The organism is Bradyrhizobium sp. IC4059 (genome assembly GCF_020193615.1).
GTDB classification, from domain to species: Bacteria; Pseudomonadota; Alphaproteobacteria; order Rhizobiales; family Xanthobacteraceae; genus Bradyrhizobium; species Bradyrhizobium yuanmingense.
This window is the reverse complement of sequence record NZ_JADYVH010000010.1, coordinates 55,146-280,278: the sequence shown is the minus strand read 5'-3', so window position 1 is coordinate 280,278 and position 225,133 is coordinate 55,146. Positions and strand designations below refer to the sequence as shown.

Here is a 225,133-nt window from a genome sequence, read left to right as displayed (position 1 = left end):
TGGCCCTGGTGCAGACCGCGCTCATGCTGCCGATCATGCTGATCTCGATGCCGGCCGGCGCCATCGCCGACATGTATGACCGCCGCATCGTCAGTGTGATTTCGCTGTCGATCGCGCTGATCGGCGCGAGCGTGCTCACCGTGCTGGCCGGCTTCAACCTGATCACCCCGGAATTGCTGCTCGCCTTCTGCTTCATCGTCGGCAGCGGCAATGCGCTGTTCGGTCCGGCCTGGCAGTCCTCGGTCAGCGAACAAGTGCCGCCCGAGGCATTGGCGTCCGCGGTGGCGCTGAACGGCATCAGCTACAACATCGCGCGCAGCTTCGGTCCGGCGGTCGGCGGCGTCATCGTCGCTGCGCTCGGTGCGGTGGCCGCGTTTGCCTGCAACGCGATCCTCTATCTGCCGCTGCTGGTGGTGCTGCTGCTCTGGCGCCGCAGCACCGAGCCGTCGCGCCTGCCGCGGGAGAAGCTCAACCGCGCCATGGTTTCGGGCGTGCGTTACATCACCAATTCGCCGCCGATCAAGATCGTGCTGTTGCGCACGCTGGTGATGGGCCTGATCGGCGGCGCGGTGATGGCGCTGATGCCGCTGGTCGCGCGCGACCTCCTGCATGGCGGCGCGCAGATGTATGGCATCATGCTCGGCGCCTTCGGCATGGGCGCGGTGATCGGCGCGCTCAACATCCACGAATTGCGCAAGCGCATGAGCGGCGAGGCCGCGATCCGCGCCTGCACCATCACGATGGCCTTCACCATGGCCGCCCTCGCTTTGAGCACGGAGCCGGTGCTGACGGCGGCCGCGCTGGTGCTAGGCGGCGCAGTCTGGATGGCGGCGATCGCGCTGTTCAATATCGGCGTGCAGCTCTCGGCCCCGCGCTGGGTCGCCGGTCGCTCGCTCGCAGCCTTCCAGGCCGCGATCGCCGGGGGCATCGCGATCGGCGCCTGGGGCTGGGGCCATCTCACCGACTATGCCGGCGTCGAGATCGCATTGCTGAGCTCGGCCGGCCTGATGCTGATCTCGCCGCTGCTCGGCATCTGGCTCACGATGCCGCGTGTCGGCGCCCGCAACGAGGATGCGGACATGCTGGCCGATCCCGAGGTGAGGCTGTCGCTGACAGGGCGCAGCGGCCCGCTCGTGGTCGAGATCGAATATCGGGTTGCGCAAGAAAATGCGCGCGCGTTCCACAACGTGATGCAGGACGTGCAGCTCTCGCGCCAGCGCAACGGTGCCTATGGCTGGTCTATCGCGCGCGACATCGCCGACCCCGAGCTGTGGACCGAGCGCTATCACTGCCCGACCTGGCTCGACTATTTGCGTCAGCGCAACCGTGCGACCCAGTCCGAACGCGCGCTGCATCAGCAGGCGATCGATTTCCACATCGGTCCCGAGCCGGTGCGAATCCGCCGCATGCTGGAGCGCCCCTTCGGTTCGGTGCGCTGGAAGGACGACACGCCGGACCGCGCCAACAGCGAGGTGCTGCCGGTGGTCGCGACCGCGGCGGGAAGCAGTACGTAGGCCTCTCGTCATTCCGGGGCGCGCCGTAAGGTGCGAACCCGGAATCCATTTATCGCAGGAGTTGGTCGCGCGATGGATTCCGGGTTCGCGCTTCGCGCGCCCCGGAATGACGATCACTGCCCGTGCTGGGTCAGCACCTTGTCGCAGGCCTTGCTCAGCTTGGTGCGGTTCTGCTTCAGGCAGGCCAGCACGGCACCGTCGCCATTGTCCATTACGGGACGGCAGAAGCGCGTGACGTCGCGCGCGCAGGCATCATGGCCGGGCTGCTGTTGCGCGGAGGCGCTCGATGCGCACAGGAGCAAGGAAATAACGAAAAGCAGTCTGGTCATCGCGCAATTGCCTCTTACCCGGAAAGACGTGCGGGCGAAGCTAGTGCGACGATCCCGCACCTGCAACGGCTTTGTTGACTAGCTGCAGCGCGCCGCCGCCATCACCCCGGCTTCATGCCAGGGGACATGGCGAGGGGAGCTGCCGGCGCAACCGCCGGCGTCTTGGTTACTGTGTGTCCTGAGCGTCAGCGACCTTGCGCGAGGCGCCCTTGGCGAGGGTCTTGTCCATCACCGCGCGGCATCCGGCGCTGAGGTCCGAGCGATGCTTGATCATGCACGCGGTGATCTTCGGGATATTGGGGATCTCCGCCGAGCAAAGACGGAAGGCATCGCCCGTGCACATCTGCTGCGCCTCGGCCGAGAAGGCGAAGCTCGCGCCCGTCGAAGCGATGGAGACGATCGCGGCAAAGCCCAGGGCCAGGCTGGCGTCGCGGATCTTGCCGGTAAACGACTTGGTCATTTGAAGCTCCCATTGGCGCCGCCACAGCGGGCCCGTTGTCGATGGGAGCTACGATGCTCCGGCAAAACCGTTTCCACTGTGATGACGCTCACGGGAGACCCGTCCTCTGTGATCTCAGTCACTCAGACGCAGCCCACTGAAATTCCTTCGCAACCGCTGTCGTGTTGGTGTCACGTTAACTCTTACTTCGCATTAATGGCTCGTCGCGCGGGAAATTCCGCCGGTTTGGTTGCGTAATTGGAAAGAGTAACGATGCGTAATGCGTTGGGCCTGATGCTGGCCAGTGTAGTTGCGGCGGTCGTGATCGCCGCCGGCGGTTGGTTTTATTATTCCGCGCGCGCCGACCAGGGCGCTCCCAAGACAGTTGCCGCCCGTGCCGCCGATCCATTGCCGGCACAGGCGAAGCTCGCCGCCAAGGACGACGTCGAGACCACCGCGGCCGTCGCGGCCAAGCCGGCCGCAGCCGCGCCGGCACCTGCGCCAGCGCCGCTCATGTCGATGCAGTCGAAGCAGGCCTGCGCCAATCCGAACGCGCTGGGTGTGTCCCGCGTCGTCGAGATCGACACGACGGGCGGCCCCGGCTTCGGCTTCGAGCATTTCAAGCAGTTCGACTTCCTGACCGAGAAGGAGGTCGTGCTGACCTTCGACGACGGTCCGTGGCCGGTCAACACGCCCACGGTGCTGAAGGCGCTCGCGGACGAATGCACCAAGGGCCTGTTCTTCTCGGTCGGCAAGCACGCGACCTACCATCCGGAGATCCTGAAGCAGGTGCTGGCCCAGGGCCACACGGTGGGCACGCACACCTGGTCGCATGTCAATCTGAACAGCAAGAAGTTGACCGAGCAGCAGGTCAAGGACGAGGTTGAGAAGGGCTTCAGCGCAGTGAAATTCGCGCTCGGCACCAACCCGGCGCCGTTCTTCCGCTTTCCGCAGCTTCAGCACAATCCCGCGATGGTGAGCTATTTCGGCACCCGCAACGTCGCGATGTTCTCGACCGAAATCGACTCCTTCGACTTCAGGAAGGGCGCGACGCCGGAGAAGATCGTCGAGACCGTGATGACGAGGCTGGACAAGCTCGGCAAGGGCATCATCCTGATGCACGACTTCCAGAAGAACACGGGCCTCGCCCTGCCGACGCTGCTCGCGCGGCTGAAGGCCGGCGGTTACAAGGTCGTGCAGATGAAGGCCAAGACGAGCCTCCAGACGCTGCCGGAATATGACGAGGCGCTGATGAAGGACATGAAGGTGCCGACCGCAGGCACGAACTCCCGTCCGATCGCGAGCGTCGTGCAGACGATCTCGCAATAAGCGCCAAATCCAAAACTCTTGCGTCATGGCCGGGCTTGTCCCGGCCATCCACGTTTTAGGATCAGGCGCGAAGACGTGGATGCCCGGGTCAAGCCCGGGCATGACGGCGAGATCAGGGTACAGGTCGGCGCCTCACCAATAGATGCCGTGGCGATGCAGCTCGCTGATGATGCGGCGCTCGGTCCAGCTGCGCTTGGGCTTCGGCTTGTCCGCCTTTGCCGTGGTCTTGGCGGCGGGCTTGGGCGTCGTGACCGGCGCGGAGGCCGTCGCCGGTGTGGTGACCGTCGGAGTGGTCGCCACTGTCGGCGCGGAGAGCGACACCGCCGGCGGACGATCATGATATTTCTGAACCTCGGTGGCCGGCGCGGCTTCGCTCACCTGCGCCGTCACGGTGCTCGCCGATGTCGTGGTTTGCGGAGTGGAGGTCTGTTCGCCTGCCGCCAGCGACAGACCGCGGGAGCCGCCTGCCTGGGCGGAGGCCGAAGCCAGCAGCATGGCGGCAATCAGAATGATCTTGCGCATGTGAAGTCTCCCCGTGTTGGCGTGACAGGACGTTAGGGGGAGCCATGTCTGCGATTATGTGATCGCGATCACGCAGCCGAGCGAGCCCTTGGGGATCGGATGAACCGGGGCGCTGGTGCCGCAAGAGGGATTCGAACCCCCGACCCCGTCATTACGAATGACGTGCTCTACCGACTGAGCTATTGCGGCGAATCTGCCGGGACCAAAGCAATGCCGGCCCCGATACGCGCGCCCCTGATATCGGGCATGGCCCGAATTGGCAAGGACAAGCGGGAGGCGAAATACCGCTCACGCGCCCCAGCGGGACCAGAATCCGCGCCAGCCGCCCGCCTGGGCTTTGGGCGTGCCGATTTGTTCCGTAAATTCGTCGCTTGGGCCGTCGTCGTCGATCCCGGGATCGTCCGGTGCGCGGACGATCGGGATGACGGTCTGGGTCGGCGCCGAGGCGGGCTTGCTGAGGTCGGCCCGGGTCCGGAAGACCGGCGTCGGCGCCGGCGGCGATGATTCGGCGGGCGCCGGAGCCGGATTCGCCGGCTCGGCGGGCGTGACGACCGGCTCGTCGACCTTCGCAGTTTGCTCCCCAGTCTCCTTGGCCACTTCCTTGGTAGCCTCCTTCGCGGCGTCCTTGGCCTGAGGGGGTGAATTGTCCTGCGCGGCCGGTGCCGGCAGCGGGGCCACCTCCGGCGGTTCCACCGCGGCTTCGCTGGGAGCGGCGGTCACCCGCTTCGGCGGCGGAGCGGCCAGCATGGCTTCCTCGAAGGCCGAGGATTCGAGCGTGGGGCCCTTGTCCGAGGGCAGGCTCGCGACCGGCGCCTGCCACTGGAACGCATCGAGGCGGCCGGTGACCGGGGAGACCGGACGCCAGCGGTCGCTGACATAGCCGTCCGCGGTCCAAGCGGGATCGAGCCGGGCGCGCACCGCGCGCAAGGTCCAGGCGCGGGCGCGGCCGCCGTCACCATGCTCTGTGCGCTCGATCTCGGCCATCAGCAGCGCGACGCGCTGGGTCGGATCCTTGAGATAAGGCGCGAGCACCTCGCGCGCGCGGGCGAACTCGGAGGCCTCGATCGCAGCACGCGCGATCGCGAGCTGCCCTTCGACATAACCGGGCTTGTCGGCGGGGGTCTTCGCGGCGAGAGTTTCTACCCGCTGCAAGCGGTGCCACGCGGAATCGCCGAGCTTCACATGCGCATAGGCATCCGCGAGATCGGGATGCGGATTGGCGAGCCAGGCGGCTTCGACCAGCTTCATGGCGCGGCGCACCTGATGCGCCTCGCTCTCGAATTTTGCCGCGAGCACGGCCGCCGGCACCAGGGTCGGCGCGAGCTTGACCGCCTCCATCACGCTCTCGCGCGCGACGTCGCGGTCCATCGTTTCCAGCTCCAGCGCACGCGCGGCGAGCAGCACACCGCGCTGCCGGCGATAGGTCTGCTTGTCGATCAGGCCCGCGGACAGATTCGAATCGAGGATCGCGAGCGCGCCGCTCCAGTCGCCGCGCGCGCAGCGGAAGCCGAGCACCGCGTGCGAGGCCCAGGTCGCGGACGGCGACAGCTTGATCGCTTCCTCCGCAATCATCACGGCGCCGACCGCATCATCGGCGCGCTGCGCCTCGATGAAGAGACCGCGCAGGCCGAGCAGCCGCGTGTCCTCGCGTTCGGCCATGGCGCGGAAGACGCGTTGCGCCTCGTCGCGATTGCCTTCGAGCTGCGCCGACTGCGCGTGCAAAAGCAGTGCGAGCGGATCGTTCGGTGCATGCCGCCGCGCCGCCTCGGCGTGCCGGCGCGCGAGCGCGGAATCGCCGTGGCCGATCGCGAGCAGGCCATGGGTGATGGCATGACGGCCGCGGGCATGGCGCTTGTCATGACGGCGTCGGCGCAAGCGCCCCGGCATGCGCCAGATCGTCGTCAGGATGCTCCAGACCAGCACGACGGAAGCGGCGAAAAGGCCGAGCAAGAACACGAACCTCGGCAGCGTCGTCGAGATGCGGAAGCTGCCCGCGGTCAGGACGAGGTCGCCGGACTGGTCGGCGACCCAGGCCGCGCCGGCCGCCGCCAGTGCGATCAAGACGAGAAAGAGGACGATGCGAAGCATGGCGATCCCTATACGCGCCGATTGTTGCGCGAATCTTATTGAGTAGATTTGGCGAGATCCGCCATGGCATCGTCGGCGAATTTGCGGGAGGCGGCGAGCGCGGCGTCGCGGGCATCGGCTTTGTCGAGCCAGGCCTGCGCCGGAGCACGATCAGCCTCGGGCAGCGTCTTCAGCTCGCGCCGCGCTTCGGCGAAATCGCTACGGAGCGCCGCCGCCGTGACGCGCGTCACGATGGCGCCGCGATCGTTGCCGACGCCATCGGTGCGCTCGATCCGCACGAGCTTTGACGCGCCGGCCTGGAGCCGCTCGACAATGCCGGCCTCGCTCGACGGAGCTTCAGCCGGCGGCGACAGCTTCGGCACGATATTGAGGAGCTCGCGGCTCAGCGCCGCCGATGTCGGGATGCCGGACGATGCAAACGCCTCGAGCGGCTTGAGCATGTCGGGCTTGGTCGCCAGCGACCGCGCCGCCGTCAATTGCGATTGATAGGGATCGCCGTGGCGAACGGCAACGTCGAGCAGGGACGCCGCGACCACATAGCGGAGCGGCTTGTCGTCCATCGTCTTGACCTCGGCGATCTTCTCGCCCTGCTGCGCAAGCTCGGCCCGCTCGGTCTTGCTCGCGCGCTCGAGCTGGGCGATGCGGTCGGTGAGCGCGGCAAGATCGGGCGCGGCACTCGGCGGCGCGGATTTCGCATCGTTCAGCGCGCTCGCCGTCTTATCGAACTGTGCGCGCAAATTGGCGATGTCGCCGCGCAGTGCGCTCGCCGCTTTCTCCAACGCGTCGATCCGCGCGACTTGGGCCGGATCGGCCGCCGGCCTCGCGGCCCTGGCTTCGACCGCGGCAACGCGTCCGCTCAGCGCATCGACGGTCGCACTGGTGACCTGCGGCGCGGCCGGCGGGGCCTGCACCGCGGGCCAGCCCAGCATCCAGCCGACTGCGATCACGACCGCAGCCGCGGCAACGCCGGAGAACGGCGCGATGACCCAGGGCGAAATCGGCGCCGATACAGGCACCGCCGCGGAGGCCTGCTGCTCTGCAGATTCGGACTGAGGCTCGGCCTTGACCTGTTCCGAGCCGGGCTCTTCCACCCTGGCCTGCTCCTGCGCGACATGCTCGGATGCCTCGGACTCGCCCGCGACCTGCTGCGGCTGGGTCGAGACTTCCGTCGCCTCGAGGTCGATGGTGGGCGGGGTGCGCTTGGCACGACCCGGATCGGGCGCCAATCCAGCGTCTTCAGGCTTGTCGTCGGCCATCGTGACGGTTCCTCACACTTCCATACCAGGGATGGATTAGATTGCGTCGGATTCGGCCCGACCTTTACGCCAAACGGGTCCGCAACGCACGCTCCAAGGTGTCGAATAAGGCAGTTTCGTCCGGCGTTGCGGCCACCAGAACCTGTGACGCGCCGGCGTCGCGCAGCACGCCCGCAACGGTCTCGGACAGGCAGCAATGCGGGATCGCCAGCGCCGAAATTTCGACACCTTCGTCCCGCGCCGCATCGAGGAACGCACGTGCGCTGCGCCGGGAGTAGTGCAGCACCGCCTCGATCCCGTGGGCGGCAAAGCCCTCGCACACCTCGCGCGGCAGATGCTTCACCGGCGCCATGCGGTAGGTCGTCTGCGTCACCACGCGGAAACCTTCCGCCCCGAGTTCGCCGCCGAGGTCGCGCGACAGATCCGCGCCGGCGAGATACAGCAGCGTGCTGTTTTTCTTCAACACCTTGTCGCACGCGCTCTGCATCACCTTGTCGCGCAAGGACGCGGCGTCGCCCCCGGCGACGATCACCTCGGCAAAACCAGCCTCTCGCGCCGCTGCAGCCGTATGTTCGCCGACCGCGAACAATGGCAGCACCAGCAGACCGAGGTCCGGCAATTGCGGCGCTATGGCGCGAATCGCGTTGGCCGAGGTGACGAGAACGGCATCATAAGAAACTTCGCTCTCGCCTTGGAAGGCGACCGGCTCGAGCTTGAGCGCCGGCGCAAGCAGTACCGCATGCCCGCGCGTGCGCAGATTGTCCGCCGTCGCCGCATTGTCGGGATGCGGCCGTGTGACAAGAATGGACATCGCTGCTGTTCCCGGACCATTTGGCGGTGACGCATTGACCAGAACGGCTGCGCGTGACGATTGCGCAAGCCGACCCCGGGATGCTACCGGACGTACCAGAACTCTGCTTTATGGATGAGCGCAAGGGCGCAAATTGGATAACAATTCGCCAATGCTGGTGCTGGGCATCGAAACCACCTGCGACGAGACCGCCGCGGCCGTGATCGAACGCGCGGCCGACGGCAAGGGCAAGATCCTGTCCAACATCGTGCGGTCGCAGATCGAGGAGCATGCCCGCTTCGGCGGCGTGGTGCCGGAGATCGCCGCGCGCGCGCATGTCGACGTGCTCGATGGGATCATCGACCGCGCCATGAACGAGGCCGGCATCGATTATGCTCAGCTCGACGGCGTCGCGGCGGCCGCGGGGCCCGGGCTGATCGGCGGCGTCATCGTCGGACTCACCACCGCGAAGGCGATCGCGATGGTGCACGACACGCCGCTGGTCGCGGTGAATCATCTCGAAGCGCATGCGCTGACGCCGCGTCTCACCGACGGCATCGAATTTCCCTATTGCCTGTTCCTCGCCTCCGGCGGCCATACCCAGATCGTCGCAGTCACCGGTGTCGGCCAGTATGTGCGGCTCGGCACCACGGTCGACGACGCCATCGGCGAGGCCTTCGACAAGGTCGCGAAGTTGCTGGGCCTGCCCTATCCCGGCGGCCCGCAGGTCGAGCGCGCGGCGGCAGGCGGCGATGCCACGCGCTTTGCGTTTCCCCGGCCGATGCAGGGGCGCCCCGATGCCAATTTCTCGCTGTCGGGACTGAAGACGGCGGTGCGCACCGAAACGAGCCGGCTGGCCGAGCTCATGCCGCAGGACATCAGCGATCTCTGCGCGAGCTTCCAGGCCGCCGTGCTCGATTCAACGGCCGACCGGCTGAGCGTCGGCCTGAAGCTTTTCCGCGAGCAGTTCGGCGCACCGCGCGCGCTGGTCGCCGCCGGCGGCGTTGCCGCCAATCAGGCGATCCGCGGCGCGCTTGACGATGTCGCGAAGCAGGCCGGGACGCAGCTGATCATGCCACCGCCCGCGCTGTGCACCGACAACGGCGCCATGATCGCCTGGGCCGGCGCCGAGCGCCTGGCGCTTGGCCTGACCGACACGATGGACGCGCAGCCGCGCGCACGCTGGCTGCTCGATGCCAACGCGACCGCGCCCGCGGGCTACGGCAAGACTCGGGCGGGATTCTAGGGATGACCGCGTTCCAATCCGTCGCAGTGATCGGCGCGGGCGCCTGGGGTACGGCGCTGGCGACGGTGGCGGCGCGAGCAGGGCGAAACGTGACGCTGTGGGCACGCAATGCCGAGCACGCCGCGCGGATCGCATCGACGCGCGACAATCCGCGGCTGCCCGGGATTCGGATCGTGCCTGAGCTCGTCGTGACGAGCGATCTGGCGCTCGCCGCGCGTGCCGACATGCTGCTGATTGCGACGCCGGCGCAACATTTGCGCGGTGCGGTCAACATGCTGGCCTCGCACATCACGAAGGCGGTGCCGATCGTCGCCTGCGCCAAGGGTATCGAGCACGGCACCCATAAGTTCATGACCGACGTGATCGCCGAGGCCGCGCCGCACGCGCAGCCGGCGATCCTGTCGGGGCCGAGCTTTGCCGACGACGTCGCACGCGGCCTGCCGACGGCAGTGACCCTGGCGGCAGGCGATGAGGCGCTCGCCAGCAGCCTGGTGCAGGCGCTGGGCTCGCGGACATTCCGCCCCTATCACTCCACCGACATTCGCGGCGTCGAGATCGGCGGCGCCGCCAAGAATGTGCTGGCGATCGCGGTCGGCATTGCGGTCGGGCGCAAGCTCGGCGCCTCCGCGCAGGCGGCGCTCACGACCCGCGGCTTTGCCGAGCTGACGCGCCTCGGCCGTGCGCTCGGCGCACGCAGCGAGACGCTCACCGGCCTGTCGGGCCTCGGTGATCTCATTCTGACCTGCTCGAGCCCGCAATCGCGCAACTTCGCGCTCGGCCTCGCGCTCGGCCGCGGCGAGCAGCCTCCCGCCGGCAAGCTCGCCGAGGGCGAGTTCACCGCCCCCGTGCTGATCGAGCTCGCCGCTTCGCAAAACATCGAGTTGCCGGTATCTGAGGCGGTCGCATCGATCCTGAGCGGCCGAAGCACGATCGATGCCGCGATCTCGGCGCTGATGACGCGCCCCTTCAAGGCAGAGGAATAAGCATGGCGTACTGGCTCGTGAAATCCGAACCGTCGGTGTGGTCCTGGGACCAGCAGGTTGCGAAGGGCGCCAAGGGCGAGGCCTGGACCGGCGTGCGCAATTTCACCGCCCGTCAGAACCTCGTGAGCATGAAGAAGGGCGACAAGGCGTTCTTCTATCATTCCAACGAAGGCAAGGAGATCGTCGGCATCGCCGAGATCATCAAGGAGGCCTATCCCGATCCAACCGACAAGACCGGCAAATTCGTCTGCGTCGACATCAAGGCCGACAAGCCCCTGAAGACGCCGGTGACGATGGCCACGATCAAGGCGGAGAAGAAGCTCGCGGATATGGCGCTGGTGAAATATTCGCGCCTCTCCGTGCAGCCGGTGACGGCAGAGGAGTGGAAGCTCGTCTGCAAGATGGGCGGGATGTAGTTACGTCGTTTCGTAGCCCGGATGGAGCGCAGCGCAATCCGGGAAAGTCTCGATTGAAGCTCGATCCCGGATTACGCTTCGCTCCATCCGGGCTACGATATCCGGGCTTGCGACTCCTCCAGCGCAAACACCTCGCACGGCGCGGCAATGCCGCGCAGCTCATGCGTCCCAAGCGCGACCAGCGGCATCTCCGTCTCGGCGGCGAGCGCGCCCGACACCAGCACCGTCCGGCCCAACGGCTTGCACAATCCCTCCAGACGGCTGACGAGATTGACGGCGGGGCCGATCGCGGTGAAGTCGAGCCGGTTCGCGGCGCCGATATTGCCCCAGAGCATCTCGCCGAGATGGAGCGCGGCACCGAACGACAACGGCGGCAGCCCTTGCGCGCGGCGCTCCTTGTTGAGATACGCCATCCCGGCTTCGGCTGCGCTTGCCGCGCGCAAAGCAGCGTCACAGGCGCGGCGCGGGGACGCCTCGAGCACCGGAAAGATCGCGAGCACGCCGTCGCCGATGAATTTCAGCACCTCGCCGCCGAAGGCGTGAACCGCGCCGGCGATGCGATCGAACCAGGCATCGAGCGCTGCAATGACATCGGCCGGCGGTGTCGTCTCCGACAGGGTCGTGAAATTGCGCAAATCCGCATAGAGCAGTGCGGCCTGGATGGTCTCGCCGAGATCGCGGCGCAGAGGCGCCGCCAGTACCCGCTCCGCGCTGCGCGTGCCAAGGTATGCATCGAGCGTTGCCCGCAAGGTGGCGCGCGCGGCGAGCACGGCCAGCGGCGTTGCGGCGAAACGCGCGGCCTGACGCAATTGCTCGATCTCATCCGCCGTGAACGGACGCGGCCCGATCCAGCCGAGCAGCGGGCCATCGGGCCGTCCGGCGACATCTTCATGCACATCGCCGCCGGCGATATCGCGCAGCCAGCGGCGGCCGGCGTCGTCGGGTGGATCGGGCGCGAGGCCGCCCGGCGCGAAGCCGAGCGCTTCGATCACCTGGCCGCTGTCGGCACGCCACAGCCAGGTCCGCTTCGCGATCAGCGGATGCGGCACCTCCAGCGTCAGGGCGCCTGCCGCGAGCGGCACGCCATCGGCGGCCAGATGCGCGCCGAGCTCCGCGAGCAGGTGGTCGGCCCGGCGACAATCCGAGGCCGCGTCGAGGAGCCAGGCGAGGGTCGGGGAGAGCTGCATGAGGCGATCATGGCGAAACAGGGCCGTCTTTGCCACGGGCAATCCTTGACGGAGCGCAGGGCCGCCGCCATGTCCCATCGTCAGACCAGGGATGATTGCCGATGCCCGAACCCTTCATAGTGCGACGCGAGACCCAGATCGCGGCCCCGCGCGCCACTGTCTTCGCCTACCTCACCGACCCCGAAAAGATCCTGAGCTGGATGGGCTCCGACGCAACCACGGAGCCTTATCCCGGCGGGCTCTACCTGCTCAAGGGCGTCAGCCCGGACGGCGCCGCCGCCCGCGGCGCGTTCCGCGAGGTCGTGCCGGTGCATCGTCTGGCCTATACGTTCGGGTGGGAGGGCGGTCAGGAAGTGCCGCCCGGCTCGAGCCTGATCGAGATCGACCTGATCGAGCAGGACGGCGGCACGCTGCTGCGCATGACCCATAGCGGCCTGCCGAACGAAGCGCAGGCGGCCGCTCATGCAACGGGTTGGGCGCACTACCTTAAGCGGCTCACGATCGCAGCCGCAGGCGGCGATCCCGGTCCTGACATAGGTGTGTCAGATAATAAGTAGCTCTCGTAGGTTGGGCAAAGGCGCTCTTCGCTCCGTGCCCACCACCCGTCACTATGGGCAAATGGTGGGCACGCTTCGCTTTGCCCACCTTACGAGAGCGGCGCTTCGTTACACTGCTGCCGTCGCCACCACCTGCGCCAGTAACTGCTCGCGCCTGGCCTGCGAGCGCTGACCCGTCATGGTCGCGGCGAAGCGCTCGAGGATGCCCTCCTCGAAGGCGGTGACGATGGTGTCGTGGACGTAGCTCTTGCGGCAGATCGCCGGCGTGTTGGAGAGCTGGTCGGCGGCGGCGCGGATCGCATCCAGCACCTGCTTCTTGCGGCCGCGCTGGCTGCTCGCCGGCGTGATCCGCGACAGCGATTCCACCACGACGGCGGACGCCATCAGCGTGCGGAAATCCTTCAGGGAAATCTTGATGCCGGCGATCTCGCGCAGAAACGCGTTCACCTGGGTGGTGCTGACCGCGCGCACGATGCCGGAGGCATCGCGATACTGGAACATGCGCTTGCCGGGAACGCTCTCCAAAATGCCAATGGCACGCACCAGCTTGGCGGCGTCGCACTCCTTGCGCACCGCCTTGCCGCCCTTGGCCTTGAAGGTCAGCACGAAGCAATCGTCTTCCAGAGTGACGTTGGACTTCAGCAGCGTGGTCGCGCCGCGGGTGCCGTTGAGGCGGGCGTAGGATTCGTTGCCGGGGCGGATCGCGGTGCGCGCGATCAGCTCGATCACGGCCGAGAGCGCGAACTCGCGCGTCGGCTCGTCCCCTGACAGGAACGCCGAGACCTTGCGCCGGATTTTCGGCAGCGCGCCGACGAGCTTTGCCAGGCGATGCGCCTTGCGCTGCTCGCGGACCTTCTCCCAGTCGGCGTGATAGCGGTATTGCAGCCGGCCCGCGGCATCGCGGCCGACGGCCTGCAGATGCGAGTTCGGGTCGGCGGAGTAGCGCACCTCGCGATAGGCCGGCGGCACCGCCATGGAATGCAGCCGCCGGATGGTGCGGGCGTCGCGGATATGCGCACCGTTGGGGCGGACGAAGGAATAGCCCTTGCCGCGCCTGATACGACGGATGGTCAGCTCGTTCTGGTCGCCGAGCCGCAAGCCGAGCTCCTTGGCGAGGGCCTCGACCGTCGCCGCAGGCGCCGCGTCGTAGGTCTTCTTGGGGCTCGGGCGCCTGAAACCGGTCGGTTTCGGCCATTGTCCGAGGGCCTTGGCCAGGGCAATGGCTGCAGGATCGGCTGAAGCGGGCCGTATCGTCCCGAGATTCTGCTGATCCATCATGGTCTTACGCCTTAGCCCTGTCCTGTTGTCGATCAATGCCGCTGTTGTGATTTTTGTTCCGAGGAGTCTCTTTGGACCCGGGTTGGCCATTTAGGGTGTTCCGAACACGAATGCGAGTCCCGAATCAGTGACAAGAGGTTGCTAAATACCTCTCCTCGGCGCATGGGGGCTCTGCGGTCTCTGTTCTGGCGGTTTGGGTAGAGAGCCGGAAGCTGCCCGTCGGCCCTGTTTCAGATTTGCGACAGCGGGCCTTCCGGACCTTGATTCTCCGCATGGCCGGCTGCCCGCCGAAGGTCCAGCTTGTGCTCCTTGTCGGGTCCGGTTAGCCCGACGCATAATCCATCAAATGATGATGTCGGCATTGCCTGAGCTTGCCGCATGTGGAGGGAAGCATGTCCGAGAAGATCTACGATATCCCCGCGGAGTGGGCGAAGCGCGCCTGGGTCGACCAGGCCAAGTACAAGGAGATGTACGCCCGTTCGATCTCGGACCCGAACGGTTTCTGGGCGGAGCAGGCCAAGCGCATCGACTGGATGAAGGCGCCGACGAAAATCGAGAACGTCTCGTTCGCGCCGGGCAACATCTCGATCAAATGGTTCGAGGACGGCATCCTGAACGTCGCTTACAATTGCATCGACCGGCATCTCGCCAAACGCGCCAACCAGACCGCGATCATCTGGGAGGGCGACGATCCCTCGCAGTCCAAGCACATCACCTACAAGGAGCTGCATGACGAGGTCTGCCGGATGGCCAACATCCTGCGCACCCGCAACGTCGGGAAGGGCGACCGCGTCACCATCTACCTGCCGATGATTCCCGAGGCCGCCTATGCAATGCTGGCCTGCGCGCGGATCGGCGCGATCCACTCCGTGGTGTTCGCGGGCTTCTCACCTGACAGCCTCGCCCAACGCATCAACGACTGCCAATCCAAGGTGATCATCACCGCGGACGAAGGCCTACGCGGCGGCAAGAAGGTGCCGCTGAAGGCCAATGTCGATGCGGCGCTTGGCAAGGCCGACGGCGTCGACTGGGTCGTCGTGGTCAAGCGCACCGGCGCCAAGGTCGACATGAACCCCACGCGCGACCTCTGGTACCACGAGGCCGCGGCGATGGTGACCACGGAATGCCCGGTCGAGCACATGCACGCCGAGGATCCGCTGTTCATCCTCTACACGTCGGGCTCGACCGGCCAACCCAAGGGCGTGCTGCACACCTCCGGCGGCTATCTCGTATTCGCCTCGATGACGCATCAATACGTCTTCGACTATCACGACGGCGACATCTACTGGTGCACCGCCGACGTCGGCTGGGTCACCGGCCACAGCTACATCCTCTATGGGCCGCTCGCCAACGGCGCGACCACGCTGATGTTCGAGGGCGTGCCCAATTATCCGGATAATTCGCGGTTCTGGAACGTCATCGACAAGCACAAGGTCAACATCTTCTACACCGCGCCGACCGCAATCCGCGCGCTGATGCAGTCCGGCGACGAACCGGTGAAGAAGACCTCGCGCGCCTCGCTCCGCCTGCTCGGCTCGGTCGGCGAGCCCATCAATCCCGAAGCCTGGGAGTGGTATCACCGCGTCGTCGGCGACGACCGCTGCCCGATCGTCGACACGTGGTGGCAGACCGAGACCGGCGGCATCCTGATCACGCCGCTGCCGGGCGCGACCAAGCTGAAGCCCGGCTCGGCGACGCAACCGTTCTTCGGCGTGGTGCCTGAGATCGTCGATGCCGACGGCAAGGTGCTGGAAGGCGAGACGTCAGGCAATCTCTGCCTGACGCGGTCCTGGCCCGGCCAGATGCGCACGGTCTACGGCGACCACGCCCGCTTCGAACAAACTTACTTCTCGACCTACAAGGGCAAATACTTCACCGGCGACGGCTGCCGCCGCGACGCCGACGGCTATTACTGGATCACCGGCCGCGTCGACGACGTCATCAACGTCTCCGGCCACCGCATGGGCACCGCCGAAGTCGAGAGCGCGCTGGTCGCGCATGAGAAGGTATCGGAAGCCGCCGTCGTCGGCTTCCCGCACGACATCAAGGGTCAGGGCATCTACGCCTATGTCACCCTGATGGCCGGCGTGCAGCCGAGCGACGAGCTGCGCAAGGAGCTCGTCACCTGGGTGCGCAAGGAGATCGGCCCGATCGCCTCGCCCGACCAGATCCAGTTCGCCCCGGGCCTGCCCAAGACCCGCTCCGGCAAGATCATGCGCCGCATCCTGCGCAAGATCGCCGAGGACGAGCCGGGCAGCCTCGGCGACACCTCGACGCTCGCCGATCCCGCCGTTGTCGATGATCTCGTCAAGAACCGGCAGAACAAGAAGTCGGCGTAAGGCGAGTTCGTGCCCCGGACGCAGCGCAGCGCTCCTTCAGCGGTGCGCTGCTGAGCCGGGGCCCATCTAAACGTCAGAACGTGTAGCTTCCTGGATCCCGGCTCTGCGCAGCAGCGTTTCACGCTGCAGCGCATCCGGGACACGCGATTAGTTTTCGCGTCAGCGCGCCCTCTCAACCAACGGCCATTCACACCCTCACGCTGTTGTCAGCGGGCGCGGCAGCGCGCCTGCATCTTTCCCGTCGAGTGTTGTTTTCTGGTCATTTACTTTATTTCGAACATTTCCTTTGTTCCCCCTGCTGGCCTGCCCTCGGCAGCCGCGCGTCGAAACCATTGGGTTAACGGGCGCGGTTAAGAATGAGCATCGACGAGGGCTTGGTGCGGCGACGATTGCCGGTTCTGCGTCATTTTGGACGATCCGTTTTGGGCAAGGGGAAGCATCGATGTCGATGAGGATTGCGGTGGCGCTGGCCGCCACCATCGCGGCTGGGGCCTTGACGTCGACGGCGGCGCAGGCGCGGCCGGAAATGGTGGGGGCGCACCTGGCCGACTATTCGCCGGGCACCATCGTGGTCAAAACCAGCGAGCGGCGGCTTTATCTCATCCTCGGGAACGGCCAGGCCGTGCGCTATCCGGTCGGCGTCGGCAAAGCCGGCAAGCAGTGGGCCGGCACCACGAAGATCGACGGCAAATATCTCAATCCGGCCTGGGCGCCGCCCGCCGAGGTGAAGCGCGACAAGCCTGGTATCCCCGACGTCATTCCGGGCGGCTCGCCGCGCAACCCGATGGGCGTTGCGGCGATGACGCTCGCCGGCGGCGAATATGCGATCCACGGCACCAACGTGCCGGGCTCGATCGGCGGCTTCGTCTCCTATGGCTGCATCCGCATGCTCAACGACGACATCACCGATCTCTACGGCCGCGTCTCCGTCGGCACGACGGTGGTCGTGACGCGCTGATCGCCTGAATCAGCCGAGATGAAATGAAAGGCCGCGTCTTCGACGCGGCCTTTTTATTGCCAGAACCGCCAGCCGCGCGCGCACCAGCCGTCGCGATGGCCGCCATTGTAGCTGCGCACGAAGCCGCCGGCGAGCAGTGCCGCCGAGACGTTCGCAGTCCGCCGGGTCGCGACGTCGGCGAGGACTCGGCCGTATTTGTCGGGAGCGAGATTGGTGATGGTCACGCCGCCCTGGCCGAGCAGATCGCGCAAGGCACGGGCCGCAGCTTCGGCCTTGTCCAGCTCCTCCTGGCAGGATGCTTTCAGTTCGGGCGCATCGATGCCGCGCAGCCGAATGCGGACCACGGGATCGCGTCCCTCGTGCAGACGAACACGGGCGAGAAAAGTGTCGCCATCGATGGCGCGGATGAATTCGACCGGACGCACATCCGCGTGGCCGGTCTGCTGAAGAACGATCTCGGCATCTCCATTGCGATCGGTATCGCGAACAAGCCAGTGCGTTCCATGACGGAATGTGAGCACGACGGCCAGCGCGATGCCCACCACGAACATCCAGGGCAATAGGCCGGAGAGGCGGCGGCCGAACGGCGAGCCGCTGAACTGCGGCCGGTAGGAATTGGGGCGATCCTGGAAACGCATCAACTCACGCTATGTCTGAGTCGGGGGAACTCACAAGCACGAGCGCGTCCATAAACGACGCCGAATGCGCCGGAGGCCATGCACGAAAGTTCCGTCTGTCAAAGAGGTTAGCCGTAGTTCTACTGGGGATCCGCGAATATTTTCCAAATCTCAATCATTGGTTGCGAATAGCTGTTATACGACAAACCGAGGGGAGATTGCCGTGAGGTCATTCACGTTTCGCATTGGAACAAAGCTCGGCATCGTGACGGGCGTGAGCGTCGTGCTGGTCGGCGGCATGCTGACCAATCAGATGCTCGGCAACCGCTCCATTGCCGAATCCAATCGCCTCGTCACGATCAACTATCTCAACAAGGGCAATGCGCAGGCGGCTCAGACGGCGATGGCACGCGCGCAGCTCGCCGCTCTCGAACTCGGCTCGGCACCGTCAGCCGGAGAGGTCGACAGGCTCCTCGAGCTTCTCCGTACCCGGGCCGGCGAAGCCGGCACCGAAATCGATGCCGCGAGAGAGCGGGCGACCCGCAAGGTCACACAGGACGCTTACCGCGAGGCCAAGAAGTTCGTCGATGCGTATCTGGCCAGCGGCGTCGAGCTCGCCGCGGCGCAAAAGGCGGTCATCGCCGCCCCCGCGGGTGGCGCCAAGCTTGCAGCAGAGTCGGCCAAGGCAAGTATTCTCGCAGAGCATATGCGTCCGGCAGCGCAGGAAGTCAGCAAGCGCATCGACGATCTCGTCGGCGTCGCCAACGAATTCGCCGCGCGCCGCAAGGGCGAGATGCTGGCCGAGTTGGACCGCGTCGCCAATTTCGCTTTGATCGTCGGCCTATTCGTCGTCCTGACGTTGGTCGGCTCCGCAGTCTTTTCCGTCTCGAACGTCGCCCGTCCGATCCGTCGCATCGGCGATGTGCTCCTGCAGCTCGCCGGAGGCAACAAGGCGATCGAAATTCCCTACACCCGCCGTGGCGACGAGGTCGGCGACAACGCCCGCGCGGCACAGACCTTCAAGGACAATCTGATCCGCATCGAGCAGATGGAAGCCGAGCAGAAGAACCATCAAGCCGCTGCGGCCGCTCAGCGCAAGCAGGAGATGACGCGGCTTGCCAACGCGTTCGAAACTGCGGTCGGCGGCATCATCAACTCGGTGTCAGCCGCATCCCAGGAGCTCGAATCCGCGGCCGGCACGTTGTCGGGTACGGCCGAACAAACCCAGCAGCTCTCCGGAATGGTCGCCGCCGCCTCGGAGGAAGCCTCGACCAATGTCGGGGCCGTGGCGTCCGCGGCCGAGGAAATGAGCACGTCGGTCGTCGAGATCGGCCGTCAGGTGCACGATTCCAGCCGTATCGCCGGCGATGCGGTCAAGCAGGCCGAGCGCACCGATGCCCGGATCAACGAGCTGCTCAAGGCGGCGGGCCGCATCGGCGACGTCGTCAAATTGATCACCGCGATCGCCGAACAGACCAACCTCCTGGCGCTAAACGCAACGATCGAGGCGGCGCGCGCCGGCGAGTCCGGCCGCGGCTTTGCGGTCGTGGCGAGCGAGGTCAAGGCGCTCGCGGCGCAAACCGCGCGAGCGACCGAGGAAATCAGCGCGCAGATCGCCGGCATGCAATCGGCAACGCAGGACTCCGTCGGAGCGATCAAGGAAATCGGAACGACCATCGGCCGCATCTCCGATATTTCGACGACCATTGCCGCGACGATCGAACAGCAGGGCGCAGCGACGGCCGAGATTGCGCGAAACGTCAGCGAAGCCGCCAAGGGAACGGTCGAAGTCGCGGACAAGATCGCCCAGGTCAGCCATGGCGCGAGCGCGACCGGCGCGGCGTCGGGACAAGTGTTGGCGTCGGCGCGTTCGCTGTCGAGCGAAAGCAGCCTCCTGAAGACCGAGGTCGAGAAGTTCCTCAGCACCGTGCGCGCCGCGTAATGCGCAACGGAGCGGCGAGCCCGATTGCCGTGCTCGCCGGACATTTATGAAGCCCCCGGGATTTCCCGGGTTTGACCGGGGTCGTAATCAACACTAGGTTGAACATTGAGCCGTAAGCAACTCGCTTGCGGAACCTGTTCAGCGAGTCCCCCGCCATGAATATCGATGCGTCGTCCCCCGATTCGCTCGAGCGAATCGCCGAACTCGTTCGTCAGCAAGATAGTTCTCTCGACACCACGCTGCTTCCGCCGGTGGAGGGGTTCCAAACCAGGACCGTCGCGCTCGAAACACTGATGCGCGAGGTGACGGAGTGCCTAGCGGACGGCTTCCGGCATCGCTCGCCGCAAGACTTTCCCATGCTCTATTTTGCATGCGGCAAGGCGCGCGTCGGATCGACGGCCCTGAGCAATCTGTTCGGCATGACCGGGATGCCTTCCTACTATCAGCCTTTGAAGGCCATGCTGCGCGATGCGCTCGTCGGCAAGAGGCCGGCGCCGTGGGCCGTGCCGTCGGCAGACGACGAGCCGCACATCTTCAGCAAGGAAACGATCGGGCCCTACGTGCTCGCCGAGAGCCTGTTCAATCCGCTCAAGCTGCTGATCGAGGCGGGCTATCCGCGGCACCGGCTGCATCTCATCATGCTCGACCGTGAGCCGGCGAGTTCACTGGCATCGTGGCTCGACAAGCTGATCTCGCGCGCGCCTGAAGATGTATTGCTGCGGCACTATGTCGTCGCCGCGCTCAGCGCGGCTCAAGTCGCAAGCTACGCCCAGCGACAGGGCGTTGCCGTCACTCACTACGTCTACGAGGTGAGCAAGGAGGCCGTGTCCTCGGTTCGTGTCCTGTTCGAACGGATCGGCCTTTCGGGCAGCTTCAACGAGAATGCCGTGACGTCCTGGCGTGAGCCGGGAGACTCGCACGCGAACAATGCGCGCGTCATCTTCCCGAGCGAAGCGACGATCTACAAGGTGCCCAATTTGCACACCTCCGACAGTGCCTATCGCTACCAGCGCCGTGCGACGGCCTCTCTGAGCGAAGCGCAACGCGAGGCTCTGGAGCGCTGCGGGGTCAATGATGCCTATCGCGTCGCGGTCGCCGCCTGTGTTCGCGATCTCGGCCTGAATGCGGTACTGTCGCAACGTCTGTTCGGCGACTGGTTTGCTGCGGCTGCGTGATGGTCATGCTGGACGTTCCCACCGGAGCCGATTCCGCACTCCGTGAAGGTGCTGGCGGCAAGCAGCGTCACGTCGCCAGCCACCTCCGCCGTCTGGAGGCGGAAAGCATCCACATCCTGCGAGAGACGGCGGCCGAGTTCCGCAAGCCGGTCATGCTGTATTCCATCGGGAAGGATTCCTCGGTGCTGCTGCATCTGGCGATGAAGGCCTTCGATCCCGGCAAGCCGCCGTTTCCGCTGCTGCATGTCGATACGACCTGGAAGTTTCGCGAGATGATCGCGTTTCGGGACCGACGCGCGCGCGAGCTCGGCCTCGACCTGATCGTCCATACCAACAATGACGGATTGAGCCAGGGCATCGACCCTTTCACCCACGGCTCGGCCCGCTACACCGACGTGATGAAGACGCAGGCGCTGCGACAGGCGCTGGACTTCCACGGCTTCGACGCCGCGATCGGAGGCGCGCGGCGCGACGAGGAGAAGTCGCGCGCCAAGGAGCGCGTGTTCTCGCACCGCAGCGCTGCGCATCGCTGGGATCCGAAGAACCAGCGGCCGGAGCTGTGGGGCCTCTACAACACGAAGCTCGCGCCCGGCGAGAGCATGCGGGTCTTTCCGCTGTCGAACTGGACCGAGATCGACGTGTGGGACTACATCCTGCTCGAGGACATCCCGATCGTTCCGCTCTATCTCGCAGCGTCGCGCCCCGTGGTCGAGCGCGACGGAGCATTGATCATGGTGGACGACGACCGGATGCCGCTGCAGCCCGGCGAGGAGCCGCAATCGCGCTCCGTCAGGTTTCGCACCCTCGGCTGCTATCCCCTCACCGGTGCAACGAGCTCGACGGCGGCAACCCTGCCCGAGATCGTGCAGGAGATGATGGCGTCGCGCACCTCCGAACGACAAGGACGCATGATCGACCGGGACAGTCCCGCATCGATGGAGCGCAAGAAGGCGGAAGGTTATTTCTGATGTCCTATCACGAGGCACCGGCGATCGCCGCCGCCGATGCGCCGCAGCTCGAGCAAGACGATCGCCCGACGTTGCGTTTCGTCACCTGCGGCAGCGTCGACGACGGCAAGAGCACGCTGGTCGGTCGGCTGCTCTACGATTCGAAGACGCTGCTCGACGACCAGCTCGACGCGCTCGCCTCGGAGAGCAGGACCGCCGGCACCACCGGCGGCGACCTCGACTTCGCGCTGCTGGTCGACGGGTTGCAGGCCGAGCGCGAGCAGGGCATCACCATCGACGTGGCCTACCGCTTCTTCGCCACGAAGCTGCGCCGCTTCATCGTCGCCGACACGCCGGGACATGCGCAATATACGCGCAACATGGCGACCGGTGCCTCCAATGCTGATCTCGCCGTGGTGCTGGTCGACGCGCGCAAGGGCGTTATCACGCAGACGCGGCGTCACAGCCACATCCTGTCGCTGCTCGGCGTCCGCCACGTCGTGCTCGCCGTGAACAAGATGGACCTGATCGGATTTGACGGCGATCGCTTCGCTTCCATCACCGCCGAATACCTGACTCTGGCCGGTCAGCTCGGGATCTCCCAGGTCCAGTGCATCCCGGTCGTGGCGCCCGACGGCGACAATATCGTCGCCGCGAGCACGCGCATGCCCTGGTACGAGGGACCGACCGTTACGGCCTATCTGGAATCCGTGGACGTGGCCGGGGACACCTCGCAGCAGCCGTTCCGGCTGCCGGTGCAATGGGTGAGCCGGCCGCATGCGGATTTTCGCGGCTTCTGCGGACGGATCACGAGCGGAACGATCTCGGTGGGCGATGCCGTTCGCGCGCAACCGTCGGGACACCAGACCCGCATCGCGCGCATTCTCACGCCCGCCGGCGAGCGCAATCACGCAAGGTCGGGCGAGTCCATCACCCTAACGCTCGCCGATGAGATCGACGTCAGCCGCGGCGACGTGCTGACCGCCGGATCTGCAGCGCCGGTGTCGGATCAGCTCGCGGCCCATCTCGTCTGGTTTGATGGCGAGGCCATGGTCGCCGGCCGGCGCTATTTGCTCCGGTGCGGTACCGCCTCGACCGGCGCGGTGATCACGGAACTCAAGCACCGGATCGCCATCGACACCATGGCGCGGGAAAGCGCCGCCACGCTCGACGTCAATGAGATCGGCTATGTCCATCTCGATCTCGACCGCCCGCTGGTGTTCGAGGCCTATCGCGACAACCGCGAGATGGGCAGTTTCATCTTGATCGACCCGATCAGCCATCGCACTGCCGCGGCGGGAATGATCGACATGTCGCTCCGCCGCGCCACCAACGTTCATTGGCAGCGGCTTGCGGTCGACAAATCCGTGCGAGCCCGGCTGAAGCAGCAACGGCCCTGCGTGCTCTGGTTCACGGGGCTGAGCGGCGCCGGCAAATCGACCATCGCCAATCTCGTCGACAGCCGGCTCGCCGAGCTCGGGCGCCATGCCGCGTTGCTCGACGGCGACAATCTTCGTCACGGCATCAACCGCGACCTCGGCTTTTCCAACGCGGAGAGGACGGAGAACGTCCGGCGCGTCGCGGAGATCGCGGGGCTGTTCGTCGAGGCCGGCTTGATCGCGCTGGTGGCGCTGATCTCGCCGTTCCGCAGCGAGCGGGAGCTGGCGCGCCAGCGGCTCGAAGCGGGCGAGTTCATCGAGATCCATGTCGCGACGCCGCTTGCCGAATGCGAGCGCCGCGATCCCAAGGGGCTCTATCGCAAGGCTAGGTCGGGCCAGCTGCCGGCATTCACCGGCATCGATGCCCCCTACGAAGCGCCGCTGGCGCCCGACATCACCATCGACACCTCGGAGCTGTCGAGCGAGGCGGCCTGCGAACGCATCATCCGCTACTTGCGAGCGCACAACTACCTGTGACGACCGGGACGAGATCTGCCGGCGTTATCCAGCCGCTCCGACTGCAAGCTCAAAAGTCGGAAGCGATGCCCTTGCGCTCCCAATCGCCGTAGCGGGTGGGCTCGGGCCCCTTCGGCCCCTGCAGCTCCTTCGCCTTGGTCTTGTTCTTGGCCTCATCCTTGGCCTTGGCGGCCGCAGCCTGCCGGCGCGCCTCGGCCTCGGCCAGCGCGCGCTGGGCGGCCGGCGACAGCGGCTTGCGATCGGGAACGGGGTCACTCATCGCCGCGCTTTCTAGCGCAGGACCGGGCACAACGCGATGCCCAATAACGCATTCCTGAAATCGGCTCGGAGCGCTGAAAAACCCGCAAGCGATTCTTACATTTGGCATATTCGCGTGTCAGAGATCGCCTTCTCAAGGCATGCGCCCATCGCGGCGGAACTGCCGCTCGTTCAGAACCTTGCTTCCGCATGCCATCTCAACGTTTCGTCCCTCCGTCCGAAGTGCCCGGCCTTGCGGCGCGACGGATTGCCGCCGACATCGTCGACGGCGTGCTGCACAAGCACCGCACGCTCGACGACCAGCTCGACGGCGGCGGTGCCCATCCCGGACTGAAGACGCTGGCCGACCGCGACCGCGCGCTGATGCGGCGCCTGGTCGCCACCGTGCTGCGCCGGCTCGGCACGCTCGGCCATGTGCTGTCCCGCCTGCTCGACAAGGGCGTTCCCTCCGACGCGCCACGCGCGCAGAGCGCCCTTTTGATCGGCGCCGCGCAGATCCTTTGGATGGACGTGCCGGATCACGCCGCGGTCGATCTCTCCGTCCGCCTCGTGCAATCCGACCGCCGCGCCGCGCGCTATGCCGGCCTCGTCAACGCCGTGCTGCGCCGCTGTGCGCGCGAGGGCAAGGCGCTGGTCGAGGAGGTCGCGACGCAATCGCTGGATCTGCCGCCATGGCTGCTCGCGCGCTGGAGCGCTCATTATGGCGAGGCGACCGCACGAGACATGGCATCGGCGCTCGGCCACGAGCCCTCGCTCGATCTCACGGTGAAATCGGATCCCGCCCAATGGGCAAGCCGCCTGCATGGTGAGATGCTGCCGACGGGAACGGTGCGGATGCTGCTGCATGGTGCGGTAACCATGCTGCCCGGCTTCGCCGAAGGACAATGGTGGGTACAGGACGCCGCCGCCGCGTTGCCCGCCCGGCTGTTCGGCGATGTCAAAGGCAAGTCCATTGCCGATCTCTGCGCCGCCCCTGGCGGCAAGACCGCGCAGCTGGTGCTCTCGGGCGCGCAGGTCACGGCGATCGACCGCTCGCCGGCGCGGGTGGCACGTTTGCGCGAAAACCTGGCGCGGCTGTCGCTGCAAGCCGAGACCGTCGTCGCTGACGCCGTGGAATGGGCCGGCCCGGCGGAGGCGTTCGACGGTATTCTGATCGATGCTCCCTGCACCTCCACCGGCACGATCCGCCGGCATCCCGACGTCGCATGGCTGCGGCAGGACTCCGACATCGCTACCCTGGCCGCGCTCCAGCAGCGGCTGCTGCGCAAATCGGTGTCGCTGCTCAAGCCGGGCGGGACGCTGGTCTATTGCACCTGTTCGCTGGAACCCGAGGAGGGCGAGCAGGCGGTGGCGGCACTGCTCGCCGCCGAGCCCGCGCTTCGCCGCGCTCCGATCATGGCATCGGAGGTTGCGGGCCTCGACGAAATCCTCAACGGGGACGGCGACCTGCGCACCCTGCCCTGCCATCTGCCGAACGCCGATCCCAGGCTCGGCGGGCTCGACGGATTTTTCGCGGCCCGGCTCGTTAAATCCTGATTTTGCACTGGATTTTGCGACCACGACCCTGATTCGCGCCGTTCAAGGTGGTGTCAGGCGTCCGATTTTGGGATTAATAAGGATTCGTCACTGATCCTCTCCCCCATCAAGGCAAGGCGTGTCGGTCGCTCAACGCAGACGTATCTCGACGCTGGTCATGAACCGCTTCGCGCGGAACATGCTCGCGCGCGCGAGCGGCGGTTCCGTTGTGCTGTCGCGAGTCTGGCCCGGCCGCACCGACCGGCTGATCATCGCGCCGCATGACCTGCGGACCGCGGATGCGACTCGCGCTGCCGAGATCTATGCCGGTCGCTTCGTCTTCGCCGGCAAGATCGTCAATTGCCATGGCCGCTCGATCTTCGACCTCGAGCCGCCGTCGGAGGATTGGGAGGTTGCGCTGCTCGGCTTCGGCTGGCTGCGGCACTTGCGCGCCGCCGATACGGCGCTGACGCGGGCGAATGCGCGCGCGCTGATCGAGGACTGGATCTCGAATCCCGCCAACAAGCGCCGCCCCGTCGCGCGCCGCGCCGACGTACTGGCGAGGCGCGTGATTTCGCTGCTCTCGCAGGCGCCGCTGGTGCTGAGCGAGACCGACAACAAGTTCTACCGCCGTTACTTGCGGGCGCTGGCGCGCGAGATCCGCTTCCTGCGCTACACCATGGTCGACATTCCGGACGGGGTGCCGAAGCTGCAGGTGCTGATCGCGCTGTGCTATGCGTCCCTGTGCCTCGCCAACCAGACGCGTCACATCCGCAGCGCCTCCAAGAAGCTGTCCGACGAATTGCAGCGGCAGATCCTGCCCGATGGCGGCCACATCTCGCGCAATCCGGGCGCGCTGATCGAGCTCCTGATCGACCTCTTGCCGCTGCGGCAGACTTTTGCCGCGCGCAATATCGCGCCGCCGCCGGCCCTGCTCAATGCGATCGACCGCATGATGCCGATGCTGCGCTTCTTCCGGCACGGCGACGGCAATTTCGCCCTGTTCAACGGCATGAGCGCGACCTCGTCCGACCTGCTCGCCACGCTGCTCGCCTACGACGACACCCATGGCGCGCCGATGGCGAACATGCCGCATACCGGCTTTCAGCGCCTCGATGCTGGCCAGACCACTGTGATCATCGACACCGGCCCGCCGCCGCCGGCCGGCGTCAGTCACGACGCCCATGCCGGCTGCCTCTCGTTCGAATTGTCGTCCGGCATCAGCCGCATCGTCACCAATTGCGGCATGCCGACCACCGGCCGCGACAATTGGCGGCCGTTCGCACGCAGCACGGCGGCGCATTCGACGCTGACCTATCACGAGACGTCGTCATGCCAGTTCGTCGAGATGTCGGCGATGAAGCGGCTCCTGCACGGCGCGCCCGTCACCAGCGGCCCGGTCGAGGTCGAGAGCTATCGCGAGGTCGTGCAGAACGGCACGCTGCTCACGACCTCGCATGACGGCTATCTCGCCAAGTTCGGCGCAATCCACCGCCGCGTGCTGATGATCGCCAATGACGGCGCGCGCATCGATGGCGAGGACGCGCTGTCGCCGCCGCAGGGCGGACGCTTCAAAGGTGCCGATGCCGATTTCGCGCTGCGCTTCCATCTGCATCCGGCGGTGAAGGCGAGCCGGCTGTCGGATGCGCGCGGCGTCATGCTGGTGCTGCCGAACCGCGACGTCTGGACCTTCGAGGCATTGGACGACAAGGTCGATCTCGAGGACAGCGTGTTCCTGGCCGGCAATGACGGCCCGCGCCGCACCGCCCAGATCGTGATCCGTCAGAACGCCCGCCAGGCCCCCTCGATCCGCTGGAGCTTTGTCCGCTCCACCGCCTCGCCTGCAGTGACCAATGCCCGCCGCAACGCCCGGCGCGAGCCGGAACTTCCGTTGTAAACAGGCGCGATCCGGCCCTATCTACCCGTTGAGAGCGACGCCAAAAGCTGCTATCGAGCGCTCGCTCGCGCGACTGGCGACCTTGGATGGAGCACCATCGGGAAGCGCGGGACATATAAGCCGCGCGCCTGGGCATAGACACTCCCTGAACAGAGGATCTTGCTCATGACTGATCATCCCCGCCGCGTCACCCGCGCCCTTCTCTCCGTCTCCGACAAGACCGGCCTGATCGAGTTCGCCAAGGCGCTCGCCGCGCACGACGTCGAGCTGGTCTCGACCGGCGGCACCGCGAAAGCCATCGCCGCGGCCGGCCTCAAGGTGAAGGACGTCTCCGAGCTCACCGGCTTCCCCGAGATGATGGACGGCCGCGTCAAGACGCTGCATCCGAAGGTGCATGGCGGCTTGCTCGCGATCCGCGACAACAAGGAGCACTCGGAAGCGATGAAGGCGCATGGCATCGCGCCGATCGACCTGCTCGTCGTCAATCTCTATCCGTTCGAGGCCACCGTCGACAAAGGCGCGGGCTTCGAGGATTGCATCGAGAACATCGACATCGGCGGCCCCGCGATGATCCGCGCCGCCGCCAAGAATCACGACGACGTCGCCGTCGTGGTCGAGGCGCAGGACTATCAGGCCGTGCTCGACGAGCTTGCCGCCAACAGGGGCGCGACCACGCTGAAGCTGCGCCGGCGGCTCGCCGCGAAGGCCTATGCCCGCACTGCGGCCTATGACGCCGCGATCTCGAACTGGTTCAACCGTCAGCTCGAGATCGACGCGCCCGACTTCCACGCTTTCGGCGGCCGGCTGATCCAGTCGCTGCGCTATGGCGAGAACCCGCACCAGACCGCCGCCTTCTACGCGACGCCGGACAAGCGCCCCGGTGTCTCCACCGCGCGGCAGCTCCAGGGCAAGGAGCTCTCCTACAACAACATCAACGACACCGATGCCGCCTATGAATGCATCGGCGAGTTCGACGCCAAGCGCACCGCGGCCTGCGTCATCGTCAAGCATGCCAATCCCTGCGGCGTCGCCGAAGGTCCGAACCTCGTCGAGGCCTATCGCAGGGCGCTGGCCTGCGATTCCACCTCGGCCTTCGGCGGCATCATCGCGATGAACCGCGCCCTCGATGCCGATACCGCGCGCGAGATCACCAAGATCTTCACTGAGGTCATCATCGCGCCCGATGCCAGCGAAGAGGCGATCGCCATCATCGGCAGCAAGAAGAACCTGCGCCTGCTGCTCGCCGGCAGCCTGCCCGATCCGCGTGCGCCGGGCCTGACCGCCAAGACGGTGGCCGGCGGCCTGCTGGTGCAAAGCCGCGACAACGCCGTTGTCGACGACATGACGTTCAAGGTCGTCACCAAGCGCGCGCCAACGGATGCGGAGATGCGTGATCTGAAGTTTGCGTTCCGGGTGGCAAAACACGTCAAGTCCAACACCATCATCTACGCCAAGGATCTCGCCACCGTCGGTATCGGCGCGGGTCAGATGAGCCGGGTGGATTCAGCGCGGATCGCCGCACGCAAGGCGCAGGATGCTGCTAGCGAGCTGAAGCTCGCCGAACCGCTCACCAAGGGTTCGGTGGTGGCCTCGGATGCGTTCTTCCCGTTCGCCGACGGCATGCTCGCCTGCATCGAAGCCGGCGCCACCGCCGTGGTGCAGCCCGGCGGCTCCATGCGCGACGACGAGGTGATCAAGGCCGCCGACGAGCACGGCATCGCCATGGTGTTCACGGGAACGCGGCACTTCAGGCACTGAGTTGCTGTCATTCCGGGGCGCGCGAAGCGCGAACCCGGAATCCATTGTGCAGGGTCCCATGCGGAGAAATGGATTCCGGGCTCGCGCCAAGTGGCACGCCCCGGAATGACGATGGGGATGCTAATCCCGCACCCGCACCAACAGCCCCAGTCCCGCGACGAAGAACACCACCAGCACGGCCATGCCGGCCTTCTGGCTGGCGGTCAGCGCGGTGACCAGGCCGATCAGGAGCGGGCCGATGAAGGACGTCACCTTTCCCGTCAGCGCAAACAGGCCGAAATATTGCGCGATGCGATCCTTCGGCGCGAGATGGATCAGCAGCGTGCGGGAAGCGGCCTGGAGCGGGCCGCCGGCTGCACCGATCAGGCAGCCCAGCACGAGATAGGCGCGCTCGGCCGTACTCGAGAACAGGGCAGCGCCCGCTTGCGGCGGCGCGGTCTTGACGAACAGGACGCTGTCCTTGTCGACGAGGAGAATCGCGGCCACCGACAGCAGCAGGACCAGCAGGCTGCCGGCGATGACGCGCTTCGGCCCGAGACGATCATCCAGCTTGCCGCCGAACCAGGCGCCGAGCGCGCCGGCGATCGCGAGCATGATGCCGAACGTCCCGATCTGGATGGTGTGCCAGCCGAAGGTGCCCGCGGCATAGATGCCGCCGAAGGCGAACAGCGACACCAGACCATCGGTGTAGATCATGTTGGCGAGCAGGAATGCCGCGAGCGATTTCTGCCTCGGCAGACTCTTGATCGACTGCTTCAGCTCCGACAGGCCTTCGCGCAACGCCTCGCCCAGCGGGCGCTTCGCCGGATAATCCGGCGTGAACAGGAACATCGGCGTCACGAAGATGATGAACCACAGCGCAGTCAGCGGCCCCGCGGCACGATCGCCCTGACGTGTGAGGGGATCGAGGCCGAAGAGCGGCGTGACGCCGAGCAGCGTGCGGCCGGTCTCGGGATTGGCGGCGAGCAGGCCGAGCACGATGATCAGGCTGACGATGCCGCCAATGTAGCCCGTGGCCCAGCCGGTGCCGGAGAGACGACCGATCCGCTCCGGCGGCACCAGCGTCGGCATCATCGCGTTGTTGAAGAGCGTGGCAAATTCCGCACCGACGCTGGCGAGCGCAACTGCGGTGAGCACCAGCGGAATGACGGCATGATCGCCGGGCTTGCCGATCCAGAGCGTGCAGGACGCCAGCACAAGCACCGTACCGAAACCTGCGATCCACGGTTTCCTGCGGCCCGAAGCGTCGGCGATGGCGCCGAGCACCGGCGACAACAGCGCGATCGCAAGGCCTGCGGCCGCCATCGCAAAGCCCCACAAGGATTGACCGGCGGCGGGATTTGGCGCAATGGCCGTCGCGAAATAGGGCGCGAACACGAAGGTCGTGATCAGCGTGAAATATGGCTGCGCGGCCCAATCGAAGAAGATCCAACTCACGACGGCGGCGCGCGGCGGATAGGTCCGCGCCACGCCGGCCATGCGCGCATCCGGAGCGATTGTCGTCATCACGCAGCACCCATCACGAACAGTTTTGCCTCTCTTAGAGCAAACGGTATAGCATTACAGTGACGGGTGTGAACCGGTGCAACGCCACGGCGGGAATTCGATGATGTCGTCATATTCGACACGGCGGAGATTTTTAGCCGCCATTACCGTCCTGGTGCTCGGTCTCGCCCCTGCGACCGCTCAGGATGCACGGCAGGGCTATGTTCCGCCCGCACGCGAGGCAGTGCGCGCCGTCGCCGCCGAGCACGGCATGGTGGTGGCGCAGGAGAAGATCTCCGCGCAGATCGGCGCCGACATCCTGCGGCGCGGCGGCAATGCCATCGACGCTGCGGTCGCGACCGGCTTCGCGATGGCCGTGACCTATCCGCGTGCCGGCAATATCGGCGGCGGCGGCTTCATGGTGATCCATTCCGCCGATCGCAATGAAGACATCACGATCGACTATCGCGAAACCGCGCCGGCCGCGACCACGCCGCAGATCTTCCTCGGCGCCTACGGCAAGCCCGACGCGACGAAGTCACGGGATTCCGCGCTCGGCATCGGCGTGCCCGGCACCGTCGCCGGCCTTGCGCTCGCGCTCGAGAAATACGGCTCGGGTCAGTTCACGCTGGCGCAACTGCTGGCGCCTGCGATCGCGCTCGCACGCGATGGCTTCATCGTCAGCGACGACATGGCCGATACGTTGCCGGGCTGGCACCGGCGGCTGGCACGCTGGCCTTCTTCGGCCAGGATATTCTCGCGTCCGGATGGCACGCCGCTGGGCGAAGGCGATCGGCTGGTGCAGGGCGATCTCGCCGAAACGCTGGCGGCCGTCGCTGCACGGGGGCCGCGGGGATTCTACGAGGGGCCGGTCGCCGAGAAGCTCGCCAAGGCCGTGACCGATGCCGGCGGCATCATGACGCCGGCCGACCTCAAGGCCTATCAGCCGGTCATCCGCACGCCGGTGCGTGGCAGCTACCGCGGCTATGACATCGTGTCGATGCCGCTACCCTCATCCGGCGGCGTCGTGCTGATGGAGACGCTCAACATCCTCGAGGGCTTCCCTCTGGCCGATCTGAAGCAGGGATCGGCGGCGTCGCTGCATCTCTTGATCGAAGCCATGAAGCGCGCTTATGCCGATCGCGCCCGCTATCTCGGTGATCCCGCCTTCGTCAACGCGCCGATCGAGACCCTCATTGCGAAGGACTATGCCGCGAAGCTGCGCGCGCACATTTCCCCCGAACGCGCCACGCCGTCAAAAGAGCTCGTGGCCTCTCCTGCCGCGCCGCGTGAGGGCAGCAACACCACGCATTTTTCCGTCGTCGATGCCCGCGGCAACGCCGTCAGCAACACTTACACGCTGAACTTCAGCTACGGCGTCGGCCTCGTCGCCGACGGCACCGGCGTGCTGCTCAACAACGAGCTCGACGATTTCACCGCGGCAATCGGCGCCTCCAATGCCTATGGCCTCGTCGGCTTCGAAGCGAACCTTCCCGGACCCGGTAAGCGGCCGCTGTCGTCGATGTCACCGACCATCGTGCTGAGGGACGGCAAGCCGGTGCTGGTGACGGGCTCGCCCGGCGGCAGCCGCATCATCTCGACCGTGCTGCAGGTGATCGTGAACGTGCTCGACTACAAGATGGATGTTGCGGCCGCGGTCGCAGCGCCGCGGCTGCACCACCAATGGCTGCCGGATGAAGTGCGCGTCGAGCGCGGCTTTCCCGAGGGCGTGCTGCTCGAGCTGAAGGCGATGGGGCACCTCGTCCTCGAGCCGATGGGGCAGACATCTGCCAACTCGATTCTGGTGACGCCGAACGGAACGCTGGGCGCAGCCGATCCGCGCACGCGCGGCGCGGAGGCGGCGGGGCAGTAACCTGCTCCCGGAATGACGGAGTAAGGGAGCTTACCGCCCGACCTGATACGGCCCGCCCTTCTCCAGCGCGCGCGCATATGCAGGCCGGGCGTGGATGCGCTCCAGGAACGCCATCGCCTTGGGATGGCCCTGCTCGAGGCCGCCGCGAGCTTGGGCGGCTTCGAGCGGAAAGCTCATCTGGATGTCAGCCGCGGTGAACTCGCTGCCGGTGAACCATTCGCTCTTGCCGAGCTCGCCTTCCCAATAGTCCATGTGCTGCTTCAGCTGCGGATTGACCAGCGCGGTCAGCGCCTGGTTGCAGACCTTGCGCACCAGCGGGCGCAGCAGGGCCGGCGCACGCTTCGGCATCAGCGTGAACAGCAGCTTGAGCAGCAGCGGCTGCATCGCGGATCCTTCCGCATAGTGCAGCCAATAGGTGTAGCGCAGCCGCTCCGGCGTGCCCGGCGCGGGGATCAGCTGTCCGTTGCCATAGGTGGCGATGAGATACTCGATGATCGCGCCTGACTCGGCGATGGTGTTGCCGTTGTCGGTGATGACGGGCGATTTGCCGAGCGGATGGATGGCGCGCAGCTCCTTCGGCGCGCGCATGTCCGGCTGACGCTGATAGCGCACGATCTCGTAGGGAACGCCCAGCTCCTCGAGCAGCCACAGCACGCGCTGCGAGCGGGAATTGTTGAGGTGGTGAACGGTCAGCATCGCGGGGTCCTCAAGGCTTGGTCGTGGTCATCGGCCGCGCCGTTGGTGCCAGCCCGGGAACACATTGTCGAGCCGTCGCTGCAGATATTTTCACCCGGGTATATTGACGCGGCGAATTTACCCGGGTATTAAACCGGCAACGCGATCAATATGGCAATGATTCCAATGCAAGGGACCTACACAGCCTTCACCGGCCAGCGCCGGCTGGCCTCCGGCACTGCGGGCGACGTCGCGCTTGCCGTCAAGCGTGCCACGCAGCCGCTGGACCAGCCAATTATCATCTTCGACGACGGCACCGGGCGGTCGATCGATTTCGACCTGCGCGGCGACGACCGCGAGGTGCTGGCCCGGCTAGCAACGCTCATGCCGCAAGCCGAGACGGCCGAAGCACCCGCAGAGCCGCGCGGTCGCGGCCGGCCGAAGCTCGGCGTGGTCGCGCGCGAGGTGACCTTGCTGCCGCGGCACTGGGAGTGGCTCAACGCACAGGCCGGCGGCGCTTCGGTCGCGCTGCGCAAGCTCGTCGACGAAGCCAGGCGCGCCAGCGGCGACAAGGACCGCGAGCGGCAGGCGCGCGATGCGGCCTACCACTTCATGTCGACCATGGCCGGCGATCTGCCGCAGTTCGAGGAAGCCTCGCGCGCCCTGTTCGCGGATGACCGGCGACGCTTCACCGGCCTGATCGCCGACTGGCCGACCGACATCCGCGACCACATCGTCAAGCTCGCCTACAGCGACCGCGCTTAAACCGCGCGCCGCTTCTCACGCCCCATCGACGGCCGAGCCGCGCATTGCGCGGCAACGGCTTCGCACGCCCTGATGAAAGGCCAATGCCATGTCTGCCGCAAAGCCGCTCTGGACCACATTCCTCCGCTTTCTCGCACCCCTGATGCTGAGCAACGCGCTGCAATCGCTGTTCGGCACCGTCAGCAACGTCTATCTCGGCCAGATGGTCGGCGTCGGCGCGCTCGCCGCGGTCTCGGCGTTTTTCCCGGTGATGTTCTTCCTGTTCGCCTTCGTCATGGGCCTCAGCACCGGCGCCACCGTGCTGATCGGCCAGGCCTTCGGCGCCGGCGAGCATGGCCGGATCAAGATCATCGTCGGCACGACACTCGCCGTCGGCCTGCTGCTCTCGATAGCGATTGCACTCGTTGGCGGGATCTTCAGCCGGCCCCTGATGGTGATGCTCGCCACGCCCGCGGACATTCTCGATGAAGCCAGCGCCTATGCGCGCATCATGCTGTTGACGATGCCGCTCGGCTTCATCTTCCTGCTGATGACGGCGATGATCCGCGGCGTCGGCGATGGAGTGACACCGCTGCTGGCGCTGGCCTTGTCGACGGCGATCGGCCTGATCCTGACGCCGATGCTGATCCGCGGCACGTTCGGATTGCCGGTGGCCGGCATCACCAGTCCTGCCTGGGCGGCTGCGATCGCGAACACGCTGACGCTGATCGTGCTGGCTGCCTATCTGCTGCGGAGAAAGCACGCGCTCGCGCCGGATGCGACGCTGCTGCGTCACCTCCGACTAAACGGCGCCGTGCTCGGCAAAGTCCTCGGGATCGGCCTGCCGAGCGCGATCGGCATGGTGGTGATGGCGATCGCCGAGCTTGTGCTGCTCGGCCTCGTCAACGGCTTCGGCTCGAATGCCACCGCGGCCTATGGCGCCGTCAACCAGGTGATGGGCTACACCCAGTTCACGGCGATGTCGATTTCGATCGCGGTCTCGATCCTCGGCGCCCAGGCCGTCGGCGGCGGCGACCGGGCCCAGCTTGACGGCATCGTGCGGATGGGCCTTGCGTTCAATATCGTCCTGACCGGCGGGTTGGTGGCGCTGATCTACCTCGCGCCACGCGCGGTGCTCGGTATCTTCATCACCGACGGCGCCGTGCTGGATCTGGCGAAGGGATTGCTCAACATCGCCTTGTGGAGCTCGGTGCCGTTCGGGCTCGCCACGGTGTTCTCGGGCGCAATGCGCGGCGCCGGCGTCGCGTTGACGCCGATGCTGCTGTCGATCTTCGCGATCGCCGCAATCGAGCTGCCGGCTGCAATCATCCTCAGCCACACGGTCGGCCTGACCGGCGTGTGGGCCGCCTATCCCATCGTGTTCTGCGCCATGTTGATTCTGCAGATGGGCTATTACCATCTGGTGTGGCGCAAGCGGGCGATGCAGCGCCTGATCTGACGGTCAAAGTATTATGACCGTCATTAAACGATAGACCTGTGGCGCGGCCTGCGCCACAATGAGAAAAAGCCGCTCAGAAAGCCAGGCCAGGGAGAATGATTTTGACCCGCACCGCCCCGCAATTCCTGTTCGATTTCGGTAGCCCCAACGCCTATCTCAGCCATCTGGCGATTCCAGCCATCGAACAGCGGATCGGCGTCAAGTTCGAATATGTGCCGATCCTGCTCGGCGGCATCTTCAAGTCGACCAACAACAAGTCGCCGGCCGAGACGCTCGCCGGCATCAAGAACAAGCGGGAGTTCCAGCAGGTCGAGACCGAGCGCTTCATCAAACGCTTCCATGTCCAGCCCTATGTCTGGAATCCGCACTTTCCCGTCAACACGCTGAACCTGATGCGCGCAGCGATCGCAGCGCAGCTCGAGGGCGTGTTCGAGACATATGTCGAGGCCACCTTCCACCACATGTGGCGCGAGCCGAAGAAGATGGACGATCCCGAGATCGCGGCGAAGGCGCTGGCGTCGTCTGGTCTCGATGCGCAGAAGCTGTTCGCCCGCGCCGGGGAACCCGAGGTGAAGGCCAAGCTGATCAAGAACACCGAGGAGGCGGTCGCCCGCGGCGCCTTCGGCTCGCCGACCTTCTTCGTCGACAATGAAATGTTCTTCGGCAAGGAGCAGTTGCGCGAGGTCGAGGAGATGGTGTCGGGAAAGTGAAGCGCGCGAATGGCGAGTAGCGAATAGCGAGTGGAAATCGCGCCCACTATTCGCTACTCCCTATTCGCCATTCGCCAATAGTAAAAGCGGAGTTCTCCCATGCGCATCCTCGTGGTCGGCGCCGGCGCCATCGGCGGCTATTTCGGTGGCAGGCTGTTGCAGGCCGGCCGCGACGTGACCTTCCTGGTTAGGCCTCGCCGCGCCGACGAGCTCGCGAGCGCCGGCCTCGTCATCAAGAGCCCGAACGGCGATGTGACCTTGAAGAACCCGCCGACGGTTCAGGCCGACGCAATCAAGGACACGTTCGACGTCGTGCTGCTCAGCTGCAAGGCATTCGACCTCGACGATGCCATCAAGTCGTTCGTCCCCGCGGTGGGGCCGAACACCGCAATCATCCCGATGCTCAACGGCATGAAGCATCTCGACACGCTGGACACGAAGTTCGGCAAGGAGCGCGTACTCGGCGGCCTCTGCGCCATTGCGGCCACGCTGAACGAGAAGCGCGAGGTGGTGCAGCTCCAGCCGATGCAGTCGCTCAGCTACGGCGAGCGCGACGGCGGGATGTCGGACCGGGTGAAGGCGATCGACGAGGCCTTCAAGAGCGGCATCAATGGCGCCAGCGCCAGCCAGAACATCATGCAGGACATGTGGGAGAAGTGGGTGTTCCTGTCCTCGCTCGCAGCAAGCACCAGCCTGATGCGGACGTCCGTCGGCAATATCCTCGCCGCGCCCGGCGGCCGGGAGTTCCTGCTCGGCATGTTGGATGAGACCAGCGCGGTTGCCACGGCGTCCGGCTATCCGCCGGGCGGCCCGTTCTTCGATCGCGTCAAAGGCAATCTCACCACCGAGGGCTCGCCGCTGACGGCGTCGATGTTCCGCGACATCAAGGCCGGCCTGCCTGTCGAGGCCGATCACGTCATTGGCGATCTCATCGCGCGCGCCGACTCCGCCAAGGTGCCGGTGCCGAAGCTGCGCATCGCCTATACGCATCTGAAGGCGTATGAGAGGCAGCGGGCGGGGTAGGGCGTAACCACACATTCGGTGTCGTCCCGGGGCTCGCGACTGTGTCGCGCCCCGGGGATGACGAGCTGCGATTGACGAAACAGCTCAGCGCTATTTCAAGTGCGCGAGATAGTGCGAGACGGCGGTGATCTCCTCATCGCTCATGTGATAGGCGACGTCGGCCATCGCGGCGACGCCGCCGCCGACACGCTGGCCGGCCTTGTAATCGTGCAGCGCCTTGACGAGATATTCCTCACGTTGCCCCGCGAGCCGCGCCACCGCCTTGGTGCCGGCATAGCTGTCGGTATGGCATGAGCCGCAGCGGCGGCCGGCGGCCACCTGCGCCCCCTTCTTCGACAGGTCGGGATCCCCGTCTTCGGGTCCCTTCGGCGGCGCCAGCGAGGCGAAGTAAGCGCCGAAATTGCGGATGTCCTCGTTGGTGATCCCTTCCACGATCGGCTGCATCTGATCGTTCTTGCGCGCGCCGGCGCGGAAGAACACGAGCTGCCATTGCAGGAATTGATCGGGCTGGCCGGCGAGCGAGGGGATGTTCTCGGTCTGCGAAATGCCGTTCTCGCCGTGGCAGCCGGAGCAGGCGGCGGCCTTCTCCTTGATCGCGGCATTGTCGGCGGCCGTAGCCGGGATGAAGGCGTCGAGCGTCAGGAGCGCAACCGCGCTGATTGCGTGCGAAATGATCTGCCGGCGCATGGGGGAGGATTCCGATCTATCGAGCTCGTCATTCCGGGGCGTGCGGAGCACGAGCCCGGAATCCATAACCACGAGCCGGGGTTATGGGTTCCGGACTTGCGCTGCGGCGCAATCCAGAACGACAGCATGAGGCACTGAAACGGAAGAAGCTGCGGCCGTCACCCGGTCGCAGCTTTCTCCGTCAGGTCGCGCTACTTCTTGCTGTAGCTGATGCGATAGATCGCGCCGGCCCAATCGTCGGCCACAAGGATTGATCCGTCCTTGGCGATGATGATGTCGTTGGGACGGCCGAGATAGCCCTGGTCACCCTCGAGCCAGCCGGAGGCGAAGACCTCCCGCTTCGGGTTCTTGCCGTCAGGCCCGACGATCACCCGCACGATGCGCGCGCCCTGGTACTTGTGGCGATTCCAGGAGCCGTGCTCCGCGATCAGGATGTTGTTCTTGTAGTCGGCGGGGAACTGGTCGCCGGTGTAGAACTTCATGCCGAGCGGTGCGACATGGGCACCGAGGTTCAGTACGGGCGGCGTGAACTCGGAGCATTTGTGGCCCATCGCGAACTTGTCGTCAGGCAGATTGCCCTGATGGCAATAGGGATAGCCGAAATGCTCGCCGATCCGGTTGATCATGTTCAGCTTGTCCGAGGGCAGATCATCGCTGATCCAGTCGCGGGCATTCTCCGTGAACCAGAGCTTGCCGGTGCGCGGATCGACGTCGCCGCCGACCGAGTTGCGGACGCCGAGCGCCCAGATTTCGGCGTTGCCGGTCTTGGGATCGACGCGCCGGATCTGCGACACGCTGGTCGGCGGAATGCCGATGTTGAAGGGCGGGCCGAACGGCAGGAAGAACCAGCCTTCCTTGTCGACCGCGATGTACTTCCAGCCATGCGCGGCATAGGACGGCATGTCGTCATAAACGACCTTGCCCTGGCCGAGATTGTCGAGATTGGCTTCGGCGTTGTCGTAGCGGATCAGCTTGTCGACGGCGATGACATAGAGCGCGCCGTCCTTGAAGGCGAGACCGGTGGGCATGTTCAGGCCCTTGAGGACGGTCTTGACCTCTTTCTTTCCGTTGTTGTCCTTGATGGCATAGACGTTGCCGAGACCGAACGAGCCGACGAACAACGTGCCCTTGTCGCCCCAGGCCATCTGCCGCGCGGCCAGCACGCCCGAGGCGTAGACCTCGATCTTGAAGCCCGGCGGCAGCTTGATCTTCTTGACGATGTTGGCGAGCTCAGCGTCGGAGGCGCCGGTCGGCGGGCCCGACGGCGGCGCGAGGCCCTTCTGCGCCTCGGTCTCGTCACCGAGGAACCAGTCATCCGGCGGATGGGTCCAGAACTCCTTGGTGCTGGAATCGTATTTCTTCAGCGGCTTGTTCTTGTCCTGCTGCTGCGCGTTGCCGGCGCCGGTCCCCGCGAGAAGGGCCACGGCTGCAAGCGCCAACACGGATCGATGGAACATCGATGTCATCGCATCACTCCCCTAAGGCAGCCGTCAGGGCTGCGCATTATTTTCTTTTGCTAGTCGAGAGGCGAAGTCTTGAGCCCGTCGGGACGACAGGCGCAAAAAGGTTAGCACATCTGCCCATCGTGAGAAGCGCGCCGGATGCAGCGCGGCTGCGCGCAGCAAAAATTGAGACGGAATGTCAATGAACGGATGAACGCTGCGCCGACCGCGCCTCGCGCTGCAACGCGGAATCAACAGCGCGCGCGCAACGTCGTCAGGCGGTCCGCCGGGGTGGGCATACAAAAGTGCGAAAACAACCCCATGCACAGTAGAACTGCGCAAGTTGATCCGCGCGCGGTGACGCCGGACAATCATTTGAAGCGTCGAGTAAAATAATCGCGGCGCTCACGGGGCGACGGGGTAGGGTCCGTCGTCGAACAGCGTGTCGTGGTAGCCTTTCGATCCGACCTCACGCGCCAGCGTGCTGCGGACGTCGCGGCCATCGCGCAGGCTGCGCAGCACATGCGCGAAGTCGAATTCGGGTCGCCAGCCGAGCTCCCGCCGCGCGCGCTCGTTGACATAGACCCGGTCAATCGCGGGGAAGAGCCGCCAGCCGCGCGCCGCATAGAGCTGCGCGCACTCCGGATAGAGCTCGCGCACCACGCCGGCGGCATCGCGCGCCAGCGCTCCGAGATGACGTTGCTCGAACGGGCTCGTCGCCGAGACGATGTAGCGGGCGAAGCCGATGCCGGGCGCACGCTCGACGGCGAGCAGATGCGCGCTTACCGCGTCCGCGATATCCAGCCGGCGGTAGAGCAGCTCGTTGGCCTGCGCGTTCTCCAGCGTGTAGGCCGACCGCATCGCCGGATCGTCGTCGTCCTCCGGAAAGAAGCGCGAGGTCCGCAAGGTAACGATCGGTAGCGCGCGCTCGCGAAAGAACAGCTCGCAGAGGTTCTCGGCCATCAGCTTGGTCGTGCCGTAGATGTTCTTCGGCACCGATGGCAGCTCCTCGGTGACCCACACCGCCGCCTGTCCCGCCTCGGGCCGCAGCTGCGAGCCGAATGCGCTGGTGGTGCTGGTGAAGACAAAGCTCTTCACGCCGGCCGCGACTGCCGCCTCGAGCAGGTTCAGCGTTCCTGACACGTTGGTGTCGACAAAATCCTGCTTGGAATGGGTCGCCACATGCGGCTTGTGCAGCGTCGCGGTGTGGATCACGGCAGTGACGCCGTCCATCTGGCGCCGCACGAAGGCGGGATCGACGATGGAGCCGACGGCATCGGTGAAGGGGGAGGGCTTGAGATCGACGCCGCGGGCGGGCGACCCGCGCCCACGGAGCGTCCGCAGGACCGCCTCCCCGAGATGGCCAGCGCTACCGGTGACCAGGATTGTCATTGCAAGTCTCGCCCGCCGTTGCGCTTGGCTTTTTGCTCTTCGTATTGCGCCTGGAGCATTGGATTGCTCGTCTCGCCTGCGACTGTGTCTGCGTTGCCGCCGTCCAGGCCCGGCGCGGCCTTGATCCCGTCGGCGATGTTGCTCTCCAAGCCCTTGCGGATGAATGGCTTAAGGTAAGCATCAAGTTTGCCCTTGCCCGGCTCTTCGAGCTCCTGCGTCAGGGCTGCGAGATACTGAACTTTGTCCGTGGCGGCCCAATCGATGCTGATGCCTGCACGCCGCGCAAGTTCCGCATGGATCAGCATGATAGTGCGGCCATTGCCGTCCAGGAATGGATGGCCATAGGCGAGATAGCCCATCACTTCGCCGGGCTTTTCCGCCATGAACGCGTTGTCTTGTCCCTTCTCCAACGCGTAGTCGATAGCTTTGCGGATGTCATTGGGATGGGCGAAGATCACAGAGCCCTTCTTTACGAAGATGTGGGACGCGTTCGTATGACGGTCCTCTCCAGCCCAGGGGAACACTCCTTCGAAGAGCGTTTTGTGTGTTTGGAGGACATCGGCGTAGCTTAGGGAAGGCTGCGCCTTGAGATGATCCAAGGCTGCATCGATGCCGGTCAGAAAGGAATTGTGCAGGAGGCGCTGAACGATTCCGGGATCTTTGGCCTTCGCGACGTTGCGCAAATAACCGCGCGTCGCAAAATCTCCAAACGGATCAAACGTCACAGACGGCTTTCGCGAAGATAGCGCGCTTGAAGACGCACCGCTTGGACACGATCCAAAATCCCGGCGCGCTGGAGTGCGACGATGGTATTCTCGATAGGATCGAAATTCACGTCATCGCCGGAGAGCCGCGTCACGTGATGGGCAAAGACATCGTTCGATGTCGCGATCACTGCCACGTTGTTAGCGGCCGCCAACCGCTGGATTACACCAGCGGTATACTGGGCCTTGGTGGCGGAGCGCTGAGCAGACATGGAAACTCCTCTCCCCAAATATAGTGAACCAAGGCCTGAGAATCCATTGAGTTGCTGCCTTCCCGGCGTCTTCACTTGCCCGTAAATACCGAAAGACCTTCAAAATTGCTCCGGCCTCGGTTTGAGGCCGCTCTCGCAAGCGCGGACAGCAAATCGCCGTACGAGGCGGCTCATGCCCAACAACAGCTCGCGCTTGCCCTTTGGAGTCTTTGAGGCTCATACAATGCTCTCCGAGGTTGGAGAGCGCTTCCTAGGCCAGCCTAGGAAAAACTGGAGCGGGCGAAGGGGCTCGAACCCTCGACCCCGACCTTGGCAAGGTCGTGCTCTACCACTGAGCTACACCCGCATCCTGTGTCGGTCGCGTGACGCGCCGGCAACGGCTGTCGTATGCCAAAAGCGGGAGGGGAATGCAACAGCTACAGGCGGCCTCAATTCGCAATTCGGACCCTGTATGGAGCCCAAAGCCGGCCAAATCGACCGGAAACGTCCCGGAACCGGCGAATCGGAGGGCCTGGATTGAAATTCGGCCCATTCGGCCCAATTTAGGAGCCGACCACAAGCATATGACGCGGCGGCGTGCTAAAGAGCCGCCATTCCAGACATGACGAGGGAATCCCGTGACGATCATCGACCAGGGTAACGGAGCGGCGGGCCCGGCTGCGGCCGACCTGATCAAGGACACCACCACCCAGACCTTCGTGAAGGATGTCATCGAGGAATCGAAGCGCCAGCCCGTGCTGATCGATTTCTGGGCGGAATGGTGCGGCCCCTGCAAGCAGCTCACCCCCGTCCTGGAGAAGGCGGTGAAGGCGGCCAAGGGCAAGGTCAAGCTGGTCAAGATGAACATCGACCATCATCCGGCGATCCCGGGCCAGATGGGCATCCAGTCGATCCCGGCCGTGATCGCCTTCGTCAACGGCCAGCCGGCCGACGGCTTCATGGGCGCGGTGCCGGAGAGCCAGGTCAACGCCTTCATCGAGCGGCTGACCAAGGGCGTCACCGCGCCGGGCGAGGTCAACGTCGCCGAGATCGTGCAGGAGGCCGACGCGGTGCTCGCCGAGGGCGACGCGGCGGCGGCGGCGCAGATCTATGCCGAGGCGCTGCAGCATGATTCCACCAACATCGCGGCGCTTGCGGGCCTTGCGAAGTGCTACGCCGTTTCCGGCGCGATGGAGCAGGCCAAGCAGACGCTGGCCATGGTGCCGGAATCCAAGCGCAACGACCCGGCCGTGAAGGCCGTGCAGACCGCAATCGATCTCGCCGAGCAGGCGAAATCGCTTGGACCGGTCGCCGAGCTGGAACAGAAAGTCGCCGCAAATCCGCTCGATCATCAGGCCCGGTTCGACCTCGCCACCGCGCTCAACGCCCAAGGCAACCGCGCGGCGGCGACCGAGCAGCTGCTCGAGATCATCAAGCGCGACCGCAAATGGAACGACGACGGCGCCCGCAAGCAGCTGGTGCAGTTCTTCGAGGCCTGGGGCGGCACGGATGATGCAACCGTCGAAGGCCGCAAACGTTTGTCGACGATCCTGTTTTCGTAACGGCCTTTTTTGAGCATGATCTGTTCGGAAAACCGCTCCACACTTTGCGCTAACGCGGTCCTTCGGATCCGGATCATGCGCTAGCAACGCCAGGGGACCGGGCAGATGCCGATCAACATCGAATATCGCGGGCCCGCCGACCTCCCGGAGATCATTCCGGTCTTCCCGCTGCCGGGCGCGCTGCTGCTGCCGCGCGGCCAGATGCCGCTCAACATCTTCGAGCCGCGCTACCTTTCGATGGTCGACGATTCCTTCCGCGACGGCCATCGCCTGATCGGCATGATCCAGCCCGACATCGCGCATTCGCGGAAGGATTCCGACAAGCCGGCGCTGTTCCGCGTCGGCTGCGTCGGCCGCATCACCCAGCTCGCCGAGTCCGGCGACGGCCGCTACATCCTCGAGCTCACCGGCGTTTCGCGCTTCAAGGTGGTCGAGGAGCTCGAGGTGCTCACCCCCTATCGGCAGTGCAAGGTGGACTTCTTCGCCTACGTCGACGATTTCACCGCGCGCCGCGGCGAGGAGGAGGTCGACCGCGAGGCGCTGCTGGCGGTGCTGGCGGACTTCCTGAAGGCCAACAACCTCAAGGTCGACTGGGAGGGCGTCGAGAGCGCGCCCAATGAAGCCCTCGTCAATGCGCTCGCGATGATGTCGCCCTACGGCCCCGCGGAAAAGCAGGCCATGCTGGAGGCGCCCGACCTGAAGACCCGCGCCGAGATCCTGATCGCCGTCACCGAGATGGACCTCGCCAAGAAGCGCACTAGCGGCGACCCGCCGCTGCAGTGATCGTCAAGCGACCCAAAGCGCGATGCGATTAGGATAAATCCTCATCGCGCTTTGGGTTTTTTGGTTTGAGCATGATCTTTTCGGAAACCGCTACACACTTTGCGCTGACGCGGCCCTTCGGGTCCGGATCATGCTCTATGCGGCAAACTCGCCGGCCTCGGCCTTTCGATCCGCAAGCCGTGCGATCGTCGAGGCCCGTATCGGCGGGCTGAGGTGGAAGCCCTGGGCCTCGACGCAGCCCTCCTGGCGCAGGATGTCCAGCTGCTCGGCGGTTTCGACGCCTTCGGCGGTGGACGTCTTGCCGAGACTCGTGGCGAACTGGACCACGGCCCGCGCGATCCGATGGGGCTCCTCCATCGGACTGGACAGCTCGCTGACGAAGCTGCGATCGATCTTGATCTTGTCGAAGGGAAACTTCTGCAGAAAGCTGAGCGACGAATAGCCGGTGCCGAAATCGTCGAGGGCAATCCGCACCCCGAGCTCGCGCAGCTGGCTGAGTGCTGCGAATACGGTCCCGCTGTCATGCATGATGACGGTTTCGGTGACCTCGAGCTCGAGCCGGTCTGAAGCAATCCCCGACGCCGCCAGTGCGCTCACGATCGTCGACACGAGCTCCTTGCTCCTGAATTGCGCTGGAGACAGGTTGATCGCGATCTTCAGGTCGGAACGCCATTTTGCCGCTTCGGCACAGGCGGTTCTCAACACCCATTCCCCCAGCGGCAGGATCAAGCCAGTTTCCTCCGCGACGGGAATGAATTCGCCGGGCGAGACCAGACCCCGCTCGGGGTGATGCCAACGCAGCAACGCCTCGAAGCCACAGGTCTCGCCGCTCTTCAAATTGACGAACGGCTGGTAGTGGAGCTCGAATTCGCTCCTCGCAAGCGCCTTCCGCAGATCCCGCTCCAGGTTGCGGCGCGCATGCAGGAGCCGGTCCAGCTCCGGCTCGAAGAAGCGGAATGCACCACGTCCGCCGCTCTTGGCCGAGTAGAGGGCAAGATCTGCGCTCCTGAGGATCGTGTCGGAATCGGCGCCGTCTCGGGGCGCAAGGGCGATCCCGATGCTGGTGCCGACAATGACCTGATGATCGCCGAGATCGAACGGCTCGCTGAGCGCGCCATGGATCGCCTCGGCGAGAGAGGCCGCGTCCGCAGCCGGATTGGTCACGTAGTCGACGATTGCGAATTCGTCGCCGCCCAGTCGGGCGACGAACGTCGTCTCCCTGATGCAATCCAGCAAGCGCGCCGCGACTGAGCGCAGCAGCAGGTCGCCCGCCGGATGTCCGAGCGTGTCGTTGACCTCCTTGAAGCGGTCGAGGTCGAGCAGGAGAACCGCCAGATGGAGATTTCCGCCACGCGTATCGGCGAGTGCAGGCTCCAGACGCGCCTTGAGCAGCACGCGGTTCGGCAACTCGGTGAGCGCATCGTGTTCCGCCATGTAGGTGATCTTCGCTTCGGACCGGCGTTGCTCGGTGACATCCAGATGCGTAGCCACCCAGCCGCCGCCGGCCATCGGCTGCCGCGTCACGCAGATCAGCCGCCCATCGGCGAACGTATCGATGCGGCTCGAGACGGCATGGATCGGCAGTGCTTCGAGCCTGGCGATCTGCCGTTCGGCGGCGAAATCGCTGGCCTCGCCTTCGAGTATGCCGCTGGTGACGCGATGACGGATGATGTCGCGGTGCGGAGTTCCCGCACGCAGCAATTCCGGCGGCAGCCGGTGCAAACGGGCGTAACGCTCGTTGCAGATGACGAGCCGCTTCCCGGCGTCGAACATGCAAAGGCCCTCGACCATATGGTTGATGGCCGTGTCCAGCCTCAGCTTCTGTTCCTTGAGCTCGTTCTGCGACCCTTCGAGCTGCTGCCGGGCTATGGAGAGCTGGCTGATGATCTCCTCGAACCTGGCGGTTCTGGTCGCCAGACGACGATCGGCCAGCACTCCGATCAGGCTCATGCCCAGCACGGACAATGCGACGCCGGCGATGGCGAGCGCGAGGAAGGCCGGAGACAGCGAAAGCGTATCGGTCGCGAGCGCCGGATCCGGTGTGATCTGCACGGCGCCCATGGCCGTGAAGTGATGCGACACGATGGCGAGCGTCAGCAGGGTGGCGGCTGCCAGCGTGCCGCTATAACCCTGACGGGTGAGCGCTGCCGCCAGCGCAGCGTAGCCAAAACACATGCCCAGAACGATGGAGAGGAGCACGAGGTCTACGGACCAGGAGACTCGGCCCGGCACTTCGAGCGCCCACATTCCGAGATAGTGCATGCTGGCAATGCCGCCACCGATGATGACGCCGCCAGCCGCCGCGCGCCAGCGGCCGGACGTGACGACCGCGACGCCGAAGCCGACCGAGGTCAGCAGCATTGCCGCCGCGAGAGAGGACGCCGTCAACACGATGCCGTAGCCCGTCGTGACCCCGGGCTCGTAGGCGAGCATCGCGACGAAATGCGTAGCCCAAATGCCGTATCCGATGGCCGCGCCGGCAATGGCGATCCAGATCCACCGGGTTCTCCCGCGCGTTGCGATCGCGCGGTGGAAGATGCTGACCGCGACGATGCTGGCAACGAAGCAGACCAGAGCAGCGAGCACGACGAGCCGCCAATCGTGTTCGGCCGTAAGGCAGGAGAAAACGCGGAACATTCAGTTTCGCCCCATCGTCGATATTGTTGATGTTTGTCGATGCTGGACCGGCTAATCGCCCTTCGCGTTAATTTTGTGCCGCGCCTGATCGCATGCTTAGCGGCTTGCCAACACCGTCCGTAAAATTTGATCTGTGGGGCTAACACGGTCCGCGCGCCGGTCGCGCCGGAAGCCCGCTGCGCGCGTTTGCGGATGACTGGAGATGGACGCGGATGCGCTTGCGTCCGGTGATCATCGCGCTGCAGGAGTCCCATCAGCGCCACGCCAGCAACGTGGAGCACGAAAGGGACGAGACGGCATCCGAAGAATGCCTGGTCGATCGGTAACGGATCTGGTCCGCTTTAGATGAGTTCTAGTACCCGGCAACCGACATCACGACGACCGCACTGAGCGCCATCCAGCCGAAATGCCGGCCCCGCGTCGCCCAGGCGTTGGCGAGGGCGGAGCAGCCGAACACGCAGGCCATGGTCGCGACGATCCAGTGACGAGCCGGCTCCGATTGCATCCACGGCGCCGCGATCAGCAGCACGCCACCGCCGATCCAGGCCACGGTCGAGGCCTGCCACACCAGCCGGATCAAGGTGCGGAGGCGCTCCGGCTCGATGCGCGCGCGGGCGAAGACCTTGGCTTCGCCGAGGTAGCCGTGAACGAGCGCAACGGCGATGGTCACGACGCCCGCACACTGGAGCAGCAGATCCCGCATCGACGCCTCCATACACTCATGTATGTTTCGATAGCGTCTGGCCAAGCGCTTGTCAATACACTAGTGTATGGTGCGCTTTTCGGGAAACGACATGAACCAACAGCTCTCCGCTGACGATTGGACTGGCCAGGGCCTCAAGGCCCTGGCCAAGAGCGGCTTCACGGCCTTGAAGGCCGAGCCGCTCGCCAAGGCCATGGGCGTATCGCGCGGCAGCTTCTATTGGCATTTCGCCGATCTCGCCGCGTTTCACGCCGCGGTGCTGAAGCGCTGGCGCGAGATCGCGGCCGAGCGGATCATCGCCGACGTCGAAGCCGCCGGCGACGAGCCGGTCAAGATGCTGCTGCGGAGATCCTTCGGCGCGCGGCTCGACCTCGAACGCGCGGTGCGCAATTGGGCGGCGTTCGATGCTAGCGCGCAAGGGGCGGTGCGTGCCATCGATCGCCGCAGGCTCGATTATATCGAGGAGCTGCTGCAAAAGCGGGGGCTCGCCCCGGCACCGGCGCAGGCCCGCGCGCAGATCCTGTACTGGACATTTCTCGGTTTCGCCCTGTCAGGCCCGTCAATCCCGGCCGCGCGGCTGCGGACCATGCTCGACGAGCTCCTGGCGATGGTCTCCGCCTAAAGCGCGATGGCGGGCGCGAATTTCTATGCTAAAGGCAAGCAAGTGCCGGAGACTTCCATGAACGCGCCCACCGAACGTCCCGAAGCCAGCGTCGATCCAAAATTGCTGGAGATCCTGGTCTGCCCGCTGACCAAGGGTCCGCTGGAATTCGATGCTGAGCGGCAGGAGCTGATCTCGCGCAGCGCCAAGCTCGCTTATCCCATTCGCGACGGCATCCCGATCATGCTGCCGGAAGAGGCGCGCAAGATCGATTGATAATAGGGAGTGGCGAATGGCGAATGGACCTACTCGCTATTCGCCACTCACCATTCGCCCCTTACAACGCCTCGCCCTTCAACAGCCGCGGCACCTCGCCGGTGAGGCCTGCGGCCTGGCGGATGAAGAGGTTCTTCAGCGGCGGGGCGCGGTCGACGAGGCCGAGGCCGACGTCGCGCACCGTGCGCAACAGCGTCGACTGGTTGGAGAACAGGAAGTTCAGCGAGTTGGTGGCGACGCCCATCGCCATGGTGTCGAACCGGCGCCAGCGCTGGTAGCGTTCGAGCACGTCCGCCCCGCCGATATCCAGGCCGAGCCGCGCGGCATCGACCACCACTTCCGCCAGCGCAGCGACGTCCTTCAGGCCCATGTTGAGGCCCTGGCCCGCGATGGGGTGGATGACATGGGCAGCGTCGCCGACCAGCGCGAGGCGCTCGGCGATGAAGGACCGCGCGACGAAATAAGACAGCGGAAACGCCCGCGGCTTGTCGAGCACCTTGACCTCGCCGAGATGCAGGCCGAAGCGCTGCTCGAGCTCGGCGTGGAATTCCTCGTCGCTGAGGGCGATGATGCGCGCGGCCTCAGTGCGGCGCTCGGTCCACACCAGCGAGGAGCGTTTGCCGGTGAGCGGCAGGATCGCGAACGGGCCGGCCGGCAGGAAGTGTTCCTCGGCGCGGCCCTCGTGATCGCGCTCGTGGCCGACGGTGACGACGATGCCGGACTGATCGTACTCCCAGCCATGAGTGACGATGCCGGCGCGCTCGCGCAGCTTCGACCGCGCGCCATCGGCGGCGACCAAGAGGCCCGCCGCGATCACGCTGCCGTCGCCGAGCGTCACCTCGATGCCGTCGGTGCGCGCATCGTAGGACGCGACCGGGGTGGCGCGAAGATCGATGCCGGCGGCCTCGGCGCGCACCACCAGCGCGTCGATCAGGCGGCGGTTCTCGATCATATGCGCGAAGGGCTCGCCCGGCGCGACGTCGCCGGCGAAGTTCAGGAACACCGGGCGGGTGGCGTCCTCGAGCTTGGAATCGGTGACGACCATGTCGAGGATCGGCTGGGCCTCGCCCCGGACGTCGTCCCAGGCGCCGATCGTCTCGAACAGGCGGCGGCAGGCGGCGACGATCGCGGTGGCGCGGGGGTCGCGGCTCGGCCGCGTGCCGAGCGCGGGATCGGCGACCATGATTGGGATCTCGGGCCCGAGCCCCTGGCGTAGCGCCAAGGCCAGCGCAAGGCCGGCAAACGCGCCGCCACCGATGACAATGCTACCCTGTACCGACATACCAAAGCTTCCCGGACAATTCTCGGTCTTGCTAGCAGACTTGAGCTGGGCGAAACAGTGCGGTGAAACGAGGACCGCTAGCCCTTCGTTCCGTCATTCCGGGGCGCGCAACGCGCGTACCCGGAATCCGGAGGTTTATCAGCTCGAGATTTTCGGATTCGCACCGCGTGCGCCCCGGAATGAGGCATCACTGGAAAGCACCATCATGTCCAAAGGACTGATCGATCTCATCGGGATCCTCGACCTCGAGCAGCTCGAGGTGAACCTGTTCCGCGGCAACAGCCCGAAGACGAGCTGGCAGCGGGTGTTCGGCGGCCAGGTGATCGGGCAGGCGATGGTCGCGGCCTGCCGCACCGTGGAGGGCCGGCTGCCGCATTCGCTGCATTGCTATTTCATCCTGCCGGGCGATCCGCAGATCCCGATCATCTATCAGGTCGAGCGCCTGCGCGACGGCAAAAGCTACTCGACGCGCCGCGTCACCGCGATCCAGCACGGCAACGCGATCTTCTCGATCATGGTGTCGTTCCACGCCGAGGAGGAGACTGCGTTCGACCACCAGGACGAGATGCCGGACGTGCCGCCGCCGGAAAAGCTCACGGCGGAGGAGGTGGCGAAGCAGCCGATGTTCAAGGAGATGCCGGACTTCATCCGCCGGTATTACGAATCCGATCGGCCGATCGAGCTGCGCCCGGTCGAGCTCGGCCGTTATTTCGGCCAGAAGATCGACGACGGCCGCATCCACGTCTGGATCAAGACCGCCGCCAAGCTGCCCGACGATCCGGCGCTGCACATGTGCGCGCTCGCTTACGCCTCGGACTTCTCGCTGCTCGATGCGATCATGGCGCGCTATGGCCGCACGCTGTTCGACAAGCGCATGATGCCGGCGAGTCTCGACCACGCGATGTGGTTCCATCGCCCGTTCCGCGCCGACGAATGGCTGCTCTACGCGCAGGATTCGCCGAGCGCGCAATCGGGACGGGGGCTGACCCGCGGCTCGATCTTCAAGCCGGACGGCACGCTGGTCGCCTCCGTCGCGCAGGAAGGCTCGGTGCGCGAACGGAAGGCCTGATCGCTTCAAGCAGCGCCTGAAGCGTTCAGATCATGCCCCGAGCGAGCCGCGCGGCGCGAGCTCGGTCTGCGAGGCGAACCAGTTCATGATCCAGCGGTACACCCACGGGATCGGGATGATGAAGCACATCAGGATGGCGGCCACGATGCCGCGCCAGAGGATATCGAGGCCGCTGCCCTTGAAGACGATCTCGCGCCGGGTGCCCTCGACGTTGCGGCAGAACCAGCGCATCTGAGCCGCGGCCACCCAGGCCCAGCCGATGATGGTGATGATGGAAATCGCGAACAGCAGATTCCAGCCGATATAGGCCCAGACCGAACCGGTGAAGCTGAGGCCCAGCGGCTGCCCGTTGGAGGCGAGGTTCGCGACCATCCATTTGATCAGCAGCCAGTAGAGCACGATCTGCACGATGAACAGCAGGTTGCTCAGAATCTCGCTGCCGACGAAGCCAAGCGCGATGGCGAGAACGATGAAGCCGAAATACCACGGCACCAACGTCATCGCATTGCCGGTGAAGCTGAGGTTCGGCCGCCCGGGGACGTTCACGCAGGAGACGATCCATCTGGTGTACCAGACGAAGGCCCAAGGCGCCGGGATGACGAAGATCATTCCGATCAGCAGGACGATGCTGCGCCAGGTGAATTCGAGGATGCTGAAATCGACCGAGAGCGATCCACCGCTTGCATAGCCGGCAGCGCCGCCATAGCCACCTCCGCCCGTCGGGACCATCGGCGGCGCACCGCCGCCGATCAGGCCGGGAATTTCGGCGGCCTTCTGCCAGCCGGCCATGCCCTCGGTCCAGACCAGGGTGTCCGGACGCACGACGCCCTGCGCAACGAGGTCGCGGAATTGCCCTTCCGGAAAGGGCCCCTGCTGCTTGCCCTCGGATGCGTAAAACCAACTCGCCATGGAACGTCCCCCTCGAACTTAGGTATGTACCGGCCGGGACGCTTCGGTTCACGCCTGGGTTCACCGCATCCATGCCAAAAATGCATTGTGAATGATGAACAGCTGCCCTGTACAGAGGCGGCCGTTCACATGATCGCCCTTGGCCAAACGTTTTTCCGCTTCAATCGGCAACTTTTTTGTGCCATTTGCCCGGAAAGATGCCAGATTGACGCAGCGCCGGGGACATACGGCGCGGCGCATCCCGGGGAATAGGCCTGACCATGAAACTCGTCGTCGCGATCATCAAACCCTTCAAGCTCGATGAGGTCCGCCAGGCCCTAACGGCGATCGGCGTGCACGGCATGACCGTGACCGAGGTGAAAGGCTATGGCCGGCAGAAGGGCCACACCGAGATCTATCGCGGCGCCGAATATGTCGTGAACTTCCTGCCGAAGCTGCGCATCGAGATCGCGGTCGCTTCCGACGTCGCCGACAAGGCGGTCGCCGTGATCACCGCGACGGCGCGCACCGGCCAGATCGGCGACGGCAAGATCTTCGTCACGCCGATCGACCACGCGCTGCGCATCCGCACCGGCGAGACCGACAGCGACGCGCTCTGACTTTTTGTTTTGACGCGTTTTCTTGTCACGCGAACCGGTATCCACTTCGCTCGAAAACGCTTTGACACGACTGCTTCGATCGCACCGGGCACATACGCCATGATGTGCGACGCCAATTGACGCCGGGGGGAACGATATGGCGGGATTGTCGCGCCGCGCAGCTGCCAAGGCTGCGCCAATCGGATTTGTGTCCGTCCTAGCTGCGCCGGCGCACGCGGCGGCAAACGAGATCAGCACCGCCGACACCGCCTGGATGATCGTCGCGACAGCGCTGGTGCTGATGATGACGATCCCGGGGCTTGCGCTGTTCTATTCCGGCATGGTGCGCAAGAAGAACGTGCTCGCCACCATGGCGCAGAGCCTGGCCGCGGTAACGCTGATCTCCATTCTCTGGGTGGCGTTCGGCTATTCGCTGTGCTTCGTCGGCGACGGCCCCTGGATCGGCACGCTCGATCGCTGGTTTCTCGCCGGCATGACCATGGACAGCGTCAACCCGGCGGCGAAGACGATCCCGGAATCGCTGTTCATGCTGTACCAGATGACGTTTGCCATCATCACGGTGGCGCTGGTCGCCGGCTCGGTCGCCGACCGCATGCGGTTCTCCGCCTATCTCCTGTTCTCGGTCGCCTGGTTCATCTTCGTCTACATTCCGCTGGCGCATTGGGTGTGGGGCGGCGGCTTCCTCGCCAGCATGGGCGTGCTCGATTTCGCCGGCGGTCTCGTCGTGCATCTGTCGGCCGGCACCGGCGGCCTCGTTGCAGCCAAGGTGATGGGACGCCGTCACGGCTACGGCACCGAGAATCTCTCGCCGTTCGATCTGTCGCTCGCAGTGATGGGCACCGGCCTGTTGTGGGTCGGCTGGTTCGGCTTCAACGGCGGCTCGGCGCTCGGAGCGAACTCACGCGCGGTGATGGCGATCATCGCGACCCACCTGGCCGCCTGCGCGGGCGCACTGACCTGGGGCGCGATCGAATGGGCGACGCGGCGCAAGCCCTCGGTGCTCGGCATGATCTCCGGCGCGGTCGCAGGTCTCGGCACCATCACGCCGGCCTCGGGCTTCGTCGCGCCATGGCACGGCATCGTCATCGGCATCATTGCCGGTGCGCTCTGCTACTGGGCCTGTACCTGGCTGAAGCACCGCTTCGACTACGACGATTCGCTCGACGTCTTCGGCGTCCACGGCATCGGCGGCCTGACCGGCACCCTGCTCGGCGGCGTGTTCGCCACCAGCGCCATCGGCGGCACCGCCGGCCTGCTGGAGGGCAATCCGCAGCAGCTCCTGATCCAGTTCTATGGGGTCGCCGTGACCTTCGTCTGGTCGGCGGGCGTCAGCTTCATCCTGCTCAAGCTGGTCGGCCTGTTCGTGCCCTTGCGCGTATCCCGTGAGCACGAGCTGGAGGGTCTGGATATTTCGCAGCACGGTGAAGCCCTGCAATAGGCGCCGACGCTACGTAAATACCGCCTCGCTGCCCGACACGTGAGCAACATTGTGTCGGGAGCCTGTCTTGCCCTTATTTTCAGCAGGCGTGACCACGTTTTGAGCGCGACGTAATAGCGCACTGCATTGCAACACCCGCCAAAGGCGAAAACCCCCGTCTTCATAGTCCGTTAGGCAATCCGCCTGATCTGGCACGGCATTTGATTCTAGGGGTCCGGCTGTGCCCGCGTAGTGAAACTTCTCCCTCGTGGCGAACCAGTCGAGAACGCCCGGCCACGTCCGGACCGGGCCCAAGCGGGGATAGGACCCATGAAAATTGTTATGGCGATCATCAAGCCATTCAAGCTTGAAGAAGTCCGTGACGCCCTGACCGCCATCGGCGTTCACGGTCTCACGGTGACGGAAGTCAAGGGGTATGGCCGCCAGAAGGGCCATACGGAAATCTATCGCGGCGCCGAATATGCCGTGAGCTTCCTGCCCAAGATCAAGATCGAGGTCGCTGTCGCCTCCGACCAGGTCGACAAGACCATCGATGCCATCACGTCCGCGGCGAAAACCGGACAGATCGGCGACGGCAAGATCTTCGTCATCAACCTCGACCACGCGGTGCGTATCCGCACCGGCGAGGCCGATGCCGCGGCCCTCTGATTTCGCGCTCAACCTTATCCAAGCAGGAGTAAACAATATGACGTTCAAGCGTCCCTATGGCGCGGGACTGGCGGCTCTCGCAGTCGGCCTGTTCGCTGCGACCGCAGCCTACGCCGAGCCAACGGTCAACAAGGGAGACAACGCCTGGATGCTGACATCGACAGTGCTGGTGCTGTTGATGACGATCCCCGGCCTCGCGCTGTTCTACGGCGGTCTGGTTCGTTCCAAGAACATGCTCTCGGTCCTGATGCAGGTGTTCTACACCGTCTGCGTCGTCTGCGTGATCTGGGCCGTATACGGCTATAGCCTCACCTTCACCGGCGGCTCCGACTTCATTGGCGGCTTCTCCAAGGCCTTCATGATGGGCGTCACCACCGACACGAAGGCCGCGACCTTCTCGGTCGACGCCAACATCTCGGAGCTGATTTACGTCTGCTTCCAGATGACCTTCGCGGCGATCACGCCCGCTCTCATCGTCGGCGCCTTCGCCGAGCGCATGAAGTTCGCGGCGATCGCGCTGTTCGTTCCGCTCTGGGTGACGCTGGTCTATTTCCCGATCGCGCACATGGTCTGGTACTGGCAGGGTCCGGACCTGATCCAGGATGCGGCCAAAGCGTTGGCTGCCGCTACTGACGCGGCGGCGAAGACCGCGGCCCAGGCCAAGCTCGACGAGCTCAACGCCGATGCCGGCTGGATCTTCAAGATGGGCGCGATCGACTTCGCGGGCGGCACCGTGGTGCACATCAACGCCGGTATCGCGGGCCTCGTCGGCGCTCTCCTGATCGGCAAGCGCGTCGGCTACGGCAAGGAGCTGATGGCCCCGCACTCGCTGACCATGTCGATGATCGGCGCCTCGCTGCTCTGGGTCGGCTGGTTCGGCTTCAATGCCGGTTCCAACCTCGAGGCCAGCGGCGGCGCTGCGCTCGCCATGACCAACTCCTTCGTCGCCACCGCAGCCGCCGCGCTGTCGTGGATGTTCGCGGAGTGGATCATCAAGGGTCATCCCTCCGTGCTCGGCGTGATCTCAGGCGCCGTCGCGGGCCTCGTGGCCGTCACGCCCGCCGCCGGCTTCTCCGGCGTCATGGGAGCGATCGTCCTCGGCCTCGTGGTCGGCGTGGTCTGCCTGTTCTTCTGCACCGTGGTGAAGAACGCGCTCGGCTACGACGACTCGCTCGACGTGTTCGGCGTGCACTGCATCGGCGGCATCGTCGGCGCCATCGGCACCGGCATTCTGGTCAACCCCGCGCTCGGCGGCGCCGGCATCATCGACTATTCGGCGATCCCGCCGAAGGTCGCCGATTACGACTTCGCCACGCAGATGCTCGCCCAGATCAAGGCCGTCTGCACCACGCTGGTGTGGTCGGGCGTCGGCTCGGCGATCCTCTTCAAGGTTGTCGATGTGATCGTCGGCCTCCGCGCCAATGTCGAGAGCGAGCGTGAAGGCCTCGACATCACCGAGCACACCGAGCGCGCCTACAACATGTGACCCTCTCCTCCCGGGCGCGGTCTCTTCGGGGACCGCGTCCACAACTACGGTTCGGGCACATACCCGGCAATGCCCTGACCGTTGAGGGGCTCCAGCGCAAGCTGGAGCCCCTTTCTTTTGATGGCTCCGCCTGCAGGCACCTCCAGGGGAGGGTGGACCGTCCATGTACGCCGCTGTCTCCGGCCCCATTATTCCCGCTCTGGACGCGGGCGGCGGCCGATGGTTAATCGCGTCTTAACCTCGCCCTATCTATGGTGAACTGAACCGCTTCCCGCCGGCGCCTATGGTAGCGACCGGCCGTTCCAAGAGTACTGGCGCCCAACGAATGGCTCTGACCGCTTCATCCCGTGCGCCGCAGGGCGGTAATGGCTCCGATTCCGAACGCTCGCCCTTCGTCCGGCTGAACGAGCTGCTGGCCCCGCATCAGCCGGGCAAGCCCTTGATTTCGCTTGCGGTCGGCGAGCCCCAGCATCCCGTGCCCGACTTCGTCGGCCCGGTGCTGGCCAAGCACATCGCCGATTTCGGCCGTTATCCCGCGAACAAGGGCACCGATCCGTTCCGCAACGCCGCCGGGGCCTGGCTGTCGACGCGCTTCAAGCTGCCGCGGCCGCTCGACCCCGAGAGCGAGATTCTCGTCCTCAATGGCAGCCGCGAGGGGCTGTTCCTCGCCGCGATCGCGGCCGCGCGCTATGTCGGCCCGCGTCCGGGCAAGCCCGCGATCCTGATGCCAAACCCGTTCTATCCGGTCTACGGCGCGGGCGCGCTTGCGGCCGCTTGCGAGCCGGTCCATCTGCCGACCACGGTCGAGAACGGCTTCCTGCCCGACCTCGACGCCATCGACGAAGCGACCCTGGCGCGCACGGTGGCGTTCTACTTGGCTTCGCCCGCCAATCCGCAGGGCTCGGTGGCGAGGCCCGGCTACTTCAAGCGCTTGAAGCAGCTCGCCGACCGCTACGGCTTCGTGATCCTCAGCGACGAATGTTATTCCGAGATCTACACCCGCGAGGCACCCGGCAGCGCGCTGGAATGCGCCGGCCCCGACTTCACGCGCGTGGTCGCGTTCCAGTCACTGTCGAAGCGCTCCAACCTGCCGGGCCTGCGCGTCGGCTTTGCCGCCGGCGACAAGAGGTTCATCGGCATGTTCCTCGAGCTGCGCAACATCGCCGCGCCCCAGGTGCCGGTGCCGCTGCAGCATGTCGCGACGGTCGCCTATGGCGACGAGGCGCATGTCGAGGAGAATCGGCGGCTGTACCGGATCAAGTTCGACCTCGCCGACCAGATCATCGGCAATCGTTACGGCTATCGCCGCCCCGATGCCGGCTTCTGCGTCTGGCTCAACACCTCCGAGATCGGCGACGACGTGTCGGTGACGCTCAAGCTGTTCAAGGAAGCCGGCGTGCGCGTGGTGCCCGGCAGCTTCCTGGCGCGACAGCAGCCTGACGGATTCAATCCCGGCGCAGGCTATATCCGCCTGGCGCTGGTGCAGGACGGCGAGACCACGGCGCAGGCGCTGCACCGGCTGGTCGAGACTCTGGGTTAGGCGGGGCCCGTGAGCATGTCGGCAATCGAACGCGTCATTCCTCTGGTCTGCCATCTGCCGCCCTCGATCCGCGAGGGGCTGGCGCGGCGCATGCGCGAGCTCGCCGGCCTCGGCCTGATCGCGCTGGCGGGCATCGCCGCGGCGGCGATGATGACGTGGTCGGTGCAGGACCCCAGTCTCAGCCACGCGACCTCGCGGCCGATCCGCAACATCCTCGGCTATGCCGGCGCGATCGGCGCCGATCTCGCCATGCAGATCCTGGGGCTCGGCGCGATCATGCTGGTCCTGACCGTTGCGGTCTGGGGCTGGCGCATGATGACGCATCGGCCGTTCGACCGCGAGGCGCTGCGGCTCGGCTCCTGGATTCTCTGCACGGTGATCGCGGCAGGCTTCGTCAGTTGCTTTCAGCATGGCGGGGCCTGGCCGCTGCCGACCGGCCTCGGCGGCGTGGTCGGCGATGCGCTGGTGCGCGCGCCCGCGGTGATCTTCGGGCCGGCCGGTACGATCTATCGCATCGTGCTGGGCACGATCCTGTTAGCCGCGATGACAGCGACCTTCCTGATCGCCTGCGGCCTCGGCGCGCGCGAGCAAGACGACGAGATCGCTGAGGTCGCCGATGACGACAAGCCGCTCGACGAAGACGAGGAGAGCGATCGGGGTTCGGTCTCGCTGGGCTGGCTGTTCCATGCATTGATGAGCACCAAGGCGCGGCTGATCTGGCTGTGTGGTGCCGCCTACCGCTCGCTGGTCTCGAGCGGACCGAAGACCAAGTCCGCCCAGTTCAGCCGGCAGGAGCCGAATCTCGGCGGCGGCCGCTCGGCGCCGTCGATCTCGCCGCAGTCTCAAGACGAGGACTACGAGGACGAGCACGAAGACGAATTGGAGGACGAGGAGGAGGAAGAGGAGGAGCCCGCCGCGCGCGCCCCGAAGAAGAAAGCCGCGCCGAAGCCCGCTTCCAAGAAATCCTCCGACAAGTTCGACCTCCCGTCCGTCTCCATGCTGGCCGCACCAAAGGCCGGCGATCGCCAGCCGCTCAGCAAGGCCGAGCTGGAGAACAATTCCCGTTCGCTCGAAGGCGTGCTGCAGGATTTCGGCGTGCGCGGCGAGATCGTGAAGGCTAATCCCGGTCCGGTCGTTACGCTGTACGAGCTCGAGCCGGCGCCCGGCATCAAGTCCTCGCGCGTGATCGGCCTCGCCGACGACATCGCCCGCTCGATGAGCGCGCTGTCGGCACGCGTCGCCGTCGTGCCCGGCCGCAACGCGATCGGCATCGAGCTGCCGAACGCGCATCGCGAGAAAGTCTATTTGCGCGAATTGCTGGTGGCGAAGGAGGCGACCGATACGGTGGCGAAGCTGCCGCTCTGCCTCGGCAAGACCATCGGCGGCGACCCCGTCATCATCGACCTCGCGCGCACCCCGCACATGCTGATCGCCGGTACCACCGGCTCGGGCAAGTCGGTCGCGATCAACACCATGATCCTCAGCCTGGTCTACCGGCTGCGGCCGGACCAGTGCCGCCTGATCATGGTCGATCCGAAGATGCTCGAGCTCTCCGTCTATGACGGCATTCCCCATCTGCTCACGCCTGTTGTGACCGACCCGAAGAAGGCGGTGGTCGCGCTGAAATGGGCCGTGCGCGAGATGGAAGAGCGCTACAAGAACATGGCCAAGCTCGGTGTGCGCAACATCGACGGTTACAACACGCGCCTGCTCGAATTGAAGGCCAAGGGCGAGGAGCCGACGCGCACGGTGCATACCGGCTTCGACAAGGAGACCGGCAAGGCGATCTACGAGGAAGAGAAGCTCTCGCTCGATCCGCTGCCCTACATCGTCATCATCGTCGACGAAATGGCCGACCTGATGATGGTCGCCGGCAAGGACATCGAAGGCGCGGTGCAGCGTCTGGCGCAGATGGCGCGCGCCGCCGGCCTGCACGTGATCCTGGCGACGCAGCGTCCGTCGGTCGACGTCATCACCGGCACCATCAAGGCGAACTTCCCGACCCGTATCGCCTTCCAGGTCACGTCCAAGATCGACAGCCGCACCATTCTCGGCGAGATGGGCGCCGAGCAGCTGCTCGGCCAGGGCGACATGCTCTACATGGCGGGCGGCGGCCGCATCAGCCGCGTGCACGGACCGTTCGCCTCCGACGAGGAAGTCGAGAAGGTGGTGCGTCACCTCAAGACCCAGGGACAGCCGGAATATCTCGAAGCCGTCACCGCCGAAGAGCCGACCGAGGACGAGGACGGTGCCGTGTTCGACGCCACCGGCATGGGCGGCGATGGCGGCGGCGATCTCTTCCAGCAGGCGGTTGCGATCGTCAAACGCGATCGCAAGGCCTCGACCAGCTACATCCAGCGCCGCCTGCAAATCGGCTACAACCGCGCCGCATCGCTGATGGAGCGCATGGAACTGGAGGGCATCGTCGGTCCCGCCAACCATGCCGGCAAGCGCGAGATTCTGGTCGAGGAAGAAGACAGCCATATGTGAGGCGAGGAGCCTCTGAGCAACATTTCACGCAAATTCGATATCTGCTTTTGCCCGAAATCACGGTAAAAGGGCGCCCAGCCACACAGGACGACGCGTTGATCAGACATCCGGACATTCGATTCGCTGCCACGATCGCCGCGCGAAGCGCGCGCATGGCCGGCGTGCTTCTCGTCACCGCCGCGATGGTGACCGCTGCGTCTTTCGCGCAGACCGTGCCGGTGCCGAAGCCCGCGCCGAAGGGGCGTGACGGCGGCGCGACCGCCGGTGGGCCGGCCGTCACCGGCGCGACGCAGGCGCCGCCCAATCCGGTGATCCCGGATCCGCGGCGCAACGTTCCGAGCAGCATCTTCCAGACCTTCGACGCCAACCAGAAAGCGCAGGCGGCCAAGGTCAGCGCCTATCTGTCGTCGCTGCAGACGTTGGTCGGGAATTTCGTCCAGGTCGGTCCCGACGGCAGCAAGACGCAGGGCGACTTCTACATCCAGAAACCCGGCAAGGTACGCTTCGAATATGATGCGCCGAGCCCGATCGACATCGTCGCCGACGGATCCTCGCTCGTGGTGCGCGACCGCAAGCTCGCGACCCAGGACGTCTACCCGCTGTCGCAGACGCCGCTGCGCTTTCTATTGTCCGACCGCATCGACCTGATGAGGGACACCAATGTCGTTGGCGTCTCGGCCGACGACGTCTTCGTCAGCGTCACCATCGAGGAGAAGCAGGCCCTGGTCGGCACCAGCCGCTTGCTGCTGATGTTCGGCGCCAAGGACGGCCAGCTCAAGCAGTGGACCGTCACCGATCCGCAGGGCTACGACACGACGATTGCGGTGTACAATCTGGACTCGAGCAAGAAGCTCGACCCCAACATGTTCAAGATCGATTTCACCAATTACAACACGCCGTCGCGGGGTTGAGCGCTCCGCTGCCGTAGGGTGGGCAAAGGCGCTCTTGCGCCGTGCCCACCACCTCTCCTCACGGCCATCACGGTGGGCACGCTTCGCTTTGCCCACCCTACGAGAGCTCGCTGTGGACAAGCATTTTCCCCACGCCAATCCATGCTAAGACGCATTTCCTATGCGTCTTTCCCTGACAACCTGGAACATCAATTCGGTGCGGCTACGCATCGACCTGGTCGCGAAATTTCTCAAGAGCGCGCGGCCAGAAGTGCTGTGCCTGCAGGAGACCAAGTGCATCGACGATGCTTTTCCGCTGAAGCGCTTCAAGCGGCTCGGCTACGAGCACGTCGCGCTGAACGGTCAGAAGGGCTATCACGGCGTCGCCATCATCTCGAAGATGCCGTTCGAATCGAAGGACATCCGCACCTTCTGCGACAAGGTGGATTCGCGCCACATCTCGGTGTCGTTCGGTGAAAAGGCGGGCATCGCAAAACCACTGGTGCTGCATAATTTCTACGTGCCCGCGGGCGGCGACATTCCCGATCCCGCACTGAACGAGAAATTCGATCACAAGCTCCGCTTCCTCGACGAGATGACAGCGTGCGAGCCGCTGCATCCGCGCGGTGAGGACCGCCACATCCTGGTCGGCGATCTCAACGTCGCCCCGCACGAGAACGACGTGTGGTCGCACAAGCAGCTGCTGAAAGTGGTCTCGCACACGCCTGTCGAAACGGAGAAGCTGAAGGCGGCGCTCGCGGCCGGCGAATGGGTCGACGTCGCGCGCGAGCGCATCCCGATGTCGGAGAAGGTCTATACGTGGTGGAGCTACCGCTCCGCCGACTGGACCATCGGCGATCGCGGCCGCAGGCTCGACCACATCTGGGTCTCGCGCGCGCTGAAGGATGCAGTCAGCGATTTCAGGATTCTGCGCGATGCGCGCAGCTGGGAGCGGCCATCGGACCACGTGCCTGTGACGGTGACGCTGGAGGTGTGAGCCGCCCTCGTCATTCCGGGGCGCGCCACTTGGCGCGAGCCCGGAAGCCATTCATCAACTGACTCTGCCGCTCAATGGATTCTCAGGTGCGCAATTGCGCACCATAGTTCGCGACTTCGTCGCGCCCCGGAATGACGAGTGGAGAGAGCTACGACGTCAGCTTCGCACCCGCCATCAAAATATCGCTGGCGATCTGGCTGGAGCGCACCGCGAACTCGTCGCGCAGGCGCACCGCCGCAGCGGGATCGCTTTCGAGCACGCGCTGGAACAGGCTGCGGGCGACGCGGATGACGGAGGAATGCTCCAGCGCGACCGCGCTCGACGGCCGCTTCATCGGCACCACCAGCGCGAGCTCGCCGATCAACGCGCCGGGACCGGCGATCATTTCGGCGCCGGCGCCGTCTTCAACCCGGAAGGCGCCGCGCTGGACCACGAAGCCGGCGTCGGCGTCGTCGCCGAGATTGAACAGCACGTCGCCGCGGACGAAATCACGCTGCTCCGAGCCGATCGCCAGCATGCGCAACGAGGCGTCTCCCAACAGGCGCAGTGTCGGGACACGCTCGAGAAGCGCTACATCATCGTCGATTGACATTCAGGTCCGAGGCTCGAAGGCGTGCGATCTAAAACGATTCGCACGCCATCGAAGCGTATCACGGCACCAGCTTGTAGCCACCGGCTTCCGTCACCAGGATCTCCGGGTTGGCGGCGTCCTTTTCGATCTTCTGGCGGAGGCGGTAGATGTGGGTTTCCAACGTGTGCGTGGTGACGCCGGAATTATAGCCCCAAACCTCCTGGAGCAGGGTCTCGCGCGACACCGGCATCTGGCCGGCCCGGTAGAGGAAGCGGAGAATTGCGGTTTCCTTCTCGGTGAGGCGGACCTTGCGGGCATTGGCCGCGGTGAGCATCTTCGAGCCGGGACGGAAGGAGTAGGGTCCGACCGAGAACACCGCGTCCTCGCTGGCTTCATGCTGACGGAGCTGGGCGCGGATGCGCGCCAGCAGCACCGCGAAACGGAAGGGCTTTGCCACATAGTCGTTGGCGCCGGATTCCAGGCCCAGGATCGTGTCGGAATCGGTGTCGTGCCCGGTCAGCATGATGATCGGGGCCTTGAAGCCGCCCTTCCGCAGCGAGCGGACAACCTCGCGGCCGTCGGTGTCGGGCAGGCCGACATCCATCAGAACCAGATCGGGGGAATTGGCCTTCGCGGCGCTGGCGCCCTTGGCGCCGGTATCGACCGCAGAGGCTTCGAATTCTTCGTGTAGCGATAATTGCTCCACCAACGTGTCGCGCAGATCGGTATCGTCATCCACGATCAGGATCTTGCGGGCATTGGCCATGGGGGGTCATCCTTTTGGGGTCCGGCTCGGCGGCACATCCATGCCGCACCCAGCCGCGAGGGGAAGTTTAAGGTCGCCGTGATTATTGTTGTTCGTGTTGAAGTAGTGGGCTGTTACCGATTCACAAGCCAGAAGCACTCTAACTCAGAATAGCAGGACGTTTTGATGAATGTCCTGTAATGAATTCGACATTGCACGTTCACATGAAAAACAAAGCAGCTTCAGTCGGTTACATCAGGAATCGAGGCCCCGGGCCGCTCTCGGCGATCCGCGTTAAGCCTGCTGCCGGCAATCCGCGCCGAGGCTGGCTGACGGCGGGAGCGCTGACCATTCCGGTTGCGCTGGGGCGAGGCGGCATTCTCGCCAACAAGCGCGAGGGCGATGGCGGCACCCCCAGAGGCAGCTTCCGGCCCAGGCAATTGTGGTGGCGGGGCGACCGGCACAGCCGTCCCCGGACGTTCCTGCCGGCCCGGATGATCACCGGCGTGGACGCCTGGTGCGAGGATCCGCGGGACCGCCGCTACAACCAGAGCATCCGGCTCGGCGAGGGGCAGGGCGGCGACCGGCTCCAGCGCGCCGACCATCTCTACGACTTCATCATCGAGATCGACCACAACACCCGACCCCGCATCGCCGGCCGCGGCAGCGCGGTGTTCCTGCACCTTGCCCGCGACAATTTCGGCCCGACCGCCGGCTGCGTCTCCATGACGAAATCCGCGATGCTGCAATTGCTGCGGCGCCTGGGCCCGCGCACAAAGATCATCATCGGGTGAGGCACACCGCCGTCATTGCGAGGAGCCCTTGCGACGAAATTGACAGCGTTCGGGCGGCATCCTCCCTCGCCAACGGCAACTACCGATGCCCGAAGATCGCGCTGCCGACGCGCACATGGGTGGCGCCGAGCATGATCGCGGTCGCGAAATCGGCGCTCATGCCCATCGAGAGATTCGTCAAGCCATTGCGCGCGGCGATCTTGGCGGTGAGCGCAAAGTGCGCGGCGGGCGGCTCGTCGACCGGCGGGATGCACATCAATCCGGAGATCGTCAGCCCGTAGGTGTCGCGGCAGCTTGCAATGAAGGCATCGGCCTCGCCCGGGGCAATCCCGGCCTTCTGCGGCTCCTCGCCGGTGTTGATCTGGACGAACAGCTGCGGGTGCCTGTTCTGGGATTCGATTTCCTTGGCTAACGCTTGGCAAATGCTCGGACGGTCGACCGAATGGATGGCGTCGAACAGCGCAACAGCCTCTTTCGCCTTGTTGGATTGCAGCGGCCCGATCAGATGCAGCGCGATATCGGGGTAAGCAGTCGTTAACGCCGGCCACTTGGCTTTGGCCTCCTGCACCCGATTCTCGCCAAATACGCGCTGTCCTGCGGCGATAACCGGGATAATTGCATCCGCCGCGAACGTCTTGGACACGGCGATCAGCGTGACCGAGGCGCGGTCACGCTGCGCGTCCCTGCAGGCGCGTGCAATTTCGGCTTCGACCGCGGCGAGCGCGGTTGGTGAATGGCCGGTGACCGGCGCGACGTTGGCTTCCGTCATGACGTCTCTTGGTTGTGACCTTAGCCCGAGTTAGGTCCAATTTTACCGAGTTCAAGAAACAGTTTTTGAACCCTTCGCTTTACCTTAGCCCGCGGGGTGGGTAGCGAAAATGGCAAGCGTCAGTCTCAACCGCAAGCGCGCGAAACTCAAGCAGGTTCTCGGTATCCGGGCGCGGCTTGCGTTGCTCGCGGTGATTCTCGTGACGCCCTTGATGATCGAGCGCATCCGTTCCCTCGAAGACACGCGCGCGCGGCAAGTTGCGCAGGCCGCGGCTGAATTCACCACGGTGGCGAGGCACAGCGCCGATGCGCAGCGCCAGGTGATCTCGTCGGTCGAGACCATTCTGAAATCGGAGGCCTTCATCCGCGCCTCCGCCGGCGGCATCAGCAAGAGCTGCGACGTGCTGCGCGCGAGCCTGCCGTCGAGCCTGCCCTGGATCCGCACGCTTCTGATCGCCGGCCAGGACGGCCGCATCCAATGCGCCACCAACAACATGTATGTCGGCCTCGATCTCAGCGACCGACCGTACTTCCAGCAGGCCCAGGAAACCGGCCGCTTCGTGCTGAGCGACTTCATCATGTCGCGACCGGTACCGTCGCCAACGGTGATGGCGGTCTATCCGGTCTCCGCCTTCAGCGGCGTGGCCGATGCCGTCGTGCTCGCCACCGTCAATCTCGACTGGATGTCGAAGGTCATGAACAATCTGGGCGGTCGCGCCGGCATCACTGCGGTGCTGGTCGACAGCGCGGGCACCGTGCTGGCGGCCCCGGCCGATCAGCACAGCGCGGTCGGCCGTCCGCTCGACAACATGCCTCTGATGTCCGCGATCGCCGACAAGGCGCTGCGCTCCGATCAGGATGAGGGTTCGCTGTCCTTCCTCGCCGCCGACGGCTCCCGCCGCGCGGTCAGCTATATCCGCATCGCCGGCACCAATGCCCGCCTGATCGCCAGCATCGACGAAGACAAGGTGTCCGCAGCGGTCAGCCGCGACATCCGCACCGCCTATCTGCAGCTCGCCTTCGTGCTCATGTTCGTCCTGCTCGGCGCGCTGATCGCCGCCGAAAAGCTCGTGATCAAGCCGATCGAGATGCTCGCAGACATGGCCAAGCGGCTCGGCGAGGGCGACCTGTCGGCGCGCGCCGCGCGCAATCGCCTGCCCGCCGAGTTCGTGCCGCTGGCCCGCGCGTTCAACGCGATGGCCGCGCAGCTGAGCCAGCGCGAGCGCGAGCTGATCGCAAGCAACGACCGCCTGACGGTGATGGCTTCGATCGACATGCTGTCCGGTCTCGCCAACCGCCGCGGCTTCCAGAGCCGGCTGGATTTCGAATGGATGCGCGCGCAGCAATATGGCAGCGAGCTGGCGCTTCTGATGATCGACGTCGACCATTTCAAGCTGTTCAACGACACCTACGGCCATCTCGAAGGCGATTCCTGCCTGACGCGGCTCGGCGAATCACTGTCCGGCATCGCCGCCGACACGATGGGCTTCGCGGCCCGCTACGGCGGCGAGGAGTTCTGCCTGCTGCTGCCGAACACCGACGTGACGCGCGCCGTCGCGATCGGCGAGCAGGTGCGTTCGGCGGTGCTGAGGCTCTGCCTGCCTCACATCACCTCGAACCACATGATCGTCACGGTCTCGATCGGCGTCGCCGCGACCAAGCCGAGCGAATCCTTGCGTCCCGGCGACCTGATCGAAGCCGCCGACGCCGCGCTCTACGCCGCCAAGCATCGTGGCCGCAACAATGTCGTCGAGCACGGCGTGCAGGCGATCGCGACCGGCACGGCCGAGATGATGATGGTGGCGAGCGCCTAAAGCGCTGGTCATCACCTCTCCCTGCTTGCGGGGAGAGTGAGCATACCGTCGCTGACCGCTAGCCCGCAGCCCCGGCGCGATCGAGCTCGATCTCCGTCACCACACGATTGCGGCCGCCGCCCTTGGCGAGATAGAGCGCACGGTCGCAGCGTTCGATCAGATCCGTGATCGCCTCGCCGACCCGGTATTGCGCCACGCCGATCGACACGCTGATGCCGGGCAGGGTCTCGCCGGTCGAGCGACGCGTGAGCGTGCAATCTGCGATCGCGCGCCTGATGCGTTCGGCGATCTCGGCGCAAGCGGCGAGATCGGCGTCCGGCAGCACCGCGATCAGCTCCTCGCCGCCATAGCGGGCCGGCAGATCTTGCGCGCGAACCTTCTCGCGCAGTACCTTGGCCATCAGGCGCAGCACCTGGTCGCCGACACCGTGGCCGAAATTGTCGTTGAACGACTTGAAGTGGTCGATGTCGAGCATCAGCACGCTGAGCGGCTCGCCCCATTCCGCCGTCGTCTGCGCCTTGCGCAGGAATTCGTCGAGGGCCCGCCGATTCGCCAGCCCGGTCAGCGTGTCGGTCCGGGCGCGCTGCTCGGATCGCGACAGCGAATCGCGGATCACGTCGAGTTCGCGGGTCTTTTCCGCAAAGCCTGCCTCCAGCCGCGTCGCCCGCGTGGCCGCCCGCGCCAGCTCGTTCATGAGCTGGGCAACCAGCAGCTTTGGATCGACGCCGGCCTTGCCCTGGTCAGCCACCTGGCTGATGACCTGCATTTGCGAATGATTGTCGGCGATCGCCGTCGTCAGAAACTCCTTCGCCGTCCCCATCAGCGCCTGCAGCCGCTCGGAGGTGTCGACCACGACGGCACTCACCTGGGGCGCGACGTAGGTCTCGAACAGATCCTGATTGGTTTGGGCGTCGAAGGGACGATTGTGGTCGATCAGGAGATCGATCGCGTTGCGCAGATCGTCATGGCTGCCCGCGAAATACTGGAACCAGACGGCAAAGTTGGCCGGGGTCGGTGCAATCCGCTGTTCGGCCATGCTCCGCATTGCCCGCCCGGCGACGGACGCGGCATAGTCGTAATCGGGATCGTCGAAGCTGGAATCCATGTGCGGTAACGCGGCCTTGTCGGGCTGCAACTTGGCATCGACGCCTTAATCACACCCCAACGCGGACCCTCGTAGTTATGCGGAGGGGTCAAAGTTCCAAAACGCGGCAACCCATTGACCCCTTAAGGGCTTCTATGGCCTAGTCCGCCGTCTTGAGACGGCCGAACCACGAAAACCCAACGATTCCATGACCTCCGAACGCTATAACGCCCGCGACGCCGAACCGCGCTGGCAACGCCTCTGGGACGAGCAGGCGATCTTCGTCTCCAAGAACGACGATCCGCGGCCGAAATATTACGTGCTCGAGATGTTCCCCTACCCGTCCGGGCGCATCCATATCGGCCATGTCCGGAATTACACGCTCGGCGACGTGCTGGCCCGCTTCATGCGCGCCAAGGGGTTCAACGTGCTGCATCCGATGGGCTGGGACGCCTTCGGCCTGCCGGCCGAGAACGCCGCGATCGAGCGCAAGGTGGCGCCGAAGGCCTGGACCTACGACAACATCGCCGCCATGAAGAAACAGCTCCGCTCGATCGGGCTGTCGCTGGACTGGTCCAGGGAGATCGCGACCTGCGACCCCTCCTATTACAAGCACCAGCAGAAGATGTTCCTGGATTTCCTGCGCGCAGGGCTTGCCGAGCGCGAGAAGCGCAAGGTGAACTGGGATCCCGTCGACATGACCGTGCTCGCCAACGAGCAGGTGATCGACGGCCGCGGCTGGCGCTCGGGCGCCGTGGTCGAGCAGCGCGAGATGAACCAGTGGGTCTTCAAGATCACGAAGTACTCGCAGGAGCTACTGTCGGCGCTCGAGGGGCTGGACCGCTGGCCCGACAAGGTGCGCCTGATGCAGCGCAACTGGATCGGCCGCTCCGAGGGCCTGTTGATCCGCTTCGCGCTGGATGCGGCGACGACGCCGGCCGGCGAGAGCGAGCTGAAGATTTTCACGACGCGCCCGGACACGCTGTTCGGCGCCAAGTTCATGGCGATCTCGGCGGATCATCCGCTGGCGCAGGCCGCCGCCGCAAAGAACCCTGAGCTTGCGGCTTTCGTTGCCGAGATCAAGAAGATCGGCACCGCGCAGGAGATCATCGACACCGCTGAGAAGCAGGGTTTCGACACCGGCATCCGCGCGGTGCACCCGTTCGATCCCTCCTGGAAGCTGCCGGTCTATGTCGCCAATTTCGTGCTGATGGAATACGGCACCGGCGCCATCTTCGGCTGCCCGGCGCACGATCAGCGCGACCTCGACTTCGTCAACAAGTACGCTCTCGGCAACACGCCCGTCGTGTGCCCGGAAGGCCAGGATCCGAAGAGCTTCGTCATCACCGATACCGCCTATGACGGCGACGGCCGCATGATCAATTCGCGCTTCCTCGACGGCATGACCATCGAGCAGGCGAAGGAAGAGGTGGCGAAGCGGCTCGAGACGGAGCTGCGCGGCAACGCGCCGGTCGGCGAGCGCCAGGTGAATTTCCGTCTGCGCGACTGGGGCATTTCGCGCCAGCGCTATTGGGGCTGCCCGATTCCCGTCATTCACTGTCCGAAATGCGACGTGGTGCCGGTGCCGGATGCCGACCTGCCCGTGAAGCTGCCTGACGATGCGACCTTCGACAAGCCGGGCAACGCTCTCGATCATCATCCGACCTGGAAGCACGTCACCTGCCCGCAATGCGGCGGCAAGGCTCAACGCGAAACCGACACCATGGACACGTTCGTGGACTCGTCCTGGTACTTTGCGCGCTTCACCGATCCCTGGAACGAGGCTTCGCCGACCACGCCTGCGGTCGCCAACCGGATGCTGCCGGTCGACCAATATATCGGCGGCGTCGAGCACGCGATCCTGCATCTGCTCTACAGCCGCTTCTTCACCCGCGCGATGAAAGCGACCGGGCATATCGCTCTGGACGAGCCGTTCGCCGGCATGTTCACGCAAGGCATGGTGGTGCACGAGACCTACCAGAAGGCCGACGGCAGCTATGTGCAGCCGGCCGAGGTGAAGGTCGAGGTCGGCGGCAACGGACGCCGCGCCACGCTGCTGACGACGGGCGAAGACATCGCGATCGGCCCGATCGAGAAGATGTCCAAGTCGAAGAAGAACACGGTCGACCCCGACGACATCATCGAGACCTATGGCGCCGATGTCGCCCGCTGGTTCATGCTGTCGGACTCTCCGCCCGACCGCGACGTGATCTGGAGCGACGAGCGCGTCCAGGGTGCCTCGCGCTTCGTGCAGCGGCTGTGGCGGCTGGTGAACGATGCCGCCACCCTCGGCAAGGCTGCGCCGGCGGCCCGGCCGGCCAGCTTCGGCCCGGACGCCACGGCGTTGCGCAAGGCCGCCCACGGCGCGCTGGACAAGGTCACCGCCGGCATCGAGCGGCTGCACTTCAACGTTTGCCTCGCCCATATCCGCGAATTCACCAATGCCTTCTCGGAGGTGCTCCAGCGCCCCGGCCAGCCTGCCCCGGACCTCGCTCCAGATTTGGCTTGGGCGATCCAGGAGGCCAGCCAGATCCTGGTCCAGCTGTTCTCGCCGATGATGCCGCATCTGGCCGAGGAGTGCTGGCAGGTTCTGGACCAAAAGGGGCTGGTTTCGGAGGCCGATTGGCCGCAAATCGAACGCGATTTGCTGGTTGAAGACAGCGTGACCCTGGTGGTGCAGGTCAACGGCAAGAAGCGGGGTGAGGTCACAGTTGCAACAGCGGCCCAAAATCCGGAAATCGAGGCTGCCGTTTTGGCCCTCGATGCGGTAAAGCTGGCCCTGGACGGCAAGCCCGTCCGCAAGGTGATCATCGTTCCCAAGAGGATCGTGAATGTTGTCGGCTAGGACCCGTATCGCAGCCCGCTTGCTGGCAGTTGCCGCGCTGGCGGCGCTGACGGCCGGCTGCTTCCAGCCGATGTATGCCGAGCGCAGCGACGGCACCCCGGGCCTGCGCGAGAAGCTGATGGGGGTCGAGCTGCCCCCGATCAACAAGCCCAATGCTTCCCGCGAGGCCCGCGTCGGCGTCGAAATCCGCAACGCGCTGGCCTTCAAGCTTTACGGCACGGCGACGGGCATGCCGCCGACCCACCGGCTCGACATCCGCTTCACCACCAGCCGCTCCTCCCTGATCGTCAGCTCCGCAACGGGATTGCCGACCAGCGAAAATCTCGGCATCGACGCCCAGTACAATCTGGTCGAAGTCGTAACCGGCAAGTCTGTGATGACCGGCTCGACCTTCTCGCGCGTGTCGTATGACATGCCGGGGTCCTATCAGCGCTTCTCGCGCACCCGCGCCGTGCGCGATGCCGAAGACCGGGCCGCCAACGAGATCGCCGAGAACATCACCACCCGGCTCGCCTCGTTCTTCACCGCGGGAACGTAATACGCTTCCGTCATTCCGGGTTCGCCTTCTGACGAGGCATTCCGGAATGACGAGTATCGGACGATATGGTCGCACTGCGCGGAAAAGAGATCGACGCCTTCCTCGCCCGCCCCGATGCGGGCCGTCCGATCATCCTGCTCTACGGTCCCGATGCCGGCCTCGTGCGCGAGCGCGCCGACGCGCTGATCGCGTCCGGCGTCGACGATCCCAACGATCCGTTCTCGCTGGTCAAGCTCGACGGTGACGAGCTCTCCGCCGAGCCGTCGCGCCTGGTCGACGAGGCCATGACGGTGCCGCTGTTCGGCGGCCGACGCGCCATCCGCGTTCGCGCCGGCTCGCGCAGCTTTGCCTCCGGCATCGAGACCCTGGCCGAGATGAACGTGAAGGATTGCCGCATCGTGATCGAGGCCGGCGAGCTCCGCCCGGAATCGCCGCTGCGCAAGACCTGCGAGAAAGCCAAGACCGCCGTGGCGATCGGCTGTTATCCCGACACCGAGCGCGATCTTGCCAAGCTGATGGACGACGAGCTGCGGATCGCGAATTTGCGCATCGCGCCGGACGCCCGCGCGGCGCTGATGTCGTTCCTCGGCGGCGACCGTCAGGCCTCGCGTAACGAGCTGCGCAAGCTGACGCTCTACGCCCACGGCAAGGGCGAGGTCACGCTGGATGACGTCATGGCCGTGGTCGCCGATGCCTCGGAGCTGAAGCTCGATCCGATCGTCGACGGTGCCTTCGCCGGGCGGCCCGACATCGTCGAGACCGAGTTTGCAAAGGCGATGATCGCCGGAACCTATCCCGGCGTGATCATCTCGGCCGCGCAGCGCCAGGCCGCGTGGCTGCACAAATCCGCGCTGGCGATTGCCGACGGCACGCCTGCCTCCGCCGTGCTCGATGGCGGCTTTCCGCGCCTGCATTTTTCACGAAAGCCCGCGGTCGAAACCGCGCTGCGCAATTTCAGCCCGACGCGGCTCGCCGCTGTGATCGAGCAGCTGGCGACCGCCGCCCTCGACACGCGCAAGCAGTCCACCCTCGCCGCTGCCATCGCCCAACGCGCGCTGATGGCGATTGCCGCGAATGCGAAACGGCGGGGCTAGGCCTCCGCTCTCTCCACGTCATTGCGAGCGCAGCGAAGCAATCCAGAGTCCCTACGCGGAAAGATTCTGGATTGCTTCGTCGCTTCAGCGCAAAATTGCTTCGCAATTTTGTCGCGAGCTCCTCGCAATGACGCGTGGAGAGAGTGGCGTGAAAATGGCTCTACAGCGCGCCCTTGGCCAGCCGCTTCATCACCTCGTCGAGCTGATCGAGGTTGCGGTAGTTGATCTGCACGGAGCCGCCGGGATCGCGGTGATTGACGGTGACCTTGAGCCCGAGCGCGTCGCTGACGCGCTTCTCCAGATCGATCGTGTCGGGATCCTTCTCCTTGCCCCCGCTGGCGCGCGCCTTCTGCGGCTTGCGCTCCGGCACGCCCTCTTCATGCGCAAGCGCCTCGGCCTGGCGGACGTTGAGACCTTCCTCGACGATGCGCTTGGCGGCGGCGAGCGGATCGGGCACGCCGATCAACGCGCGGGCGTGGCCGGCCGTCAGCTCGCCGGTCGCGATGAAGGCCTGCACCTCCGCCGGCAGCTTGGTCAGCCGCATCATGTTGGCGACGTGACTGCGGCTCTTGCCGACGACCTTGGCGATGTCCTCCTGGCTGCGTTTGAACTCGTTGGCGAGCGCATGATAGCCCTGCGCCTCTTCCATCGGATTGAGGTCCTCGCGCTGCACGTTCTCGACGATCGCGAATTCCAGCGCATCGCTGTCGCTGATGTCGACCGGGACGATCGGCACCTCGTGCAGCCCGGCCATCTGCGAGGCGCGCCAGCGTCGTTCGCCGGCAATGATCTCGAAGCGGTCCTGCGTGCCCTTCACCGGACGCACCACGATCGGCTGGATTACGCCATGCTGCTTGATGGACTCCGAGAGCTCCTTCAGCTCGGTGTCCGAAAAGGTGCGGCGCGGGTTGCGCGGATTGGCCTTGATGAATTCGATCGGCACCTTGCGCTGCGCGCGCGGACGATCGACATGCTGAGCCTCGCCGCCGACGTCACCGATCAGACTTGCAAGACCCCGGCCCAGTCGCGAACGCGCTTCGTCGGCCATCGCCAGCTCCCTTGGATTCACGGTGCAGCACTCCAGAACTGAATTATCGTAGGGTGGGTAAAGCGAAGCGTGCCCACCGATTGTGTGCGGAAGACGGTGGGCACGGCGAAGACGCCTTTGCCCACCCTACGGCATTGTCAATGCGTGGTGCGCAACTCGCGCTCGCGCTGGATCACTTCGGTGGCGAGGCGCAAGTAAGCTTCGCTGCCGACGCATTTGAGGTCGTAGACCAGCACCGGCTTGCCGTAGGACGGCGCTTCCGAGATGCGCACGTTGCGCGGGATCATGGTCTTGTAGACCTTCTCGCCCATGAACTGGCGGACGTCGGCGACAACCTGGTTCGACAGGTTGTTGCGCGAGTCGAACATGGTCAGCACGATGCCGTGGATCGACAGGTTCGGATTGAGTGTCGAGCGCACCTGCTCCACGGTCTGCAACAATTGCGACAGACCTTCGAGCGCGAAGAACTCGCATTGCAGCGGCACCAGGATCGCATCCGAGGCCGCCATCGCATTGACCGTAAGCAGGTTGAGCGAGGGCGGGCAGTCGATCAGCACGTAGGTGTAGTCGGCGTCCGGCGAGACGTTGTTGTTGAGCGCGCCGATCGCATCGCGCAACTTGAAGGCGCGGCCGGGCGTGGTGCCGAGCTCGAGCTCGAGGCCGGAGAGATCCATGGTCGATGGTGCGATGTGCAGCCGCGGCACCGCGGTCGAGACCACCGCCTCGCGCAAGGCGGCTTCGCCGATCAGCACGTCGTAGGTCGAGCAGGAGCGGTTGCGGCGATCGATGCCGAGGCCGGTCGAGGCGTTGCCCTGGGGATCGAGATCGACGATCAGGACGCGCTCCCCGATCGCCGCGAGCGCCGTGCCCAAGTTGATCGCTGTGGTTGTTTTCCCCACCCCGCCCTTTTGATTCGCCAGCGCGAGGATGCGCGGATGGCCGTGGGGGACCTCGTCGGTCTTTTGGGCCGTCTGTTCTTGCTGCGGTTCGTCAATCACGCTCATCGCAATTCCCCACTCACCCCTCAACGCCTCAGCTGCGCCGTTCGGCGGCATCGAGCTCCACGATCCAGCCGTCGCCCGTGCGGCTTTGGTGGAGCTGCGGCCGAATATTCCAATATTTAGCGGCTTCGGTCAATTCAGCCTCTACATCTTGACCCTTGGGAAACAACGCTTTTGCGCCTTGGCGCATCAGCGGCTCCGCAAAGCCGATGAGTTGATGTAGCGGAGCCAGCGCACGCGCGGTGACGCAATCGACGGGACCGGTGATTCTATCCACATTATCCCCGATCTCAGCGAGATGTACGACTCCCGGAGATGTGGTGACGCGGATCGCTTCGCGCAAAAAGGCGGCCTTCTTGGCGATTCGCTCGACCAGATGGACGCTCGCGCCAGGCGTGCCGGCCATGGCGCAGGCGAGCACGACGCCGGGAAATCCGCCGCCGCTCCCGAGATCAGCCCACCGTTTTGCAGCCGGTGCGAGATCGACGAGCTGGAGCGAGTCAGCGATGTGCCGGGTCCAGAGGTTTGGCAAAGTCGATGGCGCGACGAGATTGGTCTTGGCCTGCCACTCCCGGAGTAGCGCGATGTAGCGATCAAGCCGCTCCTCGGTTTCACGTGAAACGGGAGCGAGCTTCATAGCGGCGGTCTTGTCAGCGGCGATGATCGAATCGAGCACCTTGTCGTTGGCCGCGGCCTTGCTGATCTTCGGGCTGGCCACTCCAGGTTCACTTCGCTGCCCGGCGCCCTCACCCGCTCCGGGTCTTCGCGATGGCGGTCGATCTCCGCCCGATCCGCGCTGTTTCACGTGAAACGCCTATGCGATTGGTGCGATTGCTTTGGAAGTCTTCCGTGCCTCGCGGCGGAGATAGGCCGCGAGAATGCCGAGCGCCGCCGGCGTCATCCCGTCGATCCGGCCGGCCTGGCCGACGGTGAACGGTCGTGCCTTCTCCAGCTTGGCGCGCACTTCATTGGAGAGACCGGGAACGAGCTGGTAATCGACATCCGCCAGCACCATGCCCTCGTCGCGCCGGAAGGCTTCGACGTCGGCGCTCTGGCGCTCCAGGTAGACGTCGTACTTGGCGTCGATCTCGAGATGGGTCGCGATGACGGGATCGATGGCCGACAGCTCAGGCCAGATCGCGCGGACCTGGCTCCAGCCGATCTCCGGATAGGCCATCAGCTCGAACGCCGAGCGGCGTTGGCCGTCCCGGTTCAGCGACAGCCCGTGCTTGATGGCTTCGTTCGGGGTGATGGTCAGGGACTTCGACAACGTCCGGGCAGCGTTCAGGGCGTCCATCTTGGCGCGATGATGCCTGATCCGGGCGCTGCCGACACATCCCAGAGCGATCCCTTTCTCGGTCAGACGCTGGTCGGCATTGTCGGCCCGCAGGGTCAGCCGGTACTCTGCCCTGGAGGTGAACATGCGATAGGGCTCGCTGATCCCGCGGGTGACGAGGTCGTCGATCATCACACCGAGATAGCCGTCGGCACGGTCGAACACTGTGAGCGCGGCACCGCTGGCGGAGAGCGCGGCATTCAGGCCGGCGACAATGCCCTGCCCGGCGGCTTCCTCATATCCGGTGGTGCCATTGATCTGTCCGGCCAGGAAGAGACCGCGCAGACGCTTGGTCTGGAGGGTCGGATCGAGCTCGCGGGGATCGATGTGGTCGTATTCGATGGCGTAGCCGGGACGGACCATCCTCACCCGCTCCAGGCCGGGGATGCTGGCGAGGATCGCGAGCTGGACCTCTTCGGGGAGCGAGGTCGAGATGCCGTTGGGATAGACGGTCGTGTCGTCGAGCCCTTCCGGCTCCAGAAAGATCTGGTGACCGTCGCGGTCGCCGAAGCGGACGATCTTGTCCTCGATCGAGGGGCAATAGCGTGGACCGGAGCTCTTGATCTGGCCGGAGTACATCGGGGAGCGATGGACATTGGCCCGGATCACCTCATGGGTCGCGGACGTGGTCCGGGTGATCCCGCACTGGATCTGCGGCGTCGTGATCCGCTCCGTCATGACCGAGAACGGCTCCGGCGGCTCGTCGCCGGGCTGCATCTCGACTGCGGACCAGTCGATGGTGGTGCCGTCGAGACGCGGCGGCGTCCCGGTCTTGAGACGTCCAAGAGTGAAGCCGGCGCGCTCGAAGGAGCTGGAAAGGCCCATCGCAGGCGCCTCGCCGACGCGTCCGGCGGGCCAGTTCTTCTCGCCGAGATGGATGAGACCGCGGAGGAAGGTGCCGGTGGTCACGACAACGGCCCCTGCCCGCAGCTCCCGGCCGTCGGCCAGGCGAAGCCCGGTCACCCGGCCATCGACTACGACCAGCCCGTCGGCTTCGCCCTCGATGACGGAAAGACCTTCGGTCTGGCGGATCGCGGCCTGCATCGCCGCCGCATAGAGCTTGCGGTCGGCCTGGGCCCGCGGCCCGCGGACGGCCGGACCTTTCCGACGATTGAGAACGCGAAACTGAATGCCGCCGGCATCGCCCACACGGCCCATCAGGCCGTCGAGGGCATCGACCTCGCGGACCAGATGCCCTTTGCCGAGCCCGCCGATGGCGGGATTGCAGGACATCGCGCCAACGGTCGAGAAACGGTGCGTTACCAGAGCGGTCGTCGCACCCATCCGGGCAGACGCAGCCGCGGCCTCACAGCCGGCGTGGCCGCCGCCGATGACGATGACGTCGAATCTCTCTCGCTCTGTTCGCATGGACGGACTTCTAGCTTAGCGGCGAGAAACCCGGAAGTAGAAACTCGGGGTCACCTGTTCCACGTGAAACAGGCGCGGCCCAAGTCGGAAGCACTTTAGCGAAAACAACCCCATGCACAGTAGGAGCTGCATTGATCGTTATGGTGTTTCACGTGAAACAAGATCGGGGGCTTTACGGCCCGTGATGTCGTCGTCCTGTTGTCCCGCCATGGGAGCCATCAGTCGGACGCAAGGCAATCGCCACATACTCCGTCATTGCGAGCGCAGCGAAGCAATCCAGAAATCCCTCCGCGGAGACAGTCTGGATTGCTTCGCTGCGCTCGCAATGACGAGGTTGGCGGCCCCGGCTATCACCTCGACTTTCACCCCACTGAAGTATGTCAGATCGCAACGGGACGGCATTGGTCCGCGGGTGCTCGTGCTGTTTCACGTGAAACAACCCGAAACCACTGCGCCAAACCAGCTCCTGTTTCACGTGAAACAGAAGAAATGGAACAAGCGCTAGTTCTACAATGAAGAAAGCCTTACTTTCCAATGCAGAATTTCTGAAAGATGGCGCCGAGGACATCTTCAACGTCCACTCGGCCCAAGAGCCGGCCTAGGGCATAGGCGGCGGCACGCAGCTCTTCGGCCGCGAGCTCCTCGCCGTGTTCTACAAGGTCCAGACTCCGGCGCAAGCTGTCTGAGGCCCGGCTCAACAATTCGCGCTGGCGGGCCCGGGTCACCATGGCGCCCTCGGTGGTTCCGAAGAACTCCGAAGCGAATTTCACCAGGGCCTCGACCAGCTCGGGGATGCCGTCGCCCCGGCTTGCCGAGATCCCGAACTCGCTCGGCCTGGCTCCTTCGCCACCGCCGAGATCGATCTTGTTGCGCACGATCCAGACTGAGCCGCCGGGCGAAGCAGCGCCGTCCGCCGATGTCCAGCGCGAGCGCGTTGTAGCCAAATCAACGGCTTGTCCGCCCTCCACCAGCCACAGCACCAGGTCGGCGTCCTCGGCGCGCGCGCGGGCGCGGCGCACGCCTTCCTGCTCGACCGGATCGTCGGTCTCGCGGATGCCAGCGGTGTCGATGACCGTGACGGGATAGCCGTCGAGGTCGAGCTGCACCTCGATGACGTCGCGCGTCGTGCCGGCATGCGGCGAGACGATCGCGACCTCGCGGCGCGCGAGCTGGTTGATCAGCGTCGACTTGCCGACATTCGGCTCGCCGGCGATGGCAACGACAAGGCCCTCGCGCAGCCGTTCAGAATGCCCCTGTGCCGCAAGCACTTTCGCGATTTCATCGTGAAGCGCTCTGATCGCTTTCACCGCCGGCGCCCGCAGCTCCGCCGGCACGTCGCCTTCATCGGAAAAATCGATGCCGGCCTCGATCAGCGCGGAGGCCTCGATGATGCGCTCGCGCCAGTCGCGCGCGCGGTCGCCAAGCAGGCCCTGCAATTGGCGCAGCGCTTGGCGGCGCTGGCGATCGGTGTCGGCGTGAATGAGGTCGTCGAGCCCCTCGGCCTCGGTCAGGTCGAGCTTGCCATTCTCGAAAGCGCGGCGCGTGAACTCGCCGGGGTCGGCCGCACGCGTATTCGGGATATCGGAAATTGCAGCGAAGAGCGCCGCGAGCACCGCCCGGCCGCCATGAACGTGAAACTCGGCAACATCCTCGCCGGTGGCGCTGGCCGGTCCTGGAAACCAGAGCACGACCGCATCGTCGATCGGCTGGCCCGCGTCGTCCCGGAGCAGCCGACGGCTCGCCTGTCGCGGCGCCGGCAGCCGGCCCGCAAGCGCCGTCAGCGCCGCGCCGGCTTGCGAGCCGGAGACGCGGACCACGGCGATCGCGCTGGGCGCCCGCCCGGATGACAGCGCGAAAATGGTCTGGTCTCGCGGATGCATAGCCTATTTGTCCGGCTGCGGCCGAAAACGCAAACGTCCGTTTCTCGCGATCGAGAGCAACCGGATTTGCTGCACCAGGTTCTGCAGCAAATCGATTTTGCACCGCAATATAACCGCAGCATTCTGCTGCAGTTGGCCTGATCGCAGGAGGAGGCCGACTAGGATTTCAAGAATTACCTGTCAATATCAACATTTTAGTGAGAAACCTAGGTCGGGCATCGGCTGCCACTCATGCTGCACCTTCGCTGCAGCAAAGCCGCAACAAAAAGGGGCGCCCGAAGGCGCCCCAGAATTCTTTGTTGCAGTGCACTCAGGTGTTCATGGAGTCGAAGAACTCCGAATTGCTCTTGGTCGAGCGCAGCTTGTCGAGCAGGAAGTCGATCGCGTCCATCGTCCCCATCGGATTGAGGATGCGGCGGAGCACGTACATCTTCTTGAGCACCTGCGGATCGGTGATGAGCTCCTCCTTGCGGGTGCCGGAGCGCGAGATATCGATCGCCGGGAAGGTGCGCTTGTCCGAGACCTTGCGGTCCAGGATCAGCTCCGAATTACCGGTGCCCTTGAACTCTTCGAAGATGACTTCGTCCATGCGGCTGCCGGTATCGACCAGCGCGGTCGCGATGATGGTCAGCGAGCCGCCCTCTTCGATGTTGCGGGCCGCGCCGAAGAAGCGCTTCGGACGCTGCAGCGCGTTGGCGTCGACACCGCCGGTCAGCACCTTGCCGGATGACGGCACCACGGTGTTGTAGGCGCGGCCGAGGCGCGTGATCGAATCGAGCAGGATCACGACGTCGCGGCCGTGCTCGACCAGGCGTTTTGCCTTCTCGATCACCATCTCGGCGACCTGAACGTGGCGCACCGCCGGCTCGTCGAAGGTCGAGGACACGACCTCGCCCTTCACCGAGCGCTGCATGTCCGTGACTTCTTCCGGACGCTCGTCGATCAAGAGCACGATCAAATAGCATTCGGGGTGATTGTGCGTGATCGAATGCGCGATGTTCTGCATCAGCACGGTTTTACCGGTGCGCGGCGGCGCCACGATCAAGGCGCGCTGGCCCTTGCCGATCGGCGCGACGATGTCGATCACGCGTGCAGACAGGTCTTTCCGCGTGGGATCGTCGATCTCCATGCGGAAACGCTGATTCGGAAACAGCGGCGTGAGGTTGTCGAAATTGACCTTGTGCTTGGCCTTTTCCGGATCCTCGAAATTGAGCGTGTTGACCTTCAGCAGCGCGAAGTAGCGCTCGCCCTCTTTCGGGCTGCGGATGTGACCTTCGATGGTGTCGCCGGTGCGCAGGCCGAAACGGCGGATCTGCGAGGGCGACACGTAGATGTCGTCAGGACCCGGCAGATAATTCGCGTCGGGCGAGCGGAGAAAGCCGAAGCCGTCGGAGAGAACTTCGACGACGCCTTGGCCGACAATATCGGTCTCGGCGAGCGCCAGCTGCTTGAGGATGGCGAACAGCAGCTCCTGCTTGCGCATGGTGCTGGCATTCTCGACCCCATTCTCCTCCGCGAACGAGACGAGCTCGGCCGGCGTTTTGGACTTGAGGTCTTCGAGTTTGATTTCCCGCATTGGGGTGGTCCTGTGGGGTAACCTGAAAAGAGGGGGTGCGAGGAGGCTCTGAAATGCGGACGCGAGCAGGTGCAGGTAAGGTCCGCAGGTCTGGCAAGGTGAACGCCGGTGAGGCTTCAATCCTGATGCGGGGTCCGGCCTCTGGAAGGCTCGGACACAACCACATCCGCCTGCGTTGGGTGGGATATCGATAATATAGAAAATCGCCTAGCGCTCCGCAAGCCGAAGCGCTGAGCGAATCGTCGCGCAGTTTGCCTAGAACGGCTTCACGATCACCATGATAACGATGAAAATCATCAGGACGGTCGGCACCTCGTTGATAATCCGATAGAATTTCTGGCTTCGCGGGCGACGATCGGCGGCGAAATCCTTGACCCAGCGTGAAAAATAGCCGTGGACCGCCGAGAGCACGAGGACCAGTGCCAGTTTGACGTGCAGCCAGCCGAACGAGAACCAATGGCCGGACCAGGCGAGATAGAGCCCGGCGAGCCAGGTGACCATCATCGCGGGGTTGATGATCGCCTTGAGCAGCCGGCGTTCCATCACCTTGAACGTCTCCGACTGCTTCGAGCCGATTTCGGCCTCGCAGTGATAGACGAACAGCCGCGGCAGGTAGAGCATGCCGGCCATCCAGGAGATGACGGCGATCACGTGCAGCGCCTTGATCCAGAGATAGACGTCTTCGAACATTTTCGGGGGTCCGGCTTGCTGCCCAGCGTGGGGAACGCTGGGGATAGTAAGAACCCGTTAAGGTCTTACCCCGCACACATATCCCTCCGTAGCGCCTTCCTCAAATCTAGAATCTTAGATTCTTAAGGTTTGAGTCTATGTGACCGTGGATTGGACTCACGCAATTCCGTCCGCGCGTTCACGCGCGCTTGTTCACATCCATCCACATATTCCGGACAGCCTTTGTCGACTTCCGATAAGTCAGCCGGCTTCAAAGGCTTGCGCGATTGTATCGGCAGCTTATCAAGGGACTTGTCCGCGCAATCCCGCTTCCCTCTCGGCGAGGCGTCGGATTTGTCCTGACCGGCAGCGGTGTGAAGAAAATCACGCCTTGTCCCGCCCCTGGTGTCGCACATCCCTTTCCGAGAGGTTAAGCTCCACAGAAATCCACAAACCACCCCAACGAAATTCAAAGGGTTTTTGTGCCGACCTCGAACAATTATTTCCATCTCCACCTGGTCTCGGACTCCACGGGTGAGACGCTCATCACCGTGGCGCGCGCGGTCGCGGCCCAATACGCCAACGTGACGCCGGTCGAGCACGTCTATCCGCTGGTGCGCAGCCAGAAGCAGCTCGACCGCGTGCTTGATGAGATCGAGGAAGCGCCAGGGATCGTGCTGTTCACGCTGCTCGAGAAGGATCTGGTCGCCAGACTCGAGGATAAGTGCAAGCAGATCAATGTTCCGAGCCTGTCGATCATCGGACCGGTGATGCAGCTGTTCGAGGCCTATCTGGGAGCAGCGACCACCGGCCGTGTCGGCGCCCAGCACGTGCTCAACGCGGAATATTTCAAGCGCATCGATGCCTTGAACTACACGATGATCCATGACGACGGTCAGCATGTCGAAGGTCTCGACGAGGCCGACGTGGTACTGGTCGGGGTGTCCCGGACATCGAAGACGCCGACATCGATCTATCTCGCCAATCGCGGCATTCGCACCGCCAACGTGCCGCTGGTGCCGGGCATTCCGGTGCCCCCGCAATTGGAGACGCTGACGCGGCCGCTGGTGGTCAGCCTGCACGCGACGCCGGAACGCCTGATTCAGATCCGGCAGAACCGCCTGCTGTCCATGGGCGCCGAGTCCAGCAGCGGTAGCGATACCTACACCGACAAGCAGTCGGTCACGGAGGAGGTCGCGTTCGCGCGCAAGCTGAGCGCCAAGCATGACTGGCCGCTGCTGGACGTCACGCGCCGCTCCATCGAGGAAACCGCGGCGGCGATCATGAAGCTGTATAGCGATCGCCAGCGCAACCGGCCGTCCGAGTAAGTGTCGCCGATGAGTCTGTGGCGCGGCAAAAGTCCGTTGATCCTGGCCTCGCAAAGCAGCGCGCGCAAAATGCTGCTGGGTGATGCCGGGCTCGACTTCGAAGCCGTCACCGCCGATATCGACGAGCGTGGCATCCAGGCCGCGTCAAAGCTCTCCGACCCGCGCGAGATTGCCCTGCTGCTGGCCCGCGAAAAGGCCAAGGCTGTTTCTGCCTGCTATCCCGGACATTATGTGATCGGCGCCGACCAGACGCTGGCGCTCGGGGGCCGTCTGTTTAACAAGCCGGCTGGGCGCGCCCAGGCGCTGGTGCAATTGCGCGACCTCGCCGGTCAGACGCACGAGCTGAATTCAGCCGTCGCCGTGGCGCAGGATGGCAGGATTCTCTTCGAGGACGTTTCCGTGGCGCGCATGACCATGCGGGGAATGAGCGAAGCCGAGCTTTCGGCCTATCTCGACGCCGCGGGCGACGCTGTGACCAGAAGCGTCGGCGCCTATCAGCTCGAGGGCCTCGGCATCCATCTGTTCGAGCGCATCGAGGGCGACCATTTCACCATTCTCGGCCTGCCGCTGCTGCCGCTGCTTGCGTATCTGCGCAGCGAGCAGCTAATTGCGGTGTAGATGCGAGAGAAGGCTGGGTGCTGATGCGAATTCTCGGACTGACCGGCTCGATCGGGATGGGCAAATCCACCACCGCGACATTGTTCGCGGAGGCCGGCGTCCCCGTCTACGACGCCGATGCCGCCGTGCATCAGCTCTATGAGGGCGAGGCCGCCCCCGCGATCGAGGCCGCCTTCCCCGGCACCACCGCGAATGGCAAGGTCGACCGGCAAAAGCTGTCGGCGCGTGTCGTGCACGATCCCGCCGCGATCAAGCAGCTCGAGCAGATCGTTCATCCCATGCTCGGCGCGTCCCGGCAGAAATTCTTTGCCGACGCCGAGGCCGCCAAGGCGCCGGTCGTGGTGCTGGACATCCCGCTGCTGTTCGAGACCGGCGGCGAGAAGCGGGTCGATGCCGTGGTCGTGGTCTCGACCTCGCCCGAGCTGCAGCGCCAGCGGGTGCTGGCGCGCGGCACGATGGACGAGGCCAAGCTCGATGCCATCATCGCCAAGCAGATGCCGGATGCCGAGAAGCGCAAGCGGGCCGATTTCGTGGTGGATACCTCACACGGACTTGACCCCGTGCGGGCCCAAATCGCGCACATCCTGGCCGAGGTCGTTAAGATGCCGCAGCGGCGGACCTGATTCGCCGCCTCACACGGCTTCCAAGAGACATGCGCGAAATCGTCCTCGACACCGAAACCACCGGCCTCGATCCGCTGCGCGGCGATCGGTTGGTCGAGATCGGCTGCGTCGAGATCTTCAACCGCATGCCGACCGGACAGACGTATCACGTCTACATCAACCCCGAGCGGGACATGCCGGCGGAAGCGTTTGCGGTACACGGATTGTCGTCCGAATTCCTGGCGACCAAGCCGTTGTTTCACGAGGTCGCCGACGACTTTCTGGCGTTCATCGGCGACGCCCCGCTGGTGATCCACAACGCCTCGTTCGACATCGGCTTCATCAACGCCGAGCTCGACCGCATCAAGCGCGCCGCGATCCCGCGCGAGCGCCTGGTCGATACGCTGCTGCTGGCGCGTCGCAAGCATCCCGGCGTGTCCAACCGGCTCGACGATCTCTGCTCGCGCTATTCGATCGACAATTCACACCGTACCAAGCACGGCGCGCTGCTGGACGCCGAGCTGCTCGCCGAGGTCTATGTCGATCTGGTCGGAGCGCGGCAGTCGCAGCTGCTGCTGGCCTCGGACGCCGAGGAGATCAGGGTCAATAGCGCCGGCGACGCGCCGCGGCGGCAACGCCCGGTGCCGCTCGCGCCGCGGATTTCCGAAGCCGAGCGCGAGGCTCATCGGGCCTTCATCGCAACGCTCGGCGACAAGGCGATCTGGAACGAGTACCTGCCCGCTCCAGTCGCGCTGGCGGCGGCTCAGGCCTGACCGGCCTGTCCGCCCTGAGCGGCCATTTGCCGCTCCATGTTCTGGCGGTAGAGACCGACGAAGTCGACCGGATCCAGCATCAGCGGCGGGAACCCGCCATCGCGCACCGCCGTCGCAATAATCTCGCGTGCGAACGGGAACAACAGGCGCGGGCACTCGATCATGACCAGCGGGTGCAGGTTCTCCTTGGGCACGTTGACGATCCGGAACACGCCGGCATAGGCGAGCTCGAACGAGAACATCACTTTACCGGCGGTCTCGGCCTTGCCCTCGACCGACAACGTCACCTCGAATTCCTGTTCACTGAGATTGTTGGCGTTGACGTTGATCTGGATGTTGATCTGCGGCGGCTGGCTCTGTGGCTGCAGCGAGCTCGGCGCGTTGGGATTTTCGAACGAGAGGTCCTTGGTGTATTGCGCCAGCACGTTGAGCTGGGGAGCCTGGGCCGCCTCGGGAGGGGTACCGTTACCGTTGGTCATGAAAGTGTCTCCTTACCCGATTGGGGCTGAATTTCGCGGCGGTTGGCTAACATAGGGCCGGCTCGTTCCACAAGGACGAACGGTCCCGGACCGGGAATTCGGGCCGCAATCGCGCCTTTGACGTTCCTCCTGCCTTTTCCGCGAAAATTCGCCTTAAACGATTGAAGATGCGCCATTTCCGGGCAGGATCGGGTTTCCCCTTAAGCATAAAACGCGCTACACTTGGCGCTGTGCCAAAAGGCGCCATTGGCCGGGCCAGATTTCGTGCCTACATCCCACGGACCTGACGTGGACCCAAAATGGTGATGTAGACTTGCCGTTTCCGTAAGGAACGGTCTACTGGCCGGATTGATTTTCCCGGCAACGAGCCCTGCAAAGACCAGAAAGCGAATACGACGTGGACATCTACACCATCATATTCCTGGCGCTGGCCGTCTTCATCTTCTTGCGGCTGCGTAGCGTGCTGGGGCAGCGCACCGGCAACGAGCGGCCGCCGTTCGATCGCACCGCCGCCCGCAACGCGCTCGGAGGCGCCCAGGACAACAACGTCGTGACCATGCCGGGCAAGGTGATCGACCAGGCCCCGCTGGCGCCGACGGCCGAGCCGACCGCGCCGTCCGATCGCTGGAAGGGGCTGACCGAGCCGGGCACGCCGCTGGCGCAGGGTCTCGATGCCATCGTCGAGAAGGATTCCAGCTTCGACCCGCGCCATTTCCTCTCGGGCGCGCGCGGCGCCTACGAGATGATCGTGCTCGCTTTTGCCAATGGCGACCGCCGCGCGCTGCGCGATCTGTTGTCGTCGGACGTCTATGAAAGCTTCGACGCTGCAATCAAGGAACGCGAGAAGAACGAGCAGAAGACCGAGACGCGCTTCGTGTCGATCGACAAGGCCGAGCTCGTCGGCGCCGAGTTGCGCGATCGCAGTGCGCAGCTCACCGTGCGCTTCGTCTCGCAGATGATCTCGGCCACCCGCGACAAGGCCGGCAACATCGTCGACGGCAGCGCCGACACGGTCGCCGATATCACCGATATCTGGACTTTCGCCCGCGACACCTCCTCTCGCGATCCGAACTGGAAGCTGGTTGGCACCGGAAGCGCGAATTAAGATCTTCCTGAAGAACGGCGCGACGGCGCTTTGCGCAGCTGCCGTCGCGCTGTCGTCGTTTTCGCTCGGCGCCGAGGCGGCGCGGCGTCACCATCGCAGCCACCACCACCATCTGCCGCGAACGCCTGCCGCTCCGCCACGAGCCTTGCCCTATCCGCAGCTCACCCTGCCCTTCGAAATTCCCGGCGCGCAATATCTGCCGCTGGCCTGGGCGGACGTGAAGGGGTGGGGCGACGACAATCATCTCGCCGCGTACAAGACCTTCCGCGCCAGCTGCAAGCCGATCAATGCGCAGAACGGCGAAGCCAAGGCCGAGCCCAAAGCTTTGGGCACATCGCTGGGTGAGCCCTGCCGCGTCGCTAAAACGCTCGATCTCGCCGACGACGGCAAAGCGAAGACCTTCTTCGAGGAGAATTTCACGCCGCTGCGGATCTCGCGGCTCGGCGAGCCCGAAGGCTTCGTCACCGGCTATTACGAGCCGGTGCTGGAGGGGGCGCGCACGCAGTCCGATGTCTACAACGTGCCGGTCTATCGCCGTCCCTCGAACTTGTTTGTGCGCGGCTACAAGCAGGATGCGCTCAGCCTGCCCAACAAGGGCCCGGTCTATCGCAAGATCGGCCGCCGCAAGCTGGTGCCCTATTACGACCGCGGCGAGATCGAGGACGGCAAGATCGCCGGCCGGGGGCTCGAGATCGCCTGGCTGAAGGATCCGACCGATCTGTTGTTCGCGCAGATCCAGGGCTCGGCCCGCATCAAGTTCGACGACGGCAGCTCGGTTCGACTCAATTACGACGCCTATAACGGCTATCCCTACACGGCGGTCGGTCGCATCCTGATCGAGCGCGGCATCATCCCGAGAGAGGAGATGTCGATGCAGAAGATCAGGGAGTGGATGGCGCAGAATCCCGACGGCGCCAAGGAGCTGCGCCGCGCGAACCGCGCCTACATCTTCTTCCGCGAGGTCAATCTCTCCGACAAGGAGGAGGCAGTCGGCGCGCAAGGCATTCCCTTGACCGCGGGGCGCTCCATCGCCGTCGACAAATCGCTGCATGTCTACGGCACGCCGTTCTTCATCGAGGGCGAGCTTCCGATCGAGTCAGAACGCGCCAAGACGCCGTTCCGCCGGCTGATGATCGCGCAGGACACCGGCTCTGCCATCATCGGGCCAGCACGGGCCGATCTGTTTTTCGGCGCCGGCGCGGATGCCGGCCGTGTCTCCGGCCGGCTGCGCCACCCCATGCAATTCGTGATGCTGGTGCCGAAGAGCCTCGATCCCGCCCCGCGCGCCGCGAAGCTGCCAATCCCGGACCCAAGGCCCGCCGAGAAGATCGCAAAGCTGTTTCCGCAGACCGATCCGGCAAAGACCGGCACGCCCGTCGCCGCGGCGGCGCAAGGCAAGACCGAAACAGTCGCCGTCGCCGGCCCGGTTCCGCTGCCGGTGCCGCGTCCCGCGATCGAGCCTGCCCCTGAGCCGCGCCGTCCGGCAAAGAATCGTCCTCATCGCCCGCAATGAAACGGCCGTCCCGTCCGCCCGTGCTGGAGCCTCGCCCCTCGCCGCGCCGTCGCGCGCTGAGCGAGGAGGAGCGCGAGCTGTGGGATCTCGTCGCAAAGCATGTCAAGCCGCTGCGGAAGCATCGCGCGGCCAAGGCGCATGCTACCCCGCGCGCCGAATCTTCGCCCGGGTCCCAGGTGACGAGGACTTCGCCACCGTCAAGGCCGGTTGCCGCTGCACCGGCGCCGCGCGCTGCAAAGCCGTCGATTCCGCCGCTAGCGCCGCTCGGCAAGCGCGAGCGAACCAAGCTGTCGCGCGGCCGCAGCGAGATCGAGGCACGGCTCGATCTGCACGGCATGACCCAGATGCGCGCCCATCGCGCGCTGGCCGGCTTCCTGCACCGCGCCCATCAGGACGGCCTCACCTTCGTGCTCGTCATCACCGGCAAGGGACGCAGTGGCGGCGAAAGCGGCGTGCTCCGCCGCCAAGTGCCGGAATGGCTCAGCCTGCCGGAATTCCGCGCCTTCGTAGTCGGCTTCGAGGAAGCCGCGATCGGCCACGGCGGCGAGGGGGCGCTGTATGTGCGGATCAGGCGGGCGAGAGGGTAGCAGTCTCGGCGCATGCGGCTTCCCTTGCCTCTCCCGCTTGCGGGAGAGGCCGACGCGCGAAGCGCGGCGGGTGAGGGCTCTCTCCTCTTGGGGAATCCCTCTGTGGAGACACCCTCTCCCCAACCCTCCCCCGCAAGCGCAGGGCAATCGCATATGACTTGTGGCGGCGGTCTGCGCGCACGCCTCGTCCTTCGAGACGGCGCTGACGCGCCTCCTCAGGATGAGGCTAATCGGCGTCAGTGCCCGTTGAAACTGCCACCGCGCACTCCGACCTCATCCTGAGGAGCCCGCCTCAAGCGGGCGTCTCGAAGGATGGCCGCAGGGAAAATCTCAAATGCGATAGCCCTGCCCGCAAGCGGGTGAGGGAGCTCACCTTCTCTGAGGCTGGGTCTACCTCTAAAACGGTCGGATGATTCCGACGCGTGGGATCAGCGTGAGGATCAGACCGAAAATGTTGGTCTTGCGATCCTCCGCCGGGATCAGCGCTGCTTCCTGCTTGGCCGGCAGCATCTTCACCGCGTGCAGGATCAGGAACATGCAGACCGCCCAGTTCGAGATCCAGCGTGAATAGTCGAACACCATCGCGAACATCACGAGATAGGTGACACTGATGCCGACCAGTGCTGCGATGACGAGCCGCTTGTGCAGATCGCTGGCGAGCGCGCCGATCAGGCTGGCAAAGAAGCGCCACAGCGGCGCGTGCAGCCAGATCAGAGCTGCGAACACGGGCACGCCGAGGATGTTGTGCGGCAGGCGGCCCCAGGTGTCGGCAACCTCCTTCGCCAGCGGCTGGTACCAGATGTAGGCGAATTGCAAGAGGTCGATGCGCGCAGGATCGGCCATCCGGCTTTTGAGATAGGCGACGAAGTCCGTTTCGGGGACCGGCATCGTTCCCAGAAACTGCGCGGCGAAGAACAGCGCGGAGACAATGGCGAGAGCGACCCCGCCGAAGACAACATTGCTGCGGTCACAACCGTAAGCAAGGTAATGCCGGATCACGACGATGGTGATGATCGTCGGCACGTACATCAAGAGATGAATGTGGTGGATCAGCACGAGAACGATCGAGAACAGCGCAGCCATGGCCACGAAGACCAGCGAGCCCGCCGGCATCAGCAGCAGGATGATCGCCAGCGCGCAGCCATAGATGTCGAAATGGCCGAGCGTGTGCATGAAGTTCTTGAGGAAGAACGGCGAGCCCGCGGTGAAGACGAACAGAGGCAGCGTTTTCGCAGAGAAGCCGAACGTGTTCTGGAAGAGCCTGGCATAGAGGCCCAGCGTTGCAAGCCACGTCGCCCCGCCGAGCGCGAACACTGGCCATACCGGCACCTTGTCGGTGAACAGCGCGACGATTGCCCCGATCAGCGCGCGCTTGATGAAGCCGAAATGATAGTCGACCAGGAGATGGATGTAGGGGACGTAAGGCGGCAGCTGGATCTTGTGAATGAGCACGCCGACGATGACCGCCGCGTTGATCGCGAGCAGGAGCCGCCAGGGATTTTGCAGGATGCGTACGGTCACGCCGCATCAATAGCGTGACCGCTCCGAATCACAAAATGAAGCGGCTCAGATCCGCATTCTTGGCGAGGTCGCCGATGTGCTTTTGCACGTAATCCGCATCGAGCCGGACCGTCTCGCCGTTGCGGTCGGGGGCGGTGAAGGAGATCTCGTCCAGCACCCGCTCCATCACGGTCTGCAGCCGCCGGGCGCCGATGTTCTCGACCGTTGAATTGACGGCAACCGCAATGTCGGCCAGCGCATCGATGGCGCTGTCGGTGATGTCGAGCGTCACGCCTTCGGTCTGCATCAGGGCGACATATTGCTTGATCAGCGAGGCCTCGGGCTCGGTCAGGATGCGGCGCATGTCGTCGCGGGTCAGCGCCTGCAATTCGACCCGGATCGGCAGGCGGCCCTGCAATTCCGGCAAGAGGTCGGACGGCTTGGCGACATGGAAGGCGCCGGAGGCGATGAAGAGGATGTGGTCGGTCTTGACCGCGCCGTGCTTGGTCGAGACCGTGGTGCCTTCGATCAGCGGCAGGAGATCGCGCTGCACGCCCTCGCGCGAGACGTCGCCGCCGACGCGGCCGTCGCGGGCGCAGATCTTGTCGATCTCGTCGAGGAACACGATGCCGTTGTTCTCGACCGCGCTGATCGCCTCCAGCGTCAGCTGCTCGGTGTCCAAGAGCTTGTCGGATTCCTCGTTGACGAGGATCTCGTGCGAGCTCTCTACCGTCAGCCGGCGCGTCTTGCTGCGGCCGCCGAGCTTGCCGAAGATGTCGCCGAGCGAGATCGCGCCCATCTGAGCGCCCGGCATGCCCGGGATCTCGAACATCGGCATGCCGCCGCCCGACGACTGCGTCTCGATCTCGATTTCCTTGTCGTTCAGTTCGCCGGCGCGCAGTTTCTTGCGGAAGGATTCCCGTGTCGCCGAGCTCGCATTGGCGCCGACCAGCGCATCCAGCACGCGCTCCTCGGCGGCAAGCTGGGCGCGCGCCTGCACGTCCTTGCGCTTTCGCTCGCGCACCTGCGCGATTGCGACCTCGACGAGATCGCGGATGATCTGCTCGACGTCGCGGCCGACATAGCCGACCTCGGTGAACTTGGTCGCTTCGACCTTCAGGAACGGCGCATTCGCGAGCTTGGCGAGCCGCCGCGCGATCTCGGTCTTGCCGACGCCGGTGGGGCCGATCATCAGGATGTTCTTCGGCAGCACCTCCTCGCGCAAGGAGCCGGTGAGCTGCTGCCGGCGCCAGCGGTTGCGCAGCGCGATCGATACGGCGCGCTTGGCGTCGCCCTGGCCGACGATGAAACGGTCGAGTTCGGAAACGATTTCGCGGGGGGAGAAGTCTGTCATGTCTGATTAGCTAGGGCGGGAGACGGCCAAGGACAAGCCGCATTTTGGGTCAGATGATCGGCGGGCCGGATTGCCATTGCTTCACGGCCTCGATCGGATGGATCAGCATCAGGATATTGAGCGTCAGATTGTCGCGAATGTGGAGCGCCAGCACGATCTCGAAGGCCAGCCCCAGCAGCACGGTCGTGGTGACAGGCAGCGCGCGTGCGGCCAGGAACCCCAAGATCATGGCCAGATTGTCCGAGACCGAATTGAGGATGCTGTCGCCGTAATAATCCAGCGAGATCGTGCCGGCGCGGTAGCGCTCGATGATGAAGGGCGAGTTCTCGACGATCTCCCAGGCGCCTTCGATCAGGATGGCGATGATCAGCCGTGCGGGCCAGGAGAGAGACAGCAAGGGAAACCGCGCGAACAGCAGCCAGGTCAGGCCGTAGAACAGGAAGCCGTGCAGGACGTGTGAGAACGTGTACCAGTCTGCAATCTGCTGAGAATTCTCCGAGCTGTTCACCACGCCGTGCCACAGCTTGATGGTGCCGCAGGCGCAGATCGGCACCCGCCCCATCGCCAGCAGGATCGCGGCCTGCAGCGCCAGCAGCAACAGCGCGATGCCGGCCCAGGCGAGCGGCGGGAATGTGGTCTTGGCGGCGGGGCTTGCGGCGAGCGTCATGGGTCTCGGATCATCAGGAGTGCGGGACCATCGGGCGTGACGATCTCGTGCTGCGGCACGAAGCCAGCTTTCTCATAGGCACGAATCGCGCGCGCATTGGAAGGACTCGGGTCTATCACGATGCGCGGCACACCGCGCGCGAAGAGCTGGTCGATGAAGGCGCGGATGAAAGCGGAGCCGTGGCCGCATCCGAGCATGTCGGCCTCGCCGATGAACTGATCGAGGCCGCGAGTGCCCACGGGCTGCGGGCCGAAGCTGATATGCCAATCGCCGAGCCGGTAGCACTGCAGGTAGGCGAAAGGCCGGCCGTCAAGGCTGACGATGAACTGCGCCAGGTCAGGATGATCGAGGTCGCCGCCGACGAATTCAAGCGTCTCCGGATCATGCCACCATTCGGCAACATGCGGTGCGGCGAGCCAGCGCCGGATCAGCGGCATGTCGGCCGCGGTCATGGGACGGAAGGCGTAGCTTTGCGTCATCTAGCGTCCACAGCGGTGCTGCTCTCCCTCTCCCGCTTGCGGGAGAGGGTTGGGGAGAGGGTGTTTCCGCAATGGGACAATCCCCCAGAGGGAAGAGCCCCCACCCGGCGCTTCGCGCCGACCTCCCCCGCAAGCGGGAGAGGTTGCACCGACCGTGCGGAGAGGCACTCGGACAAATGACCCCTCCGCCCTACCCCGTAGCCAGGCTCTCGATCGTCAGATTCCGGTTGGTGTAGACGCAGATGTCCGCGGCGATGTCCAGGGAGCGGCGGACGATGGTCTCGGCGTCCTTGTCGGTGTCGAGCAGGGCCCGGGCCGCCGCCAGCGCGTAATTGCCGCCGGAGCCGATCGCCATCACGCCGGCCTCGGGTTCGAGCACGTCGCCGGTGCCTGTCAGCACGAGGGAGACGTCCCTGTCAGCCACGATCATCATGGCCTCCAGCCGCCGAAGATAGCGGTCGGTGCGCCAGTCCTTGGCGAGCTCCACCGCCGCCCGGGTCAGCTGCCCCGGATATTGCTCGAGCTTGGATTCGAGCCGCTCGAACAGCGTGAAGGCGTCAGCCGTGGCGCCGGCAAAGCCGCCGATGACGTCGCCCTTGCCGAGCTTGCGGACCTTCTTGGCATTGGACTTGATCACGGTCTGGCCGATCGAGACCTGGCCGTCGCCGCCGACCACCACCTTGCCGCCCTTGCGGACCGTTAGAATCGTGGTGCCGTGCCAGCCCGGCGAGCTGTTCTGGGAGTCCTGCATGAATACCTCACTGTCCGGCCTGATTTAGGCGGTCGGGACGAAGGGCACAACGGGCCGTTCCGGGCCGAATTTCGCTCACCATAGGCAGAAGTAGAGGTCCGGCCGGCCGTTCCCGCAGTAGCGAAGGTGTCATTTGGCTGTTAAGAGACTGGCGTTTTCGGCTCCCTAGCTAGAATGAAAGCCAGCTTTCAATGCGCACCGCGACGATCAAGCGCAAGACCAAGGAAACCGACATCGAGGTCTCCGTGAACCTCGATGGCACCGGCGTGGCCAATATCGCGACCGGCATCGGCTTTTTCGACCATATGCTCGATCTCCTCGCCCGCCATTCCCGCATCGACCTCACGGTCAAGGCGGTGGGCGATCTGCACATTGATTATCACCATACCACCGAGGACACCGGCATCGCGCTTGGCCAGGCGGTCAAGCAGGCGCTCGGCAACATGGCTGGTATCACCCGCTACGCCGGCGTGCACATGCCCATGGACGAGACGCTGACGCGCGTGGTGATCGACATCTCAGGCCGCCCGTTCCTGGTGTTCAAGGCCGACTTCCCCCGGCACAAGATCGGCGAGTTCGACACCGAGCTGGTGCGCGAGTGGTTCCAGGCTTTTGCCATCAACGCCGGCGTGACTCTCCACGTCGAGACCCTATATGGCGATAACAGCCATCATATCGCCGAGTCCTGCTTCAAGGGTCTGGCGCGGGCACTGCGCGCGGCCGTGGCGATCGATCCGAAGGCGGCGGGCGAGATCCCCTCCACCAAGGGCTCGCTCGGCGGCTGACATCTTCCGTCTTGCGGCGAACGCTGCTGGCGGCATCACTGATTTTCGAGAACGGGGCATCACCCATGCCTGTCTACACAGTTCACGCTCCCTCACCCGCAGGAGCCGATCCGCGCGCGTCCGACAAGTTCGTGTTCGTGCGCGACGGCTTCCATTTCTGGGCGATGATCTTCGGTCCGTTCTGGCTGCTGTGGAATCGGCTGTGGCTGGCGCTGATCGGCTATCTGATCTTCCTGGTTGCGTTCAACGCGGGGCTGTCGAGTCTCGGCGTCGGGCGCTCCTCTATCTTTTTCGCCGATTGCATCGTCGCGCTGCTGATGGGCCTCGAAGCCTCGAGCCTGCGCCGCTGGACCTTGTCGCGCGGCAAGTGGCGGCAGCTCGACATCGTCGTCGCCGACGACAGCGATACTGCGGAGCGCCGCTTCTTCGAGCGCTGGAGCCAGAAGCAGAACGGTAGCGCTGGCGATCAACGGGCCGTCGACCGCGGCGGCCCGCCGCCGACCCGGAATGTGCCGGGTCAGCCATTCTCGAACCCGCCGCCGATTCCGGCCGGCGGCATCATTGGGTTGTTTCCAGAACCGGGAGGATCAAGGTGAGCGTCGCCATCATCGATTACGGTTCCGGCAATCTGCATTCCGCCGCGAAAGCCTTCGAGCGCGCCGCGCGCAGCCTGGAGAGCCCGCAAAAGGTCTTTGTTACCAGCGATCCGGACCAGGCTTACGAGGCCGATCGCCTGGTGCTGCCCGGCGTCGGCGCCTTTGCCGATTGCCGGCGCGGGCTCGATGCCGTCAACGGCATGGTCGAGGCCATCACCGAAGCGGTGCGCGTCAAGGCGCGGCCGTTCTTCGGCATCTGCGTCGGCATGCAGCTGATGGCGAGCCGCGGCAAGGAACACGTCGTCACCGAGGGCTTGAACTGGATCGGCGGCGACGTCGAGAAGATCACGCCGCGCGATGAAAGCCTGAAGATCCCGCACATGGGCTGGAATACGCTGGACCTGCTGCAGGAGCATCCGGTGCTGAACAAGCTGCCGCTCGGTCCCAAGGGCCAGCACGCTTATTTCGTGCACTCCTACCATCTCAACGCCGCCAGCGAGGCGGACGTGCTTGCGCGCGCCGATTACGGGGGGCCCGTCACGGCGATCGTCGGCAAGGACACCGCCATCGGCACGCAATTCCACCCCGAGAAGAGCCAGCGCTTCGGGCTGGCCCTGATCTCGAACTTCTTGCGATGGAAACCGTGATTCTCTTTCCCGCGATCGACCTCAAGAACGGCCAGTGCGTGCGCCTCGAGCAAGGCGACATGGCGCGCGCGACCGTGTTCAATCTCAATCCGGCCGCACAGGCGCAGAGCTTTGCCGAGCAGGGGTTTGAGTTTCTTCACGTCGTCGACCTCGATGGTGCCTTCGCCGGCAAGCCGGTGAATGCTGACGCCGTCGAGGCGATGCTGAAGACGATCGAGATCCCGGTCCAGCTCGGCGGCGGCATTCGGGATCTCGCGACCGTCGAAGCCTGGCTCGACAAGGGCATCACCCGCGTCATCATCGGCACCGCCGCGGTGCGCGATCCCGAGCTGGTGAAGTCCGCCGCGAAGACATTCCCCGGCCGCGTCGCGGTCGGGCTCGACGCGCGCGACGGCAAGGTCGCGGTCGAGGGCTGGGCCGAGACGTCGCAGGTCACGGTGCTCGAGATCGCCAAGCGCTTCGAGGATGCCGGCGTTGCCGCCATCATCTTCACTGACATCGCGCGCGACGGCTTGCTCAAGGGCTTGAACTTAGAGGCGACCATCGCGCTGGCCGATGCCATTTCGATTCCCGTGATCGCCTCCGGCGGCCTCGCCTCGATCGAGGACGTGAAAGCCATGCTGACGCCGCGCGCGAAGAAGCTCGCCGGCGCGATTGCCGGGCGCGCGCTCTATGACGGCCGGCTCGATCCCGCCGCCGCCCTCACCTTGATCCGCGACGCGCGCAGGAGCTGACCCATGTTCAAGGTGCGCGTGATCCCCTGCCTCGATGTCAAGGACGGCCGCGTCGTCAAGGGCGTCAACTTCGTCGATCTCAGGGATGCCGGCGATCCCGTCGAGGCCGCCATCGCCTATGACGCCGCCGGCGCCGACGAGCTCACCTTCCTCGACATCACCGCGACCCACGAGAACCGCGGCATCATGCTGGACGTGGTCCGGCGCACGGCGGAAGCCTGCTTCATGCCTGTCACCGTCGGCGGCGGCGTGCGCGAGGTCAACGACATCAAGACGCTGCTGCGCGCCGGCGCCGACAAGGTCTCGATTAACAGCGCCGCGGTGTCGCGGCGCGAATTCGTCAAGGAAGCCGCTGAAAAATTCGGCGAGCAGTGCGTGGTGGTCGCGATCGATGCCAAGCGCGTCAAGCGTCCGGGCGGCGACCGCTGGGAGATCTTTACCCATGGCGGGCGCAACTCGACCGGCATCGACGCGATCGAATACGCGCAGGAGGTGGTTTCGCTCGGCGCCGGTGAAATCCTGCTCACCTCGATGGACCGCGACGGCACAAGGCAGGGATTCGATATTCCGCTGACCCGCGCGATCGCCGACAGCGTTCCCGTCCCCGTGATCGCCTCGGGCGGCGTCGGCAATCTCGACCATCTCGTCGACGGTATCCGCGACGGGCACGCCACCGCGGTGCTCGCGGCTTCGATCTTCCATTTCGGGGAATTCACCATTCGTGAGGCCAAGGAGCACATGGCGCGGCGTGGGCTGCCGATGCGCCTGGATGCCTGACGACTCCGGTTCGTAACGATGCTAACATTGGCGGACGGGGATGGCCGCCGTGGCCAAATCTGTTGCCAAGCTTGCTTTCAAGCGTGTTTCCGAGTGAGTCCGATGCCGCGTTTCACGATCCATGATCTGGCCGAAACCATCGACGTCCGCGCAGCGTCCGGCGGCGAAGCATCCTATACCCGCAAGCTGCTCGACAAAGGCCCCGAGCATTGCGCCAAGAAGTTCGGCGAGGAAGCAGTCGAAACCGTAATCGCTGCAGTCGAAAACGATCGCGCGCATCTGATCGCTGAAAGTGCCGACCTGCTCTATCATTTCCTTGTGCTGCTGAAGGCGCGCGGCATAAAGCTGGAAGAGGTCGAGGCCGCGCTGGACAAGCGGACCTCGATGTCGGGGCTGGAAGAGAAGGCGTCGCGCAAGGGCGGCTAGGCAAGGGCGAATAGATCGCAACGGAAAGGCGGCGTCATGGATATCCGCGCACCCGAGCAGCAGTACAATCCCTACCGCGTTTATACGCGTGAGGAATGGGCGCGACTGCGCGACGATACGCCGATGACGCTCGAGCCGGGCGAGTTCGACCGGCTGCGTTCGCTGCACGATCGCCTCGACCTGCAGGAGGTCGAAGACATTTATCTGCCGCTGTCGCGCCTGTTGTCGATCTACGTCGATGCCATGCAGCGGCTGTATTACGCCGAGCGCCAGTTCCTCAACATCAGGGACCGCAAGGTGCCCTACATCATCGGCGTCGCCGGCTCGGTGGCGGTCGGGAAATCCACCACGGCACGCGTGCTCCAGGCCCTCTTGGCGCGCTGGTCGCCGCGGCCGAAAGTCGAGCTGATCACCACGGACGGATTTCTCTATCCCAATGCGGTGCTCGAGCGGCACGGCATCATGCAGAAGAAGGGTTTTCCGGAGAGCTACGATCTGCCGATGCTGCTCAACTTCCTCTCCGACATCAAGGCCGGCCGCCGCCACGTCCGTGCGCCGGTCTATTCGCATCTGACCTACGACATCGTGCCGAACCAATGGGCCGAGATCGACCAGCCCGACATCCTGATCGTCGAAGGCGTCAACGTGCTGCAGACCGGCAAGCTGCCGCGCGACGGCAAGGCGGTGCCGGTGGTTTCCGACTTCTTCGATTTCTCGGTCTATATCGACGCCGACGAGGCGGCGCTGCGGCAATGGTACATCAAGCGCTTCCTGGCGCTGCGCGACACCGCATTCACCAATCCAAAATCCTACTTCAACCGCTATGCTCTGTTGTCGGACGAGGAAGCCACCGCGACCGCGATCGCGATCTGGGAGCGTACCAACCTCGCCAATCTCGAGGACAACATCCTGCCGACCCGGCCCCGTGCGACGCTGATCCTCAAGAAGGGCGCCGACCACACGGTGGAGAGCGTGGCGCTCAGGCGGCTGTAATCGCCTTGGTGCCCGGGCCCTGCCCATTCGCGCAGAGTATCTTTTGATGCAGACCAACGATGGGTATTCCGCTATTCCTTGGAAAACGGCGGGGGCACACCATGGTTGATCGTCTCAGGAGCGCTGCGGAGCAGCTGGAAGCTCCGGTCTGCCCGGACTGCCATGTCGAGATGAAGTGGTTCCGCTCGGAATTGCTCACGGACGAGCCGACCCCGGTCATCGCGCATCTCTTCGTGTGCCCCCATTGCAAGCGCGCCGCGCAGGCAAATACCGTCTTCCGGGGAGGCCAGACGACGCCGGACAAGCTGTCTGCACCGCGCTTTATTGTCTCTGCTGCATGAGATTGCGCAGAGGCCGGATCGCCCGCTCCAGGCTCGGCATGACGATCATTTCGGGGCCCCCTGTTTCGACTTCGAGACGACGAAGATGTGCCACGTCGTCAGAAACATTGCAGCGACGAGCGGGCCGATCACGAACCCGTTCGCTCCGAACGTCGCAAGGCCGCCCAGCGTGGCGAGCAGCACGATATAGCTCGGCATCTGGATCGACTGGCCGACCAGGATCGGGCGGAGAAAATTGTCCGCAAGGCCGATCACGAAGGTGCCGAAAGCGAGCAGGATGAGTCCCTTCGTGACCGAACCTGCCACAAGCAGGTAAAGCGCAACCGGAACCCAGACCAGCGCGGAGCCGAGCACCGGCAGCAGCGAGAGCAGCGCCATCAGCGCGCCCGCCAGCAGCGGCGCGGTGAGGCCGAGCAGCCAGAAGATGAGCCCGCCGAGTGCTCCCTGTATCAACGCGACGAGAACGATCCCCTTGATCGTTCCACGAACCGCCAGGGTGAAGACATCGAGAATTTCCGCGGTATGGTTCGGGCTCAGCGGGAGCGCCTCGCGAATGCGGGCATTGAGCTCGTCACCGTCGCGCAGCAGGAAGAACAGCAGGTACAGCATCACGAGCAGGCTTGCGACGAACTCCAGCGTCACCTGACCGATGTTGATCGCATGCCCGGCCAGCTGTTGTCCGGCAGGGACGACCAGACCCGACAGGCGTTCCCTCAGGGCCGAAAAATCGATGCCGGCCAGGCGGTCTCCGAGCGACACAGCCCAGGCGGGCAGCGCGGATTTCAGCTGCTGCAGGGGATGAGAGAGGCTGATCTCCCCGCTCTGAACGCGCTGATACAGCTCCCCGCCCTGGTCGATCAGCGACGCGATGATGACCGCCACGGGGATCAGGACCATGACGACCACCACGATGACGGTGACGAGGGCGGCAAGGTTGTGCTTTTCGGGCACGGATCTCAGCACCCGCCGATAGAACGGGGCGAAGATGATGGCCAGCAGCGTGGCCCACAACACGGCACCGGAGAACGGCCAAAGCACCCAGACGAACGCGACGGAGATCGCGCCAAGCAGGATGAGGAATGAACGGTTCTCCGATGTTCTCACGTGTTCGCCAGCTCTTCGCTCGTTCGCCAGATGATGTCCGTAGCACAACATCGTGGCGGAGCGGCAGGTCCTTACCTGCCCGCTTTCGCGATCCAATCCGCAAGCGTGATGCGCCCTGCGAAGGTGGCGGGACCCGAGCTGCCGGCCTTGTAGACGAAGGCCTCGCCTTCCCCGACGTTGCCGGCGTCCTTGCCGAAGGCATCGGCGATGTTGGTCTTGTGGGTGACCAGGACGGTGTTGGTGCCGGACTGCGGCGGCGCATCGACGAGCTGACGCACGGCCTGCCCGGCCCTGGCATTGGCGCCGGTCGGGTTTGCCATTCCCGATGCGCTGGCGTTGCTGCTGTCGGTCAGAGCATCGACCGGCTTGACCTCACGGCCGGAGATCAGCTTGCCGGCCTCGACCGCGCGGTTCAGCCGGCTGGTGTAGACGTCGCCGATGGGGATCGCGAGGTCCTTGATCGCCGTCCCGATCTGGCGCGCCGCGTCCCTGCCCTTCTCGCTGAGCTGACGCTGGGCACTCATGTCGTCGAACTTGAAGGGATAGACATCCTTCTGGCTGTCGTCAGTCGCGGTGTGTCGGAAGATCAGGACGTAGCCGCCCTGCTTGAGCGACGAGATGAGGTCCGGTGTGTCGGCGGCTGCGTGGCGGGAGATTCCAGCCAGGAGAACAATCAGGGCGAGGCGGCAAAGCACGTTCATGCGCAAATCCTTTGGTTGCAAAATGCCCCCGGCGGGATCGTGACGCGCAACGCGCTCGATTTCAATTGCGATCGTCAGACGAGATCAGGTTCCCGTGAGATCCAGAACCGTCTGGTGCCGGGACGCAGCAAGGCCCGCCAGCGCCTCCTCGAGCTTCTCACGGTCGACCGGCTTGATCAGAAATCCGTTCATGCCTGCCTCGAAGCAGGCATAACGATCCTCCACCAGCGTGTTGGCGGTGAGCGCCAGGATCGGCGTCTGGGAATCGCCCAGCGCGGCCTCGTGCGCGCGGATGCGCTTTGTCGCCTCGATGCCGTCGAGCTGCGGCATCTGGATGTCCATCAGCACGAGATCGTAGGGCGTGCCGGCCGATGAGGCGGCGAGCCAGGATTCCAGCGCGGCCTCGCCTTGGACGGCAATGACGACGCGGTGGCCGAGCTTGGTCAGCAGCGAGCGCATCAGCAAGGCGTTGATCTCGTTGTCCTCGGCAACGAGGATCGACAGGCCTTTCACCGGCGCGGGGCCGGCGGAGGCCGGCGGCGGCTCCGGCGCGAGATCGGGCGAGGCGACCTCCGGCGTCAAAGCGAGGCGTGCGGCAAGCGAGGCCGCGCGCAGCGGCTTCACCAGAAAGCCGGTGAAGGCCGCCGACAGCTTCTCGTGCCGCGAGCTCGACGTCAGCAGCACGAGGCGCTGCAAGGCATGCGCGCGGGCGGCCTCACCGAGCTGATCGGCCGCGGCGGGGCCGATCGCCCGATCGATCAGCACCGCGTGCCAGGAGCGTTCCGGCAGCAATGCTTCGGCGACCGCCGCATCTGCAACCAGGCAGGTCTGGCTGCCCCAGCGTTCGAGCCGCCGCGCGATGAGCGAGGCTTCGATGCCGTTGGCGACGAGGAGCATCGACTTGCCGGTGAGGTCGGGACTCGGAAAGGCGGTCTGCCCGGCGCCGCCTTGCGACGGCGTAAGCGGCACCGCGACCTCGAAGGTCGAGCCCCTGCCCGGCTCGCTCGTGAGCGTGATCCGGCCGCCCATGCGCTTGACGATGCGCTCGCTGATGGCGAGGCCAAGTCCGGTGCCGCCATAGGTGCGGGCGACGCGCTCGTCGGCCTGCTCGAATTCGCGGAAGATGCGCTGCTGGGCTTCGGCTGCGATGCCGATGCCGGTGTCGCGAACCAGGAAGCTGATCTCGTTCGGCCAGATGCCGGGCTCGACGATCAGTGCCACGCCGCCGCTGCTCGTGAACTTGATGGCGTTGCCGGCGAGGTTGAGCAGCACCTGGCGCAGCCGCGCGGCGTCGCCGACCACTTCGAGCGGCAGGCGCTCGTCGACATAGGCGGCGATCTCGAGCGACTTCGCCTGCGCGCGCGGCGCGAGTAGCTCGGTGATCTCTTCGACCAGGGTCGAGAGCGCGAAGGGACGTTGATCGAGGTCGAGCTTGCCGGCCTCGATCTTGGAATAGTCGAGCAGCTCCTCGATTAGCGCCATCAAGGCTTCGCCCGAGGTTTTCACCGCCCTGGCATAGGTCGCCTGCTCCGGCGTCAGATCGGTGTCGAGCAACAGGCCGCCCATACCGATGATGCCGTTCAGGGGGGTGCGGATCTCGTGCGAGGCCATCGCCAGGAAGCGCGACTTGGCGCGGTTGGCGGCGTCGGCCTGGTCGCGCGCGTCGGACAATGCGCGCTCGGTCTCGGTGCGGTCGGTGACGTCGCGTCCGACGCTCTGCAACTCGGCGGGCTGGCCGGCATCGAGGCGGACATAGCCCTCGCGCCAGGCGATCCAGCGCGCGCCGAGCGGGGTTGCGATCTTCTGGTCGTGGATGCGCGTGCCGCTGCTCTCGCGGGCACTGTCGCCCTGCTCCAGCACGTCGAAATCGAATCGCGTGCCGACCAGCGCGCTGCGCGCCTGTCCCGCGAGCGCGCAATAGGCCTCGTTGGCAAAGGTGATGCGGCCGTCGGTAGCGCGCAGCACGATGAGGTCGCCCTGCTGCTCGAACAGGCTGCGGGCGCGCTCTTCCGCTTCCTTCAGCTCCCAATTGCGGTCGATCAAGGCTTCGTTGTGGGAGGCGAGCGTCCGCAGCCGCTTATTGACGAAGCGCAGACGCATGCTCAGCGTCGCAAGGCCGAGGCAGGCGAGCGCGAACAGGAAGCTGGCGCCGATCGCAAAGGTGTGGGGATCGTAGCCGGAATTGTCGGACCGGCTGCCGGAGACGAAACCATAGGCGCCGCCGAACGTCGCCGAGAAGATCATGAAGGAGCGGATCGCGAAAGCGAGCCTCGGATGCCGTCGCCTGAAACGACGCATGCGCACCTTGATCCGGAACGTCCGACCCATCGCAACCGACCCTTGCCTGAAACCCCGCCGCCGCGTGCGACGATGGCCCGCCGACCTTGCGAACAAATTGCGGCGGTGGCGCCGCCTCCGAACAGGGTTGACGAGACGTTAACGGGTCAGAGCATGATCCGGACCCGAAGGGCCGCGTTAGCGAAAAGTTTGCAGCGGTTTTCCGATCAGATCATGCTCAAACACAAAGCTCTAAAGCGATGCCGCCTGGAAGCGGCCATGGCCGCCGCGGGCGCCGACGATCAGCGCCGCCGCCTCGCGCGGCGAGAACGTCTTTGAGCGCACGTAGATGCGGTAATCCGCCGGTCCTTCGCTGGAGAGATAGACCACCTGGCCGCCGTCGACCGGCTGCGCGGCGATCGAGACGAGACGCGTCGAAGGGCTGGCCTGGCAGGTGTCAGGCTCGGAGCCGAGGCCGTCGTCGACCACGGCAAAATCCGCGGCGTCGGCATCCTCGGTGATCTGAACCCGCACCGTTGCCCGCGCGGGATCGTCGGTGAAGGCGACATGCACACCGGCGGTCCAGAACAGCGAGGTGAGCTCGACCGATGTGTCGCCCAACGCGATGCAGGGATGCGACACCGATCCGATCTCGGCGCGGGCGAACACCGCAGCCGCCAACAGGGGAACAGCCGAGGCCAGGAACTTGAAACGCAACATGACGCTCTACTCGCTAGGCCCCGGGAACTCACAACCGAAACGCGTCGGGCCTTATGGTTTGCAGAGCGTAAAGGAAAGTCGTTACCGCCGGGTTGATGCGCGGAATGATCAAGCCAGCTGGCGCACATCCTCCGCGAGTGCGCGGTACGACAGCGCTTCGGCGAGGTGCAGCCGGCCGATCTTGTCGGCATGGTCGAGGTCGGCCAGCGTTCGCGCCACCCGCAGCACGCGGTGATAGCCGCGCGCCGACAGGCGCATGGTCTCCGCGGCGTCGCGCAGCAGCTTGGCGCCTTGCGCATCCGGCTTTGCGATCTCCTCCAGCACGGAGGCGGGGGCTTCAGCATTGGTGCGGACATGGGGCAGGCCTGCATCCGCATAGCGCGCCAGCTGGATGTCGCGCGCCGCCGCCACGCGGGCGGCGACCTCGGCCGATCCTTCCGACGGCGGCGGCAGGATCAGGTCGGCGGCCGTCACCGCCGGCACCTCGATGCGCAGATCGATGCGGTCCATCAGCGGACCGGAGATGCGCGCCTGGTAATCGCCGGTGCAGCGGTCGATGCGGCCGCGCTTGCAGGCATAGCCGGGCTCAAACGCATTGCCGCAGCGGCAGGGATTCATCGCCGCGACCAGCATGAAGCGGGCAGGGTAGGTGACGCGATGATTGGCGCGCGACACCGCGACCTCGCCGTTCTCCAGCGGCTGGCGCAGCGAATCCAGCACGCGCGGATCGAACTCCGGCAATTCGTCGAGGAACAGCACGCCCTGATGTGCCAGCGAGATCTCGCCGGGCTTGGCGCGCGCGCCGCCGCCGGTGAGCGCGGCCATGCTGGCGGAATGGTGCGGCGAGCGGAACGGGCGCCGCGCCGTCAGCGCGCCGCCTTCGATCTCGCCGGCGACCGAGGCGATCATGGAGACCTCGAGCAGCTCGCTCGGTGACAGCGGCGGCAGGATCGAGGGCAGGCGCGCGGCCAGCATCGATTTGCCCGCGCCCGGCGCGCCGATCATGAGCAGGTGGTGCCCGCCGGCGGCCGCGATCTCCAGCGCGCGCTTGGCGCTTTCCTGGCCCTTGATGTCGCGCAGGTCGAGCGTCGATGCGGCGGCCTCATGCACCTTCGGCGTCGGCCGCGACAGCACCTGGGTGCCCTTGAAATGGTTGGCGATCTGGATCAGCGAGTGTGCGGCAATGATCTGGATGTCCGGGCTCGCCCACGCCGCTTCAGAGCCGCAGGACGCCGGGCAGATCAGACCTTCCTCGCGCATATTGGCGCCGATCGCGGCGGGAAGGACGCCGGCCACCGGCGCGATCGAGCCGTCGAGGCCGAGCTCGCCGAGCACGGTGAAGCCGGTCAGCGCATCCGGCGGGATGGCGCCGATCGCGGCCATCAGCCCGAGCGCGATCGGCAGGTCGTAATGGCTGCCCTCCTTCGGGAGGTCCGCCGGAGCCAGATTGACGATGATCCGCCGCGCCGGAAGCGCCAGCCCCGAGGCGATCAGCGCCGAGCGCACCCGCTCGCGCGCCTCCGACACCGCCTTGTCCGGCAGGCCGACGATGGCAAAGGCCGGCAGGCCGGGCGCGACCTGCACCTGCACGTCGACCGCACGGGCCTCGATCCCCTCAAAGGCGACGGTAGAAACCCGCTGAACCATGCCGAACCAGCCTGCCCATTGCTGCAATTAGGGGTAGCAGAGCGCGGCCGTTTCCGCAAGAACAATACGGGAACAATCGCTTGGCGGCCGGTCAAATCCTAACCAATCGTAAACGCAGCCCAGACACTACGTCTCGAATGCCGCCTTCTCTCCTCAGCACATTCCAACGAATGTCCGCTACTCCTAGGGCTGCGGGATGGGCCGTGGTCTAACGGGTGAACAGTTCAAATGCTTGCAAATCGCCGGAGAAGCGAACGTCGGGTGTGCAGCCGCCTCGCCAAGATCCATTTTGGCGCGGGCTCGCTGCCGCGGGATTGCACGATCACGGACATTTCGGATGGCGGCGTGAAAGTGGTGGCGGAATTTCTGGAAGTGCCGCCGCAATTCACCATCATCTTCGCGCCTGATTATTCCCGCCAATGCCGCCTGCGCTGGCGCATCGGCTGCGAATTCGGCGCCGAGTTCGTCGACTGAACCTCAACAGGCGCGCCTCCTTAACGGGACTTTAGCGTTAATGGGTAAGCATCTCTGATCAGTTGCCGAGTGATCAGAGTATGCCCAAGCGTTCGTTCCTCGCCTTATCCCCGGCGGGATATCTGTGTTCCGCCGTCCTGATCCTCGCCCTCGGCGGCTGTCAGACGGCCGGCATCGACGACGTCACCGGTGCGCTCGGCGGCAAGCGGGAGTCCGCCGCCAAGCTTGACGGCAAGTCCGACAGCAAGGCCGACCCCACGCCGGAGATGGACGCACTTCGCGAGCGTTATCGCGCCAAGCCGAGCGATCCCGCCATTGCTCTCGAATACGGCAAGGCGCTGCGTGGCAGCGGCCAGCGCGCGCAGGCGGTCGCAGTGCTGGAGCAGGCCGTGCTCGCCCGTCCCGGCAACAAGGCGCTGCTCGCCGGCTACGGCCGCGCCCTCGCCGACAACGGCAATTTCCAGCAGGCCTTCGACGTCCTCGGCCGGGCGCATTCGCCCGAGGATCCCGATTGGCGCATCCTGTCGGCGCAAGGGGCTGTGCTCGATCAGCTCGGCCGCAACGAGGAAGCCCAGCAATATTACGCCGCGGCGTTGAAGATCGTGCCGAACGAGCCGACCGTGCTGTCCAATCTCGGCCTGTCCTACATGCTGCAAAATAATCTCTCGAAGGCCGAACAGGTGCTCGGCCGCGCCCATCAGCGCAATCAGAACGATGCGCGGGTCCGCGCCAATCTGGCGCTCGTGCTGGGATTGCAGGGTCGCGAGGCCGAGGCCGAAATCCTCGTCAAGGCAGATCTGCCGCCGGACCAGGGCGCGGCCAAGGTCGCGGCGCTGAAGCAGCTGCTGGCGAAAAAGCAGCAGCGGGCGGACAGGTAGTCCGCCCTAGAGCATGATCCGGACCCGAAGGGCCGCGTCAGCGCAAAGTGTGAAGCGGTTTTCCCTCGCGACAAACGCGGAAGGCGTTTGCGCGGAGATCATGCTCAAATAAGCCGCGCCTACGACGCCTTGCGATGCGGGGCCGAGCTGCGCCCCGACTTGCCCTTCAGCTTCTTCAAAAGCGGCTCGAGCAGCGAGCGCTTCGGCTTCTTCACCTCGCCGCGGCCGGCGAGGCGGTTCGCCATATTCTGGAACAGAACGGTGGTGCGGTGGGTCCTGGAGACCTCCGCGATCATCTGGCCGTTATTGGCCGCGGTCGAGAACAGTTTCGAATCGAACGGGATCACCGCGATCGGCTGGCTCTCCATGGTCTTGGCGAAGGCCTTGACCTCGATCTCCGCACGCTTGTGCATGCCGACCTGGTTGAGGCAGTACAGCGGCGGCCGGTCGTTCGGTCGCGCCGCCTTCAGCACGCTCAGCATGTTCTTGGTGTTGCGCAAGTTAGCGAGATCGGGCTCGGCCACGATCACGATGTCGTCGGCATTCACCAGCGCGCGCCGGGTCCAGCCGGACCATTGATGGGGCACGTCGAGCACGATGCAGGGCGTCGTCATGCGCAGCGTGTCGAACACGGCATCGAAGGCTTCGGCACCGAAATCGTAGACGCGGTCGAGCGTGGCGGGCGCCGCCAGGAGGCTGAGGCGATCGGTGCATTTGGCGAGCAGGCGCTCCATCAGCGCCGTGTCCGGCCGGTCCTGCGACAGCACCGCGTTGGCGATGCCCTGCACCGGATCCTGGTTGTAGTCGAGGCCCGCGGTGCCGAAGGCGAGGTCGAGATCGATCACGACGGAATCGAGCGAGAGATCGCGGGCGATGGTCCAGGCCAAATTATGCGCGACGGTGGACGCGCCGACGCCGCCCTTGGCGCCGACCACGGCGATGACGCGGCCGGTGATGATGGCTTCCGAGGCCGAGAACAGGCTGCAGATCGAGCGGACCACGTCGATGGTTTCGACCGGGCCGACCACGTAGTCGTTGACGCCGCGGCGCACCAGCTCGCGATAGGGCGCGGTGTCGCTGGGGCTGCCGATCACGACCACGCGTGTGCCGGGATCGCAGACGCCGGCGAGGTCGTCCAGTCCTTCGAGGATGTCGCGCGTGCCGTCGGACTCGATGACGATCACGTTCGGCGTCGGCATCGATTCATAGGCTTCGATCGCCGCGGCGAGGCCGCCGTCCTTGGCGCTGAGATGGGCCTTGGCGAGCCGGCGATCCTGGCCAGCCGCCGTCACCGCCTTGAGCGTCTGCTCGGTCTCGCAGAAGGCTTGCACCGAAATGCGAGGAACCGGCGCGATGTGTTCCTCGGGGTGCTGCGGATCGTCCGCGTCTTCGTCGTGGATGCCTGTCATTTGGCGGTATCGCTGAGTTTGGCCTTGTCGGATTCGGGATAGGTGGTCGTCGTCGTCGTGCCCTTGCGATAGCGATCGAACGCGATGTCGCGCCGTGCGGTATAGGCGGGCGTCTCGGCGCGCGGTTGCTCGAGGTCAGCCGGGTTGTCGATCATCGCGGCGAGATTGCGCTGGCTGGCGCAGCCCAGATTGAAATAGGGGCGGTTCTCGGTGTAGCCGGGGTTGAGGATGTTGGGGCCGACATCTTCGGGCCACAGCCCGCAGGGGCCGGCGACGGCGGTGATCTTGGAATAGCTCAGGCGGATGGTGGGCAGCAGCCCCGGATCCTCAGGGCGATAGGGCCGCTGGGCGATGGCGCGCGACGGCACGCCGCCGGACGTGAGCACCGAGCGGATCTCCTGATAGGTTGCGGCAGCCGCGCGCGAATTGGCGGTGTCGACCGGCACATCGACGACGACCGAGCCGGTGCCTTCGCGCATCCAGTCCCGCGCGATGCCCGCGACGTCCGAATGCTGCGCAGCCGAGAGGCCGCCTCTGCTCTTGCCGACGAAGATCACGATCGACTTCTTGCCTTCCTGCACCGCAATCGGATGGCGCTGGCGATAATCGGTCGGCACCGTCTGGGTGACGATCTCGGTGGTGTTGCAGGCGCCGAGCATGACGGAGAGGCCCGTCAGTGCCAGCGCGAGCCGCAAATTGCGACGTCGATCGGCTGATGTTGTCCTCATCCCCTGATCCCTCCTGCCCCTGCCTTGCCCGGTCCCCAAACCGTTCGTCTCAGTCGATGATGAAGCCGAAATCGCCCGGCGTGCCGGCCACCGGATCGACACGGCTCGCGATGCCATAGAGGCGGTTGACCCTGCCGAGTAGCGCCCTCTGTGCGTCCGAGACCGGCGCGAAGCCGTCGTCGGGCCGCGACAATTCCTTCTGGGCAACCGCGCGCACCACGTAAGGCGTCACGATCACCATCAGCTCGGTCTCGTTGTTGACGAAGTCCTGGCTGCGGAACAGCGCGCCGATGATCGGCACTTGGTCGACACCAGGCAGTCCGTTGATCGCCTGCTTGGTCTGCTGCTGGATCAGGCCGGCCATCGCCATCGAGCCGCCCGAGGGAATTTCCAGCGTCGTTTCGGCGCGGCGGGTCTGGATCGATGGAATGGTGATCGAGTTGGTCGAGGACCCGGTCACGGCCTGCGTTAACGTGATCGAGTTGGTGTTCGACAGCTCCGAGACCTCGGTCATCACGCGCAGGCTGATGCGGCCTTCGCTGAGCACGACCGGGGTGAAGTTCAGGGAGATGCCGAACTTCTTGTAGGTGACCTGGGTGGTACAGACGTGAGTGACGGGATCGCAGGCGTAGCCCCCGGGAATCGGGAATTCGCCGCCGGCGATGAAAGTGGCGGATTCGCCCGAGATCGCGGTCAGACTCGGTTCGGCCAGGGTCCGCATGACGCCGGCGCTTTCCATTGCCCGCATCGTGGCGTTGACGGTGGCGACACCCTTGGCGAGGCCGGTGACGCCGAGCCCATTACTGCTGACGATCGGTCCGCCAGAGACCGAGAATGGGTTGGAATTGTTGAAATTCACCACCGCCGTGCCGGCATTCAGGCTGGCGCTGAGATCGACGCCGAGCTGCTTGACGATGTCGCGGCGGACTTCGCCGACCACGACCTTGAGCATGACCTGGTCGCGGCCGCGCACGACGATGTTGTTGACGACCTTGTCCGCGCCGCCGACCAGCTTTGCGGCAACGTCGCCGGCCTGCTGGGCCTCGACCGGGCTCGACACCGAGCCGGTCAGCATCACGCTGTCGCCGACGCCCTCGATCTGCACGCCCGGCAGCGACTGGCGCAGTGCCGAACGCATGCCGTTGAGGTCGCGCTTCACCGCGATGTCATAGGAGGCGACCTGCTGGCCATCGGCCGCGAAGAACACGACGTTGGTCTGGCCGACCTGGCCGCCGATGATATAGGCGCGCTGGGCCGAGCGGATCACCGCATTGGCGATCTTGGGATCGGCCACCAGCACGTCCTTGACCTCGCGCGGCAGGTCGATGACGACGGACTTGCCGATGCCGAGCGACAGAAAGCGCGACCGCGCCGGTGCGATAGTCCCAACCGACGATAAGCCGAGATCCGACGCCTGCATCGGCGCCTGGTCGCCGACCGGCGCCTCCGCAGCACTGAGGACGCCGGAAGCCGCGAGCAGCCCCAGCACCAACATCGTCCCCGCCAGAACCGAGCGCACGCGCTTCCCCCGAATGCGCAAGCCCGTCCGATCACCCCCGTAGTTCATGCTGTCCCCATCACTTCTGTGACGTCAGTTGCCGTGCCTGGACGCCGTAACGGATTACGTTCACGCCGCCCGGGCGCTTGATCGCCTGGTCCTCGGGCGTGCCGTCGACTGCGTTGGCATCGACGATGCTGCGCAGCGCGAGTGTCAGAGTGCCGCCCTGCCGTGCGGCCGAAAGCGTGGCGATCTGGTCGGGCCGCAGCTCGAGCGTGACGGTCTTGCCGACCACCGCGTTCTGGCCCTCCTTTTCCTTCGGGGCCTGGTCGATCGCGAGCACACGGATGTTGGTGAGAATGACCTCGGACAGGATGAGGTCGTTGCCGCCGGTCGGGCCGTTGGTGTTGCCGCCGTCCGGATTCTTCAGCCGGCGGGTCAGGACGATGTCGACGCGGTCATTCGGCAGGATGAAGCCGCCGGCGCCGGTTTCGGCTGAAATCTCGGTGGAGACGGCACGCATCCCGGACGGCAGGATCGCGGCCATGAAGCCGGAGCCTTCGGCCTTGACCAGCTTCTGCTCGCGGATCGGCTCGCCCTGCATCAACGGCACGCGCGCGATCGAGCCCGCGATCTGGGTCGGTGCCTCGGGCCTGCTGTCGCGGCGGATGAAGGCGCTGCTGGCGGTTGCCGCGGGCCAGGCCTGCCATTGCAGGTCCTCGGGCTTGACGGCCTGGCCGAGCTGGATGTCGTTCTTGGCGATAAGGACCTCGACCGTCGGCAGCTTCTCGGCGACGGGCAGGACGGCCGCGGGCGGATTCTGATAGCCGCTCGCCAGATATGCAGCGACGCCGCCGGCGCCGAGAGCGATGACGAGAACGACAATGCGTGCGGTATTCATACGCTTCTACTCTTACGCGGGGCACTCGAACCGCACCTGGCGTGTTCCCCCGCATCGATGAGTAGGCAGCAAAAGTATAAGGGGTGTTGCGAGGCCGAACGTGATCGCCGGCCGCGATGCTGGTTTTCGGCAGATGGTGAACGCGGCGTTATTGGGTCGGCCAACAGCCCCGTAGTTTCACCTACGCGGGCACGTACGTTCGCACGGCGCGCGCGGCGTCATGGTGAATACGTCGTTAGCATCCCGGACTTCGCTAACGCTCCATCCGGGCCGCGCAGAGCTCTACTTCTTCCGCTTCGCTTCGATCACGTCCCAGATCTTCGCCGCGACATCCGGGCCGCCGAGCCGTGCGATGGCGCGGATGCCGGTCGGTGAGGTCACGTTGATCTCGGTGAGATTGCCGTTGATGACGTCGATGCCGACGAACAGCAGGCCGCGCTCGCGCAGCGCCGGGCCGACCGTGGCGCAGATCTCGCGCTCGCGCGGGGTGAGCTCCGTCTCCTGCGCCGCGCCGCCGCGCACCATGTTGGAGCGGAGGTCGTCGGCGGCCGGCACGCGGTTCACCGCGCCGGCGAACTCGCCGTCGACCAGGATGATGCGCTTGTCGCCGTGCTTCACCTCGGGGATGAATTGCTGGATCACCCAGGGCTCCCTGAACGTCACCGAGAACATGTCGAACAGCGAGCCGAAATTCATGTCCTGCGGCATCACGCGGAATACCGCCGCGCCGCCATGGCCGTGCAGCGGCTTCATGACCACCGCGCCGTACTTGTCGCGGAACGCGTTGATCTCATCGAGGTCGCGCGAGATCAGCGTCGGCGGCATCAGCTGCGGAAAATTCATCACGAACAGCTTTTCCGGCGCGTTGCGCACCGAGGCGGGATCGTTGACGACCAGCGTCTTCGGATGGATGCGCTCCAGGAAATGCGTCGAGGTGATGTAGGCGAGGTCGAACGGCGGATCCTGGCGCAGCAGCACCACGTCGAACCCGTTCAGCGCCTCGCGCCTGGGCTCGCCGAGGGTGAAATGGTCGCCGGGCTCGTCGCGCACGGTCAGGAGCTGAACCGGCGCGACCAGCTCCTCGCCGACCATCGAGAGCTTGTCGGGCGTGTAATAAGACAGGCCATGGCCGCGCTTCTGCGCCTCCAAGAGCAGCGCGAAGGTGGAATCGCCCTTGATGTTGATGCGGGCGATGGGGTCCATCTGGACGGCGACGTTCAGTTTCATGGGCTGCCTTTCAGGTCGAGGCGTCGAATGCCGCCAACAGATGGCGCGGAAGCGAGCGCGGCGCAATCAGCATGGCGTCGAATCGCAATTCGAATTCGGCATGCTCGGGATGCGCTGCGAGCCAGCCTTGGGCGGCGTCGATGATGCGCTGCTGCTGGCGCGGCGTCACGGCGAAAGCGGCCTCGTCCAGCGTGGCGCGGGCCTTGACCTCGACGAAGGCGATCAGGTTGCGGCGCCGCGCCACGATGTCGATCTCGCCATGCGGGGTGCGGTAACGTTTGGCGAGAATGCGGTAGCCCTTGGCCATGAGGTAGGCGGCGGCGCGGCTCTCCGCGGAAATACCGGTCTGGAACGCCGCGACGCGCTCGGGCGACGCGACCTTCGGTTCCGCAGGAATCTCAGTCTTCGCCATCGCTGCCCCGCGAGTCCTTTGCGAGCTCGAGCGCGCGGGCATAGACCTCGCGGCGCGGACGGCCCGACAACGCGACCGCGTGCGCCACGGCATCCTTGACGCTGTGCGCGGCAAGCTGCTCGCGCAACAGACCATCGAGCGCGTCCGATGTCAGAACCTCGGCGTCGGCCGCGGGCGGAGCGATCACCAGCACGAATTCGCCGCGTGTCTCCAGCGTTGCAGCCTCGCGCGCCAGCTCGCTCAGCGTTGCGCGCGAAATCTCCTCATGCAGCTTGGTCAGCTCGCGGCAGATCGCGGCCTCGCGCGGCCCCATGATCTCGGCAAGATCGGCCAGCGTATCCTGCACGCGGTTGCCTGACTCGAACATCACCAGCGTCGCGTCAATGCGGGCGAGCTCGGTGAGACGGCTGCGCCGCGCGGCTGATTTCGCCGGCAAGAAGCCTTCGAAGAAGAAGCGGTCGGTCGGCAGCGCGGCGACCGACAGCGCGGCCAGCACCGAGGACGGGCCGGGCAGCGCATACACCGCATGGCCGGCGGCGCAGACCTCGCGCACCAGCTTGAAGCCGGGATCGGAGATCAGCGGCGTGCCGGCGTCCGACACCAGCGCGACCGAGCCGCCTTGCCCGAGGGCTTCGAGGATTTTGGGCCGCGCGGCCTCCGCATTGTGCTCGTGATATGGCTTGAGCTGGGCCGTGATCGCATAGCGCTCGGTCAGGCGGCGCGTGATGCGGGTGTCCTCGCACGCGATGACATCGACGCCGGCGAGCGTCTGCAGCGCCCGCAGGGTGATGTCGCCGAGATTGCCGATCGGGGTCGCGACCAGATGGAGGCCCGGCGCGGCCTTCGGCGCCGCGAGCCGATGGGCATCGATGGAGAAACCGCGCGAGGCGGCGTCTTGAGCTTCAGGCGTATTTATCGGGGCCGGCTTTGCGCGCATAATGGAGCCAACTTAGGCACGATCGCTAAGGCTGGGAACCGGCTCGCCGAAAAAGATCGTGCCCAAAGATCGTATCCAGGTGAGGGGCGAGGAACGGACGGGAATGTGATCGGTCGAGATCGCGCCGGGAGGCAGGAGGGGCCCTCGCGCCATATTCGCGACGGAAACGCCGCCTTGATGAGTGAATGAGTGACGGCGAAGAGCTGCCGGGACGGGATTGCGGCCGCGTTAAGCGGTTGTTATCCTTTTGTTTTGGTTAACTATTTGCCGACACACTGCCTGAATCCGCGGCCCCCGTCGCGGAAAGCAATGTCGTGATCAGCCGGCGACGGCGGGTCGGAAGAGAAGCTGCCATGGTCGGCCCGCGTCATCCAAAGTCTCACCTTCCGGGATCCCCATCGCCAGGGGCGACCCGGCGGACTGCGCTCGGCCTGTTGCTCGGCGCGCCCGTGCTGTCGGCCTGCGCCGGCGTGCAGCAAAGCCTCAGCCAGTTCTCCAACCCGTTCTCGAGCTCCGCGCCGCCGGCCCAGCCGGCAGGACCGCAGCAGCAGGCGACGACCGCCGGCACCGGCGGCGTGAAGGTCGGCCTGATCCTGCCGCTCTCCGCGGCCGGCAATGCCGGGCTCGCCGCGCAATCGATGCGCAACGCCGCCGAGATGGCGCTGGCCGAGTTCCAGAACCCGAACATCCAGCTCCTGATCAAGGACGACAATGGCAGCCCGCAAGGCGCGCAGGCCGGCGCGCAGCAGGCGGTCGACGAGGGTGCCGAGATCATCCTCGGGCCGCTGTTCGCGCAATCGGTGCCGGCGGTGGCGCAGGTCGCGCGCACGCGCGGCATTTCCGTCATCGCCTTCTCGACCGATTCCAGCATCGCCGGACGCGGCGTCTATCTGCTCTCGTTCCTGCCGGAGTCCGACGTCAACCGCATCGTCGAATATTCCGCCGGCATCGGAAAGCGCTCCGTCGCGGTGCTGGTGCCCGACAACGCCTATGGCAATGTCGTCGAGGCCGCGGTGAAGGCGGCGGTGCCGCGGCGCGGCGGGCGCATCGTTGCGTTCGAGAAATACGGTGCCGATCGCGCCACGCCCGCGCGCACCGTGGCGCAGCAGCTCGGCAGTGCGGACGCGCTATTCATTGCCGATGACGGCGATGCCGTCGTGTCAGTGGCGGATGCGATGACGGCCGCGGGCGCGAACCTGCGCAACATCCAGCTGCTCGGCACCGGCCTGTGGGACAATCCGCGCGTCTATGCCAGCGCCGCGCTGCAGGGCGGCCTTTACGCCGCGCCCGATCCGGCCGGCTTCCGCGCCTTCTCCGGCCGCTACCGCACGAAATACGGCGCCGAGCCGATCCGCACCGCGACCCTTTCCTATGACGCGGTCGCGCTCGTTGCCGCGCTGGCGCGCACGCAAGGCGGCCAGCGCTTCTCCTCCGACGTGCTCACCAACCCCTCAGGCTTCGCCGGCATCGACGGCCTGTTCCGCTTCCGTGCTGATGGCACGAATGAACGCGGACTTGCCGTGATGAAGGTGACGCAAGGCGGCGGCGTTGCGGTGGCGGGCTCGCCGAAGAGCTTTGGGGCGTAATGGTTTCGTAGCCCGGATGGAGCGCAGCGCAATCCGGGTTCTGTCCACGCGGTGAGACCGTCCCGGATTGCGCTACGCTCCATCCGGGCTACGAGATCCGCTAAGCCGCCAAATCCGCGACCACGGCATCCAGCACCGGAAAACCGCTGCTGGTCACGCGCAGCCGTCCCGTCGCATCCACGGTGATCGCGCCTTCCTCGCGCAAGAGCGCGATGCGGCGGGGGTCGAGCGGGCGGCCGGCGAGGGCCTTGTAGCGTTCGGGATCGATGCCTTCGGCGAGCCGCAATCCCATCAGCAGGAATTCGTCGGCGCGTTCCTCGCTGTTGAGGAGCTCGTCGCTGACGACACCGTCGCCGTTGGTCTCGACCCGCATCAGCCAGGCCTCGGGACGCTTCTCGGTGGCGGTGGCGTGGCGCACGCCGTCGATGTCGAGACGGCCATGTGCGCCGGGGCCGATGCCGGCATATTCCTCGCCGCGCCAGTACACCAGATTGTGCCGGCATTCGGCACCGCGCCGCGCGTGATTGGAGATCTCGTAGGCGGGCAGCCCGAGCTTGTCGCAGGTCTCCTGCGTGACGTCGTAGAGCGCGCGGGCGATCGCTTCGTCCGGCGTCTTCAGCTTGCCGGCCTGGTGCAGGCCGAAGAAGGGCGTGCCTTCCTCGATCGTCAATTGATAGAGCGACAGATGCTCGGCCGCTTCATCGATGGCGTGCCGCAGCTCGCCCGCCCACATCGCCGGCGTCTGGTCGGGGCGGGCGTAGATCAGGTCGAACGAATAGCGGTCGAACGCGCGGCGCGCGATGGCGACGGCATCGAGCGCTTCGCGCGCGCTGTGCATGCGGCCGAGCGCTTTGAGCGAGGCGTCATCGAGCGCCTGCACGCCGAGCGAGACGCGGTTGACGCCGGCGATGCGATAACCGGCAAAGCGCGTGGCTTCGACGCTGGTCGGGTTCGCTTCCAGAGTCACCTCGACGTCGCCTGCGACGGACCAGTGCTTGCCGATCGCGTCTAACACCGCGCCGACGGTGGCGGGCTGCATCAGTGACGGCGTGCCGCCGCCGAGGAAGATCGAGGTGACCTCGCGGCCGGGCGCGCGCTCGGCGGTCGTTGCGATCTCTCGCGCGAAGGCGGCGGCGAAGCGCGTCTCGTCGATCGCGGCATGGCGGACATGGCTGTTGAAGTCGCAATAGGGGCACTTCGACAGGCAGAACGGCCAGTGCACATAGACGCCAAACGCATCCTTGTTAGCGCGGCTCAAGGCAGATCTCCGCCAGTTTCCGAAAAGCGCGGGCGCGGTGCGACAGGCCGAGGCCAAGTGGCGGCAGGCCGTGCTTCTCGATGCTGGTCATCTCGCCGAAGGTGCGGCTGTGCCCGTCCGGCAGGAACATCGGGTCGTAGCCGAAGCCGGCCGTGCCGCGCGGTGGCCAGATCAGCGTGCCGTCGACGCGCGCCTCGACCTCCTCGCGATGATCGTCGGGCCAGGCCACGCAAAGCGCGGAGACGAAGTGGGCCTTGCGCTTGTCCGGCGTGGTGGCGCCGCGCTCCTGCAGCAGGCGCTCGATCTGCGCCATCGCCGCGTTGAAATCCTTGGTCGGGCCGGCCCAGCGCGCGCTGTAGATTCCCGGCGCACCGTCGAGTGCGTCGACGACGATGCCGGAATCGTCGGCGAAGGAGGGCAGCTTGGTCGCCTCCGCCGCGGCGATCGCCTTGATCGCGGCGTTGCTGCGGAAATCGTTGCCGGTTTCCTCGGGCTCGTCTAGGCCGAGCTCGCCGGCCGACACCGCCTCGATCCCGTACGGCGCGAGCAGCTCCCTCATCTCGGCGAGCTTGCCGGGATTGTGGGTGGCGATGACGAGCTTGTCGGTGATTCGGCGGTGCATGGGCTTATTGACTACGCCACGGCCAGTTTCTGCAAGTCCACCAGACGCGCAATGCCCTTCTGCGCCAGGGCGATCAGCTTCAGGAACTCGTCCTGCGTGAACGGCTCGCGTTCCGCGGTGCCCTGCACCTCGATGATGCGGCCATCGCCGGTCATGACGAAATTGGCGTCGGTCTCGGCTTCCGAATCCTCGGCATAGTCGAGATCGAGCACCGGCGTGCCGTTGTAGATGCCGCAGGAGATCGCGGCGACGTTGTTGCGCATCACGTTGGCCTTCACCATGTTGCGCGCCTTCATCCAGTTGAGACAATCGGCAAGCGCGACCCAGGCGCCAGTGATCGAGGCCGTGCGCGTGCCGCCGTCGGCCTGGAGCACGTCGCAATCGACCGTGATCTGGCGCTCGCCAAGAGCTTCGAGATCGACGATGGTGCGAAGCGAGCGGCCGATCAGGCGCTGGATCTCGACGGTGCGGCCGCTCTGCTTGCCGGCGGAGGCCTCGCGGCGGGTGCGTTCGGAGGTCGCGCGCGGCAGCATGCCGTATTCGGCGGTGACCCAGCCGCGGCCCTGCCCCTTCAGCCACGGCGGCAGGCGATCCTCCAGTGTGGCGGTGACCAGCACATGGGTGTCGCCGAATTTAACGAGGCACGAGCCTTCCGCATATTTGACCACGCCGCGCTCCAGCGTCACGGGGCGCAATTCGTCGGGCGCACGGCGGCTTGGCCGCATGGGAAATCTCCAAAACTCACGGGAATAGGCTGTTCGCGGTGCTTGTAGGTGGGGCGGGGGTGGGCGGCAAGGGCTTATTCACCCCCTGACCGTCGGCCTGCAAACGCCACGCTTGTCAGACGCGGCCCGGATGGACAAATTATAAGGATCCGAGAGGAGTTACCGTCTGTGGCCCATCACGATCCGATCCATCTGATCGCGCCGCGCGCAGGCCTTGCCCAGCTCAACGAGCGTTCCCGCGACATCTTTCGTCAAATTGTCGAAAGCTATCTCGCGACCGGTGAGCCGGTCGGCTCGCGCAACATTTCCCGCCTGATTGCGATGCCGCTGTCGCCGGCATCTGTGCGCAACGTCATGGCCGATCTGGAACAGCTCGGCCTGATCTATGCCCCGCACACCTCCGCCGGCCGGCTGCCGACGGAACTGGGCCTGCGCTTCTTCGTCGATGCCCTGATGCAGGTCGGCGACCTCAACGAGGCCGAGCGGCAGGCGATCCAGAGCCAGCTCTCGTCCGTCGGCGAGGCGCAATCGGTCGAGGCGGCGCTGGACCAGGCCTTGATGCGGCTCTCCGGCCTGACCCGGGCCGCCGCCGTCGTGCTGACGCCGAAATCCAATGCGCGGCTGAAGCACATCGAATTCGTCCGCCTGGAACCGGAAAAAGCGCTGGTGATCCTGGTCGGCGAAGACGGCCAGGTTGAAAACCGCGTGTTGACGCTGCCGCCCGGAGTTCCCTCTTCGGCGCTGACAGAGGCCGGCAATTTCCTCAATGCGCGGATCCGCGGCCGGACCTTGGCCGAAGCGCGGCTCGAGCTCGAGACCGCACTCGGCGAGGCCCGTGCCGAGCTCGATCAGCTGACACAGAAAGTGATCTCGGCCGGCATTGCCAGCTGGTCCGGCGGCGAGAGCGAGGACCGTCAGCTCATCGTCCGCGGCCACGCCAATCTGCTCGAAGATCTGCACGCGCTGGAGGATCTGGAGCGGGTTCGCCTGTTGTTCGACGACCTCGAGACCAAGCGCGGCGTGATCGATCTGCTCGGCCGGGCCGAGACCGCCGAAGGCGTGCGCATCTTCATCGGCAGTGAGAACAAGCTGTTCTCGCTGTCGGGGTCCTCCACCATCATCTCGCCCTATCGGGATGCCGCCGGCCACATCGTCGGCGTTCTCGGCGTGATCGGCCCGACGCGGCTGAATTATGCCCGCGTGATCCCGACCGTGGACTACGCCGCCCGCATCGTCAGCCGCCTGTTGGGGGGCTGACCGGCCTTTCCGCCGATCACGGGCGCTTGATTTTCGCGGGCTTAAGCACGATATCCGGGCCAACATCCCTGAAACGAGTTCGAGATCAGAGCCGATGACCGAGCAAGACCGGCAACCCCAAGACACGACTGCAGCGACCGGCGAGCCCGTGGTGTCGAAACCCTACATCATGCCCGACGATCCCGAGCCGGGTTCGGTCGAAACCCTGCAAAAGGAAGCGGCTGAAGCGCGCGACCGCATGCTGCGGACGCTGGCCGAGATGGAGAATTTGCGCAAGCGCACCGCAAAGGAAGTCGCCGACGCCCGCCTCTACGGCATCACCGGCTTCGCGCGCGACGTGCTCGACATCGCCGACAATCTCCAGCGCGCACTCGATGCCGTTCCGGCGGAGGCGCGTGCTGCGGCCGATCCTGGCCTGGTCTCGTTGATCGAGGGCGTCGAGCTCACGGAGCGCGCGCTGCTCAACGCGCTGGAAAAACACGGCGTGAAGAAGCTCGATCCTCAGGGCCAGAAGTTCGACCCGAACTTCCACCAGGCAATGTACGAAGTGCCTGACGCGTCGGTGCCGTCGGGCACCGTGGTGCAGATCATGCAGGCCGGCTACACCATCGGTGACCGCGTGCTGCGCCCGGCGCTGGTCGGCGTCGCCAAGGGCGGCGCGAAGACTGCGCCCGCGGCGAACAACAACGAATCGAGCAGCGCGGCGAACTGAGTGTTGGCGTCATTCCGGGGCTCGACGAAGTCGAGAACCCGGAATCCATTGAACAGCAGAGACAACCGCACAATGGATTCTCAGGTGCGCAAATTGCGCACCATAGCTCGCGCTGAAGCGCGCCCCGGAATGACGGAAGGATAGCGCGCCGCCTACGCGCTCACCGCGATATCCGCAGACTGAATCCGCTTCACGCCCGCCTTGGCCATGTCGGCCCAGGCCTTGGCGAGCGAGCCCTGCGTGTCGATGCCGCGGCAGGCGTCTTCCACCACATAGACCTCGAAGCCCGCCTTGCGCCCGTCGAGCGCGGTCCAGGCGACGCAGAAGTCTGTCGCAAGACCAGCGACGAAGACGCGCTTGATCTTGCGGCCCCTCAGGTAGCCGGCGAGGCCGGTCGAGGTCTTGCCGTCGGCCTCGAGGAAGGCCGAATAGCTGTCGACGTTCTTGTGAAATCCCTTGCGGATGATGAGCTCGGCGTGCGGGATCGACAGGTCCTTCGACAGCGCCGCGCCCTCGGTGCCCTGCACGCAATGGTCCGGCCACAGCACCTGCTTGCCATAGGGCAGGTCGACCGTTTCGAACGGCTTCTTGCCGGAATGAACCGACGCAAACGAAACGTGGCCCGGCGTGTGCCAGTCCTGCGTCAGCACCACATTCGCAAATGCCTTCGAGATCTTGTTGATGACCGGCACCACCTGCTCGCCTTCCTTCACCGCGAGGCTCCCGCCGGGCAGGAAGCAGTTCTGCACGTCGATCACGAGCAGCGCGGACGCTTCGTCCGGCTTGATCGGTGCGGCCGCGAACAGCGCGCTTGGCGCGAGCGTCGCCAGCGCCGTCGTTCCAAGCATTGCCAAGACCTGTCGCCGAACCAGCATGTCTACCTCCCCTCCAGGATGATCCAACGGGAGGAAGCCTAGTTCCGTTCGTATACGAACAGAAGCCTGAAAATGAAGCGGGTTCTGTCCAGCGCGTGGGCTGACAAAGCCCATAGCGCCGTCATCCCGGGCGCGCAAAGCGCGAACCCGGGATCCATAAACACAGGGAGAAGTTGGGCGAAGGTTCTTCGTGAAACTGCGACCAACCACGATTAGCGCCGGCTTCGCCCTACCCCTTCGGCTGAATCCCGTCGCGTACGGTGCGGAAGCGGGTGAAGGCGGCTTGCCATTGGTCGCGCGGGGCGCTGGCGATGATGCGCAATGATGCGCCGCCGCTCGAGAAGCGGATCCACTGCACCACCGTCACTGGGACCTTGTCCTTGCCGCTGACGCCGTCGATCCGGGTCTCGAAGCCTTGCTGGCCGTTGATGCGGATCGGCTCGGACATGGTGATGCGCGACTCGCGCACGCCGGGAATCTGGAGCGCCGCCTCCCGGGCGAAGCGGGCGCGGTCGTCGGCGGCTTGCGGGGTGGCGCCGATCAGGCCGAGGATCATGAACGGCCTCGCCTCGTAGCCCACGCTCTCATCGCCGTCGGCCAGGATGATGCTCGAGCCCGGTGCCAGGGTCTTGATGTCCTTGAAGTCGGCGAGATCGGTGATCTTGAACGGCAGCAGCGCGATCTGCTCCTCGGCCGAGACCTGCCTGCGGGTGGTGGCGCTCGCGAACATCTGTCGCACCGCCTCGTCCGTGTAGATCTTGGTCGCATTCTCCGGGATCTGTACCGCGACATAGCCGGAGAAGCCGGCGCCGGGCACGATCATCGAATACCGCTTCACCGGGGTATCGCCGGCCTTGCCGCTTTCGGTGGTGAAATAGGCAAGGCCAGCGGGGGTCTCGACCTTGTCCTGCTTGACGCCGCCGGTCCCGCCGGGATTGGAATTGAAGGCGCTCACGACCTCGCCATAGGCGGCCGGCGGCAGCTCGGTGACCAGCACCTTGACGTTGCCGTCCTCGCTCTCGAAGCCCGGAAAGGTCTTGGCCGTGCTGAGGCCGATCAGCGGCACCATGCCGAGACGCAAGCCGGGTGGGAAAACGACGTCGGCGGCGAAGGCCGGAAGCGCTGTTACGGCGAGGAGGGCGAGCGCGGCGAGGGGGCGGGTCAGCTTCATGGCCACTCTGATTGGTTCACATTGAGGCCGTTCGATGGTCGGCCACCGGGCCGCTTTGTCGCGCGAAGCAGCTGCGCCGGCTGTGCGGTCGGTCCGCCTTTTAGCCGGTTTGGCCTCGCCGCAACAGGGCGGGCGGGCTTGCGGGTGCGGGGGCTTGCCGACGCCCGGACCTGTTAATAATTCCTCACCCGCAAGGGCGGTTGAGCCCGGATATCACCTTCCAAAACCCGATGTTTTAGCGGCAGAAACCTAGCTTCGGTCCTTGCGGGCCCCTCCCCCCCTCCTATATGAGCCTCAATCATCGCAATATCGCGGATGTTTGATCTTAGGGGGTTTCGGTTCGGGTGCCTCTTGGGCCCAGCCAACCTGCCGCAAAAAGAAGGATATCAGGACCATGGGAAAGGTCATTGGGATCGACCTCGGCACCACGAATTCGTGCGTCGCCGTGATGGATGGCAAGAACGCCAAAGTCATCGAGAATTCCGAAGGCATGCGCACGACGCCTTCGATCGTCGCCGTCACGGATGACGGTGAGCGCCTCGTCGGCCAGCCGGCCAAGCGCCAGGCCGTCACCAATCCCGAGCGCACCTTCTTCGCAGTGAAGCGCCTCATCGGCCGCCGCTACGACGACCCGATGGTCGAGAAGGACAAGAAGCTCGTTCCCTACAAGATCGTGAAGGCTTCCAACGGCGACGCCTGGGTCGAGGCCGACGGCCAGACCTACTCGCCCTCGCAGGTCTCGGCTTTCATCCTGCAGAAGATGAAGGAGACCGCGGAAGCCCATCTCGGCCAGAAGGTCGAGCAGGCCGTCATCACCGTTCCTGCCTACTTCAACGACGCCCAGCGCCAGGCGACCAAGGACGCCGGCAAGATCGCGGGCCTCGAAGTGCTGCGCATCATCAACGAGCCGACCGCGGCCGCGCTCGCCTATGGCCTCGACAAGACCAAGGCCGGCACCATCGCGGTATATGACCTCGGCGGCGGTACGTTCGATATCTCCATTCTCGAAATCGGCGACGGCGTGTTCGAGGTGAAGTCGACCAACGGCGACACCTTCCTCGGCGGTGAAGATTTCGACATGCGCCTCGTCGGTTATCTCGCCGACGAGTTCCAGAAGGAGCAGGGCATCAACCTGCGCAACGACAAGCTCGCGCTGCAGCGCCTGAAGGAAGCCGCTGAAAAGGCCAAGATCGAGCTGTCCTCGACGACGCAGACCGAGATCAACCTGCCCTTCATCACCGCGGACCAGACCGGCCCGAAGCATCTGACGATGAAGCTCACCCGCGCCAAGTTCGAGGCGCTGGTCGACGACCTCATCCAGAAGACCGTCGAGCCCTGCCGCAAGGCGCTGAAGGACGCCGGCGTCACCGCCGGTGAGATCGGCGAGGTCGTGCTGGTCGGCGGCATGTCGCGCATGCCGAAGGTCCAGGAAGTCGTGAAGCAGCTGTTCGGCAAGGAGCCGCACAAGGGTGTCAACCCGGACGAAGTCGTGGCGATCGGCGCTGCGATCCAGGCCGGCGTGCTCCAGGGCGACGTCAAGGACGTGCTGCTGCTCGACGTCACCCCGCTGTCGCTGGGTATCGAGACGCTGGGCGGCGTGTTCACCCGCATCATCGACCGCAACACCACGATCCCGACCAAGAAGAGCCAGGTGTTCTCGACGGCTGAGGACAACCAGAATGCCGTCACCATCCGCGTCTTCCAGGGCGAGCGTGAAATGGCGGCCGACAACAAGATGCTTGGTCAGTTCGACCTGATGGGCATTCCGCCGGCGCCCCGCGGCATGCCGCAGATCGAGGTGACCTTCGACATCGACGCCAACGGCATCGTCAACGTCTCGGCCAAGGACAAGGCCACGGGCAAGGAGCAGCAGATCCGCATCCAGGCCTCCGGCGGTCTGTCGGAAGCCGACATCGAGAAGATGGTCAAGGACGCCGAGGCCAATGCCGAGGCCGACAAGAAGCGCCGCGAGGCCGTCACCGCCAAGAACGAGGCGGATGGCCTGGTGCATTCGACCGAGAAGGCTTTGGCCGAGCACGGCTCGAAGGTTGCCGAGAGCGAGCGCCGCGCCATCGAGGATGCCGTCAGCGACCTCAAGGAAGCGCTGAAGGGCGACGATGCCGAGGCGATCAAGGCCAAGACCCAGACGCTGGCGCAGGCTTCGATGAAGCTCGGCGAGGCCATGTACAAGCAGCAGGCCGAGGCCGACGCCAAGAAGGATGCGGCCAAGGACGACGTCGTCGACGCGGAATTCACCGAGGTCGACGACGACAAGAACAACAAGAAGTCCGCTTAAGCCCCGAGAGGGTGACGATGCGGACGGCTTGGACCCCACACACGCTACCGGCCTCCTCCCTCGCGGGGGAGGCCGTCGTGTCGGGACGGACGGGCCAGGACTCCTTTCAAGGCTCCTTCAAAGTCGGCCCCGTTACGATCGATCAATTCCCAGCCGTTATTCTCAGCGCTGCCAGGCTGCCCTCTGCTGCAAGGTCGAAGGGCGCTCATTCCGCCGCATGTCAGCGTTGTTCCGCGCCAACTTGAATCGCGATTGGATAGACCGAGCCCATCATGTCCACGTCCACCAAGCGCTGCTATTACGAGACCCTCGAAGTCGAACGCGACGCCGACGAAGGCAAGCTGAAATCGTCGTTCCGCAAGCTGGCGATGAAATTCCATCCCGACCGCAACCCCGGGGATGAGACCAGCGAAGTCAAGTTCAAGGAAATCAATGAGGCTTACGAGGTCCTGAAGGACAAGGACAAGCGCGCCGCCTATGATCGTTACGGCCACGCCGCGTTCGAGCAGGGCGGTGGCTTCGGCGGTGGCGCCGGCTTCGGCGCGGGCTTCGCCTCTTCTTTCTCCGACATCTTCGAGGATCTGTTCGGCATGGCCGGACAGCGCGGCCGCGGCGGCCGCGAGCGCGGCGCCGATCTGCGCTACAATATGGAAATCACCCTCGAGGAAGCCTTTGGAGGCAAGACCGCGCAGATCGAGATTCCTGTCTCGGTCACCTGCGAGGCCTGCTCGGGCATCGGTGCCAAGGCCGGCACCAAGCCGAAGACCTGCTCGACCTGCGGCGGCGCCGGCCGCGTGCGGCAGTCGCAGGGCTTCTTCACGCTGGAGCGGACCTGCCCGGGCTGTCAGGGCCGCGGTCAGATGATCGAGGACGCCTGCCCATCCTGCGCGGGACAAGGGCGGGTGACCCGCGAGCGGACGCTCTCGGTCAACATTCCGCAAGGTGTCGAGGACGGCACACGGATCAGGCTCGCCGGCGAGGGCGAGGCTGGCGTGCGCGGCGGACCGCCCGGCGACCTCTACATTTTCCTGTCGCTGGCCCAGCACCAGTTCTTCCAGCGTGACGGCGCGGATCTGCATTGCCGCGTGCCGATCTCGATGGTGACCGCCGCGCTCGGCGGCGAATTCGAGGTGCCGACCATCGAGAAGGGCAAGACCAAGGTGAAGGTGCCCGCCGGCACCCAGTCGGGCCGTCGTTTCCGCATTGCATCAAAGGGTATGCCGGTGCTGCGGTCGCGCCAGATGGGCGACATGTACGTTCAGGTCATGGTCGAGACCCCGCAGAACCTGACCAAAAAGCAGCAGGAATTGCTGGCCGAGTTCGAGAAGCTCTCCTCCGGCAACACCCAGCCGGAAGCCGAGGGTTTCTTCGCCAAGGTCAAGGATTTCTTCGGCAATCGGGCGAACTGACGCGTCTTGACCGTATCGCCTCCGGCCTATACGTCTTTATGACCATTTTCTGACACGCCGCGGTCCTGCGGTTCCGTCCGGTCCCGACATGCCATTGCCATCGTCCGCGCGTGCGTTGAAGAAGCCTCGTCTCGATGACGAGGTGCGCTTTCTCAGGTCGTGGATCGAAAAGCCCTTGCACATGGGCGCGGTGATGCCGTCCGGCAAGCTGCTGGCGCGGACCATGGCTCATTATGTCGATCCCGATTCCGACGCACCGGTGGTCGAGCTCGGACCCGGCACCGGCGCCATCACGTCCGCGCTGATCGAGCGCGGGGTCGACCAGAAACGTCTCGTTCTCGTCGAATACAATCCCGGCTTCTGCGCGCTGCTGCGCGACCGCTACCCGCAAGCCAAGGTGGTGCAGGGCGATGCCTACCGCCTGCGCGACACGCTCTGGAACGTCTTGAGCGCGCCGGCCAGCGCGGTCGTGTCCGGCCTGCCGCTCGTCACCAAACCGATGCTGACGCGGCTGCGGCTCATCCGCGATGCCTTCACCGCGCTCGCGCCCGGTGCGCCCTTCATCCAGTTCACCTATGCGGTGGTGCCGCCGATCCCGAAATCGCTATCCGGCGTGTCCACAGAGGCCTCGGAACGGATCTGGATGAACCTTCCGCCGGCCCGCGTCTGGGTGTATCGCAAGCATTAAATCCGCCGGCTCCTCTTTGCGCGGCGGGCTCGTTTCGCCGAATGCATGAGATTGGATGCCAGCCCCCAAGATCCTGATCATTCCCGGCTCGCTGCGCACCGGCTCGCACAATGCGAAGCTGGCGGCTGTGGCTGCTTACGAATTCGTCCAGGCCGGCGTCGACGTCACCCGCATCTCGCTCGCCGATTTTCCGCTGCCGATCTATGACGGCGATCTCCAGGCCAAATCGGGCGTGCCCAAGCACGCGATCAATCTGAAGCGCATGATCGGCGCGCATCACGGTGTCCTCATCGTCTCGCCCGAATACAACGCCTCGGTGCCGCCGCTCCTGAAGAACGCGATCGACTGGGTCAGCCGCGTGCACGAGCTGCACGAGGCGCGCGGAGAGGTGTTCCGCAACCGGGTCTTCGCGCTTGCCGGCGCGTCCCAGAGCCGGTTAGGTGCCGCCCGCGCGCTGCAGGCGCTGCGGCTGATCCTCTCCGCCTGCCACGCCAACGTGATTGCCAGCCAGCTCACGCTCGCCTTTGCCGACCAGGCCTATGACGATAGGGACAGGCTGAAGAACGAGGGCGATATCGCCGCGCTGAAGGAGCTGGTGACGCAGTTGATCGACGTTTCCCAACGCATGATGTGAGGTGACATGACGCCAGCCGAGATCGCCCCGAAGGACCGCCTGATCGTTGCGCTCGATCTGCCGAGCGTTGATGCCGCGGAGGCGATGATCGCGAAGCTCGGCGACAGCGTCACGTTCTACAAGATCGGCTATCAACTCGCTTATGCCGGCGGCCTGCCGCTGATCGGCAAGCTCGCTGATGCGGGCAAGAAGGTGTTCGCCGATCTCAAGATGCACGACATCGGCAACACCGTGACGCGCGGCGTGGAGAGCGTCGCCAAGCTGGGCGCGACCTTCGTCACCGTGCACGCCTATCCGCAGACCATGAAGGGCGCCGTCGAAGGCCGCGGCAGCGCCAGCCTGAAGATCCTCGCCGTGACGGTGCTGACGTCCTACGACGACGACGATTTGCATGCGGCCGGTTATCGGCTCAGCGTGTCGGAGTTGGTCGAGGCGCGTGCGCAGCAGGCGCAGGTGCTCGGTGTCGATGGCCTCGTGTCCTCGCCGGAGGAGGTGGGTAGCCTGCGCAAGATCGTCGGCCACCAGATGAGCCTCGTCACCCCCGGCATTCGTCCGGCGGGCGCCGCCAGCGGCGACCAGAAGCGCATCATGACGCCTAGCCGTGCGATCGCCGCCGGCGCGGATTATCTGGTCGTCGGGCGCCCGGTTGTGGAAGCCGCCGATCCCAAGGCCGTCGCGGACACCATCCACGCCGAGATCGCGCAAGCTCTCGGGTAATCCATCAACAACAGGGAGAAGAACAATGGCAAAAGGCTACTGGATCGGGCGTGTCGACGTCAGCAATGACGAGGGCTATAAGCCCTACGCCATCGCCAACGGCCCGATCTTCAAGAAATGGGGCGGCCGCTTCGTCGTCCGCGCCGGCAAGTTCACCGCCGTCGAAGGCGCCAGCCGCAACCGCAACGTCGTGATCGAATTCCCTGACTACGAGACCGCGCTCGCCTGCTACAACTCGCCGGAATACCAGGCCAACATCAAGGTGCGCCAGCCGCACTCGATCGCCGACCTCATCGTCATCGAAGGCTACGACGGCCCGCAGCCGCAGGACGGCTGAGGCTCGATCCCGTCTTACCCTCCCTGGAGGGGCCTGGAGGGGAAGGGTCGATCGCGCGCAGCGCGAGCGGGGCGGGGTGATCTCTCCACCGGGCACTGTTCGTCGCGGAGAGACCGTCACCCCACCCCGTCACGCAATTTCGCTTTGCTCGATCGCGTGCCGACCCACGGGCGAGCTACGCTCGTCCCGGACCCCTCCAGGGAAAAAGTAAGAGCGCCTGCGCCCCCCGATCGCCCCTCGGTTGCCGGAACTGCCTCCCCCCGCTACAACGGCCTCGAAGAGGATCACACCATGTCCGACATGCGCTTGATTGTTGCGGGAGCCGGCGGCCGGATGGGCCGGGCGCTGGTGCGGGCGATTGCTGAAAGCGAGGGCGCCGTGCTGGCCGGCGCGCTGGAGGCGCCGGGCTCCCAGCTGCTCGGCAAGGATGCCGGCGTGATCGCCGGCCTGCCCGCCAACGGCATCAAGCTCTCCGCCGATCTCTGGGCGATGTGCAAGGAGGCCGACGGCATCCTCGATTTCACAGTGCCTGCGGCGACCATCGCCAATGTCGCGATCGCCGCCGAACGCGGCCTCGTGCACGTCATCGGCACGACCGGCCTGTCCGGCTCGGACAATGCCGTGATCAAGAGCGTCACCAATCGCGCCGTGGTGGTGCAGTCGGGCAATATGAGTCTCGGCGTCAATCTGCTCGCCGCCGTGGTCAAGCGCGTTGCCAAGGCGCTCGACCAGAGTTTTGATATCGAGATCGTCGAGACCCATCACCGCATGAAGGTCGATGCACCCTCGGGCACCGCGCTGATGCTGGGGCAGGCCGCAGCGAGCGGCCGCGGCGTCACCCTCGATGACCATTCCGAGCGTGGCCGGGACGGCATCACCGGCGCGCGCCGGCCGGGCAATATCGGCTTCGCCTCCTTGCGCGGCGGCACCGTGGCCGGCGACCACAGCGTCACCTTCCTCGGCCCGTTCGAGCGCCTGACGCTGTCGCATCAGGCCGAGGACCGCATGCTGTTCGCCCATGGTGCGCTCAAGGCGGCGCTGTGGGCGCACGGCAAGAAGCCGGGGCACTACACCATGGCCGACGTGCTCGGCCTCGACGATATCTGATCCAATCAAGCAACGGAAAGCAGTCAATGAGCGAACGCCTTCTCGTGCTCGTGCGCCACGGCCAGAGCGAATGGAATCTGAAGAACCTGTTCACGGGCTGGAAGGACCCTGACCTCACCGAACTCGGCGTGAAGGAAGCCAAAGAAGCCGGCCGCAAGCTGAAGGCACAGGGCTTGGTGTTCGACGTCGCCTACACCTCGGTGCTGACGCGCGCGCAGCACACGCTCGATCTCATCCTCGCTGAGCTCGGCCAGGAGGGTCTGCCGACTTCGAAGGACCTCGCGCTCAACGAGCGCGACTACGGTGATCTCTCCGGTCTCAACAAGGACGACGCCCGCAAGAAATGGGGCGAGGAGCAGGTGCTGATCTGGCGCCGCTCCTACGACGTGCCGCCGCCCGGCGGCGAAAGCCTGAAGGACACGCTCGCGCGCGCGTTGCCGTACTACGTGCAGGAGATCCTGCCCGGTGTGCTCAACGGCAAGCGCACGCTGGTTGCCGCCCACGGCAACTCGCTGCGCGCGCTGATCATGGTGCTGGAGAAGCTCTCGCCCGAAGGCATTTTGAAGCGCGAGCTCGCCACCGGCGTGCCGATCATCTACCGCCTCAACGCGGATTCGACCGTGGCCTCGAAGCTGGATCTGGCGGGGTAGACTTTGCCGCAAGCGCGGTGCCGTAGGGTGGGTTAGACGGCGACTGCGCAAAGCGCAGTCGCTGGCGTAACCCACCACTTCTGTTCTGCGGAAACCAGAGAGGTGGGTTACGCTGCGCTAACCCACCCTACGAAATCCTACTGCATCTTGCCTACTGCAGCCCAAGCTGCCCGGCCTCCCAGCCCAGCATCGCCTGCTTGCGGGTGATGCCCCAATGATAGCCGGTGAGCGTGCCGCTCTTGCCGAGTGCGCGGTGGCAGGGCACGACGAACGAGACCGGGTTCTTGCCGACCGCAGCACCGACGGCGCGCGAAGCCTTGGGATTCCTGATGTTGCAGGCGATGTCGGAATAGGACACTGCGCGGCCCATCGGAATCTTCAAGAGCGTCTCCCACACCCGCACTTCGAAATCGGTGCCGATCAGCACCACGCGCAGCGGCTGGTCCGGCCGCCACAATTTTGGATCGAAGATGCGCGCCGCGAGCGGCGCGGTGCCTTCATGATCTTCCACATAGGTGGCGTTCGGCCAGCGCCGCGTCATGTCGGCGAGCGCGATCTTCTCCTCGCCGTGATCGGCGAAGGCGAGGCCCGACAGGCCGCGGTCGGTGGCGATCACGATCGCTGTGCCGAACGGCGAGGAATGGAAGCCGTAGCGCAGGGTGAGGCCGGCACCGCCGTTCTTCCATTCGCCCGGCGACATCGCTTCATGGGTGACGAAGAGGTCGTGCAGCCGGCCCGGCCCGGACAGGCCGGAGTCGAGCGCCGCGTCAAGGATGCTGGCGGAATCCCTGAGCAGGTTCTTGGCGTGGTCGAGGGTGAGTGCCTGCATGAAAGCCTTCGGCGTGATCGAAGCCCAGCGGCGGAACAGATGGTGCAGCTCATCCGGCGTGACGCCAGCGGCATCCGCCATCGCCTCGATGGTCGGTTGCGCGCGCCAGTTCGCCGAGATGAAGGCGATCGCCCGCCGCACCGAATCATAGTCGCGCAACGCGGCGTTCTGGGTGCCCGGCCTGGCCAGGCGCTGGTCATGTATCGCAAGGGTCATCATGACCGGAAATGTAGGGGAGGGACTGGCGCGAAACCACCCGATTTCCGACTGTGCTCAGGTCGCCGGATGATAGGTCGGGCCACGCCGCGCGGCGTTGAGAGCCCCCACCAAGGCATTGTAAAAGCTGGCCTTTTCTGCCGGCCCGAGAAAGCCCGCGATAAGCAGGCGGCGGCCGCGGGAGATCAGATAAAGGTGCTCGATGCCGTATTCCTCATCGACCTCCTGGTCGAGCCGGACCCAGAGCGGATTGAAGGTCCATTCGGCAACCTGGCCACGATGGCTGACGCGTCGCACCCGCAATTCCGACGGCGTCACCACGATTTCCTCGCTGGCCCGTGCGGCGCGAAAATTGACCTTGAAGGCCCACCAGATCACGAGCACGTCGAGACCGAAGAAGCCGAGCACCGGCCAGGCGCCCATCATCAGGAAAGCAAGGCCCGTGACGAAGCCGACGGCGCTCAGGAACAGCATCACGGCGAGAAAGCCGGTGCGGTTCAGCGAGCGGTGCGGCGTCAGCAGCGCGGAGAAGATCTGAGGCTCGTCCTCGCTCTCGGATCGCGCCCGCGCAATTTCGTTGCCTGTGCTCATCATCGTCCATCAGTATATCCCGATCATGGCGAAAATCACCCGCAAGCCGGTCCCGCGCAAAGCGGCGGTGCCGAAGAAAACGGCAAGACCGGTCGCGACCAAGCCGAAAGCGCCCGCGAAGAAATCACTTAAAGCCACAAGACCGTGGACGCCGGCCGAGGTCCACGAGGTCTTCAGCCGTTTCCGCAAGGCCAATCCGGAGCCCAAGGGCGAGCTCGAGCACGTCAACCCGTTCACGCTGCTGGTCGCGGTGGTGCTGTCGGCACAGGCGACCGATGCCGGCGTCAACAAGGCGACGCGTGCGCTGTTCGACGTTGCCGACACCCCGCAGAAGATGCTCGATCTCGGTGAGGAGCGCTTGCGCGACTACATCAAGACGATCGGACTCTACCGCACCAAGGCCAGGAACGTGATCGCGCTGTCGGCCAAGCTGCTCAATGAATTCGGCGGCGAGGTGCCGCGCACGCGCACGGAGATCGAGTCATTGCCCGGCGCAGGTCGCAAGACCGCCAACGTCGTGCTCAACATGGCCTTCGGCGAGCACACCATGGCGGTCGACACCCATGTCTTCCGCGTCGGCAACCGCACGGGCCTAGCGCCCGGCAAGACGCCGCTGGAGGTCGAGCTTGGCCTGGAAAAGGTGATCCCGGCCGAGTTCATGCTGCACGCGCATCATTGGCTGATCCTGCACGGCCGTTATACGTGCCTCGCGCGCAAGCCACGCTGCGAGGTCTGCCTGATCAACGATCTCTGTCGCTGGCCGGAGAAGACGGTGTGAGGCAGCGCCGCCCCGGGCCGCTATGGCACCTGCCGCGCCGGCTCGATCAGCTCGGGCCGCGGGCCTGACAGGCGCTTGTGCATGTGGACCATGAAGGCCATGCCGAAGATCGGCGTCGCCAGATTGACGATCGGGATCGAGACGAAGGCGGCGATGAACAGGCCGGCGGTGAAGACGGTCGCGGCATTGTCGCGCCGCATCGCCTTGGCTTCCTCCGGCGGGCGGAAGCGCATCGCGGCGAGCTCGAAATATTCGCGGCCCAGCAGCCAGGCGGCGGCGAGGAAGAAGATCAGGAAACCGGCGCCGGCGAACAGCACCAGCGGCAGAGCGGCGAGATAGACCAGGATGGCCACGAGCGCGGTCTTGATGCCCTCGAGCATCGCCCGGCTGAACGGCAGTGCCGCGCCCGGCCGCTCGGCCGGATAATGCTCGCGCTCGACGATGTCGGCGACGTCGTCGACGAACAGGCTCGCCACCAGCGAGGTGATCGCCGGCATCAGGAAGATGCCGCCGAACACGACGCCGAGACCCGTCGCGATCGAGACGATCCAGGAGAGAACCTCGATCGAAGAATGCCAGCCCGGCCCGAGCAGGCCTTCCAGCCAGACCTCGCCGGAGGTCGCAAACCAGCTGAGCAGCCGCTGCAAGCCGATCGCCAGCACGGTGATCAGCACCAGCGCGAGCCCGATCGACCGCCACAGGATCGAGCGCATCGGCGGCGAGATCAATTGCGACAGCGCCTTGATGGCGGCATCCAGCATGGGGGACCCTCTGAAATAAACACCTCGCGAGAGGTAGACACCCAATGCGGCTTCGGCAAGGGCGGGGGCAGCCCTCGGCCGCGGACGCGGCGCGAGCTCTTGCTCACCCTCCCCTGGAGGGGGAGGGTAAGATCCAGCCTAATCGTGCCTATGCCCATGCTTGCGCGTCTTCGCCGGCTTGCCATCCCCGGTCGGGATCATCACCACGCGGCCGTAGCGCACGCCGCGTTCGGCGATGATGTGGTCGGCGAAATGTCTGACCTCGGAGGCTGCGCCGCGCAGCGCCGTCATCTCCATGCAATTGTTGTCGTCGAGGTGAACATGCAGCGTCGCCAGCGCGAGGTCGTGGTGGCCGTGGAATTCCTGCACCAGCCGTTTCGACAGATCGCGCGCCGCGTGGTCATAGACGTAGACGAGGCCGGCGACGCATTGGCCAGTTTGCGCGGTGTCCTCGGCGCTCTGCTGCAGGCCGGCGCGCGCGAGGTCGCGGATGATCTCGGAGCGGTTCTGGTAACCGCGCGCTTCGGCCGCGGCGTCGATCTCCGCCAGGAGATCGTCCTCGATCGTGATGGTAATCCGCTGCATCAGATGCTCCCGCTTATGTCCTCTGAACCGTAGCCCGGATGGAGCGAAGCGCAATCCGGGACGGTGCAATATGCGGCAGGACCCCCGGATTTCGCTTACGCTCCATCCGGGCTACACAGCGTCCTTACAGCCGCGTCGCACGCAGCCGCAGCGCGTTGCCAACGACGCTGACCGAGGACAGCGCCATCGCCGCCGCGGCGATGATCGGGGAGAGCAGCAGACCGAACGCCGGATAGAGAACGCCGGCGGCGATCGGAATCCCGGCGGCGTTGTAGATGAAGGCGAAGAACAGGTTCTGCCGGATGTTGCTCATCGTCGCCTGCGACAGTTTTCGCGCGCGGACGATGCCGACGAGGTCGCCCTTGAGCAGCGTCACGCCGGCGCTCTCCATCGCAACATCGGTGCCGGTGCCCATGGCGATGCCGACCTCGGCCGCCGCCAGCGCCGGCGCGTCGTTGACGCCGTCGCCGGCCATGGCGACGCTGCGGCCTGCCTTCTGCAGCTTGGTCACCACCGCGCTCTTCTGGTCCGGCAGCACTTCGGCCTCGACCTCGGCGATGCCGAGCCGGCGCGCAACGGCCTCCGCCGTGGTGCGGTTGTCGCCGGTCAGCATGATCACCTTGATGCCTTCCGCCGCGAGCGCTTTCAGCGCCTCCGGCGTCGAGACCTTGACCGGATCAGCGATCGCAAACAGGCCGGCAAGCCGGCCGTCGACGGCCATGTTGATCACGGTGGCGCCGTCACCGCGCAGCCGTTCGGCTTCGGCGTCGAGCGAATGGGTATCGACGCCGATCGACGACAGATATCTGGCATTGCCTAGCACGATGGTCTTGCCGTCGACCTTGCCGGTCGCGCCCTTGCCCGTCGGCGAGTCGAACTGCTCGACCTGGCCGAGGGTGAGCTGCTTTTCCTTGGCCGCGCGCACGATGGCGTCGGCCAGCGGATGCTCGCTGGCGCGCTCGACGGTGGCCGCCAGCCGGAGGATGCCTTCTTCCACGAAGCCGGACGCCGGCGCGATCGTCACCACCTTCGGCTTGCCTTCGGTCAGCGTGCCTGTTTTGTCGACCACCAGCGTGTCGATCTTCTCCATCCGCTCCAGCGCTTCGGCGTTCTTGATCAGCACGCCGCCTTGCGCGCCGCGGCCGACGCCGACCATGATCGACATCGGCGTCGCGAGGCCGAGCGCGCAGGGACATGCGATGATCAGCACGCTGACAGCGGCGACCAGGCCGAAGGCCAGCCGCGGCTCCGGTCCGAACCAGGCCCAGGCACCGAAGGCGGCGAGGGCAACGACGATCACGGCCGGCACGAACCAGCCGGAGACCTGGTCGGCCAGGCGCTGGATCGGGGCGCGCGAGCGCTGCGCATCCGCGACCATTTGCACGATCTGCGATAGCAGCGTCTCGCGCCCGACCTTGTCGGCGCGCATGATGAAGCTGCCGGACTGGTTCAGCGTGCCGGCGATGACTTTTGCGCCAGCCTCCTTGGAGACCGGCATGGATTCGCCCGTCACCAGCGATTCATCGAGCGACGAGCGGCCTTCGAGGATGATGCCGTCGACCGGCACCTTCTCGCCGGGACGGACGCGCAGGCGATCGCCGGCGTGCAGCGTGTCGATCTCGACCTCGTGCTCGCTGCCGTCGGCGTCGACGCGGCGCGCGGTTTTCGGCGCGAGCTGCAGCAGCGCCTTGATCGCGCCCGAGGTCGCATCGCGGGCGCGCAGCTCCAGCACCTGGCCGAGCAGCACCAGGACGGTGATGACGGCGGCCGCCTCGAAATAGACTGCGACCGCGCCCTCATGGCCGCGGAAGGTGGCGGGGAAGATCTGCGGCGTGACCGTGCCGAGCACGCTGTAGACATAGGCAACGCCCGTACCCATCGCGATCAGCGTGAACATGTTGAGATTGCGCGTCAGCAGCGATTGCCAGCCGCGAACGAAGAACGGCCAGCCGGCCCACAGCACCACGGGCGTTGCAAAGACGAGCTGGATCCAATTCGACACGGTCGGATCGATCCAGCTGTGGGGGCCCGCGAGGTGGCCGCCCATCTCCAGCGCGATCGGCGGCAGCGACAGCACGCCGCCGATCCAGAACCGTCGCGTCATGTCGGCGAGCTCGGGATTGGGGCCGGTCTCAAGGCTTGCGACCTCAGGCTCCAGCGCCATGCCGCAGATCGGGCACGTGCCCGGACCGACTTGGCGGATCTGCGGGTGCATCGGACAGGTGTAGATCGTGCCCGCGGGCATCTCCGGTTCGGGCGCCTTGTCCTTGGCAAGATACTTGGCGGGATCGGCGGCGAACTTGGTGCGGCAGCCGGACGAGCAGAAATGGAAGGTCTCGCCGTGATGTGTGATGCGATGCTTCGAGGTCGCGGGATCGACCATCATGCCGCAGACGGGATCTTTGACCTTGGTTGCGGCGTCGCCGTGATGATGGTCGTGGCCGGCATGATCGCCGTGGCCGCCGCAGCACGAGGTAGCCTCGGGCTTCGCCGCCGGCGCTGCAGCTTTCGTGGAACAGCCGCATCCGGAATGCGTTCCCGCGCTGTGACGATGCTCGTGCTCGTTGTTGTTCATTGCCATGTTCCGGCCTTTGCGCTTGGTCTTGAAACCTATACCCGGTAGGGGTATATAGACCCCATGCGCAAGGACATCAAGGCATCCGTCGGAAAACGTCTCGGCCGAATCGAGGGCCAGGTTCGTGGCCTCTCGAGAATGGTAGAGGAAGACCGCTACTGCATCGACATCGTGACGCAAATCGCGGCGGTGCGCGCCGCGCTGCGCCGGGTCGAGGAAGAGGTTTTGAAGGATCACGTCGCCCATTGCGTCGAGCACGCCATCGCGAGCGGCGACAAGGCCGACCAGCGCGCCAAGATCGCGGAGCTGATGGCGGTGATCGGACGGGCGGATCGGTAGCGCGCGCTCTCTCCACCGCCGTTGCTTCGCTGCGCTCGTGGCGAAGTCTCGTAGGGTGGGCAAAGCGGAGCGTGCCCACCGTCGGTCAGTGATCGCGCCCGAACGTGGGCACGGCGCTTCGCGCCTTTGCCCACCCTACGAGACCGTGCGAACCTAAGCCGTCTTCTCCCGCGCCCGCGCGCGATACATCGCGAGCTCGCTCAGCTGCACGAAATGCTCGGAGAAAGCCACACTGGCTCGCGCAGGCGGCGCGCTCACTTCTTGAGCCGGAATTTCACCCGACGTCGCTTCGTCAGCCGCTTCAGGAGCGAGCGGCGGCGCCACGAGCGCTTCTGGAAACACACTGAATGAGCCCGCCACCTCCTCGAGCGGCTTCTGCTTGTCGGCCCAGTGCAAGGCGGTGTAGTCGAACCCGTGCACGATGGTGGGTTTGACGACTTCGAAATAGGGCGAGATGTCGAAGTCGCGGGGCATGTAGAGCGAGGAATCGCGGATGTGCAGTATCTCGCGCCGTGCGGCGCGGCTGCCGGCCTTGGTGATCTTCGGCAGGATCGGGTAGCGCACGGCGTCGAAGGCCTGCGCGATCAGCGCCGAGCAGATGATCTTGGTCGGGTCGCCCGAGCCGATCGCGATCATGCGTCGGCGCCAGCGCTGCGGTATCGGCAGCGGGAACAGATAGCGCATGAGGTCGACGATGTTCTTGGTGTCGTAGCCGAAGCCGATGCGGTTGATCGCATAGCGGCACACCGTGGTGCGATCCTCATAGGACAGCCCGACCGGGCGGCAGACGCGGGTGTGATAGGGGAAATATTTCGACAGCGGCGCCGAGGTGACGCCCTCGCCGATATTGGCCTCGATCAGAACATGCGGCTCGCCATTGGACTCCTCTGCCCCATCGATCGGACCGACATAGAGCGCGGCGTGCGACCAGGTCGACTGCGTCAAGTATTTGATGATGCCGGAGATGCGGTTGTTGCCCTCGACCAGCAGCACGTCGCCGGGCTCGATGATGCCGCGCAGATGCTCGGGGTCGCTCGGCGTGAACGGCTCATAGCCCGGCACCTCCTTTGAGAGGTACGCGGCAATCACCTTGCCGACAGAATCCAGGACCGTCCCCATCTCAACCCCCCACGGCCTTTTCCGGCCGTCTTTTTCCCTTCTCTATCATGGTCGAAACGTGTTGCAATTCGGTTCATCACTCTGTGAGATCAAGCATGGTTGATTCACCATCCTGGTTGCTGCGCAACATCGGATACGGCAAGGTTCGCGGGCTGTTCACGTTCGCCGCAAGTCCCCGGAAACCATGACATGACAATCACGCGCCGCGGCTTTCTTTCGGCGTCGGCGGCCCTTGCGGCGATGCCGGTGCTGCGCGCATCCGCCGCGCCCCTGCCGCGCGAGGCTGACATCGTCGTGATCGGCGCGGGGGCGGCGGGAATTGCCGCGGCGCGGCGTATCTTGGCAACGGGCCGCAAGGTCATCGTAGTGGAAGCGGCCGCGCAAGTCGGCGGCCGCTGCATCACCGACAGCACGACCTTCGACACGCCGTTCGACCGCGGCGCGCGCTGGATGTACAATCCGGACACCAACCCGATGATCCGGCTGGCGCGCAGTGCCGGGCTGGACGTGCTGCCGGCGCCCTCGGGCCAGAAAATGCGCATCGGCCGCCGCAATGCCCGCGCGGGCGAGACCGAGCAGTTCCTGGCCGCCCTAGTGCGCGCCAACCGCGCCATCGACGAGGCCGGGCGGGGCAAGCTCGACACCTCCTGCGCATCGGTGATGCCGAAGGATCTCGGCGACTGGGCCGGCGCGGCCGAGTTCATGCTGGGCGCGAGCTTTGCCGGCAAGGACCTGAAGGAGCTCTCCGCGATCGACAAGGGACGCGCGCAGGACCGCAACGCGGCGATCGCCTGCCGGCAGGGTTTGGGCACACTGATCGCTAGGCTCGCCGAGCAGGCGCCGGTGGCGCTGTCGACGCCGGCGAGCCGCATCGCCTGGAGCAATCGCGACGTCAGCATCGAGACGCAAGCCGGCAAGATCGCGGCGCGCGCCGCCATCGTCACGGTCTCGACCAATGTGCTGACATCGGGCGCGATCAAGTTCGCGCCCGACATTCCCAAGCGGACGCTGGATGCGGCATCGAAGCTCAGCCTCGGTAGCTACGATCGCATCGTGCTGCAGCTGCCGGGCAATCCGCTCGGCCTGTCGCGCGACGATATCCTGATCGAGCAGAGCAATTCGACCCGCACGGCGCTGATGTTAGCCAATATCGGCGGCTCCTCGCTGTGCTCGATCGATGTCGGCGGCTCGTTCGGCCGCGATCTCGCCGAGCAGGGCGAGAAGGCGATGGTGGCTTTCGCCAGGGAATGGATCACGAAGCTGTTCGGCAGCGAGGCCGCTTCCGTGGTGCAGAAGACCAGCGCCACGCGCTGGAACGCCTCGCCTTACGTCATGGGCGCGATGTCGGCAGCCTCGCCGGGCGGCCAGCTGTCGCGAAGGACCCTGGCCGAGCCGATCGGCAATGTGTTCCTCGCCGGCGAAGCCACGCACGAGACGCTCTGGGGCACCGTCGACGGCGCCTGGGAAAGCGGCGAACGCGCCGCCGATGCAGCCCTGCGCAAGATCGGCGCGCTGAAGGACGAGCCGGCCGACGTGCCGACCCAGTCGACGAAGAAGCGGCGCGTGCCGAAGCAGTAAGACGATCAAGCCGCGATAAATTCCACTGTCGTCCGGACAGGCGCAGCGAAGCGGAGCGCAGATTCGGGACCCATACTCACAGGGAGTGGTTTGGCGAAGACTCGGAGTTGCCACCTTGCCCCATAACCACTCCCCGGGGTTATGGGTCCCGGGCTCGCGCTACGCGCGCCCCGGGACGACAGCGGAGATGTTACCGCAGCACGCCATCCAGCACCGGCAATCCAAAGATCACCGCCATCGCAATCAGCGCGTAGCAGATGCCGCGAAACACCCTCTCGCTGGCGCGGCCGAACAATGAGCTGCCGAACGCAACGCCAACCGCATAGACCGGGCCGACGATCAGCGACAGCACCAGCGATTCGCGGCTGATCAGGCCGGTCGCCGCGTAGCTGATCATCGAGAAGAAATCCGAGGCGCCGAAGAACAGCACGATATTGGCGCGCGCGACCATCGGCGCGATCGGGCGGCCGAGCCAGTAGCCGACGATCGGCGGGCCGCCGGTTTGCGCGAGCCCGCTGCAGAAGCCGGAGAGGCCGCCGATGCCCACCGACAGCCAGGCATGGTCCTTGCCGCGATAGCGCCAGCCCGACAGCAGCAGAAGGAGCAGCGCCGCTACGAAGCAGGAGATGATCCAGCGCGTGGTAACGGGTTCGAGCACGCTGAGGAAATAGGTGCCGATGGGTACGCCGATCAGCGCGCCCAGCACTATCACGGCCGTGGCCTTGCGATCGGCCTTCCGCCATGCATCCGGCAGCAGCGGCGCGGCTGCGACGAAATCGATGACGAGAAGCAGGGCAGCAACGAGCCGCGGTGCCGCGATGCTGCTCGCCAGCGGCATGAAGATCAGCGCCGAACCGAAGCCGGAGAAGCCGCGCGCCGTGCCCGAAACGAAAGCGACGGCGCAGAGCGCCGCCGCAACCGTGAGGCTGACGTCCTTCGGAAGGAAGTCAGCAGGACTCATCCGCGCAACGTGCCGCCGGTCTTCTTGGTGACCTCGGCCACGATCTTCGTGGCGACCGCCTCGATCTCCTGATCGGTCAGGGTTTTCTCGCGCGGCTGCAGCGTGACCGCGATCGCGATCGACTTCTTGCCGTCATCGATGCCCTTGCCTTCGTAGATATCGAAGACATTGACGCCGGTGATCAGCTTCTTGTCGACGCCTTGCGCCGCGCGAACGATGTCGCCGGCCTTGACGGCGCGGTCGACAATGAAAGCGAAGTCACGCGACACCGGCTGGAACGCCGAGAGCTCGATCAAGGGCTTGGCGCGCGTCGGCTTCTTCTTCGCCTCGGGGATGCGATCGAGGATCACCTCGAAGACGACAAGCGGCCCGTCGGCACCGAGCGCCTCGAGGGCTCTCGGGTGCACTTCGCCGAAATATCCGAGCACGTTCTGCGGCCCGATCTGGATCGTGCCGGAGCGACCCGGATGCAGCCAGCCGGGACCACCCGCCACGATCTGCAGCGCCTGCATCGGCGCGCCGGCCACCGCCAGCACCGCCAGCGCATCGGCCTTGGCGTCGAACACGTCGGTCTGCGCCGAGCCGGTCCAGTGCCGCCCAATACCTTCGGACGAAGCAAGCCCGCGGCGTATGCCGCTCGCCGCCATGAACTGGTCCTGCGGGCGATCGCCTTTGAACACCTGGCCGACTTCGAACAGCGCGACATCGCCAAAGCCGCGATCGGCATTGGCCTGCGCCGCCGCGATCAGGCCGGCCAGCAGGGTCGGGCGCATGTCGGAGAGATCCGAGGCGATCGGGTTCGCCACTTCGAGCTCGCGCTGTCCGCCGCCGAACAATTCGGCCGCGGGCTTTGCGATGAACGACCAGGTCACGGCTTCGACCATGCCGCGGCTCGCGAGCGCGCGCCGCGCGCGGCGGGTGCGCAGCTGCAGCGGCGTCAGCACCGGCTTGCGCGGCTCGTCGCCGCGCTCGAACGGTGTCATCGGCACCTTGTCGACGCCGAAGATGCGGACGATCTCCTCGACGATGTCGGCCTTGCCGTGCACGTCGGAGCGCCAGGACGGCACCGCGACCTTTACCACCGGGCCGGGACCCGCCATCATGAAGCCGAGATGGGTCAGGATGCGCTTCATCTCAACCTGCGGCACCTCAATGCCAGACAGGCGCTTGACTTCGGTGATCGGGAATTCGATCAGGCGGTCGTCGCCAAAGGTCTTGCCGACCAGGACGGTTTCAGAGGGCGCGCCGCCGCACATCTCCATCACCAGCTTGGTCGCGAGCTCGATGCCGGGCACCATGAAGGCCGGATCGACGCCGCGTTCGAAGCGGTAGCGCGCGTCCGAATTGATGCCGAGCTTGCGGCCGGTCTGGGCGATGTTGATCTCGTTCCACAGCGCCGATTCGATCAGCACGTCTGTGGTGTTCTCGTCGCAGCCCGATGCTTCGCCGCCCATGATGCCGGCGAGCGATTCGACGCCGTGCTCGTCCGCGATCACGCAAATGGCGGGATCGAGATTGTAGGTGCGGCCGTCGAGCGCCAGCAGGCTCTCGCCCTCGCGGGCGCGGCGCACGACGAGATTGCCCTTCACCTTCTTGGCGTCGAACACGTGCAGCGGGCGCGCACGGTCGTAGGTCATGAAGTTGGTGATGTCGACCAGCGCGTTGATCGGACGCAGCCCGATCGCGGTCAGCCGCTTCTGCAGCCATTCCGGCGACGGCTTGTTCTTGACGCCACGCACGAGACGGAGCGCAAAGCCCGGGCACAGCGTGGCATCCTCGACCGTCACCTTCACGGGACAGGGGAATTCGCCCTTGACCGGCTTGATGGTGGGATCCTTGAACTTGCCCATGTCGGCGGCGGCGAGATCGCGCGCGATGCCGTGCACGCCGGTGCAGTCCTGCCGGTTCGGCGTCAGATTGATCTCGATGACGGGATCTCCGAGGCCGGCCCATTCGGCATAGGCAGCACCGATTGGCGCGTCCGCCGGCAATTCCATGATGCCGTCATGATCGTTGGAGATCTGCAGCTCGGCCGCCGAGCACAGCATGCCGCGGCTCTCGACGCCGCGGATGGTGCCGACACCGAGCGTGATATCCTTGCCGGGAATGTAGGTACCAGGCGGTGAGAACACGCTGACGAGGCCGGCGCGCGCATTCGGCGCACCGCACACCACCTGCACCGGCGCACCGCCGTCGCCAGTGTCGACCATGCAGACGCGCAGACGGTCCGCATTCGGATGCTGCTCGGCCGAGATCACCTTCGCAATCGTGAACGGCTTCAGCGCCTTCGACTTGTCGTCGATGTTCTCGACCTCGAGCCCGATCATGGTGAGCTTCTCGGCGAGCTTTTCCAGCGGCTCGTCAGTCTCGAGATGGTCCTTCAGCCAGGAGAGAGTGAATTTCATGGCTGCGTGCCTCGGCTCTTGTCGGTTGAATTGCTTGGGTCGGTGTCAATGTTCCCTCCCCCCTTGTGGGGGAGGGTTAGGGAGGGGGGTGAGCCGCGGCCTCCGGCAGAAGCGGCCTGGCGGATCGTCTCAACAACCCCCTCGAGATTGGACATCACCTGCTCATTGGTGAAGCGCAGAACCTGAAAACCCCCGGCTAGGAAGAAAGCGTCTCGACGTTCATCTTTCTTCTGACGTTCCTCGACATCGTGGGATTCCCCATCGAGTTCGATGATGAGCTTTGATGAGAAGCAGACGAAGTCGGCGATGTAGTTCCCGATCGGCGTTTGGCGACGGATGCCAACACCATCCATGCGGTTAGCTTTCAAGTAGCGCCACAGCAGTGTTTCGGCGCGCGTCATCGTCCGGCGGAGCTGCTTCGCCCTGCTGCGCTGACGGTCGCTGACAACTGCGTGCGGCATCCGCGGCTACCCCCCTCCCTGGCCCTCCCCCACAAGGGGGGAGGGAACGGAGAGAGTCATCGTGTGACTGCGTACCGCGATCACGTGCTCAGCCCCCCCGCCAGCGTCGGCACCTCCAGCGGCTTGAAGCCATAATGGCCCAGCCAGCGGACGTCGCTGTCGAACAGCTGGCGCAAATCGGCGATGCCGTATTTCAGCATGGCGATGCGGTCGATGCCCATGCCCCAGGCAAAGCCCTGGTACTCGTCGGGATCGATGCCGCAGGCGCGCAGCACGTTGGGATGCACCATGCCGCAGCCGAGAATCTCGAGCCAATCCTCGCCCTCGCCGAAGCGGATCTCGCCCTTGTCGCGGCGGCACTGGATGTCGACTTCGAGCGAAGGCTCGGTGAACGGGAAGAACGAGGGCCGGAAGCGCATGTTGATGTGGTCGACCTCGAAGAACGCCTTGCAGAACTCGTGCAGGATCCATTTGAGATGGCCGAGATGCGAGCTCTTGTCGATGACGAGGCCCTCGACCTGGTGGAATTGCGGCGTGTGGGTCGCGTCCGAATCGATGCGATAGGTGCGGCCCGGGCAGATCACGCGGATCGGCGGCTTCTGGCTCAGCATGGTGCGCACCTGCACCGGCGAGGTGTGGGTCCGCAGCAGCATGCGCGAGCCGTCCTCTTTCGGATGGAAGAAGAACGTGTCGTGCATTTCGCGCGCCGGATGGCCTTCCGGGAAATTCAGCTTGGTGAAGTTGTAATCGTCGGTCTCGATGTCGGGGCCTTCGGCCACCGAGAATCCCATGTCGGCGAAGATGGTGGTGAGCTCGTCCCAGACCTGGCTCAGCGGATGAATGCGGCCGGCTTCCGCCGCCGCATCGCGCAGCGGCAAGGTGACGTCGACGGTCTCGGCGGCGAGCCGCGCATCGAGCGCCGCCGACTTCAGCACATCGCGCCGTACCGCGAGCGCCTGGCTGACTTCGTCCTTGGCCTGGTTGATCGCCGCGCCTTGCGTCTTGCGCTCGTCCGGCGACATCTTGCCGAGCGTGGCGAGCAGCGCCGAGATCGAGCCCTTCTTGCCGAGGGCTGCAACACGCACGGCCTCGAGCGCGGCCTCGTCGGCAGCGGCGGCGATGTCGGCGATGATCTGGGCTTGGAGCTGGGCAAGATCGGTCATGGCAATCCCTTTTGGCCAGGATGCTGAGCCGATGATCCTAGCCCGTCACGCCCGGCCAAAAGCGCGAAGCGCATCTTCGCGTTAGATTCGCCGGGCATCCACGTCGGAGAAGTGTATGCGCGAGAGATGACGGCCGGGGCGATGAACGCGCGACACGCGCCTCTGCCCGGGCCATCACAAGCTGAACGCTGCGCAAGTCGCGCAGTGGGGCGGCTTACGCCGCCAGCGCGGCTTTGGCCTTCTCGGCGATCGCTTGGAACGCGGCGGGCTCGCGGATCGCGAGATCCGACAGCACCTTGCGGTCCACGGTGATGCCCGACTTGGCAAGGCCGTCGATAAATCGGCTGTAGGTCAGGCCGAACGGACGGACCGCGGCGTTGAGGCGCTGGATCCAGAGCGCGCGGAAGGTGCGCTTGCGACGCTTGCGGTCGCGGAAGGCGTATTGCTGGGCCTTTTCCACGGCCGGCTTGGCGGCGCGGATGGTGTTCTTGCGGCGGCCATAGAAGCCCTTGGCGGCCTTGTAGACTTTCTTGTGCTTGGCGTGGGCGGTCACACCGCGTTTGACGCGAGACATGACGAGATCCTTCAGAGATGACTTGGTTATCGGATCGCCGCGGGATGCGCGGCAGAGGTGGCAATGATCGTGGACCCGATCAGGCGTTCGGCAAGAAGTACTTCTTGACGTTGTCGCCGTCGGTCTTGAACAGCACGCGGGTGCCGCGGAGCTGACGGATCTGCTTCTTCGTCCGCTTGATCATGCCGTGACGCTTGCCGCGCTGGGCGTGCATCACTTTGCCGGTGGCAGTCACCTTGAAGCGCTTTTTAGCGCCCGATTTGGTCTTCAGCTTGGGCATTTGGCTCTCCTAATGGCCACAGAGATCCGCCCGCGAAGGCGGCTGGACCGTCAAAAATGCTCGTTAGAGCGTTGATTGTGCTCAAGTTTTGCGAACAGGCGCGAAACCCGCACGAGACACCGCCACGGCAGCCCGTAAATCAGCCGGGCGGTGAAGGCTGGGCTTATGACAGAGGAGAGGCCAATTGGCAACGATGAACCGCCGCAACCTGCCCGCCGACTATTGAACGCTGCCACCCCTCATGTCCAAGCCTTCTCGCCTGAAGCAGGTCCAAAATGGCTCATTTCCCGCAACTTCTGATTTCATTCGCCCGCCCGCGCCCTCTGGCGCTGTTCGCCGTGCTCGCCGCGGCTGCGCTGCCACAGGCGGCTGACGCCCGCGCCGGCGGCTATGACGGCATCTGGAACGTCACCTTCGCCACCACCCGCGGCAATTGCAGCTCGGGCTACAGCGTTCCCTTCACCGTGACCGGCACCCGCGTCTCCTCCGCCGGCGGCGGCCGGGTCTCGGGCCGGGTCAACCGTTCCGGCGCTGTCGCCGTGCAGGTCTCGGTCGGCGCCTCCCACGCCAGTGGCGGCGGCCGGCTCGCCGGCGTGAACGGCGCCGGGTCGTGGAAGGGAATTATCTCCGGCGACCAGTGCAGCGGAACCTGGCAGGCGACGAGGACCTGACACACAAAACGGCCCGCCGGGGATCCGGACGGGCCGTTGAATTCTCGAGGTCCTAAAGCGTTGCGCGTCAGCGCGGCGCCAGCACCATTACGACCTGGCGACCTTCGAACCGCGCGTCCTGCTCGACCTTGGCGAGCTCGGCGACGTCGGTCTTGATCTTGTCGAGCAGCTTGGTGCCGATCTCCTGGTGCGCCATTTCGCGGCCGCGATAGCGCAGCGTGATCTTGACCTTGTCGCCCTCTTCGAAGAAGCGCTGCATCGCGCGCATCTTCACGTCGTAATCGTGGTCGTCGATCATCGGACGGAGCTTGATCTCCTTGATCTCGACGGTCTTCTGCCGTTTGCGGGCTTCCGCGGCTTTCTTCTGAGCGGAATACTTGTACTTCCCGTAATCCATGATCTTGCAGACGGGAGGGCTGGTATTCGGCGAAATCTCGACCAGATCCATCCCGACTTCCTGCGCCATGCGGATGGCGACGACGGTCTCGACCGTACCTTTGTTGTCACCGGTCTGGTCGATCAGCTGGATCTGCGCATTGCGGATATCATCATTGATGCGCGGCCCGTCTTTGCTGGCAGCGGGCGGAGCTTTATTAGGACGGCGAATGGGTGGTTCTCCAAAGTTGTGAAAGAAGCGGCTATTTTGAAGGAAGATGCGTTTGCCGGCAAGCAAGTCGCTGGTGCGAGGCGCGAAAAACCCTCAAATGCGAGGCATTTTGGTCACGGCCCTCGGCACGCTGACCGACATAGACACCTTGCCTCTGTTCCGCAAGCGTCCCAAAGGACCAATACCGATGCCGGTCGTACTTTCGGAATAGGTCCGGACAGCTCAAACCGCACAGCCAGAGTAAACGTTCCATGACCGATGCAATTCCCGATGCCGTGCTTGAGTTCATCGAGGTGGGCGAGGGGCCGTCCGCACGCAGAATCGCGGTGCGCCGCCGTCCCGGAAAAGGCCCCGGCCTGGTCTGGCTGGGCGGATTCAAGTCGGACATGCAGGGCGGCAAGGCCGTGGCGCTGGATGCCTGGGCCCACGAGCACGGCCGCGCAATCGTCCGGTTCGATTATTCCGGCCACGGCGAATCCAGCGGCGATTTCGCCATTGGGACGATCGGCAGCTGGCTCGAGGATAGCGTTGCGGTGTTCGAACGCTTCTGCGACGGCCCGCAAATCCTGATCGGCTCGTCGATGGGCGGCTGGATGGCGCTGCTGCTCGCCCGCGAGATCAGGAAGCGTGCCGGCAAAGCGTCGCTTGCAGGGCTCGTGCTGATCGCGCCGGCGCCCGATTTCACCGAAGAGCTGATGTGGAAGAATTTTTCGCCCGCAGTGAAGAAGGAAATCGAGACCAAGGGTTTCTGGCTGCGCCCGTCGGAATATGGCGACGGCTCGCCCTATCCGATCACGCGGAACCTGATCGAGGAGGGACGCAATCACCTCGTGCTGGGCAGCGCCATCGATCTCGGCTGCCCCGTCCGCATCCTGCAAGGCGCGAAGGACCCTGATGTGCCCTGGCAGCACGCGTTTGCGCTGACCCATCGCCTGCCGGCCGACGACGTCGTGCTTACCATGATCCAGGACGGCGATCACCGCCTCTCCCGCCCGCAGGACATCGCGCGCCTTCTTGCGGCGGTGGCTGAGATCGGGTGATGTGTCCTCTTCCTTCTCCCCTTGCGGGAGAAGGTGGCTTCGCGAAGCGAAGTCGGATGAGGGGTTCTCTCCACGGGCCCGAATGAGAGTTGGACTCGCGGAAGCAACCCCTCACCCGAACGAAATGCGTGTCAACGAGCGGAGCTGGCCTCTCCCGCAAGGGGAGAGGCATAACAACTGGGAGGCAACACCAATGACCACCACCGCCATGCTGCGCGCCTTCTGCGATGCCGTCGAGCAGCGCAACGGCGAAGCCTTCGCCCAGCTGTTCACCGAGGACGGCGTCTATCACGATGTCTTCTACGGCGCCTTCGCCGGCCGCGCGAAGATCGCCGCGATGATCGACGACTGGTTCTACCGCACCGCGACCGATTTCCGCTGGGACATGCATGATCCCGTCACCGACGGCACCACGCTCTATGCGCGCTACACCTTCAGCTATAGATCGACCCTGCCGGAAGCAAACGGCGCGCGGGCGATGTTCGAGGGCGTTGCGATCATGACGCTGAAGGGCGGCAGGATCGCGAGCTATCACGAGGTCGCCAACACCGCGCCGGCGTTCGTCGATTTGAACTTCGCCCCGGAGCGGATCGCGAAGATCGTCGCCAAGCAGGGTGCCGAACTGAAGGCGCGGCCGGAGATGCAGCGGCATTTGGACTAGGTCGTCATTCCGGGGCGCGCGAAGCGCGAACCCGGAATCCATTTCAACTCTTGGCCTGCGGCCCGATGGATTCCGGGTCTGCGCCTGACGGCGCATCCCGGAATGACGACCGGAGAGAGGCGCGCGCTCCTACCGCTTCGACGGATTCACCATCGGCTTGCGCTGCGCCAGCGCGGCCACCGTCGCGGTGCCGATCGGACCCTGTTCGTCATAGAGCCAGCATTCGCCGATCGCGACGCCGTCGGTGGCTTGGTGGTTCACCACCTCGAAGCCGATCCACTCTGTCACGGGCAGGCGGTGCAGATAGATCGTGACATCGCTGTTGATGTAGCCGAGCCCCTGGTCGCCGGCATTGGCAAACGGGCTCGCAAAATCGGCGCCGGCGGCGACGCGGACGAACGGCGTCATCGGGGTGCCCGCGACGAGCTCACGCACCTCGCTCATCCACAATCTGCGCGGGCCGAGCGAGCCCATATGGCCGACGATCGGGCGTGTCGCCCATTTGCCGTTCATGCCGAGCCTGGGATCGGTCGGCTTGGGGATCTCGGCCGGCTTCGGTGCGTCCCAGTTCGGCGGCGACCAGACATTGCCATCGGGATTTTGCGTCTTGCGCAGCAGCTGGCACGAGGCGCGCGCCATGCTGACCCCGCCGGAAAAGAACTCCGCTTCCACCACGCGGATGCGCATGCCGTCGCGCACCAGCCGCGTCGTCACTTCGATCGGCTTGTCGATAGTCGGCAGCCGGAACATGTCGACCGTGAGCCGCGCCGGCACGAATTCGGGCCCGGAATGGCGCTCCTCGATGACGAAGCCGAGCAGGCCGACGATGACGCGTCCGTGCAGCGATTTCGGATCCCATGGACCGTTGGCGACTTCCGTCGGATGGAATGTATCGCCGTCGCGGGTGAAGAAAGGCATGCTTGTCATGACGCGCGAGATTGCGGGAATGGGCGGGGAAATCAAGGGTGGTGAGAGCATGTGCCAGCCACAACACGAGTGTCATCGCCCGGCTTGACCGGGCGATCCAGTACTCCGCGGCAGTTGTGATTGAATCGATAGGCCGCGGCGTACTGGATTCCCCGCCTTCGCGGGGAATGACTACGGTGAGCTAGGAAGCGGCGCGCCACTCCTTGCGCACACTCTCGTGGTGCTCGTTACTGATCGCAGCACCCTTCATCGCCTCAAACTCTTCGCGCGCCAGCAACTGGCCCAGCGCCCACACCGCCGCGCCGCGCACCAGCGGACTTGCGTCATCCAACAATCGCCGCGCCGCCTCAGCCAGCGCCACCTCGCCTGAGTTGCCGATCGCAATCAGCACATTGCGCACGAACCGGTCGCGGCCGATGCGCTTCACCGGCGATTTCGTGAACAGCGCACGGAATGCCGCGTCGTCCAGCCGTGCCAGCTCAGCGAGCGAGGGCGCGCGCAACTCGTCGCGCGCGGCGAGTTTTGCCTCACGCCCCTCTTGCGCAAACTTGTTCCAGGGGCAGGCGGCAAGGCAATCATCGCAGCCATAGATGCGGTTGCCGATGCTCTTGCGAAACTCGTGCGGGATCGGGCCCTTGTTCTCGATGGTCAGATACGAGATGCAGCGCCGCGCATCGAGCTTGTAGGGCGCTGGAAACGCCGCGGTCGGGCAGATGTCGAGGCAGGCTCGGCACGAGCCGCAATGATCGATCTCGGGTTCGTCGCGCGGCAGCTCCAGCGTGGTGTAGATCGCGCCGAGAAACAGCCACGAGCCGAACTCGCGCGAGACGAGATTGGTGTGCTTGCCCTGCCAGCCCAGATGCGCGGCCTGCGCCAGCGGCTTCTCCATCACTGCCGCGGTGTCGACGAACACCTTCACCTCGCTCGGCGCGGTCGCGACCAGCCAGCGCGCCAGCGCCTTCAGCCGCTTCTTGATGAGGTCGTGATAGTCGTCGCCTTGCGCATAGACCGAGATCGCCGCGCGCGCGCGCTGCTTCAGGATCGCGAGCGGATCGGAGTCGGGACCGTAATTGACGCCGAGCATGATCACGCTGCGCACATCGGCCCACAGCCCGCGCGGGTCGACGCGGCGCTCCGGCTGGTTCGCAAGCCAATCCATGTCGCCATGGCCGCCCGAGGCGATGAATTCGAGGAAGTGTTGTCCGGCTGCATCGATCGAGCCCGGCGCGGTGACGCCGATGCAGTCGAAGCCGAGCGCGTGCGCTTCGCGCGCCAGCGCCGCCTTCAGTTCAGTCGGGTCGCAGCTCAGAAATCCAGGTCCACATAGGTCCGCGACGCCGGCACGCCGGCCAGCCATTCGCTGAGGAGCGGACGGAACGACGGGCGGGATTTCACCCGCGCGTACCACGCCTTTGCTGCGTCGTCCTCGCTCCATGGCACGTCGCCCAGATAGTCGATCGCCGAAAGGTGCGCCGCGGCGGCGAGATCCGCGTAGGTGAGCCGGTCGCCGGCGAGGAAGTTGCGGGTCTGCGCCAGCCAGCCGATATAGGCCAGATGATAGCGCACATTGGCCTTCGCTGCGCGCATCACGTCGGCCGAAGGCGGCCCGCCGCCGTTCTCCTCGCTCATGAAGCGCTTGTAGATGCGCTCGGTGACGAGTGGATGCGAGACTTCCTCGAAGAACTTTTCGTTGAACCAGGCCATCAGCCGGCGCACCTCGACACGCTCGGCAAGCGTCTCCGGCATCAGGCGCTTGGGGCCCATCCCGGCCCCATAGGCCTCATCGACATATTCGGCGATGATGGCCGCGCCCGGAATCGGCGGCTGCTCGTCGTCCACCAGCACGGGCGTGGTGCCGGCCGCATTGAGCAGCAGAAACGCCTCGCGCCGCTCCCAGCTGCGCTCCTCGATCAGCTTCAGGTCGAGCCCGTATTCACCCGCGATCAGGCGAATGAAGCGCGAATGCGGACAGAACGGATGATGAAACAGCGTAAACATGAAGCCTTTGACTATGTGATGGTGCTTAAGAATCCATCAATGTTTGTGCGGCGCCACACTAGTCCTTCAAAACCTCGAAGCAAGGGCGTGATTTGGCATTTTGCGATTGCGGCATGGGGTCGAATAGGCGAGAAGAGCCCCGCTTTTCCAGCCGAAATGGACCGTAAATATGTCAGACGCTATACGGGCAGTGATCCTCGGCATCATCGAGGGCGTGACCGAGTTCCTTCCCGTATCCTCGACCGGCCACCTCCTGATCGCCGAGCGCTTCTTTCATCTCGGCGAAGGCGCGTTCTGGGATTCGTTTACGGTTCTGATCCAGCTGGGCGCGATTCTCGCGATCGTGGGGCTGTACTTTCGCAAGCTGTGGGACGTCGTCATCGGCCTGTTCACGGGCGATGCCTATGCTCGCCGCTTCGTGATCGGTGTGCTGGTCGCATTCCTGCCCGCTGTCATCGTCGGCCTCGTCGCCGGTAAGTACATCAAGCTCCTGCTGTTCAATCCGTGGGTCATCTGCTTCACACTGATCGTCGGCGGCGCCGTCCTGCTCTGGGTCGACAAGCTCGAGCTCAAGCCGCGCGAGTATGATGCCACCAGATTTCCGCTCTTGATGTATCTCTATATCGGCATCGCGCAGTGCGTGGCCATGATCCCGGGCGTGTCGCGCTCCGGCGCCAGCATCGTCGCCGCGATGTTGCTCGGAGCCGACAAGCGCGCGGCGGCGGAATTCTCGTTCTTTCTGGCGATCCCCACCATGATCGGCGCGTTCGCCTACGACTTCTACAAGAGCCGCGCCGAGATGACGATGGACCACATCAACATCGTCGCGATCGGCTTCGTGGTGTCGTTCATCACCGCGATCATCGTGGTGAAGACGTTTTTGACCTATGTCACCCGGCACGGTTTCCTGCTGTTCGCCTGGTGGCGCGTGATCGTCGGCACCCTCGGCCTGATCGCGCTGGCGCTGGGACGGTAGGCCCTTGGTCCGTAGCCCGGATGGAGCGCAGCGCATCCCGGTCCGTCATCACTTGGGGCACGATCCCGGTATACGCTGCGCTCCATCCGGGCTACGCCTTCAACGCAATATAAGCTTTTGATCGGTACTCAGTTTCGCAATGCCGGGCGGCGCGCCCGGCGCAGGAGCTGAGCCATGACCCTCGTCAGCGGCTGGGGGCGCTTCCCGGTCGTCGATACCGAGATGCTGCGTCCGCGCGCGTTCGCGTCGGTTGCCGACGCCATCGTGTCCGGCACCGTGGCGCGCGGCAATGGCCGTGCCTACGGCGATGCCGCGATCGGGACCGTCAGGACCGTGACGATGACGGGCTTCGACAGCATCAGGTGGTTCGATCCGGCGACCGGCCGAATCCGCCTCGAGGCCGGCGTGCTGCTCTCGGACCTGATCGAGACCTTCGGCCCGCGCGGCTTCCTGCCCTTCGTGCTGCCCGGCACGCGTTTCGTGTCGATCGGCGGCGCCATCGCCGCCGACGTGCACGGCAAGAATCACCATTGTGAAGGCGGCTTCGGCCGCTATGTCGACAGCATCCTGCTGCGCACGGGCGAGGGCGAATTGATCGAAGCCTCGCGCGAGCAGAACTCCGACGCATTCTTTGCGACAATCGGCGGCATGGGCCTGACCGGGGTCATCCTCGAAGCGACCTTGCGGCTGCGCAAGGTCGAAACGGGATGGATCCGCGAGCGCGTGATCTCGGCATCCGATCTCGATGCCGCGATGCGCGCGCTCGATGCAGGCGATGCCGCAACTTATTCGGTGGCCTGGATCGATTGCGCCGCCCGCGGCAAGGATCTCGGCCGCTCGCTGATCTATCTCGGGGAGCACGCCGGCAAGGACGAGCTTCCTGCCGGCGCCGCGGCGTTTCCCGCCGGCAAGCATCCCGGTCTTGGCGTGCCCATCGATTTGCCCTCGATGACGCTGAACCGCTTCAGCATCCGCGCCTTCAACGAGCTGTACTACCGCATGGGCGCGCGCCGGGCCGGCGGCAGCCATGTGGTCTCGCTCTATCCCTATTTCTTCCCGCTCGACAGCCTTGCCGACTGGAATCGCATCTACGGCAAGCGCGGCTTTCTGCAGCATCAATGCGTGATCCCGGAGAACGGCGCGCGGGACGTGGTCGGCGAGATTCTGGGTCGCGTCGCGCGGCGCGGCGATGCCTCCTTCCTCGCGGTGCTGAAGAAGCTCGGCGAGGGCGAGGGCATCCTGTCGTTTCCGCTGCCCGGCTACACGCTGGCGCTGGATTTCCCTGTGCGCGGCGACATCCTGAATTTTCTCGACGAGATCGACCGTCTCGTTGTCGCGGCCGGTGGCCGGCTCTATCTTGCCAAGGATGCGCGCCAGTCGCGCGAGACGCTCGAAGCCGGCTATCCCGCCTTGCCGCGCTTCAACGCGATCCGCAAAGCGCTCGACCCCGCCGGCAACATCCGCTCCAAGCTTTCACAACGTCTGTTCGATGAGGTCTAGGCCGTGACGTCGCGCAAGTCTGTACTGGTGCTGGGCGGCTCATCCGACATCGGCCGCGCCACGGCGCGCGCCTTTGCCAAAGCGGGATACGATGTGGGGCTCGCCGGCCGCGACGTCGGCGCGCTGGAGCCTGACGCCGCCGATCTTCGCGCGCGCTACAATGTCGTGGTCGGTGTTCACACATTCGACGTGCTCGACACCGCCTCGTTCGAGGGCTTCGTCGCCGGCCTGGCCGCGCTGCCCGATGTCGTCATCTCGATCGTCGGCCTGCTTGGTGTGCAAGAGAGCGCGCAGAGCGATCTCGCCCAGGCCACCGCGATCATGCGCTCCAACTACGAAGGTCCGGCGCTGATCCTCGGCCTGTTCGCGGAGAAGTTCTTGGGCCGCGGCAGCGGCACGCTGGTCGGCGTGTCCTCGGTCGCCGGCGATCGCGGCCGCGCCTCCAACTATGTCTATGGCTCGGCCAAGGCCGGCTTCTCCGCCTTCCTGTCCGGCCTGCGCGCCCGCGCCAGCCGTGGCGGCGTGCACGTCGTCACGGTCAAGCCCGGCTTCGTCCGCACCAGGATGACCGAAGGCATGAAGCTGATCGGCCCGCTCACCGTCGAAGCCCCCGTCGTCGGCGCTGCGATCCTTCGCGCCGTCGAGAGCAAGACCGACATCGTCTATGTCAGCGGCAGATGGCGTCTCGTGATGCTGATCATCAAGACGCTGCCGGAAGCGGTGTTCAAGAAGCTGAAGTTTTGAAAGTCGTGTAACAGGCCAGTCTTCGCTCCAGCGACAGTGCACCCCCTCGCCCCGTTCTTACGGGGAGAGGGTTGGGGTGAGGGGTCTCTCTCCGCACGAGCGGTCTTCGAGAGACCTGTACCCCTCACCCGGATTGCTGCGCAATCCGACCTCTCCCCGCAAGCGGGGCGAGGTAAAGAAGATCCCTCACACGCTCATGCGCTGGAACTGGCCCTGCGGGCGGAAGCGCCAGAGATATTGCGGGGCGATCGCTTCCAGCGAGTCGGCCTGGATGCCGAGGCCTTCCAGCGTCAGCCCGGCCGCCTTCGCCGCGTCCGACACGATATTGTCGCGCTCGAGCAGCGTGACCTGGTCCGGCGTCAGCTTGAACGCGCCCGGCGCGAATTGCAGGAAGTTGGCCTGGAAGCGGGCGAGGCCGAACGTCAGCGGCACCAGCATGCGCTTGCGGTCGGTGATTTCGAGGATCGCCTCGATGATCTCGCGCATGGTCAGCACTTCCGGCCCGCCGAGCTCGTAAGTGGCGCCCGCCTTGGCTTTGCCGTCGGCAGCATCCGCGATCGCGCTGGCGACGTCGCCGACATAGACCGGCTGCATCTTGGTCTCGCCGCCGATCAGGGGCAGCACGGGCGACATCCGGGCCAGCGCGGCAAAGCGGTTGGTGAACTGGTCCTCGGGGCCGAACATCACGGACGGGCGGAAGATCGTGGCGGAGGGAACCGCGGCCAGAACCGCGGCTTCGCCGGCTGCCTTGGCCTTGGCATAGCGTGAGGGCGACTGCGCATCGGCCCCGATCGCCGAGACATGCACCAGCGCGCTACCTGCGGCGGCCGCCGCCTTGGCGACGGTCTCGGCGCCCCTGGCCTGGACGGCGTCAAACGTCTGCCCGCCGCTCTCGGTGAGCACGCCGACCAGATTGATCACGACATGCGAATCACGCAGCGCCGCCTCAACCGAGGCCGGATAGCGCAGATTCGCCTGCACGGTGTGAACCTGCCCGACCCGGCCGAGCGGCTGCAGGTATCCGGCGAGTTCCGGCCGCCGCACCGCGACCCGAACCCGGTAATCCCGCTTGCACAGGGCGCGGACGACGCTGCGGCCCAAAAACCCAGATCCGCCGAAAACCGTGACGAGCGTGTCCAGATTCGATGCCATGGGAGCCATTCCTGAGGAAAAGAGTGCGTCTTGTCAGGCTTGTATCGGGCCGGTTTGCGATGCGCAATCGGCATCCCGACCCCGGCCTCACGCATGAATTGACAACGGCGTCACCGAACCGTAGTAACCGCCTCCGTGCCCCCCAAACGGCATGCCCAGGTGGTGGAATTGGTAGACGCGCTGGCTTCAGGTGCCAGTGGCTTAACGGCCGTGAAGGTTCGAGTCCTTTCCTGGGCACCATCCCCTGCTCAAGCGATTGAAATCGCTCATCCGCAGGACATCGAGCTGCTGACCGGTCCGCGACACTGAAGCACGGCGCTCATGGCGCGCCGAATGGCCGTCGTCGCCACGTCGGAAGATGCCGGCAAGGCTGGTGACCCCGAGCCCCCCTAGGAGGCCTCAGTGCTCGTTGACCGCAGCGCCGAGCTTGATCAGGCTCAGCGAGCGGTTCGCGGTCTCGCGCAGGCGGCAGTAGCTCGCGCCGCCCCGGTACATGCCGGGGTCGACGTTGTCGAAGACCGCGCAGAGGCGATCACGCGACGCGGCGAAAATTTTCTGCGAGTCATTGACCGCCTTGATCGCGTCGGCGAACCCGCCGGCCTGAACCTTCTTCAGCGCCTCACTGGTTTTCTGCGTCCAGACGGCGAGTTCACGCGCCGCGCAGGCCTTCCATCTGGCGACATCGTCATTCGCGCCCTCTGCCGCCTTGATGCAGGGGTCGGCGACGAGCCCGACGCAGGCGCCGCCGAAACCGCCGGTTTTCTCCACCTTCTTCAGGCAGGCATCGATCACGGCAAGGTCGGCTGGCGCGGTGCTTTGGGCGGTGTCTTGGGCGAAAGCCATCGATGCCAGCGGGAGGCCTGCGGCGAGGATCGCGGCGGCAAGCTTGAATTTCACGGGAGATCTCCGTTCGGCGCATCGATGCAACCTTGGTCACCGGAGGCCCGGCGTGGGTTCACCCGAATGTGGAGCAGGAGCCGTTCCTCACACCACCTTCTTCCCGGTCTGCTCCGCCACCGCCTTCTGCACGTCATATCTGGAAACCATCTGGGCGGCTCCGCAACGACGACCGTGCATTTGACACGCCGGCAGACGCCCGGAGTGTCGCCATGATCCGCTCGATGTCGGCTGGGCGCCGAATACGGAGAGCCACGAGGAGCAGAAGCGCACTGGGCTGCTAGGCCGCGACGCGGCTAATCCGACGGCTTGACGCCGAGATCGCCCAGGATGCGGAGCATCACGTCGCTGTCGCGCTTGAAGATCCGATTCGTCGTTTCGAAATCGGCCGGCGATGACAGGATGAAGTTGTTCAGCATCTGCTGAACTTTCGGATCGGTTCCGGCTTGGATCAGCAGCGGCGAGAGGCGATCGACGATATCCCGCGGCGTGCCGGACGGCACCGCAAACGTGGTGAAGGGACGCAGATTGTAGAAGTCGCCGACGGCGCCTTGCTCGGTCATGGTCGGCGTGTCCGGATGGGGCGGCAGACGGGTGCCGACCACGCCGATCAGGTTGCCGGTGCCGGCCTGGATGACGGGCGCGGCTGCGGCATAGCTCCCGGCGGCGCCATCAAGCGTCTGTCCGGCGACGTCATTCCACATCGGCGCCTCGCCGCGATACTGGATGACCTGAACCTTTATGCCGTATTGCTTGGCGATCGTCTCGATCAGGACGTGCGGCGTCGAGCCCACGCCATAGGATCCCCAGTTCACGCTGCCGACTTTCTTGCAGTATTCGATGAACTCGCGCAGGTTGGTCGCACCGGTCTTCTTCGCCGCCACGACCGGACCGCCAGCGCCGATGACCATCGTCAGATAGGTAAAATCCTTTTCGGGATCGTAGGGCAGGTCTCTTACCGTGACGCGGTTCTGGATCAGCGACGACGAGATCGTGCACAGGATGGTGGTGCCGTCCGGATCGGCGCGTTTCGCTTCTGCCACGCCGATGACGCCGCCGGCGCCGCCCTTGTTCTCGACGATGACCGGCTTGCCCACCTGCCGCGCCAGGAAGTCGCCGAACGCGCGCGCGATGCCGTCGGTCTGGCCGCCCGGTGGATAGGGCACGATGATCCTGATCGATTTGGACGGCCACGCGGATTGCGCCTCGGTCCTTACAGCCGGCGCGCACAAAGCGACGGCCGAACCCATCACGAATGTTCGTCGTGTCAGCTTTCTCATTTCCCGCCCTTGGTCTTGCTGTTTCTTGTCGAGTCGCGAGGACCGATCGGATGAAACTAGCGAAGAACGTGGCTGCGTGACGTGTGGCACTGTGTCCGCAACAAAGCAGGTGACTTCCACCACGCGGAAAACGCATTCGGACGGCGGCTCCTCTCCCCCTCACACCACCCGCTTCCCCGTCCGCTCCGCCACCGCCTTCTGCACGAAATACATCATCACCAGCGTGACGATCGTCGTGGTCACGACGACGTAGCCGATCCGGTCGAAATGGAGTAGCGCGCCGTCCGCGCCTTGGGCGATGATCGCGCTGGCGAGCACCGAGCCGAGCCCGCCGGACAGTTGCTGGAGCGAGGCGCTGACCGCGCTGAACGAGCCGCGCTGGCCGGGCTCCGGGATCGCCGACATCAGCGCCTGCGAGGGGATCATGCGCGAGAAGATGCCGACGAACATCAGCACGTTGACGATGATTGCGGTCGCGAGCGAGACGTGGCCGAGATGGGTGTAGATCAGCACCATGAGGACGGTCATGGCGCAGCCGAACACGAAGGTCGGATATTTGCCGAACGCGTCGCTGGCGCGGCCGACCAGCGGTCCCGTGACGATGCTGAACAGGCCGGAAACGAGATAGATCGTCGGCAGATGCGTGATGTCGATGCCGAGATTGTGCACGGTGTAGGCGCTGGAAAACGGCATCAGCATGTAGCCGCCGGTCGCCAGCAGCGTCGTGACGGCGAAGGCGAGCGTGTAGCGCGGCTCACTGACCGTCGCGACCAGATGGCGGAACGGGTTTCTGTCCTGCTTCAGCTTCAGATGCGCGTCGACCGGCTCCATGGCAAAGGCGATGATGGCGATCGTCACGATCGACAGCACGACGATGGCGATGAAGCAGACATGCCAGCTCCAGTAATTGGCGAGAAACAGGCCGGCGGGAATGCCGAGCACCTGGCTGGCGGCGAACGCCGTCTGGATGATTCCCATCACGCGGCCGCGCATCTGCAACGAGAACAGGTCGGTGATGATGGCGAGCACGACCGCGCCGATCACGCCGCCGAACAATCCGGTCACGATCCGGCCGATCAGCAGCACATGGTAGTTCGGCGCCACCGCGCACAGCAGCGTGCCGAGCGTGAAGCCGACATAGAAGAACAGCAGGAGGCGCTTGCGATCGAAACGATCGGCAAAGCCGGCGGCGAGGATGCCCGATAGTCCCGCACTGAACGCGTAGGCCGATACGGCAACGCCGAACTGCCCCGCCGTGATGCCGAGCGCGGGCATCAGGATAGCGCCGAGCGGCGACATGATGATGAAATCGAGGATGATCGTGAACTGCGTCAGCGCCAGCAGCGCGATGAGGAGCGCCTGGTAGCGCGAAAATCCGCGCGGACGCTGGTCGTCGATCGGCGCAGCGAGCGTTGGTTCGGTCATGGCACCTGATCCAGGGTGGGACCCCGGCGAGGGAAACTGGCAGATAGGGTGGGTCGGGACGATGTCCACGGCACGCGAAGCAAAAGTTCTGCCGGGATAGGAAGCTCGCGCCGGATTGTGGGATCCGGGCAACAGCGCCTGAGGCGAAAGCCGTCCCACCTTTCCAGGCAAATTAAGTCGCCTTTAGTGAATGTTCCCATAGGGTTGGCCGTCCAATTTCCTGCTCCCCCGGCCGAATGCCGGTCATGTCACGGCAAGTCAGAGCGTTTTCGGATGGAGCAGCGTGCCTCCCAGTATGATCCTGGCCTGTCCGAGCCGTCGGCGGCCCGGACCCTCGTCATCGACCTCGAAGGCGCGCTGCTGCGTTCCGAGCTGCTGATGGAGGCGCTGTTCTCCAGCCCCGGCCGCATGCTGGCGCGCTTCGGTGCGGGCGGACGGGCGGGGATGGCGGCGCTCACGGCGATCCTGGCGCGAGCCGAGATCGACTACGCCCATCTGCCCTATGATTCCGATGTGATGAACCGGGCGCTGGCGGCACGGGCGCGCGGTGAGAAGATCTATCTCGTCGCGGATCGGCTCGCCGCTCATGCCGCGGCGATCTCAGCGCATCTCGGCTTCGATGGCGTCGTCACGCACGCCGATCTCGCGGCGGGGCGCGTGCCGTTCGATTGTGCCTCCATCACGCGCATCGAAAATCGCGAGGTCCGTAGAGCCGGCCTCGCCACCTGGGTGAAGGCGCTGCGGGTCCATCAATACGCCAAGAACACGCTGGTGTTCGTGCCTGCGCTCACGGCGCATCAGCTGAACCTTTCGACGCTCGGCTACGCGCTGCTCGCATTCCTGGCGTTCTCGGCCTGCGCCTCGGGCGCCTATCTGATGAACGATCTGCTCGATCTCGCCGCCGACCGGCAGCATCCGAGCAAGCGCCACCGCGCGCTCGCAGCCGGCGATTTGCCGATCTCGTCGGCGCTGTCGGCCATTCCTGCATTGTGGTTGTTCGCGCTTGCCGCCAGCCTCTGTATCTCGCCGCTGTTTCTCGGCGTGCTCGGCCTCTATCTCGCCACCACGATCGCCTATTCGCTCGTGCTCAAGCGCAAGATGCTGGTCGACATCGTCACGCTCGCCGGCCTCTACACGCTTCGCATCGTCGCCGGCGCGGTCGGCGTCGGCGTGGTGCTGTCGGAATGGCTGTTGATCTTCTCGCTGTTCGTGTTCACCTCGCTCGCCCTGATCAAGCGCTTCAGCGAGCTCAGCATGCGCGAGAGCGTGGGCCTCGCCGATCCCTCCAACCGCGACTATCGCGTCACCGACCTTAACGTCATCGCCGCGATGGCGGCGGCAAGCGCCATGAATGCGGTGACCGTGTTCTCGCTCTACGTCTCGTCCTCGGCGGTGACGCCGCTCTACAGCCGCCCCTGGATGCTGTGGCTGCTCACGCCGCTGCTGCTGTACTGGTTCGGCCGTGCGCTGATGATGGCGCATCGCCGCGAGATGCCGGACGATCCGATCCTGTACGCGTTCCGGGACGGCCCCAGCCGCACCGCAGTCGCGGCGATGATCTGCATCATGCTCGCTGCGATCTGACCGGCTGTAAGGTCACGGCCGCTTGCGTGACCTGCTGCGACTGGCTACATCGCGATCCATTCGACTAAAGCGCGATGCGATTAAGATGAATCGTCATCGCGCTTTAGGTTATTGATTGAGCATGATCTTTTCGGAAAACCGCTGCACACTTTTCCGGATCATGCTCTAGCCTATGATATCGACGCACCGATTCGACCCGAGGGTTTCATGACCGTACGCCTGCACCGCGGCGACCTGCCCGACCTGTCCCGCTACACCGGAGCGGTCGCGATCGACACCGAGACCATGGGGCTGAACCCGCACCGCGACCGGCTCTGCGTGGTGCAGCTCTCGCCCGGCGACGGCAGCGCCGACGTGGTGCAGATCCCCAAGGGCCACACCGACGCGCCGAACCTGAAGGCGCTGCTGGCCAATCCGGCGGTCACGAAGATCTTCCACTTCGCGCGGTTCGATATCGCGGTGCTGTACCAGACCTTCGGCGTGATGACCGGGCCGATTTATTGCACCAAGATTGCCTCCCGCCTGACCCGCACCTACACCGACCGCCACGGCCTCAAGGACCTCGTCCGCGAGGTACTCAACATCGACCTTTCCAAGCAGCAGCAGTCCAGTGACTGGGGTTCCGACAGCCTGACCGAGCCGCAGCTCGCCTACGCCGCCTCCGACGTGCTGCATCTGCATGCCTTGCGCGAGCGGCTGGACGCCATGCTGGTGCGGGAAGGCCGCAGCCAGCTGGCGCAGGCCTGTTTCGACTTCCTGCCGACCCGCGCTCTGCTCGACCTCCAGGGCTGGGCGGAGGAGGACATTTTCGCGCACTCCTGAACGCCCCCGCGCGGCGGTTAGCCTGACCCTGCCGCCCCGTTTCGGACACTTTCGTAACGGCCTGTCGCCGGCTGCATATTTGGGCGGCGCCGGATAGAATGGCGTGCCCCCTCGACCGGACACGGCGAGCAATCCGTCAGGAGACAGGTAAGTAGGAACCCCGGTGAACTCGGCTCAGAACCCCGCCTACGACGCCGCCCTTGCGGCGAAGTTCGCCAGCGCGGCGCGCCACAGCCGCCTGGTGCGGATTCTGCGCATCGCAGTCCCCGGTGCGGTGCTGCTGTCCATGGCTGTCATCGTCGGCGTTTCGATCTTCAATCCGTTCCGCATGCTGATGCCGAAGCTGCCGCTCGACTCCGGAAATCTGGTGGTGTCGGGCACCAAGATCACGATGGAATCGCCGCACCTCGCCGGTTACACGCCGGACCAGCGGCCCTACGAGCTCTGGGCCAAGACCGCGACGCAGGACATCACCGATCCCGATCATGTCGATCTCAATGACCTGCGTGCGAAAGTGCTGATGGAGGATAAGTCGACCCTGTTCCTCGATGCCCGCACCGGCCGCTTCGACAACAAGCAGCAGCAGCTCGATCTGCGCAAGGATATCTTGCTGCGCACCTCGACCGGCTACGAGGCCCGGCTGAACTCGGCCTTCGTCGACATGGGCAAGGGCACGGTCTCCTCGGACGAGCGCGTCGACGTCAAGCTGACCAATGGCACGCTGAGTGCGGATCGCCTGCGGATTACCGAAGGCGGTGACGTCATCCGCTTCGAGGGCAATGTGGTGATGCATCTGGACAAGCTGGATGAACCCGCCGCTGCTCAGCCTGGACCAACCGAGCCTGCGCCGACGAAGACGCGCACGCCTCAGAACAAGTCTGCCAATTCGAAGTGATTTTCATGATGAAGTTCTTCTCGCGCAACGACAACAGGCGCAGCGCGATCGTCAGCGCAGCCGCGCTTGCCTTTGGTGTCTTGATCGCATCCGGTGAAGGCCGCACGCAGAGTTCGGCGACTGCGCCCAACAACGCGCTGCAGGGCTTTACGCAAAACCGCGATCAGCCAATTCAGATTGAAGCGGCCTCGCTCGAGATGCGCGACAAGAAGAAGGAGGCGACCTTCTCCGGCAATGTGAAGGTCGTGCAGGGCGACACCACCATGACCTCGAAGACGCTGGTGGTGTTTTACGATTCGGGCGGCGGCGACAAGCCGGCCGCGCCGCAGCCTGCGGCGAAAGCGACCAAGAGCGCGCCGATGCAGTCGGCGCAGCCGGGTCCGGGCGGCAGCTCCTCGATCAAGCGGCTCGAGGCGCGCGGCAATGTCGTGGTCACCCAGAAGGACCAGGTGGTGACGGGGGAGAGCGCCGTGTTCGACACCAAGACCAACCTGATCACCATGTTCGGCGGGGGCTCGGGCCAAGTCGTCATGACCCAGTGCAAGAACGTCATGCGGGGCGATCGGCTGACTGTCGATATGACGACCGGCGTGTCACGTGTGGAATCCGACAGCGGCCGGGTTCAGGTCCTGCTGCCGCAGGGCTCCAGCAACGATTGCGGTTCGGGCAAGCCCGGCGGCGCGCCGCCTTTGCAGTTACCCGGTGCAAGTAAACCAAAATGAATTCAACGGCTTGGTTCGGATGCGGCCGAACCGAGGGTTGAAGCCTGCCCGGCGAGCCTGTATCTAGCGCGCAGGGCTTTCGAAGCGGGGTCCGCCGCTTTTCGGGCGTGTTTCACTGGGCATGAGACATTCCTTCACCCATGCTGCGTCGGCCAATCGCTCAGGCTGGCGCGACAGATCGCGCGGATTTCGCGCAAGACGACGCCAAAGGCTAGAAGGCGGGGATGGTCGATCTCTTCAGCATGTTCCGTCGGCGCCCCGCCAAGCGCGGCCGGCCAGGATTTGCGCGTCAGGACATCACTGCGCTCGGGGACAGCGTCGGCGGCCTCGTGCCCAGTCCCGTCAGGGACACGCCGATTGCCCGCGACCAGCCCCGCGGGCCCGACCAGTTCCAAGGTGACTACACGGGCGACTACGAGGCCGACTATCAGGCCGAGCCGCGTCCGCAGGCGGTTCATCCCGTCCGAACGGCCGCCAGGTCCAACGGTGCCGGCGCGCCGCAGCTGTTGAAGCGGCCCGGATTCCTGGCTGTGCATAGCGTGGAAAAGGCCTTTGGCAGCCGCCAGGTGGTGCGCGGCGTCAGCATCTATGTGCGCCGCGGCGAGGCCGTCGGCCTGCTCGGCCCGAACGGCGCCGGCAAGACCACCGTGTTCTACATGATCACCGGCCTGATCAAGGCCGATCGCGGCGCGATCGAGCTCGACGGCCACGACGTCACCAAGCTGCCGATGTATCAGCGCGCGCGGCTCGGCATCGGCTATCTGCCGCAGGAAGCCTCGATCTTCCGCGGCCTCACCGTCGAGCAGAACATCCGCGCCGTGCTCGAAGTGGTCGAGCCCTCGCGCAAGAAGCGCGAGCAGCAGCTCGACTCGCTGCTCGACGAGTTCAACATCACGCGCTTGCGGAAATCACCGTCGATCGCGCTGTCCGGCGGCGAGCGTCGCCGCGTCGAAATCGCGCGCGCGCTGGCGACGCGGCCGAACTACATGCTGCTCGACGAGCCCTTCGCCGGCATCGACCCGATCGCGGTCGGCGACATCCAGGACCTCGTCCGCCATCTCACCAATCGCGGCATCGGCGTGCTGATTACCGACCACAATGTCCGCGAGACGCTCGGCCTCACCGACCGTGCCTATATCGTCTATGCCGGGGAAATCTTGACCGAGGGAACCCCGGATGAGATCGTTGCCGATCCGGACGTGCGCCGCCTTTACCTTGGCGAGGAATTCCGCCTCTAGCCCTTTTTTCCAATTCGTCAAGCCGTGTACATCGGGCTGAGACTAGGATAAGCAAAAATCGGACCAACTTTTGGGATCGGTTCTTGCTTCATGGCGCTTACGCAGAGATTAGAGTTCCGGCAATCGCAGTCGCTGGTCATGACGCCGCAGCTGATGCAGGCGATCAAGCTGCTGCAATTGTCCAATCTCGATCTCACGACCTTCGTGGAAGAGGAGCTCGAGCGAAACCCGCTGCTGGAACGGGCCAGTGACGAGGCCCCCGCGGGCGAAGCTTCGGCCGAGGCCGGCAGTTACGGCGATTCCGGGGGCGGCCAAGGTGACGGTCATGGCGATGGCCAGGGCGAGGACGGCTTCGGCGGCAGCGCGGAAGGCTTCGAGCCGGGCCAGGAAGAATGGATGAGCAAGGATCTCGGCACCCGCGCCGAGATCGAGCAAACCCTGGACACCGGCCTCGACAACGTCTTCTCCGAGGAGCCGGCCGAGGCGGCCGCGCGCAACGCGCAGGATGCCGCGCCAACCACCTATACCGAATGGGGCGGCGGCGCCTCCGGTGACGAAGACTACAATCTCGAAGCTTTTGTCGCGGCCGAGACGACGTTGTCGGGCCATCTCGCCGAGCAGCTCTCGGTTGCCTTCACCGCGCCCGCGCAACGCATGATCGGCCAGTACCTGATCGACCTCGTCGACGAGGCCGGCTATCTGCCGCCCGATCTCGGCCAAGCCGCCGAGCGTCTCGGCGCGTCGCAGGCCGAGGTCGAAAGCGTCCTCGCCGTGCTGCAAAAATTCGATCCGCCCGGGGTCTGCGCGCGTTCCTTAAGCGAATGCCTGGCGATCCAACTGCGCGAGCTCGACCGCTACGACCCCGCGATGCAGGCGCTGGTCGAGCATCTCGATCTGCTCGCCAAGCGCGACATCGCGGCTCTTCGCAAGATCTGCGGCGTCGACGACGAGGACATCGCCGACATGATCGGCGAGATCCGCCGCCTCAATCCCAAGCCCGGCATGAAGTTCGGCTCGGCGCGCCTGCAGACCATGGTGCCCGACGTCTATGTCCGCCCGGGTCCCGACGGCGGCTGGCATGTCGAGCTCAACAGCGACACCTTGCCGCGCGTGCTCGTCAACCAGACCTATTATTCCGAGCTGTCGAAGAAGATCGGCAAGGACGGCGACAAGTCCTATTTCACGGATGCGTTGCAGAACGCGACCTGGCTCGTGCGCGCGCTCGACCAGCGCGCCCGCACCATCCTGAAAGTGGCGACCGAGATCGTGCGCCAGCAGGACGGGTTCTTCACTCACGGTGTCGCCCATCTGCGCCCGCTCAATCTGAAGGCCGTCGCCGACGCTATCCAGATGCACGAATCCACGGTGTCGCGTGTCACCGCCAACAAATACATGGCGACCAACCGCGGCACGTTCGAGCTGAAATATTTCTTCACGGCCTCGATCGCCTCGGCCGACGGGGGCGAAGCGCATTCGGCGGAAGCGGTGCGTCACCACATCAAGCAGCTGATCGATTCGGAGGAGCCCTCCGCGATCCTGTCGGACGACACCATCGTGGAACGCTTGCGCGCCTCGGGCATTGATATTGCCCGCCGCACGGTCGCGAAGTACCGCGAAGCCATGCGCATACCTTCCTCGGTGCAACGCCGCCGCGACAAGCAGAGCGCTCTTGGTAACGTCCTCTCTACCGCCTTGTCGGATCGCTCCCGCAATCCCGAACCGGCCTGATTGCGCTGGCGCCAAATCGCGCTACTCTCGATGCCCCATCGAGACCGATCCAAGCTGGGCACCAACCAAGCGAGGCATCACATGACTCTCAGAATCTCGGGAAAGAGCATCAGCGTCGGCGAGGCCCTGCGCGGCCGCGTTGCCGACCGCACCGACGAGGTGCTGCGCAAATATTTCGACGGCAATTATTCCGGCCACATCACGCTGAGCAAGGACGGCTTCGGCTTTCGCACCGATTGCGCCCTGCATCTCGATTCGGGAATCACGCTGGAAGCCGATTCGAACGCACCGGATGCCTATGCCAGTGCCGACCAGGCGCTGGTGATGATCGAGAAGCGGCTGCGGCGCTACAAGAACCGGCTCAAGGACCGCTCCGCGCGCAAGGCCCATGCCGCCTCCGAGGCGATGGCTGCGCTCGACGCCACCAGCTATGTGCTGGAAGCGCCCGGAGAGGGCGAAGAGGAAGTCGCCGGCTACAGCCCCGTCATCATCGCGGAGCAAACCACGTCGCTGAAGCGGCTCTCGGTCAGCGAAGCCGTCATGGAACTCGATCTCAGCGGGGCACCCTGCCTGGTATTCCAGCATGGCTCGTCCGGTCGCGTGAACATCATTTACCGCAGGGCGGACGGCAATGTGGGTTGGATCGACCCGCCGGGAGCCAAGGTGGACGGCCAGGGCGGTGGCTAGGCCCGCCAGCCGGCGCCCGTACCATCCCGGCCCTTAACAATGACGGGGGCAAAGCCGCACGCGGGAGTTGGCACCGGGATTGCGTTGGAGTAGAAGCCCCCCACATCTGGATCGGGGCTAAGTCCGCCTCCTGCTTCATGTTATTGACGCCGGCCGAGCTTGGTCTATCAAGCTGGCCAAATCGGAACCTGACGGTTTAATTCACCTCGGAAAGCTTCCATGCCGATTACCGATCTGGTCGCACCCGAGGCGATTCTCCCGGCATTGAAAGTCAACAGCAAGAAGCAGGCGCTGCAGGAGCTGGCGGCCAAGGCCGCCGAGCTGACCGGGCAGAACGAGCGCTCGGTGTTCGAGGTGCTGCTGCAGCGGGAGAAGCTCGGCACCACCGCGGTCGGCTATGGCGTCGCCATTCCGCACGGCAAGCTGCCCAAGCTGGAGAAGATCTTCGGCCTGTTCGCGCGGCTCGATCGTCCGATCGACTTCGAGGCGATGGACGGCCAGCCGGTCGATCTCGTCTTCCTGCTGCTGGCCCCCGAAGGCGCCGGCGCCGATCACCTCAAGGCGCTCGCCCGCATCGCCCGTCTGCTGCGCGACCAGGACATCGCCAAGAAGCTCCGCGCCTCGCGCGATGCGCAGGCGATTTATTCCGTGCTGGCGCTGCCGCCGGCAACGGCGGCGTAACCTTTCTTTTTTCCGCCCGGCAAGGGCCCAATCGTGTCTCGCACCTGATTGTGAGGGCGGCGTCCCGTCATGCCACCTTGATCTCAAAGGTAGAAGGTACGACAATCTTCCCGCCTGAGACGCACGGCACAGTGGGCGGCGCCAAAATCCGCTGAGAGCCGTTCGAAGCCGTGGACTGAGCGGACGTGACTGGGAATGGAATGACGCCGTTGCGCCTCGCGGCCGCGGCGGGAGAACGGCCCTGGGAATCAGGCCTCGACCGGCCGATGCCCACGGCAGGCGCGCGTGCGAAGGCGCCCGTGGTGCGCGGTGAGGCAAGATTCGCCGTGCGTCAGGCGGTCAGCTCATGACCAGCCTGCACGATTCCGAGGAGGACGACAGCGCGATCTGGCAAGCGCCCGGCGTCGGCGTGGAAAAGCTCGCCAGAATCGTGATGCGTGGCTCGATCACCGTCAACGTGATCGCGTCGATGGGTGTCTTCAACCCCGCGCTGCTTCCCGCAGAATGGAGCTTCGTGCAACAGGCCGTTGCGCTGTTGATGTGGGTCATCCTGATCTATGCCAGTGCCTTCGTGCGTCCCTGCCTGCGCGTGCAGCCCAATCCCGATTTCATCGCGCTGGTCGCATTCTATGCTCTCGCCGCTGTTTCCGTGCTCTGGACCGGCCTCGCCACCGCGGCGATCATGAAGAGCGCGGCCCTCGTGATGACGACCTTCGGTGCGTACTGCCTGATCACGCGGATCGACATCGACGAGATCGTCGGAGCGACGGCGCTGGGACTCTTCATCTTGGTCGCCGCCTCGGCCCTGTGTGCGGTTTTCGTGCCCGAGATCGGCGTCGATCAGAGCTGGATGCACAACGGCCAGTGGCAGGGAATCTACGAATCGAAGCAGACTCTCGGCTTCATCAGCGCCTATCTGATGTTCTTTGCCTGCTATCAGAAGATGACGGGCCAGGGCTGGACAGTTTTTCTGCTGACGTTTCTCCTGGCATCGACATGCGTCATCGCCTCGGAATCCCGTGGTGCCGGTGCCGTTGCAATTGCCGCCGGTGCACTGCTCATGACCTCGCTATGGTCGATCCGCTGCATGAGGATTTACGCGGTGCTGCCGGTCGTCATGTGCATCCTGGCTGCGCTCCTGATCCTGTATTTCTATGTCACGGGCTACGATTCCATCCATCTCGGCGAATCGACCATCAATCTGACCGAGCGAACCTTCATCTGGCAGTACGCCATCGGCCATTTCGACGATGCGCCGCTGCTGGGCTTCGGCATCAACGGGTTCTGGACGCGCCCTGCGATTTACGACTATTTCAACCAGAACCACGGCTGGGTGCTGGACAATTATCATAGCGGCTATATCGCGGTGGCAATGGAAACCGGATTCCTGGGATACGTGCTGTTCGTGGCGAGCGTCTATCTGTTCTCGGAAAAGGTCCTGTACCTGATCGACACGCGGTCGATCGATCGTCGCCACTGCGCTCTCATCATCGGATTCGTCGTCCTCAGCTTTCAATCGAATTTCACGGAGACGATGTTCCTTCGCTCGACCATGTTCACCTCGGTGCTGCTCGTCGCATTCTTCTTCGCAGTGTGCCGGCCGGTGCCGCAGCAGGGCCTGCAGCAATGATGGGGCAGGCGGGATGAATGCCATCTGCGTCCGCTGGGCTGTAACTTTCGGTCTCGCAATGACGCTATCTGTGCTTGCAATCTGCTCCCCGGCAGAAGCAGCCGGACAGGCCGCGTCCGCGCCCCCAAAACTGGGGCGCGGCATCAACATCCTCGGCTATGACGGCATTTGGGAGGGAGGCCGGAACGCGCCATTTCGTCTGGACAACCTCACCACGATCAGGCGCGCCGGGTTCTCGCACGTCCGGATCAATTTCTTCGGCTTCAAGTTCATGGACCCGGAGAATGCGCTGGATGAGATCGTCATGAGGCGGCTCGATGCGGTGATCGAGGAGGTGCTCGCCCGAAATCTCATCCCCATCCTGGACGAGCACGATACCCATATCTGTCAGCACGACATCTCGGAGTGCGCCGGGAAGCTGAAAGCGTTCTGGACGCAAATCGCCGCGCGCTATGCCGGAAAATATCCGAGGCTCGTCTTCGAGGTGCTCAATGAGCCGGGCGGGCAGATGACGTCCGCCGCCTGGAACGCCCTTCTGAACGAATGTCTCGGCATCATCCGCGCCACCAACCCCCGGCGGCCGGTGATCGCCGCGGTTCTCAACGTCGACGAGATGCCCGTCGAGGACTTGGTCCTGCCGCCGGATGACCGAAATATCATCGTCACGTTCCACTATTACGCGCCGATCCGTTTCACCCATCAGGGCGCACCGTGGTCGCCGACGTTCTCGCAAATAGGCCCGCTTGATTGGGGCACGCCGGAGGACGAACGGAAGGCGCGCGCCGATTTCGACAAGATCCGGTCCTGGTCCGAACGGGAGAACCGTCCGATCTATCTCGGTGAGTTCGGCGTATACGAGGCCGCGCCAGCCGAAGCACGGACGAGATATCTGTCGTTCGTGGCGCGAAGCGCGGAGCGGCTCGGCTGGGCCTGGGCCTATTGGCAATTCGATCACGATTTCGCAGCCTTCGACAGCGCGCGTCAAAGCTGGAAGCCGGAGATCATGCGGGCGCTGATTCCGGCGGGGCGGTGAGGCAGGGGCGTGACCTGAACTCGGCCGCGCCGGTGCGAAGCCATCCGACGATCGGATAGTTCAGCCTGGAGCGCCGTCATCAGGCTTAAGGCGCCGTGTTGCGGCGCGTTGTGATCAAACAGTATCGAAGTACCAAATGTATCGGAGTGTTGCTCCTCGAATACAGCGCGCGGAGGCCGGCCGATGTACCTTACCGGAGATTTCTATCGCTGATTGCTTCGGGGGTGACGAATGAAACGACTGCTGCTGGCGACGTCGGCTCTGATTGTCGCAGGCTCTGCTCAAGGTGCCGATCTGGGAGCTCGTCCCTACACGAAAGCGCCGGTTGCGGCGGCCGTGCCTTTCAGTTGGACCGGCTGCTATGTCGGGGGTCATGTCGGCGGCGGTGCGAGCCGAACGGGCTTCACGGATCCCGGCATCGGAACGGGGGCGGTCATCTCGCCTGCAATGACTATAGGCAGTGTGCCTGGTGATCGCATTGGGGTGAACGGAGACGTCGGAATTGTAGGAGGCGTTCAGGTAGGTTGCGACTACCAATTTGCCAGCAATTGGGTGCTCGGGATTGCCGGCGATTTCACGGCCACCGATCTTCACGGCACCGCCAACGATCCCTTCTTCGCCGGAAAGACCGGCGCGCCCGCCACTCTATCGAGCCGCACCGACTGGGTCGCCAGCGTCACGGGTCGGGTCGGCTACACATGGGATCGCTTGCTCGTTTATGGCAAGGGCGGCGTCGGGTTTGCGCATGACCGATACAATCTGAACAATTTCTCGTCGATTGGCGGCTTCTTTTGTCCCGGTGTGGGATTCCTCGTTTTTGAGCCCTGCAATTCAAGCGCCAGCACCGATCGTGTCGGCTGGGTGGCAGGTGCCGGTGTCGAGTGGGCCTTCGCCCCGAACTGGTCGGCCTTGGTCGAGTACACTCACTACGGCTTCGACAGCAAGCGCGTGGGATTCGCCAATCCAGCCGCCGCCACCACCGCGTTGATCGATATTCGTCAGGACATCGATATCGTGAAGGTAGGTATCAACTATCGGTTCGGCGGGTCACCCGTCGTCGCGAAGTACTGATTGATCGCTTAAGCAGACAAAGGGAGCGGCCGGGGCTCAACCTCGCGCCGCTTCCATGCGATTCACGATCCGCTGCCCGATCGGGCTCTTCAACCAGGCCTGGAAACCGGGCCGGTCCCAGATCATCCGACGCAATACCAGAAGCGATCCATCCGTATGCGATCGCACCGGTTTTTCGGGTTCGGGCTCGAGCGTCCATCCGAGCTTGGACAGATATTGAATGGTCGTCTGATTGCGCTCCAGCACGAACGCGCGGATGCGGCTCAGCTTGAGATCGTCGAACACGAACCTGAGCAGCGGAATGAAGGTGTTCACCGTCGCTCCGGCATTGCGGTGCTCCTTTTCTCCGATCACGGCGCTGACGAGCGCCTCGCTCGCCGCCGCGTTGATGTCGAGGCGGATGAAGCCGACATGGATGCGGCTGCCGCGCTCGAATATCCCGAGCAGGAGCCGTTCGCGCTGATCGAAGGATTTGATGTAGTCGGCGATCTCCGCCTTGGTCATCGCGCGCGGTGACGTGTTGAGGACATGCACGGTCCAGGGATCGGACAACCAGTCCGCCCAGCGCTGCGAGGCGTCATCGCGCTTGATGGTGCGCAGGAAATAGCGCCCGGCCGGAAACCACAATTGCTGCTTGGGCAGACGTTCGACTTTCGGCGGCATGCCGCATCTAAGCAGTTTCGAGTCGGACGATCAATTTGGATGGCGCAACGTGCAGGCCTCGAGCGGCGACGCCTTCGTGGGCGCCGCTCGTGCGCGTCAGCAGACCGTCGGCAGCAGGCGCCGGACTTCGTCGAGCAGTTCGGGGACCGCCCTCTTGTCACCCGCGAGGTGCTTGAGCAGCGCACTCTGGAACAGACCGTCGAACAGCGCGTAGAGCGCGCCTGGCGACGACGCCGGCCGCTTGCCGCCGAGCTCGGCATAGCGCGAGGCAATGCGCCAGATCATCGCTTCCAGGCTCTTGTCGATCTCGAGGACATCCTTGCGAAACGCCGCCTCGAACATCGCCTGCGAGCGCAAATCGTACCAAAGCCGGTGCATGCGGGCTTCGTTCTGCAGCGTTGCTGCGAGCTTGGCGAGGAAGCCCTCCGTCAATTCGTCGCGGCTCGTCGCTGTCGCGACGACCTCGTCATAGCGCGTCACGCACTTGGCCTTGTAGTGGCGAACGCAGCAGCAGATCAGGTCGAGCTTGTCGCTGAAATAATAGTGGAACACGCCGTGCGTGAACGCCGAGTTCTGCGCGATCTCCCGCAGGCTGGTCCGGGCGAAGCCGAGCTCTCCAAGCGTTTCGAGCGCGGCCTCGGCAAGCTCGATGCGTCGCGCGTTGAACTTGTCGTCTCGCACGATCTCCGCCACGGCCTCTCGCTTCGCCGCTCCTGTCGCTTGCCGCGCCATCCTCGCGCTGTCTCCCGTCTCTTGGTCACCACGATCACGTCGTCGGTCATCGTCTACAGACCATCCTCTTTGACAATTGTCAAATTTTCCCTTGACAACTGTCAAGTTCCGGGAGGAGTGTGCGCGCCAAGAAATTTGGACAGTCGTCAAGACATCAGCAAATGGAGGAAATGCACCCGCCGGCGCCGCGCCGCCGGAACGGACTCGCATGCCGTTGCGCAACCGCGCCGGCACCGTGCTGCCAATCGCAGCGCGCACCGATCATCAGCGAACAGATCAGTCCAAAAGATCAGTCCAAGCAAAGGGAGGACGTGCGATGAGTGAGAAGAGTCTTGATGGCCGCAAAGCCCTGGTCACCGGCGGAGCCCGCGGGATAGGAGCGGCTATTGCAGAAGCACTGGCGCGCTCCGGTGCGGCGGTCATGATCGGCGACATTCTCGATGACGCCGGCAAGGATAGCGCCGGCAAGATCGCCAGGCTCGGAGTGAAGACCGGCTTCGTGCATCTCGATGTCGCCGACGATGCGCAGTGGGAGAAAGCGACTGCTGCGACGGTCGCCACCCTCGGCGGCTACGACATCCTCATCAACAATGCCGGCATCGAGATCACGTCGCTGGTCAGCGAGATCAGGGCCGAGGATGCGCGGCGGATGTGCGACGTCAACATCGTCGGCACCGTGCTCGGCATGAAGCACGCCTTCCGCGCGATGCGGCCGGGTGGACCGGCGGGCAAAGGCGGCGCGGTCGTCAACATCGCGTCTGTCGCGGCGACGATCGCCTTCCCGAGCATCGCGGTCTATTCCGGCACGAAATCCGCGGTCGATCGCATGACACGGGTCGCTGCGATGGAGGCCGGCAAGCTCGGTTATGGCGTCCGCGTCAACTGCATCTATCCTGGCTTGATCCCGACCGACATGGGCCTGCAGCTGGCCAACGACATCGTCAAGATCGGTCTCGCGCCCGACGTCAACGCCGCGGTCGGCTCGGTGGTGGAGCAGACGCCTCTCGGCAAGCTCGCGGAGGTCGGCGACATCGCCAATGCTGCGGTGTTCCTGTGCTCGAACGAAGCCCGCTTCATCACCGGCATCGGACTGCCGGTCGATGGCGGCATGGGAATGTGAGCTGCAAACCCGACAACGAACATTTCGGAGGAACGACAATGAGCGCGAAGAAGCCCGTCATCGTCTATGGCGCGTCCGGCTACACCGGCCGCCTGGTCTGCGAATACTTACGCGAGTACAACATCCCCTTCATCGCCGCGGGGCGCAGCGCGGAGAAGCTCAACGCCGCAATGAAGGCGAACGTGGCCGGTATCGAGACCGCCGACTACGAGGTGGTGGAAGTGCCGCATACCGTGAGCGCACTGACGGAGTTGTTCAACGGTGCCTCGGTGGTGCTCAACACCGTGGGCCCCTTCGCCAGGTTCGGTGCCGAGGTGGTGCAGGCTTGCTGGGCGTCCCGATGCCACTACACCGACACGACAGGCGAGCAGGACTGGCTGATCACGCTCGAGCAGGAATGGGGCACGAAGTTCGCCAATGCCGGCCTGCTGCTCGCGCCGGGCATCGCGCAGATGTACACCACCGGCGAGATCGCCGCGCAGCTGTGCCTGGAGACGCCCGGCCTCGATACGCTAGATATCGCCGTGTTCTGGGGCGGTAGCCCGACCATCGCCTCGACGCAGACCATCCTGGTCAACGCCGCGATGGCAAAGGCCTACTATCTGGAGCAGAACAAGTATGTCGAGCATCAGGTGGATGCCGGCCTCTACAACCTCGCCATCCCCGGCCAGCATGAGCTCGCACTGGCGCTGCCCTGGGGCGGCACCTCGCATCCGGTGTGGTTCAAGCGCGATCCGCGTGTGGCCAACGTGAAGGTGCTGGGCGGCGTGTTCAACCGCGCGCTGATGCTGGGCGTGCCGCAGATCGTCGCCGCCGCGCTGGACGCGACCAAGAACATGAACCCCGATGACCGCTACGCCGCGTTGGCGCAGACCGCCGCCGGCGTGATGAACACCATGCCGCCGCGCGAGAACCCGCGCGTCAACAAGTCGCTGGATTCGGTGCATGCCTCCGGCCCGCTCGGACGCGCGCACTGCGTCATCAACGGCAACAGCAATTACAAGCAGACCGGCTTGTTGCAGGCCTATGCCGCGGCGCATCTGCTGCAGCAGCCGCCCAAGCGCGTGGGTTTCGCCTCCGGCTGCCAGGCATTCGGTCACCACGAGCTGCTCGGCCAGCTGCGCAGCTTCGGGCTGGTCAGCAGACCGATCCTCACCGTGCACGACTGAGCAAGATCACGGGTGGCGCGGCCGCGCGCCACCCGCCAGCTGCTTCCGGGATTGATCATGCGCTTCATCGATTACCTCGACAAAGGTGCCTCGCTCGGCGCCGATGCGCCGTGCCTGACCATGGACGGTCGCGATCTCAGCTATCGCGAGGTGCAGCAGCTGAGCTACCGCGTCGCGCGCGGGCTCGCGCGATCGGGTATTGCTGCCGGCGAGAAGGTCGCAATCCTGTCCGGCAACGATCCGGTCGCGTTTGCATGTGTGTTCGGCATTTCCCGCGCGGGCTCGGTTTGGTGCCCGATCAATCCACGCAACGAGGCTGCCGAGAACCGGCTCGTCCTCGACCAATTCGACTGCAGCCTGCTGCTGTTTCACTCGAGCTTCGCGCCGATGGTCGAGGCGGTGCGTGCAGAGCTGCCGAAGCTGCGCGTCCTCGTCTGCCTCGATGCCGAGTTGCCCTTCGCGCCCTCGTTCGACGGCTGGCTCGCTGGCCTTGCCACCGACCAATATCAACGCGAGACGGTCGACGATCTCGCGATGCTTCCGGGCACCGGCGGCACCACCGGAAAACCGAAGGGGGTCATGCTGTCGGGCCGCAACATCGAAGCCATGACGGCGCTGACGCTGATGGGCTATCCCTTCAGGGGGCGTCCGATCTATCTCGCGCTCGCGCCGTTGACCCATGCGGCCGGTGTGCTGTGTTTCCCGATTATGGCGCTCGGCGGTCGCATCGTGATCATGCATCGCCCTGACATCGCGGAATTCCTCGAATTGATCGAGCGCTACCATGTCACGCACACCTTCCTGCCGCCGACATTGATCTACATGCTGCTCGATCATCCCAAGCTCGACTCGGCGAAGCTCGGGTCTCTGCAATGCTTCTGGTACGGCGCGGCACCGATCTCGGCCGCACGGCTTGCGGAGGCGCTCCGGCGCATCGGGCCCATGGCGCAGTTGTTCGGTCAGACTGAAGCGCCGATGATGATCTCGATGATGGCACCGGATGAGCATTACAATGCCGATGGCACGATCGCGATGGAGCGCCTCGCCTCGGCGGGGCGGATCAGCCCGTTGGTGCAGGCCGGCATCATGGATGGCGACGGCAATTTGCTGGCGACCGGCTCACGCGGCGAGATCGTGGTTCGCGGCTCGCTGGTGATGGAAGGCTACTACAAAAATCCCGAAGCCACGGCGGAGGCCTCCGCGCATGGCTGGCACCACACCGGCGACATCGGCTACATCGACGACGATGGCTACCTCTACATCGTCGATCGCGCCAAGGACATGATCATCACCGGCGGGTTCAACGTCTATTCGATCGAGGTCGAGAACGCGCTGCGGGCGCATGAGGCGGTACAGGATTGCGCCGTGATCGGCCTTCCGGACGAGAAATGGGGTGAGCGTATCGTTGCCGTGGTGCAGCCCCGTGCCGGCCAGAGCGTCGATGCGACGGCGCTGGCGGCCTTCGTCAAGCAGCGGATCGGCAGCGTCAAGACACCGAAGCAGATCGAAGTCTGGGACGATCTGCCGCGCTCCAAGGTCGGCAAGGTGCTGAAGCCGGATATCCGCGCGCGGCTGGCAGATCGCTCAGGCGGCTAGCTAAAGCATGATCCGGAAAAGTGCGAAGCGCTTTTCCGGAGAGATCATGCGTGAACAACAACCTAAAGCGCGATGATGATTCATCCCAATCTCATCGCGCTTCAGCCCGAAAGCCGCTCCAGCACGTCGCGCACCAGCCCTTGCAGGAGATCGAGCTTGTAGGCCGTCATCGGCAATGGTTTGGCACCCGTGCTCGCCGCTTTCGCCGCTTCTGCGATCGATGCCGCATTGGCAAGCTTGCCGCTGAGCTGGACTTCCACGGCGGTGAGGCGAAGCGGCACGGGCGCGACGCCGCCGGCAGCGAGACGCACCAGCTGGAACTTGCCGCCGGCGATCACGACGCGGGCGCAGAGTTCCACCAGCGGCCATTCCGCATAGGTCCGGCTGATCGCCCGCTTGTAGGAAGCGCGCTCGCCCTCGAGCGGAGCAGGAAGCGCAATGTTCTTGATCATCTCGCCTGCTGCGAGTGTATGATCGGCGTGCGCGACCGAGCCGTCGCCGAGGAGACCGCTAATCGTCAATCCGCTGCGCCGGTCCGTGGTGATGGTCGCATCATAGGCGAGCAGAGCCGCCGCCATGGTCGAGGGATGCGGCGCGATGCACGGTCCGAGATCGAAGGCAACGCCATAGAGATGATTGCCGGAACGGGCAGGGCAGGTGCTGCCGCCTTTCTTCAGGCAATCGATGTCGGCCCGGCGGAAATACCAGCAGCGTGAACGCTGCGCGAGATTGCCGCCGAGCGTGGCAACGTTGCGCACCTGTGGCGTGGCGAGTCCCTGCGCGCTCGCCGCAATGCCGGGATAAGCGGCGAGGATGCGAGCGTCGGTCGCGATCGTGGCGATGGTGGCGAGCGCGCCGATCCGGGCCGCTCCATCGGCTCCCCAGCTGATCGTCTTGTCGCCGCTGGTCGAGATATCGATCAGCATTCCCTGCGACACCCCGCTGCGGCGGCGTTCGCTGAAGTCGGTGCCTCCGGCGCGGAATTCAGGCGTGGGATTGGCGGTGATGACGGCGACACTCATGCTGCATCCCTCCCTTTCAGCGCGGCCACAAGACGATCGGGCCGGAACGGAATTTCAGTCAGTCTCACGCCGATCGCATCGCGGATGGCGTTGGCGATCGCGGGCGAGGTCGGCACGGTGGCGACTTCACCGATGCCGACGCTGCCGCCCGGCACATGCTCGAAACCGGCCTCGTCGAAATGCACGTCCAGTTTCGGCATGTCGGCAATCCCCGGGATGCGGTAATCCTCCATGCTGCCGCTCAGGATGTGGCCGCTCGAGGGATCGGTCTCCCGCGACTCATAGAGTGCGTAGCCGATGCCCTGAATCACCGCGCCCGCGGCCTGGCTTCGCGCCAGCGCCGGCGCGGCGAGCTTGCCGACCGCGAGGCCCGTATAGGCGTTGAGCACGCGCACATGGCCGAGCCAGGTGTCGACCTCGACTTCCATCACCTGCACCGAGCTCGGCACGCCGGCGCCGACCACCATGTGGCTCATCAGACGCAGCACCCAACCGAACACCCGGCCCATGATGCCCGCCTCGTGCAGCGCGGGCCTGACGCCGGGCGGCGGCTTGCCGTCCTCCTGGCGCTTGGCCGACACGGCGATATCAGGGGAGGCCGCGATCATCTCGCGCCACGGCGCGTTCGAGCCCGGAGCAGGTGTGCGAGAGGCGGTGCGCCTGATTTCCGCTTTCAGCTTGTCGATGGCGAGTAAGGTCGGCGGCACCACCGAGGCGGTGACGCGGCTGCCGCCGGAGCCCGGTCCGCGCGGCAGGCTGGAGCGGCCGATGCGAACGTCCACATCATGCGGCTCGAGATCGAACGCCTTCGCGACGGTGTTGGCGATCACGCTGCGTGTGCCCGTGCCGATATCCTGGACCGCGCAGCTTGCGACGATGCGGCCGCCCTTGATCGCGAGTTCGACCGAGGAGCCGGTCTGCCAGAGATAGAGCCAGTAACCGGTGGCGACGCCGACGCCGCGCCGGTAGCGGCCGGTCTGCGATGCGGCTGGCTTGCGGCTCTTCCAGACGTCGAGGCCGGCAGCCCAGTCGTACAGTCGCTGGCGGTTGGGATCGGGGTCCCAGAGCTTGCGCAGCTGAATCGGATCGACCTTCATGCGCAGCGCCGCTTCGTCGACCGCCTGCTCCAGCGCAAACGACATCGGCGGACCGCCGGGGCCGCGGAACGGCGCGCCGGGCGGCAAATTGCTGAGCACGTCGAAGTCGACGAGCTCCTTTGCTTCGGCCGGATAGATCAGCCGCGCCAGGCCCGCGATCAGCGAGTTCACGGCGGCGCCGGTGTCTGCATGGGCAGTGAGCGACAGCGCCTTGAGGCGGCCTTCCGCAGAAGGCAGCAAGGACAGCTTCAGCTCGGCGGCCGGACGATAGCCGGTGACGGAAAGCTCCTCTTCACGATCGAAGGCGACGCGCACCGGCGCTTTCGCGGCGCGCGCAAGCTCGATCGCGGCGATGGTCTCCAGCCCAACGCTGCCTTTGGAGCCGAATCCGCCGCCGACATGATCGGCGATCACACGCACCTTGTCGTGCGGAAGGCCATAACGCTTGGCGAGCTTCTCCATGCTCTCGTGGATGGCCTGGGTCGAGATGTGCACAATGAGCTGATCGCCATCGAACCTGGCCACGGCGGCATGTGGTTCGAGGCTTGCGTGCTGTTGCGTCGAGACGCGAAAGGTCTCCTCGACCAGCAGCGGATTGCGTTGCTGGCGCGCCTCGTCAAGCCAGCTCTTGGCGCGCTTGGCTTTCTGCGAGAACGGCGCCGAGGGCCCGCGCACATTGCCCTTCCACGACACCGGAGCGCCGCCTGCGCCCTCGGACACGTTGCCGGCACGCTTGCGGTCCTTCTTTTCGAACACGACCGGTGCATCGTCGCGTCGCGCTGCATCGAGCCCGATCACAGCGGGCAAAGGCTCGGGCTTGAAGCTGATCGCGGCGATGGCCTGCAGTGCGGTGCGGCGATCCTTGGCCGCGACGGCTGCAATCGGCGCGCCGACGAAGCGGACCATGTTGTCGTCGTCGAGCAGCGGAACGACCGCGGCAACACCGGCAATGGCGCGGGCCGGCGCCAGATCAAGCCCGGTGATCCTCGCATGCGCGACGTGCGCGCGCAGGATGACGCCTTCGAGCTGTCCGTCATGGTGGACGTCGACGGTGTAGCGGGCCAGTCCCGTCACCTTGTCGCGGGCTTCCAGCCGCGGCGCGATGGGCTCGTTACCGTCGAAGCGGCCCGAGCATGCTTCGGCGACGGCGCGATAGATGCCTTCATAGGCGCCGCAGCGGCAGAGATGTCCCGATAGCGCGGCGGCGATCTCCTCGCGCGAGGGTGTCGCCGCGCCCTTGGTCGCGCGCCAGCCGTCATGGAAGGCGGCGGCTTCGACGACGAAGCCGGGCGTGCAGAAGCCGCATTGCAGGGCGTCGTGCGCCATGAACGCTTTCTGTACAGGATGCAATCCGGTCGCTCCGACACCCTCGATGGTCGTCAGCGATTTGTCGGCGACCGCCTGCGCCGGCAACAGGCAGCTCACGACGGGCGTGCCGTCGAGCAGCACGGTGCAGGCGCCGCAGACGCCGGAGCCGCAGACGAGCTTGGTGCCGGTGAGGCCGCCATCGCGGATCACGTCGATCAAGAGCGCATCCGGATCGTCGGGCAGCGGGAGAGGCCGTCCATTGATGGTCGTGCTGGTCATTTTCGAACTCCCGTTTTTCGGTGGGACTTCTTTGCGGACGGCGCCATCGCGCCGGCGATCAGCATGCGCAGCATGGTCTCGAGCTGTTTCAGGAACGCGTCGACCGGCTGCATGGAAGGGAAAGCGGATTTGGCGCCGTGGATCGCCATCTCGACGCAACGCGCGAGCTCGCGCACGCTGACGCCGCTTTCGAGCTTGAGCTTTCGCTTGCGGCATACCCGCGCGATCGTGGTTGCGATCTCCTCAGCGAAACGGCTGGAATAGCTCTGGTAGAGGTCGCGCGCCTGCGCGAGGTGCTCGGAAAACAGCTCCTCGGTATGGGGCGAGTCCTTCAGCGAAGCGAGCAGCGACTGCATTCGCGCGCCGATCTCGGCGACCAGGATGTCGGCAAGATCGAGGCCAGCTTCTTCCGCCGCCTTCGCGGCCGCGATTTCGGCAGCGAGCCCCTGCGCGTAGATCCGCTCGAGCACGGCGCGAAACAGCGCCTCCTTGGAGGCGAAGTGATGATAGAGCGCCTGCCGCGTCAGTCCGGCTTCCTCCGCCGCCAGCTCGATCGAGGAGCGGCGGAAGCCGTGGCGCCGGAACACGCGCAAGGCAGCGTCGAGGATCCGGTCCTGGGGAGGGGCCTTGGCCTGCATTTTGTCAGATTTGACAAACGCGAACGAAATGTCAAATCACGGATTGATGACGGGTCTCGTGCGCGCAAGAGCCAAGGCCGCCGCGCGCGGGCGGGAACATCGCCGAATTCCCGTTGGCTGGCGATGGCGACGCGAAAACATCACGCTCAAATGAAAACGGGCACGCCTTCTTGCGAAGGCATGCCCGTTTGAAACCCTATTCGTGCGACGCGCGTGCTTAGTGCACGCTCACCGCTTGCAGCTCGTTGCTCCAGGCGTTGGCGATCGCAGCTTCGCGGCTGTCGGTCAGCATGATCGGCGTGCCGTCGGCGGCGTGGAGCGCGAAAAGCTTGAGGCCCGGCGCGATCTTGGGCGCCTCGGGGAACAGGCCCGGCACGTCCTCGGAGCGGATCTGCTTCACATAGGCGATATGGCCTTCGCCTAGGGTTGCCAGTGTCTCCGGAGAGACGTTCTTGGCTTCGTATTCGAACGCAACGTGACCTTCACTCATGGTCTCGACTCCTCTGGAACACTAAGCGGTCGAGTCCGCTACTCGTTCCATTATTCGTGCTCATTGATAGCGATTGTCTTAACGATCCGCTCCGGTTCAGGCCGGGCCAGATCGATCGACAACAACCCGTTCTTCAGATCCGCACCCAGCACCAGCATCCCCTCGGCCAGCACGAAGGTGCGCTGGAAGTGGCGCGCGGCGATGCCGCGATGGATGTATTGCCGGGTCTTGTCGTCCTGCTGCCGCCCGCGGATCACGAGCTGGTTTTCCTCAATGGTTACATCGAGTTGGTCGCGCGTAAATCCGGCGACCGCCAGCGTGATGCGCAAACGCTCGGGCTGGCCGTCCGTGCGGTCGCACCTCTCGATATTGTAGGGAGGATAACCGTCGGCGCCTTTGACGACCCGATCGAGCACGCGCTCGATCTCGTCGAAGCCCAGCAGGAAGGGACTGGAGAGCGTTGGAACACGAGACATAGTTTACAAAGTCCTCTCGAAGCGACTTTGGTGCATCAGGGCCCGCGAGCGGCGCCCCTTGATGAGCAATATGGGCATGTTCCCCTGTGGGTTCAAGCAGGTAGCGGGGGAGCTGTGGACGGGCCACTTTCCGCCATCGCCCGAATGCCTGGTTCGTCGTGGTTGGCATGACGCGTCGCGCGAGGCGATTTATCCCAACAAAAACAAACCCCCTTCTACTGTGCATGGGGTTGTTTTCGCACTTTTGTCGTCACGCCCCGGAGCCGCTCAGCCCTTGAGCCGCGTCCGCCCGTCGTCGCTGAACAGATGCAGCTTGGCCCGCACCGCCGCGACGCGGATTCTCGCGCCGATGGCGGGCGCTTGGGTTCCGGGAATGCGGACGATGACCTCGCCGGGCGGCAGCTCGCCGGGCGTGGCGGCGACGCGCTGGTCCTCCTGCTCGCGCGAGCCGTAGACGAAGGTTTCGGCGCCGACGCGCTCGATCGCTTCCACGGTGAGCGGCAGGGCGACGCCGCCGGCCGGGACTTCGTCGGTGATGACGAAATCCTCCGGGCGGATTCCGACGATTCCGGCATCGGCCGCGGCGCTGCCGGCGAGCTGCGACCAGATCTCCTCGGGCCGGGTCGACATCAAGTTCATCGGCGGCGCGCCGATGAAGGAGGCGACGAAGGTCGTCGCCGGTTTCTCGTAGATATCAAGCGGATTGCCGACCTGCTCGACCTGGCCGCCGTTCATCACGACAAGAATGTCGGCGAGCGTCATCGCCTCGAGCTGGTCATGGGTGACGTAGATCGACGTCGTGTTGAGCCGGCGCTGCAATTTGCGGATCTCGACCCGCATCGCGATGCGCAACTTGGCGTCGAGGTTGGACAGCGGCTCGTCGAACAAAAAGACTTTCGGCTGGCGCACGATGGCGCGGCCCATGGCGACGCGCTGGCGCTGGCCGCCGGAGAGCTGGCGCGGCTTGCGCTCCAGCATGGCGGAGAGCTCGAGCACACGCGCGGCTTCCTCGACGCGGGTCTTGATTTCGGCCTCGGCCATGCCGCGGTTGCGCAGGCCATAGGCCATGTTGTTGTAGACGCTCATATGCGGATAGAGCGCGTAGTTCTGGAACACCATCGCGATGTCGCGATCGGCGGGCTCTACTCCGTTGACGACGCGGCCGCCGATGTCGATCTCGCCGCCGGTGACCGTCTCCAGCCCCGCGACCATGCGCAGCAGCGTGGACTTGCCGCAGCCGGAGGGGCCGACCAGCACGCAGAACTGTCCGTCGCCGACATCGACGTCGACGCCCTTGATGGCCTCGAAGCCGCCGGGATAGGTTTTGCGGACGCTGCGCAGGGTGACGTTGGCCATAAGTCTCTACTTCTCCGTCTCGACCAGGCCGCGCACGAACAATTTCTGCATGGCGACGACGACGAACACCGGCGGCAGCATGGCCAGCACGGCGGTTGCCATCACGATCGGCCATTCGGTCAGCGCGTCGGTGGTGGTGATCATCTTGCGGATGCCGATCTGGATGGTCTGCATGTCGTCGCGCGTGGTGATCAAGAGCGGCCAGAGATATTGATTCCAACCGAGGATGAACAGGATAACGAACAGCGCCGCCATGTTGGTGCGCGACAGCGGCAAGAGCGTATCCCAGAAGAAGCGGAAGGGGCCGGCGCCGTCAATGCGCGAGGCCTCCAGCAGCTCGTCCGGCACGGTCATGAAGAACTGGCGGAACAGCAGCGTCGCGGTGGCCGATGCGATCAGCGGCAGCGACAGGCCGGCATAGCTGTCGAGCATGTGCAGGTCGGCGACGATCTTGTAGGTCGGATAGATGCGGACTTCGACCGGCAGCATCAGCGTGATGAAGATCAGCCAGAACAGCGCCATCCGGAACGGGAAGCGGAAATACACGATCGCATAGGCCGAGATGATCGAGACCGCGATCTTGCCCAGCGCGATCAGGAGCGCCATCACAAGCGAGTTCAGCATCATGTTGCCGACCGGCTCGCGGGTCGAGCCGCTCGTGCCGACGAAGATGGTCTGGTAGTAGGTCTGGAAGAAATGACCCCCGGGCAGCAACGACATCTGCCCGTTGGCGATCACCGCGTTGTCCTGGGTGGACGCCACGAAGGCGAGATAGACCGGGAAGGCGACGATCGCGATCCCGATCCAGAGGATAATATGGGCAATGTAGCGCCGAAAGCCTTCTTCCTCGACCATCAGTAGGTCACCTTGCGTTCGACGAAGCGGAACTGGATGCCCGTCAGCACGATCACCATGATCATCAGGATCACCGATTGCGCCGCGGAGCTGCCGAGGTTTCCGCCGAGCAGGCCGTCGGTATAGACCTTGTAGACCAGCGTCTCCGTCGACTTGCCCGGACCGCCGCGGGTCATCGTGTCGATGATGCCGAACGTGTCGAAGAAGGCGTAGACGATGTTGACGACCAGGAGGAAGAAGATGGTCGGCGACAGCAGCGGGAAGATCACGGTCCAGAACCTGCGCATCGGGCGGGCGCCGTCGATCGCGGCCGCCTCGATCACGCTTCTGGGGATGCTCTGCAGGCCGGCGAGGAAGAACAGGAAGTTGTAGGAGATCTGCTTCCAGGCGGCGGCCAGGATGATCAGCGCTGCGGCCTGGTCGCCGTCGAGCAGTGGATTCCAGTCGATGCCCAGCGCCCGCAGGTAGCGCGAGAGCACGCCGAGCGAGGGATGCAGCATGAAGATCCAGAGCACGCCGACGACCGGCGGCGCCACCGCATAGGGCCAGATCAGCAGCGTGCGGTAGAGCATCGAGCCGCGCAGCGGCTTGTCTGCCATCACGGCCAGCAGCAGCGCGAACGACAGCGACGACACCGCGATCGCGAACGAGAAGAAGAAGGTGCGCAGGATCGCCTCGAAATAGGCGGGCTCCTTGAACAGCTCGATATAGTTCTCGAACCAGACGAAGCTGGTCGACAGGCCGAAGGCGTCCTGCAGCAGGAACGACTGGATCATCGCCTGCAAGGCCGGCCAGTAGAAGAAAATCAGGACGATCGCGAGTTGCGGCGCAACCAGCGCATAGGGCAACAGCTTCGATTGGAAAATGGCTTGCTTTTGCATGATGCCCCAGCGCGGCAGGCCGGGGGACCGGCCTGCCGCTTGTCGCCTTACTTCACGGCGGTCTTTTCGAACTGGCGCAGCATGGTGTTGCCGCGCTCGACGGCCGCGTCCAGCGCCTGCTTGGCGGTCTTCTTGCCGGCCAGCGCCTGCTCGATCTCCTCCGCCCAGACGTCACGGAGCTGCACCATGTTGCCGAGGCGCAGGCCGCGCGAATTCTCGGTCGGCTCCTTGTTGGTCAGCTCGAGCAGCGGCGTCTCCAGATAGGGCTGGTCCTTGTAGAAGCCATCCGCCTTGGCCTTCTCATAGGCCGCCTTGGTGATCGGCAGATAGCCCGAGGCCTTGTGGATGTAGACTTGGCGATCGGTGTCCGAGAGGAAGGAGAAGAATTTGGCGACGCCCTTGTAATCGTCCGCCGGTTTGCCGCCCATTACCCAGAGCGAGGCACCGCCGATGATCGAGTTCTGCGGCGCGTCCTTGGCGTCCGGGTAATAGGGCATCGGCACCGCGGTGAAGGCAAACTTGGCCTGCGCCTTGACGTTGCCGAAGAACGCGGACGAGGTCAGGTAGAGCGGACATTCGCCCGACGTGAAGCGGCCTTCGCCGGTGTTGGTGCGGCCGGCATAGTCGTAGGTCTTGTCCTTCTGGAACTCGACCAGATTTTCGAGATGCTTGACCTGGAGCGGACCGTTGAAGGACAGCACGGTGTCGAAGCCGTCGAGGCCGTTGGCCTTGCTGGCGAGCGGCACGTTGTGCCAGGCGGAGAGCTGCTCGAGATTGACCCAGGTGACCCAGGAGTTGGAGAAGCCGCAGGTCGCGTGGCCGGCCGCCTTCAGCTTCTTGGCGGCGTCGAACACTTCGGGCCAGGTCTTCGGCACCTCGACATTCGCTTTCTTCAGTGCGTCGAGGTTGACCCACATCACGGTCGAGGACGAGTTGAACGGGAAGGACAGCATCTCGCCCTTCGAGGTCGAGTAATAGCCGGTGATCGCAGGCAGATAGGCCTTCGGATCGAACTTCTCGCCGGTCTCGGCCATCAGCTTGTAGACCGGCTTCACGGCGCCGGTCGCTGCCATCATGGTGGCGGTGCCGACCTCGAACACCTGCATGATGTGCGGCGCGTTGCCGGCGCGGAACGCGGCGATGCCGGCGTTCATCGTGTCGGCGTAGTTGCCCTTGTAGGTCGGGATCACCTTGTAGTCGCTCTGCGTGGTGTTGAAATCGTTGGCGAGCCTGACGATGACGTCGTTGTTGGCGCCGGTCATCGCGTGCCACCACTGGATTTCGGTGACCGCGAGTGCCGGCGAGGCGCCGAGACCAACCGTGAGTGCGACGGCCGCCGCCGTGCCAAAATGTCGAAGAGCCATCAAGAACCTCCCTTGCCCGTCACTAATGAAGCGCTTGCGCTAGCAGCGCCATATGACGTTCACATGACTGTGTAAGCGGGAGAAACGAAAGCAGCAAGCGCGGCCAAATGGGAAGTTGTCAAATAGGCCAAGACGGAGCCGTCAGCCAACTCGTTCGCGCTGCACATGCGTGCGCGCGCCGCAGTGCGGCATTGAGATGAGGCACTATCGTGCCGCGGGCTCCGAACCTCTCCCACTTGCAAGCGGGAGAGGGAGCGCACCACCGTTGACGCTCGCCTTAGCTCAGCGTTTCCGCTCGGGACCGCAGACCGTGCCTTTTTCGACCATCGCGTCGATCTCGGCCTTGGAGTAGCCGAACTCGCCCAGCACCTCGGCCGCATGCTGGCTGAATTTCGGCGGCACGCGGCGCAGGCTCGGCTTGCTGCGGTCGAGCCGGATCGGCGAGGCAACGCCCTTGTACCAGTCCTTCTCGATAATATCGCCACGCGCGATCGTGTGCGGATTGGTCAACGCCTGGTCGATCTTCTGCACGGGACCTGCAGGCAGGCCGGCCGCGAGCAGGCGGTTGCACAGCGGCTCGGCCTCGTGCTGGCTGAACACGGCGGCAAGCTCGGCGCGCAGTGCCTCGCGATTGGCGATGCGGTCCTTGTTGCGGGCAAAGCGCGGATCGGTGCCGAGCTCGGGCTTGCCGATCTCCTTCGCCAGCTTGCGGAAGGTGCCGTCATTGCCGACGCCGATGAAGATGTTGTCGGTCTTGGTCGGGAAGATCGCGTAAGGCACGAGGTTCGGATGCTCGTTGCCGGTGAGACCCGGCGGCTTGCCATGCATGAAATAATTCGCGGTGTGCGGATGCATGATGGCAAGGCCGGTCTCGTACAGCGTCGTCTCCAGGAACTGGCCCTTGCCCGACCGCTGCCGCTCCGACAGCGCCATCAGGATGCCGATCGCCGCATAAAGTCCGGTGGTGATGTCGACCAAGGGAACGCCGATCCGCATTGGCCCGCTCTCGGGCGAGCCGGTCGCCGCGATCATGCCGGTCATGGCCTGGATGATGGCATCATAGCCGGGGTTGCCGCCGCGCGGGCCGTCGGCGCCGAAGCCGCAGATCCGGCAATGCACGAGGCGGGGATATTTCTTGCTGAGGACGTCGTTGCCGATGCCCCATTTCTCCAGCGTGCCCGGCTTGAAATTCTCGATCAGGACGTCGGCGGTCTCCAGCATCTTGAGCAGCACGATTCGGCCGCCCTCGGAGGCGAGGTCGAGGCCGATCGAGCGCTTGTTGCGGTTGATGCCGACGAAATAGGCCGCATCCTCCTCGTGGAACGGAGGGCCCCATTCGCGCACCTCGTCGCCCGCGGGCGGCTCAACCTTGATCACGTCGGCGCCGTGGTCGGCGAGGATCTGGGTGCAGTAGGGACCGCCGAGCACGCGCGTGAGATCGATGACGCGCAATCCGCTCATGGCGCCCGTTGCTGCTTCAGTCATGCCTTCGCTTCCCTGTGTCGATCATTGGCTCACAGGCCTAGCGAGGTTTGTTTGCGCCAGCAATGGCGCCGAGCGTGGAGCCGCATGCGCCGGCGTGCAGCCATGCCGCGGGGTGGCGAATTCCCTCGGATGCGGCCGGCCCGAGGGGGGATTCCCGGGCCAGCCAATCCGCGCTGCCGATCAGACCACCGTCAGGCGAACGTCGACATTGCCGCGCGTGGCATTGGAGTACGGGCACACCTGATGCGCCTTCGCCACCAGCGCCTCGGCGTCTGCGCGGGCAAGGCCCGGCAGCGAGACCGCGAGGTCGATATCGAGGCCGAAGCCGCCCTCGGAGCGCGGGCCGATGCCGACGGTCGAGGTGACCGAGGCGTCGGCAGGCACCTTCGGGCCGCCCTGCGAGGCCACGAACTTCATCGCGCCGATGAAGCAGGCGGCATAGCCGGCCGCAAACAGCTGCTCGGGATTGTTGCCAGCGCCGCCGCCACCGCCGAGCTCCTTCGGCGTGGTGAGCTTGACGTCGAGCGCGCCGTCGAGGGTCGCAGCATGGCCGTCGCGGCCGCCGGTCGCCTTGGCGCTGGTCTTGTAGAGGACGTTCACAGACATTGTCGTCTCCTCGGGTCTTTCGGGGTTGGGGTGCGGGCTTTATCGCAGACAATTAGATTGTGCGCAATCTAATTCGTCCCGCCTCACATTTAATTGTTCGCAATTGAATGTGGCGCCGGCCGGGACCAGAATGGGAGAAACGCGCAGGATTCTTCATGGCCCGGAAATCAACGGCGGTAGACCCGCTTCGTCTCGACAACCAGATCTGCTTCGCGGTCTATTCCGCTACGCACGCCTTTAACCGCGTCTACAAGCCGCTGCTCGATCGGCTCGGCCTGACCTATCCGCAATATCTGGTCATGCTGGTGCTGTGGGAGCGCGATGACGTGCCGGTCAAGGAGATCGGCGAGAAGCTGTTCCTGGATTCGGGCACGCTGACGCCGCTGCTGAAGCGGCTCGAGGCCGCCCATCTCGTCAGGCGCACCCGCTCGCGTGAGGACGAGCGTCAGGTTCTGATCGCCCTGACGCCGCAGGGCCATGCACTGAAGGAGAAGGCCCGCAGCGTGCCGCAATCGATCCTGGCGGCATCGGACTGCTCGGTGTCGGAGCTGGTCGCGATGAAAGACGAGATCGTCGCGCTGAGGGATCGGCTGAATGCGGTGATCGGGGAGTAGGGGACTAAAGCCGCTTCTTGGCGAAGGAGCGGCCTGATGCTGACTTCAAGTACTTTTCGAATGCGACGGCCTGCTTCTCATCGCTGAATGCGACGTAAGTCTTGAGCCGCCAAGGTCCGTATTTCGAAGTGTGGGGCACCTCGCCAGCATTGTGCTTTGCCAGTCGGGCGCGGAGGTCGTCGGTGATCCCGACATAGAAGTGGAGAGAATCAAGGCTCTCAAGGATGTAGACGTACTTCACGGGCACACTCCTCGGTAGGCGAGGAGAGCTTACACCCGCTCTTGTTTTGCTGAAGCCCGGCTTCGCCCTTCGGGCTTCGCCGCGGCAGCCTTCGCTAGCTTCGCCACGAGGGAGCGGAGCTGGCTTGCCGAGCCGTAGCTGGCGAAGCCAGCGAAGGCTGGTGGAGCCAGGCGGGATCGAACCGCCGACCTCTTGCATGCCATGCAAGCGCTCTCCCAGCTGAGCTATGGCCCCTTAGTCCAAATGGGAGGATCCTGGGGGACCCGTCCCGGCCGGCGAGCGCTCTAGGCGACTCGCGCGGTGCACCCTTTTTCACAGATCAGGGCTGATCTCAAGTCTCTTCATCACCGCCGACATCACCAATGATGTCGGTCACGTCCTCATCGCCCTCTTCCTCGTCGGCAATGAAGGTCGAATCGTCGTCGTCATCGTCATCGAGGGTCTCGTCGACCTCGATATCGTCCTCCGATTCGGGCACGACCGCCTTGACCTTGCCGGTGTTCTCCTCGGCATCGGCCTCCTCGAGCGAGACCAACTCCTCGGTCTCCGCCGGCTCCGGCGCGTTGTCCTGGGCCATGTTGCGGGCCTCGGCCGCACGGGGGCCGCGGGCAGGAGCGACCGGGGCGATCGGCACCACTTCGCCGGTATAGGGCGAGATCACCGGATTCTTGTTGAGGTCATAGAACTTCTTGCCCGTGGTCGGGCAAATACGTTTGGTTCCGAGTTCGGACTTGGCCACGGCAGGAATCCTGGGAATGTCTGAAAAGCGGTGCTTCACTTGGCTAGTTGGCGGCCCGCTGTCAATAGCGCATTACGGGAGAACGACATGCCCGTGACGGGGCGCGGACCATGTGGTACCTGCGCGCCAGCCCACCGGGCCTATTCAAGGACACAATCTTGACCCATTCCGACCAACCGAGGCCGCTCCAGTCTCGCGCCAGCGGTCCCCTGACCGGGAAAGTACGGGTGCCCGGCGACAAGTCGATCTCCCACCGCGCCCTCATCCTGGGCGCGCTCGCGGTCGGCGAGACCAGGATTTCGGGCCTGCTCGAGGGCGAGGACGTCCTCAACACCGCCAAATCGATGCAGGCGCTGGGCGCCAGCGTCGAGCGCACCGGCGATTTCGCCTGGACCGTCAACGGCGTCGGGGTCGGAGGCTTCGCCCAGCCCAAGGCAGCACTGGATTTCGGCAATTCCGGCACCGGCTGCCGGCTGGTCATGGGCGCCGTCGCCGGCTGCCCAATTTCGGCGGTGTTCGACGGCGACGCCTCGCTGCGCAGCCGTCCGATGCGCCGGATCCTCGATCCCCTGGAAAAGATGGGTGCCAGAGTCACCGCCGGCGGCGAGGGCGGGCGCCTGCCGCTGACCCTCCAGGGCGCGCGCGACCCCCTGCCGATCGTCTACAAGACCCCGGTCGCCTCGGCCCAGATCAAATCGGCCGTGCTGCTGGCGGGCCTCGCCGCTCCCGGCACCACCACGGTCATCGAGACCGAGGCCAGCCGCGACCACACCGAGCTGATGCTGAAGCATTTCGGCGCCGACATCACCTCGGTCCAGGAAGGCCGGCACGGCCGCCGCATCACGCTGGTGGGCCAGCCCGAGCTGCATGGCGCCAATGTCGTGGTGCCCGCCGATCCCTCTTCGGCTGCGTTCCCGATCGTCGCGGCGCTGATCGTGGAGGGCTCCGATGTCGTGCTGTCCGACGTCATGACCAATCCGCTGCGCACTGGGCTGTTCACCACGCTGCGCGAAATGGGCGCCTCCATCGAGGAGAGCGAAGTGCGCGGCGATGCCGGCGAGCCGATGGCGCGCTTGCGCGTGCGGGCGTCGAAGCTGCGCGGCGTCGAGGTGCCGCCCGAGCGCGCGCCGTCGATGATCGACGAATATCTGGTGCTGGCGGTGGCGGCGTCGTTCGCCGAAGGCACCACGATCATGCGCGGCCTGCAGGAGCTGCGCGTCAAGGAATCCGACCGGCTTGAAGCCACCGCCGCCATGCTGCGCGTCAACGGCGTCAAGGTCGAGGTCTCCGGCGACGATCTGATCGTAAGGGGTCGCGGCCACGTCCCGGGCGGCGGCACTGTCGCCACCCATATGGACCATCGCATCGCGATGTCCGCGCTGGTGATGGGCTGCGCCTCCGATCAGCCTGTTACGGTCGACGACACCGCCTTCATCGCCACCAGCTTTCCGGATTTCATTCCGATGATGCGTTCGCTAGGGGCCGAGTTTTCATGATCATCGCCATCGACGGGCCCGCGGCTTCGGGCAAGGGGACGCTCGGCAAGCGTCTCGCCCACCATTACGGCTATCGTCATCTTGATACCGGCGTGATCTATCGCGCGGTCGCCTACGCCTTGATGCAGTCGGGGCACGATCTCAACGATGAGGCGGCCGCGGTGCAGGCCGCGTTGGAGCTCGATCCCGAAAAGTTCGGTAATCCTGCGCTGAAGACCCAGAAGGCCGGCGAGGGGGCCTCGATCGTCTCGGCAATCCCTCGGGTTCGCGAGGTCCTGGTCAATTTCCAGCGCCAGTTCGCCGCCGATCCGCCCGGCGCCGTGCTCGACGGCCGGGATATTGGAACCGTGATCTGCCCCCATGCCGACGTGAAGATCTTCGTGGTCGCCGACCCCAAGGTCCGCGCGCGGCGCCGCACCATGGAGGCCAAAGCGCGGGGCGAGGAGGCGGACGAGGCGGCCGTGCTCGCCGACATCCTCCAGCGTGACGAACGTGACAAGAATCGGCCGATTGCGCCTCTGAAACCGGCCCCGGATGCTTACTTGCTAGATAACTCCCAACTGGATATAGAAGGCGGCGTCCGGGCCGCCATCGACATTATCGAGGCTGTCCGAGCGGGCCGGTCGCGGGGTTAAGCCGCCGCCGTCATTGGAGGAAGTGCCCGCTCCCGCTCTTTGAGGTCGATACGCTTCGTCCCGGTTTCGGGACCGGCGCGATCCAGGTTCCGGACAAGCTTTCAACGTATCGAACGCGCGGGCCTCAGCCGGCCCGCTTCCGCTGTTCTGGTCGCTAGATCAGGGCAACGAGCGGTCGCTCGAAGGTCTTGCGGACCTTCCGACACTGCGCGCACGATGCGCCCATGAACCCAACGGCCGGCAAGACATCCGCAACTGGAGAACAAATGGCTTCGACTTCTGCTGATACCTATAGCCCGTCGCGCGACGATTTCGCCGCGATGCTCGACGAGTCCTTTGCGGGCGGCAACCTGCAGGAAAGCTCCGTCGTCAAGGGCAAGGTGGTTGCAATTGAAAAGGACATGGCCGTCATCGACGTCGGCCTGAAGACCGAGGGCCGCGTCGCGCTGCGCGAATTTTCCGGCCCCGGCCGTGAGAGCGACCTCAAGGTCGGCGACGAGGTGGAAGTGTTCCTCGATCGCATCGAAAACGCTCTCGGCGAAGCCGTGCTGTCGCGCGACAAGGCGCGACGCGAAGAGAGCTGGGGCAAGCTGGAGAAGGCGTTCCAGAACAACGAGAAGGTCAACGGCGTCATCTTCAACCAGGTCAAGGGCGGCTTCACCGTCGACCTCGACGGTGCCGTGGCCTTCCTGCCGCGCTCGCAGGTCGACATCCGGCCGATCCGCGACGTTGCGCCGCTGATGAACAACTCGCAGCCGTTCCAGATCCTGAAGATGGACCGCCGCCGCGGCAACATCGTCGTGTCCCGCCGCACGGTGCTCGAAGAGACCCGGGCCGAGCAGCGCCAGGAGCTGGTGCAGAACCTCGAAGAGGGTCAGGTCATCGACGGCGTGGTCAAGAACATCACCGATTACGGTGCGTTCGTCGACCTCGGCGGCATCGACGGCCTCCTGCACGTCACCGACATCGCGTGGCGCCGCGTCAACCACCCGACCGAGGTGCTCTCGATCGGCCAGACCGTGAAGGTCAAGATCATCAAGATCAACCACGAGACGCATCGCATCTCGCTGGGCATGAAGCAGCTGCTGGACGATCCGTGGCAGGGCATCGAAGCCAAGTACCCGCTGGGTGCCCGCTTCACCGGCCGCGTCACCAACATCACCGACTACGGTGCGTTCGTCGAGCTCGAGCCGGGCATCGAAGGCCTGATCCATGTCTCCGAGATGTCGTGGACCAAGAAGAACATGCACCCCGGCAAGATCGTGTCGACCTCGCAGGAAGTCGACGTGCAGGTGCTGGAAGTGGATTCCGTCAAGCGCCGCATCTCGCTCGGCCTCAAGCAGACCATGCGCAACCCCTGGGAGGTCTTCGTCGAGAAGCACCCGACCGGTTCGGTGGTCGAGGGCGAGGTCAAGAACAAGACCGAGTTCGGTCTGTTCCTGGGCCTCGAGGGCGACGTCGACGGCATGGTCCACCTCTCCGATCTCGACTGGAAGCTTCCGGGCGAGCAGGTGATCGACAACTACAAGAAGGGCGACATGGTGAAGGCCGTGGTGCTCGATGTGGACGTCGAGAAGGAGCGCATCTCGCTCGGCATCAAGCAGCTCGAAGGCGATCCCTTCGCCGAGCCGGGCGATGTCAAGAAGGGTGCGGTCGTGACCTGCGAAGTGCTCGAAGTGAAGGAAAGCGGTATCGAGGTTAAGATCGCCGGTACCGACTTCACCACCTTCATCAAGCGCTCCGAGCTCGCCCGTGACCGCAACGACCAGCGCGCCGAACGCTTCGCCGTCGGCGAGAAGGTCGATGCCCGCGTCATCCAGTTCGACAAGAAGGCCCGCAAGGTCCAGGTGTCGATCAAGGCGCTCGAAGTCGCCGAAGAGAAGGAAGCCATCGCGCAGTACGGCTCCTCGGATTCGGGTGCGACGCTGGGCGACATCCTCGGCACCGCGCTGAAGAACCGCGACAGCAAGTAAGCGAAACGTCCGTTTTGCGACATCAAGGCCCCGGCGCAAGCCGGGGCTTTTTTGTTGCTGTCTCCACGAACTCCGCTGTCGTCCCGGACAAGCGACGCGAAGCGGAGCGCCGATCCTGGACCCATAACCCCAGGGAGAAGTTTGACGAAGACTCGGAGTTGCCAGCTCGCTCGACGACTCCTCCTTGGGGTTGTGGGTCCCCGCCCCCGTGCGCAATTGCGCACTAGGCGGGGATGACGACCGAGTCTGCGACGACTTGCTTGCCCCACACGAGGCCTTGTTTTCTTCAAATTGCGCCGCAATTGATGTATCGAGATAGGCCAATGGTCACGCCGTGACGGCACAACGCGCCTGATCTTTCATTTGGAGATATTCCGATGTCGCTCGATTCGGACATCATCGTCGATCGCCGCAGGATCCGCCGCAAGCTGACGTTCTGGCGGGTGATGGCGGCGCTGATCGCGATCGCGGCGATTGCAAGCTTCGCGCTGATTGCGACGCCCGGTGCACGCGGCACCCTCGCATCCGCCGGCTCGATCGCGCGCGTCCAGATCGAGGGATTGATCCGCAGCGATTCCGACCGCACGCAGGCGCTGGAGCGGCTCGAGAATTCGCAGGCCGCCGCCGTCATCGTTCACATTAACTCGCCCGGCGGCACCACCGCCGGCTCCGAGCAGCTCTATGACTCGCTGGTCCGTCTCAAGGCGAAAAAGCCGCTGGTGGTGGTGGTCGAGGGGCTGGCCGCCTCCGGGGGCTACATCACCGCGATTGCGAGCGACCACATCGTCGCCCAGCAAAGCTCCCTGGTCGGCTCCATCGGCGTGCTGTTCCAGTACCCCAACCTCTCCGAGCTCATGAAGACGATCGGCGTCAAGGTCGAGGAGGTGAAGTCCTCGCCGCTGAAGGCGGCGCCCAACGGTTTTGAGCCGACCAGTCCCGAGGCGCGCGCCGCGCTCGATGCGCTGGTGAAGGATTCCTATGCCTGGTTCAAGGGGATGGTGAAGGAGCGGCGTGGCATGGATGACACGCAGCTCGAAAAAGTCGCCGACGGCCGCGTCTTCACCGGGCGCCAGGCGATCGATCTCAAGCTGATCGACCAGATCGGCGACGAGAAGACGGCCGTGACCTGGCTGGTCGAGCAGAAGGGCGTCAAGAAGGGGCTACCGGTGCGCGACTACAAGCTCCAGCCGCGCTTCGGCGACCTGCCGTTCCTGAAGACGGCGGCCGCATTGACGCTGGAAGCGCTCGGTTTGGGCTCGATCGCGCACCAGATCGGGCAAACCGGCGTCGCGCAGGCGGTGGATCGGCTCGGAATGGATGGAATGCTGGCCTTGTGGCAGCCGGCTGCGTCCAACTGACCGTCGGCAGGCGAGTTTCAGAGCTTTTTCGCGTCTGACGCGTGCTGGCGCAGCCTGCTTTTTCGGCATTTGTCACGCATTTTCACGACGCCCATCCTTGATTTAGCGTCTTGACAGATCACGGTATTTTCACGGAAATGGTCGTCCGCACGCTCCCGGGTCCTATCTCTCGATGATCAAATCCGAACTTGTTCAGCGTATCGCCGAGCACAACCCGCATCTGTACCAGCGGGATGTCGAGAACATTGTGAATGCGATTCTCGAAGAGATCGTAGCGGCGCTTGCACGCGGTGACCGCGTCGAGCTGCGCGGCTTCGGTGCCTTCTCGGTCAAGCATCGCCCTGCGCGCGCAGGGCGCAATCCACGCACCGGCGCCCATGTGCCCGTCGATCAGAAGAGCGTTCCGTTCTTCAAGACCGGCAAGGAAATGCGCGAGCGGCTGAACCGCGACCATCCGGATCCCGGCGGCGTAGACTAGAGCGCGATGTGAGCGCGCTTTGGGGTTTTTCGCGGTCGCACAGGATGCGGCCGCAAGCTTGATTCAAGGCGAGCGAAGCCAGATGCGAAAGTTCCTGACCGCGCTGATCGTACTTCCGCTGGGCCTGATCCTGGTGGCGTTCGCCGTCGCCAACAGGCATTTCGTCACGGTCTCCTTCGACCCCTTCATTGCCGACGACCCCTCGCTGTCGATCACCCTGCCGCTGTTCCTGTTGCTGATCCTGGGGGCGGCCCTGGGCGTTGTCGCGGGCGGCTCCGCCGTCTGGCTCGGCCAGCGGCGCTGGCGGCGCGCGGCGCGCCGGAATGACGCGGAGGCCCGGGCCGTCAGGGCCGAACTGGCCGATCTGCGGGCCCAGGCGACGGCAGCGAAGGCGGAGTCCCAGCGCCTTCCCGTTCCCTCCGGGATGGGCCTGTACGGGCCCGTCGGGCGAGACAAGCAGCGCGCGACGTTGTAGAAGCGGCCCCGACCGAAAAGCCCCGTTTTCCGGCCGCGGACCCGCGGCCTCTACCCGCTTTGAGACCATGTCCCTGCTCGTCAAGATCTGCGGCCTGTCCACGCCCGAGACGCTCGAAACGGCGCTCGAGGCGGGCGCCGACATGGTCGGGTTCGTGTTCTTTCCGCCGTCGCCCCGGCACCTGTCCCTGGAACTCGGCCGTGACCTCGGCCGTCAGGTCAAGCGGCGCGCGCTCAAGGTGGCGCTCACGGTCGATGCCGATGACGCAACGCTCGACAACATCATGGACGCGCTGTCGCCGGACATCTTCCAGCTCCACGGCGGGGAGAGCGTGGCGCGGCTGCGCGACCTCAAGCAACGCTTCGGCCGCCCGGTGATGAAGGCGGTCCCGGTCGCGACAGCGGCCGATCTCGGGGTGCTGCCCGGCTACGCCGCGGTCGCCGATCGCATCCTGTTCGATGCGCGCGCGCCGAAGGACGCGACGCGGCCCGGCGGCCTCGGAGAGCCCTTCGACTGGCACCTGCTCGAAAAGCTCGATCTGAAACTGCCCTATATGGTTTCGGGGGGGCTGCACGCCGAGAATCTCGCCGAGGCCCTTCGTGTCACCCGCGCCAGCGGCGTCGACGTGTCCTCCGGTGTCGAGAGCGCTCCCGGCGTGAAAGACCCAGAGATGATCAAGGCCTTCATCCGCGCCGCGCGCGCCACCCAAGAGTTAAGCGTCCGATGAACATTGCCAAGCCAAACTCCTACCGCAGCGGCCCCGACGATCGCGGCCATTTCGGCATTTTCGGCGGACGCTTCGTCGCCGAAACCTTGATGCCGCTGATCCTCGACCTGGAGAAGGCCTACACCGCAGCCAAGGCCGATCCGGCGTTTCAGGCCGAGATGAACGGCTATCTCAAGAACTATGTCGGCCGGCCCTCGCCGCTCTATTTCGCCGAGCGCCTGACCGAGCATCTCCGCGGCGCCAAGATCTACCTCAAGCGTGAAGAGCTCAACCACACCGGCTCGCACAAGGTGAACAACGTGCTCGGCCAGATCATGCTGGCACGGCGCATGGGCAAGAAGCGCATCATCGCCGAGACCGGCGCGGGCCAGCACGGCGTTGCCACCGCGACGCTGTGCGCGCGCTTTGGCCTCGAATGCGTGGTCTATATGGGCGCCGTCGACGTCGAGCGGCAGCAGCCCAACGTCATCCGCATGGAGATGCTGGGCGCCAAGGTGATGCCGGTGCAGTCGGGCACGCGCACGCTGAAGGACGCCATGAACGAGGCGCTACGCGACTGGGTCACCAACGTGCATAACACCTTCTATTGCATCGGCACGGTGGCCGGTCCGCATCCCTATCCGACCTTGGTGCGCGATTTCCAGTCGGTCATCGGCGACGAGACCAAGGCGCAGATGCAGGAGATCGAGGGGCGCCTGCCGGATTCGCTGGTGGCCTGCATCGGCGGCGGCTCCAACGCGATGGGCTTGTTCCATCCGTTCCTCGATGATTCCTCCGTGGAGATCTTCGGCGTCGAAGCCGCCGGCCATGGCCTGACGCAGCTGCATGCGGCCTCGATCGCGGGCGGCCGCCCCGGCGTGCTTCACGGCAACCGCACCTATCTCTTGATGGATGCCGACGGCCAGATCCAGGACGCGCATTCGATCTCGGCCGGTCTCGATTATCCCGGCATCGGCCCTGAGCATTCCTGGCTGCACGAGGTCGGCCGCGTCAATTATCTCTCCGCGACCGATGACGAGGCGCTCGCCGCGTTCCAGCTGCTGTCAAAGCTCGAAGGCATCATCCCCGCGCTCGAGCCCGCGCATGCCATCGCCAAGGTGATGGAGCTCGCGCCGAAGCGGCCGCGGGACCACCTGATGGTCGTCAATCTCTCCGGCCGCGGCGACAAGGACGTCCCGCAGGTCGGCGACATCCTGAGGGGCAAGAAGTGACCACGCGTATCGATACCCGTTTTGCCGAGCTGAAAAGCCAAGGCCGCGCGGCCTTTGTCACCTATGTGATGGCCGGCGATCCCGATCCCGCGACCTCGCTCGAGATCGTCAAGGCGCTGCCGAAGTCCGGCGCCGACGTCATCGAACTCGGCATTCCCTTTACCGATCCGATGGCGGACGGTCCTTCGATCCAGGCTGCAGGCCTGCGTGCGCTCAAGATCGGCATGACCTTGAAGAGGACGCTGGAGCTGGTGCGCGACTTCCGCAAGGACGACAATGTCACGCCGCTGGTGCTGATGGGCTATTACAATCCGATCTACATCTACGGCGTCGACAAGTTCTTGGCTGATGCCAAGACGGCCGGCGTCGACGGCCTGATCATCGTCGATTTGCCGCCGGAGGAAGACGACGAGCTCTGCATTCCCGCGCTGAAGGCGGGGCTCAACTTCATTCGCCTGGCGACGCCGACCACCGACGACAAGCGCCTGCCTGCGGTGCTCGCGAACACATCAGGCTTTGTCTATTACGTCTCGATCGCCGGCATCACTGGTGCGGCGGCGGCGGACGCCAATGCCGTCGGCGAAGCTGTCGCGCGCATCAAGCGGCATACCAGGCTGCCGATCTGCGTCGGTTTCGGCATCCGCACGCCGGAGGCGGCGCGCGCCATTGCCGAGAAGGCCGATGGGTCGGTGGTCGGCACCGCGCTGGTGGACGCCCTCAAGAATAGCCTCGATGCCGAGGGACGGGCGACCGCCAAGACCGTTAACGCCGTCGCCGAATTGACGGCCACTCTGGCCCAGGGCGTCAAGGGCGCGCAGCAGGCGGCGGAATAGGCCATAATTCCGCTGTAGCTCTTTAGTTTGGGCATGATCTGGTCGGAAAACCGCTTCACACTTTTCCGGATCATGCTCTAACGCGGGCGACACGGCGGCTTGCCGGGCAGATGTCCGGCCGCCATATATCCTTCAGGCGATTCCCGGCGGGATCGCACATCGGAGCAAACCATGAACTGGCTTACCAACGTGGTCCGGCCGAAGATCCGCAACATGCTGCGGCGGGAGACGCCGGAGAACCTGTGGATCAAGTGCCCGGATTCCGGACAGCTCGTGTTCTACAAGGACGTCGAGGCCAACCAGTTCGTCATCCCCGGCTCGAACTATCACATGCGCATGGGCGCGGTCGCGCGGCTCAAGTCGATCTTCGACAACGAGACCTGGTTCGACGTGGCGCTGCCCGAGGTCACCCCTGACCCGCTCAAGTTCCGCGACGAGAAGAAATATGTCGACCGCGTCAAGGATGCGCGGGCGCGGACCAATCTGAACGATGCGGTCAAGGTCGGCTACGGCAAGCTCGAAGGCTCCGCGGTCGTCGTCGCCGTGCAGGATTTCGACTTCATGGGCGGCTCGCTCGGCATGGCTGCGGGCGAGGCCATCGTGCGCGGGATGGAGCTTGCGGTCGAGAAGAAGTCGCCGTTCATCGTGTTCGCCGCGAGCGGCGGCGCACGCATGCAGGAAGGCATTTTGTCCCTGATGCAGATGCCGCGCACCACCGTTGCGGTGCAGATGCTGCGCGAGGCAAAGCTGCCCTACATCGTCGTGCTGACCAATCCGACCACCGGCGGCGTCACCGCGTCGTATGCGATGCTCGGCGACGTGCAGATCGCCGAGCCCGGCGCGCTGATCGGCTTCGCCGGCGCGCGCGTGATCGAGCAAACCATCCGCGAGAAGCTGCCTGAAGGCTTTCAGCGCGCCGAGTACCTCAAGGAGCACGGCATGGTCGACATGGTCGTGCACCGTCACGAGCTGCGGCCGACTCTGGCGCGGCTCTGCCGCCTCTTGACCAAGGCGCCGGCGCAGGAAGGCGCATCGAAGTCCGTGCAGCCGGTCGGCAGCCCGGCGCAGATCGTATCCGCCGCCGAGACGGCGCCGGCAGCGCCGCACGCGTGAACGTCTCCCCTGACAGTGCAAAGACACCGCTCGACGACGTGATCGGGCGGCTGTCGGCCCTGCATCAGAAGCGCATCGATCTCGGGCTGGAGCGGATGCACCGTCTGCTCGAGCGGCTCGGCCACCCCGAGCGCAAGCTGCCGCCGGTGATCCACATTGCCGGCACCAACGGCAAGGGCTCGACGCTCGCTTATCTGCGCGCGACGCTGGAGGCCTCAGGTCTTCGCGTCCACGCCTATACGTCCCCTTATCTCGTCCGCATCAACGAATGCTTCCGGCTTGGCCGCCTCAGTGGCGGCGTGCTCGTCGGCGACGACGAACTGCGCGCGGCGTTGGAAGAGGTCGAGCGCGTCAATGCCGGCGAGGCCGCGACATTGTTCGAGCTGAAGACGGCGGCTGCCTTCTTGCTGTTCGCGCAGAACCCGGCCGACATCGTGCTGCTCGAAGTCGGCCTCGGCGGCCGGCTGGATTCGACCAACGTGGTCGATCAGCCGGCGGCCTCTGTGATCACGCCCGTCAGCATGGATCACATGGATTTCCTCGGCGATACGTTGGCGTCGATTGCCGGCGAGAAGGCCGCGATCATCAAGCGCGGCGTGCCCGTGATTTGCGCTGAGCAGATGCCGGAGGCGATGGCCGTGATCGAAGCGCAGGCGCGGCGCATGCGCGCGCCGCTGTTCGCCGCAAACGAGAGCTGGCACGTCAATGTCGAGCGCGGGCGTCTGGTCTATTCCGACGACCGCGGCTTGATGGATCTGCCGGCGCCGCGTCTGTTCGGGCGCCACCAGTTCGCCAATGCCGGGCTCGCGATCGCGACGTTGCGCGCGCTGCCGACCATCAAGGTCAATCACGCCGCGTTCGAGGCCGGCATCGTCGGTGCCGACTGGCCGGCTCGGATGCAGCGCCTCACCTCGGGCGAGTTGCTGTCCTGGGGTCCGCAGGGCTCGGAGATCTGGCTCGACGGCGGCCACAATGCCGAGGGCGGGCGCGTTGCGGCGGCCGCGCTCGGCGACCTCGAGGAGCGGGTGTCGCGGCCGCTGGTGATCATCGCCGGCATGATGGCCAACAAGGATGCGCACGCCTTCCTCGCCAATTTCGCCGGCCTCACCCGCCACATCATCGCAGTGCCGATTCCCGACACGGAGAATGCGATGCCGGTCGACCGTCTCGCCGATGCCGCGCGCAGCCTCGGCATGCGCGTCGAGCCTGCCCCCGGCGTCGAGGCCGCCCTGCGCGCGCTGGCGCAGCTCGCCTACGAGCTGCCGCCGCGGATCCTGATCACCGGCTCGCTGTATCTCGCCGGCCACGTGCTGGCCATCAACGGCACGCCGCCTGCATAGAGGTTGCCGTAGCCCGGATGGAGCGAAGCGCAATCCGGGATCGTGCCACAAGCAAGGAAGGTCCCGGATTACGCTGCGCTCCATCCGGGCTACAGGAAATGCCAATGCGCTTCGCCGCGATTGCCGATGTCCACGGAAACTATCTCGCGCTGGAGGCCGTGCTCGCCGACATCCGCGCGCTCGGTATTGCCGACATCGTCAATCTCGGCGACATGCTGAGTGGCCCGCTCAATGCGCGCCGCACCATCGAGATCCTGATGCCGCTCGACGCCGTGCACGTGCTTGGCAATCACGACCGTTATTTGCTCGACCGTCCGCCGGAGAAAATGGGTTCGTGGGATCGTCCTGCCTACGAACAGCTCGATGCCGCCCACCTCGACTGGCTGCGCGCGCAGCCGATGACGCGTGTCTTCCGTGAGCAGGTGTTCGTCTGCCACGCGACGCCCAGCAGCGATGAGGTGTACTGGCTCGACACCGTTCATCCCGACGGCACGGTGGCGCTGTCGCCGCTCGACCGCATCGAGCAGCTCGCGGACGGCATCACGCAATCGCTGATCCTGTGCGCCCACACCCACCTCGCCCGCGCGGTGCGCCTGCGCGACGGCCGGCTGATCGTCAATCCCGGCAGCGTCGGTAGCCCTGGTTTTCGCGACAAGCATCCGTACGCGCATGTGGTCGAGGCCGGCACGCCGCACGCGCGCTATGCGATCCTCGAACGTGCCGATGCTGCCTGGCAGGTGACGTTCCGCCACGTCGCCTACGATCACGAGGCCATGGCCGCGCTGGCGCGCCGCAATGGTCAGCCGGAGCTTGCGAACGCGCTGGCGACGGGGTGGATCAAGTAGGTGTTGCTGCGTAGCCCGGAGGGAGCGGAGCGCAATCCGGGGCCATCGTTGCTTGGGGCATGATTCCCGGATTACGCTCCGCTCCATCCGGGCTACGGGCTACTTCAACAGCTTCATCGGATCGGCCGCCTTCTGCTTCAGCTGCTCGAACGTGCATTGCCGCGGCGCCTTGTCCGGGCGCCAGCGCAGGATTGAGGTGCCGTGACGGAAGCGTTCGCCGCTGAAATGGTCGTAGCAGACCTCGATCACCAGCTTCGGCTTCAGCGGACACCACTTTGCGGAACGCTCCGTCGACCAGCGGCTCGGCCCGCCCGGCGCGTTGCCGGTGAAGCCGGGCTCGCCGATCAGTGCTTCGAGCCGATCGGTCAGATCAGGCTTCGCCTCCGCCTTGATCGCCGAGGTGAAGCCGACATGGTGCAGCAGGCCGTCATCGTCGTAGAGCCCGAGCAGCAGCGAGCCGACGACGTTCCGGCCGGCGATCTTGTTGGTGGCATAGCGGAAGCCACCGACCACGCAATCGGCGCTGCGGAATTTCTTGATCTTCTGCATGCCGTCGCGATTTCCCGCCTGATAGGGCAGATCGATCCGCTTGGCGATGACGCCGTCCGAGCCGCCGCCGGATTGCGCGAGCCACTTTTTGGCTGTGGCGTAGCTCGTCGTCGTCGGCGAAAGACGGAAGAGGCTGCCCTTGATGTTGGCTTTCGCGAAGGCTTCCAGCGCCGGCCGGCGCTCGCGCAGCGTCTTCTCAGCCAGGCCCTTCTGTCCGGATGTCGCGAGCAGATCGAAGACGAGGTAGAGCGCCGGTGTCTCCACTGAGAGCTTCTTCACGCGGCTTGCCGCCGGATGAATGCGTTGCAGCAGCGCGTCGAAGGAAAAGCTCTTGCCGTGCGGCACGACGATCTCGCCGTCGAGCGTGAAACGGTCGGCCTTCAGCTCCAAGGCAGCAGTGACGACTTCCGGGAAGTAGCGCGCGAGGTCTTCGCCGGATTTGGAGCGCAGATCGACGTTGCTGCCGTTGCGCGCCAGCAGGCAGCGGAAGCCGTCCCACTTGGGTTCATATTGCCATTCACCGCCGCGCGGGATCGCGTCGACCGACCGCGCCTCCATTGCGGCGAGAGAGGTGGGCTTGCGATCGCGCTTTCGGGGAGGAGCAGGCAAGGGCAGGACTCGTCATACGCTGAATACGCCCCATCAACGCCAAACGGCCGGCTTTCGCCGGCCGTTGTCGAAAATAATCTTGCGCCAGTGGATCAGACCGCGGAGGTGATCCACTGCTGCAGCTTCGCCTTCGGCGCGGCGCCGACTTGGCGCGAGGCCATTTCGCCGCCCTTGAAGATCATCAGAGTCGGGATCGACATCACGCCATACTTCGAGGCGGTCTTCGGGCTCTCGTCGACATTGAGCTTCACGATCTTGACCTTGTCGCCCATCGCGCCGGCGATCTCGTCGAGTGCGGGTGCGATCATGCGGCAGGGGCCGCACCATTCGGCCCAGAAATCGACGACCACGGGGCCGTTCGCCTTGAGCACTTCGGCTTCGAAATCGGCGTCGGAAACCTTGCTAACGGCCATTGGGAGTACCTCACTCGGTTGAAAGAGAATCGGCGCGACCTGGAATCGCGCCCGGGATCATGCGGTCAACCTATGAACGGCCCCTTGCCGGGTCAAGGACGCTCACACCGAGATGAAGGGATGCCAGCGCCGCGTCCAGCGCGGGGGGCGAAATCTCCATATATTCAAGGGCCTCGGTCCAGAGCAGGACGGCCCTGACCGGCTTTTGGGGATAAAGCCGCGACAGCACCGCCCGGTACAGCGCAAGCTGGAGGACATAGGTCGCCGGCGCCTCGGCCGCGCTTTTAGGCGCTGCTTGGTTGGTCTTGAAGTCGACGATCAGGACCTCCTCGGGGCGCACGACCAGCCGGTCGATCTGCCCCGACACCAGGGCCGGCGTGCGGCCCGGCCGCTCCAGCCGCCCGGCGATCGCGACCTCCGCCCGGCTGCCGGCGGCAAAGACGGGCGCGAAACGCGGCTCCGTGATCAGGGCGAGCACCTTGTCGGCCAGTGCGATGCGATCGGCCTCCGGCCAGTCCGCGGCGTTGCGCGCCATGAAGCCGAGCGCGGCCTCGCGCCGGCGCTCGCCGGCGATCTCGGGCAGCGCTTGCAACAGGCGATGCACCAGCGTGCCGCGTTGCAACGCCCGCGCGCGCGACTGCACCGATTCGCCCGATCGGACGCTGCGGCCCTCCTCGGCAGGCTGGCCCGAGGGGCGCACGGGATCCTCGTCGATGGTCTCGCGCGGGGCCGGTGTCCGCAGCCACTCCGGCAGCGCGATGGTCTGGTGCACGGAGGCCGCCGGCGCGCCCAGCGCCGCGACGTCCTCAGGACGGGCGAACCGGGTGACCTTGCCGAGCGGCGTCTCGATCACCTGCTTGTCGAGGCCCGAGCCTTTGAGCCCGGTGTCGACGAGGTCGTACCAGCTCAGCTTGCGCACCGTCCTCATGCTGCCGGGCATGCAGCCGCCGACGATCAGCCGATCGGCCGCGCGCGTCATCGCGACGTAGAGCAGGCGGCGATATTCGCCCTCGGTCTCCTCCAGCATCGCCTTGCGCGCCTCGGCGACAGGCCTGGGATCGTCGGCCTTGCGGCCGGCCCAGACCACGACCTCGCCGCCATTGCCGCGCGGTACCTGGATCAGCCGCAGCCGCTGCGAGTCCGCGGGCGAAGACGTGGTGTCGACCATGAACACGACCGAGGCCTCCAGGCCCTTGGCGCCGTGTACGGTCATGACCCGCACCTCGTCGCGCGAGATCTCCATGTCGCGCTTCACTTCGGTGTCGGCCGAGCGGAGCCAGGCCATGAAGCCCTGCAGCGAAGCCGGCGCCTTGCGCTCGTAGTTCAGCGCGAGCTCCAGGAATTCGTCGAGCGCGTCATTGGCCTCGTGGCCGAGCCGGCGCAGGATGCGCGCACGCCCGCCATCGCCGCCCAGCAGCCAGGCGTAGAACGCGAACGGCGTCTCCTCGCGGGCGCGGATCTCGCAGGCTTCTAGGCGTCGCAACGCCGTGGTGAATTTCTCGCTTGTGGCCGCATGGTCGCCCAGCGCGCGGCGCAGCGATCCCTTGCGGTCCCACGCAAGCTGGAACAAATCGTCGTCATCGAGCCCGAACAGCGGGCTCTTCAGCGCCACCGCGAGCGCGAGATCGTCCTGTGGCAGCAGCAGCGCGTCGGCCAGGTTCATCAAGTCGATGATGGCGATGTGCTCGGTGAGCTTGAGGCGGTCGGCACCCGCGACCGGAATGCCGGCGTGCTTCAGCGCCTGGATCACGGCGTCGAATGCGTTGCCGCGCCGGCGCACCAGGATCAGCATGTCGCCATAGCGAAGAGGACGACGCTCGCCCTCGTGCCCGGTCAGCGTGCCGCTCTCGACCAGCCGCTTGATCTCGGCCTGGATGCGTCGGGAAAGCTTGACCTCGGGGCTGGTGACGGCGACGCCGTCGAATGGCGCACGCCAGCCCTCGATGTCCTGCCGATCGTCGGCCTCGGCGAGATCCCACAGCTCGATCACGCTCGGGCCGGCATCGCTCAGCGAATTGTGCAGGGGATGGCCGATCTCGACCGAATGGATGCTCTTGTAGATCGCGGGATCGCGGAAGACGTGGTCGACCGAATGCAGGATCGTCGCGCCCGAGCGGAACGAATAGGTGAAGGCGACCGGATCGAATTTCAGGCCGGCGGCGGTGAACTTGCGATGCAGCTCGCGCCTGCGCGCGTCGAACTCGTGGGGAGCTGCGCCCTGGAACGAGAAGATCGACTGCTTCTCGTCGCCGACGGCGAAGATGGTGCGGTTCAGCCCCTCGCGCGCGCCTTCGCCGGCGGTGAACTCGGAGATGATGTGCGCGATGATGTCCCATTGGCGCGGGCTGGTATCCTGCGCCTCGTCGATCAACACGTGATCGACACCGCGGTCGAGCTTGTAATGCACCCAGCCCGAGGCGATGCGGTCCAGCATCGCCAGCGTCTTGTCGATGAGGTCGTCGTAGTCGAGCAGGCCGCGCTCCTGCTTCTCGCGGCGGTAATTCGCGGCGGCCGCTGTCGCGATATGCAGCAGGGCCGCGGTGCGGTCCCGAACCGTCACGGCGCGGCGCTTTTCGATCAGCCCTGCAAGGCGCTGCGCCTCGGCTTCGAACAGGCGGGCCACGGAGGGATTGTGATCGCAGAACTTCTTGGTCAGCACTGCCTTGCGCGGCAGCTTGTCGTCCGTGAGGAAGACGGACAGATAGGCGTCGACCTGATCGCTGCCGGAAAACACCTTTGCCGCGCGCAGCCGCCCTGCCTGGTCATTGTCGGATTTGCTGCCGTCCTCCAGCGCGAAGGCAATGTCGTCCCAGCGCGCGCGCGGCAGGAACGGGCCGTCGAGAATTTCCGTCTCGACGGCTTCGATACGGTCGCCGATGTCAACGCCCAGCACCGCAGCCATCTGCGCCGCTGCGGCTTCCGCATTGCCGGCCTGGTCGGTCCAGGCCATGAAATGATCGCGGCTGAGGCACGCCTCGCGCACGACCTCCTTGAAGGTGACATCCGCGGCGCTCGCCATCGCCGTCAGCAGCGCGCGGCCGGTGACGCTCTCCGGATCGCGTGCGGCTTCCAGCAGCACCTTCAAATTGGCGCGTTCCATCATGTCGGTCTGGTCGCGCTCGTCGATCACGGCGAAGCGTGCGGGAACGTTGGCCTCGAACGGAAATTGCTGGAGCAGGCGGGTACACAGTGCGTGGATGGTCTGCACCTTCAGCCCGCCCGGCGTCTCCAGCGCGCAGGCGAACAGTTTTCTCGCGTCGCGGCGCAGTTTTGCGCCGGGATGCGGGATGCCGACCGCGCGGATCGCCGCGTCGAGCGCGTCATCGTCCAGCGTCACCCAATGACCGAGCGTGGTGAACACGCGCTCGGCCATGTTTGCGGCGGCAGCTTTTGTGAAGGTGATGCAGAGAATTTTCTCCGGTGGCACGCCCGAGAGCAGCAGGCGGATCACGCGCTGCACCAGCACATGCGTCTTGCCCGAGCCGGCGTTGGCCGAGACGAAGGCCGACGCGGTCGGATCGGATGCGCGCGCCTGCCGCGCGCGCACCTCGTCGGGGATGGGACGCGGCGCCTTCACCATTCCTCGATCCCCAACCCGCCGGCCGCCGACCATTCCTTGATCCGGGCAAGGTCGTCATAGGTGCCGTAGCGATTCGCCCACATCGGCAGGTTCAGCGATGTATAGGCCTGGTTCTCGTCCTCGAAGGCGCGGATCAGCGCTTCCAGCTTTGCCCTCGCCTCGGCGGCCGCGGTGTCCGGCGGCTGCGGCTCGTCGCCCGGCTTGAACTTGAGCTCGAGGATGCGCTCCTCGCCCGGCGGGTTGTTGCCGCTGAGGCGGACATAGACGAGCTGGCTCACGGAGGCGCCGGCGTCGATGTCGGGAAAACCGCCCTCGCGCAGGATCGCGGCTTCCAACGTCAGCTGCGGCGACAGGCCCATGCGGACCTGCTTGCCGGTCGGCGGCTGGCCGGTCTTGTAGTCGAGGATGGCGTAGCCGCCGCCCTGGCGGCGTTCGATGCGGTCGGCGCGCGCGGAAAGGCGGAAGCTGCGCTGAGGATCGAGCATGATCGAGATCTCGCCACGGGTCTCCGCGACGATCGCCGCGATCGCCTCGCGCCGCGACGTCTCCCATTCGCCGAACCAGCGCGCGATGCGCTGGAAGCGCGGCCACCACAGCGCCCGTGCTTCGGGCCGCTCCATCAGCGGTGCAAAGTGCTTCTCGCCGATCGCGCGCAGCACCCGCGCGGGATCGTCGGGCAGACGCGCCGCATAGCTTTCGGTGAACTCGCCGATGGCATCGTGAATCGCCGAACCGCGATCGGCGGCCGAGAGCGGCATGTCGACCGGGTCGAGCGCATCGAGCCTCAAGATGCGTTTGGCGTAGATCGTGTAGGGATCGCGCAGCCAGTCTTCGATCTCGGTGACCGACATCTTGAGCGGCCGTGTCGCGCGCGGCGGCCGGGGCTCCGGCTGCTTGATCGGCTTGACGTCGTCGGGCTGGTCGAGCGCGGCAGCGAACTGCACATATGTCTCGCCCGCGCGAACGGCCGCCTGCCAGAGCTCGTCGCCGGCCACCGCCTCCAGCCGATGCAGGAAGCGCGAGGCCACCGCCGGCGCGCCGCCGGCCTTCGCGGAGTGGGTGAGAATGACCTCGTCGCCGCCGAGCAGTTGCGCGAAATCATGGGCGGACAGGCCAATGCGGCGCTCCGGCAGATCGAGCCCGAGCTCGTGCCGCATCGGCCGGCTCAGCCAGGGATCGATGCGCGGCGCCGGTGGCCAGACGCCTTCGATCAGGCCGCCAATGATGATGCGGTCGGCCTGCATCAGGCGCGATTCCAGCGGGCCGTAGATTTGCAGCCGCGCGCCCGGCCTGTCGCGCCGCCGCACCGCGCGATCGCTGAACGCGGTCTGGAAGACGTCCGGGTAATCCGCTAGCTGCACCAGCAATCCGCTGGTCGTGCCGCCGCGCAAGAGATCGTCGAAGGCGCCGGCGAGCGCGAGTCCATCGCGATCCTCGAAGGCGAGCGGAATGCCCTGATCGTCGCGCGACAGCTCGATCATGATCTCGCGATGCCGATGCGCAAGCTCCGCGAAATCATACGGCTTCGCCGGCGGCAGGCTCTCGATCGACGCCAATGCCTTTTGCAGGGCGTCGATCAGAGCCTGGATGCGATCGAGATCCTCGGCCTTGAGACGCGCCCGCGGCTCGGCGCGATGCAGTGCGGAGACCTCGCTGCGCCACAGCTTTGCCAGCTCATCGCGGAAGCGGTTGAACTCGCGCAGGAGGCCCGCGGTGCCTGCCGGCGGACGCGTGCCGCGCAGCACCGCAAGCTCCAGGCTCTCGATTGCCATCTTCCACGCGCCCGGCGCGCGGCCGAGCCGGCACAGCGGATGCTTCAGCATCGCCAGCAGCGTCGGCGGCTCCAGGCCCTTGGTCACCGCCTCTGCCGCAAGGCGCGCAAACGTGCCGGCGGATGTCTCCATCAAGACGTCGCCGCCGGAATCATCGAAGGCGAGATCCCATCGGGTCAGCGCCGCCATCACCCGCCGCGCCAGGGCGCGGTCGGGCGTGACCAGCGCCGCGGATTTGTCCAGGTGTCTGGCCTCGCGCATGGCGATGGCGATGGCGAGCGCTTCCATTTCAGGATTGGGCGCTTCGACCACCGCGAGGTTCTTCATGCCGCCCGCGATCTTCGCGGCAACATCGGGCTGCTTCAGCCGGTCGTGCCAGACCTCGGTCTTGGCGGACGGCCGCATCGATTCCGACGCGAGCAGGTCGCGGCCGTCTTCCGCCGGCGGCTGCAAAATCTCGACATCGCTGCGCTTGATGCCGAAGCGTTGCAGCAGCGCATTCATGGCGTATTGCGGATGGTTCGAGGCCGGATGTTCCGCGAACTTGCCGAGCGCATCGCGCACGCCGCCGATGCTGCGCCAGGCGTCGTCGTCGAGATCGGTATCGAGGCCCGGCAGCACCACGGCGCCATGCGGCAGCGCGGCGACCGCATGGAGAAATTTGGCGGTGGCCGGCATCGAGCCGGTCGAACCCGCCGCAACCACGGGTCCATTTGGATGCGCGGTCAAGCGCCTCGCTTCCGCGGCGATCAGAAGATCGCGCCGCGCGGCCGGCTCGATCCGGTTGATCTCGGTGAGATGATTGGGCCAGGCGATGCGGGCGATGCGCAGGAATTCGAGCGAGTGCTGCCAGTAGCGGTCGAGGTTATCAGGCACGAGCCCATCAAGGGCGCTCCAGTCGACGCCGCGCGTCACCATGTCGTCGATCAGGCGCGCGAGATCGGACGCCAGCGCCAGCGTCGAGGCGGGGCCGCCCACCACCAGCGGCGCCAGCACCGGGCCCTTGGCCCAGGCGGCGACGAGCTGCGCCAGCGTCAGACGCCGTTCGAGCTCGCCCAGGCGCGGCGGAATGTCGAGCGGCGCGGTCCCGGAAAACTGTTCGCTCTCGCCCGCGAAAGCGAGCTCGTCCTCGTCGATGTCGCCGAGCGCGACGATGCGCGGCAGCACGACGGCATCCGCCTTCATCTCGTCGAGAAAGATCTCGCGCACGATCCGCATGGCGCGCCGCGTCGGCAGATACAGCGTGGCGTCCGCCAGCCGCGCCGGTTCCTTGCGCGCCTCGAATCCCTCGACCAGCCGCCCATCGAGCAGGGCGGTGACGACCGTGCGCAGGAACGGAACTGAGATGGGAACGCTGAAGACGCGCATGAGCTGCCTGATTCGAAGGATCAGGCAATATAGGGAGGCGGGGTCAAATGGTCATGGGTGGAGGAGGAGTCGTCCCCGCTGTTCGCCGGACCGAAACAGGTCTCGTAGGGTGGGCAAAGCGAAGCGTGCCCACGCATTTTTGAGGTCGAGACAGATGGTGGGCACGGCGCAAGGGCGCCTTTGCCCACCCTGCGGCACCGTCTTCGAGGCAGCCCCTACGCCACGCTCTCCAAAAACGCCTCTTCCGCGGCGTGCACGGCATCGGGCGTGCCGACATGCATCCAGACGCCGTCGAGGCGCAGGCCGAACAGCCGTTCCTGCTCGCCCGCGCGATCGAACATCTTCGTCAGCGAGAATTCGCCCTTGGGTGCGTCCACGAAGATCGCGGGCGACATGATCGCTGCGCCGGCATAGACGAACGGAACGACCTCCTTCTCCTTGCGCTTGCGCAAGGCGCCGTCGGGCAGCATGCCGTAATCGCCGCGGCCGCCATAGCCGATGCTGGTCGCGGTCGGCGCCATCAGGAGCAGGATGTCCATGCGATCAGGGTCGAAATTTTCCGCGAGCCGCGTCAGGTTCGAGCGCACACCGTCGATCCACAGCGTGTCGGAATTGACATGGAAGAACGGCGCATCGCCGAGCAGCGGCAGCGCCTTGACGACGCCGCCGCCGGTGCCGAGCACCTGGTCGCGCTCGTCGGAGATCGTCACGCGCGGAAGCTGGCGTGATGCGACGTGGTCGATGATCTGGTCCGGCAAATAGTGCACGTTGACCACCGCCTCGGTCACGCCGGCCTGGCCGAGCTTGTCGAGCACGTGGTCGAGCAACGGCTGGCCTGCGACCGGCACCATCGGCTTCGGCATCTTGTCCGTCAGGGGGCGCATGCGCAGGCCAAACCCTGCGGCGAGCACCATGGCTTTGGTCGGCTTGACGGACATCCTTCCCCTTCTCAGGACCTTTCGCGTTCGCAGCAATCCTAACACGAGGCTCGATCTGCCGCACCGCATCTCAACCGCCTTAACCACCCGCCGTGACGGTTGTACGACGGGTGTTGCCGTCACGCCCCAACGGCTGTGGAACGTACCTTCTTCTTCTTGTCGCCCACTTTCAGGAAATTGACGCCGATCTGGTCGCCATTGACCCAGGCCAGCTCGCAACGCCGGTAGGCGAGCCCCGTGGACGACAGCAGGAGAAAGAATTCCTTCAGATGCAGGCCTTCGACCGAGCCGTCGATCGTCAGCTTGGCGCCGGTCTCGGAGACGTCCTCCATGGTGCAGTCGCGCCGCCAGGTGCCGTCGATTCCCATCATCTGGGCCGAAAACCCGCGCTCGAAAATAACCCGGCTATTTCCGCGCTGATCCGCTTTCGCTGCCATCTGCTCCGCTCCAGCCCCGCAATGTTCCGGCTCCCTCGGCGCCAGAATAGCGACATCTTGGCTAACGGCCGGTAAATCGGTCCTGAATCAGCCCGGCGGCGGGACGTTGGCGAGATACCAGTCGCGCAGATGGGCGAGCGCGGGATGCGCCAGCGAGCGCTGGAGATAAGTCCAGATCCGCGGCTGATGGCGCAGGTAATGCGGCTTGCCATCGCGGCGGTTGAGCCGGGCGAAGGTGCCGAGCAGGCGCGTGTTCCGCTGCGCCGACATGATCGCGTAGAGCTCGGCGAAGCCGGCGGCGTCGAAGCTCGTGTCCTGTGCCCGCCGCGCCTTGATGTAGCGCGACAGCAGCGTCAGCTCGATAGTCTCGGGTACGTCGATGCGAGCGTCCTGGAGCAGCGACACCACGTCGTAGGATTGCGGCCCCAGCACGGCGTCCTGGAAATCGATCACGCCGACGCGTTCGATGCCGCTGCGCTCGCCGAGCCAGATCAGATTGGGCGAGTGATAGTCGCGGATGATCCACGTCTTCGGCGCTGCCAGCGGCCGCTTCAGCAATTCGCGCCACATCGCAAAAAATTCCGCGCGCGCCTCATCGCTCAGCGGCGTGTTGCGATCGGGCAGATACCATTCCGGCATCAACCCGATCTCGATCAGCAGCGCCTCGACGTCGAAGACCGGGATCGCGTAGGTCTGCCCGTCCAGCGGCAGCGTCTCCGGTAGCGTCTTGCCGTGCAGCATCGCCAGCACGTCGGTGGCGGCTTCGTAGCGCTCGAGTATCGGCCGCGGCGGATCGCCCTCAATCACGCCCTCGCTGCCGAAATCCTCGGAGATCAGAAAGCCCTGGTCGAGATCGAAATGATGGATCGCAGGCGCGGAGATCCCCTGCGCCCGGAGGCCTTCGTCGATGGCGACGAAGGGTTTTACGTTCTCGGCCAGATGCACCGCGGCGCTGTAGGATTTTCCGTCGTAGAGCGCCGCGCCGTCGGGCCGCTGCGGGAAGTTCATGAGGATGACGATTTCCTCATCGCGCACCAGCCGCGCGTAGGAGCGTGTCGAGGCGTCGCCCGGCATGCGCTTGCGCGTCGCATCGATGTAACCGGATGCGTCGAGGAAGTCGCGCAGCGCCTTCAGCCGCGCAACTATAGCTGCGCTCTTGCCATGGCCGGTGATGTCGGCGGCACGCGCGTTCGAGCCCAGCGCCGGCCGATGCGTCAGCGCGATGTCGATGCGGTTCTCGGGCATCGCCGACGGGGCGCGCTCCGGCCATTCGATCAGCACCAGCGTGGCATCGGGCAGCGGCGACAGCCCGATCTCCTCGAGCTCGCTCTCCTCCTCGACACGGTAGAGATCGGCATGCAGCACCGGGAAGGGTGGCAGCTCGTAGCCCTGCACCAGCGTGAAGGTCGGGCTCGGCACTTCCAGCGCATCGTCACCGGCGAGATAGCGGATCAGGCTGCGCGCCGCCGCGGTCTTGCCGGCGCCGAGATCGCCGGTCAGCGTAATGACGTCACCGGGACCGACCAGCAGCGCGAGGTCGGCCATTAATTGCGCCGTGGCCGTCTCGTTGTGAAGCGCGACGGAGAATGTGGTTGTTTCCGTCATTCGGCGGCGTCGCGATGCGCCGCCTGGTCGGTCGGGAAATCGCAGATCACGACCGTGCCCCGGCCGACGATCGAATCCACCCGCACCTTGCCGCCATGCAGCTCGACGAAGGAGCGCACCAGCGACAGGCCGAGCCCGGCGCCACGGTGACGCGAGCCCTGCGAGCGGCTTTCGAACCAGTTGAACACCTTGTCTTTCATGTCGGCAGGTATTCCAGGGCCCGAATCTGTCACGGTGAAGACCACGCTGCGTTCGGTGCGCCGCGCGCTGATGCCGACGGTGGAATCCTGTGGAGAAAACCCGACGGCGTTGGCGAGGAGGTTATAGAGCACCTGCACCACGCGCTTCTCGTCGCCGACGAAGCTGCCGACGTCGGGCGCGATCTCGACCTTGAGGCGGATGCGGTCGGTGGCGAGCCGGTCCTGGATGCCCTCGGCGGCAAGCTCGATGGCCTTGCTGACGTCGACCTGCCCGAGTTCCAGCTTCATCGCGCCGGCGTCGATGGTGGCGAGATCCAGGATGTTGTTGGTGAGCGCGAGCAGAGCGTTGGTCGATTTGGTGACGTAGTCGAGATATTCGGCCTGCTTCGGCGTCAGCGGTCCGGTCGAGGGATCGCTGAGGAAATGCGCGAAGCCGATGATAGTGGTGAGCGGCGAGCGCAGCTCGTAGGAGACGTGGTGGACGAAATCCACCTTCATCTGGTCGGCCGCCTCCAGCGCCTCGTTGCGCTCGCGCAGCGCGCGCTCGACATTCTCGGTGTCGGTGATGTCCTGGAAGGTCAGCATGGTGGCGCCGTCCGGCAACGGCCGGATCATGCCGTCGAGCACGCTGCCGTCCTTGCGCTCCAGCTTCAGCGGCAGGTCGGCGCGGTTCTCGATCGCGGTGATGGCCTCGCGGATCTGGCGCCAGACTTGCGGATCGTCGAACAGCTGATGGCACCAGCCTTCGACGGTCTGGATATGCGGCTCGTCGCGCATGGCATCGCTCGACAGCTTCCACATCCGCACGAAGGCCGGATTGAACAGCTGCGCCTTGCCGTTGCTGCCGAACACCGCGACCCCCTCGGCGAGGCTGTCCAGCGTCTCGCGCTGGACGCGGATCAGGCCGTCGAAGCGGCGGGCGAGGTCGAGGCTTTCGGTGACGTCGTCGAACAGATAGGTGACGCCGCCCTCGGGATTCGGCGTGGTGACGACCGAGAGCGCGCGGCCGTCAGGCAGGAACCAGGTGTCCTTGGCGGTCTCGACCGCGCGATAGGCCTCGTGCAGCTTGGCCTTCCAGGCGCGGAAATCCGGCTGCTCCGGTAATTTGCGCGCGGCGCGGAGTTGGTCGAGCACGCTGGAATCGTCGGGATGAGCGTCGAGGAAGTTGCGATCGAGATCCCACAGCCGGCGATAGGAATCGTTGTAGAAGGCAAGGCGCCGCTGGCCGTCGAACACGGCAACGCCGGAGGAGAGCTGGTCGAGCGTGCGGCGGTGCGCCTCCGCCATGCGCACCAGCGCCGAGCTCAGCGCATCCGCCTCGCTGGCATCGATGGCGACGCCGACGCTGCCGCTGCCGACATTGACGGCGCGCACGTCGTAGATGCGCCGTTCGCCGCCGACCACGATCGGCAGCCGCGAGGTGAAATTGGCGGCGTCCTTGAGCCCCCGCTCCATCGCATTGCGGTCGTCACTGTCGAGCAGCTCGAGCTTGCGCTCCTGGGCATCGATGGCGCTGGTCGCCTCGGTGGCGCGCACATAGGCCGGGTTGGCGTAGGTCAGCGCGCCGTTCTCGCCCTTCGCCCAGATCGGCCACGGTGCGGCCGCGGCAAAGCCGCGAAGCATCTCGGTCTCGTCGGAGAGCGCCTTGTAGCGCAGATTGGTTTCGGCCAGATCACGGCGCAGGCCCGAGAGCTCGCGAATGCGGACGATGGCCTGGCCGCCGATGGCGCGCCCGATCGCTTCCAGCATATGGCCGTGCGCGGTGGTCAGCGTCAGCTGGAACCCGTCGCCGCGCTCGCGCAGCGCATCGACCGCATGGTCCATCAGCAGCGCCGGTTCCGGCGGCAGCCAGGTTCCGAACGCCAGCACGCGCTGCGGCGAGGAATCGCGCGGCAGCACCAGCGCGATATCGCCGGAAATCTGCGCGCGGTTGTCGCCCGCCGGCCATGAGATCAGGATCTGCGGCTCGGCGAACAACAGTGCGCCGAAGCGGTCGGCCTGGAGCTGAAGTTCCCCGATCCGCGCGCGCAGCCGCGCCTCGTTCTTCGCCGTGCGCACCCGCGTCCGCATCAACAGGATCGCGGCCATCACCGAAAAGCCGAGCAGGGCCAGCGCGGTGGCGAGCACCGCGAGTTCCTGCCGGTTGAGATCCATCACGAGGGAAAGGGTGTCGATGAGGTCGGCGGCCTTGGCCGGCGCAGCCGGCAGCAGCGCTGCGAGAGCGCCTCCCACCAAGCCGTTGCGCGCCAGCGATGTGCACGACAACAGCGTCCGACGCATCGACACGATCACGCCTGACATAGTTGCCCCAAGACGCGGAAATTCAAGACCGCACGAATCTGCGCGCGGCGACCCCCGTCGCGCGCGAATCAAAAGACAATACCCTCACCGCGACTCCGCCGGTAAGAGTCCAGATCGTGAACGCAAAGGCGGCCCCAAAAAAATGCGGGCCGCGCGGTTCCAAGGCGCGTGATTCTGAGGATGATTCGGCTGGAGTTGTCTTGGGTTAGCGCCCGGTCGAACCAAAACCGCCGGCGCCGCGGTCGGTCGACGACAATGTGGCGACGGGAACCAGCGCGGCCTGCAGCACCGGCGCGATCACCATCTGGGCGATGCGCTCGCCGCGCTTGATCACGAAGGGCGCGGTGCCGTGATTGATCAGGATCACCTTGATCTCGCCGCGGTAGTCCGCATCGATCGTGCCTGGCGAATTCAGCACGGTGACGCCGTGCTTGGCCGCCAGCCCCGAACGCGGCCGCACCTGCGCCTCGTGTCCCGGCGGCAAGGCGATGGCAAGGCCCGTCGGCACCAGCGCGTATTGGCCTGGTGCGAGCGTCATGGGCTCGTTGTCCGGCACCGCGGCCATCAGATCGAGGCCGGCGGCCTCGCTGGTCTGATAGGCCGGCAGCGGCAGGCCCTCAGCGTGGGCGAGGCGTTGCAGCTCGACGGTCACCTTCGTGCTCAAGATGCGGACTCCAGGGATTTGCCGGTCACGCTCTTCGCGATCTGCGCGACCAGTTCGATCGCGACCTGTTCCTTGGTCATCGCCGGCCAGGAATCAACTGCAATCTCGCCGTCCGGCGCACCGGTCTTGCGGCTGAGCAGGTGGACCGTGTTGCGGTCGCCGCCCATCACGCCGGTGGCGGGCGAGACGTCGTTGGCGACGATCCAGTCGCAGCCCTTGCGGGCGAATTTTGCTTTGGCGTTGTCGATGAGGTGCTCGGTCTCGGCGGCAAAGCCGATCACGAGCCTCGGGCGCTTGTCGGCGAGCTTGGAGATGGTGGCGAGAATGTCGGGGTTCTCGACCAATTGCAGCGGCGGCATGCCGCCCGCGGTTTTCTTCAGCTTCTGCTCGCCTTCATTGGCGACGCGCCAGTCGGCGACTGCGGCGGCGAAGATCGCGACGTCGGTGGGAAGCGCGGCCTTGACCTGCTCCAGCATCTGCCGCGCCGATTCGACATGCTTCACCGTCACGCCCGGGGGATCGTCGAGGTCGACCGGACCGCTCACCAGAGTAACCTCGGCGCCCGCGGCCTGTGCAGCGGCGGCAATGGCAAAGCCCTGCTTGCCGGAGGAACGGTTAGCGATATAGCGCACCGGGTCGATCGCCTCATGGGTGGGACCGGCGGTGATCAGCACGCGCGTGCCCGCGAGCGGCTTCGGCGTCGGCGGCCGCAGCAGGCGCTCGGCGGCATTGGCGATCTCGATGGCTTCCGACATGCGGCCCGTTCCGGCTTCGCCGGCCTCGGCCATCTCGCCCGCATTCGGGCCAATCAGCACAACGCCGTCGCGCTGGAGCTGGGCGACGTTGCGGCGCGTCGCCGCGTTGCTCCACATCAGCGGATTCATCGCCGGCGCCAGCAGCACCTTGCGGTTGGTCGCGAGCAGGATGGCGCTGGCGAGGTCGTCGGCATGGCCGTTCGCCATCTTCGCCATCAGGTCGGCCGTGGCCGGCGCCACCACGATCAGGTCGCAGTCGCGCGCGAGGCGTATATGGCCGGCATCGAACTCGCTCTGCGGGTCGAACAGGTCGGTATAGACGCGCTCATGCGACAGGGCGCTCGCGGCCAGCGGCGTCACGAATTGCTGCGCCGCCTTGGTCAGCACGCAGCGGACCTCGATGCGGCGCTCCTTCAGCCTGCGGATCAGGTCGAGCGACTTATAGGCCGCGATCCCGCCGCCGATGATCAGGGTGACGCTGACCTCGGGAACGGCGCCGCTGCGCTGCGGCGTCGGGGCGGCGGAGGGCACCGCAAACGGCGTCAGCGGCTCCTCGCGGCCCTCGATCAGCTCCCGCAGGATGACCCGGACCTCCTCTTCGACCGACCTGTGGTTCTTGGCCGAGCGCAGCCGCAAATAGGTTTTGACGGCGTCGTCGAGCTTGCGGATGGTCAGGCTTGCCATGACGCCCTCCGGCACGGAATGATAGCGATGCTATCACTCCAGTGATTGCAGTGCAATCACAGATTTCGGACGGCGATCAGAATCCCGATGAAGGTCGCGGCGATGATCCAGAGCGCCACGGTGCGCCAGCGGTTCTTGCGGCCCTCGCTGCGTCCCATCGCCGCGATGCTCTCCGGCGAAAGCCTGATGCCCTCCCGCGTCATGGTCTCGAGCTGCTCGAGCACCTTCACCGACCGCTCGGCGATCTCAGGCAGGCGCATCAAGACCCGCGCGATGTCCCCGGTCCCTGTGAGGGCGCCCTCGATGCGGCCGATCGGTCCGAGGTTGCGCTCGATCCATTCGCGCACCACGGGGTCGGCGATTCGCCAGATGTCGAGCTTGGGATCGAAGCCGCGCGCCACGCCCTCGACCACCACCATGGTCTTCTGCAGCAGGATCAGCTCGGGCCGCGTCGTCATATCGAACAGGCCGGTGACCTCGAGCAGCAGCGTGAGCAGCCGCGCCATCGAGATCTCTTCCGCCGTGCGGTTGTGGATCGGCTCGCCGATGGCGCGGATGGCTTGGGCAAAATTCTCGACCGAATGATGCGCGGGCACATAGCCGGCCTCGAAATGCACCTCGGCCACGCGGCGATAATCGCGGGTGATGAAGCCGAGCAGGATCTCGGCGAGGAAGCGCCGCTCCTTCATGCCGAGCCGGCCCATGATGCCGAAATCGACCGCGACGAGGCGGCCGGCGTCATCCAGGAACAGATTGCCCGGATGCATGTCGGCGTGGAAGAAGCCGTCGCGCAGCGCGTGGCGCAGGAAGCTCTGGATCACCTTGCGGCCGAGATCGGGCAGGTCGACCCGCGCCTCGGCGAGGCGCTTGTGATCGTTCAGCGCGATGCCGTCGATCCATTCCATCGTCAGCACGTTGTGCGTGGTGCGGTCCCAGTCGACGGCGGGCACGCGAAAATCGGGATCGTCGCGCGTGTTCTCCGCCATCTCCGACAAGGCGGCAGCCTCTAACCGTAGGTCCATCTCCATCGCGACCGAGCGCGACATGGTGTTGATGACCTCGATCAGGCGCAGGCGCCGCGCCTCGGCCGAATAAGCCTCAGCCTTGTGCGCGACGTAGAAGAAATCGGAGAGATCGCGGCGGAAGCGCGCGGCGACGTTGGGTCTCAGAACCTTGATCGCGACGGACTTGCGGATGCCGTCGCGCACCACCTCGCCGCGATGCACTTGCGCGATCGAGGCCGCCGCGACCGGCGGGCCGAAGCTCACGAAGATGTCCGTCAGCGGCCGTTCCAGCGAGGTCGCGATCGTGGCCTCGGCTTCCTGCTGCGGAAACGGCGGCAGGCGGTCCTGCAGGCTTTCGAGGTCGCGCGCCATGATGACGCCGACCACGTCGGGGCGCGTGGCCAGGAACTGGCCGAGCTTGAGATAGGCCGGGCCCATCCGCGTCAGCGCGCGCGAGATCCGCGGTCCCTGCTTGGCGCCACGGCGCTCGATGATGCGCGCCAGCTTCAGCGCGAGCTGTCCCGGCGGCGGCACCAGGCTCGGATCGACCGCGCCGAACACGCCTTCGTGCGCAAAGACGAACGCGGCGCGGATCAGGCGCGCAATGTGGGTGACGGCAGAGATCACAAACGCCAGCCCGAATGCAGTGCGACGATGCCGCCGGAGAGTGTCTGCCAGCTGACGCGGGCAAAGCCGGCCTCGCGGATCATGTCGGCGAAGGCGGCCGGCTTTGGAAATCTGCGGATGGACTCGACGAGATACTGGTACGATTCGGCGTCGCCCGTGACCATGCGCCCGAGCGGCGGGATCACCTTGAACGAGAACAGATCATAGAGCTTGTCGAGGCCGGGCATCTCGACAGTGGAGAATTCCAGGCACAGGAAGCGGCTGCCGGGTCTCAGCACGCGATAGGCCTCGCGCAGCGCAAGGTCGATCCGGGGCACGTTGCGGATGCCGAAAGCGATCGTATAGGCATCGAAGCTGCGATCGGCGAAGCCGAGCGATTCGGCATTGCCTTCGACGAAATCGACCTGGGTGTCCAGATGACGCTTGGCGGCGCGTTCGCGCCCCACGGCCAGCATGTCCGCATTGATGTCGCACACCGTGGCGTGGAAGCCGGGGCCGGCGGCCTTGGCGGCGCGGAACGAGATGTCGCCGGTGCCGCCGGCGACGTCAAGCAGCGCGAACGGCCGGTCGCCCCTCGGCGGATCTAGCGCGGTGATCATGATGTCCTTCCAGACCCGGTGCAGGCCACCGGACATCAAATCGTTCATCAGGTCATAGCGCGACGCCACGCTGCGAAACACATCGTTCACCAGCGTCTGCTTGTCCCCGAGGGGAACGTCCCTGAAGCCAAAATGCGTGGTTTCGCCCGGCCGATCCATTACTCTACTCCACTCGGCGGACCATAGCCCGCCCGCCGCAATGGCGCTATCACACCGCCTTCATAAGGTGAATGCCCGACCATGCCTGAATTGCCCGAAGTCGAGACCGTCCGCCGCGGTCTTCAGCCCGTGATGGAGGGCGCGAAAATCCTCGACGCGGAGGCCCGCCGGCCAGATTTGCGCTTTCCGTTCCAGCCCGACTTCGTGGCCCGGCTCAAGGGGCAGGTCGTCACGGGCCTCGGGCGCCGTGCAAAATATCTCATGGCCGATCTCGCCTCCGGCGACGTGCTCTTGATGCATCTGGGCATGTCGGGCTCGTTCCGCGTCATCAAGCCGGACAACGAGGCTCAGCCCGGCGAGTTTCACTATCCGAAGGCCAAGGATTCCGCCCACGACCACGTGTTGTTTCGGATGTCCTCGGGCGCCGACATCGTCTTCAACGATCCGCGCCGCTTCGGATACATGAAAGTGATTGCGCGTGGCGCGCTCGAAGACGAGCCGCTGCTGCGCGGGCTCGGCCCCGAGCCGCTCGGCAACGAATTCGACGCCGCGATGCTGGCGCGCTCCTGCCAAGGCAAGACCACGAGCCTGAAGGCCGCGCTGCTCGACCAGCGCGTGGTGGCCGGGCTCGGCAACATCTATGTCTGCGAGGCGCTGCACCGCTCGCATCTGTCGCCGCGGCGCATTGCTGCGACGCTATCCACCAGGAAGGGCGAGCCGACGGATCATGCGCAGCGCTTGGTCGGCGCGATCCACACCGTGCTGAACGATGCGATCAAGGCCGGCGGCTCCAGCTTGCGCGACCATCGCCAGACCTCGGGCGAGCTCGGCTATTTCCAGCATTCGTTCAGGGTCTATGACCGCGAAGGCGAAAAATGCACGACGCCGCGCTGCGGCGGCACGATCAAGCGGTTCGTGCAGAACGGTCGTTCGACGTTCTGGTGCGCGAAATGTCAAAAGTGACCGTCGGGATTGCCGCAGCGTCGTAGCCCGGATGGAGCGCAGCGTAATCCGGGGCCGGCCTCTCCGCGGAGAGACCTTCCTGGATTGCGCTTCGCTTCATCCAGGCTACGGGAGCCCTCGCTACAACGCACGAGGCGAAGCAATCCGGCCGGGCTGGTGGCCGAACTGCTTCGTCGCTTGGGCCCGTTCACCGGATGGCGAAGAGCCCGACTGTCGTCCGAGCGATCGCCCCGCTCAGGACGCCAGTGCCGTGGTCTCGTCCGCCGCCTGTTCCGCAGCGATCTGCAGCATGCCGTGCGCAGCCAAGATGACCTGGTCGATCAGGACATTGGTGGTGGCTTCGAGCTCGAGCCGGGTCTCGATCCAGCGCCAGAGGCCGCGGATCTCGTCCGCCGATTTGCCGTTCGGCGCGAATTCACTCACGGCAAGGCCGCTCGCAAGCGCGTCCTGGTGATCGTTGCGCATCACGATCAGCGGACGCGCGAGCACCTCGGCAAGATCGAGCGCGGCTTCCTCGGCGAGCGCGGTCGCGGCGTTGTCGATGCGCTGTCCGCGGATCGGCGTCTGGTTGAGCACGAAGCTGTAAGGCCGCTTCCAGGCGCGGGCGACGCTGAGCGTCGAGACGGTCGCCTCGATGTCGGCGACGCTGGGACGGGCCGGGATCAGGCAGAGGTCGGAATGGCGGATCGCGGCGGTGGTGGCGGCGCTGAGGCCGGCGGCGGTGTCGACGATCGCGAGCTGGAGGCCGCTGTCGGCGAGCATCTTGAGACGCGGCGCGATATCGGCGGCGTGATAGATCGGCTCGACGACGAGATCGTCGGTCAAGCGGCGGCGCTGCCAGTTGGAGAGGGTGCCCTGCGGGTCGGTCTCGATCAGGCGGACGGTGAAGCCGGCCTGCTTGGCGGCCAAGGCGAGGCCGATGGCGAGCGTGCTCTTGCCGCTGCCGCCCTTTTGGGTGGCCAGTACGATCGTGTGCATTGAAGGTCAATCCTTTGGAGTGCTGGGTCAGGGATACGCCACGCGAACGTGCATCGCTTCTGGATGCTGAGCGCTTCTCGCTCAGGACGTGCCGGCCCGATCCAAAGGGGATCGCGGAGGTCCGAATCAACGGCAACGATGATGGCGGAATCGCGAATGCCAGCGAATCCGTACCATTACCGGCTCCGTAATCGTACGTAAGGTGGCCCGCACGGCCGTGCCCCGGCTCTGCGCGGCAGCGCAAGCGCTGCAACGCGTCCAGGGGCACGAGACCTACTTGCGCACGCAGATCACGCGCACGACGGCGGCTTTGGCGTCCGTCGACGTGCCATTCGGGCTGACGCCCTTCGCCTTGAGAAACCCGCGCACCGTCTCGGCAGAGACCATCATCGCCTGTGATGCCGGCACCGACGTCGCGGGTCCCGCGACCACCGCCGGCTTCAGCAGCGCGATGCCGGCGAACTTGCCGTCGGCGTCGACCGCTGGGCTGCCGGAGAAGCCGACCGCCGGCGGCGGCGCGAGCGCGGAATTGCCGCTCGTCGCCGGCGTCAGCGCAGCCTTGAGGCTCGACACCGCGGCCGCGCCGCCCTGGCTTTGCGGATCGGCGATGCCGACGACATCGACATTGGTCTTCGCGGCCCCGCTGGCGAGGCCGAGCGGTTTCAGCCCGCGCGCGCCGTAGATGCGCAGCAGCGCGAGATCGTGCTCCTTGTCCTCGGCGAGGCGGTCGGCGCTGCCATGGCCGGCGATCGTGATCGCAAGGCAGCCGTCGGTGACGAGGCGGTCGGTGACGATCGCGCCGTCCTCGCTGACGACGATGCCGGTGCCGTATTCAACGGTCTTGCGCGGCGGCGGCCCGGCCAGCGGTCCCGACGGAAACGCGTTGAACGCGCTCGACATCGCGATCACGACCGGCTCGACCGTATTCTCTGTCGCCTGGTCGTAGAGGATCGTCATGGTGCGGACCTCGTCACCCTTGAAGGTGCCGCGGACGTAGAACTTCTTCTGGCCCTGCAAGCCCGACAGCACGAAGAAATCCGGCTTCACCACGGTGTAATCGACCTTGCGGCCGGACGGCTCCTTCTCGAGATCGGCGAGCTTGGCCGAGGTCGGGCTCACTTCCTTGCGGCGGCTGAGAACCACCTGCACCGTCCCTGTCGGCGAGGTCCATTTCGAGCCGTTGGCGTCGCTTGCCTGCTGCGGCACCAGCTTGCCGGGAATGCCGAGCCGGGCGCCGCTGGTCGGCTCCGTCACGATCTTCCAGCCGACGCTCTCCTGCTTCTTGCGTGCCGCCTCAGTGAGCGCGGTGCGCTCCTGCGGATTGAGCACACCGGTCGGCTTGCCGCCCTTGGCCTTCTGGTACTCCTTGATGGCGTTGACCATGCGCTCGCTGACGTCGCCGGTGATGGCGCCGTTATATTGTCCGACCCAGGCGAGGTCGGACTGCAGGGCCAGCCGCTCGGCTTTGGCCATGGCATCGGCCGTCGCGGACGGCGTCTGCATCGCAGGGGGCTTGACCGGAACGGTCTGGACCGTCTTCGGGGTGGCGCCTGGCACTTGGGGCGTCGTCATCTGGGCGTGCGCGCCCGTGGCAGCCGCCAACATCAGTGTTGCCGCAAGCATCGATCTCATGACAAATCCAGCCAGCCCGTTGAACGCCAAAACATTGAAAAGCATGCGATTGAAGCACATCTCGTTGGTCGCGAACAATGACGGTGCGGTTCAGGAGTAAGAGAAGGTGCTTAGCCCGGACGAACTCGAACGCTATGCCCGCCACATCGTGTTGCGCGACGTCGGCGGCCCCGGCCAGGCGGCGCTGAAACGCGCCTCGGTGCTGGTGATCGGCGCCGGCGGGCTCGGCGCGCCCGCGCTGATGTATCTGGCCGCCGCCGGCGTTGGCACGCTCGGCGTGGTCGACGACGACGTGGTGTCGCTGTCCAACCTGCAGCGCCAGGTGATCCATACGACGCCCGATATCGGCCGGCACAAGGTCGAGAGTGCCGCCGAGCGGATCGCGGCGCTCAACCCACATGTCCGCTTCATCGGTCACGCCACCTGGCTCAACGCGGATAACGCGCTCAGCCTGATCGGCGATTACGACCTCGTGCTCGACGGCTCCGACAATTTCTCGACGCGCTATCTCGTTTCCGACGCCTGCTTCTTCGCCAAGCGGCCGCTGATATCAGCGGCGCTCGGCACCTTCGACGGCTCGCTGACCACCATCCGCGCGCATGAGACGGGCGAGCAGGGCGAGTTCAACCCGACCTACCGCTGCCTGTTTCCGGAAGCGCCGCCGCCAGGCACCGTGCCGGCCTGTGCGGAAGCCGGCGTCATGGGCGCATTGGCGGGCGTGCTCGGCTCGATGATGGCGCTGGAGGCGATCCGCGAGATCGTCGGCTTCGGCGACGGCCTTGTCGGCCGCCTCCTGATGATCGATGCGCGCGCGATGCGCTTCGAGACGCTGCGCTATTCACGCGATCCCGCCAATCCGCTCAACGGCGACGGGCCCGTGTTCGAGGATCTCAGCGTCCATCGCACCTGATCGCCGCGGTTACGCCGTCGCCGGCTTCTCGCTGTCGAGATGCGCCATATGCTCGGCCGGGTAGCGCGTGCCGGCCGCGATATTGGGTGGGAACGCCTTGGCCAGCGCCGCGAAATGCACCGGCGTCAGCGTCACCTTCGTTGCGCCAAGCGCTTCGCTGAGGCGGTTGCGGGTGCGGGCGCCAACCAGCGGCACGATCGCGTTGTTCTGTGCAGCGACCCAGGCGATCGCAACCTGTGCCGGCGTTGCGCCGATCTCGTTCGCGATTGCGCGCAGCTGCTCCACCAGCGCGAGATTGGTATCGAGGTTCGCACCCTGGAAGCGCGGCGTCATCAGCCGGTAGTCACGGCCGGCCCTGCCTGAGTCCTTCGACCAGTGACCGCTGATCAGGCCGCGCGCGAGCACGCCGTAAGCGGTGATGCCAATGCCGAGCTCGCGGCAGGTCTTCAGGATATCGCGTTCGATGCCGCGCTCGATCAGCGAATATTCGATCTGGAGATCGGCGATCGGATGCACCGCATGCGCGCGGCGGATGGTGTCGGAGCCGACCTCGGACAGGCCGATATGCCTGACATAACCGGCCTTCACGAGATCGGCGAGACCGCCGATGGTCTCCTCGATCGGCACATTGGGATCGAGACGCGCGGGACGGTAGATGTCGACATAGTCGGTGCCGAGGCGCTGCAGCGAATAGGTGAGGAAGTTCTTTGTCGCCGCCGGCCTCGTGTCCATTCCCGCGAATTCACCGGCGGGGCCGCGCAGCGCGCCGTACTTGACGCTGAGCTGCACTTTGTCGCGCGGCACGTCCTTCAGCGCGTCCCGCAACAGCATCTCGTTGTGCCCCATGGCGTAGAAATCGCCGGTGTCGAGCAGGGTGATGCCGCCGTCGAGCGCCGCGTGCACCGTGGCGATGGCCTCGCCGCGATCGGCGGCGCCGTAGACCTCCGACATGCCCATGCAGCCGAGGCCGAATGTGGAGACGGTCGGGCCGGTTGAACCGAGTTTGCGCTGTTCCATGATGATCATCCTCGAAAAGGCGGCTGCGCCGCGTCACGAGGCCAGATATGAGCCAGAGCGATTGCGCTGATAAGCTGGACAATCCAGAACGCCTTGTTCACATTGACGAACAATGGCCGAGCCCGATTTGCGCGATCTCGATGTCTTCGTGGCGGTTGCCCGCACCCGCAATTTCCGGCGGGCGGCGGTCGAAGTTCGCGTGTCCGTATCGAGCCT

The 225,133-nt window shown here is 65.3% G+C and carries 210 protein-coding genes, 4 tRNA genes and 1 riboswitch (2 of these 215 only partly in view); of the genes, 106 read left to right on the top strand and 108 right to left on the bottom strand.

Annotated elements, in window-relative coordinates:
• On the top strand, positions 1–1,514 hold the 3' portion of the coding sequence (locus I6F12_RS28475; RefSeq protein ID WP_225157730.1) for an MFS transporter. The gene continues 175 nt to the left of window position 1, outside the view; 1,514 of the gene's 1,689 nt are visible here — the last part of the coding sequence; the start codon falls outside the window, past its left edge; it ends in the stop codon at positions 1,512–1,514.
• Between the two features lie 113 nt (positions 1,515–1,627).
• On the opposite strand, the gene I6F12_RS28470 is transcribed toward I6F12_RS28475, so the two are convergent.
• Entirely contained in the window at positions 1,628–1,843 is a 216-nt protein-coding gene (locus I6F12_RS28470; protein ID WP_036002903.1) for a hypothetical protein, read from the bottom strand.
• A 166-nt stretch (positions 1,844–2,009) separates the two neighbouring features.
• Positions 2,010–2,303, bottom strand: coding sequence for a hypothetical protein (locus tag I6F12_RS28465; protein WP_036002906.1), 294 nt, complete (start codon positions 2,301–2,303; stop codon positions 2,010–2,012).
• Between the two features lie 252 nt (positions 2,304–2,555).
• Between I6F12_RS28465 and I6F12_RS28460 the strand changes: the two genes are divergently transcribed.
• Complete coding sequence (locus tag I6F12_RS28460) at positions 2,556–3,611, top strand: polysaccharide deacetylase family protein (protein ID WP_225157729.1); 1,056 nt, start codon at positions 2,556–2,558, stop codon at positions 3,609–3,611.
• 132 nt (positions 3,612–3,743) lie between these two features.
• Here the strand turns inward: I6F12_RS28460 and I6F12_RS28455 are convergent, their stop codons facing one another.
• From I6F12_RS28455 to I6F12_RS28435, 5 genes are all read right to left on the bottom strand, one after another.
• Positions 3,744–4,133 carry a hypothetical protein gene (locus I6F12_RS28455; protein ID WP_225157728.1) on the bottom strand — a complete coding sequence of 130 codons (390 nt, stop codon included), beginning with the start codon at positions 4,131–4,133 and terminating at the stop codon, positions 3,744–3,746.
• Between the two features lie 113 nt (positions 4,134–4,246).
• Positions 4,247–4,322: transfer RNA gene (locus tag I6F12_RS28450), tRNA-Thr, on the bottom strand.
• Between the two features lie 99 nt (positions 4,323–4,421).
• Positions 4,422–6,221, bottom strand: coding sequence for a heme biosynthesis HemY N-terminal domain-containing protein (locus I6F12_RS28445; protein ID WP_036002914.1), 1,800 nt, complete (start codon positions 6,219–6,221; stop codon positions 4,422–4,424).
• A 35-nt stretch (positions 6,222–6,256) separates the two neighbouring features.
• On the bottom strand, positions 6,257–7,477 hold the full coding sequence (locus I6F12_RS28440; RefSeq protein ID WP_225157727.1) for a hypothetical protein: 1,221 nt from the start codon (positions 7,475–7,477) through the stop codon (positions 6,257–6,259).
• A 64-nt stretch (positions 7,478–7,541) separates the two neighbouring features.
• Positions 7,542–8,288: a uroporphyrinogen-III synthase gene (locus I6F12_RS28435; RefSeq protein ID WP_225157726.1), complete on the bottom strand. Its 747-nt coding sequence runs from the start codon at positions 8,286–8,288 to the stop codon at positions 7,542–7,544.
• Between the two features lie 157 nt (positions 8,289–8,445).
• Here I6F12_RS28435 and tsaD point away from each other — a divergent pair, with 157 nt between their 5' ends.
• From tsaD to I6F12_RS28420, 3 genes are read left to right on the top strand one after another with little or no spacing between them, the layout of a single operon-like run.
• Positions 8,446–9,513, top strand: coding sequence for a tRNA (adenosine(37)-N6)-threonylcarbamoyltransferase complex transferase subunit TsaD (tsaD, locus tag I6F12_RS28430; RefSeq protein ID WP_225157757.1), 1,068 nt, complete (start codon positions 8,446–8,448; stop codon positions 9,511–9,513).
• 2 nt (positions 9,514–9,515) lie between these two features.
• Complete coding sequence (locus I6F12_RS28425; protein WP_225157725.1) at positions 9,516–10,496, top strand: NAD(P)H-dependent glycerol-3-phosphate dehydrogenase; 981 nt, start codon at positions 9,516–9,518, stop codon at positions 10,494–10,496.
• 2 nt (positions 10,497–10,498) lie between these two features.
• The gene (locus I6F12_RS28420; protein WP_225157724.1) at positions 10,499–10,912 is read left to right on the top strand and encodes an EVE domain-containing protein; all 414 of its coding nucleotides are present in this window, start codon (positions 10,499–10,501) and stop codon (positions 10,910–10,912) included.
• Between the two features lie 92 nt (positions 10,913–11,004).
• On the opposite strand, the gene I6F12_RS28415 is transcribed toward I6F12_RS28420, so the two are convergent.
• Complete coding sequence (locus tag I6F12_RS28415) at positions 11,005–12,099, bottom strand: adenylate/guanylate cyclase domain-containing protein (protein ID WP_225157756.1); 1,095 nt, start codon at positions 12,097–12,099, stop codon at positions 11,005–11,007.
• Positions 12,100–12,200: 101 nt separating this feature from the next.
• Between I6F12_RS28415 and I6F12_RS28410 the strand changes: the two genes are divergently transcribed.
• A complete protein-coding gene (locus I6F12_RS28410) occupies positions 12,201–12,656 on the top strand; it encodes an SRPBCC domain-containing protein (protein WP_036024228.1) in 456 nt (151 codons plus the stop codon).
• 108 nt (positions 12,657–12,764) lie between these two features.
• Here I6F12_RS28410 and I6F12_RS28405 read toward each other — a convergent pair whose 3' ends face one another.
• Complete coding sequence (locus I6F12_RS28405; RefSeq protein WP_225157723.1) at positions 12,765–13,934, bottom strand: DNA topoisomerase IB; 1,170 nt, start codon at positions 13,932–13,934, stop codon at positions 12,765–12,767.
• Positions 13,935–14,326: 392 nt separating this feature from the next.
• On the opposite strand from I6F12_RS28405, the gene acs reads away from it, so the two are divergent.
• Positions 14,327–16,273 (top strand): acetate--CoA ligase, encoded by a 1,947-nt coding sequence (gene acs / locus I6F12_RS28400; protein WP_225135575.1) that lies wholly within the window; start codon positions 14,327–14,329, stop codon positions 16,271–16,273.
• Positions 16,274–16,715: 442 nt separating this feature from the next.
• Positions 16,716–17,231, top strand: coding sequence for a L,D-transpeptidase (locus I6F12_RS28395; protein ID WP_036024233.1), 516 nt, complete (start codon positions 16,716–16,718; stop codon positions 17,229–17,231).
• Between the two features lie 53 nt (positions 17,232–17,284).
• On the opposite strand, the gene I6F12_RS28390 is transcribed toward I6F12_RS28395, so the two are convergent.
• A complete protein-coding gene (locus I6F12_RS28390) occupies positions 17,285–17,869 on the bottom strand; it encodes a thermonuclease family protein (RefSeq protein ID WP_036024234.1) in 585 nt (194 codons plus the stop codon).
• Between the two features lie 202 nt (positions 17,870–18,071).
• Between I6F12_RS28390 and I6F12_RS28385 the strand changes: the two genes are divergently transcribed.
• The 4 genes from I6F12_RS28385 (at position 18,072) to cysN (ending at position 23,828) form a co-directional block, all read left to right on the top strand.
• Positions 18,072–19,790: a methyl-accepting chemotaxis protein gene (locus tag I6F12_RS28385; protein WP_225157722.1), complete on the top strand. Its 1,719-nt coding sequence runs from the start codon at positions 18,072–18,074 to the stop codon at positions 19,788–19,790.
• Between the two features lie 155 nt (positions 19,791–19,945).
• On the top strand, positions 19,946–20,965 hold the full coding sequence (locus I6F12_RS28380; protein ID WP_225157721.1) for a sulfotransferase family protein: 1,020 nt from the start codon (positions 19,946–19,948) through the stop codon (positions 20,963–20,965).
• 5 nt (positions 20,966–20,970) lie between these two features.
• Positions 20,971–21,933, top strand: coding sequence for a sulfate adenylyltransferase subunit CysD (cysD, locus tag I6F12_RS28375; protein ID WP_036002983.1), 963 nt, complete (start codon positions 20,971–20,973; stop codon positions 21,931–21,933).
• Positions 21,933–23,828, top strand: a complete 1,896-nt coding sequence (gene cysN, locus I6F12_RS28370; RefSeq protein WP_225157720.1) for a sulfate adenylyltransferase subunit CysN — start codon at positions 21,933–21,935, stop codon at positions 23,826–23,828. The genes cysD and cysN overlap by 1 nt, the downstream gene beginning before the upstream one ends.
• A 49-nt stretch (positions 23,829–23,877) precedes the next feature.
• Here cysN and I6F12_RS28365 read toward each other — a convergent pair whose 3' ends face one another.
• Positions 23,878–24,087 carry a DUF1674 domain-containing protein gene (locus I6F12_RS28365; RefSeq protein WP_036024240.1) on the bottom strand — a complete coding sequence of 70 codons (210 nt, stop codon included), beginning with the start codon at positions 24,085–24,087 and terminating at the stop codon, positions 23,878–23,880.
• A 188-nt stretch (positions 24,088–24,275) separates the two neighbouring features.
• On the opposite strand from I6F12_RS28365, the gene I6F12_RS28360 reads away from it, so the two are divergent.
• From I6F12_RS28360 to purH, 3 genes are all read left to right on the top strand, one after another.
• Positions 24,276–25,622: a transcription antitermination factor NusB gene (locus I6F12_RS28360; protein ID WP_036002961.1), complete on the top strand. Its 1,347-nt coding sequence runs from the start codon at positions 24,276–24,278 to the stop codon at positions 25,620–25,622.
• Between the two features lie 157 nt (positions 25,623–25,779).
• Entirely contained in the window at positions 25,780–27,498 is a 1,719-nt protein-coding gene (locus I6F12_RS28355) for a heparinase II/III family protein (RefSeq protein ID WP_036038852.1), read from the top strand.
• A gap of 59 nt (positions 27,499–27,557) precedes the next feature.
• A riboswitch (ZMP/ZTP riboswitch) is annotated at positions 27,558–27,639 on the top strand.
• 24 nt (positions 27,640–27,663) lie between these two features.
• Positions 27,664–29,256: a bifunctional phosphoribosylaminoimidazolecarboxamide formyltransferase/IMP cyclohydrolase gene (gene purH / locus I6F12_RS28350; protein ID WP_225157719.1), complete on the top strand. Its 1,593-nt coding sequence runs from the start codon at positions 27,664–27,666 to the stop codon at positions 29,254–29,256.
• A gap of 120 nt (positions 29,257–29,376) precedes the next feature.
• Here purH and I6F12_RS28345 read toward each other — a convergent pair whose 3' ends face one another.
• A complete protein-coding gene (locus I6F12_RS28345) occupies positions 29,377–30,762 on the bottom strand; it encodes an MFS transporter (RefSeq protein ID WP_225157718.1) in 1,386 nt (461 codons plus the stop codon).
• Positions 30,763–30,862: 100 nt separating this feature from the next.
• Here I6F12_RS28345 and ggt point away from each other — a divergent pair, with 100 nt between their 5' ends.
• A complete protein-coding gene (ggt, locus tag I6F12_RS28340) occupies positions 30,863–32,614 on the top strand; it encodes a gamma-glutamyltransferase (protein ID WP_225157717.1) in 1,752 nt (583 codons plus the stop codon).
• Positions 32,615–32,644: 30 nt separating this feature from the next.
• Here the strand turns inward: ggt and I6F12_RS28335 are convergent, their stop codons facing one another.
• Complete coding sequence (locus I6F12_RS28335) at positions 32,645–33,310, bottom strand: glutathione S-transferase (RefSeq protein ID WP_225157716.1); 666 nt, start codon at positions 33,308–33,310, stop codon at positions 32,645–32,647.
• A 150-nt stretch (positions 33,311–33,460) separates the two neighbouring features.
• Between I6F12_RS28335 and I6F12_RS28330 the strand changes: the two genes are divergently transcribed.
• From I6F12_RS28330 to panE, 4 genes are all read left to right on the top strand, one after another.
• Positions 33,461–34,054, top strand: coding sequence for a DUF2239 family protein (locus tag I6F12_RS28330; protein WP_225157715.1), 594 nt, complete (start codon positions 33,461–33,463; stop codon positions 34,052–34,054).
• An 88-nt stretch (positions 34,055–34,142) separates the two neighbouring features.
• A complete protein-coding gene (locus I6F12_RS28325; RefSeq protein ID WP_225157714.1) occupies positions 34,143–35,492 on the top strand; it encodes an MATE family efflux transporter in 1,350 nt (449 codons plus the stop codon).
• A 101-nt stretch (positions 35,493–35,593) separates the two neighbouring features.
• The gene (locus I6F12_RS28320) at positions 35,594–36,202 is read left to right on the top strand and encodes a 2-hydroxychromene-2-carboxylate isomerase (protein ID WP_225157713.1); all 609 of its coding nucleotides are present in this window, start codon (positions 35,594–35,596) and stop codon (positions 36,200–36,202) included.
• 99 nt (positions 36,203–36,301) lie between these two features.
• Positions 36,302–37,225, top strand: a complete 924-nt coding sequence (gene panE, locus I6F12_RS28315) for a 2-dehydropantoate 2-reductase (RefSeq protein WP_225127941.1) — start codon at positions 36,302–36,304, stop codon at positions 37,223–37,225.
• A 90-nt stretch (positions 37,226–37,315) separates the two neighbouring features.
• On the opposite strand, the gene I6F12_RS28310 is transcribed toward panE, so the two are convergent.
• From I6F12_RS28310 to I6F12_RS28285, 6 genes are all read right to left on the bottom strand, one after another.
• Positions 37,316–37,912, bottom strand: a complete 597-nt coding sequence (locus tag I6F12_RS28310) for a c-type cytochrome (protein WP_225157712.1) — start codon at positions 37,910–37,912, stop codon at positions 37,316–37,318.
• Positions 37,913–38,103: 191 nt separating this feature from the next.
• Positions 38,104–39,378, bottom strand: a complete 1,275-nt coding sequence (locus I6F12_RS28305) for a PQQ-dependent sugar dehydrogenase (RefSeq protein WP_036003007.1) — start codon at positions 39,376–39,378, stop codon at positions 38,104–38,106.
• Positions 39,379–39,759: 381 nt separating this feature from the next.
• On the bottom strand, positions 39,760–40,746 hold the full coding sequence (locus I6F12_RS28300) for an NAD(P)-dependent oxidoreductase (protein WP_225157711.1): 987 nt from the start codon (positions 40,744–40,746) through the stop codon (positions 39,760–39,762).
• Entirely contained in the window at positions 40,743–41,471 is a 729-nt protein-coding gene (locus tag I6F12_RS28295) for a Fic family protein (protein ID WP_225157710.1), read from the bottom strand. The genes I6F12_RS28300 and I6F12_RS28295 overlap by 4 nt, the downstream gene beginning before the upstream one ends.
• A complete protein-coding gene (locus tag I6F12_RS28290; RefSeq protein WP_036003012.1) occupies positions 41,468–41,722 on the bottom strand; it encodes a hypothetical protein in 255 nt (84 codons plus the stop codon). Before I6F12_RS28290 ends, I6F12_RS28295 begins: the two co-directional genes overlap by 4 nt.
• Before the next feature lie 271 nt (positions 41,723–41,993).
• Positions 41,994–42,068: transfer RNA gene (locus tag I6F12_RS28285), tRNA-Gly, on the bottom strand.
• Between the two features lie 271 nt (positions 42,069–42,339).
• Between I6F12_RS28285 and trxA (I6F12_RS28280) the strand changes: the two genes are divergently transcribed.
• Together trxA (I6F12_RS28280) and I6F12_RS28275 are read left to right on the top strand one after the other, a co-directional pair.
• Positions 42,340–43,263 (top strand): thioredoxin, encoded by a 924-nt coding sequence (gene trxA / locus I6F12_RS28280; RefSeq protein WP_025033093.1) that lies wholly within the window; start codon positions 42,340–42,342, stop codon positions 43,261–43,263.
• A 105-nt stretch (positions 43,264–43,368) separates the two neighbouring features.
• The gene (locus I6F12_RS28275) at positions 43,369–44,046 is read left to right on the top strand and encodes an LON peptidase substrate-binding domain-containing protein (RefSeq protein WP_036003016.1); all 678 of its coding nucleotides are present in this window, start codon (positions 43,369–43,371) and stop codon (positions 44,044–44,046) included.
• Between the two features lie 135 nt (positions 44,047–44,181).
• Here the strand turns inward: I6F12_RS28275 and I6F12_RS28270 are convergent, their stop codons facing one another.
• Together I6F12_RS28270 and I6F12_RS28265 are read right to left on the bottom strand one after the other, a co-directional pair.
• Complete coding sequence (locus I6F12_RS28270) at positions 44,182–46,683, bottom strand: EAL domain-containing protein (protein WP_225157709.1); 2,502 nt, start codon at positions 46,681–46,683, stop codon at positions 44,182–44,184.
• A gap of 352 nt (positions 46,684–47,035) precedes the next feature.
• A complete protein-coding gene (locus I6F12_RS28265; protein ID WP_036003036.1) occupies positions 47,036–47,386 on the bottom strand; it encodes a hypothetical protein in 351 nt (116 codons plus the stop codon).
• A 91-nt stretch (positions 47,387–47,477) separates the two neighbouring features.
• Between I6F12_RS28265 and I6F12_RS28260 the strand changes: the two genes are divergently transcribed.
• Together I6F12_RS28260 and I6F12_RS28255 are read left to right on the top strand one after the other, a co-directional pair.
• Positions 47,478–48,008 carry a TetR/AcrR family transcriptional regulator gene (locus tag I6F12_RS28260; RefSeq protein ID WP_225127424.1) on the top strand — a complete coding sequence of 177 codons (531 nt, stop codon included), beginning with the start codon at positions 47,478–47,480 and terminating at the stop codon, positions 48,006–48,008.
• A gap of 57 nt (positions 48,009–48,065) precedes the next feature.
• Positions 48,066–48,263 carry a Trm112 family protein gene (locus I6F12_RS28255; protein WP_036003042.1) on the top strand — a complete coding sequence of 66 codons (198 nt, stop codon included), beginning with the start codon at positions 48,066–48,068 and terminating at the stop codon, positions 48,261–48,263.
• A gap of 61 nt (positions 48,264–48,324) precedes the next feature.
• On the opposite strand, the gene I6F12_RS28250 is transcribed toward I6F12_RS28255, so the two are convergent.
• A complete protein-coding gene (locus tag I6F12_RS28250) occupies positions 48,325–49,545 on the bottom strand; it encodes a ubiquinone biosynthesis hydroxylase (protein WP_225157708.1) in 1,221 nt (406 codons plus the stop codon).
• A 205-nt stretch (positions 49,546–49,750) separates the two neighbouring features.
• Here I6F12_RS28250 and tesB point away from each other — a divergent pair, with 205 nt between their 5' ends.
• On the top strand, positions 49,751–50,614 hold the full coding sequence (gene tesB / locus I6F12_RS28245; RefSeq protein WP_225157707.1) for an acyl-CoA thioesterase II: 864 nt from the start codon (positions 49,751–49,753) through the stop codon (positions 50,612–50,614).
• A 30-nt stretch (positions 50,615–50,644) separates the two neighbouring features.
• Here tesB and I6F12_RS28240 read toward each other — a convergent pair whose 3' ends face one another.
• Positions 50,645–51,523, bottom strand: a complete 879-nt coding sequence (locus I6F12_RS28240) for a DUF4339 domain-containing protein (protein ID WP_109141977.1) — start codon at positions 51,521–51,523, stop codon at positions 50,645–50,647.
• Between the two features lie 260 nt (positions 51,524–51,783).
• On the opposite strand from I6F12_RS28240, the gene I6F12_RS28235 reads away from it, so the two are divergent.
• The 8 genes from I6F12_RS28235 to I6F12_RS28200 all read left to right on the top strand — a co-directional run bounded on the left by I6F12_RS28235 (position 51,784) and on the right by I6F12_RS28200 (position 61,611).
• Positions 51,784–52,122 carry a P-II family nitrogen regulator gene (locus tag I6F12_RS28235; RefSeq protein WP_008142802.1) on the top strand — a complete coding sequence of 113 codons (339 nt, stop codon included), beginning with the start codon at positions 51,784–51,786 and terminating at the stop codon, positions 52,120–52,122.
• Positions 52,123–52,258: 136 nt separating this feature from the next.
• A complete protein-coding gene (locus tag I6F12_RS28230) occupies positions 52,259–53,560 on the top strand; it encodes an ammonium transporter (protein WP_225157706.1) in 1,302 nt (433 codons plus the stop codon).
• Between the two features lie 309 nt (positions 53,561–53,869).
• Positions 53,870–54,208, top strand: a complete 339-nt coding sequence (locus I6F12_RS28225) for a P-II family nitrogen regulator (protein WP_008142813.1) — start codon at positions 53,870–53,872, stop codon at positions 54,206–54,208.
• 37 nt (positions 54,209–54,245) lie between these two features.
• Entirely contained in the window at positions 54,246–55,694 is a 1,449-nt protein-coding gene (locus I6F12_RS28220; protein WP_036003055.1) for an ammonium transporter, read from the top strand.
• Positions 55,695–56,019: 325 nt separating this feature from the next.
• Positions 56,020–57,234 (top strand): aminotransferase class I/II-fold pyridoxal phosphate-dependent enzyme, encoded by a 1,215-nt coding sequence (locus I6F12_RS28215; protein WP_109141975.1) that lies wholly within the window; start codon positions 56,020–56,022, stop codon positions 57,232–57,234.
• Positions 57,235–57,243: 9 nt separating this feature from the next.
• Positions 57,244–59,724 (top strand): DNA translocase FtsK, encoded by a 2,481-nt coding sequence (locus tag I6F12_RS28210; protein WP_225157705.1) that lies wholly within the window; start codon positions 57,244–57,246, stop codon positions 59,722–59,724.
• A gap of 152 nt (positions 59,725–59,876) precedes the next feature.
• A complete protein-coding gene (locus I6F12_RS28205) occupies positions 59,877–60,635 on the top strand; it encodes an outer membrane lipoprotein carrier protein LolA (protein ID WP_036003066.1) in 759 nt (252 codons plus the stop codon).
• Positions 60,636–60,795: 160 nt separating this feature from the next.
• The gene (locus I6F12_RS28200; protein WP_225157704.1) at positions 60,796–61,611 is read left to right on the top strand and encodes an exodeoxyribonuclease III; all 816 of its coding nucleotides are present in this window, start codon (positions 60,796–60,798) and stop codon (positions 61,609–61,611) included.
• A 148-nt stretch (positions 61,612–61,759) separates the two neighbouring features.
• On the opposite strand, the gene I6F12_RS28195 is transcribed toward I6F12_RS28200, so the two are convergent.
• Together I6F12_RS28195 and I6F12_RS28190 are read right to left on the bottom strand one after the other, a co-directional pair.
• Entirely contained in the window at positions 61,760–62,203 is a 444-nt protein-coding gene (locus I6F12_RS28195; protein ID WP_025033074.1) for a cyclic nucleotide-binding domain-containing protein, read from the bottom strand.
• Positions 62,204–62,261: 58 nt separating this feature from the next.
• A complete protein-coding gene (locus tag I6F12_RS28190; protein ID WP_008142830.1) occupies positions 62,262–62,948 on the bottom strand; it encodes a response regulator in 687 nt (228 codons plus the stop codon).
• Between the two features lie 203 nt (positions 62,949–63,151).
• On the opposite strand from I6F12_RS28190, the gene I6F12_RS28185 reads away from it, so the two are divergent.
• A complete protein-coding gene (locus I6F12_RS28185) occupies positions 63,152–63,721 on the top strand; it encodes a L,D-transpeptidase family protein (RefSeq protein ID WP_036024277.1) in 570 nt (189 codons plus the stop codon).
• Between the two features lie 79 nt (positions 63,722–63,800).
• Here I6F12_RS28185 and I6F12_RS28180 read toward each other — a convergent pair whose 3' ends face one another.
• Entirely contained in the window at positions 63,801–64,490 is a 690-nt protein-coding gene (locus I6F12_RS28180) for a YggS family pyridoxal phosphate-dependent enzyme (RefSeq protein WP_225157703.1), read from the bottom strand.
• A gap of 109 nt (positions 64,491–64,599) precedes the next feature.
• Between I6F12_RS28180 and I6F12_RS28175 the strand changes: the two genes are divergently transcribed.
• Positions 64,600–66,303, top strand: coding sequence for a diguanylate cyclase (locus I6F12_RS28175; RefSeq protein ID WP_036003074.1), 1,704 nt, complete (start codon positions 64,600–64,602; stop codon positions 66,301–66,303).
• Between the two features lie 58 nt (positions 66,304–66,361).
• Here the strand turns inward: I6F12_RS28175 and I6F12_RS28170 are convergent, their stop codons facing one another.
• On the bottom strand, positions 66,362–67,339 hold the full coding sequence (locus I6F12_RS28170) for a GGDEF domain-containing protein (RefSeq protein WP_225157755.1): 978 nt from the start codon (positions 67,337–67,339) through the stop codon (positions 66,362–66,364).
• Positions 67,340–67,595: 256 nt separating this feature from the next.
• Here I6F12_RS28170 and leuS point away from each other — a divergent pair, with 256 nt between their 5' ends.
• The 3 genes from leuS to holA all read left to right on the top strand — a co-directional run bounded on the left by leuS (position 67,596) and on the right by holA (position 71,864).
• Complete coding sequence (leuS, locus tag I6F12_RS28165) at positions 67,596–70,232, top strand: leucine--tRNA ligase (RefSeq protein ID WP_225157702.1); 2,637 nt, start codon at positions 67,596–67,598, stop codon at positions 70,230–70,232.
• Positions 70,219–70,770 carry an LPS assembly lipoprotein LptE gene (gene lptE / locus I6F12_RS28160; protein ID WP_036003091.1) on the top strand — a complete coding sequence of 184 codons (552 nt, stop codon included), beginning with the start codon at positions 70,219–70,221 and terminating at the stop codon, positions 70,768–70,770. Before leuS ends, lptE begins: the two co-directional genes overlap by 14 nt.
• A 65-nt stretch (positions 70,771–70,835) precedes the next feature.
• Entirely contained in the window at positions 70,836–71,864 is a 1,029-nt protein-coding gene (gene holA / locus I6F12_RS28155; protein ID WP_225157701.1) for a DNA polymerase III subunit delta, read from the top strand.
• Between the two features lie 160 nt (positions 71,865–72,024).
• Here the strand turns inward: holA and I6F12_RS28150 are convergent, their stop codons facing one another.
• From I6F12_RS28150 to hemJ, 7 genes are all read right to left on the bottom strand, one after another.
• Positions 72,025–72,912 (bottom strand): ParB/RepB/Spo0J family partition protein, encoded by an 888-nt coding sequence (locus I6F12_RS28150; protein ID WP_225148205.1) that lies wholly within the window; start codon positions 72,910–72,912, stop codon positions 72,025–72,027.
• 137 nt (positions 72,913–73,049) lie between these two features.
• A complete protein-coding gene (locus tag I6F12_RS28145; RefSeq protein WP_025033064.1) occupies positions 73,050–73,916 on the bottom strand; it encodes a ParA family protein in 867 nt (288 codons plus the stop codon).
• 28 nt (positions 73,917–73,944) lie between these two features.
• Positions 73,945–74,550: a 16S rRNA (guanine(527)-N(7))-methyltransferase RsmG gene (rsmG, locus tag I6F12_RS28140; RefSeq protein WP_225157754.1), complete on the bottom strand. Its 606-nt coding sequence runs from the start codon at positions 74,548–74,550 to the stop codon at positions 73,945–73,947.
• Between the two features lie 177 nt (positions 74,551–74,727).
• Positions 74,728–76,617, bottom strand: coding sequence for a tRNA uridine-5-carboxymethylaminomethyl(34) synthesis enzyme MnmG (gene mnmG, locus I6F12_RS28135; RefSeq protein ID WP_225157700.1), 1,890 nt, complete (start codon positions 76,615–76,617; stop codon positions 74,728–74,730).
• 524 nt (positions 76,618–77,141) lie between these two features.
• Positions 77,142–78,497 (bottom strand): tRNA uridine-5-carboxymethylaminomethyl(34) synthesis GTPase MnmE, encoded by a 1,356-nt coding sequence (gene mnmE / locus I6F12_RS28130; RefSeq protein ID WP_225157699.1) that lies wholly within the window; start codon positions 78,495–78,497, stop codon positions 77,142–77,144.
• A 310-nt stretch (positions 78,498–78,807) separates the two neighbouring features.
• Positions 78,808–80,073, bottom strand: coding sequence for a transcription termination factor Rho (gene rho, locus I6F12_RS28125; protein WP_008133567.1), 1,266 nt, complete (start codon positions 80,071–80,073; stop codon positions 78,808–78,810).
• Between the two features lie 255 nt (positions 80,074–80,328).
• A complete protein-coding gene (gene hemJ / locus I6F12_RS28120) occupies positions 80,329–80,763 on the bottom strand; it encodes a protoporphyrinogen oxidase HemJ (RefSeq protein ID WP_036003118.1) in 435 nt (144 codons plus the stop codon).
• Between the two features lie 461 nt (positions 80,764–81,224).
• Here hemJ and I6F12_RS28115 point away from each other — a divergent pair, with 461 nt between their 5' ends.
• The 4 genes from I6F12_RS28115 to dnaQ are packed head-to-tail and all read left to right on the top strand — an operon-like array spanning position 81,225 to position 84,063.
• Positions 81,225–82,070 (top strand): pyruvate, water dikinase regulatory protein, encoded by an 846-nt coding sequence (locus tag I6F12_RS28115; RefSeq protein ID WP_036003121.1) that lies wholly within the window; start codon positions 81,225–81,227, stop codon positions 82,068–82,070.
• A 9-nt stretch (positions 82,071–82,079) separates the two neighbouring features.
• The gene (locus I6F12_RS28110) at positions 82,080–82,688 is read left to right on the top strand and encodes a Maf family nucleotide pyrophosphatase (protein WP_109145558.1); all 609 of its coding nucleotides are present in this window, start codon (positions 82,080–82,082) and stop codon (positions 82,686–82,688) included.
• 23 nt (positions 82,689–82,711) lie between these two features.
• The gene (coaE, locus tag I6F12_RS28105; RefSeq protein WP_036024292.1) at positions 82,712–83,311 is read left to right on the top strand and encodes a dephospho-CoA kinase; all 600 of its coding nucleotides are present in this window, start codon (positions 82,712–82,714) and stop codon (positions 83,309–83,311) included.
• A 29-nt stretch (positions 83,312–83,340) separates the two neighbouring features.
• Positions 83,341–84,063, top strand: a complete 723-nt coding sequence (gene dnaQ / locus I6F12_RS28100; RefSeq protein ID WP_036024295.1) for a DNA polymerase III subunit epsilon — start codon at positions 83,341–83,343, stop codon at positions 84,061–84,063.
• Here dnaQ and secB read toward each other — a convergent pair.
• On the bottom strand, positions 84,054–84,542 hold the full coding sequence (secB, locus tag I6F12_RS28095) for a protein-export chaperone SecB (RefSeq protein ID WP_036003132.1): 489 nt from the start codon (positions 84,540–84,542) through the stop codon (positions 84,054–84,056). The genes dnaQ and secB overlap by 10 nt on opposite strands.
• 397 nt (positions 84,543–84,939) lie before the next feature.
• Here secB and I6F12_RS28090 point away from each other — a divergent pair, with 397 nt between their 5' ends.
• Genes I6F12_RS28090 through I6F12_RS28080 form a run of 3 tightly spaced genes read left to right on the top strand, consistent with a single transcriptional unit; the run spans position 84,940 to position 87,747 of the window.
• Positions 84,940–85,647 carry a Tim44/TimA family putative adaptor protein gene (locus I6F12_RS28090; protein WP_036003134.1) on the top strand — a complete coding sequence of 236 codons (708 nt, stop codon included), beginning with the start codon at positions 84,940–84,942 and terminating at the stop codon, positions 85,645–85,647.
• Positions 85,625–87,160: an MltA domain-containing protein gene (locus I6F12_RS28085; protein ID WP_225113150.1), complete on the top strand. Its 1,536-nt coding sequence runs from the start codon at positions 85,625–85,627 to the stop codon at positions 87,158–87,160. Before I6F12_RS28090 ends, I6F12_RS28085 begins: the two co-directional genes overlap by 23 nt.
• Entirely contained in the window at positions 87,157–87,747 is a 591-nt protein-coding gene (locus I6F12_RS28080; protein ID WP_036003140.1) for a Smr/MutS family protein, read from the top strand. The genes I6F12_RS28085 and I6F12_RS28080 overlap by 4 nt, the downstream gene beginning before the upstream one ends.
• A gap of 396 nt (positions 87,748–88,143) precedes the next feature.
• On the opposite strand, the gene I6F12_RS28075 is transcribed toward I6F12_RS28080, so the two are convergent.
• The 5 genes from I6F12_RS28075 to hslV all read right to left on the bottom strand — a co-directional run bounded on the left by I6F12_RS28075 (position 88,144) and on the right by hslV (position 92,498).
• Positions 88,144–89,268 carry a hypothetical protein gene (locus I6F12_RS28075; protein ID WP_225157698.1) on the bottom strand — a complete coding sequence of 375 codons (1,125 nt, stop codon included), beginning with the start codon at positions 89,266–89,268 and terminating at the stop codon, positions 88,144–88,146.
• A 28-nt stretch (positions 89,269–89,296) separates the two neighbouring features.
• Entirely contained in the window at positions 89,297–90,601 is a 1,305-nt protein-coding gene (gene hslU, locus I6F12_RS28070; protein ID WP_036003145.1) for an ATP-dependent protease ATPase subunit HslU, read from the bottom strand.
• Between the two features lie 49 nt (positions 90,602–90,650).
• A complete protein-coding gene (locus I6F12_RS28065; RefSeq protein WP_225157697.1) occupies positions 90,651–91,268 on the bottom strand; it encodes a DUF2585 domain-containing protein in 618 nt (205 codons plus the stop codon).
• Positions 91,265–91,747: a GNAT family N-acetyltransferase gene (locus I6F12_RS28060; RefSeq protein ID WP_109141961.1), complete on the bottom strand. Its 483-nt coding sequence runs from the start codon at positions 91,745–91,747 to the stop codon at positions 91,265–91,267. The genes I6F12_RS28065 and I6F12_RS28060 overlap by 4 nt, the downstream gene beginning before the upstream one ends.
• Positions 91,748–91,937: 190 nt before the next feature.
• Positions 91,938–92,498 carry an ATP-dependent protease subunit HslV gene (hslV, locus tag I6F12_RS28055; protein ID WP_036003154.1) on the bottom strand — a complete coding sequence of 187 codons (561 nt, stop codon included), beginning with the start codon at positions 92,496–92,498 and terminating at the stop codon, positions 91,938–91,940.
• A gap of 191 nt (positions 92,499–92,689) precedes the next feature.
• Here hslV and hisB point away from each other — a divergent pair, with 191 nt between their 5' ends.
• The 8 genes from hisB (at position 92,690) to I6F12_RS28015 (ending at position 97,797) form a co-directional block, all read left to right on the top strand.
• Entirely contained in the window at positions 92,690–93,283 is a 594-nt protein-coding gene (gene hisB, locus I6F12_RS28050; RefSeq protein WP_036003156.1) for an imidazoleglycerol-phosphate dehydratase HisB, read from the top strand.
• A gap of 65 nt (positions 93,284–93,348) precedes the next feature.
• Positions 93,349–93,879, top strand: a complete 531-nt coding sequence (locus I6F12_RS28045) for a DUF2628 domain-containing protein (RefSeq protein ID WP_225157696.1) — start codon at positions 93,349–93,351, stop codon at positions 93,877–93,879.
• Complete coding sequence (gene hisH / locus I6F12_RS28040; RefSeq protein WP_036003163.1) at positions 93,876–94,526, top strand: imidazole glycerol phosphate synthase subunit HisH; 651 nt, start codon at positions 93,876–93,878, stop codon at positions 94,524–94,526. Before I6F12_RS28045 ends, hisH begins: the two co-directional genes overlap by 4 nt.
• On the top strand, positions 94,523–95,260 hold the full coding sequence (gene hisA, locus I6F12_RS28035) for a 1-(5-phosphoribosyl)-5-[(5-phosphoribosylamino)methylideneamino]imidazole-4-carboxamide isomerase (protein ID WP_225148196.1): 738 nt from the start codon (positions 94,523–94,525) through the stop codon (positions 95,258–95,260). The genes hisH and hisA overlap by 4 nt, the downstream gene beginning before the upstream one ends.
• 3 nt (positions 95,261–95,263) lie before the next feature.
• Entirely contained in the window at positions 95,264–96,037 is a 774-nt protein-coding gene (gene hisF, locus I6F12_RS28030) for an imidazole glycerol phosphate synthase subunit HisF (RefSeq protein WP_018646048.1), read from the top strand.
• Between the two features lie 102 nt (positions 96,038–96,139).
• Positions 96,140–96,463 carry a phosphoribosyl-ATP diphosphatase gene (locus I6F12_RS28025; RefSeq protein WP_036003183.1) on the top strand — a complete coding sequence of 108 codons (324 nt, stop codon included), beginning with the start codon at positions 96,140–96,142 and terminating at the stop codon, positions 96,461–96,463.
• A 36-nt stretch (positions 96,464–96,499) separates the two neighbouring features.
• On the top strand, positions 96,500–97,456 hold the full coding sequence (gene coaA, locus I6F12_RS28020) for a type I pantothenate kinase (RefSeq protein ID WP_036003185.1): 957 nt from the start codon (positions 96,500–96,502) through the stop codon (positions 97,454–97,456).
• A 101-nt stretch (positions 97,457–97,557) separates the two neighbouring features.
• Positions 97,558–97,797 (top strand): hypothetical protein, encoded by a 240-nt coding sequence (locus I6F12_RS28015; RefSeq protein WP_036003274.1) that lies wholly within the window; start codon positions 97,558–97,560, stop codon positions 97,795–97,797.
• A gap of 45 nt (positions 97,798–97,842) precedes the next feature.
• Here I6F12_RS28015 and I6F12_RS28010 read toward each other — a convergent pair whose 3' ends face one another.
• The 5 genes from I6F12_RS28010 to I6F12_RS27990 all read right to left on the bottom strand — a co-directional run bounded on the left by I6F12_RS28010 (position 97,843) and on the right by I6F12_RS27990 (position 104,246).
• Positions 97,843–98,901 (bottom strand): AI-2E family transporter, encoded by a 1,059-nt coding sequence (locus tag I6F12_RS28010; RefSeq protein WP_036003187.1) that lies wholly within the window; start codon positions 98,899–98,901, stop codon positions 97,843–97,845.
• 71 nt (positions 98,902–98,972) lie between these two features.
• A complete protein-coding gene (locus I6F12_RS28005; protein WP_225157695.1) occupies positions 98,973–99,602 on the bottom strand; it encodes a histidine phosphatase family protein in 630 nt (209 codons plus the stop codon).
• Between the two features lie 84 nt (positions 99,603–99,686).
• Positions 99,687–101,930 (bottom strand): PAS domain-containing hybrid sensor histidine kinase/response regulator, encoded by a 2,244-nt coding sequence (locus tag I6F12_RS28000; protein WP_225157694.1) that lies wholly within the window; start codon positions 101,928–101,930, stop codon positions 99,687–99,689.
• A 201-nt stretch (positions 101,931–102,131) separates the two neighbouring features.
• Positions 102,132–102,599 (bottom strand): hypothetical protein, encoded by a 468-nt coding sequence (locus I6F12_RS27995; protein ID WP_036003195.1) that lies wholly within the window; start codon positions 102,597–102,599, stop codon positions 102,132–102,134.
• Between the two features lie 108 nt (positions 102,600–102,707).
• Positions 102,708–104,246, bottom strand: coding sequence for a YifB family Mg chelatase-like AAA ATPase (locus I6F12_RS27990; RefSeq protein ID WP_225157693.1), 1,539 nt, complete (start codon positions 104,244–104,246; stop codon positions 102,708–102,710).
• A 228-nt stretch (positions 104,247–104,474) separates the two neighbouring features.
• On the opposite strand from I6F12_RS27990, the gene I6F12_RS27985 reads away from it, so the two are divergent.
• Together I6F12_RS27985 and I6F12_RS27980 are read left to right on the top strand one after the other, a co-directional pair.
• A complete protein-coding gene (locus I6F12_RS27985; protein WP_018644993.1) occupies positions 104,475–104,720 on the top strand; it encodes a PilZ domain-containing protein in 246 nt (81 codons plus the stop codon).
• 80 nt (positions 104,721–104,800) lie between these two features.
• Positions 104,801–105,598: a tetratricopeptide repeat protein gene (locus I6F12_RS27980; RefSeq protein WP_225113141.1), complete on the top strand. Its 798-nt coding sequence runs from the start codon at positions 104,801–104,803 to the stop codon at positions 105,596–105,598.
• 119 nt (positions 105,599–105,717) lie between these two features.
• Here I6F12_RS27980 and I6F12_RS27975 read toward each other — a convergent pair whose 3' ends face one another.
• The 7 genes from I6F12_RS27975 to rsmI form a co-directional block, all read right to left on the bottom strand.
• Positions 105,718–107,007: an AAA family ATPase gene (locus I6F12_RS27975; RefSeq protein ID WP_036003204.1), complete on the bottom strand. Its 1,290-nt coding sequence runs from the start codon at positions 107,005–107,007 to the stop codon at positions 105,718–105,720.
• Positions 107,004–107,735, bottom strand: a complete 732-nt coding sequence (locus I6F12_RS27970) for a CpaD family pilus assembly protein (protein WP_225157692.1) — start codon at positions 107,733–107,735, stop codon at positions 107,004–107,006. Before I6F12_RS27970 ends, I6F12_RS27975 begins: the two co-directional genes overlap by 4 nt.
• 49 nt (positions 107,736–107,784) lie before the next feature.
• Entirely contained in the window at positions 107,785–109,302 is a 1,518-nt protein-coding gene (locus I6F12_RS27965) for a type II and III secretion system protein family protein (protein WP_225157691.1), read from the bottom strand.
• A gap of 10 nt (positions 109,303–109,312) precedes the next feature.
• On the bottom strand, positions 109,313–110,134 hold the full coding sequence (gene cpaB, locus I6F12_RS27960) for a Flp pilus assembly protein CpaB (protein WP_036024324.1): 822 nt from the start codon (positions 110,132–110,134) through the stop codon (positions 109,313–109,315).
• Between the two features lie 282 nt (positions 110,135–110,416).
• Positions 110,417–111,361 (bottom strand): glutathione synthase, encoded by a 945-nt coding sequence (gshB, locus tag I6F12_RS27955; RefSeq protein ID WP_036024326.1) that lies wholly within the window; start codon positions 111,359–111,361, stop codon positions 110,417–110,419.
• Between the two features lie 10 nt (positions 111,362–111,371).
• Positions 111,372–111,773 (bottom strand): YraN family protein, encoded by a 402-nt coding sequence (locus I6F12_RS27950; protein WP_036045010.1) that lies wholly within the window; start codon positions 111,771–111,773, stop codon positions 111,372–111,374.
• Positions 111,760–112,710, bottom strand: coding sequence for a 16S rRNA (cytidine(1402)-2'-O)-methyltransferase (rsmI, locus tag I6F12_RS27945; protein ID WP_225157690.1), 951 nt, complete (start codon positions 112,708–112,710; stop codon positions 111,760–111,762). Before rsmI ends, I6F12_RS27950 begins: the two co-directional genes overlap by 14 nt.
• A 353-nt stretch (positions 112,711–113,063) precedes the next feature.
• Between rsmI and I6F12_RS27940 the strand changes: the two genes are divergently transcribed.
• On the top strand, positions 113,064–114,296 hold the full coding sequence (locus I6F12_RS27940) for a penicillin-binding protein activator (RefSeq protein WP_051056860.1): 1,233 nt from the start codon (positions 113,064–113,066) through the stop codon (positions 114,294–114,296).
• 100 nt (positions 114,297–114,396) lie between these two features.
• On the opposite strand, the gene hemW is transcribed toward I6F12_RS27940, so the two are convergent.
• The 3 genes from hemW to rph are packed head-to-tail and all read right to left on the bottom strand — an operon-like array spanning position 114,397 to position 116,901.
• Complete coding sequence (gene hemW, locus I6F12_RS27935) at positions 114,397–115,554, bottom strand: radical SAM family heme chaperone HemW (protein WP_225157689.1); 1,158 nt, start codon at positions 115,552–115,554, stop codon at positions 114,397–114,399.
• Positions 115,541–116,176, bottom strand: coding sequence for an RdgB/HAM1 family non-canonical purine NTP pyrophosphatase (rdgB, locus tag I6F12_RS27930; RefSeq protein ID WP_036003228.1), 636 nt, complete (start codon positions 116,174–116,176; stop codon positions 115,541–115,543). Before rdgB ends, hemW begins: the two co-directional genes overlap by 14 nt.
• Before the next feature lie 11 nt (positions 116,177–116,187).
• Positions 116,188–116,901, bottom strand: a complete 714-nt coding sequence (gene rph, locus I6F12_RS27925; RefSeq protein ID WP_225157688.1) for a ribonuclease PH — start codon at positions 116,899–116,901, stop codon at positions 116,188–116,190.
• Positions 116,902–117,069: 168 nt separating this feature from the next.
• Here rph and hrcA point away from each other — a divergent pair, with 168 nt between their 5' ends.
• Both hrcA and grpE read left to right on the top strand, forming a co-directional pair.
• Positions 117,070–118,158, top strand: a complete 1,089-nt coding sequence (hrcA, locus tag I6F12_RS27920; protein ID WP_036003234.1) for a heat-inducible transcriptional repressor HrcA — start codon at positions 117,070–117,072, stop codon at positions 118,156–118,158.
• A gap of 94 nt (positions 118,159–118,252) precedes the next feature.
• On the top strand, positions 118,253–118,870 hold the full coding sequence (gene grpE, locus I6F12_RS27915; RefSeq protein WP_036003237.1) for a nucleotide exchange factor GrpE: 618 nt from the start codon (positions 118,253–118,255) through the stop codon (positions 118,868–118,870).
• A 152-nt stretch (positions 118,871–119,022) separates the two neighbouring features.
• Here the strand turns inward: grpE and pncA are convergent, their stop codons facing one another.
• Both pncA and I6F12_RS27905 read right to left on the bottom strand, forming a co-directional pair.
• Positions 119,023–119,745, bottom strand: coding sequence for a bifunctional nicotinamidase/pyrazinamidase (gene pncA / locus I6F12_RS27910; protein WP_036003240.1), 723 nt, complete (start codon positions 119,743–119,745; stop codon positions 119,023–119,025).
• A gap of 229 nt (positions 119,746–119,974) precedes the next feature.
• Positions 119,975–120,916: a hypothetical protein gene (locus tag I6F12_RS27905; protein WP_225157687.1), complete on the bottom strand. Its 942-nt coding sequence runs from the start codon at positions 120,914–120,916 to the stop codon at positions 119,975–119,977.
• A gap of 394 nt (positions 120,917–121,310) precedes the next feature.
• Here I6F12_RS27905 and dnaK point away from each other — a divergent pair, with 394 nt between their 5' ends.
• The 8 genes from dnaK to I6F12_RS27865 all read left to right on the top strand — a co-directional run bounded on the left by dnaK (position 121,311) and on the right by I6F12_RS27865 (position 128,754).
• Complete coding sequence (gene dnaK, locus I6F12_RS27900; protein WP_036003245.1) at positions 121,311–123,212, top strand: molecular chaperone DnaK; 1,902 nt, start codon at positions 121,311–121,313, stop codon at positions 123,210–123,212.
• Positions 123,213–123,484: 272 nt separating this feature from the next.
• Entirely contained in the window at positions 123,485–124,621 is a 1,137-nt protein-coding gene (dnaJ, locus tag I6F12_RS27895) for a molecular chaperone DnaJ (protein ID WP_036003248.1), read from the top strand.
• 88 nt (positions 124,622–124,709) lie between these two features.
• On the top strand, positions 124,710–125,309 hold the full coding sequence (locus I6F12_RS27890) for an rRNA adenine N-6-methyltransferase family protein (protein ID WP_036003251.1): 600 nt from the start codon (positions 124,710–124,712) through the stop codon (positions 125,307–125,309).
• A 55-nt stretch (positions 125,310–125,364) separates the two neighbouring features.
• Positions 125,365–125,943, top strand: coding sequence for an NAD(P)H-dependent oxidoreductase (locus tag I6F12_RS27885; protein ID WP_036024345.1), 579 nt, complete (start codon positions 125,365–125,367; stop codon positions 125,941–125,943).
• A 6-nt stretch (positions 125,944–125,949) separates the two neighbouring features.
• Positions 125,950–126,660: an orotidine-5'-phosphate decarboxylase gene (gene pyrF, locus I6F12_RS27880; protein ID WP_036024347.1), complete on the top strand. Its 711-nt coding sequence runs from the start codon at positions 125,950–125,952 to the stop codon at positions 126,658–126,660.
• A gap of 25 nt (positions 126,661–126,685) precedes the next feature.
• The gene (locus I6F12_RS27875; protein WP_036003256.1) at positions 126,686–126,997 is read left to right on the top strand and encodes a DUF1330 domain-containing protein; all 312 of its coding nucleotides are present in this window, start codon (positions 126,686–126,688) and stop codon (positions 126,995–126,997) included.
• Between the two features lie 291 nt (positions 126,998–127,288).
• Positions 127,289–128,104, top strand: coding sequence for a 4-hydroxy-tetrahydrodipicolinate reductase (gene dapB / locus I6F12_RS27870; RefSeq protein WP_225157686.1), 816 nt, complete (start codon positions 127,289–127,291; stop codon positions 128,102–128,104).
• A 26-nt stretch (positions 128,105–128,130) separates the two neighbouring features.
• Positions 128,131–128,754, top strand: a complete 624-nt coding sequence (locus I6F12_RS27865) for a 2,3-bisphosphoglycerate-dependent phosphoglycerate mutase (RefSeq protein WP_036003261.1) — start codon at positions 128,131–128,133, stop codon at positions 128,752–128,754.
• Between the two features lie 151 nt (positions 128,755–128,905).
• Here the strand turns inward: I6F12_RS27865 and I6F12_RS27860 are convergent, their stop codons facing one another.
• Both I6F12_RS27860 and I6F12_RS27855 read right to left on the bottom strand, forming a co-directional pair.
• Positions 128,906–129,802: a bifunctional helix-turn-helix domain-containing protein/methylated-DNA--[protein]-cysteine S-methyltransferase gene (locus tag I6F12_RS27860; protein WP_036024351.1), complete on the bottom strand. Its 897-nt coding sequence runs from the start codon at positions 129,800–129,802 to the stop codon at positions 128,906–128,908.
• Positions 129,803–129,856: 54 nt separating this feature from the next.
• Positions 129,857–130,390 (bottom strand): DUF2244 domain-containing protein, encoded by a 534-nt coding sequence (locus tag I6F12_RS27855; RefSeq protein ID WP_225157753.1) that lies wholly within the window; start codon positions 130,388–130,390, stop codon positions 129,857–129,859.
• Between the two features lie 25 nt (positions 130,391–130,415).
• Here I6F12_RS27855 and nth point away from each other — a divergent pair, with 25 nt between their 5' ends.
• Entirely contained in the window at positions 130,416–131,168 is a 753-nt protein-coding gene (gene nth, locus I6F12_RS27850) for an endonuclease III (RefSeq protein ID WP_225157685.1), read from the top strand.
• A 20-nt stretch (positions 131,169–131,188) separates the two neighbouring features.
• On the opposite strand, the gene I6F12_RS27845 is transcribed toward nth, so the two are convergent.
• From I6F12_RS27845 to I6F12_RS27835, 3 genes are all read right to left on the bottom strand, one after another.
• Positions 131,189–131,929, bottom strand: coding sequence for a sulfate transporter family protein (locus tag I6F12_RS27845; RefSeq protein ID WP_225157684.1), 741 nt, complete (start codon positions 131,927–131,929; stop codon positions 131,189–131,191).
• 138 nt (positions 131,930–132,067) lie between these two features.
• On the bottom strand, positions 132,068–132,514 hold the full coding sequence (gene nikR / locus I6F12_RS27840; protein ID WP_225157683.1) for a nickel-responsive transcriptional regulator NikR: 447 nt from the start codon (positions 132,512–132,514) through the stop codon (positions 132,068–132,070).
• Between the two features lie 124 nt (positions 132,515–132,638).
• Positions 132,639–135,089 (bottom strand): heavy metal translocating P-type ATPase, encoded by a 2,451-nt coding sequence (locus I6F12_RS27835; protein WP_225157682.1) that lies wholly within the window; start codon positions 135,087–135,089, stop codon positions 132,639–132,641.
• A 63-nt stretch (positions 135,090–135,152) separates the two neighbouring features.
• Between I6F12_RS27835 and I6F12_RS27830 the strand changes: the two genes are divergently transcribed.
• On the top strand, positions 135,153–135,428 hold the full coding sequence (locus tag I6F12_RS27830) for a metal-sensitive transcriptional regulator (RefSeq protein WP_036003300.1): 276 nt from the start codon (positions 135,153–135,155) through the stop codon (positions 135,426–135,428).
• Between the two features lie 153 nt (positions 135,429–135,581).
• Here I6F12_RS27830 and I6F12_RS27825 read toward each other — a convergent pair whose 3' ends face one another.
• Positions 135,582–136,547 (bottom strand): YiiX/YebB-like N1pC/P60 family cysteine hydrolase, encoded by a 966-nt coding sequence (locus I6F12_RS27825; protein ID WP_074447580.1) that lies wholly within the window; start codon positions 136,545–136,547, stop codon positions 135,582–135,584.
• 189 nt (positions 136,548–136,736) lie between these two features.
• Here I6F12_RS27825 and I6F12_RS27820 point away from each other — a divergent pair, with 189 nt between their 5' ends.
• Positions 136,737–138,125 carry an NAD(P)/FAD-dependent oxidoreductase gene (locus I6F12_RS27820; RefSeq protein WP_225157681.1) on the top strand — a complete coding sequence of 463 codons (1,389 nt, stop codon included), beginning with the start codon at positions 136,737–136,739 and terminating at the stop codon, positions 138,123–138,125.
• 190 nt (positions 138,126–138,315) lie between these two features.
• Here I6F12_RS27820 and I6F12_RS27815 read toward each other — a convergent pair whose 3' ends face one another.
• The 6 genes from I6F12_RS27815 to rpmI form a co-directional block, all read right to left on the bottom strand.
• Entirely contained in the window at positions 138,316–139,086 is a 771-nt protein-coding gene (locus tag I6F12_RS27815; RefSeq protein WP_225157680.1) for a sulfite exporter TauE/SafE family protein, read from the bottom strand.
• The gene (pheT, locus tag I6F12_RS27810) at positions 139,083–141,491 is read right to left on the bottom strand and encodes a phenylalanine--tRNA ligase subunit beta (RefSeq protein ID WP_225157679.1); all 2,409 of its coding nucleotides are present in this window, start codon (positions 141,489–141,491) and stop codon (positions 139,083–139,085) included. The genes I6F12_RS27815 and pheT overlap by 4 nt, the downstream gene beginning before the upstream one ends.
• On the bottom strand, positions 141,488–141,952 hold the full coding sequence (locus I6F12_RS27805; RefSeq protein ID WP_225157678.1) for a DUF559 domain-containing protein: 465 nt from the start codon (positions 141,950–141,952) through the stop codon (positions 141,488–141,490). Before I6F12_RS27805 ends, pheT begins: the two co-directional genes overlap by 4 nt.
• Before the next feature lie 80 nt (positions 141,953–142,032).
• Positions 142,033–143,115 carry a phenylalanine--tRNA ligase subunit alpha gene (pheS, locus tag I6F12_RS27800; protein WP_225157677.1) on the bottom strand — a complete coding sequence of 361 codons (1,083 nt, stop codon included), beginning with the start codon at positions 143,113–143,115 and terminating at the stop codon, positions 142,033–142,035.
• A gap of 214 nt (positions 143,116–143,329) precedes the next feature.
• Positions 143,330–143,689 carry a 50S ribosomal protein L20 gene (gene rplT / locus I6F12_RS27795; protein ID WP_027550107.1) on the bottom strand — a complete coding sequence of 120 codons (360 nt, stop codon included), beginning with the start codon at positions 143,687–143,689 and terminating at the stop codon, positions 143,330–143,332.
• A gap of 79 nt (positions 143,690–143,768) precedes the next feature.
• Positions 143,769–143,969 carry a 50S ribosomal protein L35 gene (rpmI, locus tag I6F12_RS27790; RefSeq protein WP_008539890.1) on the bottom strand — a complete coding sequence of 67 codons (201 nt, stop codon included), beginning with the start codon at positions 143,967–143,969 and terminating at the stop codon, positions 143,769–143,771.
• Between the two features lie 275 nt (positions 143,970–144,244).
• On the opposite strand from rpmI, the gene I6F12_RS27785 reads away from it, so the two are divergent.
• Positions 144,245–144,640 carry a hypothetical protein gene (locus I6F12_RS27785; protein WP_036024380.1) on the top strand — a complete coding sequence of 132 codons (396 nt, stop codon included), beginning with the start codon at positions 144,245–144,247 and terminating at the stop codon, positions 144,638–144,640.
• 67 nt (positions 144,641–144,707) lie between these two features.
• Here the strand turns inward: I6F12_RS27785 and infC are convergent, their stop codons facing one another.
• Positions 144,708–145,247 carry a translation initiation factor IF-3 gene (infC, locus tag I6F12_RS27780; protein WP_074447655.1) on the bottom strand — a complete coding sequence of 180 codons (540 nt, stop codon included), beginning with the start codon at positions 145,245–145,247 and terminating at the stop codon, positions 144,708–144,710.
• 251 nt (positions 145,248–145,498) lie between these two features.
• On the opposite strand from infC, the gene I6F12_RS27775 reads away from it, so the two are divergent.
• Together I6F12_RS27775 and I6F12_RS27770 are read left to right on the top strand one after the other, a co-directional pair.
• Positions 145,499–146,287, top strand: a complete 789-nt coding sequence (locus I6F12_RS27775) for an alpha/beta hydrolase (protein WP_225157676.1) — start codon at positions 145,499–145,501, stop codon at positions 146,285–146,287.
• A gap of 193 nt (positions 146,288–146,480) precedes the next feature.
• Positions 146,481–146,948 carry a nuclear transport factor 2 family protein gene (locus I6F12_RS27770; protein WP_036024382.1) on the top strand — a complete coding sequence of 156 codons (468 nt, stop codon included), beginning with the start codon at positions 146,481–146,483 and terminating at the stop codon, positions 146,946–146,948.
• A gap of 129 nt (positions 146,949–147,077) precedes the next feature.
• On the opposite strand, the gene I6F12_RS27765 is transcribed toward I6F12_RS27770, so the two are convergent.
• The 3 genes from I6F12_RS27765 to I6F12_RS27755 all read right to left on the bottom strand — a co-directional run bounded on the left by I6F12_RS27765 (position 147,078) and on the right by I6F12_RS27755 (position 149,873).
• Positions 147,078–147,875 (bottom strand): acyl-CoA thioesterase domain-containing protein, encoded by a 798-nt coding sequence (locus I6F12_RS27765; protein WP_225157675.1) that lies wholly within the window; start codon positions 147,873–147,875, stop codon positions 147,078–147,080.
• A gap of 181 nt (positions 147,876–148,056) precedes the next feature.
• Positions 148,057–149,232, bottom strand: a complete 1,176-nt coding sequence (gene queG, locus I6F12_RS27760) for a tRNA epoxyqueuosine(34) reductase QueG (protein ID WP_225157674.1) — start codon at positions 149,230–149,232, stop codon at positions 148,057–148,059.
• Positions 149,181–149,873, bottom strand: a complete 693-nt coding sequence (locus tag I6F12_RS27755; protein WP_036024387.1) for a glutathione S-transferase family protein — start codon at positions 149,871–149,873, stop codon at positions 149,181–149,183. The genes queG and I6F12_RS27755 overlap by 52 nt, the downstream gene beginning before the upstream one ends.
• 169 nt (positions 149,874–150,042) lie before the next feature.
• On the opposite strand from I6F12_RS27755, the gene I6F12_RS27750 reads away from it, so the two are divergent.
• The 3 genes from I6F12_RS27750 to I6F12_RS27740 all read left to right on the top strand — a co-directional run bounded on the left by I6F12_RS27750 (position 150,043) and on the right by I6F12_RS27740 (position 153,093).
• Positions 150,043–150,849, top strand: a complete 807-nt coding sequence (locus I6F12_RS27750) for an undecaprenyl-diphosphate phosphatase (protein WP_036003355.1) — start codon at positions 150,043–150,045, stop codon at positions 150,847–150,849.
• A 174-nt stretch (positions 150,850–151,023) separates the two neighbouring features.
• The gene (locus I6F12_RS27745) at positions 151,024–152,349 is read left to right on the top strand and encodes an FAD-binding oxidoreductase (protein ID WP_225157673.1); all 1,326 of its coding nucleotides are present in this window, start codon (positions 151,024–151,026) and stop codon (positions 152,347–152,349) included.
• Between the two features lie 3 nt (positions 152,350–152,352).
• Positions 152,353–153,093 carry an SDR family oxidoreductase gene (locus I6F12_RS27740; RefSeq protein ID WP_225157672.1) on the top strand — a complete coding sequence of 247 codons (741 nt, stop codon included), beginning with the start codon at positions 152,353–152,355 and terminating at the stop codon, positions 153,091–153,093.
• 186 nt (positions 153,094–153,279) lie between these two features.
• Here I6F12_RS27740 and I6F12_RS27735 read toward each other — a convergent pair whose 3' ends face one another.
• Positions 153,280–154,245, bottom strand: a complete 966-nt coding sequence (locus I6F12_RS27735; RefSeq protein WP_225135169.1) for a complex I NDUFA9 subunit family protein — start codon at positions 154,243–154,245, stop codon at positions 153,280–153,282.
• A 153-nt stretch (positions 154,246–154,398) separates the two neighbouring features.
• On the opposite strand from I6F12_RS27735, the gene I6F12_RS27730 reads away from it, so the two are divergent.
• A tRNA-Leu gene (locus I6F12_RS27730) sits at positions 154,399–154,485 on the top strand.
• A gap of 159 nt (positions 154,486–154,644) precedes the next feature.
• Here I6F12_RS27730 and I6F12_RS27725 read toward each other — a convergent pair.
• The 3 genes from I6F12_RS27725 to I6F12_RS27715 all read right to left on the bottom strand — a co-directional run bounded on the left by I6F12_RS27725 (position 154,645) and on the right by I6F12_RS27715 (position 157,847).
• The gene (locus I6F12_RS27725) at positions 154,645–155,142 is read right to left on the bottom strand and encodes a lysozyme inhibitor LprI family protein (RefSeq protein WP_225157671.1); all 498 of its coding nucleotides are present in this window, start codon (positions 155,140–155,142) and stop codon (positions 154,645–154,647) included.
• Positions 155,143–155,438: 296 nt separating this feature from the next.
• Positions 155,439–156,308, bottom strand: a complete 870-nt coding sequence (locus I6F12_RS27720) for a tripartite tricarboxylate transporter substrate binding protein (protein WP_225157670.1) — start codon at positions 156,306–156,308, stop codon at positions 155,439–155,441.
• A gap of 273 nt (positions 156,309–156,581) precedes the next feature.
• A complete protein-coding gene (locus I6F12_RS27715; RefSeq protein ID WP_225157669.1) occupies positions 156,582–157,847 on the bottom strand; it encodes an MFS transporter in 1,266 nt (421 codons plus the stop codon).
• 273 nt (positions 157,848–158,120) lie between these two features.
• On the opposite strand from I6F12_RS27715, the gene I6F12_RS27710 reads away from it, so the two are divergent.
• The 11 genes from I6F12_RS27710 (at position 158,121) to I6F12_RS27660 (ending at position 169,938) form a co-directional block, all read left to right on the top strand.
• Positions 158,121–159,431, top strand: a complete 1,311-nt coding sequence (locus I6F12_RS27710; protein WP_225157668.1) for a UbiA family prenyltransferase — start codon at positions 158,121–158,123, stop codon at positions 159,429–159,431.
• A 207-nt stretch (positions 159,432–159,638) separates the two neighbouring features.
• On the top strand, positions 159,639–160,253 hold the full coding sequence (locus tag I6F12_RS27705; RefSeq protein ID WP_197955110.1) for a ribonuclease D: 615 nt from the start codon (positions 159,639–159,641) through the stop codon (positions 160,251–160,253).
• A 163-nt stretch (positions 160,254–160,416) separates the two neighbouring features.
• The gene (gene lptC / locus I6F12_RS27700; protein WP_225157667.1) at positions 160,417–161,148 is read left to right on the top strand and encodes an LPS export ABC transporter periplasmic protein LptC; all 732 of its coding nucleotides are present in this window, start codon (positions 160,417–160,419) and stop codon (positions 161,146–161,148) included.
• Between the two features lie 5 nt (positions 161,149–161,153).
• Entirely contained in the window at positions 161,154–161,870 is a 717-nt protein-coding gene (locus I6F12_RS27695; protein ID WP_036003381.1) for an LptA/OstA family protein, read from the top strand.
• Between the two features lie 224 nt (positions 161,871–162,094).
• A complete protein-coding gene (lptB, locus tag I6F12_RS27690; RefSeq protein WP_036024403.1) occupies positions 162,095–163,108 on the top strand; it encodes an LPS export ABC transporter ATP-binding protein in 1,014 nt (337 codons plus the stop codon).
• 90 nt (positions 163,109–163,198) lie between these two features.
• Entirely contained in the window at positions 163,199–164,836 is a 1,638-nt protein-coding gene (rpoN, locus tag I6F12_RS27685; RefSeq protein ID WP_225128030.1) for an RNA polymerase factor sigma-54, read from the top strand.
• Positions 164,837–164,917: 81 nt separating this feature from the next.
• Complete coding sequence (gene raiA, locus I6F12_RS27680; RefSeq protein WP_036009184.1) at positions 164,918–165,523, top strand: ribosome-associated translation inhibitor RaiA; 606 nt, start codon at positions 164,918–164,920, stop codon at positions 165,521–165,523.
• 219 nt (positions 165,524–165,742) lie between these two features.
• Entirely contained in the window at positions 165,743–166,204 is a 462-nt protein-coding gene (gene ptsN / locus I6F12_RS27675) for a PTS IIA-like nitrogen regulatory protein PtsN (protein ID WP_008141251.1), read from the top strand.
• Positions 166,205–166,550: 346 nt separating this feature from the next.
• Positions 166,551–167,834 (top strand): O-antigen ligase family protein, encoded by a 1,284-nt coding sequence (locus tag I6F12_RS27670; protein WP_225151960.1) that lies wholly within the window; start codon positions 166,551–166,553, stop codon positions 167,832–167,834.
• 13 nt (positions 167,835–167,847) lie between these two features.
• Entirely contained in the window at positions 167,848–168,867 is a 1,020-nt protein-coding gene (locus I6F12_RS27665; RefSeq protein ID WP_225157666.1) for a glycoside hydrolase family 5 protein, read from the top strand.
• Positions 168,868–169,098: 231 nt separating this feature from the next.
• Positions 169,099–169,938 carry an outer membrane beta-barrel protein gene (locus I6F12_RS27660; RefSeq protein WP_036009176.1) on the top strand — a complete coding sequence of 280 codons (840 nt, stop codon included), beginning with the start codon at positions 169,099–169,101 and terminating at the stop codon, positions 169,936–169,938.
• Between the two features lie 36 nt (positions 169,939–169,974).
• Here I6F12_RS27660 and I6F12_RS27655 read toward each other — a convergent pair whose 3' ends face one another.
• Together I6F12_RS27655 and I6F12_RS27650 are read right to left on the bottom strand one after the other, a co-directional pair.
• Positions 169,975–170,601, bottom strand: coding sequence for a GNAT family N-acetyltransferase (locus I6F12_RS27655; RefSeq protein WP_036009173.1), 627 nt, complete (start codon positions 170,599–170,601; stop codon positions 169,975–169,977).
• Positions 170,602–170,697: 96 nt separating this feature from the next.
• A complete protein-coding gene (locus I6F12_RS27650; RefSeq protein ID WP_050991851.1) occupies positions 170,698–171,333 on the bottom strand; it encodes a TetR/AcrR family transcriptional regulator in 636 nt (211 codons plus the stop codon).
• 316 nt (positions 171,334–171,649) lie between these two features.
• Here I6F12_RS27650 and I6F12_RS27645 point away from each other — a divergent pair, with 316 nt between their 5' ends.
• From I6F12_RS27645 to I6F12_RS27635, 3 genes are read left to right on the top strand one after another with little or no spacing between them, the layout of a single operon-like run.
• A complete protein-coding gene (locus tag I6F12_RS27645; protein WP_225157665.1) occupies positions 171,650–172,453 on the top strand; it encodes an SDR family oxidoreductase in 804 nt (267 codons plus the stop codon).
• Positions 172,454–172,491: 38 nt separating this feature from the next.
• Positions 172,492–173,622, top strand: a complete 1,131-nt coding sequence (locus I6F12_RS27640; RefSeq protein ID WP_225129518.1) for a DUF5938 domain-containing protein — start codon at positions 172,492–172,494, stop codon at positions 173,620–173,622.
• 57 nt (positions 173,623–173,679) lie between these two features.
• Positions 173,680–175,218, top strand: a complete 1,539-nt coding sequence (locus tag I6F12_RS27635; protein WP_225157664.1) for an AMP-binding protein — start codon at positions 173,680–173,682, stop codon at positions 175,216–175,218.
• A 101-nt stretch (positions 175,219–175,319) separates the two neighbouring features.
• On the opposite strand, the gene I6F12_RS27630 is transcribed toward I6F12_RS27635, so the two are convergent.
• The 11 genes from I6F12_RS27630 to I6F12_RS27580 form a co-directional block, all read right to left on the bottom strand.
• On the bottom strand, positions 175,320–176,240 hold the full coding sequence (locus I6F12_RS27630; protein ID WP_225157663.1) for an FAD binding domain-containing protein: 921 nt from the start codon (positions 176,238–176,240) through the stop codon (positions 175,320–175,322).
• A complete protein-coding gene (locus I6F12_RS27625; RefSeq protein WP_225157662.1) occupies positions 176,237–178,924 on the bottom strand; it encodes a molybdopterin-dependent oxidoreductase in 2,688 nt (895 codons plus the stop codon). Before I6F12_RS27625 ends, I6F12_RS27630 begins: the two co-directional genes overlap by 4 nt.
• Complete coding sequence (locus I6F12_RS27620) at positions 178,921–179,562, bottom strand: TetR/AcrR family transcriptional regulator (protein ID WP_225153060.1); 642 nt, start codon at positions 179,560–179,562, stop codon at positions 178,921–178,923. Before I6F12_RS27620 ends, I6F12_RS27625 begins: the two co-directional genes overlap by 4 nt.
• Before the next feature lie 217 nt (positions 179,563–179,779).
• Positions 179,780–180,052, bottom strand: coding sequence for a DUF1150 domain-containing protein (locus I6F12_RS27615; protein WP_007598581.1), 273 nt, complete (start codon positions 180,050–180,052; stop codon positions 179,780–179,782).
• Positions 180,053–180,102: 50 nt separating this feature from the next.
• Positions 180,103–180,528: an Hsp20 family protein gene (locus tag I6F12_RS27610; RefSeq protein ID WP_024338612.1), complete on the bottom strand. Its 426-nt coding sequence runs from the start codon at positions 180,526–180,528 to the stop codon at positions 180,103–180,105.
• Between the two features lie 267 nt (positions 180,529–180,795).
• A complete protein-coding gene (locus tag I6F12_RS27605) occupies positions 180,796–181,884 on the bottom strand; it encodes a sn-glycerol-3-phosphate import ATP-binding protein UgpC (protein WP_225157661.1) in 1,089 nt (362 codons plus the stop codon).
• Positions 181,885–181,890: 6 nt separating this feature from the next.
• Entirely contained in the window at positions 181,891–182,739 is an 849-nt protein-coding gene (ugpE, locus tag I6F12_RS27600) for a sn-glycerol-3-phosphate ABC transporter permease UgpE (protein WP_036024416.1), read from the bottom strand.
• Positions 182,739–183,620 carry a sn-glycerol-3-phosphate ABC transporter permease UgpA gene (gene ugpA, locus I6F12_RS27595; RefSeq protein WP_036009149.1) on the bottom strand — a complete coding sequence of 294 codons (882 nt, stop codon included), beginning with the start codon at positions 183,618–183,620 and terminating at the stop codon, positions 182,739–182,741. Before ugpA ends, ugpE begins: the two co-directional genes overlap by 1 nt.
• A 47-nt stretch (positions 183,621–183,667) precedes the next feature.
• The gene (gene ugpB, locus I6F12_RS27590; RefSeq protein WP_225157660.1) at positions 183,668–184,984 is read right to left on the bottom strand and encodes a sn-glycerol-3-phosphate ABC transporter substrate-binding protein UgpB; all 1,317 of its coding nucleotides are present in this window, start codon (positions 184,982–184,984) and stop codon (positions 183,668–183,670) included.
• 282 nt (positions 184,985–185,266) lie between these two features.
• Positions 185,267–186,469 (bottom strand): CaiB/BaiF CoA-transferase family protein, encoded by a 1,203-nt coding sequence (locus I6F12_RS27585; protein WP_036009143.1) that lies wholly within the window; start codon positions 186,467–186,469, stop codon positions 185,267–185,269.
• A 180-nt stretch (positions 186,470–186,649) separates the two neighbouring features.
• Positions 186,650–187,075, bottom strand: a complete 426-nt coding sequence (locus I6F12_RS27580; RefSeq protein WP_036009140.1) for an organic hydroperoxide resistance protein — start codon at positions 187,073–187,075, stop codon at positions 186,650–186,652.
• Positions 187,076–187,230: 155 nt separating this feature from the next.
• Here I6F12_RS27580 and I6F12_RS27575 point away from each other — a divergent pair, with 155 nt between their 5' ends.
• Positions 187,231–187,689 (top strand): MarR family transcriptional regulator, encoded by a 459-nt coding sequence (locus I6F12_RS27575; RefSeq protein ID WP_074447577.1) that lies wholly within the window; start codon positions 187,231–187,233, stop codon positions 187,687–187,689.
• A 4-nt stretch (positions 187,690–187,693) separates the two neighbouring features.
• Here I6F12_RS27575 and I6F12_RS37530 read toward each other — a convergent pair whose 3' ends face one another.
• The 3 genes from I6F12_RS37530 to I6F12_RS27560 all read right to left on the bottom strand — a co-directional run bounded on the left by I6F12_RS37530 (position 187,694) and on the right by I6F12_RS27560 (position 188,669).
• Positions 187,694–187,930, bottom strand: coding sequence for a GIY-YIG nuclease family protein (locus I6F12_RS37530; RefSeq protein WP_225142425.1), 237 nt, complete (start codon positions 187,928–187,930; stop codon positions 187,694–187,696).
• 158 nt (positions 187,931–188,088) lie between these two features.
• Positions 188,089–188,164: transfer RNA gene (locus tag I6F12_RS27565), tRNA-Ala, on the bottom strand.
• A 97-nt stretch (positions 188,165–188,261) separates the two neighbouring features.
• Complete coding sequence (locus I6F12_RS27560; RefSeq protein ID WP_036009126.1) at positions 188,262–188,669, bottom strand: TIGR02300 family protein; 408 nt, start codon at positions 188,667–188,669, stop codon at positions 188,262–188,264.
• A 158-nt stretch (positions 188,670–188,827) separates the two neighbouring features.
• Here I6F12_RS27560 and aroA point away from each other — a divergent pair, with 158 nt between their 5' ends.
• From aroA to I6F12_RS27500, 12 genes are all read left to right on the top strand, one after another.
• Positions 188,828–190,165 carry a 3-phosphoshikimate 1-carboxyvinyltransferase gene (gene aroA / locus I6F12_RS27555; RefSeq protein ID WP_225113811.1) on the top strand — a complete coding sequence of 446 codons (1,338 nt, stop codon included), beginning with the start codon at positions 188,828–188,830 and terminating at the stop codon, positions 190,163–190,165.
• The gene (gene cmk / locus I6F12_RS27550) at positions 190,162–190,800 is read left to right on the top strand and encodes a (d)CMP kinase (protein WP_036024437.1); all 639 of its coding nucleotides are present in this window, start codon (positions 190,162–190,164) and stop codon (positions 190,798–190,800) included. Before aroA ends, cmk begins: the two co-directional genes overlap by 4 nt.
• Positions 190,801–191,066: 266 nt before the next feature.
• Positions 191,067–192,773, top strand: coding sequence for a 30S ribosomal protein S1 (gene rpsA / locus I6F12_RS27545; protein WP_036009120.1), 1,707 nt, complete (start codon positions 191,067–191,069; stop codon positions 192,771–192,773).
• 377 nt (positions 192,774–193,150) lie between these two features.
• Positions 193,151–194,131: a signal peptide peptidase SppA gene (gene sppA, locus I6F12_RS27540; protein WP_036024439.1), complete on the top strand. Its 981-nt coding sequence runs from the start codon at positions 193,151–193,153 to the stop codon at positions 194,129–194,131.
• A gap of 172 nt (positions 194,132–194,303) precedes the next feature.
• Complete coding sequence (locus tag I6F12_RS27535) at positions 194,304–194,609, top strand: integration host factor subunit beta (protein WP_025032949.1); 306 nt, start codon at positions 194,304–194,306, stop codon at positions 194,607–194,609.
• Positions 194,610–194,691: 82 nt separating this feature from the next.
• Positions 194,692–195,084 carry a lipopolysaccharide assembly protein LapA domain-containing protein gene (locus I6F12_RS27530; RefSeq protein ID WP_225157659.1) on the top strand — a complete coding sequence of 131 codons (393 nt, stop codon included), beginning with the start codon at positions 194,692–194,694 and terminating at the stop codon, positions 195,082–195,084.
• A 67-nt stretch (positions 195,085–195,151) separates the two neighbouring features.
• Complete coding sequence (locus I6F12_RS27525; protein ID WP_225157658.1) at positions 195,152–195,811, top strand: phosphoribosylanthranilate isomerase; 660 nt, start codon at positions 195,152–195,154, stop codon at positions 195,809–195,811.
• On the top strand, positions 195,808–197,022 hold the full coding sequence (trpB, locus tag I6F12_RS27520) for a tryptophan synthase subunit beta (RefSeq protein WP_057027852.1): 1,215 nt from the start codon (positions 195,808–195,810) through the stop codon (positions 197,020–197,022). Before I6F12_RS27525 ends, trpB begins: the two co-directional genes overlap by 4 nt.
• Positions 197,019–197,855, top strand: coding sequence for a tryptophan synthase subunit alpha (gene trpA, locus I6F12_RS27515; protein WP_225157657.1), 837 nt, complete (start codon positions 197,019–197,021; stop codon positions 197,853–197,855). The genes trpB and trpA overlap by 4 nt, the downstream gene beginning before the upstream one ends.
• A 171-nt stretch (positions 197,856–198,026) precedes the next feature.
• The gene (gene accD, locus I6F12_RS27510; RefSeq protein ID WP_225157656.1) at positions 198,027–198,968 is read left to right on the top strand and encodes an acetyl-CoA carboxylase, carboxyltransferase subunit beta; all 942 of its coding nucleotides are present in this window, start codon (positions 198,027–198,029) and stop codon (positions 198,966–198,968) included.
• Entirely contained in the window at positions 198,965–200,308 is a 1,344-nt protein-coding gene (locus I6F12_RS27505; RefSeq protein ID WP_225157655.1) for a folylpolyglutamate synthase/dihydrofolate synthase family protein, read from the top strand. Before accD ends, I6F12_RS27505 begins: the two co-directional genes overlap by 4 nt.
• Positions 200,309–200,412: 104 nt before the next feature.
• Positions 200,413–201,153: a metallophosphoesterase family protein gene (locus I6F12_RS27500; RefSeq protein WP_036009102.1), complete on the top strand. Its 741-nt coding sequence runs from the start codon at positions 200,413–200,415 to the stop codon at positions 201,151–201,153.
• A 99-nt stretch (positions 201,154–201,252) separates the two neighbouring features.
• On the opposite strand, the gene I6F12_RS27495 is transcribed toward I6F12_RS27500, so the two are convergent.
• From I6F12_RS27495 to ubiE, 12 genes are all read right to left on the bottom strand, one after another.
• Complete coding sequence (locus I6F12_RS27495; RefSeq protein ID WP_225157752.1) at positions 201,253–202,260, bottom strand: ATP-dependent DNA ligase; 1,008 nt, start codon at positions 202,258–202,260, stop codon at positions 201,253–201,255.
• A 143-nt stretch (positions 202,261–202,403) separates the two neighbouring features.
• Entirely contained in the window at positions 202,404–202,724 is a 321-nt protein-coding gene (gene trxA, locus I6F12_RS27490; protein ID WP_008540017.1) for a thioredoxin, read from the bottom strand.
• Between the two features lie 70 nt (positions 202,725–202,794).
• Complete coding sequence (gene addA, locus I6F12_RS27485; protein ID WP_225157654.1) at positions 202,795–206,304, bottom strand: double-strand break repair helicase AddA; 3,510 nt, start codon at positions 206,302–206,304, stop codon at positions 202,795–202,797.
• Positions 206,298–209,444 (bottom strand): double-strand break repair protein AddB, encoded by a 3,147-nt coding sequence (gene addB, locus I6F12_RS27480; protein ID WP_225157653.1) that lies wholly within the window; start codon positions 209,442–209,444, stop codon positions 206,298–206,300. The genes addA and addB overlap by 7 nt, the downstream gene beginning before the upstream one ends.
• A 215-nt stretch (positions 209,445–209,659) precedes the next feature.
• Positions 209,660–210,382: a nucleotidyltransferase family protein gene (locus tag I6F12_RS27475; protein WP_036024455.1), complete on the bottom strand. Its 723-nt coding sequence runs from the start codon at positions 210,380–210,382 to the stop codon at positions 209,660–209,662.
• Between the two features lie 119 nt (positions 210,383–210,501).
• Positions 210,502–210,819 carry a PilZ domain-containing protein gene (locus tag I6F12_RS27470; RefSeq protein ID WP_036009083.1) on the bottom strand — a complete coding sequence of 106 codons (318 nt, stop codon included), beginning with the start codon at positions 210,817–210,819 and terminating at the stop codon, positions 210,502–210,504.
• Positions 210,820–210,906: 87 nt separating this feature from the next.
• Complete coding sequence (tsaE, locus tag I6F12_RS27465) at positions 210,907–212,424, bottom strand: tRNA (adenosine(37)-N6)-threonylcarbamoyltransferase complex ATPase subunit type 1 TsaE (RefSeq protein ID WP_225157652.1); 1,518 nt, start codon at positions 212,422–212,424, stop codon at positions 210,907–210,909.
• The gene (locus I6F12_RS27460) at positions 212,421–214,925 is read right to left on the bottom strand and encodes a PAS domain-containing sensor histidine kinase (protein WP_057027860.1); all 2,505 of its coding nucleotides are present in this window, start codon (positions 214,923–214,925) and stop codon (positions 212,421–212,423) included. The genes tsaE and I6F12_RS27460 overlap by 4 nt, the downstream gene beginning before the upstream one ends.
• 205 nt (positions 214,926–215,130) lie before the next feature.
• Positions 215,131–215,589: a dUTP diphosphatase gene (gene dut / locus I6F12_RS27455; protein ID WP_225157651.1), complete on the bottom strand. Its 459-nt coding sequence runs from the start codon at positions 215,587–215,589 to the stop codon at positions 215,131–215,133.
• A complete protein-coding gene (gene coaBC / locus I6F12_RS27450; protein WP_225157650.1) occupies positions 215,586–217,028 on the bottom strand; it encodes a bifunctional phosphopantothenoylcysteine decarboxylase/phosphopantothenate--cysteine ligase CoaBC in 1,443 nt (480 codons plus the stop codon). The genes dut and coaBC overlap by 4 nt, the downstream gene beginning before the upstream one ends.
• 56 nt (positions 217,029–217,084) lie before the next feature.
• On the bottom strand, positions 217,085–218,659 hold the full coding sequence (ubiB, locus tag I6F12_RS27445; protein WP_225142412.1) for a 2-polyprenylphenol 6-hydroxylase: 1,575 nt from the start codon (positions 218,657–218,659) through the stop codon (positions 217,085–217,087).
• On the bottom strand, positions 218,656–219,417 hold the full coding sequence (gene ubiE, locus I6F12_RS27440; RefSeq protein ID WP_225142410.1) for a bifunctional demethylmenaquinone methyltransferase/2-methoxy-6-polyprenyl-1,4-benzoquinol methylase UbiE: 762 nt from the start codon (positions 219,415–219,417) through the stop codon (positions 218,656–218,658). Before ubiE ends, ubiB begins: the two co-directional genes overlap by 4 nt.
• Before the next feature lie 81 nt (positions 219,418–219,498).
• Between ubiE and mutM the strand changes: the two genes are divergently transcribed.
• Complete coding sequence (mutM, locus tag I6F12_RS27435; protein WP_036009051.1) at positions 219,499–220,380, top strand: bifunctional DNA-formamidopyrimidine glycosylase/DNA-(apurinic or apyrimidinic site) lyase; 882 nt, start codon at positions 219,499–219,501, stop codon at positions 220,378–220,380.
• A 234-nt stretch (positions 220,381–220,614) separates the two neighbouring features.
• Here the strand turns inward: mutM and I6F12_RS27430 are convergent, their stop codons facing one another.
• Positions 220,615–221,358, bottom strand: a complete 744-nt coding sequence (locus tag I6F12_RS27430) for a ParA family protein (RefSeq protein WP_225157649.1) — start codon at positions 221,356–221,358, stop codon at positions 220,615–220,617.
• A 273-nt stretch (positions 221,359–221,631) separates the two neighbouring features.
• Positions 221,632–222,990, bottom strand: a complete 1,359-nt coding sequence (locus I6F12_RS27425; RefSeq protein ID WP_225157648.1) for a serine protease — start codon at positions 222,988–222,990, stop codon at positions 221,632–221,634.
• Between the two features lie 106 nt (positions 222,991–223,096).
• On the opposite strand from I6F12_RS27425, the gene moeB reads away from it, so the two are divergent.
• Positions 223,097–223,900, top strand: a complete 804-nt coding sequence (gene moeB, locus I6F12_RS27420) for a molybdopterin-synthase adenylyltransferase MoeB (RefSeq protein WP_225157647.1) — start codon at positions 223,097–223,099, stop codon at positions 223,898–223,900.
• 9 nt (positions 223,901–223,909) lie between these two features.
• On the opposite strand, the gene I6F12_RS27415 is transcribed toward moeB, so the two are convergent.
• Positions 223,910–224,917, bottom strand: coding sequence for an aldo/keto reductase (locus tag I6F12_RS27415; protein WP_225157646.1), 1,008 nt, complete (start codon positions 224,915–224,917; stop codon positions 223,910–223,912).
• A 112-nt stretch (positions 224,918–225,029) separates the two neighbouring features.
• Here I6F12_RS27415 and I6F12_RS27410 point away from each other — a divergent pair, with 112 nt between their 5' ends.
• Positions 225,030–225,133, top strand: the beginning of a protein-coding gene (locus I6F12_RS27410) for a LysR family transcriptional regulator (protein ID WP_225157645.1). Its footprint extends 808 nt past the window's final position; 104 of the gene's 912 nt are visible here — the first part of the coding sequence; the start codon lies at positions 225,030–225,032; its stop codon lies off the right edge, out of view.

Excerpts from the sequence above, each read along its gene's own strand:
- I6F12_RS27845 (WP_225157684.1), bottom strand. The coding sequence starts at position 131,929 with ATGCTGGATGCCGCCATCAAGGCGCTGTCGCAATTGATCTCGCCGCCG.
- I6F12_RS27905 (WP_225157687.1), bottom strand. The coding sequence starts at position 120,916 with ATGAAGCTGACCCGCCCCCTCGCCGCGCTCGCCCTCCTCGCCGTAACA.
- I6F12_RS27620 (WP_225153060.1), bottom strand. The coding sequence starts at position 179,562 with ATGCAGGCCAAGGCCCCTCCCCAGGACCGGATCCTCGACGCTGCCTTG.
- rpsA (WP_036009120.1), top strand. The coding sequence starts at position 191,067 with ATGGCTTCGACTTCTGCTGATACCTATAGCCCGTCGCGCGACGATTTC.
- ugpA (WP_036009149.1), bottom strand. The coding sequence starts at position 183,620 with ATGCAAAAGCAAGCCATTTTCCAATCGAAGCTGTTGCCCTATGCGCTG.
- dnaQ (WP_036024295.1), top strand. The coding sequence starts at position 83,341 with ATGCGCGAAATCGTCCTCGACACCGAAACCACCGGCCTCGATCCGCTG.
- I6F12_RS28195 (WP_025033074.1), bottom strand. The coding sequence starts at position 62,203 with ATGTCAATCGACGATGATGTAGCGCTTCTCGAGCGTGTCCCGACACTG.
- I6F12_RS28300 (WP_225157711.1), bottom strand. The coding sequence starts at position 40,746 with ATGACAATCCTGGTCACCGGTAGCGCTGGCCATCTCGGGGAGGCGGTC.
- I6F12_RS28470 (WP_036002903.1), bottom strand. The coding sequence starts at position 1,843 with ATGACCAGACTGCTTTTCGTTATTTCCTTGCTCCTGTGCGCATCGAGC.
- I6F12_RS27475 (WP_036024455.1), bottom strand. The coding sequence starts at position 210,382 with ATGTCCGTCAAGCCGACCAAAGCCATGGTGCTCGCCGCAGGGTTTGGC.
- I6F12_RS27785 (WP_036024380.1), top strand. The coding sequence starts at position 144,245 with ATGGCTCATTTCCCGCAACTTCTGATTTCATTCGCCCGCCCGCGCCCT.
- hemJ (WP_036003118.1), bottom strand. The coding sequence starts at position 80,763 with ATGTTCGAAGACGTCTATCTCTGGATCAAGGCGCTGCACGTGATCGCC.
- tesB (WP_225157707.1), top strand. The coding sequence starts at position 49,751 with ATGTCCAAAGGACTGATCGATCTCATCGGGATCCTCGACCTCGAGCAG.
- I6F12_RS28345 (WP_225157718.1), bottom strand. The coding sequence starts at position 30,762 with ATGACGACAATCGCTCCGGATGCGCGCATGGCCGGCGTGGCGCGGACC.
- I6F12_RS27495 (WP_225157752.1), bottom strand. The coding sequence starts at position 202,260 with ATGGAGGCGCGGTCGGTCGACGCGATCCCGCGCGGCGGTGAATGGCAA.
- I6F12_RS28060 (WP_109141961.1), bottom strand. The coding sequence starts at position 91,747 with ATGACGCAAAGCTACGCCTTCCGTCCCATGACCGCGGCCGACATGCCG.
- I6F12_RS27640 (WP_225129518.1), top strand. The coding sequence starts at position 172,492 with ATGAGCGCGAAGAAGCCCGTCATCGTCTATGGCGCGTCCGGCTACACC.
- rplT (WP_027550107.1), bottom strand. The coding sequence starts at position 143,689 with ATGTCTCGCGTCAAACGCGGTGTGACCGCCCACGCCAAGCACAAGAAA.
- trxA (WP_008540017.1), bottom strand. The coding sequence starts at position 202,724 with ATGGCCGTTAGCAAGGTTTCCGACGCCGATTTCGAAGCCGAAGTGCTC.
- I6F12_RS28200 (WP_225157704.1), top strand. The coding sequence starts at position 60,796 with ATGCGTCTTTCCCTGACAACCTGGAACATCAATTCGGTGCGGCTACGC.
- mnmG (WP_225157700.1), bottom strand. The coding sequence starts at position 76,617 with ATGCGAACAGAGCGAGAGAGATTCGACGTCATCGTCATCGGCGGCGGC.
- I6F12_RS27980 (WP_225113141.1), top strand. The coding sequence starts at position 104,801 with ATGCCCAAGCGTTCGTTCCTCGCCTTATCCCCGGCGGGATATCTGTGT.
- ggt (WP_225157717.1), top strand. The coding sequence starts at position 30,863 with ATGATGTCGTCATATTCGACACGGCGGAGATTTTTAGCCGCCATTACC.
- mnmE (WP_225157699.1), bottom strand. The coding sequence starts at position 78,497 with ATGCATCCGCGAGACCAGACCATTTTCGCGCTGTCATCCGGGCGGGCG.
- I6F12_RS27670 (WP_225151960.1), top strand. The coding sequence starts at position 166,551 with ATGACCAGCCTGCACGATTCCGAGGAGGACGACAGCGCGATCTGGCAA.
- I6F12_RS28405 (WP_225157723.1), bottom strand. The coding sequence starts at position 13,934 with ATGATGGATCAGCAGAATCTCGGGACGATACGGCCCGCTTCAGCCGAT.
- mutM (WP_036009051.1), top strand. The coding sequence starts at position 219,499 with ATGCCTGAATTGCCCGAAGTCGAGACCGTCCGCCGCGGTCTTCAGCCC.
- I6F12_RS27890 (WP_036003251.1), top strand. The coding sequence starts at position 124,710 with ATGCCATTGCCATCGTCCGCGCGTGCGTTGAAGAAGCCTCGTCTCGAT.
- addA (WP_225157654.1), bottom strand. The coding sequence starts at position 206,304 with ATGGTGAAGGCGCCGCGTCCCATCCCCGACGAGGTGCGCGCGCGGCAG.
- I6F12_RS28265 (WP_036003036.1), bottom strand. The coding sequence starts at position 47,386 with ATGCGGGATCTGCTGCTCCAGTGTGCGGGCGTCGTGACCATCGCCGTT.
- trpB (WP_057027852.1), top strand. The coding sequence starts at position 195,808 with ATGAACATTGCCAAGCCAAACTCCTACCGCAGCGGCCCCGACGATCGC.
- pheS (WP_225157677.1), bottom strand. The coding sequence starts at position 143,115 with ATGACCGATCTTGCCCAGCTCCAAGCCCAGATCATCGCCGACATCGCC.
- I6F12_RS27630 (WP_225157663.1), bottom strand. The coding sequence starts at position 176,240 with ATGAGTGTCGCCGTCATCACCGCCAATCCCACGCCTGAATTCCGCGCC.
- I6F12_RS28255 (WP_036003042.1), top strand. The coding sequence starts at position 48,066 with ATGAACGCGCCCACCGAACGTCCCGAAGCCAGCGTCGATCCAAAATTG.
- I6F12_RS28360 (WP_036002961.1), top strand. The coding sequence starts at position 24,276 with ATGCCATCTCAACGTTTCGTCCCTCCGTCCGAAGTGCCCGGCCTTGCG.
- I6F12_RS27425 (WP_225157648.1), bottom strand. The coding sequence starts at position 222,990 with ATGAGATCGATGCTTGCGGCAACACTGATGTTGGCGGCTGCCACGGGC.
- holA (WP_225157701.1), top strand. The coding sequence starts at position 70,836 with ATGGTCGCACTGCGCGGAAAAGAGATCGACGCCTTCCTCGCCCGCCCC.
- I6F12_RS27830 (WP_036003300.1), top strand. The coding sequence starts at position 135,153 with ATGCGCAAGGACATCAAGGCATCCGTCGGAAAACGTCTCGGCCGAATC.
- secB (WP_036003132.1), bottom strand. The coding sequence starts at position 84,542 with ATGACCAACGGTAACGGTACCCCTCCCGAGGCGGCCCAGGCTCCCCAG.
- I6F12_RS27985 (WP_018644993.1), top strand. The coding sequence starts at position 104,475 with ATGCTTGCAAATCGCCGGAGAAGCGAACGTCGGGTGTGCAGCCGCCTC.
- I6F12_RS27695 (WP_036003381.1), top strand. The coding sequence starts at position 161,154 with ATGATGAAGTTCTTCTCGCGCAACGACAACAGGCGCAGCGCGATCGTC.
- I6F12_RS28310 (WP_225157712.1), bottom strand. The coding sequence starts at position 37,912 with ATGCGCCGGCAGATCATTTCGCACGCAATCAGCGCGGTTGCGCTCCTG.
- I6F12_RS27660 (WP_036009176.1), top strand. The coding sequence starts at position 169,099 with ATGAAACGACTGCTGCTGGCGACGTCGGCTCTGATTGTCGCAGGCTCT.
- acs (WP_225135575.1), top strand. The coding sequence starts at position 14,327 with ATGTCCGAGAAGATCTACGATATCCCCGCGGAGTGGGCGAAGCGCGCC.
- I6F12_RS28410 (WP_036024228.1), top strand. The coding sequence starts at position 12,201 with ATGCCCGAACCCTTCATAGTGCGACGCGAGACCCAGATCGCGGCCCCG.
- I6F12_RS28455 (WP_225157728.1), bottom strand. The coding sequence starts at position 4,133 with ATGCGCAAGATCATTCTGATTGCCGCCATGCTGCTGGCTTCGGCCTCC.
- I6F12_RS27745 (WP_225157673.1), top strand. The coding sequence starts at position 151,024 with ATGACCCTCGTCAGCGGCTGGGGGCGCTTCCCGGTCGTCGATACCGAG.
- I6F12_RS27415 (WP_225157646.1), bottom strand. The coding sequence starts at position 224,917 with ATGGAACAGCGCAAACTCGGTTCAACCGGCCCGACCGTCTCCACATTC.
- rsmI (WP_225157690.1), bottom strand. The coding sequence starts at position 112,710 with ATGCGCGCAAAGCCGGCCCCGATAAATACGCCTGAAGCTCAAGACGCC.
- cpaB (WP_036024324.1), bottom strand. The coding sequence starts at position 110,134 with ATGAATACCGCACGCATTGTCGTTCTCGTCATCGCTCTCGGCGCCGGC.
- I6F12_RS28000 (WP_225157694.1), bottom strand. The coding sequence starts at position 101,930 with ATGGGTCGGACGTTCCGGATCAAGGTGCGCATGCGTCGTTTCAGGCGA.
- cysD (WP_036002983.1), top strand. The coding sequence starts at position 20,971 with ATGCTGGACGTTCCCACCGGAGCCGATTCCGCACTCCGTGAAGGTGCT.
- I6F12_RS27765 (WP_225157675.1), bottom strand. The coding sequence starts at position 147,875 with ATGACAAGCATGCCTTTCTTCACCCGCGACGGCGATACATTCCATCCG.
- I6F12_RS28290 (WP_036003012.1), bottom strand. The coding sequence starts at position 41,722 with ATGTCTGCTCAGCGCTCCGCCACCAAGGCCCAGTATACCGCTGGTGTA.
- rpoN (WP_225128030.1), top strand. The coding sequence starts at position 163,199 with ATGGCGCTTACGCAGAGATTAGAGTTCCGGCAATCGCAGTCGCTGGTC.
- I6F12_RS27885 (WP_036024345.1), top strand. The coding sequence starts at position 125,365 with ATGCCAGCCCCCAAGATCCTGATCATTCCCGGCTCGCTGCGCACCGGC.
- hisF (WP_018646048.1), top strand. The coding sequence starts at position 95,264 with ATGTTCAAGGTGCGCGTGATCCCCTGCCTCGATGTCAAGGACGGCCGC.
- panE (WP_225127941.1), top strand. The coding sequence starts at position 36,302 with ATGCGCATCCTCGTGGTCGGCGCCGGCGCCATCGGCGGCTATTTCGGT.
- I6F12_RS27535 (WP_025032949.1), top strand. The coding sequence starts at position 194,304 with ATGATCAAATCCGAACTTGTTCAGCGTATCGCCGAGCACAACCCGCAT.
- I6F12_RS27750 (WP_036003355.1), top strand. The coding sequence starts at position 150,043 with ATGTCAGACGCTATACGGGCAGTGATCCTCGGCATCATCGAGGGCGTG.
- I6F12_RS27995 (WP_036003195.1), bottom strand. The coding sequence starts at position 102,599 with ATGTTGCGTTTCAAGTTCCTGGCCTCGGCTGTTCCCCTGTTGGCGGCT.
- gshB (WP_036024326.1), bottom strand. The coding sequence starts at position 111,361 with ATGAAACTGAACGTCGCCGTCCAGATGGACCCCATCGCCCGCATCAAC.
- rdgB (WP_036003228.1), bottom strand. The coding sequence starts at position 116,176 with ATGCACCGCCGAATCACCGACAAGCTCGTCATCGCCACCCACAATCCC.
- ugpB (WP_225157660.1), bottom strand. The coding sequence starts at position 184,984 with ATGGCTCTTCGACATTTTGGCACGGCGGCGGCCGTCGCACTCACGGTT.
- addB (WP_225157653.1), bottom strand. The coding sequence starts at position 209,444 with ATGCGCGTCTTCAGCGTTCCCATCTCAGTTCCGTTCCTGCGCACGGTC.
- ubiE (WP_225142410.1), bottom strand. The coding sequence starts at position 219,417 with ATGGATCGGCCGGGCGAAACCACGCATTTTGGCTTCAGGGACGTTCCC.
- I6F12_RS28260 (WP_225127424.1), top strand. The coding sequence starts at position 47,478 with ATGAACCAACAGCTCTCCGCTGACGATTGGACTGGCCAGGGCCTCAAG.
- I6F12_RS27460 (WP_057027860.1), bottom strand. The coding sequence starts at position 214,925 with ATGTCAGGCGTGATCGTGTCGATGCGTCGGACGCTGTTGTCGTGCACA.
- dnaJ (WP_036003248.1), top strand. The coding sequence starts at position 123,485 with ATGTCCACGTCCACCAAGCGCTGCTATTACGAGACCCTCGAAGTCGAA.
- dnaK (WP_036003245.1), top strand. The coding sequence starts at position 121,311 with ATGGGAAAGGTCATTGGGATCGACCTCGGCACCACGAATTCGTGCGTC.
- I6F12_RS27665 (WP_225157666.1), top strand. The coding sequence starts at position 167,848 with ATGAATGCCATCTGCGTCCGCTGGGCTGTAACTTTCGGTCTCGCAATG.
- accD (WP_225157656.1), top strand. The coding sequence starts at position 198,027 with ATGAACTGGCTTACCAACGTGGTCCGGCCGAAGATCCGCAACATGCTG.
- coaBC (WP_225157650.1), bottom strand. The coding sequence starts at position 217,028 with ATGGCAAGCCTGACCATCCGCAAGCTCGACGACGCCGTCAAAACCTAT.
- I6F12_RS27530 (WP_225157659.1), top strand. The coding sequence starts at position 194,692 with ATGCGAAAGTTCCTGACCGCGCTGATCGTACTTCCGCTGGGCCTGATC.
- I6F12_RS28335 (WP_225157716.1), bottom strand. The coding sequence starts at position 33,310 with ATGCTGACCGTTCACCACCTCAACAATTCCCGCTCGCAGCGCGTGCTG.
- I6F12_RS27855 (WP_225157753.1), bottom strand. The coding sequence starts at position 130,390 with ATGAGCACAGGCAACGAAATTGCGCGGGCGCGATCCGAGAGCGAGGAC.
- I6F12_RS27835 (WP_225157682.1), bottom strand. The coding sequence starts at position 135,089 with ATGAACAACAACGAGCACGAGCATCGTCACAGCGCGGGAACGCATTCC.
- I6F12_RS27585 (WP_036009143.1), bottom strand. The coding sequence starts at position 186,469 with ATGACTGAAGCAGCAACGGGCGCCATGAGCGGATTGCGCGTCATCGAT.
- I6F12_RS27965 (WP_225157691.1), bottom strand. The coding sequence starts at position 109,302 with ATGAACTACGGGGGTGATCGGACGGGCTTGCGCATTCGGGGGAAGCGC.
- rho (WP_008133567.1), bottom strand. The coding sequence starts at position 80,073 with ATGCGGGAAATCAAACTCGAAGACCTCAAGTCCAAAACGCCGGCCGAG.
- I6F12_RS27825 (WP_074447580.1), bottom strand. The coding sequence starts at position 136,547 with ATGGGGACGGTCCTGGATTCTGTCGGCAAGGTGATTGCCGCGTACCTC.
- coaE (WP_036024292.1), top strand. The coding sequence starts at position 82,712 with ATGCGAATTCTCGGACTGACCGGCTCGATCGGGATGGGCAAATCCACC.
- I6F12_RS28110 (WP_109145558.1), top strand. The coding sequence starts at position 82,080 with ATGAGTCTGTGGCGCGGCAAAAGTCCGTTGATCCTGGCCTCGCAAAGC.
- cysN (WP_225157720.1), top strand. The coding sequence starts at position 21,933 with ATGTCCTATCACGAGGCACCGGCGATCGCCGCCGCCGATGCGCCGCAG.
- I6F12_RS27650 (WP_050991851.1), bottom strand. The coding sequence starts at position 171,333 with ATGGCGCGGCAAGCGACAGGAGCGGCGAAGCGAGAGGCCGTGGCGGAG.
- I6F12_RS27645 (WP_225157665.1), top strand. The coding sequence starts at position 171,650 with ATGAGTGAGAAGAGTCTTGATGGCCGCAAAGCCCTGGTCACCGGCGGA.
- pyrF (WP_036024347.1), top strand. The coding sequence starts at position 125,950 with ATGACGCCAGCCGAGATCGCCCCGAAGGACCGCCTGATCGTTGCGCTC.
- ptsN (WP_008141251.1), top strand. The coding sequence starts at position 165,743 with ATGCCGATTACCGATCTGGTCGCACCCGAGGCGATTCTCCCGGCATTG.
- rsmG (WP_225157754.1), bottom strand. The coding sequence starts at position 74,550 with ATGAAGCTCGCTCCCGTTTCACGTGAAACCGAGGAGCGGCTTGATCGC.
- I6F12_RS28185 (WP_036024277.1), top strand. The coding sequence starts at position 63,152 with ATGAAAAACAAAGCAGCTTCAGTCGGTTACATCAGGAATCGAGGCCCC.
- pheT (WP_225157679.1), bottom strand. The coding sequence starts at position 141,491 with ATGAAATTCACTCTCTCCTGGCTGAAGGACCATCTCGAGACTGACGAG.
- I6F12_RS28080 (WP_036003140.1), top strand. The coding sequence starts at position 87,157 with ATGAAACGGCCGTCCCGTCCGCCCGTGCTGGAGCCTCGCCCCTCGCCG.
- I6F12_RS28045 (WP_225157696.1), top strand. The coding sequence starts at position 93,349 with ATGCCTGTCTACACAGTTCACGCTCCCTCACCCGCAGGAGCCGATCCG.
- hslV (WP_036003154.1), bottom strand. The coding sequence starts at position 92,498 with ATGCAGGACTCCCAGAACAGCTCGCCGGGCTGGCACGGCACCACGATT.
- sppA (WP_036024439.1), top strand. The coding sequence starts at position 193,151 with ATGTCGCTCGATTCGGACATCATCGTCGATCGCCGCAGGATCCGCCGC.
- I6F12_RS27865 (WP_036003261.1), top strand. The coding sequence starts at position 128,131 with ATGAGCGAACGCCTTCTCGTGCTCGTGCGCCACGGCCAGAGCGAATGG.
- I6F12_RS28190 (WP_008142830.1), bottom strand. The coding sequence starts at position 62,948 with ATGGCCAATGCCCGCAAGATCCTGATCGTGGATGACGATACCGATCTG.
- I6F12_RS27950 (WP_036045010.1), bottom strand. The coding sequence starts at position 111,773 with ATGGCGAAGACTGAGATTCCTGCGGAACCGAAGGTCGCGTCGCCCGAG.
- I6F12_RS28390 (WP_036024234.1), bottom strand. The coding sequence starts at position 17,869 with ATGCGTTTCCAGGATCGCCCCAATTCCTACCGGCCGCAGTTCAGCGGC.
- I6F12_RS28330 (WP_225157715.1), top strand. The coding sequence starts at position 33,461 with ATGGCAATGATTCCAATGCAAGGGACCTACACAGCCTTCACCGGCCAG.
- I6F12_RS28420 (WP_225157724.1), top strand. The coding sequence starts at position 10,499 with ATGGCGTACTGGCTCGTGAAATCCGAACCGTCGGTGTGGTCCTGGGAC.
- I6F12_RS27610 (WP_024338612.1), bottom strand. The coding sequence starts at position 180,528 with ATGTCTCGTGTTCCAACGCTCTCCAGTCCCTTCCTGCTGGGCTTCGAC.
- I6F12_RS28220 (WP_036003055.1), top strand. The coding sequence starts at position 54,246 with ATGACGTTCAAGCGTCCCTATGGCGCGGGACTGGCGGCTCTCGCAGTC.
- cmk (WP_036024437.1), top strand. The coding sequence starts at position 190,162 with ATGATCATCGCCATCGACGGGCCCGCGGCTTCGGGCAAGGGGACGCTC.
- I6F12_RS28205 (WP_036003066.1), top strand. The coding sequence starts at position 59,877 with ATGGCCGGCGTGCTTCTCGTCACCGCCGCGATGGTGACCGCTGCGTCT.
- I6F12_RS27705 (WP_197955110.1), top strand. The coding sequence starts at position 159,639 with ATGACCGTACGCCTGCACCGCGGCGACCTGCCCGACCTGTCCCGCTAC.
- I6F12_RS28325 (WP_225157714.1), top strand. The coding sequence starts at position 34,143 with ATGTCTGCCGCAAAGCCGCTCTGGACCACATTCCTCCGCTTTCTCGCA.
- I6F12_RS27770 (WP_036024382.1), top strand. The coding sequence starts at position 146,481 with ATGACCACCACCGCCATGCTGCGCGCCTTCTGCGATGCCGTCGAGCAG.
- dapB (WP_225157686.1), top strand. The coding sequence starts at position 127,289 with ATGTCCGACATGCGCTTGATTGTTGCGGGAGCCGGCGGCCGGATGGGC.
- I6F12_RS27615 (WP_007598581.1), bottom strand. The coding sequence starts at position 180,052 with ATGAGTGAAGGTCACGTTGCGTTCGAATACGAAGCCAAGAACGTCTCT.
- I6F12_RS28395 (WP_036024233.1), top strand. The coding sequence starts at position 16,716 with ATGTCGATGAGGATTGCGGTGGCGCTGGCCGCCACCATCGCGGCTGGG.
- nikR (WP_225157683.1), bottom strand. The coding sequence starts at position 132,514 with ATGCAGCGGATTACCATCACGATCGAGGACGATCTCCTGGCGGAGATC.
- I6F12_RS28235 (WP_008142802.1), top strand. The coding sequence starts at position 51,784 with ATGAAACTCGTCGTCGCGATCATCAAACCCTTCAAGCTCGATGAGGTC.
- I6F12_RS27635 (WP_225157664.1), top strand. The coding sequence starts at position 173,680 with ATGCGCTTCATCGATTACCTCGACAAAGGTGCCTCGCTCGGCGCCGAT.
- I6F12_RS28355 (WP_036038852.1), top strand. The coding sequence starts at position 25,780 with ATGAACCGCTTCGCGCGGAACATGCTCGCGCGCGCGAGCGGCGGTTCC.
- I6F12_RS28145 (WP_025033064.1), bottom strand. The coding sequence starts at position 73,916 with ATGAGCGTGATTGACGAACCGCAGCAAGAACAGACGGCCCAAAAGACC.
- I6F12_RS28270 (WP_225157709.1), bottom strand. The coding sequence starts at position 46,683 with ATGTTCCGCGTTTTCTCCTGCCTTACGGCCGAACACGATTGGCGGCTC.
- rpmI (WP_008539890.1), bottom strand. The coding sequence starts at position 143,969 with ATGCCCAAGCTGAAGACCAAATCGGGCGCTAAAAAGCGCTTCAAGGTG.
- queG (WP_225157674.1), bottom strand. The coding sequence starts at position 149,232 with ATGGCTGGCCGGCGTGCCGGCGTCGCGGACCTATGTGGACCTGGATTT.
- I6F12_RS27755 (WP_036024387.1), bottom strand. The coding sequence starts at position 149,873 with ATGTTTACGCTGTTTCATCATCCGTTCTGTCCGCATTCGCGCTTCATT.
- I6F12_RS27710 (WP_225157668.1), top strand. The coding sequence starts at position 158,121 with ATGGAGCAGCGTGCCTCCCAGTATGATCCTGGCCTGTCCGAGCCGTCG.
- I6F12_RS28460 (WP_225157729.1), top strand. The coding sequence starts at position 2,556 with ATGCGTAATGCGTTGGGCCTGATGCTGGCCAGTGTAGTTGCGGCGGTC.
- nth (WP_225157685.1), top strand. The coding sequence starts at position 130,416 with ATGGCGAAAATCACCCGCAAGCCGGTCCCGCGCAAAGCGGCGGTGCCG.
- I6F12_RS28065 (WP_225157697.1), bottom strand. The coding sequence starts at position 91,268 with ATGACGCTCGCCGCAAGCCCCGCCGCCAAGACCACATTCCCGCCGCTC.
- I6F12_RS28415 (WP_225157756.1), bottom strand. The coding sequence starts at position 12,099 with ATGCAGCTCTCCCCGACCCTCGCCTGGCTCCTCGACGCGGCCTCGGAT.
- I6F12_RS27525 (WP_225157658.1), top strand. The coding sequence starts at position 195,152 with ATGTCCCTGCTCGTCAAGATCTGCGGCCTGTCCACGCCCGAGACGCTC.
- hisB (WP_036003156.1), top strand. The coding sequence starts at position 92,690 with ATGCGCACCGCGACGATCAAGCGCAAGACCAAGGAAACCGACATCGAG.
- I6F12_RS27775 (WP_225157676.1), top strand. The coding sequence starts at position 145,499 with ATGACCGATGCAATTCCCGATGCCGTGCTTGAGTTCATCGAGGTGGGC.
- I6F12_RS27860 (WP_036024351.1), bottom strand. The coding sequence starts at position 129,802 with ATGATGACCCTTGCGATACATGACCAGCGCCTGGCCAGGCCGGGCACC.
- I6F12_RS28150 (WP_225148205.1), bottom strand. The coding sequence starts at position 72,912 with ATGGCCGACGAAGCGCGTTCGCGACTGGGCCGGGGTCTTGCAAGTCTG.
- I6F12_RS27820 (WP_225157681.1), top strand. The coding sequence starts at position 136,737 with ATGACAATCACGCGCCGCGGCTTTCTTTCGGCGTCGGCGGCCCTTGCG.
- lptB (WP_036024403.1), top strand. The coding sequence starts at position 162,095 with ATGGTCGATCTCTTCAGCATGTTCCGTCGGCGCCCCGCCAAGCGCGGC.
- I6F12_RS27805 (WP_225157678.1), bottom strand. The coding sequence starts at position 141,952 with ATGCCGCACGCAGTTGTCAGCGACCGTCAGCGCAGCAGGGCGAAGCAG.
- I6F12_RS28275 (WP_036003016.1), top strand. The coding sequence starts at position 43,369 with ATGCCGATCAACATCGAATATCGCGGGCCCGCCGACCTCCCGGAGATC.
- I6F12_RS28230 (WP_225157706.1), top strand. The coding sequence starts at position 52,259 with ATGGCGGGATTGTCGCGCCGCGCAGCTGCCAAGGCTGCGCCAATCGGA.
- I6F12_RS27625 (WP_225157662.1), bottom strand. The coding sequence starts at position 178,924 with ATGACCAGCACGACCATCAATGGACGGCCTCTCCCGCTGCCCGACGAT.
- I6F12_RS27815 (WP_225157680.1), bottom strand. The coding sequence starts at position 139,086 with ATGAGTCCTGCTGACTTCCTTCCGAAGGACGTCAGCCTCACGGTTGCG.
- I6F12_RS27580 (WP_036009140.1), bottom strand. The coding sequence starts at position 187,075 with ATGTCTGTGAACGTCCTCTACAAGACCAGCGCCAAGGCGACCGGCGGC.
- coaA (WP_036003185.1), top strand. The coding sequence starts at position 96,500 with ATGGATATCCGCGCACCCGAGCAGCAGTACAATCCCTACCGCGTTTAT.
- I6F12_RS28250 (WP_225157708.1), bottom strand. The coding sequence starts at position 49,545 with ATGTCGGTACAGGGTAGCATTGTCATCGGTGGCGGCGCGTTTGCCGGC.
- I6F12_RS28225 (WP_008142813.1), top strand. The coding sequence starts at position 53,870 with ATGAAAATTGTTATGGCGATCATCAAGCCATTCAAGCTTGAAGAAGTC.
- I6F12_RS27735 (WP_225135169.1), bottom strand. The coding sequence starts at position 154,245 with ATGGCATCGAATCTGGACACGCTCGTCACGGTTTTCGGCGGATCTGGG.
- I6F12_RS27875 (WP_036003256.1), top strand. The coding sequence starts at position 126,686 with ATGGCAAAAGGCTACTGGATCGGGCGTGTCGACGTCAGCAATGACGAG.
- I6F12_RS28365 (WP_036024240.1), bottom strand. The coding sequence starts at position 24,087 with ATGAGTGACCCCGTTCCCGATCGCAAGCCGCTGTCGCCGGCCGCCCAG.
- I6F12_RS27970 (WP_225157692.1), bottom strand. The coding sequence starts at position 107,735 with ATGAGGACAACATCAGCCGATCGACGTCGCAATTTGCGGCTCGCGCTG.
- I6F12_RS28215 (WP_109141975.1), top strand. The coding sequence starts at position 56,020 with ATGGCTCTGACCGCTTCATCCCGTGCGCCGCAGGGCGGTAATGGCTCC.
- I6F12_RS28425 (WP_225157725.1), top strand. The coding sequence starts at position 9,516 with ATGACCGCGTTCCAATCCGTCGCAGTGATCGGCGCGGGCGCCTGGGGT.
- I6F12_RS28305 (WP_036003007.1), bottom strand. The coding sequence starts at position 39,378 with ATGACATCGATGTTCCATCGATCCGTGTTGGCGCTTGCAGCCGTGGCC.
- I6F12_RS27940 (WP_051056860.1), top strand. The coding sequence starts at position 113,064 with ATGGTCGGCCCGCGTCATCCAAAGTCTCACCTTCCGGGATCCCCATCG.
- I6F12_RS27715 (WP_225157669.1), bottom strand. The coding sequence starts at position 157,847 with ATGACCGAACCAACGCTCGCTGCGCCGATCGACGACCAGCGTCCGCGC.
- I6F12_RS27990 (WP_225157693.1), bottom strand. The coding sequence starts at position 104,246 with ATGGTTCAGCGGGTTTCTACCGTCGCCTTTGAGGGGATCGAGGCCCGT.
- I6F12_RS28440 (WP_225157727.1), bottom strand. The coding sequence starts at position 7,477 with ATGGCCGACGACAAGCCTGAAGACGCTGGATTGGCGCCCGATCCGGGT.
- I6F12_RS27575 (WP_074447577.1), top strand. The coding sequence starts at position 187,231 with ATGGCCCGGAAATCAACGGCGGTAGACCCGCTTCGTCTCGACAACCAG.
- I6F12_RS28240 (WP_109141977.1), bottom strand. The coding sequence starts at position 51,523 with ATGGCGAGTTGGTTTTACGCATCCGAGGGCAAGCAGCAGGGGCCCTTT.
- I6F12_RS28025 (WP_036003183.1), top strand. The coding sequence starts at position 96,140 with ATGCCGCGTTTCACGATCCATGATCTGGCCGAAACCATCGACGTCCGC.
- grpE (WP_036003237.1), top strand. The coding sequence starts at position 118,253 with ATGACCGAGCAAGACCGGCAACCCCAAGACACGACTGCAGCGACCGGC.
- ugpE (WP_036024416.1), bottom strand. The coding sequence starts at position 182,739 with ATGGTCGAGGAAGAAGGCTTTCGGCGCTACATTGCCCATATTATCCTC.
- rph (WP_225157688.1), bottom strand. The coding sequence starts at position 116,901 with ATGCGGCCAAGCCGCCGTGCGCCCGACGAATTGCGCCCCGTGACGCTG.
- I6F12_RS28180 (WP_225157703.1), bottom strand. The coding sequence starts at position 64,490 with ATGACGGAAGCCAACGTCGCGCCGGTCACCGGCCATTCACCAACCGCG.
- I6F12_RS28465 (WP_036002906.1), bottom strand. The coding sequence starts at position 2,303 with ATGACCAAGTCGTTTACCGGCAAGATCCGCGACGCCAGCCTGGCCCTG.
- tsaE (WP_225157652.1), bottom strand. The coding sequence starts at position 212,424 with ATGACGGAAACAACCACATTCTCCGTCGCGCTTCACAACGAGACGGCC.
- lptE (WP_036003091.1), top strand. The coding sequence starts at position 70,219 with ATGTTGTCGGCTAGGACCCGTATCGCAGCCCGCTTGCTGGCAGTTGCC.
- I6F12_RS28435 (WP_225157726.1), bottom strand. The coding sequence starts at position 8,288 with ATGTCCATTCTTGTCACACGGCCGCATCCCGACAATGCGGCGACGGCG.
- I6F12_RS27605 (WP_225157661.1), bottom strand. The coding sequence starts at position 181,884 with ATGGCCAACGTCACCCTGCGCAGCGTCCGCAAAACCTATCCCGGCGGC.
- purH (WP_225157719.1), top strand. The coding sequence starts at position 27,664 with ATGACTGATCATCCCCGCCGCGTCACCCGCGCCCTTCTCTCCGTCTCC.
- I6F12_RS27500 (WP_036009102.1), top strand. The coding sequence starts at position 200,413 with ATGCGCTTCGCCGCGATTGCCGATGTCCACGGAAACTATCTCGCGCTG.
- I6F12_RS28175 (WP_036003074.1), top strand. The coding sequence starts at position 64,600 with ATGGCAAGCGTCAGTCTCAACCGCAAGCGCGCGAAACTCAAGCAGGTT.
- leuS (WP_225157702.1), top strand. The coding sequence starts at position 67,596 with ATGACCTCCGAACGCTATAACGCCCGCGACGCCGAACCGCGCTGGCAA.
- I6F12_RS27975 (WP_036003204.1), bottom strand. The coding sequence starts at position 107,007 with ATGACAGGCATCCACGACGAAGACGCGGACGATCCGCAGCACCCCGAG.
- hslU (WP_036003145.1), bottom strand. The coding sequence starts at position 90,601 with ATGACAGACTTCTCCCCCCGCGAAATCGTTTCCGAACTCGACCGTTTC.
- pncA (WP_036003240.1), bottom strand. The coding sequence starts at position 119,745 with ATGCTGGTTCGGCGACAGGTCTTGGCAATGCTTGGAACGACGGCGCTG.
- I6F12_RS27655 (WP_036009173.1), bottom strand. The coding sequence starts at position 170,601 with ATGCCGCCGAAAGTCGAACGTCTGCCCAAGCAGCAATTGTGGTTTCCG.
- I6F12_RS28445 (WP_036002914.1), bottom strand. The coding sequence starts at position 6,221 with ATGCTTCGCATCGTCCTCTTTCTCGTCTTGATCGCACTGGCGGCGGCC.
- I6F12_RS28015 (WP_036003274.1), top strand. The coding sequence starts at position 97,558 with ATGGTTGATCGTCTCAGGAGCGCTGCGGAGCAGCTGGAAGCTCCGGTC.
- I6F12_RS27470 (WP_036009083.1), bottom strand. The coding sequence starts at position 210,819 with ATGGCAGCGAAAGCGGATCAGCGCGGAAATAGCCGGGTTATTTTCGAG.
- I6F12_RS28380 (WP_225157721.1), top strand. The coding sequence starts at position 19,946 with ATGAATATCGATGCGTCGTCCCCCGATTCGCTCGAGCGAATCGCCGAA.
- I6F12_RS27430 (WP_225157649.1), bottom strand. The coding sequence starts at position 221,358 with ATGCACACGATCGTACTGGCCACCCAAAAGGGCGGCAGCGGCAAGAGC.
- I6F12_RS28170 (WP_225157755.1), bottom strand. The coding sequence starts at position 67,339 with ATGGCCGAACAGCGGATTGCACCGACCCCGGCCAACTTTGCCGTCTGG.
- raiA (WP_036009184.1), top strand. The coding sequence starts at position 164,918 with ATGACTCTCAGAATCTCGGGAAAGAGCATCAGCGTCGGCGAGGCCCTG.
- I6F12_RS28005 (WP_225157695.1), bottom strand. The coding sequence starts at position 99,602 with ATGAACGTGCTTTGCCGCCTCGCCCTGATTGTTCTCCTGGCTGGAATC.